Source organism: Limnobacter sp. SAORIC-690 (genome assembly GCF_002954425.1).
Lineage (GTDB): Bacteria > Pseudomonadota > Gammaproteobacteria > Burkholderiales > Burkholderiaceae_B > Limnobacter > Limnobacter profundi.
Map to the genome: position 1 here is coordinate 46,041 of NZ_MQVZ01000001.1, position 201,312 is coordinate 247,352.

Annotated in this window: 184 protein-coding genes, 1 tRNA gene and 7 pseudogenes; 101 read left to right on the forward strand and 91 right to left on the reverse strand. The window is 52.4% G+C overall.

All coding sequences use genetic code 11. From position 1 onward, the window contains the following. The 21 genes and pseudogenes from BSZ31_RS16785 to miaB form a co-directional block, all read right to left on the reverse strand. The coding region (locus BSZ31_RS16785; protein ID WP_168426787.1) for a hypothetical protein at window positions 1-799 on the reverse strand (799 nt) is incomplete at its 3' end. Then, the gene (locus BSZ31_RS00210) at window positions 783-2,966 is read right to left on the reverse strand and encodes a hypothetical protein (protein ID WP_146106535.1); all 2,184 of its coding nucleotides are present in this window, start codon (window positions 2,964-2,966) and stop codon (window positions 783-785) included. The genes BSZ31_RS16785 and BSZ31_RS00210, both read right to left, overlap by 17 nt. 171 nt (window positions 2,967-3,137) lie before the next feature. Continuing rightward, window positions 3,138-6,235, reverse strand: a pseudogene (locus BSZ31_RS00215) (type I restriction endonuclease subunit R). Between the two features lie 88 nt (window positions 6,236-6,323). After that, window positions 6,324-7,646, reverse strand: coding sequence for a restriction endonuclease subunit S (locus BSZ31_RS00220; protein WP_105027018.1), 1,323 nt, complete (start codon window positions 7,644-7,646; stop codon window positions 6,324-6,326). After that, window positions 7,636-9,222 carry a class I SAM-dependent DNA methyltransferase gene (locus BSZ31_RS00225; protein WP_105027019.1) on the reverse strand — a complete coding sequence of 529 codons (1,587 nt, stop codon included), beginning with the start codon at window positions 9,220-9,222 and terminating at the stop codon, window positions 7,636-7,638. Before BSZ31_RS00225 ends, BSZ31_RS00220 begins: the two co-directional genes overlap by 11 nt. 99 nt (window positions 9,223-9,321) lie before the next feature. After that, window positions 9,322-9,582 (reverse strand): helix-turn-helix domain-containing protein, encoded by a 261-nt coding sequence (locus BSZ31_RS00230; RefSeq protein WP_105027020.1) that lies wholly within the window; start codon window positions 9,580-9,582, stop codon window positions 9,322-9,324. A 117-nt stretch (window positions 9,583-9,699) separates the two neighbouring features. Beyond that, window positions 9,700-10,938, reverse strand: coding sequence for a site-specific integrase (locus BSZ31_RS00235; protein ID WP_105027021.1), 1,239 nt, complete (start codon window positions 10,936-10,938; stop codon window positions 9,700-9,702). Continuing rightward, window positions 10,935-11,456 (reverse strand): hypothetical protein, encoded by a 522-nt coding sequence (locus tag BSZ31_RS00240; RefSeq protein WP_105027022.1) that lies wholly within the window; start codon window positions 11,454-11,456, stop codon window positions 10,935-10,937. The genes BSZ31_RS00235 and BSZ31_RS00240 overlap by 4 nt, the downstream gene beginning before the upstream one ends. Before the next feature lie 16 nt (window positions 11,457-11,472). Further along, a complete protein-coding gene (locus BSZ31_RS00245) occupies window positions 11,473-13,689 on the reverse strand; it encodes a tyrosine-type recombinase/integrase (protein ID WP_105027023.1) in 2,217 nt (738 codons plus the stop codon). Next, window positions 13,686-15,791, reverse strand: a complete 2,106-nt coding sequence (locus BSZ31_RS00250; RefSeq protein WP_105027024.1) for a hypothetical protein — start codon at window positions 15,789-15,791, stop codon at window positions 13,686-13,688. The genes BSZ31_RS00245 and BSZ31_RS00250 overlap by 4 nt, the downstream gene beginning before the upstream one ends. 21 nt (window positions 15,792-15,812) lie before the next feature. Beyond that, window positions 15,813-16,832 (reverse strand): recombinase RecA, encoded by a 1,020-nt coding sequence (gene recA / locus BSZ31_RS00255; RefSeq protein ID WP_105029683.1) that lies wholly within the window; start codon window positions 16,830-16,832, stop codon window positions 15,813-15,815. A gap of 107 nt (window positions 16,833-16,939) precedes the next feature. Beyond that, complete coding sequence (locus BSZ31_RS00260) at window positions 16,940-17,161, reverse strand: hypothetical protein (RefSeq protein ID WP_369907249.1); 222 nt, start codon at window positions 17,159-17,161, stop codon at window positions 16,940-16,942. A 62-nt stretch (window positions 17,162-17,223) separates the two neighbouring features. Then, window positions 17,224-17,721: a CinA family protein gene (locus BSZ31_RS00265; RefSeq protein ID WP_105027025.1), complete on the reverse strand. Its 498-nt coding sequence runs from the start codon at window positions 17,719-17,721 to the stop codon at window positions 17,224-17,226. A 31-nt stretch (window positions 17,722-17,752) separates the two neighbouring features. Then, entirely contained in the window at window positions 17,753-18,259 is a 507-nt protein-coding gene (locus tag BSZ31_RS00270; RefSeq protein WP_240605599.1) for a phosphatidylglycerophosphatase A, read from the reverse strand. Further along, window positions 18,256-19,332, reverse strand: coding sequence for a thiamine-phosphate kinase (thiL, locus tag BSZ31_RS00275; RefSeq protein WP_105027027.1), 1,077 nt, complete (start codon window positions 19,330-19,332; stop codon window positions 18,256-18,258). Before thiL ends, BSZ31_RS00270 begins: the two co-directional genes overlap by 4 nt. 15 nt (window positions 19,333-19,347) lie before the next feature. Next, window positions 19,348-19,836, reverse strand: coding sequence for a transcription antitermination factor NusB (gene nusB, locus BSZ31_RS00280; protein ID WP_105027028.1), 489 nt, complete (start codon window positions 19,834-19,836; stop codon window positions 19,348-19,350). After that, window positions 19,829-20,335, reverse strand: coding sequence for a 6,7-dimethyl-8-ribityllumazine synthase (ribH, locus tag BSZ31_RS00285; protein WP_105027029.1), 507 nt, complete (start codon window positions 20,333-20,335; stop codon window positions 19,829-19,831). The genes nusB and ribH overlap by 8 nt, the downstream gene beginning before the upstream one ends. Further along, entirely contained in the window at window positions 20,332-21,456 is a 1,125-nt protein-coding gene (gene ribBA / locus BSZ31_RS00290) for a bifunctional 3,4-dihydroxy-2-butanone-4-phosphate synthase/GTP cyclohydrolase II (protein WP_105027030.1), read from the reverse strand. The genes ribH and ribBA overlap by 4 nt, the downstream gene beginning before the upstream one ends. Window positions 21,457-21,469: 13 nt before the next feature. Continuing rightward, window positions 21,470-23,020 carry an apolipoprotein N-acyltransferase gene (lnt, locus tag BSZ31_RS00295; RefSeq protein WP_105027031.1) on the reverse strand — a complete coding sequence of 517 codons (1,551 nt, stop codon included), beginning with the start codon at window positions 23,018-23,020 and terminating at the stop codon, window positions 21,470-21,472. Then, window positions 23,020-23,934, reverse strand: coding sequence for an HlyC/CorC family transporter (locus BSZ31_RS00300; protein WP_105027032.1), 915 nt, complete (start codon window positions 23,932-23,934; stop codon window positions 23,020-23,022). The genes lnt and BSZ31_RS00300 overlap by 1 nt, the downstream gene beginning before the upstream one ends. 62 nt (window positions 23,935-23,996) lie before the next feature. After that, window positions 23,997-25,340, reverse strand: coding sequence for a tRNA (N6-isopentenyl adenosine(37)-C2)-methylthiotransferase MiaB (gene miaB, locus BSZ31_RS00305; RefSeq protein ID WP_240605600.1), 1,344 nt, complete (start codon window positions 25,338-25,340; stop codon window positions 23,997-23,999). Between the two features lie 161 nt (window positions 25,341-25,501). On the opposite strand from miaB, the gene coq7 reads away from it, so the two are divergent. Further along, complete coding sequence (gene coq7, locus BSZ31_RS00310; protein ID WP_105027034.1) at window positions 25,502-26,179, forward strand: 2-polyprenyl-3-methyl-6-methoxy-1,4-benzoquinone monooxygenase; 678 nt, start codon at window positions 25,502-25,504, stop codon at window positions 26,177-26,179. Here coq7 and BSZ31_RS00315 read toward each other — a convergent pair. Further along, the gene (locus BSZ31_RS00315; RefSeq protein WP_105027035.1) at window positions 26,176-26,598 is read right to left on the reverse strand and encodes an OsmC family protein; all 423 of its coding nucleotides are present in this window, start codon (window positions 26,596-26,598) and stop codon (window positions 26,176-26,178) included. The genes coq7 and BSZ31_RS00315 overlap by 4 nt on opposite strands. Window positions 26,599-26,677: 79 nt before the next feature. Beyond that, entirely contained in the window at window positions 26,678-26,842 is a 165-nt protein-coding gene (locus BSZ31_RS16790; protein WP_168426788.1) for a hypothetical protein, read from the reverse strand. Window positions 26,843-27,130: 288 nt separating this feature from the next. On the opposite strand from BSZ31_RS16790, the gene rplM reads away from it, so the two are divergent. The 7 genes from rplM (at window position 27,131) to BSZ31_RS00350 (ending at window position 31,618) form a co-directional block, all read left to right on the forward strand. After that, window positions 27,131-27,559, forward strand: coding sequence for a 50S ribosomal protein L13 (rplM, locus tag BSZ31_RS00320; protein WP_008251461.1), 429 nt, complete (start codon window positions 27,131-27,133; stop codon window positions 27,557-27,559). Window positions 27,560-27,567: 8 nt separating this feature from the next. After that, window positions 27,568-27,960 (forward strand): 30S ribosomal protein S9, encoded by a 393-nt coding sequence (gene rpsI, locus BSZ31_RS00325; RefSeq protein WP_105027036.1) that lies wholly within the window; start codon window positions 27,568-27,570, stop codon window positions 27,958-27,960. Window positions 27,961-28,070: 110 nt separating this feature from the next. After that, the gene (gene argC / locus BSZ31_RS00330; RefSeq protein ID WP_105027037.1) at window positions 28,071-29,114 is read left to right on the forward strand and encodes an N-acetyl-gamma-glutamyl-phosphate reductase; all 1,044 of its coding nucleotides are present in this window, start codon (window positions 28,071-28,073) and stop codon (window positions 29,112-29,114) included. 18 nt (window positions 29,115-29,132) lie between these two features. Continuing rightward, window positions 29,133-29,849 (forward strand): DUF6776 family protein, encoded by a 717-nt coding sequence (locus tag BSZ31_RS00335; protein ID WP_146106536.1) that lies wholly within the window; start codon window positions 29,133-29,135, stop codon window positions 29,847-29,849. A gap of 15 nt (window positions 29,850-29,864) precedes the next feature. Then, complete coding sequence (locus BSZ31_RS00340; RefSeq protein ID WP_105027039.1) at window positions 29,865-30,266, forward strand: polymer-forming cytoskeletal protein; 402 nt, start codon at window positions 29,865-29,867, stop codon at window positions 30,264-30,266. A 23-nt stretch (window positions 30,267-30,289) separates the two neighbouring features. After that, window positions 30,290-30,640 (forward strand): iron-sulfur cluster insertion protein ErpA, encoded by a 351-nt coding sequence (gene erpA, locus BSZ31_RS00345; protein WP_008251471.1) that lies wholly within the window; start codon window positions 30,290-30,292, stop codon window positions 30,638-30,640. Window positions 30,641-30,718: 78 nt separating this feature from the next. Further along, window positions 30,719-31,618 (forward strand): AEC family transporter, encoded by a 900-nt coding sequence (locus BSZ31_RS00350; protein WP_146106537.1) that lies wholly within the window; start codon window positions 30,719-30,721, stop codon window positions 31,616-31,618. A gap of 624 nt (window positions 31,619-32,242) precedes the next feature. On the opposite strand, the gene miaA is transcribed toward BSZ31_RS00350, so the two are convergent. The 4 genes from miaA to tsaE are packed head-to-tail and all read right to left on the reverse strand — an operon-like array spanning window position 32,243 to window position 36,943. Beyond that, window positions 32,243-33,199: a tRNA (adenosine(37)-N6)-dimethylallyltransferase MiaA gene (miaA, locus tag BSZ31_RS00355; RefSeq protein WP_105027041.1), complete on the reverse strand. Its 957-nt coding sequence runs from the start codon at window positions 33,197-33,199 to the stop codon at window positions 32,243-32,245. 12 nt (window positions 33,200-33,211) lie between these two features. Next, complete coding sequence (gene mutL / locus BSZ31_RS00360) at window positions 33,212-35,077, reverse strand: DNA mismatch repair endonuclease MutL (RefSeq protein WP_105027042.1); 1,866 nt, start codon at window positions 35,075-35,077, stop codon at window positions 33,212-33,214. A gap of 30 nt (window positions 35,078-35,107) precedes the next feature. Then, window positions 35,108-36,412, reverse strand: coding sequence for an N-acetylmuramoyl-L-alanine amidase (locus BSZ31_RS00365; protein WP_291712608.1), 1,305 nt, complete (start codon window positions 36,410-36,412; stop codon window positions 35,108-35,110). A 45-nt stretch (window positions 36,413-36,457) separates the two neighbouring features. Further along, on the reverse strand, window positions 36,458-36,943 hold the full coding sequence (gene tsaE, locus BSZ31_RS00370; RefSeq protein WP_105027044.1) for a tRNA (adenosine(37)-N6)-threonylcarbamoyltransferase complex ATPase subunit type 1 TsaE: 486 nt from the start codon (window positions 36,941-36,943) through the stop codon (window positions 36,458-36,460). Here tsaE and queG point away from each other — a divergent pair. Continuing rightward, complete coding sequence (gene queG / locus BSZ31_RS00375) at window positions 36,942-38,027, forward strand: tRNA epoxyqueuosine(34) reductase QueG (protein WP_105027045.1); 1,086 nt, start codon at window positions 36,942-36,944, stop codon at window positions 38,025-38,027. The two genes, tsaE and queG, sit on opposite strands and share 2 nt — an antisense overlap. An 11-nt stretch (window positions 38,028-38,038) precedes the next feature. On the opposite strand, the gene purM is transcribed toward queG, so the two are convergent. After that, the gene (purM, locus tag BSZ31_RS00380; RefSeq protein WP_105027046.1) at window positions 38,039-39,079 is read right to left on the reverse strand and encodes a phosphoribosylformylglycinamidine cyclo-ligase; all 1,041 of its coding nucleotides are present in this window, start codon (window positions 39,077-39,079) and stop codon (window positions 38,039-38,041) included. A gap of 156 nt (window positions 39,080-39,235) precedes the next feature. On the opposite strand from purM, the gene BSZ31_RS00385 reads away from it, so the two are divergent. From BSZ31_RS00385 to panD, 8 genes and pseudogenes are all read left to right on the forward strand, one after another. Next, the gene (locus tag BSZ31_RS00385) at window positions 39,236-39,931 is read left to right on the forward strand and encodes a DnaA ATPase domain-containing protein (protein WP_168426789.1); all 696 of its coding nucleotides are present in this window, start codon (window positions 39,236-39,238) and stop codon (window positions 39,929-39,931) included. Continuing rightward, a complete protein-coding gene (locus BSZ31_RS00390) occupies window positions 39,912-40,577 on the forward strand; it encodes an HAD family phosphatase (protein WP_105027048.1) in 666 nt (221 codons plus the stop codon). The genes BSZ31_RS00385 and BSZ31_RS00390 overlap by 20 nt, the downstream gene beginning before the upstream one ends. Further along, window positions 40,574-42,024, forward strand: a pseudogene (pcnB, locus tag BSZ31_RS00395) (polynucleotide adenylyltransferase PcnB). Before BSZ31_RS00390 ends, pcnB begins: the two are co-directional and overlap by 4 nt. Next, the gene (folK, locus tag BSZ31_RS00400) at window positions 42,021-42,512 is read left to right on the forward strand and encodes a 2-amino-4-hydroxy-6-hydroxymethyldihydropteridine diphosphokinase (protein WP_105027049.1); all 492 of its coding nucleotides are present in this window, start codon (window positions 42,021-42,023) and stop codon (window positions 42,510-42,512) included. Before pcnB ends, folK begins: the two are co-directional and overlap by 4 nt. A 75-nt stretch (window positions 42,513-42,587) precedes the next feature. Next, entirely contained in the window at window positions 42,588-43,229 is a 642-nt protein-coding gene (locus BSZ31_RS00405; protein WP_105027050.1) for a deoxynucleoside kinase, read from the forward strand. 25 nt (window positions 43,230-43,254) lie between these two features. Further along, window positions 43,255-44,085, forward strand: a complete 831-nt coding sequence (gene panB, locus BSZ31_RS00410; RefSeq protein ID WP_105027051.1) for a 3-methyl-2-oxobutanoate hydroxymethyltransferase — start codon at window positions 43,255-43,257, stop codon at window positions 44,083-44,085. A gap of 7 nt (window positions 44,086-44,092) precedes the next feature. Next, the gene (gene panC / locus BSZ31_RS00415) at window positions 44,093-44,944 is read left to right on the forward strand and encodes a pantoate--beta-alanine ligase (RefSeq protein WP_105027052.1); all 852 of its coding nucleotides are present in this window, start codon (window positions 44,093-44,095) and stop codon (window positions 44,942-44,944) included. After that, window positions 44,944-45,324: an aspartate 1-decarboxylase gene (panD, locus tag BSZ31_RS00420; protein ID WP_008251515.1), complete on the forward strand. Its 381-nt coding sequence runs from the start codon at window positions 44,944-44,946 to the stop codon at window positions 45,322-45,324. The genes panC and panD overlap by 1 nt, the downstream gene beginning before the upstream one ends. Window positions 45,325-45,359: 35 nt before the next feature. Here panD and BSZ31_RS00425 read toward each other — a convergent pair whose 3' ends face one another. The 7 genes from BSZ31_RS00425 to BSZ31_RS00455 all read right to left on the reverse strand — a co-directional run bounded on the left by BSZ31_RS00425 (window position 45,360) and on the right by BSZ31_RS00455 (window position 52,842). Continuing rightward, entirely contained in the window at window positions 45,360-46,391 is a 1,032-nt protein-coding gene (locus BSZ31_RS00425; protein WP_240605601.1) for an L-threonylcarbamoyladenylate synthase, read from the reverse strand. After that, entirely contained in the window at window positions 46,378-47,553 is a 1,176-nt protein-coding gene (locus BSZ31_RS00430) for a 5-(carboxyamino)imidazole ribonucleotide synthase (protein WP_105027054.1), read from the reverse strand. The genes BSZ31_RS00425 and BSZ31_RS00430 overlap by 14 nt, the downstream gene beginning before the upstream one ends. A 16-nt stretch (window positions 47,554-47,569) precedes the next feature. Beyond that, the gene (gene purE / locus BSZ31_RS00435) at window positions 47,570-48,091 is read right to left on the reverse strand and encodes a 5-(carboxyamino)imidazole ribonucleotide mutase (protein ID WP_240605602.1); all 522 of its coding nucleotides are present in this window, start codon (window positions 48,089-48,091) and stop codon (window positions 47,570-47,572) included. Between the two features lie 4 nt (window positions 48,092-48,095). Continuing rightward, window positions 48,096-48,992 carry a phosphoribosylaminoimidazolesuccinocarboxamide synthase gene (locus BSZ31_RS00440; protein WP_105027055.1) on the reverse strand — a complete coding sequence of 299 codons (897 nt, stop codon included), beginning with the start codon at window positions 48,990-48,992 and terminating at the stop codon, window positions 48,096-48,098. Between the two features lie 86 nt (window positions 48,993-49,078). After that, window positions 49,079-50,143: a class II fructose-bisphosphate aldolase gene (gene fba / locus BSZ31_RS00445; protein WP_105027056.1), complete on the reverse strand. Its 1,065-nt coding sequence runs from the start codon at window positions 50,141-50,143 to the stop codon at window positions 49,079-49,081. 39 nt (window positions 50,144-50,182) lie between these two features. Further along, entirely contained in the window at window positions 50,183-51,661 is a 1,479-nt protein-coding gene (gene pyk, locus BSZ31_RS00450) for a pyruvate kinase (RefSeq protein ID WP_105027057.1), read from the reverse strand. Next, window positions 51,661-52,842, reverse strand: coding sequence for a phosphoglycerate kinase (locus tag BSZ31_RS00455; RefSeq protein WP_105027058.1), 1,182 nt, complete (start codon window positions 52,840-52,842; stop codon window positions 51,661-51,663). Before BSZ31_RS00455 ends, pyk begins: the two co-directional genes overlap by 1 nt. Window positions 52,843-52,931: 89 nt before the next feature. On the opposite strand from BSZ31_RS00455, the gene BSZ31_RS00460 reads away from it, so the two are divergent. After that, window positions 52,932-53,486 (forward strand): rhomboid family intramembrane serine protease, encoded by a 555-nt coding sequence (locus BSZ31_RS00460; RefSeq protein ID WP_168426790.1) that lies wholly within the window; start codon window positions 52,932-52,934, stop codon window positions 53,484-53,486. Here BSZ31_RS00460 and BSZ31_RS00465 read toward each other — a convergent pair. The 3 genes and pseudogenes from BSZ31_RS00465 to tkt all read right to left on the reverse strand — a co-directional run bounded on the left by BSZ31_RS00465 (window position 53,440) and on the right by tkt (window position 58,779). After that, window positions 53,440-55,437, reverse strand: coding sequence for a S8 family peptidase (locus tag BSZ31_RS00465; RefSeq protein WP_105027060.1), 1,998 nt, complete (start codon window positions 55,435-55,437; stop codon window positions 53,440-53,442). The genes BSZ31_RS00460 and BSZ31_RS00465 overlap by 47 nt on opposite strands. 260 nt (window positions 55,438-55,697) lie before the next feature. Beyond that, a complete protein-coding gene (gene gap / locus BSZ31_RS00470) occupies window positions 55,698-56,708 on the reverse strand; it encodes a type I glyceraldehyde-3-phosphate dehydrogenase (RefSeq protein WP_105027061.1) in 1,011 nt (336 codons plus the stop codon). A gap of 53 nt (window positions 56,709-56,761) precedes the next feature. After that, window positions 56,762-58,779 (reverse strand): annotated as a pseudogene (gene tkt, locus BSZ31_RS00475) (transketolase). Window positions 58,780-58,895: 116 nt separating this feature from the next. Between tkt and BSZ31_RS00480 the strand changes: the two are divergent. From BSZ31_RS00480 to ruvB, 13 genes are all read left to right on the forward strand, one after another. Continuing rightward, the gene (locus tag BSZ31_RS00480; RefSeq protein ID WP_105027062.1) at window positions 58,896-59,672 is read left to right on the forward strand and encodes a 16S rRNA (uracil(1498)-N(3))-methyltransferase; all 777 of its coding nucleotides are present in this window, start codon (window positions 58,896-58,898) and stop codon (window positions 59,670-59,672) included. 18 nt (window positions 59,673-59,690) lie between these two features. Continuing rightward, on the forward strand, window positions 59,691-61,181 hold the full coding sequence (locus BSZ31_RS00485; RefSeq protein WP_105027063.1) for an NAD-dependent succinate-semialdehyde dehydrogenase: 1,491 nt from the start codon (window positions 59,691-59,693) through the stop codon (window positions 61,179-61,181). Window positions 61,182-61,259: 78 nt separating this feature from the next. Then, complete coding sequence (gene glyQ / locus BSZ31_RS00490) at window positions 61,260-62,186, forward strand: glycine--tRNA ligase subunit alpha (RefSeq protein ID WP_105027064.1); 927 nt, start codon at window positions 61,260-61,262, stop codon at window positions 62,184-62,186. Window positions 62,187-62,191: 5 nt separating this feature from the next. Beyond that, a complete protein-coding gene (gene glyS, locus BSZ31_RS00495) occupies window positions 62,192-64,276 on the forward strand; it encodes a glycine--tRNA ligase subunit beta (RefSeq protein WP_105029685.1) in 2,085 nt (694 codons plus the stop codon). A gap of 27 nt (window positions 64,277-64,303) precedes the next feature. Then, window positions 64,304-64,867, forward strand: coding sequence for a D-glycero-beta-D-manno-heptose 1,7-bisphosphate 7-phosphatase (gene gmhB, locus BSZ31_RS00500; RefSeq protein ID WP_105027065.1), 564 nt, complete (start codon window positions 64,304-64,306; stop codon window positions 64,865-64,867). Between the two features lie 27 nt (window positions 64,868-64,894). Beyond that, window positions 64,895-65,662: a 1-acyl-sn-glycerol-3-phosphate acyltransferase gene (locus tag BSZ31_RS00505; protein WP_240605603.1), complete on the forward strand. Its 768-nt coding sequence runs from the start codon at window positions 64,895-64,897 to the stop codon at window positions 65,660-65,662. A gap of 3 nt (window positions 65,663-65,665) precedes the next feature. Then, complete coding sequence (locus BSZ31_RS00510) at window positions 65,666-66,421, forward strand: M48 family metallopeptidase (RefSeq protein ID WP_105027066.1); 756 nt, start codon at window positions 65,666-65,668, stop codon at window positions 66,419-66,421. A 172-nt stretch (window positions 66,422-66,593) separates the two neighbouring features. After that, window positions 66,594-67,643: a tRNA dihydrouridine synthase DusB gene (gene dusB, locus BSZ31_RS00515; RefSeq protein WP_255411410.1), complete on the forward strand. Its 1,050-nt coding sequence runs from the start codon at window positions 66,594-66,596 to the stop codon at window positions 67,641-67,643. Then, a complete protein-coding gene (locus tag BSZ31_RS00520; protein ID WP_105027068.1) occupies window positions 67,640-67,894 on the forward strand; it encodes a Fis family transcriptional regulator in 255 nt (84 codons plus the stop codon). Before dusB ends, BSZ31_RS00520 begins: the two co-directional genes overlap by 4 nt. Window positions 67,895-67,938: 44 nt before the next feature. Further along, a complete protein-coding gene (gene purH, locus BSZ31_RS00525; RefSeq protein ID WP_105027069.1) occupies window positions 67,939-69,531 on the forward strand; it encodes a bifunctional phosphoribosylaminoimidazolecarboxamide formyltransferase/IMP cyclohydrolase in 1,593 nt (530 codons plus the stop codon). A gap of 27 nt (window positions 69,532-69,558) precedes the next feature. Then, window positions 69,559-70,107 carry a crossover junction endodeoxyribonuclease RuvC gene (gene ruvC / locus BSZ31_RS00530; protein WP_105027070.1) on the forward strand — a complete coding sequence of 183 codons (549 nt, stop codon included), beginning with the start codon at window positions 69,559-69,561 and terminating at the stop codon, window positions 70,105-70,107. Between the two features lie 62 nt (window positions 70,108-70,169). Beyond that, window positions 70,170-70,760 carry a Holliday junction branch migration protein RuvA gene (ruvA, locus tag BSZ31_RS00535; RefSeq protein WP_105027071.1) on the forward strand — a complete coding sequence of 197 codons (591 nt, stop codon included), beginning with the start codon at window positions 70,170-70,172 and terminating at the stop codon, window positions 70,758-70,760. 15 nt (window positions 70,761-70,775) lie between these two features. Next, window positions 70,776-71,831, forward strand: coding sequence for a Holliday junction branch migration DNA helicase RuvB (ruvB, locus tag BSZ31_RS00540; protein WP_105027072.1), 1,056 nt, complete (start codon window positions 70,776-70,778; stop codon window positions 71,829-71,831). Window positions 71,832-71,878: 47 nt separating this feature from the next. Here ruvB and BSZ31_RS00545 read toward each other — a convergent pair whose 3' ends face one another. Beyond that, window positions 71,879-73,420, reverse strand: coding sequence for a wax ester/triacylglycerol synthase family O-acyltransferase (locus BSZ31_RS00545; protein WP_105027073.1), 1,542 nt, complete (start codon window positions 73,418-73,420; stop codon window positions 71,879-71,881). Between the two features lie 136 nt (window positions 73,421-73,556). On the opposite strand from BSZ31_RS00545, the gene ybgC reads away from it, so the two are divergent. The 12 genes from ybgC (at window position 73,557) to BSZ31_RS00605 (ending at window position 83,668) form a co-directional block, all read left to right on the forward strand. Continuing rightward, window positions 73,557-73,961 (forward strand): tol-pal system-associated acyl-CoA thioesterase, encoded by a 405-nt coding sequence (gene ybgC / locus BSZ31_RS00550; protein WP_105027074.1) that lies wholly within the window; start codon window positions 73,557-73,559, stop codon window positions 73,959-73,961. A 43-nt stretch (window positions 73,962-74,004) separates the two neighbouring features. After that, window positions 74,005-74,682, forward strand: a complete 678-nt coding sequence (gene tolQ / locus BSZ31_RS00555; protein ID WP_040513351.1) for a protein TolQ — start codon at window positions 74,005-74,007, stop codon at window positions 74,680-74,682. A 55-nt stretch (window positions 74,683-74,737) separates the two neighbouring features. After that, entirely contained in the window at window positions 74,738-75,166 is a 429-nt protein-coding gene (tolR, locus tag BSZ31_RS00560) for a protein TolR (RefSeq protein WP_105027075.1), read from the forward strand. After that, window positions 75,163-76,068 carry an energy transducer TonB gene (locus BSZ31_RS00565; protein WP_206018519.1) on the forward strand — a complete coding sequence of 302 codons (906 nt, stop codon included), beginning with the start codon at window positions 75,163-75,165 and terminating at the stop codon, window positions 76,066-76,068. The genes tolR and BSZ31_RS00565 overlap by 4 nt, the downstream gene beginning before the upstream one ends. Window positions 76,069-76,082: 14 nt before the next feature. Beyond that, on the forward strand, window positions 76,083-77,420 hold the full coding sequence (tolB, locus tag BSZ31_RS00570; RefSeq protein WP_171100264.1) for a Tol-Pal system beta propeller repeat protein TolB: 1,338 nt from the start codon (window positions 76,083-76,085) through the stop codon (window positions 77,418-77,420). Window positions 77,421-77,478: 58 nt separating this feature from the next. Then, the gene (pal, locus tag BSZ31_RS00575) at window positions 77,479-78,006 is read left to right on the forward strand and encodes a peptidoglycan-associated lipoprotein Pal (protein ID WP_105027076.1); all 528 of its coding nucleotides are present in this window, start codon (window positions 77,479-77,481) and stop codon (window positions 78,004-78,006) included. Between the two features lie 18 nt (window positions 78,007-78,024). Continuing rightward, window positions 78,025-78,771 (forward strand): tol-pal system protein YbgF, encoded by a 747-nt coding sequence (gene ybgF, locus BSZ31_RS00580; protein ID WP_105027077.1) that lies wholly within the window; start codon window positions 78,025-78,027, stop codon window positions 78,769-78,771. Window positions 78,772-78,857: 86 nt separating this feature from the next. Beyond that, on the forward strand, window positions 78,858-79,973 hold the full coding sequence (locus tag BSZ31_RS00585) for a YeeE/YedE family protein (RefSeq protein ID WP_105027078.1): 1,116 nt from the start codon (window positions 78,858-78,860) through the stop codon (window positions 79,971-79,973). A 67-nt stretch (window positions 79,974-80,040) separates the two neighbouring features. Then, a tRNA-Met gene (locus BSZ31_RS00590) sits at window positions 80,041-80,117 on the forward strand. Window positions 80,118-80,423: 306 nt separating this feature from the next. After that, entirely contained in the window at window positions 80,424-82,712 is a 2,289-nt protein-coding gene (locus tag BSZ31_RS00595; protein ID WP_105027079.1) for a galactose oxidase-like domain-containing protein, read from the forward strand. Further along, window positions 82,699-83,313: a hypothetical protein gene (locus tag BSZ31_RS00600; protein ID WP_105027080.1), complete on the forward strand. Its 615-nt coding sequence runs from the start codon at window positions 82,699-82,701 to the stop codon at window positions 83,311-83,313. The genes BSZ31_RS00595 and BSZ31_RS00600 overlap by 14 nt, the downstream gene beginning before the upstream one ends. Window positions 83,314-83,428: 115 nt before the next feature. Beyond that, window positions 83,429-83,668, forward strand: a complete 240-nt coding sequence (locus BSZ31_RS00605) for a hypothetical protein (RefSeq protein WP_105027081.1) — start codon at window positions 83,429-83,431, stop codon at window positions 83,666-83,668. Here BSZ31_RS00605 and BSZ31_RS00610 read toward each other — a convergent pair. Genes BSZ31_RS00610 through fabR form a run of 3 tightly spaced genes read right to left on the reverse strand, consistent with a single transcriptional unit; the run spans window position 83,665 to window position 87,357 of the window. Next, window positions 83,665-85,233 carry a glycosyltransferase family 39 protein gene (locus BSZ31_RS00610; protein ID WP_168426791.1) on the reverse strand — a complete coding sequence of 523 codons (1,569 nt, stop codon included), beginning with the start codon at window positions 85,231-85,233 and terminating at the stop codon, window positions 83,665-83,667. The genes BSZ31_RS00605 and BSZ31_RS00610 overlap by 4 nt on opposite strands. A gap of 13 nt (window positions 85,234-85,246) precedes the next feature. Beyond that, complete coding sequence (locus tag BSZ31_RS00615) at window positions 85,247-86,659, reverse strand: UbiA family prenyltransferase (RefSeq protein WP_105027083.1); 1,413 nt, start codon at window positions 86,657-86,659, stop codon at window positions 85,247-85,249. Further along, on the reverse strand, window positions 86,656-87,357 hold the full coding sequence (fabR, locus tag BSZ31_RS00620) for an HTH-type transcriptional repressor FabR (RefSeq protein ID WP_105027084.1): 702 nt from the start codon (window positions 87,355-87,357) through the stop codon (window positions 86,656-86,658). Before fabR ends, BSZ31_RS00615 begins: the two co-directional genes overlap by 4 nt. 317 nt (window positions 87,358-87,674) lie before the next feature. On the opposite strand from fabR, the gene BSZ31_RS00625 reads away from it, so the two are divergent. From BSZ31_RS00625 to BSZ31_RS00655, 7 genes are all read left to right on the forward strand, one after another. Then, window positions 87,675-88,289: a response regulator transcription factor gene (locus BSZ31_RS00625; protein WP_168426792.1), complete on the forward strand. Its 615-nt coding sequence runs from the start codon at window positions 87,675-87,677 to the stop codon at window positions 88,287-88,289. Window positions 88,290-88,374: 85 nt separating this feature from the next. After that, the gene (locus tag BSZ31_RS00630) at window positions 88,375-89,826 is read left to right on the forward strand and encodes a site-specific integrase (RefSeq protein ID WP_146106539.1); all 1,452 of its coding nucleotides are present in this window, start codon (window positions 88,375-88,377) and stop codon (window positions 89,824-89,826) included. A gap of 15 nt (window positions 89,827-89,841) precedes the next feature. Further along, window positions 89,842-91,689: a site-specific integrase gene (locus tag BSZ31_RS00635; RefSeq protein WP_105027087.1), complete on the forward strand. Its 1,848-nt coding sequence runs from the start codon at window positions 89,842-89,844 to the stop codon at window positions 91,687-91,689. Beyond that, window positions 91,686-92,210, forward strand: a complete 525-nt coding sequence (locus BSZ31_RS00640) for a hypothetical protein (RefSeq protein ID WP_105027088.1) — start codon at window positions 91,686-91,688, stop codon at window positions 92,208-92,210. The genes BSZ31_RS00635 and BSZ31_RS00640 overlap by 4 nt, the downstream gene beginning before the upstream one ends. Window positions 92,211-92,226: 16 nt before the next feature. Then, complete coding sequence (locus BSZ31_RS00645) at window positions 92,227-93,702, forward strand: hypothetical protein (RefSeq protein WP_105027089.1); 1,476 nt, start codon at window positions 92,227-92,229, stop codon at window positions 93,700-93,702. Next, window positions 93,699-94,184 (forward strand): hypothetical protein, encoded by a 486-nt coding sequence (locus BSZ31_RS00650; RefSeq protein ID WP_105027090.1) that lies wholly within the window; start codon window positions 93,699-93,701, stop codon window positions 94,182-94,184. Before BSZ31_RS00645 ends, BSZ31_RS00650 begins: the two co-directional genes overlap by 4 nt. 449 nt (window positions 94,185-94,633) lie before the next feature. Then, entirely contained in the window at window positions 94,634-96,442 is a 1,809-nt protein-coding gene (locus BSZ31_RS00655) for a sensor histidine kinase KdpD (protein ID WP_105027091.1), read from the forward strand. Window positions 96,443-96,461: 19 nt separating this feature from the next. On the opposite strand, the gene BSZ31_RS00660 is transcribed toward BSZ31_RS00655, so the two are convergent. Then, a complete protein-coding gene (locus tag BSZ31_RS00660) occupies window positions 96,462-97,580 on the reverse strand; it encodes an anhydro-N-acetylmuramic acid kinase (RefSeq protein ID WP_105027092.1) in 1,119 nt (372 codons plus the stop codon). 3 nt (window positions 97,581-97,583) lie between these two features. Next, the gene (locus BSZ31_RS00665; RefSeq protein ID WP_168426793.1) at window positions 97,584-98,783 is read right to left on the reverse strand and encodes a peptidoglycan DD-metalloendopeptidase family protein; all 1,200 of its coding nucleotides are present in this window, start codon (window positions 98,781-98,783) and stop codon (window positions 97,584-97,586) included. A 317-nt stretch (window positions 98,784-99,100) separates the two neighbouring features. Between BSZ31_RS00665 and tyrS the strand changes: the two genes are divergently transcribed. The 6 genes from tyrS to BSZ31_RS00695 are packed head-to-tail and all read left to right on the forward strand — an operon-like array spanning window position 99,101 to window position 104,720. Further along, the gene (gene tyrS, locus BSZ31_RS00670; protein WP_105029689.1) at window positions 99,101-100,372 is read left to right on the forward strand and encodes a tyrosine--tRNA ligase; all 1,272 of its coding nucleotides are present in this window, start codon (window positions 99,101-99,103) and stop codon (window positions 100,370-100,372) included. Further along, window positions 100,369-101,094 carry a histidine phosphatase family protein gene (locus BSZ31_RS00675; protein WP_105027094.1) on the forward strand — a complete coding sequence of 242 codons (726 nt, stop codon included), beginning with the start codon at window positions 100,369-100,371 and terminating at the stop codon, window positions 101,092-101,094. Before tyrS ends, BSZ31_RS00675 begins: the two co-directional genes overlap by 4 nt. Before the next feature lie 53 nt (window positions 101,095-101,147). Continuing rightward, window positions 101,148-102,392: a serine hydroxymethyltransferase gene (gene glyA / locus BSZ31_RS00680; protein ID WP_105027095.1), complete on the forward strand. Its 1,245-nt coding sequence runs from the start codon at window positions 101,148-101,150 to the stop codon at window positions 102,390-102,392. An 18-nt stretch (window positions 102,393-102,410) separates the two neighbouring features. Continuing rightward, window positions 102,411-102,923: a transcriptional regulator NrdR gene (gene nrdR, locus BSZ31_RS00685; protein WP_105027096.1), complete on the forward strand. Its 513-nt coding sequence runs from the start codon at window positions 102,411-102,413 to the stop codon at window positions 102,921-102,923. 25 nt (window positions 102,924-102,948) lie between these two features. Beyond that, window positions 102,949-104,082 carry a bifunctional diaminohydroxyphosphoribosylaminopyrimidine deaminase/5-amino-6-(5-phosphoribosylamino)uracil reductase RibD gene (gene ribD / locus BSZ31_RS00690; RefSeq protein WP_105027097.1) on the forward strand — a complete coding sequence of 378 codons (1,134 nt, stop codon included), beginning with the start codon at window positions 102,949-102,951 and terminating at the stop codon, window positions 104,080-104,082. 8 nt (window positions 104,083-104,090) lie between these two features. Beyond that, entirely contained in the window at window positions 104,091-104,720 is a 630-nt protein-coding gene (locus BSZ31_RS00695) for a riboflavin synthase (RefSeq protein ID WP_105027098.1), read from the forward strand. 44 nt (window positions 104,721-104,764) lie between these two features. Here the strand turns inward: BSZ31_RS00695 and BSZ31_RS00700 are convergent, their stop codons facing one another. From BSZ31_RS00700 to BSZ31_RS00735, 8 genes are all read right to left on the reverse strand, one after another. After that, window positions 104,765-105,283, reverse strand: a complete 519-nt coding sequence (locus tag BSZ31_RS00700) for a porin family protein (protein WP_105027099.1) — start codon at window positions 105,281-105,283, stop codon at window positions 104,765-104,767. Window positions 105,284-105,402: 119 nt separating this feature from the next. Continuing rightward, the gene (locus BSZ31_RS00705; RefSeq protein WP_105027100.1) at window positions 105,403-106,152 is read right to left on the reverse strand and encodes a DUF3047 domain-containing protein; all 750 of its coding nucleotides are present in this window, start codon (window positions 106,150-106,152) and stop codon (window positions 105,403-105,405) included. A 21-nt stretch (window positions 106,153-106,173) separates the two neighbouring features. Then, window positions 106,174-107,526 (reverse strand): TIGR04283 family arsenosugar biosynthesis glycosyltransferase, encoded by a 1,353-nt coding sequence (locus tag BSZ31_RS00710; protein WP_105027101.1) that lies wholly within the window; start codon window positions 107,524-107,526, stop codon window positions 106,174-106,176. A 14-nt stretch (window positions 107,527-107,540) separates the two neighbouring features. Further along, window positions 107,541-109,037 carry a magnesium transporter gene (mgtE, locus tag BSZ31_RS00715; RefSeq protein ID WP_240605604.1) on the reverse strand — a complete coding sequence of 499 codons (1,497 nt, stop codon included), beginning with the start codon at window positions 109,035-109,037 and terminating at the stop codon, window positions 107,541-107,543. Between the two features lie 21 nt (window positions 109,038-109,058). Beyond that, entirely contained in the window at window positions 109,059-110,318 is a 1,260-nt protein-coding gene (locus BSZ31_RS00720; protein ID WP_105027102.1) for a putative Na+/H+ antiporter, read from the reverse strand. A 30-nt stretch (window positions 110,319-110,348) separates the two neighbouring features. Then, the gene (locus BSZ31_RS00725) at window positions 110,349-112,142 is read right to left on the reverse strand and encodes a chorismate-binding protein (protein WP_105027103.1); all 1,794 of its coding nucleotides are present in this window, start codon (window positions 112,140-112,142) and stop codon (window positions 110,349-110,351) included. 57 nt (window positions 112,143-112,199) lie between these two features. After that, a complete protein-coding gene (locus tag BSZ31_RS00730; protein WP_168426794.1) occupies window positions 112,200-113,402 on the reverse strand; it encodes a patatin-like phospholipase family protein in 1,203 nt (400 codons plus the stop codon). An 85-nt stretch (window positions 113,403-113,487) separates the two neighbouring features. Continuing rightward, window positions 113,488-115,803 carry an NADP-dependent malic enzyme gene (locus BSZ31_RS00735; RefSeq protein ID WP_105027105.1) on the reverse strand — a complete coding sequence of 772 codons (2,316 nt, stop codon included), beginning with the start codon at window positions 115,801-115,803 and terminating at the stop codon, window positions 113,488-113,490. 123 nt (window positions 115,804-115,926) lie between these two features. Between BSZ31_RS00735 and BSZ31_RS00740 the strand changes: the two genes are divergently transcribed. Further along, window positions 115,927-117,102, forward strand: coding sequence for an aminotransferase class I/II-fold pyridoxal phosphate-dependent enzyme (locus tag BSZ31_RS00740; RefSeq protein ID WP_206018520.1), 1,176 nt, complete (start codon window positions 115,927-115,929; stop codon window positions 117,100-117,102). Window positions 117,103-117,105: 3 nt separating this feature from the next. Here BSZ31_RS00740 and BSZ31_RS00745 read toward each other — a convergent pair whose 3' ends face one another. Next, on the reverse strand, window positions 117,106-117,966 hold the full coding sequence (locus BSZ31_RS00745; RefSeq protein WP_105027107.1) for a lytic transglycosylase domain-containing protein: 861 nt from the start codon (window positions 117,964-117,966) through the stop codon (window positions 117,106-117,108). Window positions 117,967-118,383: 417 nt separating this feature from the next. On the opposite strand from BSZ31_RS00745, the gene BSZ31_RS00750 reads away from it, so the two are divergent. Then, entirely contained in the window at window positions 118,384-119,967 is a 1,584-nt protein-coding gene (locus BSZ31_RS00750) for a UbiD family decarboxylase (protein WP_105027108.1), read from the forward strand. Here BSZ31_RS00750 and BSZ31_RS00755 read toward each other — a convergent pair. The 5 genes from BSZ31_RS00755 to BSZ31_RS00775 all read right to left on the reverse strand — a co-directional run bounded on the left by BSZ31_RS00755 (window position 119,945) and on the right by BSZ31_RS00775 (window position 123,279). After that, complete coding sequence (locus BSZ31_RS00755; protein WP_105027109.1) at window positions 119,945-120,355, reverse strand: hypothetical protein; 411 nt, start codon at window positions 120,353-120,355, stop codon at window positions 119,945-119,947. The genes BSZ31_RS00750 and BSZ31_RS00755 overlap by 23 nt on opposite strands. Then, window positions 120,352-120,750 carry a phage holin family protein gene (locus BSZ31_RS00760; RefSeq protein ID WP_255411411.1) on the reverse strand — a complete coding sequence of 133 codons (399 nt, stop codon included), beginning with the start codon at window positions 120,748-120,750 and terminating at the stop codon, window positions 120,352-120,354. The genes BSZ31_RS00755 and BSZ31_RS00760 overlap by 4 nt, the downstream gene beginning before the upstream one ends. A 9-nt stretch (window positions 120,751-120,759) precedes the next feature. Then, the gene (locus BSZ31_RS00765) at window positions 120,760-121,059 is read right to left on the reverse strand and encodes a YqjD family protein (protein ID WP_105027111.1); all 300 of its coding nucleotides are present in this window, start codon (window positions 121,057-121,059) and stop codon (window positions 120,760-120,762) included. Window positions 121,060-121,161: 102 nt separating this feature from the next. Then, window positions 121,162-122,613, reverse strand: a complete 1,452-nt coding sequence (gene dacB, locus BSZ31_RS00770) for a D-alanyl-D-alanine carboxypeptidase/D-alanyl-D-alanine-endopeptidase (protein ID WP_168426795.1) — start codon at window positions 122,611-122,613, stop codon at window positions 121,162-121,164. A 75-nt stretch (window positions 122,614-122,688) separates the two neighbouring features. Further along, window positions 122,689-123,279, reverse strand: coding sequence for a hypothetical protein (locus BSZ31_RS00775; RefSeq protein WP_146106542.1), 591 nt, complete (start codon window positions 123,277-123,279; stop codon window positions 122,689-122,691). 361 nt (window positions 123,280-123,640) lie between these two features. Between BSZ31_RS00775 and BSZ31_RS00780 the strand changes: the two genes are divergently transcribed. From BSZ31_RS00780 to BSZ31_RS00790, 3 genes are all read left to right on the forward strand, one after another. Beyond that, the gene (locus tag BSZ31_RS00780; protein WP_105027114.1) at window positions 123,641-125,542 is read left to right on the forward strand and encodes a DEAD/DEAH box helicase; all 1,902 of its coding nucleotides are present in this window, start codon (window positions 123,641-123,643) and stop codon (window positions 125,540-125,542) included. A gap of 125 nt (window positions 125,543-125,667) precedes the next feature. After that, window positions 125,668-127,056 (forward strand): chloride channel protein, encoded by a 1,389-nt coding sequence (locus BSZ31_RS00785; protein WP_105027115.1) that lies wholly within the window; start codon window positions 125,668-125,670, stop codon window positions 127,054-127,056. Continuing rightward, window positions 127,053-127,619 (forward strand): hypothetical protein, encoded by a 567-nt coding sequence (locus BSZ31_RS00790; protein WP_105027116.1) that lies wholly within the window; start codon window positions 127,053-127,055, stop codon window positions 127,617-127,619. The genes BSZ31_RS00785 and BSZ31_RS00790 overlap by 4 nt, the downstream gene beginning before the upstream one ends. Here BSZ31_RS00790 and BSZ31_RS17125 read toward each other — a convergent pair. The 3 genes from BSZ31_RS17125 to BSZ31_RS00800 form a co-directional block, all read right to left on the reverse strand. Then, window positions 127,598-127,894, reverse strand: a complete 297-nt coding sequence (locus BSZ31_RS17125; protein WP_240605605.1) for a response regulator transcription factor — start codon at window positions 127,892-127,894, stop codon at window positions 127,598-127,600. The two genes, BSZ31_RS00790 and BSZ31_RS17125, sit on opposite strands and share 22 nt — an antisense overlap. 8 nt (window positions 127,895-127,902) lie before the next feature. Next, on the reverse strand, window positions 127,903-128,265 hold the full coding sequence (locus BSZ31_RS17130) for a response regulator transcription factor (protein ID WP_240605606.1): 363 nt from the start codon (window positions 128,263-128,265) through the stop codon (window positions 127,903-127,905). An 87-nt stretch (window positions 128,266-128,352) separates the two neighbouring features. Beyond that, window positions 128,353-130,242: a nitrogen regulation protein NR(II) gene (locus BSZ31_RS00800; protein WP_105027117.1), complete on the reverse strand. Its 1,890-nt coding sequence runs from the start codon at window positions 130,240-130,242 to the stop codon at window positions 128,353-128,355. A gap of 113 nt (window positions 130,243-130,355) precedes the next feature. Between BSZ31_RS00800 and BSZ31_RS00805 the strand changes: the two genes are divergently transcribed. Continuing rightward, on the forward strand, window positions 130,356-131,369 hold the full coding sequence (locus BSZ31_RS00805) for a TRAP transporter substrate-binding protein (protein WP_105027118.1): 1,014 nt from the start codon (window positions 130,356-130,358) through the stop codon (window positions 131,367-131,369). Here the strand turns inward: BSZ31_RS00805 and BSZ31_RS00810 are convergent, their stop codons facing one another. Next, the gene (locus BSZ31_RS00810) at window positions 131,370-132,227 is read right to left on the reverse strand and encodes a peroxiredoxin (protein WP_105027119.1); all 858 of its coding nucleotides are present in this window, start codon (window positions 132,225-132,227) and stop codon (window positions 131,370-131,372) included. Between the two features lie 205 nt (window positions 132,228-132,432). Here BSZ31_RS00810 and BSZ31_RS00815 point away from each other — a divergent pair, with 205 nt between their 5' ends. Beyond that, window positions 132,433-132,723 (forward strand): co-chaperone GroES, encoded by a 291-nt coding sequence (locus BSZ31_RS00815; RefSeq protein ID WP_105027120.1) that lies wholly within the window; start codon window positions 132,433-132,435, stop codon window positions 132,721-132,723. Between the two features lie 42 nt (window positions 132,724-132,765). After that, window positions 132,766-134,412: a chaperonin GroEL gene (gene groL, locus BSZ31_RS00820; protein WP_105027121.1), complete on the forward strand. Its 1,647-nt coding sequence runs from the start codon at window positions 132,766-132,768 to the stop codon at window positions 134,410-134,412. Window positions 134,413-134,496: 84 nt separating this feature from the next. Here groL and BSZ31_RS00825 read toward each other — a convergent pair whose 3' ends face one another. Beyond that, on the reverse strand, window positions 134,497-136,164 hold the full coding sequence (locus BSZ31_RS00825) for a methyl-accepting chemotaxis protein (RefSeq protein WP_105027122.1): 1,668 nt from the start codon (window positions 136,162-136,164) through the stop codon (window positions 134,497-134,499). A 258-nt stretch (window positions 136,165-136,422) separates the two neighbouring features. Here BSZ31_RS00825 and BSZ31_RS00830 point away from each other — a divergent pair, with 258 nt between their 5' ends. The 3 genes from BSZ31_RS00830 to BSZ31_RS00840 all read left to right on the forward strand — a co-directional run bounded on the left by BSZ31_RS00830 (window position 136,423) and on the right by BSZ31_RS00840 (window position 140,002). Further along, complete coding sequence (locus tag BSZ31_RS00830; protein WP_105027123.1) at window positions 136,423-136,674, forward strand: type B 50S ribosomal protein L31; 252 nt, start codon at window positions 136,423-136,425, stop codon at window positions 136,672-136,674. Between the two features lie 76 nt (window positions 136,675-136,750). Beyond that, window positions 136,751-138,553, forward strand: a complete 1,803-nt coding sequence (locus BSZ31_RS00835; protein WP_105027124.1) for a glycosyltransferase family 39 protein — start codon at window positions 136,751-136,753, stop codon at window positions 138,551-138,553. A 9-nt stretch (window positions 138,554-138,562) separates the two neighbouring features. Further along, on the forward strand, window positions 138,563-140,002 hold the full coding sequence (locus BSZ31_RS00840) for an MATE family efflux transporter (RefSeq protein WP_105027125.1): 1,440 nt from the start codon (window positions 138,563-138,565) through the stop codon (window positions 140,000-140,002). Here BSZ31_RS00840 and orn read toward each other — a convergent pair. Continuing rightward, window positions 139,935-140,576, reverse strand: coding sequence for an oligoribonuclease (gene orn, locus BSZ31_RS00845; protein ID WP_105027126.1), 642 nt, complete (start codon window positions 140,574-140,576; stop codon window positions 139,935-139,937). The two genes, BSZ31_RS00840 and orn, sit on opposite strands and share 68 nt — an antisense overlap. A 90-nt stretch (window positions 140,577-140,666) precedes the next feature. On the opposite strand from orn, the gene BSZ31_RS00850 reads away from it, so the two are divergent. Genes BSZ31_RS00850 through rsgA form a run of 3 tightly spaced genes read left to right on the forward strand, consistent with a single transcriptional unit; the run spans window position 140,667 to window position 143,294 of the window. Then, window positions 140,667-141,923 (forward strand): M48 family metallopeptidase, encoded by a 1,257-nt coding sequence (locus BSZ31_RS00850; protein ID WP_105027127.1) that lies wholly within the window; start codon window positions 140,667-140,669, stop codon window positions 141,921-141,923. Continuing rightward, window positions 141,920-142,309, forward strand: a complete 390-nt coding sequence (locus tag BSZ31_RS00855; protein ID WP_105027128.1) for a 4a-hydroxytetrahydrobiopterin dehydratase — start codon at window positions 141,920-141,922, stop codon at window positions 142,307-142,309. The genes BSZ31_RS00850 and BSZ31_RS00855 overlap by 4 nt, the downstream gene beginning before the upstream one ends. Continuing rightward, window positions 142,302-143,294: a ribosome small subunit-dependent GTPase A gene (gene rsgA / locus BSZ31_RS00860; protein WP_240605607.1), complete on the forward strand. Its 993-nt coding sequence runs from the start codon at window positions 142,302-142,304 to the stop codon at window positions 143,292-143,294. The genes BSZ31_RS00855 and rsgA overlap by 8 nt, the downstream gene beginning before the upstream one ends. Window positions 143,295-143,298: 4 nt before the next feature. Here rsgA and BSZ31_RS00865 read toward each other — a convergent pair whose 3' ends face one another. The 6 genes from BSZ31_RS00865 to BSZ31_RS00890 are packed head-to-tail and all read right to left on the reverse strand — an operon-like array spanning window position 143,299 to window position 149,246. Continuing rightward, window positions 143,299-144,294 carry a hypothetical protein gene (locus tag BSZ31_RS00865; RefSeq protein WP_105027129.1) on the reverse strand — a complete coding sequence of 332 codons (996 nt, stop codon included), beginning with the start codon at window positions 144,292-144,294 and terminating at the stop codon, window positions 143,299-143,301. 4 nt (window positions 144,295-144,298) lie between these two features. Further along, window positions 144,299-144,910: a CoA pyrophosphatase gene (locus BSZ31_RS00870; protein WP_105027130.1), complete on the reverse strand. Its 612-nt coding sequence runs from the start codon at window positions 144,908-144,910 to the stop codon at window positions 144,299-144,301. A gap of 17 nt (window positions 144,911-144,927) precedes the next feature. Next, on the reverse strand, window positions 144,928-146,118 hold the full coding sequence (locus tag BSZ31_RS00875) for an FAD-dependent monooxygenase (RefSeq protein WP_105027131.1): 1,191 nt from the start codon (window positions 146,116-146,118) through the stop codon (window positions 144,928-144,930). A gap of 7 nt (window positions 146,119-146,125) precedes the next feature. Then, the gene (locus tag BSZ31_RS00880; RefSeq protein WP_105027132.1) at window positions 146,126-147,514 is read right to left on the reverse strand and encodes an aminopeptidase P N-terminal domain-containing protein; all 1,389 of its coding nucleotides are present in this window, start codon (window positions 147,512-147,514) and stop codon (window positions 146,126-146,128) included. A 1-nt stretch (window position 147,515) separates the two neighbouring features. Next, complete coding sequence (murU, locus tag BSZ31_RS00885) at window positions 147,516-148,211, reverse strand: N-acetylmuramate alpha-1-phosphate uridylyltransferase MurU (RefSeq protein WP_105029692.1); 696 nt, start codon at window positions 148,209-148,211, stop codon at window positions 147,516-147,518. A 3-nt stretch (window positions 148,212-148,214) separates the two neighbouring features. Continuing rightward, window positions 148,215-149,246 (reverse strand): aminoglycoside phosphotransferase family protein, encoded by a 1,032-nt coding sequence (locus BSZ31_RS00890; RefSeq protein ID WP_105027133.1) that lies wholly within the window; start codon window positions 149,244-149,246, stop codon window positions 148,215-148,217. A gap of 98 nt (window positions 149,247-149,344) precedes the next feature. Between BSZ31_RS00890 and BSZ31_RS00895 the strand changes: the two genes are divergently transcribed. From BSZ31_RS00895 to rsmA, 4 genes are read left to right on the forward strand one after another with little or no spacing between them, the layout of a single operon-like run. After that, entirely contained in the window at window positions 149,345-151,642 is a 2,298-nt protein-coding gene (locus BSZ31_RS00895) for an LPS-assembly protein LptD (RefSeq protein ID WP_105027134.1), read from the forward strand. Window positions 151,643-151,685: 43 nt separating this feature from the next. Then, on the forward strand, window positions 151,686-153,056 hold the full coding sequence (locus tag BSZ31_RS00900; RefSeq protein ID WP_168426796.1) for a peptidylprolyl isomerase: 1,371 nt from the start codon (window positions 151,686-151,688) through the stop codon (window positions 153,054-153,056). Window positions 153,057-153,066: 10 nt separating this feature from the next. Then, window positions 153,067-154,089 (forward strand): 4-hydroxythreonine-4-phosphate dehydrogenase PdxA, encoded by a 1,023-nt coding sequence (gene pdxA, locus BSZ31_RS00905; RefSeq protein WP_105027136.1) that lies wholly within the window; start codon window positions 153,067-153,069, stop codon window positions 154,087-154,089. Further along, window positions 154,086-154,853 (forward strand): 16S rRNA (adenine(1518)-N(6)/adenine(1519)-N(6))-dimethyltransferase RsmA, encoded by a 768-nt coding sequence (rsmA, locus tag BSZ31_RS00910; protein WP_105027137.1) that lies wholly within the window; start codon window positions 154,086-154,088, stop codon window positions 154,851-154,853. The genes pdxA and rsmA overlap by 4 nt, the downstream gene beginning before the upstream one ends. Here rsmA and murI read toward each other — a convergent pair. Next, a complete protein-coding gene (gene murI / locus BSZ31_RS00915) occupies window positions 154,850-155,686 on the reverse strand; it encodes a glutamate racemase (protein WP_105027138.1) in 837 nt (278 codons plus the stop codon). The two genes, rsmA and murI, sit on opposite strands and share 4 nt — an antisense overlap. 105 nt (window positions 155,687-155,791) lie before the next feature. Between murI and BSZ31_RS00920 the strand changes: the two genes are divergently transcribed. Both BSZ31_RS00920 and BSZ31_RS00925 read left to right on the forward strand, forming a co-directional pair. Next, a complete protein-coding gene (locus BSZ31_RS00920) occupies window positions 155,792-156,649 on the forward strand; it encodes a phosphate/phosphite/phosphonate ABC transporter substrate-binding protein (protein ID WP_105027139.1) in 858 nt (285 codons plus the stop codon). After that, on the forward strand, window positions 156,646-158,910 hold the full coding sequence (locus BSZ31_RS00925) for a response regulator (protein ID WP_105027140.1): 2,265 nt from the start codon (window positions 156,646-156,648) through the stop codon (window positions 158,908-158,910). The genes BSZ31_RS00920 and BSZ31_RS00925 overlap by 4 nt, the downstream gene beginning before the upstream one ends. On the opposite strand, the gene BSZ31_RS00930 is transcribed toward BSZ31_RS00925, so the two are convergent. After that, window positions 158,899-159,264, reverse strand: a complete 366-nt coding sequence (locus tag BSZ31_RS00930; protein ID WP_240605608.1) for a RidA family protein — start codon at window positions 159,262-159,264, stop codon at window positions 158,899-158,901. The genes BSZ31_RS00925 and BSZ31_RS00930 overlap by 12 nt on opposite strands. Before the next feature lie 12 nt (window positions 159,265-159,276). Between BSZ31_RS00930 and BSZ31_RS00935 the strand changes: the two genes are divergently transcribed. Continuing rightward, window positions 159,277-159,795, forward strand: coding sequence for an SRPBCC family protein (locus tag BSZ31_RS00935; protein WP_105027142.1), 519 nt, complete (start codon window positions 159,277-159,279; stop codon window positions 159,793-159,795). Window positions 159,796-159,808: 13 nt separating this feature from the next. Here BSZ31_RS00935 and BSZ31_RS00940 read toward each other — a convergent pair whose 3' ends face one another. The 3 genes and pseudogenes from BSZ31_RS00940 to BSZ31_RS00950 all read right to left on the reverse strand — a co-directional run bounded on the left by BSZ31_RS00940 (window position 159,809) and on the right by BSZ31_RS00950 (window position 162,596). Further along, entirely contained in the window at window positions 159,809-160,147 is a 339-nt protein-coding gene (locus BSZ31_RS00940; RefSeq protein WP_008252062.1) for a TIGR01244 family sulfur transferase, read from the reverse strand. Window positions 160,148-160,194: 47 nt separating this feature from the next. Continuing rightward, a pseudogene (locus BSZ31_RS17710) lies at window positions 160,195-161,192 on the reverse strand (cytochrome d ubiquinol oxidase subunit II). 15 nt (window positions 161,193-161,207) lie between these two features. Continuing rightward, complete coding sequence (locus BSZ31_RS00950; RefSeq protein WP_105027143.1) at window positions 161,208-162,596, reverse strand: cytochrome ubiquinol oxidase subunit I; 1,389 nt, start codon at window positions 162,594-162,596, stop codon at window positions 161,208-161,210. Between the two features lie 177 nt (window positions 162,597-162,773). On the opposite strand from BSZ31_RS00950, the gene BSZ31_RS00955 reads away from it, so the two are divergent. From BSZ31_RS00955 to BSZ31_RS00970, 4 genes are all read left to right on the forward strand, one after another. After that, complete coding sequence (locus tag BSZ31_RS00955; RefSeq protein WP_105027144.1) at window positions 162,774-163,916, forward strand: multidrug effflux MFS transporter; 1,143 nt, start codon at window positions 162,774-162,776, stop codon at window positions 163,914-163,916. Window positions 163,917-164,065: 149 nt separating this feature from the next. Then, window positions 164,066-164,935, forward strand: a complete 870-nt coding sequence (locus tag BSZ31_RS00960) for an alpha/beta hydrolase (protein WP_008252055.1) — start codon at window positions 164,066-164,068, stop codon at window positions 164,933-164,935. A 102-nt stretch (window positions 164,936-165,037) separates the two neighbouring features. Next, window positions 165,038-165,334, forward strand: a complete 297-nt coding sequence (locus BSZ31_RS00965; RefSeq protein ID WP_105027145.1) for a hypothetical protein — start codon at window positions 165,038-165,040, stop codon at window positions 165,332-165,334. A 20-nt stretch (window positions 165,335-165,354) separates the two neighbouring features. Next, on the forward strand, window positions 165,355-166,254 hold the full coding sequence (locus BSZ31_RS00970) for an NAD(P)-dependent oxidoreductase (RefSeq protein ID WP_105027146.1): 900 nt from the start codon (window positions 165,355-165,357) through the stop codon (window positions 166,252-166,254). A 599-nt stretch (window positions 166,255-166,853) separates the two neighbouring features. Here the strand turns inward: BSZ31_RS00970 and BSZ31_RS00975 are convergent. Beyond that, complete coding sequence (locus BSZ31_RS00975; protein WP_105027147.1) at window positions 166,854-167,807, reverse strand: CysB family HTH-type transcriptional regulator; 954 nt, start codon at window positions 167,805-167,807, stop codon at window positions 166,854-166,856. Between the two features lie 112 nt (window positions 167,808-167,919). Between BSZ31_RS00975 and BSZ31_RS00980 the strand changes: the two genes are divergently transcribed. The 7 genes and pseudogenes from BSZ31_RS00980 to cobA all read left to right on the forward strand — a co-directional run bounded on the left by BSZ31_RS00980 (window position 167,920) and on the right by cobA (window position 174,952). Next, window positions 167,920-168,717 carry a sulfite exporter TauE/SafE family protein gene (locus tag BSZ31_RS00980; RefSeq protein ID WP_105027148.1) on the forward strand — a complete coding sequence of 266 codons (798 nt, stop codon included), beginning with the start codon at window positions 167,920-167,922 and terminating at the stop codon, window positions 168,715-168,717. Beyond that, window positions 168,718-170,396 (forward strand): annotated as a pseudogene (locus BSZ31_RS00985) (nitrite/sulfite reductase). Further along, window positions 170,397-170,936, forward strand: coding sequence for a DUF934 domain-containing protein (locus BSZ31_RS00990; protein WP_105027149.1), 540 nt, complete (start codon window positions 170,397-170,399; stop codon window positions 170,934-170,936). A 2-nt stretch (window positions 170,937-170,938) separates the two neighbouring features. Further along, a complete protein-coding gene (locus BSZ31_RS00995; RefSeq protein WP_206018521.1) occupies window positions 170,939-171,736 on the forward strand; it encodes a phosphoadenylyl-sulfate reductase in 798 nt (265 codons plus the stop codon). Between the two features lie 40 nt (window positions 171,737-171,776). Then, window positions 171,777-172,700 (forward strand): sulfate adenylyltransferase subunit CysD, encoded by a 924-nt coding sequence (gene cysD / locus BSZ31_RS01000; protein WP_105027150.1) that lies wholly within the window; start codon window positions 171,777-171,779, stop codon window positions 172,698-172,700. Between the two features lie 52 nt (window positions 172,701-172,752). Beyond that, on the forward strand, window positions 172,753-174,102 hold the full coding sequence (locus tag BSZ31_RS01005) for a sulfate adenylyltransferase subunit 1 (RefSeq protein WP_105027151.1): 1,350 nt from the start codon (window positions 172,753-172,755) through the stop codon (window positions 174,100-174,102). Window positions 174,103-174,157: 55 nt separating this feature from the next. Continuing rightward, the gene (gene cobA, locus BSZ31_RS01010) at window positions 174,158-174,952 is read left to right on the forward strand and encodes a uroporphyrinogen-III C-methyltransferase (protein WP_105027152.1); all 795 of its coding nucleotides are present in this window, start codon (window positions 174,158-174,160) and stop codon (window positions 174,950-174,952) included. A gap of 19 nt (window positions 174,953-174,971) precedes the next feature. Here the strand turns inward: cobA and BSZ31_RS01015 are convergent, their stop codons facing one another. The 4 genes and pseudogenes from BSZ31_RS01015 to lptF all read right to left on the reverse strand — a co-directional run. Then, window positions 174,972-175,232 (reverse strand): hypothetical protein, encoded by a 261-nt coding sequence (locus BSZ31_RS01015; RefSeq protein ID WP_008252035.1) that lies wholly within the window; start codon window positions 175,230-175,232, stop codon window positions 174,972-174,974. Between the two features lie 22 nt (window positions 175,233-175,254). Next, the gene (locus tag BSZ31_RS01020) at window positions 175,255-175,632 is read right to left on the reverse strand and encodes a sirohydrochlorin chelatase (protein ID WP_105027153.1); all 378 of its coding nucleotides are present in this window, start codon (window positions 175,630-175,632) and stop codon (window positions 175,255-175,257) included. Further along, entirely contained in the window at window positions 175,629-176,867 is a 1,239-nt protein-coding gene (gene lptG / locus BSZ31_RS17145) for an LPS export ABC transporter permease LptG (RefSeq protein ID WP_105027154.1), read from the reverse strand. Before lptG ends, BSZ31_RS01020 begins: the two co-directional genes overlap by 4 nt. Before the next feature lie 112 nt (window positions 176,868-176,979). Further along, window positions 176,980-178,002, reverse strand: a pseudogene (gene lptF, locus BSZ31_RS01030) (LPS export ABC transporter permease LptF); the annotation flags it as partial. Window positions 178,003-178,112: 110 nt separating this feature from the next. On the opposite strand from lptF, the gene BSZ31_RS17150 reads away from it, so the two are divergent. The 4 genes from BSZ31_RS17150 to BSZ31_RS01045 are packed head-to-tail and all read left to right on the forward strand — an operon-like array spanning window position 178,113 to window position 180,398. Beyond that, window positions 178,113-178,478 (forward strand): hypothetical protein, encoded by a 366-nt coding sequence (locus BSZ31_RS17150; RefSeq protein WP_240605610.1) that lies wholly within the window; start codon window positions 178,113-178,115, stop codon window positions 178,476-178,478. After that, a complete protein-coding gene (locus tag BSZ31_RS01035; protein WP_240605611.1) occupies window positions 178,406-179,713 on the forward strand; it encodes a leucyl aminopeptidase in 1,308 nt (435 codons plus the stop codon). The genes BSZ31_RS17150 and BSZ31_RS01035 overlap by 73 nt, the downstream gene beginning before the upstream one ends. A gap of 10 nt (window positions 179,714-179,723) precedes the next feature. Next, window positions 179,724-180,146 carry a DNA polymerase III subunit chi gene (locus BSZ31_RS01040; RefSeq protein ID WP_105029694.1) on the forward strand — a complete coding sequence of 141 codons (423 nt, stop codon included), beginning with the start codon at window positions 179,724-179,726 and terminating at the stop codon, window positions 180,144-180,146. A gap of 21 nt (window positions 180,147-180,167) precedes the next feature. After that, on the forward strand, window positions 180,168-180,398 hold the full coding sequence (locus tag BSZ31_RS01045; RefSeq protein WP_105027157.1) for a hypothetical protein: 231 nt from the start codon (window positions 180,168-180,170) through the stop codon (window positions 180,396-180,398). On the opposite strand, the gene BSZ31_RS01050 is transcribed toward BSZ31_RS01045, so the two are convergent. Further along, entirely contained in the window at window positions 180,399-182,024 is a 1,626-nt protein-coding gene (locus tag BSZ31_RS01050; protein WP_105027158.1) for a methyl-accepting chemotaxis protein, read from the reverse strand. Window positions 182,025-182,285: 261 nt separating this feature from the next. Here BSZ31_RS01050 and BSZ31_RS01055 point away from each other — a divergent pair, with 261 nt between their 5' ends. Beyond that, window positions 182,286-185,135, forward strand: a complete 2,850-nt coding sequence (locus BSZ31_RS01055; RefSeq protein ID WP_105027159.1) for a valine--tRNA ligase — start codon at window positions 182,286-182,288, stop codon at window positions 185,133-185,135. Window positions 185,136-185,197: 62 nt separating this feature from the next. On the opposite strand, the gene BSZ31_RS01060 is transcribed toward BSZ31_RS01055, so the two are convergent. From BSZ31_RS01060 to BSZ31_RS01090, 7 genes are all read right to left on the reverse strand, one after another. Next, window positions 185,198-186,175 carry an MBL fold metallo-hydrolase gene (locus BSZ31_RS01060; RefSeq protein WP_105027160.1) on the reverse strand — a complete coding sequence of 326 codons (978 nt, stop codon included), beginning with the start codon at window positions 186,173-186,175 and terminating at the stop codon, window positions 185,198-185,200. 17 nt (window positions 186,176-186,192) lie between these two features. After that, a complete protein-coding gene (locus BSZ31_RS01065) occupies window positions 186,193-186,672 on the reverse strand; it encodes a BLUF domain-containing protein (RefSeq protein ID WP_105027161.1) in 480 nt (159 codons plus the stop codon). A gap of 72 nt (window positions 186,673-186,744) precedes the next feature. Further along, the gene (locus BSZ31_RS01070) at window positions 186,745-187,398 is read right to left on the reverse strand and encodes a PIN domain-containing protein (RefSeq protein WP_105027162.1); all 654 of its coding nucleotides are present in this window, start codon (window positions 187,396-187,398) and stop codon (window positions 186,745-186,747) included. A gap of 15 nt (window positions 187,399-187,413) precedes the next feature. Continuing rightward, window positions 187,414-187,641: a sulfurtransferase TusA family protein gene (locus BSZ31_RS01075; RefSeq protein ID WP_008252019.1), complete on the reverse strand. Its 228-nt coding sequence runs from the start codon at window positions 187,639-187,641 to the stop codon at window positions 187,414-187,416. A 70-nt stretch (window positions 187,642-187,711) separates the two neighbouring features. Further along, window positions 187,712-188,224 carry an NUDIX domain-containing protein gene (locus BSZ31_RS01080; protein ID WP_240605612.1) on the reverse strand — a complete coding sequence of 171 codons (513 nt, stop codon included), beginning with the start codon at window positions 188,222-188,224 and terminating at the stop codon, window positions 187,712-187,714. Window positions 188,225-188,245: 21 nt separating this feature from the next. After that, a complete protein-coding gene (alaS, locus tag BSZ31_RS01085; protein WP_105027163.1) occupies window positions 188,246-190,882 on the reverse strand; it encodes an alanine--tRNA ligase in 2,637 nt (878 codons plus the stop codon). Between the two features lie 54 nt (window positions 190,883-190,936). Further along, complete coding sequence (locus BSZ31_RS01090) at window positions 190,937-191,650, reverse strand: glycerophosphodiester phosphodiesterase family protein (protein WP_105027164.1); 714 nt, start codon at window positions 191,648-191,650, stop codon at window positions 190,937-190,939. A gap of 157 nt (window positions 191,651-191,807) precedes the next feature. Here BSZ31_RS01090 and doeB2 point away from each other — a divergent pair, with 157 nt between their 5' ends. From doeB2 to BSZ31_RS01115, 5 genes are read left to right on the forward strand one after another with little or no spacing between them, the layout of a single operon-like run. Beyond that, on the forward strand, window positions 191,808-192,992 hold the full coding sequence (doeB2, locus tag BSZ31_RS01095) for a N(2)-acetyl-L-2,4-diaminobutanoate deacetylase DoeB2 (RefSeq protein WP_105027165.1): 1,185 nt from the start codon (window positions 191,808-191,810) through the stop codon (window positions 192,990-192,992). A 5-nt stretch (window positions 192,993-192,997) separates the two neighbouring features. Then, on the forward strand, window positions 192,998-194,275 hold the full coding sequence (locus BSZ31_RS01100; RefSeq protein ID WP_240605613.1) for an aspartate aminotransferase family protein: 1,278 nt from the start codon (window positions 192,998-193,000) through the stop codon (window positions 194,273-194,275). Next, window positions 194,272-195,540 carry an ectoine hydrolase gene (gene doeA / locus BSZ31_RS01105; RefSeq protein ID WP_105027167.1) on the forward strand — a complete coding sequence of 423 codons (1,269 nt, stop codon included), beginning with the start codon at window positions 194,272-194,274 and terminating at the stop codon, window positions 195,538-195,540. The genes BSZ31_RS01100 and doeA overlap by 4 nt, the downstream gene beginning before the upstream one ends. Continuing rightward, window positions 195,537-196,910: an NAD-dependent succinate-semialdehyde dehydrogenase gene (locus tag BSZ31_RS01110; protein ID WP_105027168.1), complete on the forward strand. Its 1,374-nt coding sequence runs from the start codon at window positions 195,537-195,539 to the stop codon at window positions 196,908-196,910. The genes doeA and BSZ31_RS01110 overlap by 4 nt, the downstream gene beginning before the upstream one ends. 23 nt (window positions 196,911-196,933) lie before the next feature. After that, window positions 196,934-197,251: an EthD family reductase gene (locus BSZ31_RS01115; RefSeq protein ID WP_105027169.1), complete on the forward strand. Its 318-nt coding sequence runs from the start codon at window positions 196,934-196,936 to the stop codon at window positions 197,249-197,251. Here BSZ31_RS01115 and BSZ31_RS01120 read toward each other — a convergent pair. Genes BSZ31_RS01120 through BSZ31_RS01130 form a run of 3 tightly spaced genes read right to left on the reverse strand, consistent with a single transcriptional unit; the run spans window position 197,248 to window position 198,211 of the window. Beyond that, window positions 197,248-197,703 carry a YaiI/YqxD family protein gene (locus BSZ31_RS01120; RefSeq protein ID WP_008252002.1) on the reverse strand — a complete coding sequence of 152 codons (456 nt, stop codon included), beginning with the start codon at window positions 197,701-197,703 and terminating at the stop codon, window positions 197,248-197,250. The genes BSZ31_RS01115 and BSZ31_RS01120 overlap by 4 nt on opposite strands. After that, complete coding sequence (locus BSZ31_RS01125; RefSeq protein ID WP_105027170.1) at window positions 197,700-197,927, reverse strand: BrnA antitoxin family protein; 228 nt, start codon at window positions 197,925-197,927, stop codon at window positions 197,700-197,702. Before BSZ31_RS01125 ends, BSZ31_RS01120 begins: the two co-directional genes overlap by 4 nt. A gap of 2 nt (window positions 197,928-197,929) precedes the next feature. Next, entirely contained in the window at window positions 197,930-198,211 is a 282-nt protein-coding gene (locus tag BSZ31_RS01130) for a BrnT family toxin (protein WP_105027171.1), read from the reverse strand. A 175-nt stretch (window positions 198,212-198,386) separates the two neighbouring features. Between BSZ31_RS01130 and BSZ31_RS01135 the strand changes: the two are divergent. From BSZ31_RS01135 to BSZ31_RS01145, 3 genes and pseudogenes are all read left to right on the forward strand, one after another. Continuing rightward, window positions 198,387-199,265 (forward strand): annotated as a pseudogene (locus BSZ31_RS01135) (NAD(P)-dependent oxidoreductase); the annotation flags it as partial. 127 nt (window positions 199,266-199,392) lie between these two features. Continuing rightward, complete coding sequence (locus tag BSZ31_RS01140) at window positions 199,393-200,220, forward strand: DMT family transporter (protein ID WP_105027173.1); 828 nt, start codon at window positions 199,393-199,395, stop codon at window positions 200,218-200,220. Beyond that, window positions 200,217-201,203, forward strand: coding sequence for a quinone oxidoreductase (locus BSZ31_RS01145; protein WP_105027174.1), 987 nt, complete (start codon window positions 200,217-200,219; stop codon window positions 201,201-201,203). The genes BSZ31_RS01140 and BSZ31_RS01145 overlap by 4 nt, the downstream gene beginning before the upstream one ends. Window positions 201,204-201,312: the final 109 nt, after the last annotated feature.

Genomic DNA, 201,312 nt, shown 5'->3' on the forward strand with positions numbered 1-201,312 from the left:
TTTGACAATCCATCGCTAAGACGAGCTCCAAAGCTGACGAAATAACATTGTCAGAAAGCCCGGTATTTAGGACTATGAAATTGATTACCTCAACTGCAAAAGAGCCCTTGAGTTCCTCAGGAGCGCCACGCAAGTTTTCAACGAGCTTTTTACATCTGTACTTTCCAAAGCTAGTCCTATCAGCCTGAGAAAACACCGACTTCAATTCAGGCAAGCAAATCTCAGGTCTTTGCTGAACCAGTGGCCAAAACCAAACCGGGTAACCATTTAATTCAAAATGCGCATAATCAAGCGCTTTCACGATGTCCGCATCTTGGAGACGACTAGAAGAAGATTGCGCAGTTCCGAGTTCTAAACTTAGACCTATCAATCCTGCTACCGTTTTGTAGTAAATGACAGAAGGTTTTTGCTCATCATGCAGAGGTGGAGATTTTCGCCAAAGTAGTTTTAGTCCATCACAGACTTTTACTACAATGTCGTTAGGAGCATTTCTTTCAAAAATTGAAAAATCCCTTTGACCGAACTGCATCGTGTTTGACTTTGAGCCGACCCATTTCACAACCCAAATTAGGGCGCGTTCAACGTCTTCTGGGCTTTCCGATTCAAGTAGCTTTTTAAGCTCAGCAATGACACTCAACGCCAATACATCTTTCGTTGGCTTAACTGGTCGCTCATTTGAAATTTTTATGCTTTGAACCCTTCTCCGGTCAATCTCACTGACTAGACTCTGCGCCCCTATCGCAGCAGCATCTGACTCTAATAAATCAACTATCTGATTTTTGTTATATATCGAATTCAACAGAGAATCCTCTGGCACTGACGCTGAGAGTTCTATGATTATTTTTTTTTAAAACTTCCTGCCGTACATCAATTTTTTCCTCCAAAACCAACTTTGTTCTCTTAAATGAATACACATATGGAAAATTATCGAATATAAAATTATTTAAACGGTAGAGAACATCAGACCGCTCATCAACAGACATTTGAGAGCAATCGACAATGAAAGCTGCAAGGTCATCAAAAAATTCGAGAAATTGCCGACTATCAAAACTAAAGTCAAATGTTGCTTTATTTATAGCTGCATATTGTCTTATAAGCTCAAGTGTCAATTGAGCAATTTCAGCTGAATTTTTTTCAACCAAAAGGTATTTACTTATCGTCCAGTTAAATTCAAATAAATCAGCATCCCGGACAAGGAAATCAACATATATGCCTGCAATCTTCGACACAGAAAAGTAATCAAAACCGAGCTCTCCGATAAGGTTCGAGGCGATATCAATATTCGTTTTACCAGAACTATCAAATGCGGATAGCAACTCCTTAATATCCCCCTCATCTCTTAAATCTAATATATAGTCCAGAGCCAAGGAGCTTTCAAGTAAAGAAGTATAGTCTCCTGATATTTCATCTAAAATGACCCCCCTGAGCACATCGACCTTAGAAACCTTAGCTATTTGTATTAAAAGATTTCGAATCTGATTATTTTTTGAGTATTTCTTAAAGAAAACTGGCAAATTCGAGATAATTGCTACGCTTGTTGCTTGCCAATAATTTTCTGAGGTCAGATAGAATAAACCTCTTCCAATTGTGTCACCGCTACGTTCAAGACGTTCAAGGCAAAGCTCAAAACATTTGAGCGCCTCGTTTGAAGAAATCTCATTGCTCCGCAAATCACCAAATAGCGCACACGCCTGAGGGTCTACTTTAATAATTTCTGCGCGACATAGCGGACTTAGGGTGGCTAGCCAACCGGCCAACGGCAAAAAACGAGAGTAAACACCGGACTCCCCGCTAGGAGAATTCCAACTAAGGAATCTGACAAGTCTCGCCGCATCTTCAGGGCAGGTAACAAGAAAAGAAAGCCGCTTTGCAGCAAAAAAATACAAAAGCCTGTCTGGATAGACCTTTACCTGATGAGGGCCTGAATCAATAAAGAAATTTGTTGTTAAGAAATAACGAAGAGCAGATTCATTTAACGAGGAAAAGACAATCTTCCTCGCTGACATCACTCCATCAGATGGCGACAATGTTTCGGTAGGAATCTCAATATTGGGTAAACTGCACAGTAATGACGCACTCGAAAGTTGGGAAACTGCACTCTGAAATTGTGAGGAGTTTAGACCGAAAGAGGCGTTTCTCTCTATCTCGGAACTCTGAACCTCACTTTGAGAAGCTATGATGTTTTCGTATACATCAGTAAGACAAGCGGGTGGGTTATTTATCAGGTCAATTGACCTCAGAACATCAAGACCACCAGGGCTTACAGAAAGCTCGTCCAATCCCAGATTTAGTGCTGCGTCATAAATTTGCTTCGCCCCTGATGAACTTCCTAATTTTAGCGTAAGTAAGCGCTCTGCCTGAATTCGGCTCAGAGGCTCCATCCGATATACCTCAATACCTTCAGCAGTTTCTTGAGTTTCTCTACCAGTGTCATCATCAGTCAAGTCGAAGGATTGCACTTCAGTAGAAATATTCTCGGCACCTGCTCCTATATCCTGGCGACCCAGAGGTCTGCGACTTGAATTCAACGTCAGAAGACTTTGCATCCTACTAATAACTTCGGAATTTATTACTGCTGGCCTAGCAGAAAATATCCATCTTACCGACCGTTCGTTATTACCGACTTTTTGGGAGATTACTTTTAGAGCTTGATACATATCTTCAAGACTTTTTAGAATTACTTCATCCAAAGAGTCTACAAAAACTGTCAAAATCTCAAGAGAAGAACAATTCGCCCACCGCTTAAACGCTTCTTCATCCTCTATATCTAGATTATCTAAAAAATCATCTCGTTTATAAATCTTATTCAAACGAATAAATAGTGCATGACCTCCTTTATCTTGAAGTCGTCGAGCTTGATTGAGTAATTCCGCAGTTTTACCGTGATTTGCACCAGCAACAATGACAGAACAACTTCGTTCCAAAAGCTCGGCCCATCCGATTCTACCTCGGGAAAGGCTTTGCACAAGGACCGAGCTTTCCTCCGAAAAGGAATCAGGGTACTTACTAAATCGCCTATCTAAGTCTATGTATTTCCGCATCGATTCTCTCTGGAAATCATTAATATAAATTTGGCATTCAGATTTAGAATTATTGTGCAAAATTTAGACTGCTTTTGAGCGACCTAACTAGTGCAATCAAGCGGCCCAAACCTCAGCTAGCGACTCCGCTTGTTTCATCACCAGGTCCACAGCCTCATCCTGTTTATCAGGTGGGTACTTGTGCAGACGAAGAATTCGCTTGATTTGAATACGTATGCTGGCCCTGACGCTTTCACGCTTGGACCAATCGACAGTCACGCTTTCGCGTAACTTTTTGGTGAGTTCTTGGGCAATAGCTTTCAAGATATCGTCCCCTAGTTCACGTACAGCGGATTCGTTCGCTTCAAGGGCATCGTAGAAGGCCATTTCATCATCTGTCAGCCCGAGGGCCATGCCCTTCTCCGCAGCCCGGTTGAACTCCTTGGCCATCTCAATGAGCTCTTCAATGATTTGGGCTGTTTCAATGGCTCGGGCACGGTATCGATTCAGCGACGCTTCCAAGAGGTCAGAGAACTTGTCCTGTTTGACCACGTTGGTTCGGAACTTGGCCTTGATTTGGTTTTTCAGCAAGCGTTCAAGCAGCTCGACCGCAAGGTTGCGGTGTTCCATATGCCTGACGTCGTCTAGGAACTCATCGGACAAGATGCTGATGTCGGGCCGTTTGAGACCAGCCACATCGAAAATATCGACTACCTCGTCAGACACCAGGGCTCCGGAGATGATTTGACGGATTGCGTGTTCCTTGGCCTCGTCCGTCAACTTCTTCTTGGGGTCTGCTTTGGTCAAAACTGCTTTGATTGCCTGGAAGAAAGCTAATTCTTCGCGGTATGGCATGGCTTCATCAAGAGTACAGCACAGCGCAAACGCCTTGCTGGCAGCCAACAGATGGTCTGCAAAACGTCGTCTCCCGTCCTTGGCCTTGTCTTTGTGGGTTTGGCCGAGGATGTGGTTGACTGCCTTGGGCAGCACTTTCAGGGCCTTGGTTTGGAATTCTGAGTAATCGCAGCCGTGTAGAAGACCTCGTAGGATGCCCATCTCATCCAAGAATACAGTGAGCGCCTCAGAGGCATCCACTGTGGGTCTACCCTTTCCTTTGGAGTTTGTGTATTCCTTCAGTGCCTCTTTGAGCTCGTTGGCAATACCAATGTAGTCGACTACCAAGCCGCCAGGCTTGTCTTTGAATACTCGGTTGGCCCTCGCAATCGCTTGCATCAAGTTGTGGCCTTTCATAGGCTTGTCGACATACAGCGTGTTGACCACAGGGGCGTCATACCCCGTTAGCCACATGTCTCGCACAATCACAATCTTGAGCTTGTCATCGGGGTCCTTAAACCGCTTTTCCAGCAGCTTCCGGGTTTCTTTGGAGTGAGCGTGGGCGCGTAAGTGAGGTTTGTCGCTGGATGAGCCCGTCATCACAATTTTGATACAACCCTCATTCGCATCGTCCGAATGCCAATCGGGTCGAATCTTAACGATTTCGTTGTACAAAGCTACACAGGCTTCCCGGCTCATGGCGACGAACATGGCTTTGCCTTGCAACACAGCTTGGCGTTGCTCAAAGTGGGTAATCAGGTCGGCAGCGACCTTCTGCAAACGAGGTTGGGCAGCGACAATCTTTTCTAATGCTGCCCATTTACGGGCTGTGTTTGCAGTCGTGCTTTCTTCTTCATCCTCACTGATTTCTTCGAAGGATTCGTCGATGTGAGGTCGTTCCTCTTCTTTGAGGTCAAGCTTCACTAAGCGGCTTTCGTAATAGACAGGTACGGTGGCCTTGTCCGTTACCGCTTGCTCGATGTCATAGATGTGGACGTAGCCACCAAACACTGCTTGGGTGTCCCTGTCGGTCGAGGACACTGGAGTTCCTGTGTACGCCAGGAAGGTGGAATTTGGCAGCGCATCCCGCAGGTGCTTGGCATAGCCGTATTTGATAGTCCCGTCCTGCCTGAATTGGGCAGTAAACCCGTACTGGGTCCGGTGAGCTTCGTCGCATAACGTCACGATGTTGCGCCGGTCAGTCAATGCAGGGAACTGGGTTTCACCTGGTTCAAGTGCAAATTTCTGGATGGTGGTGAAGATAATTCCACCCGATGGACGATTCATCAGTAATTCACGTAGCTGCTCTCTGGATTCCGCTTGAACAGGTGTTTCACGTAGCAAGTCGGAGTTCTTGCAGAATGTTTCAAACAGTTGCCCATCGAGGTCATTGCGGTCTGTGACCACAACCACAGTTGGGTTTTGCATCTCCGGCAAGGTCAGTACCATGGCTGCAGTGCAGACCATCTCGATACTTTTGCCCGCGCCTTGGGTATGCCAAACAACGCCACCCTTACGGTCCCCATCAGGCATCGATGCTCGAATGACGCTCTTCGCCACTGCAAGCACTGCATGGAACTGGTGGTAGCCAGCGATTTTTTTGACCAGTCTGCCCTCATCTTCAAACAAAATGAAGGTCTTTAGGTACTCGACAAAGAAGTATTTGTCGAAGACACCGCGAATCAAAGTTTCCAGTTCTTGCTGCGGGCCTAATGGGTCGGTCTCCACACCGTCGATTGTCCTCCAGGCTGATAGCGTTCCCGCTTCGCGGTCAAAGAACCCATCATCGCGTTAGAGTAGTCCGAGATGATGCACATGGCGTTGTGATGGAACAAGACCGGAATGTCGTTCTTGTAGTTCTGGATTTGGTCGTAAGCCATCCACACGTCAGCGTTTTCATCCGCTGGGTTTTTCAGTTCAATTACAACCAGCGGTAGCCCGTTGATGAAAACGAGGATGTCGGGTCGGCAAGTGTGTTCTGGGCCCTGAACGGTGAACTGGTTTACCACGAGGAAATCATTGCTTTTGAAATTCTCGAAATCAACGATGCGCAGGATGCTGGCAACCTGCTCGCCATTGCGTTCGAACTCAACTTTGACCCCGTCACGCAGGAGACGGTACATGCGGTGGTTTACGGAGACCAGGTCGACGTCAGTCTCACAGAGCGTGGCAACGGCTTTTGAAACCGCAACTGACGGCACACCTGGATTTAGCTTTTTCAACGCGGATTCCAGACGGTCTCGAAGCACTGCTTCCTTGATGTTGGTCCGTTCGCCACCTTTGTCCGCATCAAGTAAGTCTGGACCGTAGGCGTATTCGTACCCGAGCTCAGTTAGCCACTCGATTGCTGCCTCTTCCACCGCGTTTTCAGTAATTTTCATGTTGTTCTGCGTATAAAAATATCTTCACTGTCTAGCGACAGTTGTCCTGTATCAATAACAAAAATGGGGGCTAAGCCCCCATTTGCAGTCATGCAACCTGTTTTTCCGTTGATGGTATTACATCCGCCAATGCTTCCTCTGCTTCTTCGATTCGAATCTTTCCAGAAATCAAACGAGGGAGAAGTTCGTCTCTAATTTTCGCTAATCGTTTAGTCGCTAGCTTATTGGCCACTATTAGGTCGTATAACGGCTGGGCAATAAAATCAAACGTCCTCTGAATTTGCTCCGATGGGCGAATAGCGGTAAAAGTGTCGAGGTCTTTTTTCCCAATATGAATCACGGTAGTTGCCACTGCATCCTTTTCTGCCGCCAATAGTTGAGGGGTGATAGTGTTTCTCAAGAACGGGCTGGAGACTGACTTAGGGTGAAATACACAAACCCGTTGGTTCATCCATGCCTCATCATTACCCCATATATAACTTTGAAACTCCCCGTCCATTCCGACAACAATGTCCCCACCTTGAAGAAGATAACCTCTGGGATTCCTTTCAGGAGTAAATACGCCTGGTTCTTCCGTCTTCAAATCCCGTATTCTGACTAGCGGTCTCCCGTTCCCTAATGTATTAAACTCTTTAGACTTAAAAGGAGCCCCATATTGGATATCCGCAATTTCATAGATACTTGAAAACTTCCAACCTTTTGGGATTAGGCCTAACCCAGACTCTTCGAGCTCGCTCGGGAACAATGCTGCAATTTCAGCGGACAAGCCCTCTGACTCGCGACCTGCAGCCTTTGCATATACGGGGTCGAAGTTGACGAACCAGGACTTGAATAGAGTTTGGGCAATCAGTTCGAGTACAGTGTTTTGAGCTTGAAGTGAATCAATCAAATCATCAATAGGTTGAAGCACACCAAGTACCCTGTCCCGAAAGTCTGAATTTTTTGGGACAGGGATAGGTAGTGCTCTCAAATCAGTCAGAGACACGTATTGCTGAGTAGAACCTTTCTTTCTGAGTTCTACCTCGTTTTTACCTTGTGGTGACTGAAGAAAATATTTGAGCCAGTCAGATTTTGACTTGTCTGAAAGCTTAAACAATCCAACGTTTTTAATGGCGAACTCGGGATATTCAGGTTTAACTTGCGCAATTTCCCCTATCGTTCCAATCATTGAAAAAATAATGTCGAATGGGTCAACCTTACTTCTTTTGTTCACAGCATCAAAATCGTTCTGACTAATATGGTAGGCATTTTCGACAAGAATTTTTCCGTTTTTTAGATGCTTGGATGTAACGAGCGGCCTTCCATCAGGTACTTCTTTTGGACTGTCATGTGTCCCGTCCGCCACCTTATCGCAGTAATCGCTGGCTGAAACAACATTGAAAAGGGCGCGGTCGAAGTCTTCACAGCTCATATCCAAGCTCCTTCAAGCCATTTTTCACTTGCTGTTGAAGATTATTGCTCTTGGCAAACAATTCCTTGAGCTGCGCAACCAACTCACCCATACGCGTTTCAAATACCTCATCGCTATCTTCAACATCCTCGGACCCGCAATAACGACCAGGCGAAAGCACAAATCCCCTTTCTTTGATTTCTTCTAGGTTGGCGGACTTGCAGAATCCTGGAATGTCTAAGTAGCTCTGCTGCTCCTGTCCTTCGGTGATTGGAGTGCGGTCCTCATCTTCTCTCCAAAGGTGGACTGTCTGCGCGATTTTCTGGATGTCTTCATCTGTGAAAGCACGGTTTACACGGTCTTTCAAATACCCCATCTTGCGAGCGTCGATAAATAGGGTTTCGCCACAGCGGTCACGCCCATTCTTGGTTTTATCTTTGGCCAAGAACCACAGACAACATGGAATTTGCGTGTTCAGGAAAAGCTGGCCTGGTAGCGAGATAATGCACTCCACCACATCGTCCTCAATCATGCGTTGACGGATGGTGTCCTCACCACCTTGAGTGGTCGTCAGCGTGCCGTTGGGCATCACGATACCCGCCTGCCCCTTGCTGCTCATGTGGTACAAGGCATGCTGAAGCCAGGCGAAGTGCGCAGGTTTGGCGGGTGGAATTCCATAGACCCAGCGGGGGTCGTTTGTCAGTGACTCCTTGGACCATTCCGTACCTGCCCCAAATGGGGGGTTCATCAGAATGTAATCCGCTTTCAAATCGGGATGTTGGTCTTCAGTAAAGGTGTCGCCGGGTTTCTGGCCAAGATTGAAATCAAGACCCCGAATTGCCAGGTTCATTGCCGCAATTTTCCACGTATTCGGATTGCGTTCTTGGCCATAAATGGACAGGTCTGCGACTCGACCACCATGGGCAGTGCTGAATTTCTTGGTGGATACAAACATGCCACCAGCACCGCAGGCGGGGTCGAACAACTTACCCTTCTTTGGTGCCAGAACTTCGACGATGATGTTAACGATAGAGCTCGTCGTGTAGAACTCCCCAGCGTTTTTTCCTTCCGCGCCAGCGAAGTTGCCCAGGAAATATTCGTACACGTCGCCGAGTACATCACCTTTATGCTCCCCTTGGCCAAAGTCAATGGAAGCTACCAAGTCAATCAACGTACCGAGCGTGTTTTGCTCAAGCGTGGTGCGGACATAGACCTTTGGAAGCAGGTTCGCCAGCTTCGGGTTGTCTTCCTCAACAAGACGCATAGCATCATCCAGCAGCACGGCAATATTTGGCTGTTTTGCGTTGGCTTGGATAAATGACCACCGTGCCTTTTCAGGCACCCAAAACGTGTTGCTTGCTCGGTAGTAGTCACGTTCCTCAAGTTCGCCTGCCCGCATTGCCTCGTCATCCAAGTAGAACTCGTTTTTAGGGTCAGCGAATGCGGTAGTGAGTTCGGCCTGCCGTGCAGCAAACGACTCAGATACATACTTGAGAAAAATCAGACCAAGTACGGGGTACTTGTACTCAGCCGGGTCAACAGCACCGCGTAGTTTATTGGCTGTCGCCCACAGAGCATTCTTAAAATCCTGGTTCATAGCTTCCGGTCAAAGGTATTAGTGGTTTATATAGTTATCGAAATTATCTGGTCTAGAAAGAGCAGGAATATGGCCAAGCTGGCAAAAGAGCGCGGCTTCTCACCTTCCTTTATAATCTTCAAAATCGTCATCGTACATCCCAAGCACTTCACAAGCTCTGGCGATTTCTTTCAACGATGCCAGTCTTTTTGCACGGACTTCTTGCTTAACACGTTCGAATTCTTCGCGCGAAAAGTACATAGGCTTTTTGCCAGGATTAAGTGGCTTGAGCTGCCCCTCACGAACCATCTGCTGGACGTTCCTCTTTAGGAGACCCAACTTATCGCAGATAACCTGAACCGTGTATTTTTCAGTGTCCATACCGCCACCGTTTCCGTCAAAATATGCGTTTTAGTCCACCACAATAGGGTCTTCTTTCAATAAGAACATCCTGAGGTTGCGTCCGAGAAACCAGCAGAAAGAATCAGGTTGACTTGCTCAGCCAGCGTGCTCACCAAGGAGCTTGTTTACTTCATTTAACTTCCTCTCCAGCTCTTCTTTAACTCGTACCAAGTCATTTGGATTCGTTTGGTTGTCTGCACGCCTAAAACCCATATCGATGTAGAACTTAATTGTTGTGTCAGCACTTTCGTGACCAGCCTGTACCGCAAGCCTATGCATTAAATTCTGATGCAAGATAAGTTGTTTTGTTGGGCTGTAAGTGGCGGAGTTCATTTCAACCTTCCAAAGGTGGGTGGCAAATTCAGTTAAGGCATATCGTCTAAGTGCGTGGGGTGAAAACTTATTCTTCTTGGAGCATCCCTCCGGATTAAGCTTTAGTACCCACTGATAAATTGCCTGCTCACTCATTTGAGGTCTTACAGAGTTATTACTACCATTAACAAAAAGGACCCTAATCCCGCTCGGAGACCCAAACTTAGACCTCTTATATTTCAATATTTCATCGCGCTGAAGGTCGATGAAATTCAGTGTCTCCTCGTAAAGGCTTCTAGGGATTTCAACATTCCTTGATTTACCTTTTTTAGTACCCCTCGATATAGTCACTCTTGGCACAGCATCACTGCAGTGTTCGGAAATGTCATCGACCCAGAGGTTTACCAACTCAGCTCTTCGCAATCCGACTTCGGAAAGCCATCTAAACATTAAGCTATCCCGAGCCCGAAGAGATTCGGCAAGGTCAGGCTCACCCGGATAGTCCCAGTAATCGATTTGAGCACGCATCGCATCTATTTGCCCCTTATTGGGCACTGGATTTTGGCTTTGATTCGGTACTCTTAACCTGTAAGGAATGACGTAAGGACTTTTACTTGACTCAGGGGCCTTATCGACCTCGATTAAATACTTTTGGTTGGGATTTGACCTGTCAAGCCAACCTATCATGTTTTGAACCATACCTCTGGTTTGGCAATACCAGTACGCTTCGCATATAGTCTTTACGTAAAGATTGATGGTTTGAGGAGTCAAGTCCTCAGAATCGAGCAAGTAATCTCTGAAATTCTCAAGGTCTAGTGATGTGGCTTGAAAGTAAGTCCGCCCTCTGATTTGCAAGAAATTTAACCAAACCGCCAGGTGATGGGTATCTGCTACTACAGTTGAACCCTTCAATAACTCAGTGAATCTTCGATGGAGAAGGTACTCCAGCGTTTCTTCATGGGTTGCCCCATGTTCATCTATCACCACGGGGCAGTTACTTTGAACGTAAGATACAAATGTCATTCAACTGGGCTCCCACCCTCTTTGGGTCTAGGTCTTACCAAACTTTTGACGACACTATTTTTTTGCCTCAACTGCGCAGCTTGCACCTCACGCATGGTTCGCTCGTCTTTAAGTTGACGCCTAAGTTCGTGGTTCTCGTTTGTTCGAGTCATGAGCCACATCTCAGTTTGAGCCAGTTTATCTTTGAGCTCACGTACCTGCTCTTTTAGTCTTTTTACAACTTCAATATCTGATTTCTTCTGAGCCTTAGACTTTTTTCTATAAGACTCTGCCGTAGACAAATCCTCTTCAATTTGTAAGCGAAGGGGGTGTCCGACCCGCATCGACTTTCCACTGCGCGAAAACTCCTCTAAACCATTCTCACTCAGCTCTGCGAACCAAGTAAGAGTAAAACAAGGGGGTACTGTAAAAGTTGGTTCAGCACCACTGCAATAGCTCCTGATGGCTATTAGTTTTGCCTCGACCTTTTGAATCAATAAATTTTCGTTATGGTTCGGGATTTTTTTTAGCTTAGGCATCTTCTATCCCAAATGATTAAGGCTGAAAACCTTGGAGCATAGGTGAGGCTGACGCAGATAACGTTAGCACCGTCATTTCCGACATTGGCGTTTCCACAGGAATCAGGTTCGGACAACTGCTGCAAGCACCGCACCCCATCTCTTTGATTGCAGAGATTTGAGCAACTCCGTTTTTAGCACATTTGCTACGTTCCTGAATGGATGGGCTAAATCCAAAGCATGCGCCGTCCCTCACAAAGTTCACCACGTACTGGTTAAGTAGCTTTCCTTTCTTTTCAAGCAACTTGACATTTGCAAGCGTTGAAACTTTTATTAATTCCAGACCTCTTTTTATCTCAGCCGCAACAACTGAGACCTCAGTCTTAGAACTGGTCAATTCCTCAACAAATTCATTCTTGACTTGCAAAAACTCTTCCCACTGGCCTTCTCTGTCTGTGATGTATGTCATTGTCGTTTCTGCCGATAGATGTCCAAGCCACCATGAAAGCGTCGGCATGTCAGCGTCAGGATACCGATACCAGTAGAGCATCGCCAAGAATCGTCTGAATTGATGGTCAGAGAACTCAAAGCGTTCCCCATTTTCGCTCTTAGCGTGTATACCTGTGAAATCGCAAAAAGCGTTAAAGTCTGGCCACGCTTCCTGCTCTTTCCCTGTGCATAGATTGTCCAACCGAAACAGACGAACGTTTCCATTTGCATCCAACTTCTTGGCTGATAGCTTTTCGAGTATTTCTACAGCCATCTGCACAAGTCTTGTTGTTGGTAAGGGTCTTTCACCTTGCTTGTATTTCTGTTGGTCGAACACTAAATAAAGATTCCCACCATCATTGATTACGCTGCCGACTTTCAGCCCCATCACCTCATCTTGTCGACGACCTGTGAATGCGTATATCACCAAAATGCAGGCTGTGACCAAATGGGTGTATACGGCTTGATGGACCGAAATACCTTTTATGGGTGGTTGATATTTCAAATATTTGGTTATCGTGGAGATTCCTTTGACACCAAGTTCATTCGCAATTTTTTCGTGTGTTAACCCTCTTTCTTTCAGAAGCTTGGCTTTAACCACTTTTTCTTGGTCAACAGCCCCCTCCTTTTCATAATTTGGCGTTCTTTCTATCCCATTGAGTACGTATGGAAATTCTGTGGGCTGATTTTCCCTAAACCACGGAACCATTAGCTTTTGTGCATACTGCCAATTACTCTCAAGCGTACCACTCGATTTATTATGCAGTTCTTGATATATTCTCTCGCGCTCTTCAAGCACATTGTCTCTATACTCAAGCAGCGAATCAGCGTAATCAACAACCCAACGAACGGCTTGGTCCATCAGTTTGAAAAAAACAGGACGAGGAATGTTACGAGTTTTAGTCAGTACAGTTTTACCGTTCTTTTTTGCTAAATTAGCGACCTTGACATCCCTAAACCAGTCCTTACTTGTATGCTGGCTTTCAGGAAATAATTCTTTTGCAATATGCAGCATACGGAAGAATGATTTCACAGCCCCCAAAGGTTTTCTAATAGAAGTCTCTCCACGCTCTTCCTTTTCGATAGAACCTTTGTAAGCTTTTACAACGAATCCATGCTCTTCGAGCAGGTTTATTCGTAATTTTTGAAATTTCTCAATTGATTGGAATGCTCTAATAGAACAGCCCATTTCTGACGTGAATCGTTCGTAGTCAAAGTCTGGTTTTCCCGATTTACTAGAACGCCGTCTCTTGTAAGTTTCGAGCCTCACAGGGTCTTGGAACAACTCAGTTAAAGCTTTGATGCCACGAGTTTCAAGGTCAAGACGCTCTGCCGCCGTTTGAGTGCAATAAGCGCGTAAAACCAGGTCGGCAACGGCCTGATTGACGTACTTCATATCCACTATTTGATTAAGTTTTAAAAAGCGTAAGAGTTGAAGTATGAAACCGTGGTAGTCACTTATTCCTTCAGCGGTTGAAACCTTTTGGTCTGTGAGGCTTCTGTTCCCTGAATAAATAAAAATACAACATAACTTCAAGGTTCTAAGTAAGTCTGGATTATCACCAAGCTTGTACCCCATACCTAAAGGGGCACTATTAAACTCAAGCGTGTAAACCCGCCCTACGTTTTTGTTCTCCTGCAAATTCCAACTTGGAGAGTCGAAATCACAATCTTTGAAAAAGGGAAGCTTAAGTCCCGATGCAAAATCAATAAGGTCTGGGTTGAAATAAGTGGTGAATGAATCTAACTTCAATAACGCACTCATACCATCACCTTGATTGGAATGACTTTTTTGTAAGGATTCTGCTGACTCAGGGCCAATTCAATAGCTCTGTCAAAGAGCGTTTTGTGGGTTGGGTTGTCTTTGATGCTTTGCAACAAAGTTCTTGTAAATACTGACCATATTCTCCACTCTTTAAGCTCTAAAGCGTGAGCATCATTTAGCACAGCATCCCACTGGAGAATGTTTACCAAGTTATCTAGCGTGAGAACAAATATTCCCCTCCTATTTTTACATGTCGGGCAGTTTTGAACTTTATTGCAAATCTCTCCAGCCCTTGTTCCTGGCTGAACTCCCTCATACGGATTTATGCAGTGGAGCCCTCCAAACTGTTGATTGTATTTGACTGACAACTTATGAGCTCTTTCATTCTCGTCACTTGACTGTTTTACCCTTTCATCCTTAGCAACCGAAAGTTTTTTTGCGTAAGCATCTTCTTCGATACCGATTTTTTGTGCAAAACCCTCAATATCAACGGTCACAAGGGCTTCCATCCACTCCAGAAAGTCCCGAATATTCTTTTCTCTTCTCAAATATTCAGGAACGTAATGAATGTATTTCCACGACGATACAAGTGACTGATGTTGCCCCTCTGTTTGTACGTCCAGCAGGTCCCTTGACAGCAGCCCCCGAAGCAAAAGTTTTGTACCCCTAAGCGACTTGGGGGTTGCCTCCCAAGCTCCGTCAGATGCCTCCTCACAAAGACTCTTGAAATGCCGATTAAATGATGAAACCGTAGGCGTCGCGGGGCGATGTTCCATCTCCCGTAACTCTGTGTAGCTATTGTTTTTGTACCAAGAGATAAAGAGCTTTTTTTTATCTTCTTCCCGAATCAAACCCTCAAACGGTTTTCGACATTCGAGTTGATGACTAAAAATATCTTCGACAGTCAGGGTGTCAGGGCTAAACGGCGAAGAGCTAGGCCGCCTCGCAAAAGACCTACTCATAGCAGACCAAGCACCTGCTCTAGGTTTCTGCCACCTCAGGACATACTGACAATCAAAAGCACCATCCTCTAAATCGTCTACCTTAAGATTTCTTATTGATTCTGAGTTTGCGTATGCTTCAAGAATAATGAAGGTATAAGCACAAGTCATCGCGAAAATATCAAACCCCAATCTCCGTTTAATATCATCAGACGTAATGCCTTGTCGCTTTTTGAGTGATGTGAATTTGCTGTACCAACTATCCGTCTCTTTAGGGTAGCGACCTCCATTGTGCTTTTGGAGCATTACAACAAATACCGCTAGCGGATAAAGCTGAAGAGCGTTTTGATATTCCCGCCCTTTTTTATTCGTCGCCGTCGAACTGTTTACAAGTTGCCATAACTGGTCTGCGTGCCCGCTGATACGAACATCATTCAACCAGTCATTGGCTTCTTTTGTGTCCTGCATGAACTGGAAATAATGCTTGACTGCGGTTGCTAATATCGCATTGATTCGACTATCGATAACTTTGATAGCAAGGGCAACTCGGTCAATATCAGAGGCATTGCCCTGCGCTTGTTCAAATGCCTCAGCAAGCAATTCAGCTATGTCTGAATCCATCAGAGCATCGTCGTCCTCACGTTGTGCAACCTGCACACAAAACTTTTGAAACTGCTCGGACGACATTCCAAGTGAACTGAGCGTTTTGGGGGAAAGTAACGTAGTGCCACGTCCAATGCCTAGCTCAAAGCTGAACCCCTCTAACTGCAAACCGTGCGGGACAAGCCCCCTATTTGCAAGATAATCGCAAAAAAACGCCCTCACCCCAGTGGTTTTATTGTTCGCCGTTCTCGGGGTAGCGCACTCTTTGAGATATGTTCTATAAAGGGTTAGTGCATTTTGCCAAAGTGCGGTTTCTTGCCCAATCGGCAACTTTTTTTGACTTTTCAAGGCATCACGCAGAGTTGCGAATGTATCTTGTTCACAGAGAAATCTGAGGAACTGAGACACATGATACCAATATGTTTTTTCTGTAGCAGAAACTTTGCTTACACCAAACTTCCGCCATTGTTCTCCAAGGGATTGAGCAAAGCTCTCCCCTACAAACTCAACGTAGGGGGAGAAATCCCGCTCTTTCTTGTGAAGAATATGCCTGTACAAATTTAATTACCAATTAACCTCTTACTCTGCAATCGCTGCATCTGGTTTCTTCTTCTGGGGCAAGAGCCTTTCACGAATCAGACCCTCAATTTCTTGAGCGATTCCTGGATTTTCCTGCAAGAACTTACAGGCGTTCTGTTTGCCTTGGCCAATCTTCTCACCGTTGTATGAGTACCAAGCCCCAGACTTGTCGATGAGCTCACACTTCACCCCTAAATCCACAATCTCTCCGACCCTGGAAATACCTGCGCCGTAGTGAATCTCGAACTCAGCATCCTTAAACGGTGGCGCTACTTTATTCTTTATGACCTTCACCCGGGTTTCATTACCAATAACCTCATCACCCTGCTTAATCGAGCCAATGCGGCGTATATCCATTCGTACTGAGGCATAAAACTTCAAAGCATTACCGCCCGTAGTTGTCTCGGGGCTTCCAAACATGACCCCGATTTTCATACGAATCTGGTTGATGAAAATAATCATGACATTGTTCTGCTTGGTCACTGCGGTTAACTTACGCAACGCTTGACTCATCAAACGAGCTTGAAGACCAGGCAAAGAATCACCCATATCCCCCTCCAGCTCCGCCTTGGGGACAAGGGCAGCAACAGAATCCACTACGATTAGGCTAACCGCACCCGAGCGCACTAACATGTCCGTAATTTCCAAAGCCTGCTCACCAGAATCGGGTTGCGAAAGCAACAGGTCGCTGAGCTTTACTCCGAGCTTTTCCGCATAAGAAGGGTCAAGTGCATGCTCCGAATCTATGTACGCACACTGCAAACCTTTCTTCTGTGCCTCGGCTACCACTTGCAAAGAAAGTGTCGACTTACCTGCCGATTCTGGTCCGAATAACTCAATTATGCGACCTAACGGAAGTCCGCCCAACCCGAGAGCTATATCCAAACCTAATGAGCCAGTAGAGACACTTGGGATGGCCTCTAGGGGCTCTTGCCCCAATTTCATAATCGAGCCCTTACCGAACTGCTTTTCAATCTGGGCTAGAGCGCTTGCTAGCGCCTTTTGTTTGTCATCTAACATAATCTTTTGCCTTCTCAGCTCGTGTGAACTCGTACACACAAGGTTATTTTGCTCAACACCAATATAGCACTCACTCATACAGTGTGAACTACATTACCCACTTATTATTAAAAAATTTCGACGACACGACCACGCGGAAGGCCACCAATGCCCAAAGCAATGTCGAGCCCCAAAGAACCGGTTGAGACCGACTGAATGTCGTCGATGATCTCGTTTTCCCCAAAACGCATGATACTGCCCTTGCCAAACTGCTTTTCGATTTGGCTGAGCGCGGCGGCCAGAGCTTTGACTTTGTCTGAGGATTGGTTTTTGGTTCTGAGATCTTCCATGGTCTGCCTTCAACTGAATTGGGTTGCGATTTCCGAATTATTGCACAGTTTTTACTGTAAATCTATACAGCCTTTTTGAGTGATACTTTTGACAGGATGGTTAACCCGGCTTGTACCGCCTGTTGGCGAACCGCCTCACGATCACCATCAAAAACATGGTGAAAAGCCTCAATCGACTTGTGCCGAACGGCCAAACCAAACCACACCGTGCCAACTGGCTTACCGGCCGAACCACCTCCCGGGCCAGCGATGCCTGACACCGAGAGGCAACAGTCCACACCCAAGGCGATCATTCCACCATTGGCCATTTCCTTGACGCATTCTTCACTGACTGCGCCGTGTTGCTCCAAAGTGGACTCGCGCACATACACCGACTTCATCTTGACCTTGTTTGAATAGGTGATCAGCCCACCTTCAAACCAGTCGCTAGAGCCGGGTAGACTAGTCAATGCCGAGCCAAGCCCGCCCCCCGTACAAGACTCGACCACACCGAGTTTGCCAGCCGATGCATTGAATATGTCCGCAATTTGCAGCAAAAGTGCTTGGTCTGGATTGCTCAAGAGGCTCCCCGTTGAGTGTTTAAAATTGAATTCACTTCAAAAAATACAAATAGACCGCTAAAGCCAACAAGGTCATGAAAGCTGCAACGATGTCATCAAACATTACACCAAAACCATTTTTCCAGTGCCGGTCGAACCAGCGGATCGGGGGCGGTTTTACCATGTCAAAGAACCTGAAAAGAAGCACACACGTCAATTGTTCAATGGGGCTGGAAAAATGATTCGAGGCCACAAACAACACCAGCCAGATCGCAACGATTTCATCCCAGACAATCCCGCCGTGATCGATAACCCCCAGAGCCTTCCCGGTGATCTGGCAAGCCCAGGCACCCGCAATGAAAGCGCCAACAATCACCCAAATCCACTGATTTGCAGCCAGATAGGGATCCAGCCAAACGTACAAGAGCCAGCCCATCAATGTACCGAAAGTACCTGGCAAAACCCACGCCAAACCACTGCCAAATCCCAAGGCCAACAAATGCGCGGGATGGGCCAGCATAAAGCGCCAGTTGGGCCGGAAACGGGGTATCGAGCTCAATTCTGGATCTCGGCAAAATGATTAAAGGAACAACTTGACACGCGCTCTCGGCTTGCCCCCTGGGATTGAAGCCAGATACCGCTTCCGGGCTCGATGACGCCTACACAATGCAGGCCCGCCTTCAAGGATTGTATTGCATCATGACGGTTCGGGTGGGCTGTCCAGCACAATTCGAAATCGTCACCGCCCCCCAAGGTTTGCTCGAGCAAGATTTTCAACAAACCGGCCGCATTGGCCTGTTGATCTATTTCAGGCCAAAGTTTTCGCCACATTGATTCCAGAGACGACTGGAAGAGTATGGCGGACACTTCGCTTGCACTGGAAATGTGGGCCAGATCCCCACTCAAACCGTCGGACAGATCGAGGCAGGCGCTTGCAAGCCCACGCAACTGCAATCCAAGTTCAATGCGCGGAACTGGCATGCCAAGCTGACTTACAGCAATTTGCCGCAGCTGAGCCGGCATGGCCGCCAGCAAAGCCTGAACCTGCGGTAGCTCGTGACCCTTACACAGCTGCTCCAAGCGACCTCGCCTTTGGTATTCAAGCAAAAGCCCCAGGCGAGCAAGCCCGGGGGTACCACTTAACCAAACTTCTTCACCAATTTTCGCGTGCGCCCGATTAAACCCGAGGTGAGAAGCAGGCGCCTGGCCAAACACGGTGATTGACAGGGTTTTCAATGGATTGGAGCCGGCTGAAGTGGTATCACCCCCCACCAACGGGCAATTAAAACGGGTGGCGATGTCGAGCAAACCTGCTGAGAAGCCAGCCAGCCAGTTTTCATCAATTTCGGGCAAACTTAAATTGAGCGTGAAGCCGAGTGGACTCGCCCCACTGGCAGCGAGATCGGACAAGTTACTGGCCAAGGCCTTCCAGCCTGTGACACCAGGTGGATCATCTGAAAAAAAATGAACGCCCTCAACCAAGGTGTCGGTAGAGGTGAACAGATGAAAATCGGGTGCAAGTCGAAGCGTCGCGCAGTCGTCTCCGATGCCAAAAAGTACCGTGTCGGGATTGGCCTGTGCAAGCCCACCAAAAGGAGTTTTGAAATAGCGATGAATAAGGTCGAATTCCAAAACGCCTCTTGAGTTTTAGCTTGACTGACTGTTTGCCTGAGCCTTGATTTCGGAATCACGCGCCTGGGCGGCCACTTTATCTAGCACACCATTGACGAATTTGAACGCGTCTGTGCCTCCGAAGGTTTTGGTCAACTCAACCGCCTCGTTGATCACCACCCGGTAGGGAATTTCTACATGCGTATTCATTTCATGACTGGCCAACACCAACACAGCTTTCTCGACCGGACTGAGCTCGCCCCAAGGACGATCAATGAACGGCTGAATCTGATGCATCAACGCGTCAAGGTGATGCACCGAACCATGCAAAAGAGACTCGTAGTGCTCACGATCGGCTTTGTCGAAACCGGGCGCATCCCGAATGTGCGCATCCACTTCACCCACTTCAGTGGGATTCAAAAACCACTGGTACAAGCCCTGCAAAGCCAATTCACGAGATCGACGGCGAGCGTTGCGAGTGTGTCCTTGCCTCTTGCCCGAATCGGGCTTGCTGGCTTCACTCATCGTCTTCTTCCTCGTCATCTGCGCCAGGTAAGTTGTCATCCAGCGTCATCATTAAATTGCCCATTTCCACGGCACATCGAGCGGCATCAACGCCTTTGTCCTCGATACGCTCAATGGCCTGGTCTTCGGTGTAGGTAGTCAACACCATGTTGACTACAGGCACATCGTGAGCCAAGGCCACACTTGAAACGCCGCGGGCGCTTTCGCCACACACAATCTCAAAATGGTAAGTGTCGCCCTTGATCACGGCACCCAAAGCAATGAGTGCATCAAACTCGCCTGAGAATGCCAGGCGCTGCAATGCGATTGGAATTTCCATCGCACCAGGTACCGTGATGTGAAGAATATCTTCATTCAACACGCCCAAGCGCAGCAATTCACTGCAACAGGCGGCCCAAAGGCCATTGGTAATTTCTTCGTTGAAGCGGGCCTGAACCACACCCACACGAATGCCATCGCCATTCAAATTAGCAGGCACACTTCCTGGACTGTTGCTCATTTCGTTTCTCCGTTGACATAACCTGATACTTCCAAATCAAACCCGGTCATGCTTGGCATTTTCCGTGGTCGGGACAGCAATTTCATTTTGTTGACACCCAGGTCGCGCAAAATTTGCGCCCCGATACCATAGGTGCGCAAATCCGGGTTTGATCCTGCACCCTTGCGTGCAGTAGTACCGCGCTGCTCGATGTCGTCTAGCGAGGCAAACTGCCCCAACAAGCGGTCAGAGGACACATCACAGTTCAGAAGCACAATAACGCCTGCCCCCTCATCCACCACTTTCTTCATGGCTGCAGGAATTGAGAAAGAGTGTTCCGACAAATTCACTTCGAGAAAATCGATCAGCGAGGTGGGTTCATGGACGCGTACCAAAGCCTCGGTGTCGGGGTTCAATTGGCCGTACACCAAGGCAAAGTGTGCGCTACCAGTGGGCTTGTCGCGGAAAGAAATGCACTTGAATTGACCCTGCACGGTATCAATGACACGTTCGTGCATGCGTTCGATCAGTGACTCTTTGGTGCTTCGGTACTGAATAAGATCGGCGATGGTGCCAATTTTCAAATTGTGTTCTTTGGCAAACTCCACCAGATCAGGCAAGCGGGCCATGGTGCCATCGTCTTTCATGATCTCGCAAATGACCGAGGCTGGGCTGAGGCCTGCCATGGCAGCCAGGTCACAACCCGCTTCCGTGTGACCTGCCCGCATGAGTACCCCACCATTCACTGCGGTCAGGGGAAAAATATGGCCCGGTTGCACCAGGTCTTCTGGTTTGGAATTTTTGTTCACTGCCACACGAATGGTGTGGGACCGATCGGCCGCAGAAATACCTGTTGACACACCTTCCGCTGCTTCGATGGAGACGGTGAAATTGGTACCGTGAGAGGAGCCATTGGCTGCCACCATGGGGCGCAAGCCCAACTCGCGACAGCGGGCCTCGGTCAATGTCAGACAAATGAGGCCACGGCCGTATTTGGCCATGAAATTGATGGCCTCTGGCGTAACAAAGTCGGCGGCCAAGACGAGATCACCTTCATTTTCACGGTCTTCCTCATCAACGAGAATAACCATGCGGCCTGCGCGCATTTCTTCAACGATTTCGTTGACTGGACTAATTGACATGGCTTTTTAAATTTTACGGATTGATTGAATGGGCTCTATTGTAAGCCCTCAAGCGCCATTCACGCACGCACAGCAGTAGAAGGACTGCTCCCCAAATTGAAAACCACAGGCGATCACCCCACTTTGCGAAGAAGGTTTGCCCCAATCGACCTTCGATTTGCCCCGACCAAACCAGGGCTTGCCCAGGCTCAACGCGCTGGGTCCACTGACCGTTCGCGTTCACTATGCCTGAAACACCGGTATTGGTCACACGCAAGCCTGGCTTGCGGTGTTCTGCTGACCGGGTACGGCCCATTTGAGCATGCTGATCAAGCGCCCAAGACTGGCCAAACCACGCAAGATTACTCAAATTCACAAACATGGAGGGCTCTTGGGTGGAATTGGCGACCAACCCAGCAAACTCACCGCTAAAAATATCTTCGTAACACACGGTGGAGGCCAACGCGTTACCATTGACCAAAAAGGGCTTCAGCGGCCCCGAACCGGAGGTGAACTCCCCCATTGGCATGTTCAACATGGCCACAAACCACTTGAAGCCCAGCGGAATAAATTCACCAAATGGGACCAAATGCCGTTTGTCGTGGCGTGTTTCAGGCACCTCAAGCGCTTCCAGTGCTTCATCACCTTGAAACATGACGATGGAATTGAAGTACCGTGACCCCTCTTGTATGGCCGACCCCATGATGACAGCTGTTTCGCCAGGGGTTGCAAAGTCGCGAAAGGTGGTCCGCCATTCAACCGGGGTATCGGTCCACACCAAAGGATTCACGGTTTCCGGAAACACGAGCAAACCGCCCCCCTGATTCGCCAACTGTTCCTTGGCCATGTCGCCCAAAGCGAATGCTTTTTGCATGTTCGACACAATCAGATCAGGATCAAACTTGATGCTTTGATCAACATTGGTTTGCACCCCCACCACGGTCAAGTCGCCAGCGCTTTGGGTGTTCACAGGAAGTTGAACCAGCACCAGCAAACCGCCCAGCACAGCAGTTGCTCCCAGTAAATTGCCGGGCAGGCGATTGACTACAAAAGACAGGAAAAGGTGAGCAAACAACATCAAGGCAAACAAGCTGCCGTAACTACCCAACCAAGGCAACAGGTTGGCAAACGGGGAATCTACCAGCGCGTCACCCAGCCCCAGCCAGGCAAAACCGGTCATGAATGTGCCCCGAGCCCACTCGAAAAAAGTCCATAAGGCAGCCCACAGCAGCGCATTGAACACCGTGGCCGGCCAGGACTGTGCGCGTACCGCCGCAAAACGACTGTAAAACCACAAAGCCAAGGCAGGAAAAAGTGCCAAATAAAGCGTAAAGGCGGCAATGGCCGCCCAAGCCAGCACAGAGGGTAAACCGCCGTAAGTGTGCAAGCTGATGTGCAACCAGGAAACGCCCAAGCCATATGCTGACCACCCAAATGCCAGGCCGGTCAGCCAAGGTCGGCTGGTTTTCAGGGCAACAAAAGGCAACACGGCAAGCAAAAGTAGCCCAAGCCACCACAGGGAAATCGGGGCGAACGACAACACCCAAGGTGCCCCCAAGAGCGCGCCGGCCAGAATGGAATACATCAAGTGGGCCTGTCGGAGTCTGAGTTCTCGGTGGATGAATTGGCATCCGTGTCTTCGGGCGCAGGTTCAATTTTCTGAACACGAAGCAAGTGCACCTGCCGGGCATCTGCACGCAACACTTCAAAACGGAAAGGCGGTAACTCAACCACATCACCACGCGCGGGCAAGCGCGCCAGGTGGTCTGTCAACAAGCCACCCAATGTATCGGCATGTTCATTTGAAAACCCGGTTCCAAATGTTTCATTGAACTGTTCAATGGTGGTCAACGCTTTGACGCGGTATAAGCCCGCCTGGTCGCCACCCAGGCTCACTATGTTGTCCGCCTCCTCATCGAAGTCATATTCGTCTTCAATATCGCCCACGATTTGCTCAAGCACATCTTCAATGGTCAGCAGGCCGGCGACTCCGCCATATTCATCGACCACCAAGGCAATGTGATTTCGGTTCAATCGAAAATCATGAAGCAACACATTCAAGCGTTTGCTTTCTGGAATGAAGACTGCCGGGCGCAGCATGTCGCGCAAATTGACATCCGAATCGGCGTGTATGCGAAGCAGGTCTTTGGCCAGCAAGACTCCGATTACATTGTCACGCTCGCCCTCATACACCGGGAAACGGGAATGCGCCTTTTCAACGGCAAAAGCCACGATTTGGTCGATCGAGTCTTCCGCGTTGATCGCATCCATTTGGGCGCGGGGCACCATGATGTCGCCTGCTGAAAGGTCACTGACCTGCATGACACCCTCGATCATCGAAAGCGCATCGGCATCCAGCAAATTTCTTTCATGGGCCTGTTGCAGCACTTCCAACAGCTGCTCTCTGTCCTCGGGCTCGCGAAGTAGCAACGAAGACAGGCGTTCTAGCAGGCCCCGTTCTTTTTTATTGGGGACCTGCAACGGACTCGGTTCTGACATACGGGAGGATAAACCTCTGCTAACAATAACGGCTCAAGGATAACCGAAAAAAATGACGGATATCAGGCAGCCGTGATTGGCACTTGCCCCCTCAGGGAATTGGGATAAGCCTCGACAATGTCCAACTCAACGATCTGTCCCACCATTCGGGCATTTCCGGCAAAGTTGACCACCCGATTGTTCTCGGTACGTCCCGCCAACTCGGCAGGGTCTTTTCTGGATGGCCCTTCGACCAATACCTTCTGACGAGTGCCAACCATCGACTTGCTAATGCTGGTGGCATGGTCTTGGATTGTTTTTTGGAGGCGGGCCAAACGCTTGAGCTTGGTAACTTGGTCGACACCGTCTTCCAGATCCGCTGCAGGCGTTCCGGGGCGCGGGCTGTACACAAAAGAAAAAGAGGTGTCGAAACCCACGGCATTGATCAAGTCCATGGTTTTTTCAAAATCGGCCTCGGTTTCACCAGGAAAACCAACGATGAAATCAGACGACATGGATATATTGGGGCGAATTTCACGCAGCTTGCGAATGATCGACTTGTATTCAAGCGCGGTGTACCCACGTTTCATGGCGGCGAGAATGCGGTCTGAACCCGCTTGAACCGGCAAATGAAGATGGTCAACCAGCTTGGGCAGCCTCGCATAGGCTTCGATCAGGCGTGGGCCAAACTCTTTGGGGTGCGAGGTGGTAAAACGGATTCGTTCGACGCCGGGCACTTCCGAGACATACTCAAGCAGCAGTGCAAAATCGGCTATCTCGCTTGTATCGCCCATTTTCCCGCGGTAGGCATTCACGTTTTGCCCAAGCAAATTGATTTCTCGCACGCCTTGGTCTGCAAGATCGGCAATTTCAGTCAGTACATCGTCAAATGGGCGGGAAATTTCTTCACCGCGCGTGTAGGGAACCACACAGAAACTACAGTACTTGCTGCAGCCTTCCATGATGGACACAAATGCAGTGGCACCGGTGTTTTTGGCCAAGGGCAAATTGTCGAACTTCTCGATTTCAGGAAAAGAAATGTCCACCTGTGGCCTGTGCGTATCCCGGCGCTGCTTGATCAATTGCGGCAATCGGTGCAAGGTTTGAGGACCAAACACCACGTCGACATACGGCGCACGCTCAACAATGGCCTTGCCTTCCTGGCTGGCCACACAGCCGCCCACACCAATAATCAGGTTGGGGTTGGATTTTTTCAGGTGCTTGACACGCCCCAAATCGCTGAACACCTTTTCCTGCGCTTTTTCACGCACCGAACAGGTATTGAACAAAATGATATCTGCATCATCTGGGGTGTTCGTTCGCTCCAGCCCGTCTGAACTACCCAGCACGTCGGCCATTTTGTCGGAGTCATACTCATTCATCTGGCAGCCAAAGGTTTTGATGAAGAGCTTTTTCTTGGAAGTCATGGTTTGCCTAAAATGTGCCACCATGAAGCAGACCGGTTTCAGAACTGAAACAGGAGCCAACACGGGGACGTTGTAATTCGTTGCGCGTTGACGCGGATTTTACTTGCATCCCTTGCTAAAATGAAGACTTCATTGAAAAAACACAGCATTGGTGCGTAGTAATGCCAAATCGAGCCCCCCGTTTTCCGAAGTTTCCCGCCTTGCCCACGCTTCCCTCCATCGATGCCATATTGGGCGAGGTCGACAAAGCATTGAAGACCCTGGCTGCCACACCTGTGGCCCAGCGCCCCAACCCGGCAGGGAAAAACCTGCCTACCGATCAGCTAAACGATGCAGAAAAACAGCAGGTGATTGGCCTGATGCGCGTAAACCACGTGGGGGAAATTTGCGCACAGGCGCTTTACCAGGCTCAGGCACTGGCTAGCAAAGACCCCGAAAAAAAGGCGTTGTTTGATCACGCCGCCAAAGAAGAGGCCGACCACCTGGCCTGGACCCAAGAGCGGCTGGACCAGTTGGGTGCTCGCCCTAGTCTATTAAACCCATTCTGGTATGGCGGCGCATTCGCCTTGGGCTTTGTTGCGGGCACACTGGGGGACAAGGTTAGCCTTGGATTTATGGCGGAGACGGAGAAACAGGTTGAAAAGCACCTGAACGATCACTTGGGCAGACTGCCCGCGGGCGATCAGCAGTCCAGAGCGATTCTTGAACAGATGCGTCAGGATGAGATTGAGCACGGGCAAACCGCGATTGATCAAGGCGCAAACAATTTGCCCATGCCTGTGAAACTGGCCATGACCGCGATGTCGAAGGTCATGACCACGCTGGCACAGAAAATTTAATCTTCAATAATTTCGTGTGTAAACACCAACTCAGCCGTTTTGCCCAACATGGCAGACGCTGAGCAATACTTTTCATGGGACAGCTTAATGGCCCGATCGACCAGATTAGGCTTCAACCCCCGGCCAATCACCTGAAAGTGAAAATTGATTCTGGTGAAAACCTTGGGGGCTTCTTCAGCACGCTCGGCACTCATTTTCACCTTGCAATCGCGAATGTCTTGACCGCTTTTGCGCAGAATCAACACCACATCATAGGCCGTACAGGCGCCAGTACCCGCCAACACCACTTCCATAGGACGCGGGGCCAGGTTATTGCCGCCGCCATCCGGGGCACCATCCATACACAACATATGCCCACTGCCTGTTGTGGCCACAAATGACATGCCGGGTAACCCCGACCAGCTAACTTCGGCTTCCATAAAACTCCTTATTTATGATTAATTGCTCATTATGCATTGCACAATATTTACTGAAAAGAAGTTGAAAAAACGCTCTATTTTATTGAGCCTGATTAACAAATAACCAGTCAGTCACTAGTAATATTTTTAAGCTTTTGTTTTTAATGGTTTTTTTTAATCCACTTTTAAAATGTGGAATAAGTTGCTTTTTTCGGACAACAGAAACAGACTCTTGCGCCGCAACAGAAAAATCTCTAGAATTCAAATTGTAGTCACTTGAATGAACCACGAATCACTGATCGCAGAGTTTCTTTCAGGTGCAAATTTGTCTCCTCCACCCTCCTCCTTTGGTGGATTAAACCCAAGCACCTCACAGTGCTTGGGTTTTTTGTCTGATACGTTAAAAATTTTAACCGAAAGCAAAAAAATTTGCTAAAATCGCGGGTTACCTGTTGGGAGAGCCCTTCGGCTGCCGACCTGCATATTAATGTGGGCTGCATGTACAAGTAGGGAGACAGGTAAAAAAGCACTTTTTTATCTTTAAGGAAAAATCATGAAAACCTACTCAGCGAAACCCGGTGAGGTTAAACAAGAGTGGTTTGTGATCGACGGCACCGACAAGGTGTTGGGACGTGTAGCCAGTGAAGTTGCACGCCGCCTCCGTGGTAAGCACAAACCTGAATTCACACCGCACATCGACACAGGCGACTTCATTGTTGTTGTAAATGCCGGTAAATTGCGCGTTACAGGCACGAAAGGCCTGAACAAAAAGTATTTCCGCCACTCTGGTTACCCAGGCGGTATTTACGAAACGAACTTTGACAAGATGCAGGAACGCTTCCCAGGCCGCGCGCTGGAGAAAGCCGTGAAAGGCATGTTGCCAAAAGGTCCTCTGGGCTACGCGATGATCAAGAAATTGAAGATCTACGCCGAAGCAGAGCACCCGCATTCCGCACAACAACCCAAGCCACTTGAAATCTGAGGTGAACCATGATTGGTGAATACAATTACGGAACCGGTCGCCGCAAAAGCTCAGTGGCCCGTGTTTTTATCAAAAAAGGTACTGGCCAGTTCATCGTGAACGGCAAGCCTTTGACTGAATACTTCGCTCGCGAAACAGGCCAAATGGTTGCTCGTCAACCCTTGGTACTGACCGAGAACGTTGAAACTTTTGATATCAAGGTAAACGTGCGCGGCGGCGGCGAAACTGGCCAGGCTGGCGCAGTTCGCCACGGCTTGACACGTGCCCTGATCGACTTCGACGCAGAACTGAAGCCAACCCTGTCCAAAGCAGGCTTGGTTACTCGTGACGCCCGTGAAGTTGAACGTAAAAAAGTGGGTCTGCGTGGCGCGCGTCGTCGCAAGCAGTTCTCCAAGCGATAAACCAGCACCAAGCTGTCATATCGTTTACACCCAGCAGCCCTCCCAGCTGGGTTACAATCGAAAGCCGCACAAATGTGCGGCTTTTTTTCTTTTCAGTGCAAGGAATAATCATGATCAAGGTAGGCATTGTTGGCGGAACCGGTTACACAGGGTCTGAACTTCTTCGCCTTTTGGCCCTGCACCCGCAGGCTGAACTGAAAGCAATCACATCGCGCGGCGAAGTTGGCCAGCCAGTAGCAGACATGTTTCCGGCACTGCGCAAACGCGTCAATATCGCTTTCACAGAGCCGACCTTTGAATCGCTGAAAGATTGTGATGTGGTGTTTTTTGCAACTCCCCATGGAGTGGCCATGGCCCAATCGGCTGAACTGGTGAATGCGGGTATACGGGTGATTGATCTAGGCGCGGACTTTCGCCTGAAAGATACAGTGCAATTTGAGAAGTGGTACGGTATGCCCCATTCAGAGCCAGAACTGCTCAGCAACGCATGCTACGGCTTGGTTGAATCAGCACGTACCGAGCTGAAAAAAGCGAAATTGGTAGGCTTGGCAGGCTGTTACCCCACCGCAGTGCAATTGGCGCTCAAACCTTTGATCAGCGGGGCAAGTCCGTTGATCGACGAAAGCAACATTGTTGCGGATTGCAAATCGGGAGTGTCCGGTGCGGGCCGCAAAGCAGCAGTGGGCTCTTTGTTCTCTGAGGCGGCTGAAAGTTTTAAAGCGTACGGTGTGAGTGGACACCGCCACTTGCCGGAAATTGAACAAGGCCTTGAATTGATTTCAGGCCGCAAAACCCAAATTACCTTCACGCCACATTTGGTGCCCATGGTGCGCGGCATTTTGGCAACAACGTATGTAAAACTGAATGAACAAGGCAAAAACACCGACATTCAAGCGCTTTATGAGCAGCACTACGCCAATGAATATTTTGTGGATGTGATGCCCAAAGGCTCACTGCCTGAGACCAAATCCGTACGCGGCTCCAACTTCGTAAGAATCGCGCTGCATCGTCCACAGGGTCGAGACACGCTGGTGATCGTCTCGGTGATCGACAACCTGGTGAAAGGTGCGGCAGGGCAAGCCGTTCAAGCCATGAATGTGATGTTCGACTTGCCCGAGCATATGGGGCTGGAGCAATTGCCTTTGGCACCTTAATTACAAGGATTTTGCGGTTTGAACCCCAAGAAAACACACCATTCACGTCGAACCCTGTTACCGGGAGTGCAACGCTCCTCCCGGTTTGCTTTCGCTTATGGCCTGCTGCTTGGCCTGTCCGTTCTGGGGGTCTGCGCTGCCTATGCAATGTGGGGCCCAGCGGACAACGCCATTCAAAAACTTTTTTCGACCCAGGAAATTGAGGTGCTCAATGAGCAACTGGCTGAACTTCAAACGAAAACGACAGAACTTCAAGACGAGATATCCCGTACCAATGAATTGGTAAAACTGGACAAAGAGGCCCGCAGCAAACTGACCCTGCTGATTACCAACCTGGAATCAGAAAATGCGAAATTGAAAGAGGATTTGGCGTTTTTTGAAGGATTCATACCCGGAAGCCTACAAGGTGCCATTTCACTCAAGCGGCTTCAAGTGAACAAAGACACGGTTCCGGATCAATACCGCTATAAAGCACTCGTAATTCAAGGTAGCCAGCGCCCCGAGGTGACACTGAATGTGCAAGTGTTGATTAAAGTGTTGAACAAAGGGGAATCCAGTGTCATAGTTTTACCGAACGCTGAAACGTCCGAAGACCCCCAGTTCAAAATCAAACTGACCCGTTTTTCTAGGGTGTCGGGCATGTTTTCCCTGCCCGAGGGCAGCAGGTTACAAAGCGTTGAAATGAGAATTCTGGAAGCAGGCGCTATTCGCGCGCAGTCCACCATCAAACTTTGAAGGGGTTTTAAACGCATGTTCTCGAAAAAAAATACAAAGCGGCTGCTGCCAATCCAAAGCCTGGTGGGCGCGGACATGATTCTTAGAGGCGATTTGCGCTTCAAAGGAGGCCTGCGCATTGATGGCGAAGTGGACGGCAATGTGATTGCAGACGAAAGCGCTCAGTCACTGCTGGTGATTTCTGAAACCGGCAAGGTACGAGGCAGCGTGCGCGTTGGGCATGTTGTGGTCAGTGGTCTGATTGAAGGTCCGATTGAAGCCAATCAGCTTCTGGAGCTGCACCCTTCCGCAAATGTCTCGGGTGACGTAAGATATAGGGCATTGGAGATGCATCCAGGTGCGGTCGTAGACGGTACCTTGCACCATGAGAGCGAAGAAGTGATGCCAGGCAAGCTGGCCTTGGCTTCAAGCAAGTAATTCCAGCAAAAAGGCAGGACAAGATGGACGTAACTACAGAACAACCCAGCGTATTGGTTTTCACTGACTCAGCCGCAGCCAAAGTGCGAGATCTGATCAATGAAGAAGGCAACCCCAACCTGAAACTGCGCGTATTCGTGCAAGGTGGCGGCTGCTCCGGTTTCCAGTACGGTTTTACTTTCGATGAAGACGTGAATGAAGACGACACGGCCTTGGACAAAGGCGGCGTGACTTTGTTGATCGACTCCATGAGCTACCAGTACTTGACTGGTGCCGAAATTGATTACAAAGAAGACATCAACGGCGCGCAGTTCGTGATCAAGAACCCAAATGCGACCACTACATGCGGCTGCGGCTCTTCGTTCTCTGTTTAAAACAGGTACGGCATGAACAAAACCCACCTTCGGGTGGGTTTTTTATTGGCTCAATGACCAAACACCACACGCAAACAATTGTCCCCACTACTTCTTTTCCCTGATTTCGCAATTATCGCCCTAGGCTACCTGCTGCGCCGCTTCTGGATGGCGCCTGCCGCCTGGGTCACCATAGAAAAACTGGTTTACTTTGTGTTGTTTCCATGCCTGCTTTTTTTCTCGGTGGTGTCGAGCAATTTTGACCTGAACACAGTTGGAGCCTTCGCCCTGGGTGGACCTGCCGTCATATTCACGGCGTTTGTGTTGGGTTGGTTAGGATTGCTCGTCAGCAATATGGGGCGCGTGGACTTTGCATCAGGCTTGCAAACGGCGTACCGGTTTAACTCCTACATTGGTCTGGCTTTGGCCAGCCGCTTGGGTGGCCAATCGGCAGTGGCCAATATCGCCATTTTGCTGGCGCTGGGTGTGCCGCTGTGCAATGTATTGGCCGTGGGCACCATGAGCAAAGGCGGTCGTTTGAGCGCGTTTGTAGACATTCTGAAAAATCCGCTAATTATTGGGACCTGCCTTGGGATTGCAGCGAAATTGATGGGCGTGCAGGTGCCTGAACCAGTCATGCTGACTCTAGAGCGATTGGCACAAGCAGCGGTGTCGCTGGGCCTGCTTGCAGTGGGGGCAGGCTTGGTATTCTCCGGCTTGAAAGGCAATTGGCCGGTGTCGGTTTGGTGGCTGTTTGTGAAACTGTTGGTGTCACCTTTGGTGGCGGTTCTTTACGCTCACTTCACCGGGCTTGGGCAAGAACAGACCATGGTGCTGCTGGTATTCTCTGCCATTCCCTCTGCATCGAGTGCCTATATTCTGGCAGCGCGCATGGGCGGGAATGCACCACTGGTGGCTTGTCTCATTTCGATGTCAACGGTGGGGGCTGCTATAACCTTGCCTTTGGTGTTTGCGCTGGCGCAGCGTTTTCCTTTGTAATCAAGCTGGATTGTTTATCGTCGAATTGGCCGGCGTTCTGCTCTCTCGGTGCTGGTTCATCGCCCAATCGGCTTGGGTTCCGGTCTCTCGCGGTGCGTTAACTGCCCGATCGGCTTGGGTTCCGATCTCTCGCCAGAAAACCTGTTGATCCCTTGCTGAGCCTTGCGATGCCTGAGAACGACCCTCCTAAACCACGGGTCGGGTCCGTTCTCTGTCGCCCATATTGGGCGACACCGGCCCTGCTCGGCACGCAAGCAGGTTTTCTTGAAGGCGAGGCGATCGAAACACCGCCGCCGATTGGGCATTGAACACAGCCGTGCGTCGCTCGGAGGTGGAGAAGTGCTGCACGGGAGTGCGGGGAGCTGAACTTGCAATGGGTCGCACGATGACCAGTCAGAAAACTTGCCGGCTTGGCGCGCCGAGACTAACGATCGCGCCATGGCGCGAAAGCCAAGACCCGACCGTTACTTTTGGAGGGCTTGGCTTAGTGCAGGATCAAGCCGACAAGCCGAAATGCCAAGTTTTCGGGCAGCGGTGACCCTGCAAGCTCAGTTCCCAATAAACCAGTCCGGTCCGACACAACTAACCCATGCCGGGTTGGCAAGAAACTGCTTCGATGAGTCATCAAGGCAACAAAGCCTCGATCTGATTTTTTATCCAGGGTTTCACGGATTGAAGCCAATTGGACTGCAACGGGTCAACTACTTCTTTGTTGGAGGTTGAACGCAGCCACGTTATTTGCCGCTTGGCCAATTGGCGTGTAGCAGCGACACCTCGGTCTATCATTTCCTGCCGTGTGCAATGGCCGTGCAAATGCTCCCAGACTTGCCTGTACCCCACACAACGCATCGAGGGCATGCTGTCATCCAACACGTAATTGTGACGAAGCTCGATGACCTCTTCTACGAGGCCCTGCTCCAGCATGTTCAGAAAACGAGACTCAATGCGCTTGTGCAAGACAGACCGGTCAGACAGTTCGATAGCCAGGGTGGGAATTTGCAAATCGGCCTGCTGATCCCGCTGATGAAAGCTTGAAAGTGGCTGGCCGGTAATTTGAAAAACCTCCAGCGCGCGCTGCAAACGCTGGGAGTCATTGGGCTTTAAGCGCTGGGCTGTAAGGGGGTCTACCTCGGCGAGGCGAGCGTGAATGGCGGGCCAGCCCTGCTCCAAGGCATGTTGTTCAATGGCCTGGCGAATTTCAGGATTGGCGGCAGGAAGGTCGTCCATGCCACTGATCAGCGTTTTGTAATACATCATGGTGCCGCCCAAAATAACAGGCACTTTGCCTCGCGCACGGATATCCGCAATCAGTGCATGGCATTGAACGACAAACTCAGCGGCGCTGAAAGTGTCGCTTGGTGTGATGATATCGATTAAGTGGTGCGGCACCAAAGCCAGTTCTTGAGGGGTGGGCTTGGCGGTTCCGATGTTCATGTCCCGAAACACCAGTGCCGAGTCGAGACTGATAATTTCTATCGGGAACCCCTGATCGGCCATCCACAAGCCCAAGGCAGACTTGCCGGATGCCGTGGGCCCAAGTACAGCCAGGGCTGGAATAGTGCCGATGCTCACGTGATTCACGCCCCCTTTGCTCTATTGGCCGCGCAAAAACCACTTGTCCATTTCAGACAAACTGAAATGACGCCATGTAGGCCTGCCATGGTTGCATTGATCCGACCGCTCGGTGCGCTCCATGGAACGCAACAGCGCATTCATTTCAGGTACGGTGAGCTTTCTGTTTGCACGGACTGCGGTGTGGCAGGCCAAGCCAGCCAGCCATTCATTGCGCTGGCGTTCAAGCACATGCGCCACGCCGTACTGGTGCAAGTCTTCAAGCCACTGTTGCAGCAATGCAGACAAATCCTGACCCGCCAACATGGTGGGCACGGCGCGCACCGCGATTTCCTGAGTTGAAATGAGACTCAAGCGAAATCCCAGTTTTTCCCAAAGGTGCTGACCATTGTCGACTTCACTGGCCAGGCGAGGATCAATTTGTACCAACAGAGGCACAAGTAACTCTTGGGAAGAGATGGTTTGCTGATTGTCCAGCGCATTCTTGAACTGCTCATAGAGAACACGCTCGTGGGCTGCATGCATATCGACCACCACCATGCCATCGGGACGCAAAGCGAGAATGTAAATACCGTGTACCTGCGCAATCGCCTGTCCCAAATACTCAGACAATTCTGCATGATCGGCTGCCTGGCTTTGCTGGCTTTCTTGCACCAAGGGTCGCGGCGTAATTACGGCAGGACGCGGCGCGGATTCAATCGGGCGATAGGCTTGAATATAATCGGCAAGCTCCTCCCGCAGGAAAGGAAGCGCTGCACTTTTTGCTTGAACCTGAATCACTGGCGGGGAAGCGCTGGACGCTCTCCACACATTGCCGTTGCCCGACACGGAGGGTGTGACGACAGAAGGTGCCCCGACCTCCACACTTGCGGACGAATCACTGAGAGGAGCGACAGCCCTGGAAGGAGCAAGACAGGCCTGAATCGATTGACGCACCCATTGATGCACTGCCCGCGCGTTTCGGAATCGCACCTCTGTTTTCGCGGGGTGCACATTCACATCCACCTCATTGGCGGGTAAATTCAAAAAAAGCACAAAGGCGGGAAATTTGTCGCCATGAAGTACATCTTCATAGGCTGACCGGACCGCATGCCCAATCAGTTTGTCTTTCACAAAGCGGCCATTGACGTAGAAAAACTGCATATCGCCTTTTCCACGGGCTGCGTCAGGCAGGCCAACCGCACCATGCAATTGCATATCGGCAGTTTGGACGTCAATTGGCTTGGAGGCACCATTGGCCATGGTTTCGAGAATGCTGAAGACCCGAGCACTCCAGCTGCTTTCCTGAAAACGGCTTTGTAATTTGCCATCCCGATACACCAGCCAGGTGACCGAGGGGTTGGCCAAAGCCATGCGTTTAACGACGTCCAGACACTGAAAAAATTCAGTTTGCTCTGTTTTCAGGAACTTGCGGCGTGCGGGTGTACTGAAGTAAAGCGATTGCACATCGACCGTGGTACCAGGGCTTGCCGATGAGGGCTCGACAAGCCAGCGCCCACTTTGGTTACTGATGCTGTATGCGCATTCCTGACCTTTCGGATAACTGCTCAGCGTAAACTGACTTACGGAAGCAATTGAGGCCAAAGCCTCTCCTCGAAAGCCGAGGCTCATCACACTTTCAAGCTCACTTAGCGATTGAATTTTTGAAGTGGCATGACGTGTGACCGCCAACTCGAGCTCGTCTTTGGGTATGCCTTTGCCGTTGTCCTGAATGCAAATTCGTTGAATACCGCCACCATCAATGCGAATGGTGATCTCCGACGCACCCGCATCCAAAGCATTCTCAAGCAGTTCTTTAACAACTGATGCTGGACGATCAACCACTTCGCCTGCGGCAATTTGGCTGATCAATACATCGGGCAACAGGGATATCGGGCGGTGGTTCATCCACTCATTATAAGTGGCAGCGCGCCCGGTTTAGGTCAGGGGAGTGCGGGCGACAGGAGGGTTCTTGGCGAAGTAATTTGCAATACCCTTGGCGATCGCTTCAGCCAATTCCTGTTGATGGGCCGGGTTGGCCAGTTTTTTCTCTTCATCCGGATTGCTGATGAAGGCCGTTTCAATCAGGATAGATGGAATATCAGGCGCCTTCAGTACGGCAAACCCCGCCTGTTCCACACGCGGCTTGTGCAATCGATTCACCTTGCCCAAATTGCCGAGAACGGCATCGCCCAACTTCAAGCTGTCATTGATTTGAGCGGTGGTCGACAAATCGAGCAGAACGCGAGCCAATTGCGAATCAGTGCCTTTGATATTGACCCCACCGATCAAATCCGAGGCATTCTCCTTGTTGGCGATCCACTTCGCAGCAGTGCTTGTAGCGCCTCGTTCGGATAGAACATACACCGACGATCCGCCCGCAGTGGGACGAATAAAGGCATCTGCATGCACAGAAACAAACAAGTCAGCATTGACGCTGCGGGCCTTTTGCACACGTGTATTCAAAGGTACAAAAAAGTCACCGTTGCGAGTCAACATGGCCCGCATGCCCGGCATTTTGTCAATTTCTGCCTTCAGTTTTTTGCTGATGGCCAACACCACATTTTTTTCGTAAGTGCCCCCTTTGCCAACTGCGCCAGGGTCTTCACCGCCATGCCCTGGATCGATCGCAACCGTGATCATTCGTCTCAGTTCTGGAGACGGCTTCTTCTCAACAGGTGCATTGGGCTGTGCCTTGGCAACTTCGGTTTTACTCCCGCCTTTTTCAGGAGTGACACCTTCCAGCTTTAAAGTGCCACTGGTCTCCGATTCCGCCAAGCGCAGCGCACGAGAAATTTCATCCTCTCGCATCGCCGGGTCATCCGACTTTTTCAGCAAAGCCAGCAATGGATCTGCCGGATTCTTGGGGTAAAAATCCACGACAAACCGATTTTGATACTCGGCGATTGGATCAATCGTGAAAATTTCTGGTTTGACTTCCGCCTTCAGATCGAACACCAGTCGCACCGTGTTCGCATCGTATTGTCCGACCCGAATTTGTTGCACATAAGGGTCTTCGGGATGCAGGCGACTGGTGAGGTCTTTCAGGGTGTTGTCGAGTCGCATGTCCAGCAAATCGATCACCATGCGCCAGGGATTCTCAATCAGGAAGTGTTTGTACTTGATTGCGCCCGCGTGCTCTAACGTTACCCGGGTGTATTCATCAGCGGGCCACAGGCGTACATCGACAAACTTCACCTGGTCAGCAGCAAAAGCGCCCACAGGCATCAGTTTCAGAAGCATTCCTGCTCCAACGGTTTTCAACAAATCGCGACGCGAATTCATAGGCTATTGTTGTTCGTTCAGTTGTTCAACCAAGTGCTGCCCATATACCGACAGGGCTTTCACCTCAATGCTTCGCCCAGTGGTTTCCTGGCCTGGCTGCTGGTGATAACTGAGCTGAATTTCGAGATCCGCTCGAGGAAGCAGGCCACCAGCCTTCTCAGGCCATTCGACCAAACAAATGGCATTTTCCTCGAAGTAATCACGAAATCCGGACTCCTCCCATTCATTTTGATCGAAGAATCGATAAAAATCAAAGTGATACACAGAATAATTCGAGAAATTGTAAGGTTCTACCAACGCATAGCTGGGACTTTTAACTGCACCCTGCACTCCCAAGGCCCGCAAAAACGCCCGCACCAATGCTGTTTTGCCTGCACCCAAGGGGCCTGACAGGTAGATGCGAAGCGGCGCTTGCGCAAGTTTGGCTAGCTTTTCCCCTACACTGTGGGTTGCGGCGTCGTCGGGTAAATAGCGGGTATAAGTTTTCATGCAGGCTCATCAAGAACAAGAGAACTGGGCATTGTTGCAACGTGTGGCCAAAGCACAGGGTTTGGGCTGCATGGGTGTCAGCGACACCCATTTGCAGGCCTGTGAGCCACATTTGCAAGCCTGGCTAAACCAGGGCATGCATGGCGAAATGGCCTACATGGAGCGCCACGGACTAAATCGCCTGAATGCAGACACCCTGTTTCCCGGTGCGATTCGAATCGTATCACTGCGTGTGCCTTACGTGCCTGAAACAACGCTGAACCAGCCTGATGCGACGACATTCACCGAGAAAACCCTGATGGAAATCGAAGTCCGCAACAAACCCTATGTGAGTTTGTATGCGCGTGGACGTGATTACCACAAAGTAATACGGCAGCGTCTGAAACGGTTCGCCGCTGCTGTGAATTCCGAGGTAGGTGGATTCGGGTTTCGTGTCGCTGTGGACAGCGCTCCCACCGCTGAAGTCGAAATTGCACGCAAGGCTGGTTTGGGCTGGCGAGGCAAACACACTTTACTTATTCACCCCGAGGAAGGCTCCCTGTTTTTTTTAGGTGAAGTGTTCACGAACATGCCTTTGCCTTTGAGTGGTGAATTTGGCAAAAACCACTGTGGTACGTGTACCAGCTGCATCACAGCCTGCCCTACCCGCGCAATTGTAAAACCCTACCAGGTGGATGCCCGGTTGTGCATTTCTTACCTGACCATTGAACACGACAGCGAAATACCCCTTGAACTTCGCCCGCTCGTGGGTACACGAATTTATGGTTGCGACGACTGCCAACTGGCATGCCCGTGGAACAAATTCGCCAAACCCGCGCAGTACGCCGACTTCAATCCGCGCGCCGAGTTTGATAAACCCGACTGGTTTGCCATGATGCGCTGGACCGAGGAGGAGTTTTTAAAAATAACCGAGGGCAGCGCCATTCGCCGTATTGGCTACAGGCGGTTTAGACGAAATTTGGCCGTGGCTGCCGGCAATAGTGTAGGTGTTATAGGAATGCGTGAGGCACTGCTCGAAATGCGCTCAAGCGCCGATGCATTCCTGATGGAACACATCGACTGGGCTTTATCCCGGCTTGATTAATCAGTGAACACTTATTTTGCTGGGCGAACAATGGTGTGTGCTTCGCCCTCAACACGCGGGCGAACCGCGCCCACTTGATACACCTTTTCACCCGCTGCGCTTAACAAATCGATTGCAGCCTTGGCTTGTTCTGCCGGCAGCACCACAACCATGCCGATGCCGCAGTTGAAGACGCGGTTCATTTCATCAAACGGCACTTGACCGTTTTGCTGCAACCACTTGAACAGCTCTGTTTCTGGCCAAGTACCACGGTCGAGCTCGGCCACCAAATTGTCGGGCAACACACGTGGAATGTTTTCGACCAAACCACCACCAGTGATGTGAGCCAGCGCATGAACCGGCACCTTCTTGATCAACTCAAGCACAGGCTTCACATACATGCGGGTTGGTGCCATGATGGCCTCGCGCAAAGGCATGCCATCACAAAGCTGGTTTAAATCGGGTTGGGCACGTTCCAGAATTTTTCGAACCAGCGAAAAACCATTGGAGTGAATGCCATTGGACGCGAGGCCCAAGATCACATCGCCGGCCTTCACCTTGCTGGCATCCAGAATTTCGGATTTTTCAACAATGCCTACCGCAAAACCAGCCAAGTCATATTCACCGTCGGGATACATGCCTGGCATTTCGGCGGTTTCACCACCAATGAGCGCACAACCCGCCTGTTCACAACCATAAGCAATACCGCCCACTACGCTTGCGGCTGTTTTAACGTCAAGTTTGCCGCACGCAAAGTAATCAAGAAAATAAAGGGGCTCTGCGCCTTGCACCAAAATATCATTGGCACTCATGGCCACCAAATCAATACCCACGGTATTGTGAATGTTCCACTCAAAGGCCAAACGCAACTTGGTACCCACACCATCCGTACCGGAGACAAGCACGGGTTCTTTGTACCCCTTGGGTACTTCGAACATGGCGCCAAAACCGCCAATACCAGCCAGCACTCCTGGGCGCATGGTGCGCTTTGCCATAGGTTTGATTGCATCAACCAGATCATCACCGGCTTGCATATCAACGCCGGCGTCTTTGTAGGTCAAGGGAGAATTCATTGAAATTCGGTCCGAAAAATTGTGGTGCTGGGTTGCTTGCTTCAGGTTTATGGCCACAAGCGCGAGTGGTTGTATTTTAACCGAGACAGGGCGTAAAAAGTGTCATTCAAGGGTATTATTGGGGGCTGCTCGATTCCCCCCGCTTTGGCAATGCCCATGCAACAGTTGCTTCTCGATGTGTTCACGCCGCCTAGGCCAACACTGTCCAACTTTCTGGTTGGGCAGAACGGGCAACTTGTGCATGAACTGCGAGAACTGATCCAAATGAAGGGAACCAGTCCGTTTGTATACATGTACGGACCTTCAGGTTGCGGAAAAAGTCATTTACTGCGGGGCGTGGCCAGTCAACTGGGAGTGAATGTGCTTGCCGGCGGCAATCGCTTTGTGTTCAAGCCCGGCGAACAGGTCTTGGTGATCGACGACATTGACCGCCTGACCCCATACTCCCAGGTGCAATTGTTCAATGCGTTCAATTCAAGCATGGCCGAGAGCAAACCCAGTAAAATCGTATTGGCGGCTGAGCACCCCACCACCGAACTGAAACTGCGTGATGACTTGCGCACACGCATTGAAGCTGGCTTGTGCTTGCGGGTGCACCCCCTGAGCGATCAGGAAAAACATGCCGCACTGCAAGCCATGGCGAAATCGCGGGGCCTGCAGTTAAGTGAAGAGGTCATTGAGTACGCACTTCGCTATTTCCAGCGTGACATGGGCTCGCTAATGGCGGTGATGGACGGGCTGGATCGCTTTTCCCTTGAACAACATAAACCAGTGAGCGTGAATTTGCTGCGCCACTGGATGAAACGACGAGAAAGTCTGGTAATTCGAGAATATGAAACTCGCACTGTTTGACCTGGACAACACCCTGTTGCCCATTGACTCTGACCATGGATGGTCGCAATTCCTTATCAACAAAGGTGTACTGGACCGGGCCGAATTTGAGGCGCGCAACAATCAGTTTTTTGCAGACTACAAGGCAGGTACACTGAACATCGACGAGTTTTTGGACTTTCAATTGCGCCCGCTGCGCGACAACAAACGTGCACAACTGGCGGCTTGGCACCATGAGTTCATGGCTGAAGTCATTCGACCCAACTTGAAACCAAGCGCAATTGAGCTGGTAAAACAGCACCAGGCGGACAATGCCGTGTGCGTGATCATTACGGCCACCAACAGCTTTATTACCCAACCAATTGCACAGGCATTTGGAATTGAAGCCCTGATCGCTACCGAACCTGAATTGGTCGATGGTGAATACACAGGCAAGGTCACTGGTGTGCCCAGTTTCAGGGAGGGCAAAGTGACCAGACTGAACGAGTGGTTGGCCGCGAAGAACTGGACTTTGAGCAGCTTTGAGAGCAGTTACTTTTACAGTGACTCCATCAACGACCTGCCCCTTCTGGAATGCGTGAGCCACCCGGTTGCGGCAAACCCCGACAACAAACTGGCTGAAATTGCACAAACACGCGGCTGGCCTGTCCTTGAGTTGTTCAAATGATCAAGAAACTGTTCAAACGAATGTTTTCCAAGCCAGCCACGCTGGGGCGTGAAACCCCGGGGCCTCCTGCTGCTCACTTGAACCTGGGGACGCCCAAGAAAGTGAAAGCAAGCTACGGCGTGCACAAACCCAAGGTGTGGGGTGTGGCCGAGCACAAAATTGATCGCCGCCTGGTTAGCCACAATGCGATCCGCGTGTGCGAAACCTTGCAAAGCAAGGGTTACAAAGCCTTTGTTGTGGGCGGTGCCGTGCGCGATTTGCTCTTGGGCATGCGTCCCAAAGACTTCGACGTGGCCACTGACGCAAGCCCTGAACAAACCCAAAGACTGTTTCGCCGCGCACGGGTCATTGGCAGGCGCTTTCAAATTGTGCACGTGATGTTTGGCCCTGAAACCATTGAAACATCAACCTTCAGAGCCCTGGCCAGTGCAAGCAACGAGAAAGATGAGCACGGCAGGGTGCTGCGCGACAATGAATTCGGGCGGCAAGACGAAGACGCCTCAAGGCGCGACTTCACCGTAAACGCATGTACTACGACCCCAGCACGGAAACCGTGTGGGACTACCACCATGGCATGGAAGACCTGCGTGCGCGCGTGCTGCGCATGATTGGAGAGCCAAGCCTGCGCTACCGCGAAGACCCGGTTCGAATGCTGCGTGTGGTGCGTTTTGCAGCCAAACTGAATTTCGAGATTGAACCAGCCACCTACGCGCCCATCGCCGAGTTGTCTGACTTGCTGCGCAATGTGCCTGCCTCGCGGCTGTTTGATGAAATGCTGAAGCTGCTGATGAGCGGCTCGGCCATGGCCTGCTTGAAAGGTTTGCGAGAGGCTGGATTGCATCATGGTGTATTTCCCTTGCTCGATACAATTCTGGAGCACCAACGCGGTGAACCCTTCCTGACCGAGGCTTTGGCCCGCACCGACAAACGCGTAAAAGAAGGCAAGCCACTCAGCCCTGGCTTCCTGTTTGCCTGCTTGTTGTGGCATTTGGTGCTTGAAAACTGGGAGAAGAAACTTGAACAGGGGGAACTGAAATTCCCGGCACTGTTTGCCGCGATGGACGATGTACTGGCCGAACAGGCCGAACGCACGGCCATTCCACGTCGCCTAACCGGCGACATGCGTGAAATTTGGGCATTTCAACCACGTTTCGAAAAACGTGCCGGCAAGGCGCCATTCCGCATGCTGGAGCAACAGAAATTCCGGGCATCGCTCGATTTCTATGAATTGCGTGCCATGGTGGGCGATGTAGACGCCGATGTTGAATTGGCCGAATGGTGGCGCGAATTCAGCGATGGCGATGTGAACAACCGCCAAAACATGCTGGACGCCCTGCGCGGAACACCCGCAGGTACCGATGGAGCAGCCAAGAAGAAACGTCGGCGCAGAAAACCCAAACCAGGCGCAGGTACGATTGGTGCTGGCCAGGGACAGCAGGGCGAGTGAACCACAAGGTGAGCCATACACTGTGCTATTTGGGCTTGGGTGGCAACTTGGGGCATCCCATGGCCCTTTTCGACGAAGTAGTCGCGCATTTTCGAACCCATTTCTGTGCGCAAGCGGTGCGGGAATCGCTGCGGTTTAAGAGTGCCCCTGTGGATGCCACAGGTCCGAACTATGTGAACTCCGTGCTGGAATTGATGTGGCAAGGAGATGCAGAGCAACTGTTACACGAATGCATGGCCATTGAGTCACAATTGGGACGGATTCGTACCACGCGCAATGCCCCACGTCCCATCGACGTTGATGTGCTCCTGTTTGGTCAGGAAACCGTTAATACTTCACAACTGACAGTGCCCCACCCACGCATGCACCTGCGGCGCTTTGTACTGGAGCCGCTGTTGCAGTTAAACCCAGAAATTGAGATCCCGGGCCTGGGCCCGGCGAAAAACCATTTGCCAGGCACGCTGGACCAGATCGTCAAAGCAATTTGAACTTTTTTTCCAATACCAGCCTCACCCCTGCGCTACACTGAGGCCGCGCGCAAGCCACCCACCGGAGAGTAAAACTTGTTGTCACAAAAGTATCGCCACATCGTGATTGAAGGCCCAATTGGCGTGGGAAAAACCTCGCTGGCCCGACTGATCGCCCAGCGATTTCAGGCAGAGCTGTTGCTCGAGAAGCCTGAAGACAATCCCTTTCTTGAGAAGTTTTACCAAGAACCCGCCCGTTACGCCCTGCCCACCCAGTTGTTTTTTTTGTTTCAGCGCATTGGGCAGCTGCGGGATTTGACCCAGCGGGATTTTTTCGAAAACATGGTGGTCAGCGACTTCCTGCTGGAAAAAGACCGCATGTTTGCCAGCCTGACGCTGGATGAAGAAGAGCTGAAGCTTTACCAGCAAATTTATCAACACCAAAGCCCACAAACCAGCGTGCCTGATTTGGTGATTTACCTGCAAGCTTCGCCGCAAGCACTCATTGAACGGGTGCAAAAACGCGCAACGCCCTATGAGGTGAACATCACCGAGGCGTATTTGTCCCAGTTAAGCGATGCATACAGCCGGTTTTTTTACCACTACGACGACGCACCCTTGTTGATTGTGAACACCGAGCATTTAAACCCGGTTGATCATTCCGAAGATTTTGATTTGTTGTTAAACCAGATTGACGGGATGAAAGGTCGACGCGAGTTTTTCAACTGGTCTGAGTAACACCTACCCCTCACGAGAGCACACCATGAGCGCACAACCCCAAGCCGCTGCCAACAGCACCCGCAAGGCTGTTACCTTGCCCGCGTTGCTTGAGATGAAAAAAAATCAGGAAAAAATCGCCATGCTGACCTGCTACGACGCGTGCTTTGCCAGCGTGCTCGATGCAAGCGGCGTGGATGTTTTGTTGATTGGCGACTCTTTGGGCATGGTACTGGCTGGCATGCCCAGCACCCTGCCTGTGACCATGGACATGATGGAGTACCACACACGTTGTGTAGCCGCTGGCAATAAAAATGCATTTGTGGTGGCCGACATGCCGTTTGGCAGCTACCAGGAAAGCGTGGAGCAGGCCTACCGCAATGCCGCCAGGCTGATGGCAGCAGGCGCGAACATGGTGAAACTCGAAGGCACTGCATGGCTGGCCCCGACCGTTGAATACCTGACCACACGCGACATTCCTGTGTGTGCCCATTTGGGCCTGACGCCGCAATCGGTCAGTGCGCTGGGTGGTTATCGCGTGCAGGGCCGCGATGCCAAAGCCGCGAAAATACTGAAAACCAATGCCAAGGCCATGCAGGAGGCTGGCGCCCAAATGGTGCTGTTTGAACTGATCCCGGGCAAACTTGCAGCGGACATTTCCAAAAGCCTGATGGTACCCACCATCGGCATTGGCGCCGGGGTTGATTGTGACGGACAAGTTTTGGTGCTACACGACATGTTGAATGTTTTTCCGGGCAAAAAACCGAAGTTTGTGCGCAATTTCATGGATAATCAGCCCTCGATTCAAGCTGCCGTGCAGGCCTATGTGTCCGCGGTGAAAGACAAAACCTTTCCCACAGCAGAACACACATTCTGAGTATTTGATGAGACAGATTTCTTCAATTTCCGAGCTGCGCGATCAACTGCGTGGCCAAAACCGGGTGGCTTTTGTGCCCACCATGGGCAATTTGCACGAGGGTCACATGTCCCTGATGCGAATTGCTGCCAAACACGGTGACCCCGTGGTGGCGAGCGTGTTTGTGAACCGATTACAGTTTGGCCCCAATGAGGATTTCGACAAGTACCCGCGCACCATGCAGGAAGATGCGGAAAAACTGGAAAAAGAACAGGTGTATGTGATGTTTGCGCCCACCGAGCGCGACCTGTACCCCGAGCCACAGGATTACCGTGTAAAGCCGCCCGATGACCTGGGTGGCACATTGGAAGGTGAATTTCGCCCCGGTTTTTTTGAAGGCGTGAGTACGGTTGTCACCAAGCTGTTTAATTGCGTGCAGCCCAAAGTGGCAGTTTTTGGCAAAAAAGACTACCAGCAGCTGATGATTATTCGGCGCTTGGTGGCCCAACTGGCCATGCCCATTGAAATTATCGCAGCGCCCACCGTGCGGGCAAAGGATGGCTTGGCCCTCTCTTCGCGCAACCGCTACCTGAATGAGCAAGACCGTGCCGAAGCGCCGTTTTTGTATCAACTTTTGAATGATCTCTCGAATCGGGTAAAATCGGGTCGCCCGAATTTGGACCAGTTGGTACAATTGGAGCGCATTTGCGCTGACACACTGGCGAACCGTGGCTGGAAGCCCGATTATTTTGAGGTACGCAGGCAAGCAGACCTGCAACGCCCCACCGATGAAAACCTGTCCGATCAAACGCCGCTGGTTATACTGGCCGCGGCCAAGCTGGGTCAAACCCGCCTGATCGACAATCTGGAGATTGACTAATGCATCGTGAGATGTTGCTCGGAAAAATTCACCGAGCCAAAGTAACCCACTGCGAACTGCACTATGAAGGTTCTTGCGCGATTGATGAAAACCTTCTCGAAGCGTCGGGCATTATTGAATTTCAGCGCATCGACATTTACGTGATCGACAATGGCGAGCGTTTTTCAACTTATGCCATCAAGGGCGAGCGCGGAAGCGGCATGATTTCCCTGAATGGTGCGGCTGCACGCCGTGCTCAAAAGGGTGACTTGGTAATTATTGCGGCCTATGGCACGCTGGATGATCAGGAGTGCAAAACATTCCAGCCCAAGCTGGTGTTTGTTGATGACAACAATGTGATTGCCGAGCAGCGCGGGCACATTCCAACCCAGCAAATGTAATTAAGCCAAGCCAGCGTTTAACCCAGGCAGGCAACTCAGGCGGAAGCGCGTTTCAAGCGATCATTGACCGCTTCCCAATCCGGGGTTTGCCCAGGTTTTTCAAATAATACTTGCCTGCAAGCCAATTCGTCAGCCTGACGCAATGTGGCATACAGCGCCTTGGCGACTTCGCCAGGTTTGTCACTCAAGGCTTCAACCAGCACTTCCCCGCACTTTTCTCGCAGCGCGTCAGCCTGCGCCAGGAATTCATCGGTCCAGCCCACACACAAGGTTTTATTCTGCAACTGCAAGGCAGCCAATTCGCTGGCCTGCAGCACCCACACCTTGGCATCAGGGCTGTAGTGTTTTTCAAGCGCACCGGAAACCCGCGGATTGGCGTTTGGAGTTTTGGATACCTCACCGTGACTTTTCACAGCCACGCCCAGCACCGCTTCTATTTGCGCAGCCGTAATGGCACCAGGCCGCAGTATGGCGGGCTGGTCATCCAGCAATGAAACAATGGTCGATTCAATACCTACCTCAGGCACATCGCCATCCAGAATAAACGGAATTCGGTCGCCAAGCTCGGCCAGCACGTGGCTTGCACGTGTGGGGCTGACTTTGCCAAAGCGGTTGGCCGAAGGTGCTGCCACCGGCACCCCAGTGGCTTTTAGCAGTTCAATCGCAACCGGGTGGGAAGGGCAGCGAATCCCCACAGAATTTTGCCTGCCAGTCACTTCAAAAGGCATGCGCTCGCCTTTGGGGACCACCAAAGTGAGCGGGCCAGGCCAGAACGCATTCATCAACTTTTGCATGGTGGGGGTAAGTTCAGCCACCCAGCCTGTTAATTCTGCACCGGGGGCCACGTGGGCAATCAGGGGGTGTTCTGAGGGTCGCCCCTTGGCCTTGAAGATGCCTTCAATGGCGCCCAGCTGAGAAACAGCCGCACCCAGGCCAAACACGGTTTCGGTTGGAAAAGCGACCAACTCGCCGCTCTGAAGCGCCTGAGCGCAGCGCTTTATATTGCTCGCAGTTGGAGCAAGCAATTCAGCGTGCACATGGGGCATGCCGGAATCAGTCGTCGTCATCGCCAATGCCCAAAATGTCGCGCACTTCCTGCGCAACAGCCATGGCACGGTCCAGACTTTCGGCAATCACAGTGATGTGACCCATCTTGCGCCCCACACGTGCCTGCTCTTTGCCATACAGGTGCAGTTTCACTTCAGGAATGGCCAAGACCTTTTCCCAGGCAGGCTCACGTTCAGTACCGTCAGCGGCGTACCACAGGTCGCCCAGCAAATTGACCATCACTGCGGGGCTGTGCTGGCGGGTGTCCCCAAGCGGCAGGCCCGCCAGAATTCGGGCCTGTTGTTCAAATTGGCAGGTAACACAGGCATCAATTGAATAGTGCCCGCTGTTGTGGGGACGCGGTGCAATTTCATTGACCACGAGGCCCAATTCATCCACTACGAAAAACTCGACGCACAGCACCCCCACGTAATCAAGTGCCCCGGCAATTGAAATAGCATTGGCCCGTGCTTGAGCGGCCATGGCTTCATCGATGCGGGCTGGCACAATGGTTGTAGCGAGGATACCTTTGCGATGGTGATTTTCCGCCACAGGAAACGTCGCACATTCACCCTTGTGATCGCGGGCGACAATCACTGACATTTCTTTTTGAAGGTTAAGGCGTTTTTCAAGGACGCAGTCCACCTCATTCAAATCGGCAAAAGCCTTTCGTACCTCGTCCAGCGTTTTCACACGAACTTGACCCTTGCCGTCGTAACCCAAACGGGCCGTTTTCACGATACCCGGCAGCAGGTGCTCAAGATCATCGGTAATGTCGGCCATGCTGCGAATGGCCGCATGCGGTGCAACAGGCACGCCACAACCTGTGATGTAGGCTTTTTCTTCAATGCGGTTTTGCGCCACACCGACCGAGAAAGCAGATGGGCTGACAGGAATGCTTTTGGAAAGCGTATCCAGTGCCAAGGCGGGCACATTTTCAAATTCAGTGGTTACCCCCACGCAGCGCTGGGCCAACTTGGCCAAACCCTGATCGTCCATGTAATCGGCAAGCACTTGGTCGTCAGCGACAGAACCGGCAGGGCCGTTGGCGACGGGGTCTAGCACCAGCACGCGATACCCCATGCTTTGTGCTGCCATGCAGAACATACGGCCCAACTGACCACCACCCAACAGGCCCAGCCACTGGCCAGGTTTGGCTGTTTTGAATTCAATCTTGCTCATGTGTTTGGCTTAAAAATCAACGCAAAGGGGGCAGTTCCATTTCGCGGGCCACATTGGACTGGCTCACACGAAAATCCTGCAATTTCTGATTCAATTCCGTGTCGGTCAAGGCCAAAATGGCGACCGCACCCAAAGCAGCATTGGCCGCACCCGCCTCCCCAATGGCGAAGGTGTGCACCGGAATGCCTTTGGGCATTTGCACAATCGACAACAGGGAATCTTCGCCGCGCAGGTACTTGGAGGGCACTGGCACCCCCATGACCGGCACAATGGTTTTGGCTGCCAACATGCCGGGCAGGTGTGCTGCACCGCCGGCACCGGCAATAATCACCTGGATGCCGCGGGTGGCTGCTGTTTCAGCGTAGGCGAACATTTCATCGGGCATGCGGTGGGCCGAAACCACACGGGCTTCATAGTCCACGCCGAAGTCGCGCAGCACCTGCACGGCATTTTTCATCACTTCCCAGTCGGAAGACGAACCCATGACCACGCCAACTTTGGGATGGTCTGATGTGTGCATGTGTGTGGCGTCTGTCATGTGCTTATCCAATCCAAAGGCGGCCAGTCAAAATTTCATAGGCCTGGCGATATTTACCCGCCGTTTTGTCGATGATGTCTTGTGGCAGTGTAGGCGCTGGTGCTTTTTTGTTCCAGCCTGGAACGCTTTCCAGGTAATCGCGTACGAATTGTTTGTCATACGAAGGTGGGGAAATGCCCACCTGGTACTGGTCTGCCGGCCAAAATCGGGAGGAATCTGCGGTCAATACCTCGTCCATCAAGGTGAGGGCACCGTTTTCGTCGAGACCAAATTCAAATTTGGTGTCCGCAATAATAATGCCCTGGCGGGCTGCGTAATCGCTGGCCTTGGTGTACAAAGCAATCGATACATCGCGAATTTGTTGGGCTAGGTCACGGCCAACAACATCGCTCATGGTGTCGAAATCAATATTTTCGTCGTGTTCACCCATGGCTGCCTTGGTGGCTGGCGTAAAAATAGGCTCGTCCAGCTTGGCAGCCATTTGCATGCCTGGGGGTAATTTGATGCCGCACACCGCACCTGTGGCCTGGTAGTCTTTCCAGCCAGAACCGATCAGGTAACCACGCACCACGGCCTCGATTGGCAAAGCTTTCAGCTTTTTAACCACCATGGAGCGGCCCTTGATCTGGGGTGCTTCTTCAGCCGAAACCACTGTTTCGGGAGCAATGCCGGTGAGGTGATTGGGCACTACGTCAGCCAGAATGTCGAACCAGAACTGAGCCATCTGGGTAAGCACCATGCCTTTTTCGGGAATGGGTTGATCCAGAATGACATCGAATGCAGACAGGCGGTCGCTGGCCACAATCAACATTTTGTCGTCGCCAACAGAGAAATTTTCCCGAACTTTGCCGCGGTGCAGCAAAGGCAGGGAAGTCAGCTTGGTTTCAAACACAGTACTCATTCAAATGGCCTCGTGGGATTCAGGCTTTAAAAATAAAACACGCGGGGCACAGCCCGCGTGAGCTTCAACAGGCTTTTGCTGACCGTTTATTGAACGATTTGCGCGAGTTCGCCTTTGGCGTATTTCTGTGCAATTTCGCTCATGGGGATCGGCTTGATTTTCGCGCCCTGCCCTTCACAACCAAATTCCATGTAACGCTGTTTGCAAATTTGCTTGGCCGCTTCACGCGCGGGTTTCAGCCACTCACGCGCGTCGAATTTGTCGGGGTTCTCGAACAAGAACTTACGCACCGCACCAGTCATGGCCAGACGAATATCGGTATCAATGTTGATTTTGCGCACACCATACTTGATGGCTTCCTGAATTTCCTCCACAGGCACACCGTAGGTTTCTTTCATCTTGCCGCCGTACTGGTTGATGATGGCCAGCAATTCTGCGGGTACCGACGATGAACCGTGCATCACCAAGTGGGTATTTGGAATACGGGCATGAATTTCCTTCACGCGTGAAATGGCAAGAATATCGCCAGTGGGCTTGCGGCTGAACTTGTAGGCACCATGACTAGTACCAATGGCGATGGCCAAAGCGTCCAGTTGTGTGCCCTTGACAAACACGGCGGCCTCTTCGGGATCGGTCAGCATTTGGCTGTGATCCAGTTTACCCTCGGCGCCAATGCCATCTTCCTCGCCCGCTTCACCTGTTTCCAGGTTACCCAGGCAACCCAGTTCACCTTCCACTGTCACACCCACCTTGTGCGCCATGTCCACCACTTTGCGGGTCACTTCAAGGTTGTAGTCGAATGAAGCCGGTGTTTTGCCGTCTTCCATCAAAGAGCCGTCCATCATGACCGAGCCAAAGCCCAGGTCGATGGCGCCCTGGCAAACCTTGGGGCTTGTGCCATGGTCTTGATGCATAACCAAAGGAATGTGCGGAAATGCTTCCACAGCCGCCTGAATCAGGTGCTTGATGAATGGCTCGCCGGCGTACTTGCGGGCACCCGCACTGGCTTGAAGAATAACAGGCGCACCCACCTCGTCGGCAGCGGCCATAACAGCCTGAACCTGTTCCAGGTTGTTCACATTGAAGGCGGGGATGCCATAGCCGTTTTCGGCGGCATGGTCCAGCAGTTGGCGCATGGATACGAGAGGCATTTCAAAGTCTCCGAAAAATAAAATTAGTCAAATAACTGGTTAATTCAGCAAGCCAATGTGTTCGCCTACGCGAACAATTTTCATGGTGTTGGTTCCGCCCGATTTACCAATTGGCTCACCAATGGTGATTACAATCAGATCACCCAACTCAACCACTTTGGCATCCAGCAAAGCCTGCTCTGATTTCGCCAGCAACACCTCACGGTCCTCAGTTTCGTACTGCATCATGACAGTGCGCACATCGCGGTACATCGACAGGCGACGGCGGGTTTTCTCCTCGGGCGTCAGCGCGAAAATCGGCACGCCACTGTTTAAACGCGACATCCACAATGCTGTTGAACCGGACTGAGTCAGTGCAGCAATCGCCTTCACTTCAAGGTGGTGTGCAGTGAACAAAGCCGCCATTGCAATGGACTGGTCCACTCGCTTGAACTTGCGATTCAGGAAATCGGTGTCCAAGCTGATGGTGGCTGACTTTTCTGCTTCAACACACACGCGGGCCATGGCCACAATTGTTTCTACTGGGAACTTGCCCGCAGCGGTTTCGGCTGACAACATCACGGCGTCTGTGCCATCGAGCACTGCATTGGCTACATCGGACACTTCAGCGCGGGTGGGCACGGGGCTTTCAATCATGCTTTCCATCATCTGGGTAGCAGTAATGGTCAGCTTGTTGGCTTCCCGGGCGGCGCGAATAAGGCGCTTTTGGGCTGCAGGTACAGCGGCATCACCAATTTCAACTGCCAAATCACCGCGTGCCACCATCAAACCGTCGCAAGAACGGATTAAATCATCCAGATTCTCAAGTGCCTCGCAACGTTCAATCTTGGCAATCATCATGGCGTGGCCACCTGCCGCGCGAGTCAGTTCGCGCGCCATGTACATATCCGCACCGCTTTTGGGAAAGCTGACCGCAATATAGTCAGCCTCGAAAGCCACTGCAGTGCGGATGTCTTCCATGTCTTTCGACGTGAGGGCAGGCGCGGACAAACCACCGCCCAATTTGTTAATGCCCTTGCGATTCTTGAGCACACCACCCACTTCAGTTTCACAGTGAATTTGACTGGGGGTTACTTTTTTGACTTTCAGTACAATCTTGCCGTCATCCAGCAACAGGGTATCGCCTGTTTTGACATCATTCACCAGCTCGGGATAGTCCAACCCAACCCGCTCGTCGTCGCCTGAGTCGCACTTGGCTTCCAGCACAAAGGGCTGACCGTTAACGAGGTTGGTGGAGCCATTGGCAAACACACCAATTCGAATTTTGGGCCCTTGTAAATCGGCCATCACAGCAATGTCGCGCTTCAAACGGGCCGCAATTTCACGCACGGTTTTGACCCGATCAATATGCTCCTGGGCAGTGCCGTGCGAGAAGTTGACCCGCACCACATTCATGCCCGCTGCGATCATTCGCTCAAGAACTGCGGGATCGGTAGATGCCGGCCCCAAAGTGGCCACTATTTTGGTTTGACGGGGTACATACACGTTGGGCACCAATTTGCTCCCTGAGTTAGACATTAAGCCGCTCTCTGTTGAAGAATTTCTACGGCCGGCAGGGTTTTACCCTCCAGAAACTCAAGAAATGCGCCGCCACCGGTTGAAATATAACTGACCTGATCACCAATGTTGTACTTTGAAATAGCCGCCAAGGTGTCGCCACCGCCCGCAATCGAAAAAGCCTTGGAATTTGCAATTGCCATGGCCAGGCGCTCGGTGCCTTTGCCAAACTGATCGAACTCAAACACTCCCACGGGGCCGTTCCACACAATGGTGCCGGCTTTGTCCAGAATGGCAGCCAATTCGTCGGCTGTGTTGGGGCCGATGTCGAAAATCATGTCATCAGCGGCCACATCGGCCACTTTCTTGCTGGTGGCATACGCTGTCGGGGAAAATTCTTTGCCCACCACCACATCGCTCGGAATTGGCACAGCAGCGCCTCGGGCTTTCATGTTGTCGATGATGGTTTTGGCCTCGCCCACCAAGTCGTGCTCGGCAAGCGACTTGCCGATTGGCAAGCCCAGCGCAGCCATGAATGTATTGGCGATACCGCCACCCACAATCAACTGGTCCACTTTGTCGGCCAGACTATTCAAAATTGTCAGTTTGGTCGACACCTTAGAACCCGCCACAATCGCCACCATTGGGCGCTTGGGAGCGGAAAGCGCTGCACCCAAGGCATCAAGTTCAGCAGCCAGCAAAGGGCCTGCACACGCCACTGGCGCATATTGTGCCGCGCCGTGAGTAGTGGCCTCTGCACGATGGGCCGTGCCGAAGGCGTCATTGACATAAACATCGCAAAGCGCGGCAATTTTTTGTGCCAGTTCGGGGTTGTTCTTTTTTTCGCCTTTGTTGAACCGGCAGTTTTCCAGCAGCAACACTTCACCAGCCTTCACGTCTACACCATTCACCCAGTCTTTCACCAAGCGAACAGGGCGGCCCAACAATTCACCCAGACGCGCGGCCACTGGGGCCAAACTCAACCTCTCATCGTACTCACCCTCGGTGGGTCGGCCAAAGTGGCTGGTCAGCAGCAAGGCTGCGTTGTTGTTCAAGCAGTATTCAATGCCGGGCAAAGAGGCGCGAATGCGGGTGTCTTCCGTGATGTTGCCATTTGCATCCACTGGCACGTTAAAATCGACGCGGATCAACACGCGTTTGTTGGATACGTTTTGGTCGGTCAGGCGCAGGAAACGCAACATTGCTTTTCAACTCTCAAGGAAGGTTATTGGAAACAATCCGGAATTATAACGCCCCCAGCCCGCTTTTCCTCGGGGTTGCCTACTCCTTTGTGATTGGAATATTGGCAATTGCAGGGCAAGTTTTTGCGCCCGACTTCGCCCGGCAAGGGCTTGATTTAATTGACTCATTCTTCATTTACATCCTGATAGCGCAGTTTACCCACCTAGGCTGGGTTCACCTGGGCCTGAACCTGGGCGGCTTGGCGATTGTGGCCTGGGGATTTTCAAACCAGCGAAGCCAACGCGAATGGCTGTGGGTACAGTTGCTTTCACTGGTGTGGCTTGCGTTTTACTTGAGCTGGATTGAGCCTGTTCAATGGTATTGCGGATTGAGCGGCGCCCTGCATTTTCAGTTCACTGCCTGTCTGCTGCTCGCGCTGCACCGAACCCCAAGCAAACCTGCTCTGGGCTGGCCTTTGTGGGTTCTTGCCGCGGGGCTGATTGCAAAGCTGATACTTGAATGGAATTCTGGCCACACCACCGATGCTTTGGTGGGCGGCCCGATTGCATTTGAGGCACACAGGGGGGGTGCCTTGGGTGGTCTTTTATTCGGACTGGCTATAATTTCCCGGTCATGGTGGCTGAAGCAAAACCCGACTTTCTGAATAACCCAATCAGCAGGGTGAGCATCAGCAAACCAGGCAATGTGATGGCACCGCCGCCGCCACCGCCACCGCCGCCACCTGCGGAAACTGCGGAGCTGGAGCCCGAACCGTTGTCAGTTGTGGGTGTGGTAGTGCCACCTGAACTGGCACTGGCCACCGATGAGGGTGAACTGCCATCATCCCCGCTGGCCACCACACGCAAGGCTGTGAAGCTGCTGTGTGCTTCGCCAACCGAGTCGGTCACGGTGAGTTGAAACACCAAGTCGGAGCTTGAAGTCGGGGCTGGCAAGTCAACATCAGCAGTGGTTTGTGTGCCGGTCATCAGCTGCTCACCCGACACCTGCGTCCAGGCATAAGAAGCGATGCTACGCCCTGCCGCAACGCTGCTGGCAGACCCACGCAAGCGAACAGGATGCAAGCCGGTGGCACTCTCCTGATATCCGCTCGTGCCCAAGCCATTGGCTGATGCAGATGCATTGGCCACTGGGCGTGTTCCTTTCGCCGCAGACACTGCCGCAAAAGCATCGAGCATGCCCGCGCCACACACAGCAGTGGTGCAATTGCAACTGCCTGAACCCTGGTTGGCCGTGCAGGTGCTGCTTCTGGGACTTAGAAAACCCGACGTGTTGCTCAAGATTTGGCTACGCAATTGGGCTGGCGTCAGTGCTGGATTTATGGCGCGCATCAACCCAGCCGTGGCTGCCACCAAAGGTGCAGCGAAAGAGGTACCGGTTTTGCTGACCAAACTGGCCGATGCAGGCGTGGTAGTACCCGAATTGCCCAAGCCCACCAAACCATTGCTGAAACCGCCAGGTGCCATCAAGCTGACTGCACTGCCGATTGCGCTGTAACTGGCGCGGCTGCCATCGCGGTCTAAAGCCCCCACTGAAAGAACATTGTTGCAATTGGCCGGCGAATCGACCGAGCCACCGCTGTTTCCAGCTGCGGCCACCACCAAAGTACCCGCTGCATTCACTCGATCCACCACTGTTTGCTCAAATGAGCTGCATGTAGTGGGACTTCCCAAACTCAGATTGATCACATCGGCCGGGTTAGGGTTGCGAGGAATGCCCGGAACATCAAGGCCAGCTGACCACAGCATCGCATCGAGTACATCCGACAGCAGGCCGCCGCATTTGCCAAGCACGCGGACCGGCAACACCTTCACATTCCAGTCGGCGCCAGCCACATCTGAATCGCTGTGGGTATTGGCCGCGATTTGACCGGCAACAAAAGTGCCATGCCAGCTTGAATTCTTGACACTACAGCCAGAGAAAGCCTGAGTTTGCGCGTCAGCACTGCTGATCCAGTTACCAGGGTCTGCTGCATTGGCATCGCGGCCGTTGCCATCATTGGCTGTGGGTACGTCCGAGACAAAGTCAAAACCGCTGAGCAATCGACCCATCAAATCGGGAGTTTCAAAAACCACACCTGTGTCCAACACAGCCACGACCACATCGGCGCTCCCGCGAACCACATCCCAAGCCTGATCAAACTTTGCGCCTGCGGTGTTGAATGTAGAACGCAAGGCCCACTGATTGGCAAAGGTTGGGTCGTTGGGTGTTGCAAATGCACGCACAGGCCGGTCTTCAATTGCAAACTCCACCTCGGGGTCACTGGCCAGGCGGTTCAGCATGGATTGCTGATCACCGGTACGCACGCTGCTACCCCAACGCATCACATGTGTACCCACCGAACCTGCGCGCAACCAGGTGGCATCCACATTGTTTCTCGCCATCACATCGGCAAGAAATTCACCTTCTTTTTCCAGGCGGCGCAGGGACGGCGCACTGCTTAGCTCAACCGAGTTCTTCAATTTGACAATGAATTGAGCACCACCGCTTTGCGCATGAGCAGGCGCAACCAAGAGAATCCACAGCATCAGCAAAACGCTGGTGATCAGCACACGCAGGGGTGTCAGTTTTTGCTTTTTGGGACGGAAGGTCAACATGGCAGTACTCGCTTATCACAATGGGTTCAGGTTACCCAGCGAGGTGCGCAATCAATTTGTTGAATAGAAAGCAGAACGGAGCCTACTTCTCAGCCACCTCGCCAAAGCCCGACGAATACCGCTTTAACGGCATGAAACAAGGCTTTGCGCATGACCAATAGGGGTAGGGAGACCCACAAAAGGGGGAGGTTTTTTGAGGAATACGATGACGTAAAAAACCGGGCACAAGGCCCGGTTTTTGATGGCACGGACTTGGGAAATTACTTCGCGTTCATCAGTGCAACTGTGGTATCCAACATGCGATTGGAGAAACCCCACTCGTTGTCGTACCAGCTGGACACCTTCACCAGCTTACCGCTTACTTTGGTCAAAGTGGCATCAAACGCGCTTGAAGCCGGGTTGTGATTGAAGTCGATCGACACCAAAGGCGCCTCGTTGTATTCCAACACACCCTTTAATGGGCCTTCGGCGGCAGCTTTCAGGATACTGTTTACCTCGTCCACGGTGGTGTCGCGCTTGGCAATGAACGACAAATCAACCATGGACACGTTGATGGTGGGCACGCGCACAGCGTAACCATCCAGTTTGCCGTTCAGTTCTGGCAACACCAATCCAACCGCAGCAGCCGCACCTGTTTTGGTGGGGATCATGCTCATGGTGGCAGAACGGGCACGGCGCAGGTCTTCGTGGTACACATCGGTCAACACCTGGTCATTGGTGTAGGCGTGAATGGTGGTCATCAGGCCGGTTTCCAGACCAATCGCATCATTCAAGGGCTTGACCAGCGGGGCCAGGCAGTTGGTGGTACAAGACGCGTTAGAGATCACTGTGTCAGTGCTTTTCAGTACGCTGTGGTTCACACCAAATACAACTGTGGCATCCACGTCTTTACCGCCGGGGGCGGAGATAATCACTTTCTTGGCACCGCCTTTCAGGTGGGCAGATGCCTTTTCCTTGGAGGTGAAAAAGCCTGTACATTCCATCACCACATCCACACCCAACTCGCCCCATGGCAGTTCAGCCGGGTTGCGGTTGGCCAGAACCTTGATTTTGTCGCCATTGACAACCATGTAATCGCCATCGACAGTCACTGTGCCGGGGAAACGGCCGTGCGCAGTGTCGTACTGAGTCAGGTGAGCGTTGGTTTTGGGATCGCCCAAATCATTGATCGCCACGATTTGAATGTCGTGTTTTTTGCCACCTTCATAGTGGGCACGCAATACGTTTCGGCCGATGCGGCCATAGCCGTTGATCGCTACGCGAATGGTCATGACAAATCTCCTTGAAAGTAAATCAAATATTCGGTTTCTTAAGCCAATGCCTGTTATTGAGCCAAAGCCAAAGCGGCCTCCGTAAACTTCTCGGTGGTTAGCCCAAAGTGCTTGAACAGAGCGCCAGCAGGTGCAGATTCACCAAAGGTGCTCATACCCAGCACGGTGCCTTTCACACCAGCCTGTGCAATGTACTTGTACCAGCCATCGGTCATGCCAGCTTCAATCACGGCAATCGGCGCCGTGCCCAATACCTCAGCCCTGTACGCTGCGGTTTGGCGATCGAACACGCTGGTTGAGGGCATGGACACCACACGCGCTGCCACACCTTTTTCGGCCAAAGCCTTCTGCGTGTTCATGGCAATTTCAATCTCGGAGCCCGTGGCAATCAAGGTGACCTTGGCATTGGCGACATCGGACAACACGTAGCCACCTTTGGCAATTGAGTTCAAAACGGGTTCAGCGCGTGCCAGGAAAGGCAGGTTTTGACGGCTGAACAACAAGCTGCTCGGACCGTCTTTACGCATCACCGCGCTGTTCCAGGCAGCCATCGATTCCACTGAATCAGCAGGGCGCCAAACGTCCATATTGGGTAGCAAGCGCAGGGTGGCGGCATGCTCAACAGGCTGGTGGGTGGGGCCGTCTTCACCCAGGCCGATTGAGTCGTGGGTGAACACAAAAATATTGCGCTTTTTCATCAACGCAGCCATGCGCAATGCATTGCGGCTGTAGTCAGAGAAAGTCAGGAAGGTGGCACCGAAAGGAATATAGCCACCGTGCAGAGCCACACCATTCAAAGCGGCGCTCATGCCGAACTCGCGCACGCCCCAGTTAATGTGATTACCTGCAGTAAAGCCGTCTTTGTTGCGGCGCACTGCCACACACTTGGGCCAGTTGGTCAAATTCGAACCCGTCAGGTCAGCAGAGCCGCCCAGCAATTCAGGCAATTCAGCTGCCAATAGGGTAATCGCGTTTTGGCTCGCTTTGCGGGTAGCAATGGTTTCGCCTTTGGCAGCCACTTCGGCCAGCAAACGGGCGGCAGTCTGTTCAAACTGGGCAGGCAAATCGCCCGCCATGCGACGCTTGAACTCCGCAGCCTTGGCCGGGAATTTGGCAGTGTAGGCGTCAAACAGCTTGTCCCAAGCCGACTGGCGAGCAGCGCCCTCAACCTGCGCATCCCAGGCATTGTAAACCTCAGCAGGAATCTCGAAGGGCGCATGTTCCCAGCCAATCGCGGCGCGGGTTGCGGCAATTTCAGCATCGCCCAGCGGTGCGCCGTGTACTTTGTCGGTACCAGCCAGGTTGGGCGAGCCTTCGCCAATATTGGTTTTGCAGCAAATCAGGGTTGGGCCCTTGTCCAGCGCAGCATTTTGCTTGGCCTGCGCAATGGCTGCATCCACAGCGTCTACATCATGGCCGTTCACACTCGGAATCACATTCCAGCCGTAGGCCTCAAAACGCTTGGGCGTGTTGTCGGCAAACCAGTGCTCCACTTCACCGTCGATTGAAATGCCATTGTCGTCGTACATCACGATGAGCTTGGACAAGCCCAAAGTACCCGCCAGGGAACAGGCCTCGTGGGAAATGCCTTCCATCAGGCAACCGTCACCCAAAAAAACATACGTGTTGTGATCAACAATCGGGAAACCCGCTTCATTGAACTCGGCTGCCAACAGCTTTTCTGCCAAAGCCAAGCCCACTGCATTCGCAATGCCCTGCCCCAAAGGACCGGTGGTGGTCTCAACTCCGGGGGTGATGTCCACCTCGGGATGGCCTGGTGTTTTAGAATGCAGCTGACGGAAATTTTTCAGTTCCTCAATCGGCAAGTCGTAGCCGGTCAGGTGCAGCAGCGCGTAAATCAGCATGGAACCGTGACCGTTGGACAACACGAAGCGATCACGATCAACCCACAAGGGGTTTTGCGGATTGTGCTTCAGGTGGCGGGCCCACAAGGCCACTGCGATTTCGGCCATGCCCATTGGCATGCGGGGTGCCCGGATTTGGCGGCTTGAACTGCATCCATGGCGAGCGCGCGAATCGCGTTGGCCATGTTCTTTGACGAAGAGGACATAGGTATGGGGATTGAGGGTTATGCCTGTGGCAAAGTTGGAAAAAAATGAATTTTATCAAAGCTATCCCAATAAAGCGCCCCCCCGCGGACAAACCATTGAATAAAGACAGGGAAACATGAAACACGACAAAGGCAAGCGCTTACCACGCTTCCTGCTAGAACACTGCAACAGCGCGGGCCAAGTGCTTGATCTGTCGGACGACTTGATGCATTACGCCTCAAGGGTTTTGCGCCTGCGTGAAGGCGAGGCAGTGCGCGTCTGGAATGGCAAAGGCTGTGAGTACCACGCCACAATCCACTATGCATCGAAAAAACTGGCGCAAATTCACGTCAGCGACCAACTGGCCATGCGAAACACCGAGCTGAATAGACCCTTGCATGTGCTACAGGCATTGCCAGAAGGCGACAAAATGGATTGGGTGCTTGAAAAATGCACAGAATTGGGCGTAGCCGGCTTTCACCCGGTTCAGGCCCAGCGCAGCGTGGTTAAACTGGAAGGTGAACGGGCTGCCAAGCGGCAAGCCCATTGGGAACGCGTGGTGTTGGCGGCGAGCTTGCAAAGCGAACGGGAACAACTGGCCATGGTTGAACCAGTCAGGTCTGTTTTTGATGCACTTGAATATGTGGCACAAACCTGGCCCAGCGCGCATGTACTTTGGTTTACACCTCAAGCCGAACGGGGATTGCGAAATTGGACTCCCCAGGCAAACGCGGAGGAACCTTTGGTCATTTGCGTGGGTCCGGAAGGTGGTTGGTCACCCGAAGAAACTGACACCGCCACGCAACTGGGTGCCCTGCCCCTGAATTTTTCGCGACGTGTTTTGCGAACCGAAACATTCGCAGTGGCTTGCACAGCGCAGCTGACAGCCCTGCTAAACCTTGAAGCACATTGAACAACAAGAGAGACAGACATGAGCAGTACCCAAAGCCAAACAATGAACAACAAATTTGAATTCAAAAACCCCAGCCTTTTGCAAACAAACCCATTTGTATACGGCAGTTTTCATGAATGTGAAGTTGATTTTCCAGTAGACAACCCCTCCACAGGCGAGACCATTGCGCAAGTTGGTAACACCTCAATCGCATTGGCCCATGACGCCATTCTGTGTGCTGAAAAAGCACTGGCCAGCTGGCGCAATACCACCGCCAAGAGCCGGGCGCAAATGCTGCGCAAGTGGTTTGACCTCATCATCGACAACGCCGACGACCTCGCATTTCTGATGACCCTGGAACAGGGCAAACCCCTGGCCGAAGCCAAAGGCGAAGTCATTTATGGCGCAAGCTTTGTGGAATGGTTTGCCGAGCAGGCCAAGCGGATTGAAGGCAGCGTGCTGGAATCACCCCAACTGGGTCGCGAACTGCTGGTGTTGAAACAGGGTATCGGCGTGTGCGCAGCCATTACGCCATGGAATTTTCCGATCGCCATGATTACCCGCAAGGTGGCGCCTGCATTGGCTGCTGGCTGTACAGTGGTCATCAAACCTGCCGAACAAACCCCGCTTAGTGCATTGGCATTGGCTGAATTGTCACGCCAGGCAGGCATTCCGGCTGGCGTGCTGAACGTGATCACCGGCGACGCTAACCGCTCCATCGAGATTGGCAAAGTGTTGTGCGAAAGCGAGATCGTACGCAAACTCACCTTCACAGGCAGCACGGAAGTAGGCCGCATACTGATGCAGCAATGTGCCCCTACCATCAAGAAACTGAGCCTTGAACTGGGCGGCCATGCGCCTTTCATCGTGTTTGAAGACGCCGACCTGGACAAAGCCGCCGATGGTTTGATTGCGTCGAAATTCAGAAATGCCGGCCAAACCTGCGTGTGCACCAACCGAATTTACGTACATCGCAGCGTACAACAGGCTTTTGCTGAAAAATTGCAAGCCAGGATCGCCAAACTTGAAGTAGGCGACGGCCTGAAAACAAAAGCCAGCATTGGCCCCATGATTGATGACAACGCTGTTGCCAAAGTTCAAAAACATGTGGACGACGCACTGGCGAAGGGCGCGAAACTGCTGTATGGCGGCAAACCCCACACCCTGGGTGGCCGTTTTTTCCAACCCACCCTGATCGACAACGCCGACCACCGAATGCTGGTGGCACAAGAGGAAACCTTTGGCCCGCTGGCTGCCATTTTCCCGTTTGATACCGAGGAACAAGCCATCAACTACGCCAACAACACCCCATTTGGCCTGGCCGCGTACTTTTACACAGAGAACTCGGCTCGCACGTTCCGGGTGGGTCGTGCACTGGAATACGGCATGGTTGGCATCAATGTGGGCGTATTTTCCAATGAGGTAGGCCCATTCGGCGGCGTGAAGCAGTCTGGTCTGGGGCGGGAAGGCTCGGCATGGGGCATCGAAGAGTTCCTGGAAATGAAGTACCTGTGCATTGGCACGCTCTAAGTTCGAAAGCCCCGGCCAACCATTACAATACGGGGCAATTGGAATACAAACACAGCATTACGAAGGACACTGGCGCACATGCAAAAGAAACCGCTGACGTTTCAACAGGCCATTTTGACCCTGCAAAATTACTGGGACCAACAAGGTTGCGCCTTGCTGCAACCCTTTGACATGGAAGTGGGCGCAGGTACAAGCCACACCGCCACGTTTTTGCGCGCCTTGGGACCAGAGCCCTGGAACGCGGCTTACGTGCAGCCATCGCGCCGCCCAAAGGACGGCCGCTACGGCGAGAACCCCAACCGCATGCAACATTACTACCAGTTTCAGGTGGTGCTAAAGCCTTCTCCGGAAAACATCATTGACCTTTACTTGGGCAGTCTGGAGGCTTTGGGCATCGACACCAAGCAAAACGACATTCGCTTCGTCGAAGACAACTGGGAAAACCCAACATTGGGTGCCTGGGGCTTGGGCTGGGAAGTATGGCTCAATGGTATGGAAGTGACCCAGTTCACTTATTTCCAACAAGTGGGGGGGCTGGACTGTTCACCAATTCTGGGCGAGATCACCTACGGCATAGAACGTCTGACCATGTACTTGCAAGGCAAGGAAAACGTGTACGACCTGGTGTGGACCGAGCGCGAAGAAAAAGGCGTGAAGAAAGTGCTGACCTATGGCGATGTGTTTCATCAAAACGAAGTGGAGCAGTCCACGTACAACTTCGAGCACAGCAATGCCGATATGTTGTTCCGTCATTTCGGCGAGTATGAAGCCGAAGCCAAACACCTGATCGAAGTGGGCTTGGCGCTTCCGGCCTATGAAATGATTTTGAAAGCTGCACACACCTTCAACCTGCTGGATGCGCGTGGCGCCATTTCCGTGACTGAGCGCGCAGCCTACATTGGCCGCATCCGCAATTTGTCTCGTGCCGTGGCGCAAGCCTACTTTGACTCCCGCGAAAAGCTGGGCTTCCCCATGTGCAACACCCCCAATACACAAGCGGCCTGATATCCATGAATTCAACATTACTGGTTGAGCTATTTACTGAAGAGCTCCCACCCAAAGCATTGCAAACACTGGGCACAGCATTTGCAGAACTTCTAAGCAAAACGCTGCGCGATGAAGGCCATTTGACCGACAACAGCGCCGTGGAAGGCTTTGCAAGCCCCCGCCGTTTGGCATGCCGCATCACCAACGTGGCTGCTGTAAGCCCTGAGAAGAAAATTCAGGAACGCCTGCTGCCCGTGAAAATTGGTTTGGATGCCAATGGTCAACCCACCCCACCCTTACAGAAAAAACTGGATTCACTGGGACTGGGCACGATCGGCCTGGATCAACTGGAAACCATTAGCGATGGCAAACAGGATGTGTTGCACATTTCGCGCATCCAGGCTGGCAAAGCGCTTGAAGAGTCGCTGAACAAGGCGCTTGAAGTGGCCACCACCAAACTGCCCATTCCGAAAGTAATGAGCTACCAACGCCCCGATGGCAGCACCGTGCATTTCGTACGCCCGGCACACCGCCTTGTTTGCCTGCATGGCGACAAAGTGGTGCCTGCGCAAGTATTGGGACTCGAAAGTGACCGAATTACCTTGGGGCACCGCTTCTTGAGCCAGGGCGTGCTGAACATTGCCAGTGCAGACAGCTACGAAGCCCAACTTGAAACCGAAGGCAAAGTGATTGCCAGTTTCGGGAAACGCAAAGCAGCCATTGTAAAAGCCTTGGCAGAGCAAGCTGCTGGCGACAAAGTGGTGCAACCCGACGAGTTGATTGACGAAGTGTGCGCACTGGTTGAATGGCCTGTTGTGTACGAGGCCGGTTTCGAGAAAGAATTTCTGGAAGTGCCACAGGAATGCCTGATTTTAACCATGCAGGCCAACCAGAAATACTTTGCGATCACAGACCAAAATGGCAAGATGAAAAACCGCTTCTTGCTGGTTTCAAACCTGTTGACACCCACACCCGAACTGATCACAACCGGCAATGAACGCGTGCTGCGTGCGCGCCTTGCTGATGCCAAATTCTTCTTCGATCAAGACCGCAAAAAAACATTGGAAAGCCGCCTGCCTGGCCTGGCCAATGTGGTGTACCACAATAAACTGGGCACCCAGAAAGACCGCAATGGTCGTTTGGTTGAACTGGCTGCGGCCCTGGCGCCCGTGTGTGGTGCCGATGTTGAACAGGCCAAACGTGCAGCCCTGCTTTGCAAGGCCGACTTGCTCACTGACATGGTGGGTGAATTTCCCGAACTGCAAGGCAATATGGGTGAGCACTACGCCCGCCACGATGGCGAACACCCCGATGTGGCGCAAGCCATTGCCGACCACTACAGCCCCCGTTTTGCGGGCGACCAGTTGCCACGCAATCCCGTGGGTGTTGCAACCGCGCTGGCTGACAAGCTTGAAACCATGGTGGGTATTTACAGCATTGGTTTGATTCCCACTGGCGACAAGGATCCCTTCGCTTTGCGCCGCCACGCCTTGGGCGTGATTCGCATGGTGATCGAAAAAAACCTGAAACTGGATTTGATCGATGCCTTGAACAAAGCCAGCAAATTGTTTGTCGCCTATCCAGATTTCAAGCACAGCGTGGAAGGAATCGGTGGTTTTATTCAAGACCGCCTGCGTGGTTACCTGAAAGACCAAGGCTATTCCACCGCTGAAGTTGAATCGGTTCTCAGCCAAAACCCAAGCCAGTTCGCCGACCTGCCCAAGCGCCTTGAAGCAGTGCGCGCATTCTCGCAGTTGCCTGAATCGCAAGCCCTTGCTGCGGCCAACAAACGCATTACCAATATTCTGAAGAAAACCGAAGTGGGCTCTGCTGAGGTGGATACAAGCCTGTTGCAGGTAGACGCTGAAAAAGCACTGGCTACGCAGGTGAAAGAGGTGGAGCCACACGCCACGCGGGCATTCGAACAGGGTGATTACCAGCAAGCCTTGCTGGTTTTGGCTCCATTGAAAGCCAATGTAGACGCCTTCTTTGAAAACGTGATGGTCATGGACAACAACGAAGCGCTGAAAAACAATCGCCTTGCTTTGTTGAAACACATGCATGGTTTGATGAACCGTGTGGCCGACATTTCGCAACTGGCCGCTTAAAGCCAGAACACAACGCAAGGACAGTCCATGAAACTTATCGTGCTGGATCGGGATGGCGTCATCAATGAAGACTCAGACGAGTACATCAAGTCCGTGGATGAATGGATCCCTATTCCTGGCAGCATGGAGGCCATTGCACGCTTGAACCGCGGGGGTTTTCGGATTGTTGTGGCCACCAATCAAAGTGGCATCTCGCGCGGCTTGTTCGATCTTGAAACGCTTTCCGCCATGCACAAAAAAATGCATGAACTGGCTGGCGTCGCAGGCGGGCACATTGAAGGCATCTTCTTCTGCCCCCATGGGCCCGATGACAAATGCAATTGCCGCAAGCCCAAACCAGGCCTGTTTCAGGAAATTCAGGCGCGCACCGGCTTCAATCTTGAAGGTGTGCCTTGCGTCGGCGATTCACTTCGCGATTTGCAAGCCGGTGCCAGCATGGGCTGCAGCACATTTCTGGTCAAAACCGGCAAAGGCAAAAAAACACTTGAAAAAAGCAAAGACGAATTGCCCAAAGGCACCTTGGTGTTCGACAATCTGACTGCAGTTGCCGAACATTTGGTGCCTGACGACCCTTTCGCCAACAATCGATAACAACTAAAACTAGTTCGGAGGCCCGTGGTGAGATCCTTCATTGGTTCTATCCTGTTTTTTGTTTACGTGGTGGTGTATACACCCATTCACGCAACGTTATTACTCTTGGTCTCCCCCTTCATTTCCATTCGCAACAGGTATGTGTTTGCCTGTTGGTGGAATGCACTGAATATTAAAATGCTTCGCCTGCTGTGCAACATTCAGTACAAGGTTGAAGGCATGGAGCACCTGCCCAACACAGGCGCCATCATCCTGGCCAAGCATCAGTCTGCCTGGGAAACATTTGCCATCCCGGCAAACCTGTTACCGCGCCAACTGTGCCTGGTGTACAAAAAAGAATTGCAGTTTGTACCGTTCTTCGGCTGGGCTTTGTGGGTGTTGCGCATGGTGCCGATTGATCGCAAAAATGGTGTTGAAGCTTTTGAACAAGTAAAAACCATGGCTGGCAAACGCATGAAAGAAGGCGCATGGATGATGTTTTTCCCCGAGGGAACCCGTGTACCCGTGGGCTACAAGCGCCGCTACAAAACCGGCGGCACTCGCTTGGCTGTGGCCACAGGTACCCCTGTAGTGCCCGTGGCGCACGATGCTGGCGAGTACTGGAAACGCAAAGGATTCTTCAAAAAAGCAGGTACCGTCACTTTGCGTTTTGGTCCACCTATTTCACCGGAAGGCCATGACGCCGACAGCCTGATGAAAGTGGTTGAAGACTGGATTGAAAGTGAGATGCACAACATTAGCCCCCATCGCTACACCAGCGCTGAAACCCCTTTGGTGGGAAAAGGCGACAACTAGACCATGCAACTAACAGCGGCACCCAACCCCACCGAAGTTCGCAGTATTGAACTGCCGTGGGGCGTGTGCCGCTATATTCTGAAGCGCAGCAAACGCAGGTCGGTGGGGTTTTTAATTGGTGACCAAGGCCTGCAAATTTCTGCGCCATTGCGCCTTCCAATCACCGAGCTCAATGACATTATTGCGACGAAATCGTCGTGGATCGAACAGCGCCTGAAACAATGGGAGGTGCGCTGCAAACAAACCATTTCGCTTTCAAGCCTGCTAGACGAAGGCAAACCAATTCCTGTTCGGGGCGAGCCTTATCACCTTGAAACACTGGCACCTCGCTGCAAAGCAATGCTGAACCCATGGACAAAAAGCATTGCCTTACCGGCCTGCGAAAGTACCTTACAGCGCGACAAGGCAATTGAGAAAGTGTTGAAAACCCATGCCAAAGAAGTGTTCACACACATGGCCACCAAGCTGCTTGAACGACAACCGGCAGCACAACGCCTACCCAGCTTTTCCATCCACTTGAGCAGTCCCGGCTCGCGTTGGGGCAGTTGCAACAGCAAGCGAGAGGTTCGTTTGAACTGGCGTTTGGTGCACTACCCACCACAACTGATTGAATACGTGATTGCACACGAATTGGCACACCTGGTTGAAATGAATCACAGTGCGCGCTTTTGGGCCGTGGTTGAAAGCCTGATTCCCGATTACCAGACACCGCACAAAGCCCTGTCAAAAATGAATCCTGCCGAAGTACCTGTACTGTGAGAATTCTTCATACAATGGCCTTCTTCCCCCTAGGGCAGGCAAGGCCTTGCGGCCCACTTTGACAAACAGAAGTCAAGTAAAAAATTTCCGTTTTTTTCCAGTTTTAGGGTCGAATAAAATCGCCCTGCCCGTTACAATGGGCTGCTCGAAATTTGCTTAAATTTTGTGCAACGTGCGCATTGCTCATTTAACACTTCCAAATAATCTGTTCTTGGCCCCAATGGCCGGCGTGACAGATCGCCCCTTCCGCCAGTTGTGCAAAAAACTGGGCGCGGGACATGCTGTGTCGGAAATGGCGGCAAGCAACCCCGCTTTGTGGAAAACTGACAAAAGCACGCGCAGATTGAACCACTACGGCGAAACCAAACCCATCGCAGTACAAATTGCGGGAGCCGACCCGGAAATAATGGCGCACGCCGCTGCCTACAACATTGAACGCGGCGCACAAATCATCGACATCAACATGGGCTGCCCCGCAAAAAAAGTGTGTGCGGTTGCGGCAGGTTCTGCATTGTTGCAAAACGAAAGTCTGGTCGAGCAGATTTTAAAAGCTGTGCATGCTGAATGTGAACAACGCGGCGTGCCACTTACTTTGAAGTACCGCACGGGCTGGTCACCAGAACACAAAAATGCAATTCACATTGCGCAAATGGCCGAGTCTGTTGGCGTTTCACTTCTCACGCTTCATGGCCGCACGCGTGCCTGTGGATACGCGGGTGACGCCGAGTACGACACCATCAAGGCCGTGAAACAGGCAGTCAATATTCCGGTCATAGCCAATGGCGACATCATCAGCCCTGAGAAGGCAAAATACGTGCTGGATTACACCGGCGCAGACGGTCTGATGATAGGCCGGGCTGCCCAAGGCAACCCCTGGATTTTTAGAGAAGTACTGCATTACCTGAAAACGGGTGAACACATTGATCCACCCACCCTCGAAGAAGCCCATGATGTCATGATGCATCACTTGCGTGATCACCATGAATTTTATGGAGAGAAAACGGGCATGCTCACCGCCCGAAAGCATTTGCAATGGTATCTTTGCGGCCCAGCCGGAAAAAACAACACTGTGGTCGACCAACTCATGTTGGCGCAAACCACCTGCGAACAATTGCGCATTGTTGATGAATTTTTTCTGAACTGGTTATCAAGCGGCCAGCAGTACTTCGCCGCTGCAAACGATTCACTCCAACCAACACCAAAAAGAAGATTGGCAGCATGAAACCCAATGACAGTGATCTAAGTCCTATCACCATTTCAGAGTGCATACGCAATAACCTGGACAAGTTCTTTGACGATCTTGAAGGTGAATGCGCCAAGTCGGTTTACGACATGGTGCTGTCTGCCGTGGAGCGACCCATGCTCGAAGTGGTCATGGAAAAAGCCAACATGAACCAAACCATTGCAAGCCAAATGCTGGGCATCAACCGCAACACACTGCGCAAAAAATTGCAGCAACACGGCCTCATCTGATTATTAATTTTTTACCGGCCGCCTCAAAACCGGCCTCTGAAACCATGACATCAAATCCAACCATCAAACGCGCGCTGCTGAGCGTGTCCGACAAAACCGGCATTCTTGAGTTGGCCAAAGCGTTGGCCGATCGCGGTGTGGAAATATTGTCCACAGGCGGAACTGCCAAACTGCTGGCTGAAAAAGGCCTGGTCGTGAAAGAAGTAAGCAGCCACACCGGCTTTCCTGAAATTATGGATGGTCGCGTAAAAACTCTGCACCCCAAAATTCACGGTGGCATTCTTGCGCGCCGCGATTTGCAAAGCCACCTGGATGCCATGGAAGAACATGGTATTGGCGCAATCGATTTGGTGGCAGTGAATCTGTATCCCTTCGACAAGGCGACTGCCGGCGACAATGTGAAGCTGGAAGATGCAATTGAGAATATCGACATTGGCGGCCCAGCCATGGTGCGCGCTTCTGCAAAAAACTACACAGGCGTCACTATCATTGTTGACCCCGCCGATTACGGCAAAGTCATCGATGAAATCAAAAACAATGACGGTTCAACCACACTGAAAACACGCAGTGGTTTGGCAGCGAAAGCTTACGCCCACACTGCGCGCTATGACGGCGCAATTGCTGCCTTTCTGACCAGCCTCACAGGCACTGAAGGCGCACTGGAAGACACACCCGCTCGCATTGAATACCCGGAAGTGCTTTCCATGCAATTCCACAAAGTGCAAGACATGCGCTACGGCGAAAACCCACATCAAAGTGCTGCTTTCTACCGCGAGGCGAAGGCGCCCGTGGGTCTACTGGCCAACTACCGCCAATTGCAAGGCAAAGAATTAAGCTTCAATAACATTGCCGATTCCGATGCAGCCTGGGAATGCGTAAAAACATTTGATGCACCAGCCTGTGTCGTCATCAAACACGCCAACCCATGTGGCGTGGCTGTGGCTGAAAGCACCTTGAATGCCTATCACAAGGCTTTCAAAACAGACCCCACTTCCGCATTTGGCGGCATCATTGCCTTTAACCGCCCAGTCGATGAAGCCACCGCACAAGCCGTGGCAAAACAGTTTGTCGAAGTGGTCATTGCACCTTCGTTTGATGAAGCCGCACGCACGGTATTTTTCGCCAAACAAAACGTTCGCCTGCTGGAAATTCCAGTAGAGACAGGCATGCACAAGTTTGATTACAAACGCGTGGGTGGTGGCTTGCTGGTGCAAAGCCCCGATGAACGCAATGTGCAGCAAAGTGAAATCAAAGTGGTCAGCAAACGCCAGCCTACCGAGCAGCAATGGGCTGATTTGATGTTCGCCTGGCGCTGTGCGAAATTTGTGAAAAGCAATGCGATTGTGTTCTGCAAGGACGGCATGACCATGGGTGTGGGTGCAGGCCAAATGAGCCGTGTGGATTCTGCACGCATTGCATCCATCAAGGCACAAAACGCAGGCCTTACTTTGGCCGATAGCGCTGTTGCATCCGATGCATTCTTCCCCTTCCGCGATGGTCTGGATGTGGTGGTCGATGCAGGCGCAAGCTGCGTAATTCAGCCCGGTGGTTCCATGCGCGACGAGGAAGTGATTGCAGCGGCCGATGAACGTAACATTGTGATGGTGCTGACCGGTGTGCGCCACTTCCGCCATTAATTTCAACACCACACACCCTCAGCTGTGATGCGCATACTTGGCATAGACCCGGGCCTGCGCATCACCGGTTACGGCGTGGTCGATATCATTGAAAGCCAACAGATTTACGTGGCCAGTGGTGTGATCCGCTCCAATTCCGACGCTTCCCTGCCCGACCGTTTACACACCCTGTTCACTGGGCTTTGCGAACTGGCCGATCTATACAAACCCCAAGTGGCCGTGGTTGAAAAAGTGTTTGTGAACGTGAACCCGCAATCAACGCTGCTGCTTGGTCAAGCACGTGGTGCGGTGCTCACCGCACTCACCCACAGTGGGCTCGCAGTAACTGAATACACCGCGTTGCAAATCAAGCAAGCAATTGTTGGGCATGGCAAAGCCAACAAAGAACAGGTGCAGGAAATGGTGAAACGTTTGCTCAAGCTGCCAGCCCACCCTTCAGCCGATGCGGCCGATGCCTTGGCCGCGGCCTTAACCCACGCACAAAGCAGCAAACTGTTGGGTGCACTGGCTGCCAAAGACCTGCCTGCCAGTATTTTCAAAACACGCACCCGAAAGGGCCGCACCAGCTGGAAATGAATTCGCTTGGCGTATAATCAAATTCAGTTTACTGTGATTATGAACAGTGTGGAGAAACTGCAATGATTGGTCGCCTGAAAGGCACTTTGCTCGAAAAAAATGCACCCTGGGTTCTGGTCGATGTTCAAGGTGTTGGCTATGAACTGCAGGTGCCCATGAGCACGTTGTTCAACTTGCCGGAAATTAATGGCATTTGCACCTTGCTTACTCATCTGGTTGTTCGCGAAGACGCGCACACCCTGTACGGCTTTCAAAACATTGCGGAAAAAAACCTGTTCAAAACCTTGATCAAGGTGTCAGGCATTGGTCCGCGAACTGCCTTGGCCATTTTGTCGTCTATTTCCACCCACGACTTTCTGCTGGCCGTACAAAGCCAGGAAACAGCGCGCCTGGTGAAAATTCCCGGCATTGGCAAGAAAACAGCTGAACGTTTGTTATTGGAACTGAAAGGACAAATTGTGGCACTGGGCGGCACCGCCAATATTGCAGAAGGCATGCCACTGCCAATTGGAAATCAAAGCGAAATTGTTCAAGCCCTGTGCGCACTGGGTTATTCTGACAAAGAAGCCGCGCTGGCCTGCAAGGGTCTGCCCGAGGGCACCAGTGTTACTGATGGCTTGAAGCTGGCACTACGCAATTTGTCAAAAGGCTAACCGAGATAATCCACGATGATTGAACCCGATCGCCTCATCAGCCCAAGCAAAACCACTCCCGCCGAAGAAGCCTTTGAGCGCGCATTGCGCCCCAAGCATTTGGACGAATATGTGGGGCAACAAAAAATTCGCGATCAACTCGATATCTTTATCGCAGCAGCGCGCGCGCGCAAAGAAGCACTTGACCACGTGCTGCTATTTGGCCCGCCTGGCTTGGGCAAAACCACACTGGCCCATATTCTGGCCCGTGAGATGGGTGTAAACCTACGCCAAACTTCAGGCCCGGTGCTTGAACGCCCAGGCGACTTGGCGGCATTGCTGACCAACCTTGAAGCCAACGATGTGTTGTTCATCGATGAAATTCACAGATTGTCGCCTGTGGTGGAAGAAATTTTGTATCCCGCGCTTGAAGACTATCAAATCGACATCATGATCGGCGAAGGGCCAGCGGCTCGAAGCGTGAAACTCGATTTGCAGCCATTCACGCTGGTGGGTGCCACTACCCGTGCCGGCATGTTGACCAACCCGCTGCGCGACCGGTTTGGCATTGTGTCCCGGCTTGAGTTTTACACCCCCGAAGAGCTTTCGCGCATTGTGGCTCGTTCAGCCAATTTGCTGGACACCCCGGCAGAGGCCTCCGGCTGCCTGGAAATTGCACGCCGCTCACGCGGCACTCCACGCATCGCCAACCGCCTGTTGCGCCGAGTTCGCGATTATGCGCAGGTGAAAGCCGATGGCGTAATTACTGCTGCTGTGGCCGATGCTGCCCTAAGCATGCTAGACGTGGACAAAGTGGGCCTGGATCCGATGGATCGCCGATTACTGGAAACCATCATCCACAAATTTGGTGGCGGGCCAGTGGGGCTCGAAAGTGTGGCCGCTGCAATTGGTGAGGAAAAAGACACGATCGAGGACGTGATTGAACCCTATCTGATTCAGCAAGGCTACATTCAACGCACGCCTCGTGGCCGCATTGCAACCTTGAATACTTACGCACACTTTGGTTTGACTGCACCAGCCAGTTTGGCGGGCACGCATGCAGCAAATTCGCAGCAAGGCGATTTGCTGTAGGCCCTGGGCTGCAGATTTCCTTCGCCAACTCAGCAGCGAAGTCCCAATCAATCCTCAGCCGCTTTCACCGGCTTACTTGCACCCACTTTCGCCGTGGCTGGCTTTCGCACCGCCGGCTTCTTCGCCGCTACAGGTCGCTTTTCAGTGGTTGCCTTGCTAGAAACAATCGGCTCAACCCTCTTGCTTTCCCACGTCACGCCCAACGCGGCTTCAAGCTCTTCCAGTGCCTCGCCGGTGTACACCGACAAACGCTGCATGGAAGGCAAGGCATCGTGATCGCCAGTAAACGCCACATTGAACTGGCCCGAATAACTTACCACCGTGATGTTTAAAGCCTGCCCGTGAGGAATCAAGGAGATTGGATAAAACTGTTCCAGACGACAACCCGAAAAATACAGGTCGCGTGAGGGGCCCGGTACATTTGAAATTACCGTGTTGAAAATTGGCCGTGTCAAGCCACCCAAGCCTGACACCAATTGCAACATCATCGGCGCCATCAACATAATGGTGTAGTTGTTGATCGCTTCTTTGGGCATGGCTTGCAAATTGGCCTTGGCCAATTGCGTAGAACGTCGAATTTCCTTCAAACGAGTCAAGGGATCACTTTCCGTGGTGTACAGGTTTGCGATGATAAAACTGATCGCATTACCGCCATCCAGGTCGTCGGCCGGGCGAACTGACACTGGCAAACCGGCTGTCAACGACTCGGACGGCAAGGCATCACGTTCCAGCAAATAACGACGAATGGAACTCGAGCAAATCGCCAGAAAAATATCGTTCACACTCACCTTGGCAGCCTCGGCCACGGCACGAATACGCTCTAGCGGATATGTTTGAGTGGCCAGTCGGCGGGCTCCACCCACGCGCTTGTTCACAATTGATTTCGGGCCTGAAAATGGTGTGGCCAAAGCCGGATCTGTGGGTTTGACCGCTTCTCGCATCAAATCCATGAGTGCACGACCCGCGGCGGGCAAGGATTGCCCACTGAGCTTTGCAGCCTCCCAGGCTTCCCGAGCCTGGTCCGCGAAGTGCTGGGGTTCGGTGTTCTTTTTCTTTCGGCTAATGGTGCCGACAGACCAAGGGGCAGGCAGCGACATACTTTCTTTTGCAGACTTGCCAAAAATGCGCTCCATCAAACGCATACCACCCACACCGTCCATCAGCGAATGGTGCATTTTGGTGTACAAGGCGAAACGATTGCCGTAAAGGCCTTCAATCAGGTGCATTTCCCACAGTGGTTTTCGAAAATCCAGCGGGTGAGAATGCAGACGGGAAATCAGTGTACCCAATTCGCGTTCACCGCCGGGTGCCGGCAAAGCGCTGTGACGGAAGTGATAATCCAGATCAATTTTGTCAGCCTCAATCCATTTGGGCATCAAGGTCAACAAGCGGGGGCTGGACAAACGGTAATTGAAAGGCGGTGCAAACTCCACGGAGTTTCGCAGCAACTGAACGATCCGACCAACGGCTTGTTGGGGGGTTTCGCCCTCTGGCACAGTGAAAATTGCCATGCTGCCTACGTGCATGGGCGCTTCTTTTGATTCGACGTACAGCCAGGATGCATCCAGCAACGGGATATTTCTCGCCATGTCAGTGGTCTCCGCTTCTCATTGTTATTTGAATGTGAATATTTAATTAATTTAATAGTGGCAGGATCCCACATCCCCGAAGGAGAGCCCTACTCCTGCTTACAATATTGTAAGCATACTAGAGACGGGCCATTTCATGACATTCAAGTACTCTCTGCGCGTTTATTTTGAAGACACCGATGCCGGGGGCATTGTTTATTACGGCAATTACCTCAAATTCATGGAGCGGGCACGAAGTGAATGGTTCCTGCAGCAAAGTATCGGCATGAAATCGCTGATGAACGACCATCATTTGGTGTTCGTTGTCAGCCGAACAGAATTGAACTACCTTCGCTCTGCTAAACTTGAGGATGTACTTGAAATATCAGTGGAACTCACTGAACTTAAGCGAGTTTCCGCAGTCTTCAAGCAAATCGTAACGCGCAACGGCGAGGTGCTGTGCGAGGGTAAAACCAAGGTGGGCTGTGTCAACACGGAAACCCTGAAACCCAGCGCAATACCCCCCGCTGTGTATCAACAACTCAACCAATTGATGCCGTAGTGCGTTACAAGAAACAAATCATTTTCCTTACCGCGGATTGTTAATGGATATCTCTACCGACATGTCGTTCATTTCCCTGATCGCAGAGGCCAGCCTGGTTGTCCAGTTGGTCATGCTGATTCTGGTCATGATTTCACTCATTTCATGGGCCACCATTTTCAAAAAATGGGCCGTATTGAAGCGCACCAAGCAACAGGCCGACAAATTTGAAGAAGAATTCTGGTCGGGCGGAGACCTGAATACCCTGTTTCAACGCGCCGGCATGCGCCGCAACGATGCAGGCCCGCTGGAGCGTATTTTTGAAGCGGGCATGAGCGAGTTTCTTCGCGCCCGCGACAAAAAGGGTTTAACAGATTATTCCCTGATCATCGACGGTGCCCGCCGCGCCATGAAAGCCGCATTCCAGCGCGAGAATGAAATTCTGGAACGCAACTTGCCCTTCCTGGCGTCGGCCGGTTCCGTAAGCCCCTACATTGGCCTGTTCGGCACTGTGTGGGGCATCATGCATGCCTTCGTGGGCTTGGCCAATGTGCAACAAGCCACCCTGGCCTCAGTAGCACCGGGCATTGCCGAAGCGCTGATTGCTACCGCAATTGGTCTGTTCGCCGCCATTCCAGCCGTGGTGGCTTACAACCGCTACGCCAATGACATTGATCGCTTGTCTACCCAGTTTGAATCTTTCGTTGAAGAATTTTTGAATATTCTGCAACGCCAACACTAATGGCAGCACGAATGGCAGCAACGACACCAGCAATGAGCAACAGGAAATTTAATCGATGAAAGCCGAACTTGGACGAAAATCCAGACGCGCCATGAACGAGATCAATGTAGTGCCCTACATTGACGTGATGTTGGTGTTGCTGATCATTTTCATGGTCACGGCCCCAATGATTACTCCGTCTGTGATTGATTTGCCATCCATGGCCAACACCAATCCCCCCAAGCAAATGCGCCCCATCGAAGTGACTGTACGCCAGGTGGGCAATTTGCTGGTCAAGGACATGAAAACCAATAAAACCACCGAAGTGACTTTGGAAAACCTGGCTGCTGAAGTGAAAAAATTGCAGGCCGACGAGCCCGATCGACCTGTGGTCATTTCAGCCGAGAAAGCCATTCAGTATCAGGCCGTGGTTGATGCAATGGATGCTTTGCATAACGCACAAATCCAGAAAGTCGGCCTGCTGGTGAAACCGAAAAGCAAATGAGCGCAGACTTAACCCGACCACGCAATGGCTGGGAATTCACACCAGCCCACCAAGCATTGCTTTCCAAAATGAGCAAGGAAAGCGGGCTTGAGGCACGCCTTGACCCCCCGGTGGACCACACCGGCGAGAAGGCTGGGCTGACTGTTTCGGTGATTGCGCATTTAACTTTGGTGGCGTTTTTTGTGGTGGGCTTGAACTGGAACACCGAGGAACCGGCTGCATTTGAAGCAGTGTTGTGGTCTGAAATGCCGGCCAATGAGCCAATTGCCGTGCAGCAGCCCAAACCTGAACCAGTGCCAGAACCCGAGCCACCGAAGCCTGTGGTGGAAACACCGCCGCCACCCAGGCCAGTGGAGCCACCCAAAGCCGATATCGAATTGCCCAAACCCGAGCCCAAGAAGAAGCCCGAGCCTAAGCCTGAGCCGCAAAAACCCGAGCCCAAGCCGGAACCAAAAAAGCCGGAGCCAAAGCCAGAACCGAAAAAACCCGAACCCAAGCCTGAGCCGAAGAAGCCAGAACCCAAAATTGATCCTGAAGTGGCCAAGAAACTGCGCCAGGAAGAGCTTGCGCGCATTATGGGTGGAGCGCCCAATACTGGCAGCACCTCTGCCGGCACCAGTCGAAACAAAGCGCTGTACAGTGACCGAATTCGGCAATATGTACGCAGTAAACTGGTGTTTCCCGGAGCCGACACAGTCGACGGAAACCCGGAAGCAGTGTTCGAGGTCAAGCAACTTCCCAACGGGGAGATTGTCTCTATTACACAGAAAAAAAGCAGTGGGTTGCCAGCGTGGGACAGCGCTGTGGAGCGTGCCTTGCAGCGCTCCAGCCCGCTACCCAGGGCCGAAGACGGTTCAGTTGAACCAGTGCTTGTCCTCTCATTCCGTCCAAAAGACGTTTAATTCATAGTGAAACAATGAACTACGCCAACCAAGCCATGTATTTACCATCAACAACTACGCTGTGGCTTCGCCTGCAGCGAGCCGCGCGCGCCCTGCTGGCTGTCGCTGCGTTTGCTGCAGTGTCAACATCTGCGCAGGCACAACTGAAAATTGACATCACCGGGGTGGGCACCAATCAAATTGCATTCTCGGCAGCACCTTTCCAGGGCAACCAGGGTTTGCCTGAAGACATCAAAAAGGTGATTGAAGACGACTTGGTGCGAAGTGGTTTTTTTCGGGCAATCAACACCACCAGCAATGTTGAATTGAATGAATCCACGCTGATCGACCCCTCTGCCTGGAAATCAATTGGCGTGGACGCCCTGATCGTGGGTTCAGTGAAAAAGCTGCCTGACGGGCGCTTGGACTTGCGCTTTAACCTGCACGACACAGCCCAGCAAAAGTCACTCGGCAAATTCAGCTATGTGATTGCACCCTCAGCCTTGCGCCTGCATGCCCACAAAATTGCCGATTTTGTGTACGAAAAAATGCTGGGCGAGAAAGGTGTGTTTTCCACGCGCCTGGCCTATGTTGAAAAAGCCCCTGGTCGCTACCGCCTGATTATTGCGGATGCCGATGGTGCCAACCCACAAGTAGCGCTGGCATCCAAAGAACCCATTATTTCGCCAGCCTGGTCGCCAGACGGCACACAACTTGCATATGTTTCATTCGAAACGCGCAAACCTGTTGTGTTTGTTCACACACTTGCAACAGGTCGCCGCAAGGCAATGGCGAATTTCAAAGGCAGCAACAGTGCGCCAGCCTGGTCAGCCAATGGCCAGCAACTTGCAGTGGTGCTGACCAAAGATGGTGGATCACAAATTTTCTCGATGAATGCCGATGGATCAGGCCTGAACCGATTGACCAGCACCGGTGGAATCAACACCGAACCCGCTTACAGTCACGATGGTCGAAGCATCTATTTCACTTCTGACCGAGGAGGTGGCCCACAAATTTACCGAATGAGCACAAATGGTGGTGATGCGGCACGCGTAACATTCGAAGGTGGATACAATATCTCGCCTCGAATTAGTCCCGATGACAAAACATTGACATATGTGACTCGTCGAGACGGGCAATTTCGAATCGCCGCACTGGATTTGGCAGGTGGCACAGAAATGCTGCTGACAAATACTGGGCGCGACGAAAGCCCAAGCTTCGCACCGAATGGCCGTTACATTTTGTATGCGACCAAGTCGGGCGGCAAAGGGACCCTGGCCGTGGTGTCAAAAGACGGACGAATCAAGTACACCTTGAGCAGTTCGGGCGCTGACATTTCGGAACCCACCTGGGGCCCGTTCATAAATGATTGATTTTGAATTTGTTTTAACTGGTTTTACACTAAACATTCTTTAGGTCTGGAGAAAAAAAATGAAACACTCAATGGTCAAGTACTTGGCGATTTCCGCAATGGTGGCCGTATTGGCCGCTTGTAGCTCTGCCGTTCCTTTGAACGACAAGCCTACAGTTGAATCAAAAACCGGCACAGCGCCTGGTTCTGGTGACGGCCGCGCCGTACCCACAGTAACCCCAGGTGATGCCGATCCCCTGAACGATCCTCAAGGCGTGCTGGCCAAGCGCAGCGTTTATTTCGACTACGACAGCTACACTGTCAAGTCAGAGTACCGTGAGCTGGTTCAAAACCACGCCAAATACCTGGTTGCCAACCCCAACCGCAAAGTTGTTATTCAAGGCAACACCGACGAACGCGGTGGCGCTGAATACAACCTGGCCTTGGGCCAGCGCCGTGCCGACGCAGTGAAAACGCTGATGTTGGCTTTGGGCGTAAAAGAAGGTCAGATTGAAACAGTCAGCTTCGGCAAAGAAAAGCCAAAAGCAACTGGTAGCAACGAAGCCGCTTACGCTGAAAACCGTCGCTCTGACATCGCTTATCAGTAATCAAGGAAACCATTCGAGATGACTTTGAACTTCAAGCAAAAAGCCTGGGTAGCTGCCCTGTTCTGCGCCTTTGCATCCAATTCCGCATTTGCGATATTTGATGACACGGAAGCACGCAAGGCAATTCTGGACTTGCGCCAGCAGGTTAAGGTGCTTGAAGACCGGGTTGCTCGAATGGAAGCCGCGAATCAGGGGCAGCTGTCATTGGCCCAGTCCCTGAGTGACAAAGACCGAGAGATCGCCCGCTTGCGTGGCGATCTCGAAGTCGCCAACAACAACATTCGCAAGCTACAGGAAGACAATCGCATCCTGTATACAAACCTTGACGACCGCATCAAGAAACTTGAGCCCAAAGCCGTTCAACTTGATGGTGAGGAACTCACGGTTCCGCCCGAACAATTCAATGATTACCAAGCCGGTCTTGATCATTTCAAGGCGGGTAACTACAAAGACGCAGCCCTGCAATTTCAGGATTTCCTGAACAAATACAAACAAAGCAAGCTTGAACCACAGGTTCGCTACTTTTTGGGCAGCACCCAGTTTGCACAAGGCGAGTACAAAACTGCGCTGGTAACGCAACGCGACCTGGCGAAAGATTTTCCGGACAGCCCACGTGCACCAGACGCGTTGCTCAGCATGGCCAGTTCACAACTGGAGTTAAAAAGCATTCCTGGCGCCAAGAAAACCCTGGGTGAGCTGATCGCCAAATACCCCAGCAGCCCCGCGGCCGCCAGCGCGAAAGCCCGACTCGAAGCGCTGAAATAATCCCCGGGAAGTTATCGCAGCAACTATGCGCGCTTTTGCGCATACACAGTTAAAATACCGGCACTTCAACACAAAGGTGCCGGTTCATGGAAGAAATCAACCTTAGCAGCATTCAAAGCATCGTGCTTTGGGCCACTTTTGCCGTGGGCCTTGCCTTCGGTGCGATTTCCCATCGCACCCACTTTTGCACCATGGGTGCAATTGCCGACGTTGTAAACTTTGGTGACTGGAATCGCATGCGGATGTGGCTACTGGCGATCGCCGTTGCAACACTTGGCCTTCAGGGATTAAGCATCACGGGTCACGCTAATCTCAACGACACGATTTTTTTGAACAGCCAATGGTCTTGGCTGTCAGGTATTGTCGGTGGCCTGCTGTTTGGCGCGGGCATGGTATTGGCGTCGGGTTGCGGCAGCAAAACATTGATCCGCCTGGGTGCCGGAAATTTAAAAGCCTTGATGGTTTTCGTGATCATGGGAATCACTGCGTACATGACCCTCAAAGGCGTCTTCGGCGTGTTTCGCGCCAACTACCTTGATCCGGTTCGCTTTGAGTTTAGCAGCAGCCCCTATTTGCCCGAGCTATTGGCCAATCTGTTCAGCCAAGAGCCAGCTGGTTTGATACCCATTCTGGCTATCGCTCTGCCTGTGATCCTGCTGATCATGGCATTGGGTAGCAAATCAGCCTGGAACAAAGAAGTAATTGTTGGCGGTGCTGGCGTGGGTCTCACTATCGTGGCTGCCTGGTGGGTCGTATTTCAGGTGGCTTACATTCCAGAACACCCAGACACGCTGGAAGCAGCCTATTTGGGCACATATGCCAACCGGGCTGAAGGCTTCAGCTTCGTGGCACCTTATGCCTACACACTTGAATGGTTGATGTTTTTTTCGGACGTTACACGGGTGCTCACAGTGGGCGTTGTGGCCTGCTTTGGCGTCATTCTGGGAGCCACTGCCAACGCCTTGATGGAGAAATCATTTCGCTGGGAAACATTCCAGGGTGTCGAAGACACTGCCAACCACACTGTGGGTGCCGTGATGATGGGTGTGGGCGGTGTACTCGCCTTGGGCTGCACCGTGGGCCAAGGACTAAGCGGCGTAAGCACCCTGTCATTGGCCTCATTCGTGGCCTTGGGCAGCATTGTAGTTGGCGCCCTGGGAGCCTTGAAATATCAAATGTGGCGCGTGGAGCGCATGGTTTAACTTTCATGACAAAGAAGTGAAGAAGCTCTTCTTTTTTTAAGAAAGCTCAGTTATACTCTCGGTCTTCGGCGAATTAGCTCAGCCGGTTAGAGCGACGGAATCATAATCCGCAGGTCCGGGGTTCGAATCCCTGATTCGCCACCAAACAAAAAACCCCTCAGTGAAAGCTGAGGGGTTTTTCTTTTCTGCCCAACTGTTGACTTTGCTCACAAATCCTTCTCAAACAGCATCCAAACATCGCCTTCTTATACGTTGCATTACTAACTTTAATTAGTATAACAACGATTGTTCAAAACCATAATCACGGTTATTATTTTTAGAAAGATGCATCTAAAAATGCACTTCAACAGTAACAACTGTTAACAAAGGCAAGAGAGAACAGTCGCAGTACCTAAACAGCTGCAACCGTCCTTTCTTCTACAAAAACAGCTTGCTAGGAGGAGATGACACGTGTTCAAGCTGAATAAACTATCTGCAGTAATCGCCATTGGATTGGGAACTGCATTACCCGTACAAGCCGGTCTGCTCGACGATCTGATCGGTGCCAAATTCAACCCGGTCAGCACCAACAAAGGCGTAGCACCTGAGGGTCAGAAAGGCTCCTTCAGCAAGCCATTTGCGGAGCCTTTTGTCTACGAACGCTCCGTAGCTGACGATAACAATCCGGATTTACAAGGCATTCGAACAGACAACAAATGCGAAGGCATTGGCGCGAATGGCAAGCTACGCTGCAAACCTGCAGCGGGTACCATCTCCATGCTACCCAATGGCGACTTCCTGTATTTCAACGCGCTTGAAGGCACAGAGGATTTTGAGTTCAGCATTTTGGTGGACTTCGGTCAAAAAGCGATTAACGACCAAACCCGCATGATGCGAATCCCAGAAGGGGCAAATGCGGCCAGCTTGTGGACACGCCCGACAGACGTGGATTCCGGTGCCAATCCGGATGGCTATGAAATCACCGAATTGATCCCGGGTCTCACCAACAAAGAAACCAATAGCGCTGACGGAGCGCTGTTCTGTGCCGACGTGGCCATGCTGGCTGATGGCCGCATTATGGCTGTCGGCGGAACGGCCTATTACAGCGAACCCGGCAGCAACTTGATTGGTTATGGTTTGACCGAACTGGAAGGCCTGAAAAACAGCCGCGCCTACAACGCCAACACCAACACCTGGAGCCAACTGGCAGACATGAACTTCGGCCGCTGGTACCCAGCGCTGATCACCCTGCCCGACAGCAAAATGTTTGTTGCCAGTGGCGTAACGAAGCTGTTGAAGCCCATCTACCCACAGGCCCCAGAACAAAGCGGTCGCAATGTCCCACAAACCGAAACTTATGATCCGGTGACCAACAAGTGGACGGTCAATGCGCAAACAGCGCAGCGCTCCTTGCCACTTTATCCTCGCCTACACCTGCTGCCCAACGGCCATGTGTATTACAACGCTGGTGGCCAGGCCTTCAACCCGTTTGGTCAGTCTTACGACCAGCCATTGTGGAATATTGCAGCCACTTACAACCCAGCCAACCAAACCTGGTCTGATCTGGCCTACGCTGGCTTCCCGCTGAAGTTCAGCGATGCTGGTCTGGAGTCACTCACCCAAATCCTGAATCCATTGACTGCCCCCAACGCAGCCATGAGCGCACTCACCAAAACCTTGATGAGCGCGCCCATGAAGAGCCCTCAAGCGCTACAAAAACTCTTGAGCACAGTGACCACGGGAAACCCTGAGCAAACCTTGCAGAAAGTGGTTGGTGCAGGCATGCGCGGTTCAACATTCTCAATCATGATGCCGTTGCGCCCCAACGCTCAAGGCCAGTACAAAGAGGCCAGCTTCCTGACTGCTGGCGGTGTACTCCCACTGGTCGGCTTGACCTCGCCAGGTGGATATGTAGCGGTAGCCTCCTCACGTATTGACACCGTGAAAACAGAAGGTGACAACATTGTTGATTACCAAAGTGAAGTTACTGGTTCTCTGAACGAGACTCGCTGGTATGGTTCCGGTGTGTTGATGCCCGATGATTCTGTGATGGTGTTCAGTGGTGGTGACCGCGATGGCGTTGCTGCACCCGGCGTGGAGTTCCCACGTAAAACCGCAGAACGCTTTGATCCGGTTACCAAGAAGTGGACTCAAATGGCAGTGGCCAACAACCCCCGCACTTATCACAACACTGCATTGCTGATGCAAGACGGTCGCGTGCTGATCGGTGGCCACGCGCCCATTTCCACCCTGTACCTGAAGAACATCAATTTGGCTGCATTTGGTTTTTCACCCAACGATGGTCGTGATCCCTCATTCGAGATTTACTCACCACCTTATGTGAACAATCCAAACCGCCCCAACTTGATCGGTTTTGCAGGTGGCAACGCCACACCAGCTGGCGACGGTAAAACAATGATGCGTGAATTCCGCAAAGGTCAACAAGTCACACTGCAAATGGCACCCGGTACGGACATGAGCAAGATCGACTCAGTCACCTTGGTACGCCACACAGTGACAACTCACTTGACCGATGCAGATCAGCGCACTGTTGTTATTCCTAAAACCCAGCTGTCTGTAACAGGTCAAAGTGTGCGCTTTACCATTCCAGATCAGGCCGCTGTGGTTCCACAAGGTGCTTACATGACCTTTGTGCGCACCAAGCAGGCGGATGGTTCACTGTTGCCGTCCAAAGCTGTCAGCTTCATGTTGAAGCATGGCAATGGACAAGGAGTGATGACTGCCAATGCCCGTCGTTAAATCGAATTGGGTGAAGAAAACGCTGGGCGCATGCCTGGCGTTTTCTTTTTCTACCCTGCTAATTTCAAGCCCCTTTGTCAGCACCACAGTTTTAGCACACGCCGAACACGGTTCGGAGGGTGGAATTCCCACTGTAAGTGCGAAAGCCAAATTGCCCAAAGGCCTTTCGTTGCAAGTGGTTAAAACAAATGCCTATCAATTTGCATTGGCCACCGATGGTCAACAGCGTGTTGAAATACTGGGCGAGGACAAACGCGCTTTTTTGCGATTTGACCGTGACAAACTGTATGCCGATTTAAACGCAACTGGTTGGCACCGTTCCCGACAACCCGGTGGTGGCCCAATCCCCGAACGCCTTAAAGACAACCCAAAGTTAAAACCGAATTGGGTTCTGCTCGACAAGCAGCCTGGCTATGGTTGGTACGATCCCCGCTTGATCAAGGAAGACCTTGCCCACTTTAATCTGGCCATGGTCGCCAACGGCAAACCCATCAGCGTTCGAATTGAACGCATTGAGGCCGAGCCTATGACAGGTTACTGGCGCCCGTTGTTGGTCAATGAACCCGAATTCACTGGCCTGAATGCATGGTGCCTGGGCTGAGTGGCAACAATTTAATGCTCAGCCGCATGGGCACAGCGAAAAGTGAATTTCAGGTGCTGGATGATCAGGTGCACCATTCCTCGAGCTTCGAGAAGACGGAGTCTGGCTAAACAGCATGCATGACTGGGCCAGTTCAGTGGAACTGTTTCATAGTCCTGGCACTGAACAAGCGCCCTGGGTGAAAGTGTCAGAAACCGGAACTGTGACTTACGCAGACCCGCGACTGAACAAAAAACCTGTGAAAACATCAGAAACCGGCAGTTGGGTAATTCCGGTGAAGCAGAAGGAAGGCGAGCAACAAAATTTGCTGAAAGGCGAACTGAAGTGGCAAACCATTGTTGAACAAGTCAACTAGTTTTTTGCCGCCTGGGGCTCCAGGCGGCATTCTTCCTCAAATCCATACTTGCGTGCAAACGGGCAATCAAGCACAGGCAATGTCGATGGAATTTGGTAGTACTTTTCCACAGCTTCGCGCAATACCACATCCCTGAACCGTTGGTAATTGAAGTTGCTACCATCCACAATCGTGAAAGGCACACCCTCGATCGTTTGCGTTGTTACTGAAACGTTGCTTAGGTAATCCTGGTAAAGCGCTGGGTCAATTGGCTTGGCTTTGGCCACAATCCGAATGGGTTTGCCATCCATTTCCCGCCAGTCCACAAAGGTGTCATCATTGCGCGCGTGGTATTTGCCAGGGCCAAAAACAGGCACCACTTTGCCGTAGTGATAAGTCATCAGGGCCGCAGGCGAATAGGCAATGGTGGTCAATACACCATTGGCTGGCATACCATTGCCAAGTTCAGCAAGAATGGCTGGCATATTCCGGTGAAACAACACGTCTTCCTGAAAGTCTTTTTTCGGCCAAACCGACACATCGGCGTGCATCAACAAGCCAAACAACACCAGGTGAGGAATCGACAACACAGCATTAAAACCAATGTAACGCCTCATCCAAACACCTTGTGTACACAGTGCCAAAAGCACAAAAGCAATGGGCAGAAAACCCAACACCCAATGCAAGCCCACTGTTTTTTCAAGGGAGATGAGCAGAAATAGAGCCAGTGGCACCAGCAAGGCAAAGGCCAGCGCACTTTGGCGCAACCAAACCCGGCTACCCTTGAGTAAACTCCAAAGTGCCCAAGGTGTTATCAGATAAATCATCATGCCCAGGTAGGTCAACACCGTACCCGACCCCAACTGTGCATCCTCGTGCCGATTCACCAGATTAAACATGATGTTATTCCAGCAATTGTGCAGGTTGTAGCCAATGTTCACACTGGCAAATGGCAACACGCCCGCCAACAACAAGAACAGGTATTTGAAACGCTGCGGCTGAAACAACAAATGAAATCCAAAGGCAAAACCCAATAGAACAGCGAAGTATTTGGACAAAAAGGCAAGGCCAAGAAAGCACCCGGCGAGAAACATTGCCGAACCCGATTCAGCACGAATCGCCTTCACATAGGTGAATATGGCCAGGCCCATGAAAAAGATCAAAGGCGTATCGGTGGTTACAAATACGGCAAACCAGGACACTGGCATAGACAAATAAACGGCACCAGCCAACCAGGCTCGGGGCTCCTGCTCGCGCGGCAACAACTCACGGGCCAACAGCACCACACCCCAGGCGATTACAGTGGTCAACAACAAGGTCAGGCTGCGAATCACAACAGGTTCATTGCCCACATGGCTTAGCGCCCACAACCACCAACCCACCATGGGCGGGTGATCGTAGTAGCCCCAATTCAGGTCAGTCGACCACAAATGGAAAAAAGCCTCGTCGCCAGTCATGGGGAAAAACCACGCCAGCCAAAGTTTGATTACGGCGGTCAGCAATACTGTCCAGCCAAACACGCTTTTGGCAGTTTTTAGCGTCAACTCGGGCCCTTGGGGCCGGGACAAAGAGAAATGACTCGACATGGTGTTGGATATCTCAGGAAGCCAGGTACACAAGCAAACCCACTGAGGCCAAAAAGCCCCAACTGATGCGATCGTGAATGGCGAAATGCACCGGATCATCGATCATTTCCTTGCGAGAAGTCATGATCCAGATTCTCATCAACCAGTACAAAAACAGGGGACAAATACCCCACAAAAATTCGGGTGTTGCATACAGCGTCGAACCATTTTGACTGTCCACATACAAAGCCAATACCAATACAGCCACAAAACCGCTTGAGATACCCATAGACACCAGGTAACTCAAATCGCTCATTCGGTAACCGCGTCCCTGCGGCTGAGTGCCCTCAAGTTGCAAGAACTCCAGTTCGGCACAACGTTTGACCAAAGCCAAACTTAGAAACACAAAGAGTGAAATGGCCAATAGCCAGCTGGAAAGCTCAATGCCGGTGCCCACGCCGCCTGCAATCACGCGAACCGTGTAAAGCATGGCCAACAGCAACACATCAACGAAGGCCGTGCGCTTGAATACAAAGGTGTACAGCAGTGTAACCACGGTATACACCAACAGCACCAGCGTAAATTGCCAGCCCACTGCAAGCCAGGCCACTGCAAAGCCGGCTATGCCCAAACACTTCATGAACAAGAAAGCCTTGCCAATGCTGAGCGCACCGCTGGCCATGGGGCGATGGCGCTTGCGCGGATGTTGCCTATCCGCATTCAGGTCCATTAGGTCGTTCCAGATGTAAGTAGAGGACGCCAAAAAGCCAAACGCCAAGAAACCCCACATCATCTTGCCCCAAAGGGCGAAATCGGTTTCATGCGCGGCAATCAAAGGTAGAAACAGCAAACCGTTTTTGGCCCACTGCTGCGGGCGCATGGCTTTAAGCCACACCTTGATGCCGGTGCTGCGCGTATCAAGCCGGCTCAGTTCAATACCAGCCGCCATCGCCTTGCGGCGGGTACCTGAAGAAGTATTCACGCCAAATGCCAGTGCAGCCTTTTTCCAGATTGGAATATCGACTGGGGCATCACCAAAATACACAAAGGGTTGCCCATGGCTGTCTGCCTCAATGGCTGCCAGTTTTTGCTGGCCCTTCAAATTACTGTGCTCGCTGGCGATTACACGAGCAAATAGGCCCAAGCGTGCGGCTATCTTGAGCACATCACGACGCGTCGAAGCACTGGCCAACACCAATTCATGGCCAGCCGCCTTCAATTGATTCAGTCGCTCGAGTACCAAAGGATCAATTGGCAGCTGATCCAATACAGGATCTATTCGCCTGGCTACCTCGGTTTTAAAAACCCAGGCACCCCGAATGGCCCACAACAACATGGGAAAGACGTAGAAAATGTTTTGCTTTAGCAGCAACAGGCAACTTTCGAGCAGCACATCCGATGGGCTCAACGTGCCGTCCAAATCAACGTAAACAATCGGCTTGGTCATTTTGGTTTGGACAAACCACTAAGCAGTGACTGCGTGGGCTCTTCTTCCCAATGCGCCGCACCAAGAAACACCATCACAATTTGCTTCACAAAATTGTCGAGCATTTCTTTTTCAATTTGCGGTTGATCTGGCCTGACGTCCAGAAAATCAGTGGCCGAATTCATCATCAACGTAACCACCAGACTGCAAATCAAAGTCAGCGTGTGTGTGGACAAGCCGGGGAAAATATTCAACAGGCGCAGGTCGCTGGCCATTTCGTTGGTGAAGTGTGCAATTTCATTGCGTATGGCATTGCGCAGGGACTGCGAGCCGCCAGACCTTTCCGAGCTGATAAAACGCCACTCCAGGTGATGTTGCTTCAGGTAAGTCACAAACACACTCACCGAGTGCCGAATCATGTCCTCACCGGGCAGGCTGGCCTGGCGAGCCTCTCGCAACAATCGCCGCAAAGTGATTCCACCATCCTCGACAAGCGCCAGCCCAAGTTCATCGGTGGTTTTGAAGTGCCGATAAAACGCAGTTGGCACCACGCCGGCTTCTCGGGTAATTTCCCGAATACCCAAAGCGGTGAAACTGCTCCCATTACCCACCAGGTTAAGCGCAGCCTGCATCAAATTCTGGCGTGTCTGTTCTTTGCGTCGCACCCTGGCCTGTGTTTCGTCTACCGGCTTGGTCGCAGCGCTTAATCTTGTTCTCATGGTTTTTGCTCGAGCCTAGTCTGGATTAGTCAACTTCCTGACCTACCCCGTTATTGTAATGAAAAGCAGCCTGTTCACAGCTTAACAGTCTGCAAGCCAGTGAAATAGGACCCGAACACGATGAAAAGAACTGACAGAACCAAGTAACTTGCAAAATTATTACTGTAATTACGGGTTTTGCGTATTGACTGCACGGACCCGAGACGATTAACTCCCCCTAAAGAGGGTTGGAAAAAGGTGTTAATCCAATAAAGATGTTCATATGCTCACATCTGGTGACACCTTTTAAACTAGCTTTTCCTCGGGAGGAGACATTCATGCCATCAAACCAAATCCTGGTTATTGAGGATCACCCACTTTTCGCAACAGGCATCAAAGACCTGGTTGAATTCGTGGCGACCAACGCAGACATACTCTGCGCGGCCAGCATTGCACACGCCAAAGAGTTATTCAGTAAAAACTCACCTGCGCTGGTCATCACTGATCTGCGTTTGCCAGATTGCCAGGGTCAAGATGTGATCGACACGCTGGCCTTAATGAGTGCCAACCTGCCCACCTTGATCATGAGTGGCGATGACACGCTTCTTCATTCTGTAGTGCCCAACCAGTATGCCCCTTCCTGGACTTTGTCAAAGTCCGAAGGGTTTGAGCAAACTTCGGCAGTATTACTGGAAGCGCTCACCCGCGCAGGTGTTCAGGTTCAGTGGCGTCCCAATGCGCTATCAAACCGCCAAACCAACGGCGAGCACATCACTGGGCGACTGGGCCAAAATAACGGCATTCAGTTAACCCACAAGCAACAACAAGTGATGCACTTCTTGGCCTCGGGCCTTTCCAATAAGGAAATCGCCCGTAAGCTTGATTTGTCACCTGAAACGATAAAAACACATTTGCGCGAAATTTTCACACGTACCGATGAATTATTTTTTTGAAGCGATACGCTGAAATAATTAATTTGACAAATTAATTCAGTTTTACTGTATACTTATACAGCAGTAACTTTACTGAATTTACTTTGTGAAAAACCTTCCTTTTCTTCGCACTATTCCCCAGTTTGTCCCACAGCGCTTTTGCATCGACGCCGTGGGTCAATTGCAGTCCAAACCTCTTTCAATCAAAGGGTTCTACCCAGACTTCCCCTTTCTCTATCTTTCCTCGGGTAAGCCCTGGAGCCTTGGTAACTCATACTTGGTGAAGTATGCAGAAGACAAAGTGGGAGTGTCTGCTTACAACTCAGAGACCATCTATTCCAACGCTCGAAGCTTGTTGGACTACGCAGCTTTCCTAGAAGAAGAGTCGCTTGACCCGCTGGAGATGCCTGTGGATAAGTTCGACAGGCCAACCTACCTTTATCGTGCAGACCTGATTCGACGTTGCAAAAATGGAGAAATTAAGGCTTCAACAGCACAGAAGCGAATGAGTTGCGTCATCAACTTTTACAGAGGGTTGAGCAACTGGGATTTGATAGACGATGTGATGTTTGAACGGACACACACGGCAAGAACTGCATTCATACAAATCACCAACAATGAAGGTTTTGCAAAGCAACTTGCATTAACAACCACGGATTTGGCTGTGCCTATCGCACCTAAAGTGGCTAGACCAGGGCAGGTAAATGATGGTGGATTGCTTACTCCTTTAACACCGAAGGAGCAGGAAATTTTATGGCAAGAAGTAGTCAAACTTGACCGTTGCTACCAACTGATGTTTAGGGTTGCAACCGAAACGGGAGCACGTTTACAAACAGTCTGCACACTGAGATGGTCGTCGTTGTTGGATGCACAAAGTGTTCACGGCACGTATTACATTGAAATCGGAAAGAATAGTTTGGTGGACTCAAAGTTTGAGAAGTCCTATGAATTGCAGATGTCTTCAGAGCTAAGGCAAGACCTTCTGACCTACATTGAATCGCCGTTGGCCAAAGAAAGAAGGCAGAGGTCGTTTTACGGTGACACCGAGAACAACTATGTGTTTCTAAGTTCCCACGGAGCACCGTTTCTGACCAGTCGCCAAGAGAAATTAGACCGTATGGGTGAAAACGATTACCCCATCACACTTGACGACAAGTTCAAGTCTTCGAATTTGGACGACAAACCTGCCAAAACCAAGAAGGGAAACACTTTGCAGGTGGTAGTTCTTAATTTGAAAAAGGCTATTCGGAAGGAGCATCCGAACTTTCCTGATTTCAGTTTCCATGACCTGAGAGCCACTTTTGCGGTCAATCTGCTCAACCTTGAGCTTGACTTCATGGTGCAAGAAAACGCAAGACTGAAGGCTGGCGGCGCTCAGGAAGCCATCACCATCACTGATTGCTTGCAGGTTGTTTGCAAGGCACTAGGGCACTCCAGTTTGGCTACCACGGAGCAATATTTGCAGTTCCGCAGAAGCCCAGTGACGGCTGCCTTCAAAGACCAACTTTTACACAAGTACAGCCTTAGCATGTTGGCTCCAAAGGGTGTAGGCATTTAATCCTAGGAGTAAAAAATGAACGCACCCGAAAAACACATCACCGAAGTGCCTTGGCCAAACCCCATTGAAGTCACTATCGAGTTCGAACGAAAGCACGTCCTCCACCCCGAACGAGCGCTCATTGATTGTGGAATTGATGGAGCTGGCAAGCACTTTAAAACCCCACTGGGCGTGGTGTGCTTCGGGCAACGAAGAAAGGGAGCTGTGGGTAACAGACACACATGGTCGGTAAATCCTGAGACCTTGATTCCAAAGCGACGTGCGGTGGTATCCAGGCTCATTGACTTTCTCTGCGAGAAATATTTCGAAGCATCAGCAAAGACTAAGTTGAATTCGGTCAACTACTTCAGATGTGTCTTTGACTGGATAGACAAGGTTTATCTCTCCAGTGGCAAGCATCTCCTTGATTTCGAGAACACCGAAAGTCTCAAAGCAATGTACTGCGCGTACACCTTGCACCTCAAACATACAGTGATGCAGAGCCAAACTGGCAAACCCAACCCATCCTCAAAGGGCATGAGTAACAATGGGGCAAGAGCCTACCAATACTCTGCCCGACAGCTCATCATGGCTTGCACGGGCCTAGATGAGGAGACTGTTAAAAGTTGGGCAGAACATATCGGCGAAAAGAATAGTGCCTACGCTGTCAAAAAGGCTCAAGACAACGAAGCCATTGAGCGGTTTCACGACCACTTGGTTGAAGTGATTGATGCTCATCATCAAATTTACGTTCAGAAAAATAAGGCAGTCATTGATAGCGAACAATGGGGCTGGCTGATAGGTACACGGACAGATTTCAACAAGAGTGGTTACAAAAGTGTAACGGTGGAAAGTCAATACAGAGCCTTTGCTCTGATTGGGTTTTACCTCATGGTGTTGTCAACGGGCCAAAATGAATCTGTGCTGCTGGGCTTGAAAGCCAATGAACTCGAAATCAACCGCTTGAACAAAACCACCTATCGGGTGGGCAAAAAGGGTCGGGCCAAAGGCAAGGAAATCATTGTGGAAATGGGCTCTGAGCACAAACCCATCTTTGAAAAGTACCTTGCAGTTCGAAAGATAATTGCCCCGCCAAACAACCCCTTCCTCTTTCCTGATTGCCAACCCGAGTCGAATAAAGCTGTTAATTCCACGAAGCCTCTGTCAAAGCTGTGGATTCAAGCTCTGGGCGGCAAAGTCTTTAAGGCCCGAGCCTTGCGTCGCTTCTACGCTCGAAAGATGGGCAAGGTCGCCCAGCAAATGGGAGTCCACGCGGGCGATGTCAACGGAATCATTTCAATGATGCTGCAAAATGAGCCACAAACCGCCACGCAGTATTCGGTTGAAACCTTGGAACAAATGGCTGAGCCCTTGTCGAACTTTTTGGGTCAACTGCACGATGCTTGTATTGAGAAAAGCAGGACTGAACATACGATTAAAGTTCACATGAAGGAACATCGAGAAGCAGACCGTACCACTGCCTCTGGTGCATGCGAAAGCGAGAGCGGATTGTCTGCTGAGTTGGCCGAAGGATTCACCGAACTTGTCACCCAACCTGTGTGTGGACAATGGGAGTCGTGTCTTTTTTGCAAGCACTACGGTGCCCATGCCGATGAAATCGATTTAAAGAAGCTCTTAAGCCTGAAGGCTGTCATTGAAACCTTGCACATTGGCATGGACGAGGGGGACTTCGCTCATCGCTTTGCAGCCCTTTTACACCGCATCGAAGAGGTCATCAAAGCCATGCTTCATAAGAACCCGTCATTGACCAGCAGGGTCGAAGCCATCAAAGCAGCATGTGCGGTTGGAGACCTTGATGAATTCTGGGCAGTCTACATGCGAACCTTAAAACTCAATGGATACCAAGCAGGAGGTGCGCTGTGAGTGCTTTTAACGAACTGATAGGGACCCCTGCCTTTGACTTGGGTGAAGCGGCAATACCGCCTGCATACTCAGAACCAAAGCAAGAGCCTGAAGACATCATTGTGGGCTACAAACCTAAAATTGATGGGGCACTCGAACCTGTTTACTTCTCAGAGAATTTCTGGGATTTAAATTTGTACAAACCTTTAACTGCAAGACAAAACTATTACTTCAACTTCGAGTCGTTTGAAAACCCACAGCGACAAGAAATAAAAGAGTTGTGTCATCTCTGGCTGAACCGACACGCAACCTCGGCGAGTTCTATTTCAAAGTGCCAGCCATCGAATTTTAAGCCTTTCTACGATTTCGCTCGAAACCACGGCATTTCCATCAAAGAAGCGTTAAGTGATGAAAAGTGGATTGCCGATTTAGTCCACAGTGCAGTCACCTTAACCCCAGCGACCCTTCAAAATTTAAAATGGAAAATCAAACTCATTCGACGCTTTCGACTTCAAGGCATCATCGATTGGGGCCCCTTCTGAAAAGCTAATCAATGCGTTGAATAGCACCAACATTGCTTATGAGGTTGGCAACCAAACCTCGGTCATTCCTTCACGGATTTACTGCAACCTGATAACTGGGCTTTCAGACTTACTCAATGAGTTTGTGGAGCAAGACATCGCCAATAAACTTATTGCGCTTTATGAAAAGATTGATGCTCTGCCCTATGCGGGAGGTCGTAAAGAGAAGTTGGTTATTCTGAGCACAACCAAGGGCGGATATCGCAAATTAAAAAATACTCATACAGTTGAATCGCTACTTGAAGACGTTGGGCTTACCGAATGGCTAAGGAAGTACAGCCATAAACCAAACCTCAAAGAACTCGATAAATTGGTGATGGTGGTTCAATTAGCCACAAGGCTTTGGATTCATTGCTTCACGGGTATGCGCGACATGGAAGTGCGTTCACTTCCTTATGTGTGCCTTGGGAAAATTGAATCCAAAGGCAAGCAAATCACCGTAATCAGAGGGCTTACCAGTAAGCTAACTCGGATGGGTGCAATTAATACAATGTGGGTGACCAATGACATAGTTCAGGTGGCAGTGGATGTCGCGCAAACCATCGGTCGCTACTTTGCGGCATACCACGGGGTACAAATTGAAGAAGGGCTGATGTCCTTATTTCCACAAAAGGGTTCACCAGGCAAAATTCTCTCGACCGTTGACTTCAAGGTCAACACAAGCCCTTTTGATAAGGTGCTTGTACGCCTTCTGAATATCATTCCTAACATCACGATTGAAGAGTCTGACCTTAAAGAGCTTGAGCGATTCCAGTCATTTACCCCGGAATTCAGAAAGAAGTTCAAAGTGGGTTCAACCTGGCCATTACATACCCACCAACTCAGGCGTTCTCTTGCCGTTTACACAGCGCGGTCTAACAAGGTAGCAATTGGCGCAATGACTGCTCAGTTCAAGCACCTTGGCCTTGTGATGCAGGAGTATTACCGACGAGGCTCTGTCTGGGCTGTAGACCTACTGGCAAGCCCAGTTCAAAACGAATACATCTCAGGTATTCGAGGACTGGTGGAACTCGTAGAGATAAACGAAAGACTCAAGCAATTTGATGACTTTGAAGAGAGAGTCCTTAATCAGACTGGACCCCTTGCAGGTGGCGCAGGCAGTGTATTCAAACGTATTAAGCGAGAGGGCGGGTCAATTATTTTGGAGGAAGACCGTGAATACACCAAACAGGCATTTGTGGATGGTCGCACTGCCTTCAAAGAATCTCCGATTGGTTGGTGTACCAAGCGAGAGGCTTGCGACAAAATCAAAATCACCAATGACACCCAGTGCATCGGGTGCGAAAACTCAGTGTTTACGCCCAAAGACGAGAGGAAACTACTGAACCACATTGAGTACCTAAAGACTGCCAAATCAGGCTACAGCACGGGCTCAATGTTTGAGAAACACTATGCCCTGCAAATAGACAAAACTGAGAAGACCTTAGCAAAAATTCGAGGAGTGAATCAATGAGCGAGCAAGCAGAAATCAAAGGTCAATTCTTCGTTGAAGCAGCCCAACGGCTGGAAAAGCAAGGCAAGAAGCTCACCATTAACTCCGTGTGTGTTGAAGCAGGAAAGACGGCAGGCTCATTTCGGGAAGACCGCTTCCCTGAAGCCTTTGCACAAGTCACTTATCTCATTGAGAAGCAGGGTAAACACAAAGTTGCTCTATCAAACCTGAAGGAAGAAAAGGAGAAGGTTGTTAGCGCAAAGCAGGAGCTTGAAACCCTGCTGACCAACGTGCAGAGCGAGAATCTGTCTCTGCAAGCTCACATCCTTACTCTGCTGTCTAATGAAAGGTACTCAAAGTCCAAGCTTCAAGAGGTTGAGGAATCCCGAGACCGATACAAGAGCGAAGCTGAAAAGCTACGCCAAGAAGTTGTGCGCTTGAAATCACAACTGGACAGATGGGTGCCTCAAGGCGCAGTCGTCAAACTCTTTGATGACGCTTGAATTCATCACCTCCATGATTACTTTAAAAGTGCCCGTGGCTTATCCACGTTGCAGCGCATAGCCCCGAGCCGAAGGCGAGGTATAAGGCGGCCATGCGCGTCTCGAACAAGCCTGCTGTCGCTTGCCCCGAACCTGAGAGGGGCGAGGCGGTTAATCCCGCCGAGCGACAGGCTTGTGACGCTGTATCGCCTCAATTTCTCTGACAAGAAAATGTCTATCATTGTCAATCTTTGCCCGATTCTTTGACATTCTTGCAGTTCCCCGTAAGCCTTGTATTCATGCGGGTTTAGCTAAATGTCAAAGTTTGTTGGTCAAGGGTATGATCACATGAATGTGAAAAATAGAACCCAGGCCGTCAGTCTTTATCGCAAAATTCCGCGACTCAATGCCTCAGCCTTGGTGTAGAAACCAAAAAGCCGACAAAAGCCGGCCATTGCTATAACTATAAAATGACAGACAGTTCACTATCAGGGCTCGCCGTATTGCTGGGTATTGCCTTATACCCGTTCTTTGCAAACCACCTTCCCAATCAGCGGCAAAATGCTGCCGCTGTCATTGGCGTGGTACTGCTTGGGTTCGTGATACTGGGGCACGACACAAACCAAGTACTTCAACACGGCACGCCAGTTCATGCTGCTCTGCAGGCGGGATCATTTCTGTTTTTTGGAAGCGCTTTTCTGGGGCGAAAAAGAGGTGCTGTGGCCGCTGAACGTTCTGCGCTGGTCCCGTTTTCGATTGGCTGCATTACAGCAATCGCCGACATGTTTACAACGTCTGGTTTGGTGTATCCCGCGTTTATCGGCGTTCAGGCCATTTGCCTGTTGGCAATCACCAAAACCTACAGCAACTTGCCCAAGGTTACCTTGATCAAAGCTGTGTATTTCAGTTTGCTGTACTGTATCATTAACGGCCTGTTTCATGCCTCCACATCAACTGAACTCGCATTGCTAATCGATTTCAGCATGGTCAAGATTCTGTTCTATGTCTTGCTCGGTACCTGCGTTTTTCACATGGTGTTTCAGGACTTTTCACGAACCCGCACGAAAAAAGGCTTGGACAGGCAAACAAAAATTGACCAAGACATCATGAAGTTCGCTTTTCGGGGGCGTCGGGTATTAAAAGACTTTCGACATGATTTGCGCCAACCTTTGAGCACCTTGGGCATACTGGCCAGCGTGGGCAAAGCCATTTCAAAAGACCCGGAAGTCACAGCCAGATACCAACACATTCAAACGGCTCAAAAAGCATTAAAAAACATGCTGGAAGACTTCTTTGATCAATTGGGCAATGCAATCAAATACCCGCAGGACGACAACGCCGCCCCAATGACGCCGATTGCAATTCACGACATACTTGGCCCATTGATTGAAGAATACAGAATGCTGGCCGACGTGAAGGAACTTCAGATTCGTTATGTGCCCAGCGAAATTAATGTAATGAGCAACAAGGACGCCCTGGCCAAGATCATTCGCAACGGACTGGACAATGCCATCAAGTACACCAACAAAGGGGGCGTAGTGGTGGGTCTACGCAGGCGAAAAGGGCGGGTGTGTATCCAAATCGTAGATACTGGCTCGGGTGTTGAGAACAATAAAGTTGCTGCGCACAACAAAGGTTGGGGTCACGGTTCCAACATAGTCCGGGATTTGAGCGAACAAATACTCGCCAAAACCGAATGCCGAAATCGATACTACAACGGCAAATTGGCAGGCTCTGTCTTCGAAGTCATATTGCCGGAAGAAGCCGAAATTAGTCACCGCAACAAGCGACCAGCATATAACCCTCAAACTGCATTCGAAGCGCAAGTGATGGCCATGAACCACGACCATCTGCTGGAAATTCAGCGCCGACTTCCAATTCAGGGATTTGACAAAGTCGAGTTCAGCCTGAACGGCGCATATCGCGCTTACCTCACCGCTTTACGCAAAGGCATGTCACCTGTTTACATTCTTTATACTGGCGACCCAGCCCAAAAAACGCACGCAATTGAGCAATTGAAACTGTTGGGTTCTCTGCTTGATTTCGAACCCTGCTGCATTTTGATCTACAACGCAAGCCTGGAAAACAACCCGCAAGTCGAATTTGGTCGTGAAATGATTCGAATTCCCTTGATTCCTGGCCAAGCCGAGATCGGCCTCGGTGTGATTTCTGAATTATTTCCAGCCCGGGAAAAGGCCTCGGCCCTGTTCAATGTGCCGACCGAAAGTTCTCAAAACGAAGGCAAAACCTTGGGCAGCAAATCGTTACTGACCCACTAAACTGAGAAAACGAGTGGGGCTACCGAGCGCAGTGCAAGGCCCCCAGAATGGCAGACCGACTTGCACCAGTCACCGATGGGCAATTACCAGGCGCAGCCTGCACATACTGCGCACCAAGCCAGGCAAAAGCAGCAGCCTCGACTGCCTGCGCAGGCAAACCCAGGTTTTCAATTGGCAAGAAATCCGCTGGTGCGCATTCGCAGCGCAACTGGTGAATGAAGGTGCTGTTTTTTGCACCGCCGCCGCACACGTACACCTGCTCAACCAACACGGGCAAACACGACTTCACTGCCCTTACTGCCAAGGCCAGCAGGGTTGCCATGATGTCTTCAGAAGAAAGATCGGTGGCGTCTGCAAGGCAAGTCTCAAACCATTGCGCGCTGAAATCATCACGGCCTGTGCTCTTGGGCCAAGGTTGGTGAAAGAAAGGATGCGTCCAAAAACGCTCCAGCAAGGCATAGTCCGGGCTGCCCATGGCAGCAATTTCACCGTCACTGTCCATCGGCAAGCTGAAAGCGCGCTGAGCCCAAAGGTCCATTAAACAGTTGGCTGGTCCGCAGTCCCCACCGGTCAACGCTTGCCCTTGGCCATTCAATACAGTCAGGTTTGAAAAACCACCCAGATTCACCACGGCGGTTTGGTCATAAATGCCCTTGCCGTTTAACCACGCAAGGTGAAAAGCCGGAACGAGCGGGGCTCCCTGGCCACCTAGTGCAACATCTTTGGAACGCAAGTCATTCACCACATCAATCCCGGTTCTACAGGCCAGCAAGGCCCCGTCCAGCATTTGATAGGTGTACCCAAGATCGGGCCTGTGCCGGAGGGTTTGACCATGTGCACCCAACACGCGCACGTCACCAGGCTCTAGTCCCAGAAAGGACAACAGCTCATTGACTGTGCCCGCATACAGCTCGGTGAGATCTTTACGGGCTTGCAAGAAAATCGCGATTGGATCGGAACTGAAAGGAAAACGAGGCGGGATTTCTTGCAGCAGCAGGAGTGTTTCCCTCAAAGCCGGCGGAAACTCGGCGCTAAGCACGCCGAGGAACCGCATGTCCTGAGTTTTGGAATCAATTTGAACCGCAGCTACATCGACACCATCCGTGCTGGTGCCAGACATGGCGCCCAAGGCGATCATGGCTTACTGGGCACGCGCCAAACGTTGGGCAGTGGCCAGCTCCATGCGGCGGTCAAGCGCCAGCTGCACCCGCTTGAATTCACTGAATGCATTGCGATCCAGTGGTTCAGCCTGAGCCACAGTGATGCTCAGGGGGTTTTTGGGAACCCGGTTGACCCGGAATTCATAATGCAGGTGTGGTCCGGTTGCCCAGCCAGTAGCACCCACATACCCGATCACATCGCCCTGCTCTACTTTTTGGCCAACCTTAACGCCTTTGCCAAAACGTGAAAGGTGAGCGTAAGCCGTGCTATAACCGCTGTGATGCTGGATTTCTACAAAATTGCCATACCCGTTTTGCCAGCCCGAAAACTTCACGGTGCCACTGGCTGTAGCCATGATTGGAGTACCGGTGGGCGCCGCGTAATCGACTCCGTTGTGAGCTTTCCAGCGTTGCTGAATGGGGTGAAAACGACGCGGAGTAAAACCGGAGGAAATGCGGGAGAATGCGAGCGGCGAACGCAAGAAAGACTTTTTCAGACTGCGACCTTCCTCGTTGTAATAACCAGCATTGCGATTACCACTGGGTGCGAACCAATACGCTTTGTACGGCTTGTTGTTATTCACAAACTCTACTGCCAACACCCGGCCAGAGCGCGCAGAACGCCCCTCAAGTGTCAGGTCTTCATAAACCACCTTGAACTCGTCACCTTTTTGCAGTTCACGGTGAAAATCAATGTCTGAACCAAAAATTTCAGTCAGTTGAATGGCCACTGAATCAGGCATTCCGGCCTTGTCAGCAGCTGCAAACAGAGACGACTCAATCCGCCCTGAGCGAAACACAATCTGCTTTTCAAAGTTGACAGATTCCAGCTTCGCGACAAATTGACCATTGCGTTTTTGAATCAGGATCGACTCTTGACTGTCCTCATCAATGCCGCTTTTGTAACGGAGCCACTGTAAATCGCCATCCGCAGTTTGTTGAACTGTCAATACACGGCCGGCTCTCAGATTCACCAAATTACGTGCTGTTTTGTCCTGTCCCAGAAATGTAGCCAAACCTGCGGTGTTGACACCCATTCTCTCCAACAGGCCCACCAAGGTGTCACCCCGTCGAATCCGTTCCTCTGCAACCAGAGGGTCAAAGGTGTACACACCCTGATCAGCCAGATTGAGTTCAACCGCCTCAACCACCACATCAGAATTGATCAGAGCGGAATCCACAGGGGAATTTTGAACAGAGCCGGCGATTGCAACCACTGCACCAAGAACAGGGAATGAAAAAAACCCTACAATGACCCACTTTCTATGATTGTGAGATTGTGGAAGCGCGGAGTCGGCATATTGCCACCCCGACTGAATAAAGCGCTTGGTAAGAGAAAAGCCCTGTCCCCACGCGGCGATTGCTCGCTCTAATAAATTCTGAAGCATCATGTTTTAGTTTTAAAGGTGTGAAATTTCACGTGCCGATCGCCCACAATCAGCTTTATTTTCAAAAATACAACACTGAAGTTTGCCAGAGTGTAACAAAGGATTGCCAAATGAACCAGTCACCTGATAGAAGGCCCCCCAAAATTACGGAAATTACTGAGAATTTATCTGATTCCGTCCGGCACGCCCTAGAAGTGACCAAGCGTGGCTGCGAAGAACTGTTGATTGAGACCGAATGGATTCAAAAATTAGTTCACAGCGAGAAAACAGGCAAACCCCTGCGCATCAAATTGGGTTTGGACCCCACGGCACCCGACATTCATTTGGGTCACACAGTGGTGCTCAACAAGCTTCGTCAGTTGCAAGATCTGGGCCATCAAGTCATTTTTTTGATTGGTGACTTCACGTCGATGATCGGCGATCCTTCGGGTCGCAACAGCACCCGTCCACCATTGACCAAGGAGCAGGTGCAGGAAAACGCAAAAACCTATCATGAGCAGGCCGTTAAAATTCTGGATCCACAACGCACTGCAATTGAGTTCAACAGCAAATGGCTGATGCCACTGGGTGCAGACGGCATGATCCGCCTGGCCAGCAGCTACACCGTGGCGCGCATGCTTGAAAGGGACGATTTCACCAAACGATATCAATCAGGCACACCCATCGCTGTTCATGAGTTTTTATACCCACTGTTGCAGGGCTACGATTCGGTGGCATTGGAAAGCGATTTGGAGTTGGGTGGTACTGACCAGAAATTCAACCTGCTGATGGGCCGGGAGTTGCAAAAGCAAAACGGCCAGAGTGCGCAGTGCATCTTGACCATGCCACTGTTGGTGGGCACCGATGGTGTCGACAAAATGTCGAAGTCCAAGAACAACTACATCGGCGTGACCGAAACACCTTCCAATATGTTCGGCAAGGTGATGTCCATTTCGGATGAACTGATGTGGAACTGGTATACCCTGCTCAGCTTCAAATCCCTTGCTGAGATTGAAAACCTGAAACAGGCCTGCGCCAAAGGAGAGAACCCGCGCAACGCCAAGGTTGCACTGGCCCAAGAGTTGGTTGCGCGCTTCCACAGCGCTCAGGCCGCAATCGATGCACTGGCTGAATTCGAAGCACGTTTCAAGCAAGGCGCGTTGCCCGAGGACATGCCCGAAGTGAGCCTGAATTTGCCTGAAGGCGATTCAGACGCCGGTTTGGCCTGGATTCTGAAAGCTGCAAACCTCTGCGAAAGCAGCAGCGACGCCAACCGCAACATTCAGCAAGGCGGGGTGAAAATTGACGGGGAGAAGATGTCGGACAAGGCCACACGCCTTGGCAAGGGCAGTTATGTCATTCAAGTAGGCAAACGCCGCTTTGCCAAGGTGCACCTGAATTGAACAGCCAAGCTCTTGATTTTGGTGCAATTGTCAGCAAAAAACCGGCAGGGTCGCGCTTCATCTTGGTGCGCCATGGTGAAACCGACTGGAACAAGGAGAAGCGGTTTCAGGGTCACACCGACATCGCCCTGAATGCGCACGGACTCTTGCAGGCTCAATTGCTTCGCAAATACTTCGTCTCCCTGGAAACGCAGGGAGTGCCGCTTTACGATGAGTGCATCAGCAGCGACCTAATTCGGGCGCGCGCCACGGCAAATACCATTCACGGCGCCAGAACACCCGCCATGCAGTTGAATGCGGGTCTTCGGGAGCGTGATTACGGCCATCTGTCAGGCCTGACAGGCGATGAAATGCAAGCCAAGAGCCCAGAAGAATTCGCGGGCCTTAGAAACCGGGTGCCTGATGCCCCCTTGCAAGGCGGGGAAAGCCTGTTTCAGTTTTACAGCCGCGTGGTGGGAACGTTCGAGCACATTGGCAGCGCCCACGCGGGCAAAACAATCTTGCTGGTGGCCCATGGTGGTGTACTCGATTGTATCTACAGGCACTGCACTGGCGAGCTACTGCAAAAGCAGCGCGAGTGGCAACTGCACAATTGCGCGCTCAATGTGATCGACATTGACCCGCAGGGAAACAAACATGTTGTTTTGTGGGCCTGGCTAGGGCACCTGAACAACGACAAACCCGGCCAAAACATGGACGAAGTCGATGGTCGAATCGCTTGAAATCATTTAGAATGTTGGGCTTGTCTTGAACCCAATCCTTTCCGGAAATCGTTATGTTTGAACGCCAAAAGGGCATCGCCCAAACCGACCCAGAATTGTGGACTGCCATGCAGCAGGAAACCACTCGCCAGGAAGACCACATTGAGTTGATCGCGTCCGAAAACTACGCCAGCCCAGCCGTGATGGAAGCCCAGGGTTCACAACTGACCAACAAATACGCGGAAGGCTATCCAGGCAAGCGCTACTACGGTGGCTGCGAACATGTAGACGTGGTTGAAGACCTGGCCATCGAACGCCTGAAAAAACTGTTTGGCGCTGAAGCCGCCAACGTACAACCCAATTCCGGTTCACAGGCCAACCAAGCCGTGTTCTTTGCCTTGCTGCAACCTGGCGATACCATCATGGGTTTGTCGCTGGCTGAAGGCGGCCACCTTACCCATGGCATGCCACTAAATATGTCGGGCAAGTGGTTCAACGTGGTTTCTTACGGCCTGAACAAGGAAGAAGCCATTGATTACGACCAGGTCGAAGCCCTGGCCCGTGAACATAAGCCAAAAATCATCATCGCCGGTGCATCGGCTTACGCCCTGCGCATCGACTTTGAGCGCTTTGCGAAAATTGCCAAGGAAGTGGGTGCCTACTTCATGGTGGACATGGCCCACTACGCGGGTCTGATTGCTGCTGGCGTGTACCCCAACCCTGTGCCGCACGCTGATGTATGTACATCGACCACACACAAAAGCTTGCGCGGCCCACGTGGCGGCATCATTTTGATGAAAGAAGAGTTGGCCAAGAAAATCAACAGCGCAATTTTCCCTGGCATTCAGGGTGGCCCTCTAATGCACGTCATTGCAGGCAAAGCCGTGGCTTTCCACGAAGCCCTGCAACCCGCATTCAAGGAATACCAGCAACAAGTGGTGTTGAATGCCAAGGCTTTGGCTGAAACCCTGGTTGAGCGTGGCCTGCGTATTGTGTCTGGCCGCACAGAAAGCCACGTGATGCTGGTTGACCTGCGTGCCAAGGGCATTACAGGCAAGGCCGCTGAAGCTGCTTTGGGCAATGCGCACATCACCGTGAACAAGAATGCCATTCCAAACGACCCTGAAAAGCCGTTTGTCACCAGCGGCATTCGCTTGGGCAGCCCAGCCATGACCACGCGTGGTTTCAAGGAAGAGCAGGCCCGCGCGGTAGGTCACCTGATCGCCGACGTACTTGAAAACCCGGAAGACGAGGCCACATTGGCCACCGTTCGCGCCAAGGTCAAGGAATTGACCAGCCAGTTCCCTGTTTACAAGTAAGCAAGGGGCCACGGCGTTATGAAATGCCCCTTTTGTGGCAACGCCGACACCCAGGTAGTCGATTCGCGCACGTCTGAAGAAGGCGACGCGATTCGGCGCCGCCGACAATGTAGCAGTTGCGGCAAACGCTTCACCACCTATGAACGGGCAGAACTGTTTCTGCCTGCCATTGTCAAGAAAGACGGATCACGCGTCGAATTTTCCAGGGATAAACTGCGCGGCAGCTTGATGCTCGCCTTGCGCAAACGCCCTGTCCGGGCGGAAGCCATTGACGAAGCCATTTCAAGTATTGAAGAAAAACTGTTGGTGAGTGCTGCCCGAGAGGTGGACACCAAGTTCTTGGGCGAGTTGGTGATGCAACAACTCAAGCAGCTCGATACTGTGGCCTACATTCGCTTTGCCTCAGTGTACAAAAGCTTTGAGGACCTGCAAAGCTTCTCAGAAGAAATTGCGCATCTGACTGCACCGGCAGAAAACATCACGGGCAGCATCAAGCCAAAATCACGCACAACCGCCAAAAAAGGCGCTTAAAAGTAACTGAGAAGTAACTGAGGCCATGGCCACCCTTTCACCCACCGACGAACACTGGATGCAGCATGCGCTGAACCTGGCCTGGAAGGGCCAGTACAGCACCACGCCCAATCCGCGCGTAGGTTGTGTATTTGTGCGCGATGGGGTTGCAATTGCGGAGGGCTTTCACGCCAAAGCAGGCGAAGGCCATGCTGAAGTGCAGGCGATTGCGCAAGCCAAGGCGCGTGGCGTTTGTTTAAAAGGCAGCACAGCCTATGTCACACTGGAACCCTGCGCCCATCACGGCCGCACAGGCCCCTGTGCACAAGCGCTAGTGGCCACAGGTGTTCAACGGGTGGTGGCTGCGGTTCTTGACCCCAACCCGCTGGTGGCAGGCAAAGGCATGGCCATTTTACAATTGGCCGGCATTGAAACTTCACACGGTGTGCTGGTTGAACAAGCGCGCTGGATTAACCGTGGGTTTTTCAGCCGTATGGAACGCAAACGCCCTTGGGTGCGCTTGAAAGTAGCCAGCAGTGCGGACGGCGTTAGCGCCTTGAATAATGGCGTTAGCCAGTGGATTACTGGCGAAGAAGCACGGCTGCACGGGCACCACTTGCGCGCGCAGGCCTGCGCTGTGCTCAGCGGCATTGGCACGGTGAAAGCCGATAACCCACAACTGAATGTGCGTGGTATTGACACCGAACGCCAACCGCTGAAAGTGATCGTGGACAGCAAGCTGGAAATTTCACCGGAAGCCCGCTTGTTACAAACCGGGCGCGTGCTGATTGCGCACACTGAACCACAAACGCCAGCTTGGCTTCTTACCCACCCAAACGCCGCAAATATTGAGGCGTTGAACGTGGCCCCAGTGGCGGCAGGTTTGCATGCAGGCAAAGTAAAAACGGATTTGCTGCGCCTGTTACAAGAACTGGCACAGCGCGGTATCAATGAATTGCACCTTGAGGCTGGTTTTGGGCTCAATGGTTCGTTTCTGCAAGCCGGTGTGGTGGATGAAATTGTGCAGTACATTGCCCCACGTTTTTTGGGACCAGGCCAGGGCCTGTTCCGCCTGCCCGAACTAGAAATCCTGCCCGCCTATGCAAGCTGGGCTATTCATTCATTTGAGCAAATTGGACAAGACCTGCGAATTACGTGGGTTCAAAATAACCAGGAGTAGTTGCACCCATGTTCACCGGAATCATTGAGTCGATCGGTCAAATCAAATCTGTAGACCCCCTTCAGAATTCTGCCTATGCTGGCGTACGCCTCGCGGTGCATGCCCCAACGCTGGATTTTTCAGATATAAAACTTGGCGACAGCATCGCCATCCAAGGTGCCTGCATGACAGTTGTGGCCATGGCTGACCACACATTTCATGTGGATGTGTCGCAGGAAAGTCTGTCAAAAACCGTGGGGCTAAGCCAGCCCGGTGAAGTAAACCTTGAAAAGGCCATGCGCTTGTCGGATCGAGTTGGCGGCCACTTGGTGAGCGGCCACGTGGACGGCTTGGGCAGCGTTACGGAATTCGAACCAGTGGGTGAAAGCTGGCACCTGCAAATTCGGGCACCGAAAACCCTGTCGCCTTTCTTTGCCTACAAGGGCTCGGTTACTGTGAATGGAGTCAGCCTGACAGTCAATAAGGTAGATGATCATGATTCAGGCGAATGCGACATTCACATCAACCTCATTCCACACACGGTGCAGATGACCACATTGAAACATTTGAAAGCAGGCAACCCGGTCAATCTGGAGATTGACCAGATCGCCAGGTACTGCGAGCGAATCGTGAAGACCATGAATCTGAATCAGGGCTAAATAGCCCGAGTGTTAATAAGAAGGGGACCGAGGTCCCCTTCTTATTAAAAAGTGTAGTTCACGGTGATGGTGTAGCCGTCCGCTTTAACATTGTCCTTGTCATAGAAATTCTCGTAACCGATTCGATACTCAAGCGGGCCAACAACGTATGAAATGCCGAGTCCGTAAGCCGCCGAATCACCTGATTCCGAAACGCGTATTCCAGCTCCCTGTGCAGTGATCTCGAGGTCGTTGTATTCCAAACTGCCGTAAAGTCTTAAATTTTCGTCTCCCAACGGGTAGGTGCCTACAATATTAGCGCTGACATAGCGGTCAACCTCAAATACTGCTCCCGCAAAGTTACCTTTGCTTTGACCACGCCCCAAACGACCTTCCAAGGCAACGAAACGATTAACCCTATAACCACCAACAACCGAGACTGTCGATAAATCAAATGTCACGCCTTGCTGTTGATAATCAATGTTGGAATAAGAACCCCCCATATAGAGTCGACTTTTGTCCAGGGTCATGGACATGGTCGAAAGAGGCAGCAAAAGTGCGGTGGCGAGAATTAATTTTTTCATGCAGACATTACTCCTTGAGACAAGTCTGCACTATAAATTAATTTACTTTTGTAAGTAATTTACTCATTTTGGGGGGTTGCGCAATCGCCATAAATAGGTAGTTTTATCATTCACCTCAATTACAGAGCTTGCACACTGCCAAACAAAGCCTTGGCTTTCGATTGGGTATTGTCTGAATCAGCCCCCAGCGCAATGCCTGTGAACATCACAGGGCCTTCCGGCAGTTCTTTGCCGAAGGCTTTGCGGGCATCGGCCTGCAAATCCCTTCGTTCCGAAATCAACTCCGCGGCGCTGGCCGCATCACGCACAACAATATTTCTCACACGGTCGGTGTAGGGGTTGTCAAACACCTGGCCCACTTTTTCACCTGGCGAGCCCCACACATAACAAAGGGTGGCCGCGGGCAAACGCTCGCCTGAGACAGTGCGCGCCGCAGCCAATGCAAGGCGGGTGCCCAAACCCAGTTTTCCTTCATCAATTTGAATAAAGGCACACACCTTCGCACCCGCGTCGTCGCCAGCCTTGGTTTGCAAATTCGCCTTGGTGGGTTGAGTCAATATTTGCCACTGCCAAGTCAAAGTGTTCAAAACTGTGGGTTTGGCAAAGGCATACACCAGCGAGCCGTAGGCCATGTCAGCCTCGGCCTGCAACACAGTTTGATTGCCCTGCTTCAACAACTTGAATTGGGTTTGCGCCGCAATGTCAGGGTGGTACTGCGCTTTCCATGGCGCAGGAATTCCGGCAGCAGGGTCTGCAGGCCAGGGCTTTAGCACGCCCGCGCCCTGGGCCAGAGCACCGCTTGATATGCCTGCAACACCGAATAACAAAGCTGCTTTAAAAACACCCGTCATCAACACAAAACTGCGCATACGAAACCCTTCAACACCTTTTTAATCGATACTTGAGTAACGTACAGGCCAATCAACAGGTACACAACCCGATTCAATCGCCCGCCCCAAGTCAGCAGGCTCATCAATGTCCAGTTGCGATGACAACCACACAGCCCGCAAACCTTTACTCCTCAATGCGGCGCGGGTTTGCTCCGCCACACGGGCAGTGCCCCACTCTATCAATTCAGAAAAAATTTCAGGCACAACGCGGTTGCAAGCCAAGGCCACATATCCACCATCGTGTGCAGGCACGAAAGCCAGTCCCTGTTGCCGGGCAGTATCGATCAGTTCACGCAAATGGCTTGCTGTAAATTCGACTGCATCGGGCCCAAGAAGCACCACAAGCTCACTGCCGTTCAGATGCGTTTCAACCGCAGCTCGCATTCGCACGCCCAGGTGCCCTTCTGGTTGAACGTAACATTGAATGGCCCTGCCCTTCAGCAAGGTGGCCCACTCTTCGGGAGTACCGCCATCGGTCCACAGCGCCACATTCACGCCCTGTAACTTGTCCAAGGTACTCAACAACAAATATCGGGCAAACATCGCGCATTGCTCGGCACCCAGCATGGGGATCAACCTTGTTTTCACCCGGCCGGCCTGCGGATACTTGGCAAACACGGCCACAGTGACAGGCAACTTTTGCCGGGTGTCCGCATAAAGCCTTGCCAAGGTATCTGCGGGCACTCCGCGCCAATATAAAAACCGGAAGCGCCACATCAACACAATCGTTGCCCAAGCGCCGTTCACGTCCCATCGACGCCCCGACGTAAATACCGGGGAAGCAACTGCCACAAATTTTTGTGGTGCCACTCGCTTTAAGCGCTTGCACAGCTCAACGTCTTCCATCAGGGGCTGTTTTGGAAAACCTCCAACCTGATCGAACAACTTGCGACCAACAAACAAAGCCTGATCGCCTGTACCAATTTTAGTCAGCCTCGACCGATGATTCATGAACCAGGCCACCACAGGCAACCATGCACTTTTGCCATCAATACACACATTGAAGCGGCCCCAAGCGCTTGCATCCAACTTGAACAACAATGCCTGCCAAGCCGCCTTGGTCAACACTGTGTCTGCATGCAAAAAGAGCAGTACATCCCCACGGGCTTTTTCAGCACCCGCGTTCATTTGTTGCGCCCGCCCCTTGCTGCCTTGAATGGCAAGCACTTGCGTGTGTTCGGCCAAAGTTTGTAGAACTGGCCAACTCTGGTCAGTAGAGCCGCCGTCTACCAGCAACAACTCGTCACCTTGCCGAAGCAATTGAAGCAGCGCTTGAATTCGAGACAAAAAGGAATCATCGCCAGGCACCGGAACCTCGTTGTACACCGGCATGACAATAGAAATGGAGGGCATGAATAGACGCCGCTCTAAAAGAACAGGGAGGCCAGCCCCAGGAAAATGAAAAAGCCCATGCTGTCGGTGGTGAATGTGAGTAGCACTGAAGACCCCATGGCAGGATCCCGACCGATCTTCTCAAGTCCGAGAGGTACGAGCACGCCAATGAGCGCGGCTACAAGCAAATTCAGCATCACTGCAAGTGTCATCAGCAAGCCCAACATCACGGCATTCGGAGATCCAAAATACAAACCCCATGCGGCAAGCCCCGCCACACTGCCCCACACCAAACCGTTCAACCCGGCAATGGCCAGCTCTTTTTTCAACAACAGTTTGAAGTTGGCCGCAGTTACTTGGCCCAAGGCCAGGGAACGGATCATCAAGGTCATTGTCTGATTGCCGGAATTACCGGCAATGCCCGCCACAATCGGCATGAGTGTGGCCAAGGCGACCACTTTGGCGATTGTGCCCTCGAAAGTGTCGATGACACGGCTTGCAAAGAAAGCGGTACACAGGTTTAAACCCAACCACAGCCAACGGTTTTTAGCAGACTCCCACACCGAGGCGAACAAGTCTTCTTCTTCACGCAAACCCGCACTGGACAGCAAATCTGCTTCGCTTTCTTCGCGAATCACATCCACCACTTCGTTCACGGTGAGGCGACCGATCAACTTGCCAGATGGGTCGAGCACGGGGGCAGAAACCAGGTCATAACGCTCAAAGGCCTGCGCAGCCTCATAGGCATCATCCAGTGCCGACAACATCAGCACCTCGCGGCTCATTACCTCACTCACAAGGGTTTCCGGTTCATTGACCAACAACCGGTCCAAAGGCAAACTGCCCTTGAAATGATCCACACGATCCACCACAAACACTTGGTCAGTTTGATCTGGCAGCTCGTCGAACCGGCGCAGGTAACGCAACACCACTTCCAGTGTCACATCGTCGCGAATGGTCACCATGTCGAAGTCCATACGCGCACCCACGGTGTCTTCGGGGTAGCTCATGGCGGCGCGCAGTTGCTCGCGCTCCTCAAGGCTCAAACTACTGGCCAGTTTTTCAACCACATCCCGTGGCAGGTCAGGCGCCAGCTCCGCAATTTCATCGGCATCAAGCGATTCCGTGGCAGCGAACAATTCTTCGCTGTCCATGGACTTGATCAAACTCTCCCGAACCGCATCGCTCAGCTCGAGAAGAATGTCACCGTCGCGATCGGAGCGCACCAAACCCCAAACCAGCATCCGCTCCTCTTGGGGCAGACTTTCAAGTACATAGGCCACGTCGGCCGGGTGAAGCAAATAAAGCTTGTTACCCAGCTCGGTCAGATGCTGGCGGTGCACCAGCTCCTCAACCAAACTTTGCCGCTCGGGATTAACCGTGGTTTGCTGGTTGTGAACAACACTCTCGATTACTTTTTGTTTACGCAACAAGGCCTGCACTTCGGCCAAGGCCCTTTGCGCATCATCGAGATCGTGAGGCAGCTCAATGGCTGGCTCTTGATCGTGGTAATCGATGTTTTGTTCGCTCAAAACAAAATCCCTGAAAACTGTTTACAACAATTGAAAAGCAGCGACTGCCACCAGCGTAGGCCCGAGTGCAGCCAAAAACAGTTTGCCCGCATTGATTGAGCCGTCGTTGAAATACTTTTGCAAGATGGCAAAACCAGCCGGGTTGGGTGCATTCGCAATCACCGTTAAACCACCCCCGGTTACAGCACCCGCCACCAACGCATACTTGAATTGGTCATCCACACCCTCTACCAGCGAGCCAAGGTAAGTCAAGGCTGCGTTGTCTGTAATTGCCGTCAACGCAGTGGCTCCGTAATACAGCGCTGTGGGGCTCATGCCCTTCAAAGTGTCTTGTAACCACCAGGCCTGCATGCCACCCAATACCACCAAACCAGCCAGAAAGAATGCAACCATCAACCCTTCTTTCAAAATCAGCTTGTCTTGATAGCGGCTGTAAGCAGTTGTATATCCGAGGAAGAACAGGAACAGGCCCATGAACATCGCTGCATGGTGGGCAAATACCACTACACCCACCAGAAACAACAGGTGAGTAGCAATAACCCACACGGGCATGTCTTCTTTGGGACCGTTTTCGGCAGGCTTTTTCATGGCGGTCAGTTCTTTGGCGAACAAGAAGGTGAGTACCGTCGCGTTCACAAACACAGCAATCGCGGCTTTCCAGCCGAACATGGTCAACATGTATTGCATGTCAAAGCCCCATTTGGCCGCCACCATCAACACAGGCGGTGCAGCAAATGGCGTTAAGGTGCCACCAATTGAAATATTGACAAACAACACACCAAGAGTGCCGTACATCAATTTGTTGCTGATACCTTGCGTGTAAAACCGGTCGCGCAGTAAAAAGGCCGCCAGTGTCATGGCTGCGGGCTCAGTGATGAACGAGCCCAACAACGGTACGATGGACAAAGTGGTGAAAAAATACGCCACTTGCCTGTCGATTGGGATCACAGAAGCTACCACGCGCACAATGCGACCAGCCAGCACCAGGATTGGCTTGCTGGCAGCAATCACCATAATCGCGAATACGAACAAAGGTTCGGTGTAATTGCGCGTGTCTACGTATTCAATTGCGCTGGTTTGACCAATGATGAAAAACATGAACACAACCAGCACCATGGCCCAAAAGCCGAACACGGCCTCCACTTCACCCAGCAAATGCCACAAGCCCGAGTGATTTGGCTGCGAGTGCGCCAGGCGCTCAAAGTATTTGGTTGAAAAGGTGTGAATGACAGCAATTGCAAAAAGAATCGCGCCAATCAGTTCAATGGTGGTCGGGTTCATCTCACTTCCCTTTTTGTTTATTGTTTGTTTTTAGTTGGCAGAAAAAAACACCTTGTCGTGTACATCAACCACTTTCGCAACAGGCACCCAGCCTCGCAAACTATTGATCAGCCACACTTCTTCAGCGCGTTGCAAGTCTTGCACATTCAGCGTGGTTTGCCGAATCGTATTTTCCCTTAAAAGGCGGGCACGCAACACCCCGGGCAACAAATAAGTACCGGCGCTTTCGCAAATTTGTGGTGTTAACCACTCGCCATCAATTTTAAACACCACATTGCAGCGGCAGGTTTCAGTCAACAAACCTTGCGAGTTGAAAAGTAGAACATCAAAAGCACCATTCGCCTGATTCTGAAAATACTCATACTCAGGTCGGTACGTGGTTTTGTGAAGCACAAACTCGGGCTTGCCTTGCATGGCTGAATTGGCCAAACGAAGCAGCACGGGAGTCAAATCCTGTTCCAGTTCATGCAGTTCAATTCGCGTGTCCCCGCAAGCATCCAGCAAACAACGTGCACGGAAAACGCCATGAGTATGTTTGTGAGCCACTGCATCTAGGTTCAATCGAACCCGTTGTTCATCGAATAAAAACGAAAACTGCTTGGCTGCGCCTTCCATTCTCTCCAGATGATCGTCCAGATGAATCCACTTCCCATTCTCCAGGCGCAAAGTTTCAAGCACCTGAAAGTCGCAAGTGGCCTCACGTAGAAAGGTAGTTTTTTGCCACCACTCTTTTTTCTCATCGCTTGCGGTGGAATACCAGGTGATACCGCTGCCCACACCGTACTCCAGTTCATCTGCCTGTTCTATGACAGTACGAATCGGTACGTTGAATTGAACCCCACCACCCGGGCTCAGCACACCAAGCGCCCCGCAATACAATTTTCGGGGCGCTTGTTCCCATTGCGCAATGCGCAACATGGCCTGCGATTTGGGCGCACCCGTCACACTGCCACAAGGAAAAAGAGCCTCAAACAAATCCACCAAAGTAGTACCTGGCAAAGTTCGCCCAGAAATACTGGAGGTCATTTGATCGACAGTGGGCAGATGCATGACATCGAACAGGGAACGTACTTGAACTGACTTTGGCTGGCAGACCTTGGCCATGTCGTTTCGCAACAAGTCAACAATCATCACATTCTCGGCACGGTCTTTTTCACTGTCACTCAGTACATCCAGACCACCCAACACAGGCCTTCGGGTCCCCTTCATGGGTGCGGTTTGCAGTTCATTGCCGTCCCACCGAAAAAACAGCTCGGGCGACAAACTGATTGCGTTGAACACGCTGCCGCGCAGAAAAAAACTTTGGGGTGCAGACTGGCTTGCATAGAGATGCTGGAAAACAGCCCATGCATCCAGTCGCGGATTGGCTGCCTTAAGCCGTGTGGTCAGATTGATTTGATAGAACTCGCCCGCCTCAATGGCCTGCCTCACCTGCTTGTAGGTTTCTTGATAACGCTGAGCCGTTTGTTGATCCAGCCAAGGCATGAATTTGGACGCCGAGGGCAATTGCTGCAACTGCGATTTGCCCAGCACGCTCACCTGGTTCGGTTCAAAAGCATGAAACTCGAGCAATGGGAAATTGTGTGGCATGCAAACCGGCAAAGCTGCATCGAAAACCGGAGCAGCTTCATAGCTTAGGCCACCCACCACATACAAACCCTGTTTGGACCACTCGTGGGCCTGCTCAATCATGCCGCGTACTTCGTTTGCATCGAAGGTACTGAGCACCCGAACCGGTTTGCCGTGCGCGACACAAAGACCGTCATCACCCTCGGCCTGGGTCATCCTGGCATGCCAAGCAGCAGAAACCAAAGGTGAATGCATGGGGAAAACGCCTGAACTGCCTCGAAGCGCTAATTGTAACGCGGCTTGGCGCGGAACTCAGCGGCCTGACTGACCCAGATGGAAGAACTCGTACACTGCATCTTTCTTGGCAATCGTGTCGGCGATACCCATTCGAATCAACTCGCGGGTGTAATTGGCCTCAAACAGCAAATAACTGGCCAAAGACGAACCACTGGCCTCCGTGGCTCCCAATGCGGACAACAGGGTGCGCACGGGTCGGGGCAGATCTTGCGTGTGACGTGCCGCAATTTCGTCAATCCGTTCTGAGGGTGAAATCACCAACAGCTCAATCGGTTTCAATGTGGTTTTCGTGGCCATCTCGGGAGGCAACAAGCCCAGGGTTTTGTTCACCCGGCTTAAACGCTCAATGTCGATCGACAAACTGTCCAGAAAAATGGAAGCCATGGCATGGCCCGCAATTTGAGCCAAACTGGGATATGCATTTTGAATTTCAACACGCTGGGTGTGGTCTTTGTCCGATTGACTGGAACCAATCACCATCACTCGGTTTGCACCCAAATGAATTGCTGGGCTAATTGGGGCCAGTTGGCGAATAGAACCATCGCCAAAGTGCTCCATTTGCCCTTCAATGTTCAGCTTCACCGCGGGAAAGACAAAAGGAATTGCTGCGGAGGCCAACAAGTGCTCGACTGTAATACGGTCAGGCAATGCCACCCTTTGCGTTCTGGCCCAGCTCTCGATCACTTTCTGGGTTTGAAAGAAGGTCACGCTACGGCCTGAACTGTAGCTGGAAGCAGTCACCGCCAAAGCGTGAATTGTGCCGTTCTCAAGCGCCTCGTCCAGTCTTCGGAAATGCAACAACTGATGAAGCAGGTGTGACAGCGGAGAATTATCGAGTAAGCACTTGGGGCGCTTGCGCAGCATCCAACCAATTGAAAGCGCCGACAACCAACGCGCACCGGTGCGAATAATACCCAAGGAATCAGAGCGGAATACTTGATCGGAACTGAAGTTCTCCCAAACCTTGAGCATTCGATCGGTGGACTGATAAAAATTGCGCCCCGCGCAGGCCAGGGCCGCTGCATTGATTGCACCGGCTGAAGTGCCGCACAAAATTTTGAACGGAAAATCGAATTCGCGCTTGTTTTCTTGCTCAAACCACTTGGCTAGCTGATGCAGTACCCCCACCTGATAGGCAGCCCGTGCGCCACCGCCTGACAACACCAGTCCGGTGATGTCATCGTGCTCTTCAGTGTGAAATGTGTCTTGATCGCTCATGAAACCATTGTGCGACACATTTCGAATAAGTTAAAACAAAAACAGGCGTGTCTTGCACGCCCATTTGTTGTTTTAAAGCGCTACTTTAAAGCGAACTAACCCGCTCTGAATTTGCATCAAGAACAGCCAGTGCAGTCATGTTGACAATACGACGCACTGTGGCGGAAGCAGTCAAGATGTGAACCGGTTTGTCGGAGCCCAACAAAATTGGCCCCACGGCAATGCCGTTGCCAGCCGCCGACTTTAGCAGGTTGTATGAAATATTGGCTGCGTCAATGTTTGGACACACGAGCAAATTGGCTTCACCAGTCAAGGTGGAACCCGAGAAAATGGTATTACGCACCTGCTCATCAATGGCGCAATCACCGTGCATTTCGCCATCAACTTCCAGCCAGGGTGCAATGTTGCGAAGAATTTGAAGCGCCTCACGCATCTTCACGGCGGAAGGCTGGTTGCTGGAACCGAAGTTGGAGTGCGACAACAATGCAGCTTTGGGCTGCACACCCAAGCGCAGCATTTCCTCGGCAGCCATCAAGGTGATTTCAGCAATTTGCTCGGCTGTGGGATCGTAATTCACATGGGTGTCTACCAAAAACACCTGGCGGTTGGTCAACATCAGGCCGTTCATGGCACCGTATGTGTTGCAGCCTGCGCGGCGACCCAGTACCTGGTCCACATAGTGCAAATGCAAGGAGTGAGTACCAAAGGTTCCGCAGATCATGCCGTCCGCATTGCCTTTGTGAATCATCATGGAGCCAATCAGAGTGTGGCGGCGACGCATTTCAATTTTCGCGTAGGCCTCTGTGACACCCTTGCGCTTGGTCAAGTCGTGGTACATACGCCAGTAGTCCTTGTATCGCTCATCGTACTCAGGGTTAATTAACTCAAAATCAACACCGGGCTTAATGCGCAGGCCAAACCGCTCCAGGCGGCGTTCAATTACAGCAGGGCGACCAATCATGATTGGCTTGGCTATTGCTTCATCGACCACCACTTGCACCGCACGCATCACACGCTCATCTTCGCCCTCTGCAAATACAATGCGGGAGGTTTGCGGTGTTTCGGCCACACAACGTTTGGCCACCGCAAAAATTGGCTTCATGAACGTGCCAGAGTGATACACAAACTGCTGTAACTGATCCTTGTAAGCTTCCAAATCGGCGATTGGGCGCGTGGCCACACCGCTTTCCATGGCTGCTTTGGCCACAGCGGGTGCAATGTGCACAATCAAGCGGGGATCGAAAGGCTTCGGAATCAGGTATTCGGGACCAAAACTCAGGTTTTGGGTGCGATAAGCGGAGGCGACTACATCCGATTGTTCTTTGCGAGCCAGCTCGGCGACAGCTCGAACTGCCGCGATTTCCATTTCTTTGGTAATGGTGGTTGCGCCCACATCGAGCGCTCCCCTGAAAATAAAGGGGAAGCACAGCACGTTGTTCACCTGGTTCGGGTAGTCGGTGCGACCCGTACACATAATGGCATCGTCGCGGACTTCCTTCACCTGCTCGGGCAAAATTTCCGGTGTGGGGTTGGCCAAGGCCAAAATCAGGGGTTTGGCCGCCATGGCACGCACCATGTCTTGCTTCAAGACGCCGCCCGCTGACAAGCCCAAAAACACATCTGCATCTTTGATTACGTCAGCCAACACACGCGCATCCGTTTGCTGTGCAAACAAATCTTTGTCAGGGTCCATGTTGGTGGTGCGGCCTTTGTAAACCACACCATCAATGTCGGTGACCCACACATTCTTGCGCGGAAGGCCCAACTCGACGAGCAACTCGAGGCAGGCCAGGGCCGCAGCACCTGCGCCAGACACCACAAACTTCACTTCATCCAGTTTTTTACCGATTACTTCAAGACCATTCAAAATGGCCGCGCCCACTACAATCGCAGTGCCGTGCTGGTCATCGTGAAATACAGGAATATTCATGCGCCCGCGCAAGGCACGCTCAACCTTGAAACAGTCTGGTGCCTTGATGTCTTCAAGGTTGATGCCGCCGAATGTGGGCTCCAGCGATGCAATGATCTCGATCAGCTTGTCGGGGTCGTTCTCGTTGATTTCAATGTCGAACACATCAATACCGGCAAACTTCTTGAACAGTACAGCCTTGCCTTCCATCACGGGTTTGGCAGCCAAGGGGCCGATGTTGCCCAAACCGAGCACTGCTGTACCGTTGGTAACCACACCCACCAGGTTTGCCTTGGCGGTGTAACGCACCGCATTGAGGGGGTCTGCCTCGATTTCTTCGCAGGCTGCTGCAACACCGGGAGAATAGGCCAATGCCAGGTCACGCTGGTTGACAAGGCTTTTTGTCGCCGAAATCTGCAATTTCCCAGGCTTTGGAAATTCATGATATTCAAGGGCGGCCTGCCTGAAGCGCTGATCCATTGGTTGAGCCATATAATCTTCTCTTTGAGGTGAACAACAGAACCGAAAATTATAGGCTCAGCCAGTGAAGCTGTCCCTAGGGGTTTCCACAAATCGCGCAACTTGTTGGCGCCACTCACTAACAATGGTGAAGAATTGAAGCAGTCCAGCCTTGGCAATCTCGTTCAACCCTTCCATGTCATGGAACTGGTGAAAGCAGCAGACACCCTGCACAATCAGGGAAAACCGGTGATTCATCTTTCAATCGGCGAACCCGACTTTCCCATGCCCGAGCCAGTGGAACAGGCACTGGCCCAGGCCATTTCGGAACACAAAACCCGATACACAGCAGCGCTGGGCTTGCCAGAGTTGCGTGAAGCCATCAGCCTGTTTTACCAAACGAATTTTCAGGTTCAGGTGCCAGCCCACCAAATCGTGATCACCTCAGGTGCATCTGCCGCACTGATGTATGCCTGCCTGGCCCTGATCAACCCCACCGACAAGGTGCTGCTAACCGACCCTGGCTACCCCTGCAACAAAACTTTCGTGCAAATGGCGGGTGGTATTCCTGATTTTGTACAAACTCAAGAGGCACACAACTTTCAGCCCAGTTGGGCTGATTTGTACAAACAATGGACGCCACAGACAGCAGGTGTACTTTTGGCCTCGCCCAACAACCCCACCGGCACCCAACTTGGTGCTCGAGCCATGCAGGAAATTGTTCAAGGCGTAAGCACTCAGGGTGGTTTTGTGATTGTTGACGAAATTTACCAGTCGCTGTGCTACGACCGCCCCGCCCAAAGTGTGCTTCAAGTAACTGGAGCACCCAGCGAACAAATACCCGTGGTGGTCATCAACAGCTTCTCAAAATACTTTGGCATGACAGGCTTACGCCTTGGGTGGATGGTGGTACCTGACACCCTGCTACCAGCCATTGAACGGTTTGCCCAGAACTTGAGCATATGCCCCAACACACCCGCGCAATGGGCGGCGTTGGCCTGCTTTACGCCGGAAACGCTGGCCATTTGCGAAGAGAGGCGACAGGTATTCAAGGTTAGAAGAGACTTTGTGGTGACCGCACTTCCCAAAGCAGGCATCGAGTTACACTCGACACCTGACTCCGCATTTTATGTGTACGCCAAATCGCCTTATGACAGTGAGCGCTACTGCAGGGAATTGCTGGAACAGGCTTTTGTGTGTGCTGTCCCCGGCAAGGACTTTTCCGAATTCCGGGGAAGCGAAATGATGCGGTTCTCGTATGCCAATTCGATGGACAATCTGGAAACTGCCATCGAACGGATACGACTTTTCAACAAAGGCCAGTTGCCCTAACGTTTAGCCTTCCGAACCAGCCACAGACACGGCAGATACTTTTTGGTTGTTTTCTCGAGAGGCAACCAAGCTGCCTTGTTGATACGCCGAATCAATTCGGGATTTCAGGGCCAACACTTTGCCGGGATAGCCACCATCATTACCGTGAATGGCTGCGCCAACATACCAGCGAAGACCCGCATGAACAGAACCAGTACGGCGGGTGTATTCGCGAATGATTTTCGCACCAACACGCATGTTCATTTCAGGATTCAGGGGTGACCAGTCGCCCGGCGACAAAGCCTCAAACTTGTCTTTGTGAATTTTGGGCATCACCTGCATCAAACCGCGCGCACCCACCGGGCTTGCCGCAAATGGATTGTAAGAGGACTCGATACCCACAATCGCGAGGATCAGGGTGGGTTCTACTTTCTCTTCCTTACCAACCTTGTAGGCCAAACGAACAATAGACTCCACTGCCTCGGGCGATACGCTGTAGCGCTTTGCCAAATACGAAGTAATTTGACGTTGGCCTGCTGTCAGCGGTTTGCTCGAATCAATCGAATTGAACTTCACAGGCATCAGGTTTTTGGAACCCGACGGGGTCGCCGAAGCCTTGCTTGTGTTGTTAACCACCTCAGCACCACCGGCTGCAAGGCCAGTGCTGAGCAAGTCGATTTCAGTGGCGAAAATTGCCTGCACGGGGGCAGAGAAAAACACCTGACTGCGAAGTTCAGCGTTGGACAGCAGAATTGCCACTGCACCAGCTACCAGAACTGACGTTGCCACACCGAGACCGGTGACAGCATGTTTCAAAGATTGAAGTAAATTCTGAGACTGGACCTGCTGGCCATTCACGCTCAGAACGGTTTCGTACTGCTTCATGCAACCTCCTCTGCTACGCAAACGCAGGCTTAACCCTGCATTGTTTGACTCAGCGGTGCATCTGCCTCCATTTTGTCCGTGAGGCAGAACGTTCTGCTTTAACCAACTACAACAAGTACTGCATGGTTAAAACACTCTTAAGATGAAGTTAGGCAGACTTGAGTTCCCTCAAGTTTTACCCTCCAACTGCGTTTGTGTGACTTAGGTGATACCTGTCACAAAGCTGACCGGATTCTAGGGTCAACCCGGGCAGTGGTCAATCCAAAATCTGGTAGAGTCTTTCTACTCAAAACAAGAACTTACCCCCATCGCTAGGCGTTATGCGCTTTTGGGGGGCTTGAAAAAGCCCTCTAGGTGTGGGTTGTAATTTCTTGTTAACTGTTCCTTTCGGACCACAAACAGGCAGTTTTTTTCACAATGCGATACAAGAACCTTCGAGACTTCATCGATTTACTCTATAAAGAAGGTGAGCTTCAGCGAGTACCCGAATCGGTCAGTCCAATTCTGGAAATGACCCACCTTTGCGACAAAGTGCTGCGCGCCGAAGGCCCGGCTTTGTTGTTTGACGCGCCCGAAGGCTACAAACACCGTGTATTGGGCAACCTGTTTGGCACACCAAAACGTGTGGCTATGGGCATGGGTGCCAGCAACACCGAGGCGCTGCGGGACATTGGCCGCACTCTGGCCTACCTGAAAGAACCTGAACCACCCAAGGGAATGCGAGACGCACTGGACAAGTTGCCTTTGGTGAAACAGGTGCTGTCAATGGCCCCAAAAGTGGTCAGTAAAGCACCATGCCATGAAAACGTAGTAGAGGGCCCCGACGTTGACCTGAACCAGATACCCATTTGGACTTGCTGGCCCGATGATGCAGCCCCTTTACTCACTTGGGGTTTGGTGGTCACCAAAGGCCCAAATCGCAAACGCCAAAACCTGGGTATTTACCGTCAACAACAAATTGGCAAAAACCGGCTGATCATGCGCTGGCTCGCCCACCGGGGCGGTGCGCTCGATTTTCGCGACCATGCACTGAAGTATCCCGGTCAACCTTTTCCAATTTCAGTGGCCCTGGGCGCAGACCCAGCCACTATTCTGGGTGCGGTGACGCCTGTACCCGACACCCTTTCGGAATACCAGTTTGCTGGTTTGCTGCGCGGCAGCCGCACCGAGCTTGTAGCCTGCAAAGGCAATGAACTACAGGTGCCGGCTGAAGCGGAAATGGTGCTGGAAGGTCACATTTACCCCTATGAGCACCCAATTGCCGTGGCCGCCCGCAAAGGCAGAACCGACGGCGAAGTGCCCAAGATACGCGACGGTGTCACCGTGCTTCGAGAACCCCCGCCCGTGCCAGAATACCTGAAGGGTTGGGACTGCGCGCTGGAAGGCCCGTACGGCGACCACACCGGTTATTACAACGAGCAAGACTGGTTCCCCGTATTCACTGTGGACCGCATCACGCTGCGCAACGATGCCATTTACCACAGCACCTACACTGGCAAACCACCCGATGAGCCTGCCGTATTGGGTGTGGCTTTGAACGAGGTGTTTGTGCCGATACTGCAAAAGCAGTTCCCGGAAATTGTGGACTTTTACCTGCCTCCAGAAGGCTGCAGCTACCGCATGGCGGTAATTTCCATGAAAAAAGCGTATGCCGGGCACGCCAAGCGAGTCATGATGGGCGCCTGGAGCTTTTTGCGCCAATTCATGTACACCAAGTTTATTGTGGTCGTGGACGATGACGTGAACGCGCGCGACTGGAAGGAAGTTATTTGGGCGATCACCACCCGAATGGACCCCGTGCGGGACACCGTGTTGATACAAAACACCCCGATTGACTATCTGGACTTTGCAAGCCCGGTGAGTGGGCTGGGTGGCAAGATGGGACTGGACGCCACCAACAAGTGGCCCGGAGAAACCACGCGTGAATGGGGCCGAAGCATTCAACCTGACCCCAAGCTGGATGAACGTGTACGAGAACTTATGAGTCGCTTGGGTCTGTAGAAGGCTCAGTCGCCGAACGAGAAGCCCAAGGGCTTTTCGTTTGAAACCAGAACATGCCTGCTGCAAGGGCTACAGCGCCCAAGCCGGCGCGCAAAGCCACTTTGGAAATGGGCTGTCGAAAACGCAGCAGTGCCGTTGAGGCCAGCATGCCGAGCAGGGGATACTTTTTCAAGCCATCTTGCCAAAATTGGCCACCCAGACTGACCACAGGGCCCAAGGCGCGCATGTTGCGCTGACCCAACCACCCGCCAAATTGCCTGAACACATTGACCCAGGCAAATTCCTTTTTCAAGGTATCCACCTGCCCGCCAAACTCCATGCGTTCCAGCTGGGCTTTCATCATCAACAATTCTTTGCGTGCTTCCAGGGCATCAAATTTTTTGCTCATGACTGCTCCCGGGGCTCACCGCCCAAACTGTCAAGTACCGCTTGCTTGTCGCGCCCCAGCTCCGCCAATGTTGCCTCAAACAAGGGGGGCTGCGAGGCCAGAGTGTCTTTTAACTGGACATAAAAATACACACCCAGAACCACATAGAAGGCTGCGCACCCGGCGATTGCGAGAAAGCGGTGTGTGTCCCACGCCAAGGCAATGACCAGGATGCAAACAAACAAAGACGCAAATGCAGCTGCCAATGCTGTAAGCAATGACCAAACCACCGTACGCACGGTAGTTTGACGAACCTGAGCCAACTCGACACCCGCCAACTCGAGGCGTGTTTGGGTCATGCCCAGTAAACTGGCCACAACCCGTTTCAGTGCTGCCCTTGCATTTGGATTTAGCACAGCCAACCTTTAACGACGGTTAACAATCAAACCCAATACAAACCCCACCGCTGCCGCAATACCCACTGCTTTCCACGGGTGATCATGCACATAGTCATCCGTGGCGCGGGCTGCGGCCTTGCCTTTCTCAAGTACAGCCGATTGGGCGTCTTGCATCACCTCTTTTGCGCGACGCAAACTGACCAGCGCCTTTTCACGCAATTCGACTGCGCGCTCGCCTGAAGATGACGCTGCGGCTTTCAACAGATCTTCGGCATCGCTCAACACAATTTTCATGTCACTAAAGAGTTTGTCTTTGCTGTTGTCCATATATCGGCCTCGTGCTGGTGAATGAAAGTAATGAATCAGTCTAACAAAGGAAAACCCAGATTGGGAAAGGCTTGCAGGCAAGCGCATCATTTTTGGCTTGAATCATTCGGCTCTGTATAAAAACTCAAGCAAGCTTTCCATGGGCCCCCAACTGTCATAGGCCCGCGGGCTTTTCACCAAAACACCTACTGCCCACAACTGCCCTTCCCGGTCTCGCAGGTAACCCCCCAAAGAACGTACACCGTTAAGGCTTCCAGTTTTCAGGTAGGCGAATCCATCCACATTGTTCACGCGTCGATGCAGTGTGCCGTCTGCACCGGCGCGCGGAAAACTGGCCAGAAAATCAGGAAAATCGGATCGAGCCGCCATATTTCGCAAAAACTCGGCCAAGCCTTTGGCATCAATCCGTGTGTTTCGGGACAAACCCGAGCCATTCTCAAAAAACCAGTCATTTGATGAAATGCCCTGCAACTTCAACCAATCCTTGAGCTGGGCATTGAAAGCCTCGGGCGTGCCTGCCACCGCCAATTCAAGGTGGCGAGCCATCACATTGCTGGACCATTTGTTGATCTGCTTAATCAGGTCGCTCAGTGGTTTCCCATAATGCGTGTACAAAGCAATGGTGTTGGCTGGTGTTACCCCTTTGATCACTTGACCACCATGTGGACCGGCAAACTTGCCACCCAACTGCAACCAGATTTCCTTCACCCAGGATTCCCACAACCAATCCTGCGCGGGCACCCGAATGGGCAAGCGCGACTGACCGCAACGACGCGGGTAATTGCCCTTCACTGTCACCACCACATTGCGCCCGGCCTTTGAAAAATCCACTGACATGCCGTTCTTCCAGGCACCACAACCGCCACTGGTCAAATTGATTTCCGAGACAAATGCCCAATCTTTGGGAGCTTCCTCAGGCACAACCACGACCGTGTTTTCATTGATTTTCAGGTCGATCGACATGGCACCAAAATTCAGCAACAAGGCATCGGGTTGCGCATGGTAGGCCCGGTGAGGCGCGTCATCAAATGCATCTTCCTCTGCAAGGCCAAGGCTGGGCATTTGCTCGGTAAATGCTGAGTCATCCAAAACAACCGGGCCGTTGATTACATCCACACCTTTGGTTCGAAGTTGTCGAAGCGAAGCCCACAGGTCAGCACTCAAAAATGCAGGATCTCCACTGCCCTTGATGTACAAGGGACCGTTCAACACACCATCCACCGGCTCGGCGTCAGCATGAAAACCGGTTTTGAAACGATAAGTGGATTCCAGCTTTTGCAAAGCCAGCGCAGTGGTAAACACCTTGGCCACTGAAGCCGGGTTGACCAGTTGACTGGAACCATGCGCGTAAGCTTGCGGCTTTCGGTGGACGAAAGGTGAAATGGGCAATGCGTATGCTGTGAAATCGTTTGATGCAATGCCTTTTTTGACAAAGGCCTGAGTCACGCTGGAAGGAAAAGCCCGAACCTGAGGATCAACTGCGTTAGACCATGCGGCTTGTGGCCAAGCCAAGCTGAAAAGGACGAGTACACCACCTAGTTTACGAACTGACACGCGTGAAATCCTGAAGTGCAATTGTGAACTTTCAGGATATCACTCGTGCCACCTTGTGGCAGGCAGCCACTGTCCTCAGGTGTGTTTCTTCGGGTCCTTTTTACGCTCCCATGGCCTCGACGGCGAATCTGCAGCAGGCGCCTCTTGAGTGGGAGCCTCTTCCGCACTTACCGCAGGAGCAGCCACGGTGGCATCGGCCTTGCCCACAGGGGCGGAAGGAGCCACAGCAGAGTCTGTTGCAGCCGGATCTTCAACACCCTTGGGCAACCAGCGTTGCCGTCCCTGCGCCAGCGGAACTGCCTCTTCAGGCCTACCCACCGGCGCAGAACCAGGATCAGCCGGTGTGGCCTGCAGATCAGGCGAACCAAGTGAAGTCCTTTCCTGCTTGAAAGCCGAATTCCGAATCTCGGGTTTCACTACCTCGATTTCGTTGGCCAACATGTAATCGTTCATATCGCGCCACCCCTCAAACACACCGGACTGGTGTGTATTTGGGTTCAAGGTAAAACAATCTTCCAGTGCGCGGCCAGAATGCCTGCACGCCGCACCCACCGCCTTGCTGTCTTCCATCGACAATTTGCCTGTCAGGCCCGGGATCTGCGACAGATCGCATGAACTCAGCATGGTTGCAGCACCTGCCACCATCAATATCTTCAGTTTTCTCATAATCCAGTCCTGATTGACTACCTCTACAGGTGATAACGTCCGGATCCCGGAAAAATTGATAGGCAAGTGCGGGGATGTTGGTGTTTTTCTTCTAATTGTGGTTTTACCCACAATCTTTTCTTGTGCATTGCACCCAAAACCAGTAGACTTCGCTCCAGATTGCAAATCAACGGGTCGTTTTACGATTCTCACCATTGGACCGCGTTGGGTTGCCTTTGTTGGCACAAGCTCTTGAAGCTGTGCTTTGCCCATCGCCGCCAGTTCTCTTGCGACCATCCGGAACAATCTAGTTCCTAGCCGCGTCGTCTTATTTCTGTTCGTCGATGAATTTTTAAGTCCACATCGAATTGGAACTTTTATTATGTCTATGTCATTTGATGACATGGGTCTTGCCGCGCCTTTGCTGCAAGCCCTGAATGCTTTAAACATTACTGCCCCTACACTCGTACAACAAGAAGTCGTGCCCCTGGGCAAAGACGGCGGCGACCTGATGGTTTCCAGCCAAACCGGTAGCGGAAAAACCTTCGGCTTCCTGCTGCCCGTCATGCATCGCATGATGACCGGCGAACAAAGCCCCATGGAAATGCTAGCCGGCCCAGAATGCTTGGTGTTGTGCCCCACCCGTGAATTGGCCCAACAGGTTAGCCAAGACGCGATCAACCTGGTGAAATTCACCAAGGGTGTTCGTGTAGCAACCGTGGTTGGTGGCATGCCTTACGGCAAGCAAATGGCCAGCCTGCGGGGTGCGCGCATTGTTGTGGGTACACCCGGCCGCTTGCTCGATTTGGCCCAACAGGGCAAATTGAACCTGAGCACGGTCACCACCCTGATTGTTGACGAAGCAGACCGTATGCTTGACTTGGGCTTCTCTGAAGACCTGGAAGCGATCGACCAGCTGTGCGGCAACCGCATTCAAACCCTGATGTTCTCCGCCACCTTTGCCAAGCGCATTATTGGTTTGGCCGAAAATATCATGAACAACCCCAAGCGCATTGAAATGGCGGCTCAGAACGAAGCCAACACCGACATCGCTCAAAAACTGATGTGGGCCGACAACCGTGGCCACAAGCGCAAGCTGCTGAACCACTGGCTGGAGCACCCTGACATGGTTCAGGCTGTTGTATTTACCAGCACACAAATTGATGCTGAAAACCTGGCCCGCGATTTGGCCGACGAAGGCGTACGCGCCTGCGCCCTGCACGGTGGTATGCCACAAGTGGTGCGTAACCGCCGTTTGGCCAGCGTTCGCAAAGGCGACATCAAGGTATTGGTTGCAACGGATGTTGCTGCCCGTGGCCTGGATGTGCCTGCAATTTCTCACGTAATCAACTACGGCATGCCCATGAAGTCGGAAGACTATGTGCACCGCATCGGCCGTACCGGCCGTGCTGGCCGCAGTGGTGTTGCGGTTACATTGGCTGAAGCCTGCGACATCATCAGCGTTCGCGGCATCGAGCGTTTCATCAATTCACGCATTCCCGAAGAGCAAGTGGAAGGCTTGGAGCCACGCGGCAACTTCACACAAGCGCCCCGTGGTGGCGGCAAGCCTGGCGGTGGCCGTGGTCGCTCCGGTGGCGGCGGTTACGCTGGCAACGGCGGTGGTCGTTCCGAAGGCCGCAGCTTTGGCGGTGGCGAACGCAAAACATACGGCGACAAGCCTTCTTTCGGTGATCGCAAGCCCTTCGAAGCGCGCGAAGAGCGCAGCTTCGGCGAACGTAAGTCGTATGGCGACAAGCCTGCTTTCGGCGAGCGCAAATCGTATGGCGACAGGCCAGCATTCGGCGAGCGTAAATCGTTCGGCGACAAGCCCGCATTTGGTGAGCGCAAGTCGTTCGGTGATCGCAAACCTTACGAAGCCCGCGAAGAGCGCAGCTTTGGCGACCGCAAGCCGTTTGTTCAAGGTGAAGAGCGCAGCTTCGGCGATCGCAAGCCTTTTGGTGAACGCAAATCGTTTGGTGACAAGCCTTCATTCGGCGATCGCAAACCCTTTGGTGAGCGCAAGTCGTTTGGCGACAAGCCCTCCTTTGGTGACCGCAAGCCTTCCGGCTTTTCAGGCAACTCCGATGCGCCTAAAAAGTGGAACCGTGACGCAGAGCGCCCAAGCTTCCCACGCTCTGAAGAGCGTGCTCGCCCAGCCTTCCGCGCCGAAGGTACAACTGCTCCCTCAGGCCCCAAGCGCGAACATGCTTCTGGTGCCCGCAAGGAAAACGCGGCACGCAATATGGGTGACCGTGGTGGTTTCAGCCGCCGCCGCGCTGGCTAAAAAAGCAGAGTAAAAGCAGCACGGGGGAAACCCCGAGAAAAACCCTCAGCCGAAAGCCTGAGGGTTTTTTGTTTTTATGCGACAATTTAAAGCTTGTTGACCAACCAAGCAGGAAACCTCCCACCGTGCGGCCAAATTCCAAAAGCAAGTGGCTGGCGCAAAGCGCTCGACTTTCACGTTTCATGGCAGACCGAGGCATGATTGTCTCCGTCATCTACGCCTTTTCCCTGCTGGTGGGCTTTCTTGCGGTGGGTTTCGCATGGATGTCTGACTTTGCAGGCGAGTGGAACAAAGAACTGTTTGCCGAGCACATGTGGGTCGCGCTGCTCTTGCCTCCCATTGTGTTTCCAATTGCTCTGTGGCTGGTCAACACCATTTTCTGGGGCGCTGGCGGCAGTGGCATTCCGCAGGCCATCAAGGTCACCAAACACCCCAAACCACGTTTGATGGAGAGGCTTCTGGGCCCACGTGCTTTTCTGGGCAAACTGTTGATTACCCCATTCGTGATTGCAGCGGGCGCAGCCGCCGGGCGCGAGGGCCCTACGGTTCAAATTGGCGCAGCACTGATGGCCTATGCAGGTCGTTTTCCCAACATCGCCAAGTTATTTGATACGCGCTCCTTGATCATCGCAGGCGGTGCGGCCGGGGTTGCTGCAGCCTTCAACACCCCCTTGGGCGGCTTGATGTTTGCTTTTGAGGAATTGGGGCGCCGCAAAACAATGCGGCATACATCTGCCCTGCTGATGGCGATTGTGCTGGCCGGCTTGGTCGCACTGATTCTTCAAGGTAACTACTCATATTTTGGCTATTCCAACGCCACCATTGATTGGGGGCAAGAATGGCTGATTATCTTTACTCTGGCAATTCTCACCGGAATAGTAGGCGGTCTTTACGGGCGGAGCATGTTGATTCTGGTGTCCAGCACCAGCTTTCTGGGTGGTTTGCGCAGCCGTTTTCCTTACCGGTTTGCAGCCGGATGTGGGGTCATGCTGTCCTTGATGGCTCTGGTGTTTGGTGCCGAGGTATTCGGCGCGGGGTATGAAGAAACAAAAGCTGCACTTCAGGACAGTGAAGAACTTTCACCCATGTTCTGGCTTACGAAAATGGTGGCAACGGTGGTGTCGTTTGCCAGCGGCATACCGGGCGGTGTATTTTCACCCACCTTGTCCATTGGCGCGGGTTTCGGTCACTTTTTTGCGGGGCTAACCAACAGCGAGACCGCCCCACTGATGCTGCTGGCCATGGTCGGTGTTTTGTCCGCAGTCACGCACTGCCCGATTACCGCTTTTGTGATTGTGCTGGAAATGGTCGACAACCATGATTTGGTCATGCCGCTGATTTTCGTATCGGCCATCTCCACGCAGGTTAGCAAACGCATTTTGCCTGCGTCCATTTATCACCTGCTTGCCAATCAAATCAAAGTGAGCTTTGCTCAGACAGAACCAGCGCCAATACCGGAATCAGCATCGGAAGCAAAGCCTGCTGAAACCTCTGGCCTTGACGACAAGAAATGAGCAAACGCTCAACCACCAAGTGCGGCGCGGGAAAAATTGTCGGATTGTTGGCGCTTGCTGCGCTTTATTTGGTCAAACCTGCGCAGGCTATCGAAAGCGTGATTCAACGGTTAAGTAATCCGGAAATGCACTGTGGCTACCAACCCACGCTTGACCTGTTCAACGGCGTAGTCAACGCACTTTCAGAGTCTCAAAGTACCGCAGCTGCGCTGACTCTTCGCAGAGAAGACCGGCGACTTGAATTGCTGATCCATTTCAAGCCGGGACAAACTGAAATTCCGCCGAACTGTCTGCCCAAGCTCGAGGCCCTGAATAACGCCACCAAGGCAGGAAGATCTGGCCCGATCCTGATTCGATCCAGTACACAAACCGGGGGTAGTGCGGAACTTGATCTTGCTGTGGCTAGCCAAAGGCTGGATGCTGTTCAACACTACTTCAGGGACAACCGCCTGGCCCGCAAAGCCTTGGTACTGGAACTACACCCTGACACGTCGAGCCCACTGTTTGGCGATGCAGTTCGCCTACCCAATATGGTGGAAATTTATTCCAGCCCCGCCAATTGATCAAAGCCAAGGCGGTCGCTGAGGCGGCTCAGCAGAGTGGCCAACTCCGCAGCTGAGCGCACCTTGAGTTTGTCAAACACATTGGCGCGGTGCACTTCAACTGTGCGCATGGAAATGTCCAATTCAGAGGCGATTACCTTGTTCAGCTTGCCCTTGGCCACCAGAAACATCACCTCTCTTTCGCGAGGCGACAGGCGGTCAATTCGCTCGGACCATTGTTTAAGTACTTCCAGATTAACCAGATACTCACCTGATTTTTGAAGTGCCTGTTTCACCCGTTCAATCAAACGCTGATCAGTGGTGGGCTTCTCATAAAAATCGAATGCACCATTTTTACAGCCTCAACAGCAGTGGAAATATCGCCATGCCCGGTGAGAAAAATGACGGGCAAACGATCAAGGCTGTAGCCGCTGCGCTTCAACCACTCAAACACCTCAAGACCCGACATATCGGGCATGCGCAAGTCGAGCAACAGGCAAAGTTCAGCATCACTGCCGACATATTCATCTAGCCTGGACTTGAAGCTTTCGAAATTTGCAAACCCCTGCATGGGAAGATCCACGGTCTCGAACATCCACTTCATGCCCTCGCGCAAATCGTCATCATCATCGAGCAGCAACACCTGTACTTTTTTAGTTGGCTCCAACTGACTGCTCTCCTTCCACGAATTCTTTAACTGCCATCGGCAAGTCCATTGTAAAACACGTGCCACCAGTAGGCACAGCCTCGGCTTTCAAGCGACCACCATGAGATTCAGCCACAGAGCGCACAGGCTTAACCCCAGCCCCAACCCGTCTGGTTTGGTCGACACAAGGGCCTCAAACATTTTCTCAGTGTTGTTCAAGCTCAAGCCGGGACCATCGTCGCGCACTGAAAACTCAAAGGAATTCTCCAACTGGCGCGCGCGTATCCACACATTGCGAATTCGTTGCGAGGCAGTGAACGCCTCAGATGCATTTTTAACCAGATTCACCAAAGCCTGCTCCACCATGATTCGGTCGATATACAACACGAAATCGGGTGCACCGATGTCAAAATGCAAACGGACCTGGTGAAGCATGGCAGTGGAATTGACCATGAACTGAATGGAATCGATCAAATCGGCCACACGAACATTTTCGCGCGTGGGCTTACGTTTACGCACCAGGTTTTGAACAGACCCCACCACACGGCCAGCACGCTGCGCCTGATCGCGCAACTTTTCAAATAACTGGCCATACATTTCAAGGCTGGCACCACGCTGGCTTAAATTCATGCCGGCCTGCGCATAAGAGACCATCGTGGCGAGTGGCTGATTCAATTCATGCGCAATATTGGAGGCCACTTCACCCACCAAGGCAAATCGAGAGGCCGCTTGCAATTTTTCGCGTTGCTCGGCAATCAAGGATTCCGAACGTTTGCGATCGGTGATGTCGATGACCGAGCTCATCCACCCGGTGTGCACGCCCCGGCCGTCTTTCAGCGGCGCTTCCACAATCAGTACGTCAATCAACTTGCCATTCTTGTGCTGATAAATGGTTTCAAACCCTTCCGGTGGGGCATTGCCTGAAATGACATCAGCCACCAATCTTTTGTATTCCTCTGTGCTTTTGCTGGGCCAATAAGGCAAGGGTTGTGGAATACCGATGAGTTCTTCGGGTTTGTAACCCACCATATTGCAAAATGCCGGGTTCACATAGCGAATAAAACCCTGCAAGTCCCATACACGCAAACCCACGGCCATGGAATCTTGCATGGATTGGCGAAACAACTTTTCCTCTTCCAGGCGAGCTTCAATTTCCAGACGGCGGCGGGAGTCTCGCCACAACATGATGAAACTCAGCAACAGCAACATGAGCAAAAATGCCAATGCGCCGGTAATGCCATAGTTAAACAATCGGGGGCCTTCTTGAATACTGTTGACCCTGAGTTGAAATTGAAGCCCGCCGAGTTCCAGTGAGGTGGTGTGCATGTACACGCCAGCGCCCGGGCTGGCTTTGACCAGGCGCGACAAAATGGCACCACTTGCATCCAGTAGTTCCACCTGATTGTCTTGTGCAAACCACCAGGGCAACTCTTTTTCAAGCATCAGGTCAAGATCGATCAGACCCGCAGTCACAGCATCTCCACGCTGGGCCACACTGACGTTGGCCACGTAGTGCCGCCCTTGAAACAAAAAAGGCCCAACCAGGCCGTCGAGGCGAGATTCGTATCGTTGATTGACTGGCGCTGAAATCAAATTGCGAACCGCCTCTAAATCGTATTCGTCAAAATTATTTTCCAGGTTAACAATCGGAACCAGCTCTGGTCCACGAAACACCGCGACCAATTCGCCAGAGCTACGGCTCAACTGATTCAGGCTTGCAGCCAGGCGTGCCGACGGATAGATGAGCGAATCGTTTGTTAGCGCTTGCAACGAATTGATCAAGCCACCCACTTGAAACTGAATGTTCTGACGAGCCCACAGCGCATCTGCAATCAGTTTTGCCTGGTTTTGGTCACGTTCATCTTGCTGGGCGTAGTAAACTGCCGCCACCAGCAAGGCCATTAAAAGTGAAAATACAAGCACAGGCATGCCAAACCTCATGGCTTGGCGGCGCTTGATCTTCTTTAAATTGGGCTCATAAGGGGCGAACACTTGCATGGCTGGATAGTGCCACGAAATGACGAAAAGATTTCAGAGCATGTGGAAACCCACAATGGTGAGGACGGTCCTACTCTGGAATTTTCAATGAATACTTACCAACTAGCCGCAATATGAAATATCTGTCAGCACTAGGAATTTTGCTTGGGCTTCACGGCGTTGCATTGGCACCTGCCAGTGCGGCACCGCCCATCCTGATCAAGTTCAGCCATGTTGTTGATGAAAACACCCCAAAGGGGATTGCTGCGCTTGAATTCAAAAAGCTGGTGGAAGAACGCACCCGCGGGCGGGTGAAAGTAGAGGTTTATCCGAACTCATCGCTGTACAAAGACCGGGAAGAACTTGAAGCCCTGCAATTGGGAGCTGTTCAAATGCTGGCTCCCTCGCTGGCCAAGTTCGGCCAACTGGGCATGCGGGATTTCGAGGTGTTCGACCTTCCCTACATTTTCCCGAATCGCCAGGTGCTAAAAACCGTCACTCAAGGTGAAATCGGCAAGCAGCTGCTGGCCCAACTTGAAGACCGCGGAATATTGGGCCTGGCCTACTGGGACAATGGCTTCAAGGTGATGAGCGCCAACACACCGCTTCGACTACCCGAAGACCTGAAAGGCAAACGCATGCGAATTCAGCCTTCACGGGTGCTCGAGGCCCAAATGGAAGCACTGGGAGCCACGCCAATTCCGCTGGCTTTCTCCGATGTACACACCGCACTGGAGACCGGTTTGGTCGATGGCACTGAAAATCCACCCTCCAATCTGTACTCCAAAAAAATGCACGAAGTTCAGAAGTATGTGGCGGTAACCAATCACGGTTATCTGGGCTATGCGGTAATCGTTAACCGCAAGTTCTGGAACAGCTTGCCAGCAGACATTCGCGTAACGCTTGAAAAAAGCATTGTCGACGCAACCCGCAAAAACGACGACGAAGCCGAGAAACTGAACGCGCAAGCCTTAAACAAGGTCAAGGAATCGAAAAACACCAAAGTAACCACATTAAGCAACGCCGAAATTGACCTGTGGCGCAAAGCACTTGAACCGGTACACCGGCGCATGGAAAGCCGCATCAGCAAGGAACTGATCAGCAGCATACGCAAAGCCGCGGCTGATCAGGCTGCCGCGGCCAAATAATCAGGACTCGGCCCCGCCCAGCTTTTGGCGTGCCACTTCCAGAAACTGCTCAGGTTCCGGTCGAACACGGTAATTTGAAGTTTGGTCGGAATACACAATTCGCCCATGTTTGTTGATGATCAAAACCGTGGGTAACACAGTGTCTTCTCCATGCCCCATCCACTTCAGGCCAAATGGCACGCCGTCTTCATGCACCAGCTTTAACTTCTTGCTGGCCTTGAAATCAGTGTCTACAAAAAACCTCATCGGCACCTTGAATCGCTCGGCGAGTTCTTTGGTTTTGGTCTCCGGCTGCGGGCTGATTAGCGCCACTTTCACACCCAGGCGGTCAAGGTCAATGTAACGTGCCGCCACTTCGCCAATTTGTGTCATGCACAACGGGCACCAATTGCCCCTGTAAAACATCAGCAACCATGCAGCCCCTTTGAACTGCTCGCTCGAAAAAGATTCACCATCCAGGGTATTGAGTTCGAATACGGGAAGTTTTTCACCCTCATTGAGCATCGCGTTGTTGCGTTCACCCAGATTGGAATACCAGAAGATGTAAGCAATACTTCCAAAAAAGATCAGATTGCCAAGAATTAAAGGCCAAGGGTTTGCCTCCATGCCCGGATCGGTCAACACCAGGGCAATGCCGGTAAGGTTGGCAGCCATCAGCAAGTGAAGGTTGCGCGATGTTCGGGCGCGCCTGCGCATGAACATCCACACAAACAGGTAAAAATTGGGCAAAGCCAACACAAACACCCCTATCCAGCCAGGGCCAAGCGGGCTGTGCCAACTCAGGGTAGCCACGTGCAACAGACTCAGGTTGATCAAGACTAAAAACAGGACAATGAAAACCGACTTTGCTTTGTTCATTCTGTGGGGCGTTGTATTAAATCGACCCCTAGTGTAAACAAAAGTGACTGACACCCTGCTTGCAGGCAACTTTTTTTCATCCCGCCCCTTGAAATACCTCCCCCCCACCCCTATTATTAGCACTCGATGACGGCGAGTGCTAACAAGGCATCCGTCAGTTTCTCTAAGCAATTCTTTTTAAAAGACAAATTTAGGAGTGGTATCCATGAACATTCGTCCGTTGCATGATCGCGTGATCGTGAAGCGTCTCGACAGCGAGCGCACAACAGCCTCTGGCATCGTGATCCCAGAAGCCGCCGCCGAGAAGCCCGATCAAGGTGAAGTGATTGCAGTTGGCCCAGGCAAGCGCGATGACGGCGGCAAGCTGATCGCCATGGATGTGAAGGTTGGCCAGCGCGTGTTGTTCGGCAAGTACGCCGGCCAGGCCATCAAGGTGGATGGCAAGGAAGTGCTGGTAATGCGCGAAGAAGACATCATGGGCGTTATTGAAGCTTAAGTACGAAGCTTAATCACACAGAATTCAAAAGGAAGATTAATCATGGCAGCTAAAGAAGTATTTTTCGGCGACGACGCACGCAGCCGTATGGTGCGTGGCGTGAACATTCTGGCCAATGCAGTGAAAGTAACCTTGGGCCCACGTGGTCGCAATGTGGTACTTGAGCGCTCATTCGGCTCCCCCACCATCACCAAAGACGGCGTTTCCGTGGCCAAAGAAATCGAACTGAAAGACAAGTTCGAAAACATGGGCGCACAAATGGTGAAAGAAGTGGCCTCACGCACTTCCGACAACGCTGGTGACGGTACAACAACCGCGACTGTTCTGGCTCAGGCTATCGTGAAGGAAGGCATGAAGTTTGTGACCGCCGGCATGAACCCGATGGACTTGAAGCGCGGCATCGACAAGGCCGTAAGCGCTGCGATCGTTGAACTGCGTGCATTGAGCAAGCCATGCGCCACCACCAAGGCGATTGCACAAGTCGGTTCGATTTCCGCGAACAGCGATGAATCCATCGGCAACATCATTGCTGAAGCCATGGAAAAAGTGGGCAAGGAAGGCGTGATCACTGTTGAAGACGGCAAGAGCCTGGACAACGAGCTGGATGTTGTAGAAGGCATGCAGTTTGACCGTGGTTACCTGAGCCCCTACTTCATCAACAACCAGGAAAAGCAGGTTGTTGCACTGGACAACCCCTTCGTGCTGCTGCACGACAAGAAAATCAGCAACATTCGTGACCTGCTGCCCACACTGGAACAAGTGGCCAAGGCTGGTCGCCCACTGTTGATTATTGCTGAAGACATCGAAGGCGAAGCCTTGGCAACTTTGGTTGTGAACAACATTCGTGGCATTTTGAAAACTTGTGCAGTGAAAGCGCCTGGTTTCGGCGATCGCCGCAAAGCCATGCTGGAAGACATCGCCATTTTGACTGGCGGCGTTGTAATCGCTGAAGAAACTGGCATGAGCCTGGAAACTGTGACCCTGGAACACCTGGGCCAAGCCAAGCGCATTGAAGTGGGCAAAGAAAACACCACGATCATCGACGGTGCTGGCGACGGTGCAAACATTGAAGCCCGTGTGAAGCAGATTCGCGGCCAGATCGAAGAATCTTCTTCTGACTACGACCGTGAGAAACTGCAGGAACGCGTGGCCAAACTGGCCGGCGGTGTTGCCGTGATCAAGGTTGGTGCAGCCACAGAAGTGGAAATGAAAGAGAAGAAAGCACGTGTTGAAGACGCACTGCACGCCACGCGCGCAGCTGTGGAAGAAGGCATTGTGCCAGGCGGCGGCGTTGCCTTGTTGCGCGCACGTGCCAAGATTGCTGGCTTGAAGGGATTGAACCCAGACCAGGACGCAGGCATCAAGATTGTTCTGCGTGCCATGGAAGAGCCACTGCGCATGATCGTGACCAACGCAGGTGAGGAATCATCTGTTGTGGCCAACAACGTAATGGGCGGCGAAGGCAACTACGGCTACAACGCCGCGACTGGCGAGTATGGTGACATGGTTGACATGGGCGTTTTGGATCCAACCAAAGTGACCCGCACTGCATTGCAAAACGCAGCGTCAATCGCATCACTGATGTTGACCACCGATTGCATGGTTGCTGATGCGGCTGATGACAAGCCCTCAGCACCTGACATGGGTGGTATGGGCGGCATGGGTGGCATGGGCGGCATGGGCATGTAATTGCCTTTGTTACCTGTTACCAGGCATGGCTTGCCTGAAAACAGAACCGCTGGCTGGGTGTGAACCGGGCCAGCGGTTTTTTTATCAGCTTATCTTGAACTTCCCGCACTGCGCATTCAGCTGAGAAAACGCCTCTGTCAATTCCACCAAAGACTTTCTAATTTCACCCACGCAATTCGCGTTTTCCTCCGACATCGCCGCATACTTCTCAATCTGGGTCGACAACAAAGTCGCAGCCGAACGTTGCTCAGACAAGGAACTGGTCACTTCGGAAGCCATCACTTTCACATCACCTGCGCGACTCCTTATCGTGCCCATCAAATCCCTGGTCTGATTCATGCGGCCCAAACTTGAGGACACCTTGCAAGCCCAACCAGTCATCTCGGTCACTACGTTTTGAGTACCTTTTTGAATGGCCCCCACCATTTGCTCAATTTCAGAAGTTGATTGAGTAGTTCGCTCGGCCAACCGCCTTACTTCATCTGCAACCACCGCAAATCCCCGCCCCTGCTCACCTGCACGTGCAGCCTCAATGGCGGCATTCAAGGCCAGTAAATTGGTTTGACCTGCAATTTCCTCGATCACTGAAATGATTTGACTGATTTGGTCAGACTGGCTGCCCAATTCATGAACAGTTTGACTTAGCTGAGTAGCACCCTGGGCAGTTTTCTCAACATCTTCGGAAGTGCTCTCCACCAAACTCAAACCAGACTCTGATTCAGCACTTGAATCTTCCGCCGCCAATTTGGTTTGCTCAGCCACATCAAACAATTGCGAAATATTCGCAGACATTTCCTCAATACCTGCAGCCATTTCCGAACTGGAATTGGATTGGGAGACAGCGGACTCATCGACCACGCCCAACTGTTGACGAATACTGTCCAGGCTTCGCTCAGCAGCGCGGGTCCTCTCCCGAATATCGCGTACCAAATCAAGCAACGCCAATCGCATGGTCTCGAACACGGCCGTCACGCTGCCAGGCTTTGACTGAAGGTTCGACATCTCGGCACACTGCAAATCGCCTGAAGCAATTTTGCTGGCTTGCGTGGCTAAAAAGCCAGGCTCAGCGCCCAAACTCTGCCGAACTGAACGTGCATACACCATGAGACTTGTGCATAAAAAAGTCAGGGTCAAGGCCATGCTTGCGTACAAAGTCCAAAGCAGGCGCCCTGTTTCGGCATGAATTTCCTGTGTCAGTTTGTTGATGGCAGCGGTTTGAGTTTGCAAGCCCAACTCTTCAATCGACGAACCTGCCTTGACCACCGGGCGGTCCATGCCATTCACCGATTTATCCAACTCACGGTATTGAAACGGAAACGCCGGATCGTATTTGGCCAAAGCCGTTGCATAGGCAGCGGATGCTGCTTTGAAATCGTTCTGCCACGCCTGAATTGCTCTGATACGGGCGGAATCGGAGGCAACCGCCTGGTTTTTTAACAGATCGGCCGTGGTTTGCTCAAATTGTTGAACATACTTGGAGAATTCCTTTTTGTACTTGTCTGCCGCACCTTCACCCTCGCCCCGCAACAGCACATTTTTAAACGAAGAGGCCATTTTCGTAGTGTGGTGATTGGCCTGGGCAATCAAGCGGCTCACCTCGTTCTCCTGAACAATTTTTGCGGTGCCCACTGTTTCCAGTTCGGTCAGGCGATTCATTTGAATAGTGACCCAAAACAGCGATGCGGCAACAATCAAGGCGATAACCGCACAAATGCCCAAGGCTTTTTGAGTCAGGGTAAATTGATGTTTCATGGTGTTGTTGATGTGGTTTTGACAGCCACCAGCATGTGCCTATCGGCAAGTACAATCGCCCCCTGAATTGGCGACGAACCCCAACAGGTGGTTAGCCCGTTTTATTCAACCCTGAGTCAAATTCTTACTTGACCTTACAAGTCCACAACCCTATAATTTGCGGTTACCTAATTAACCAGCAAGTGATTTGGCTTTGTCGGTTGGCACTCACACCAATGAGACCAATTAACCGCCAGGTTGGCTGCAACGGAGAAACTCATGAAAGAAGGCATTCACCCCAACTATCGCGAAGTGTTGTTCATGGACATGTCCAACGGCTTCAAATTCATTTGCCGCTCTACCGCGCCTAGCCGCGAGACCGGAGAACACGAAGGTAAGGAATACCCTTTGATCAAGCTGGACGTGAGCTCTGAATCTCACCCCTTCTACACCGGCGCACAAAACACAATCGTGGACACCGCTGGTCGCGTTGAGAAGTTCCGTCGTCGTTTCGATCGCTTCAAGAAGTAATTTTTCGCGCAAGTGATCATAAAAAGGCAGCTCAGGCAAACTGGCTGCCTTTTGTTTTTACGGACACAATAAGAACATGGTCATTACCGCAGCCAACAACACTCGTTTGTCGCGCAGGCTATTGTGGGGCTTGATACTGCTCTACATTTTGCCGGGCCTTTTTGCGCGCACGCCCTGGAAACCTGACGACGCCGCGGGCTTTGGCCAAAGCTTTACCTTTTCCCAACTGCCTTTTTCAGAATGGGCGATGTCGCTGATTGGCGACCGCATGTATGTCGAAGGCGGTCTGCTGTCGGCCTGGCTTGCAGGCTTGTTCGGAAAACTGGCACTTGCTGTCGACCTGCCCCACAACTGGCTCGATGACGCCATGCGCTTGGGCAATGTATTTTGGATGATTTTGGCCGGCTGGGCCATTTGGAACACCACCTACCGATTGGCCAAGCGGGTTGAGCTTCAACCCGAAGACCCACTTGGCACTGCACCTACCCGGGTCGATTACGCCCGTGCTGTGGCAGATGCCTCGGTACTTTGCTTTTTGGGTACTTTGGGCCTTCTTGTTCGCTCCCACATGCAGGTGCCTGAAATTGCCGAACTGGCTGGCATTTCAATCATGTTGCTGGGTGCGGTGCGCTCGCTTGACCGGCCAATTGGCGCGGGCTGGATGCTGGGCGCGGGTATTGCCATCGCCTTTTTTGCACGTGGCTGGGCACATTGCTTGCCCTTTTTGCTCTTGTTGCTGGTCAGCTCGATGACACACAGCTCATTGCGCTTTGGTCTGCTTCGTCGCATGACCCGGGCTGCTGCCGTGTTCGCCATTCCTTTTGCCATCTGGTTTTTCTGGCTTATGAGCCAAAAAAACGGGGAATTGTGGTGGAACGCCTGGAATGAATGGAATGTACGCCGCTTTCTGATACTTGACCCAACCCAGTCTTTTGACCTGGTCAAACTGGTAATCACCCTGAAAACCCTGACCTGGTTTTTGTGGCCAATTTTACCCATGGCGTGCTGGACCATTTGGCGTTACCGCAAGGCTTTGACTGAACCCTCCATCCGCATTCCTTTGGCAGGCGGCGCCGCCGGTGTGGTTGTACTGCTGATTACAAACCCGGCCGATGAGGCCAACTATTTCCCATTGCTGGCACCACTTTCAGTGCTTGCTGCAATCGGGCTTTCCACCATGAAGCGCGGCCTGATCAGCCTGATTGACTGGTTCGCAGTGCTTTGGTTTACATTCGCGGCCGTGTTGGTGTGGCTGGGCTGGACTGCAGCCACATTTGGTTTCCCCGCAAAAATAGCAGCCAACTTCGAGAAATTGTCTCCTGGCTATGTGCCCGATGTCATCGGCCTTGAACTTGCCTTGGCGTTTCTGGCCAGCATCGCCTGGATCCGCCTGATCGTATGGCGAACAGCCTCAGGAAGCCGTGCTCTCTGGCGTCCCATGGTGCTGACCACCGGTGGCGTTATTTTGCTGTGGCTGCTGATGATGACCCTGTGGATCCCAAGAATTGATTATGCAAAAAGCTTCAAGGCCTTGGGCGATGCAATTACCCAATCGGTGCTGAATCATCAGGCAGCTGCCAACAGGGAATGCGTTGCAGACTACAACCTGGGCTACGCGCAGCGGGCTACCCTTCAATACCACGCCAAGGTTGACTTCATTCGCAAAGGGCAATTCAAGGAAGCCTCGGAATGTGAGTACCTATTGCTACAAGACGACACCCGGCAAAGCCTTAAGATCAAGGTTGATTTTGAGTCCAAGGCATCTGAGCGGTGGGAATTGATCTGGACCGGCAACCGAAACTCGGACCGACATGAATTCTTCTTCCTGTACGCACGTACGCAGCAGGCGGAACAGCGGACAGAAAACAGCAGTCGTTAAAGGTGTGGCATGGCCAGCAGTATTGTTTTATTTGCCCAAGACCGGCCGCGCAGGGCTCTGCTGAATCAGGCTTTGCCAATTCTGCTAGGACAGTTGGCCGTGATGGGCAACGGTCTGGTTGATACATTGATGGCCGGGCAGGCCGGTCCCGATGTGCTGGCAGCCATGGCTGTTGGGTCATCCATTTATATCAGCCTTTACGTCGGCTTGATGGGGGTCATTATTGGTCTTACCCCCATTTGCTCTGCCCACTTCGGTGCGGGTGATTACCGCAAGGTTGGAGAAGATGCAGTTCAAGGTGTGTGGCTTGCACTAACCATGAGCGCTATCGGCATGCTAATACTGCTCAACCCGCAACCCATTTTCCAACTAACCAACACCCCTGCCGACATCGCTGTAGACACTCGAGGCTACTTGCTGGGTATTGCTTGGGGGCTTCCTGCCGCCTTGGTGTTTCGCGTCTTTTATGCGTTGAACCAATCGATCTCACGGCCACAAATTGTGGTGGCCCTGCAGGTACTGATGCTGCTGCTGAAAATTCCCTTGAACATTTGGTTCATGAACGGTGGGTGGGGGCTGCCCGCGCTGGGTGCAGCCGGTTTTGGTTGGGCCACAGCAGCAACGATGTGGCTGGTGCTCGGTATTTCGGCCCTCATTTGGCTGTTCGACAAACATTACAGCGAATTCAAATCGATTCGCAGCTTGAAACCTGATTGGCATCGTCTTGGGCAAATCCTGCGACTCGGCCTGCCTATTGGCGGCTCATACCTCATTGAAGTCAGCTCGTTTACGGTCATTGCGCTGCTGGTGTCGCGTTTCGATGTGTACCAGCTGGGTGGACATCAAATTGTGTCCAACATGGCAGCGATGGCGTACATGGTGTGTTTGTCTTTGGGCAATGCCACCACGGTGTTAGCCTCCCAGCAAATTGGTGCCGGGTTCAACAAACACGCCAGCACCATCATCAAGCGTGGAATTGAAACTGCCATGCTGGTCGCGGCCTGCGTGTGTCTGGGTTTGTATGCGTTCGATCGGGAATTGATCTCGTTCTACACCAAAGACACAAAAACGATTGAGGTGGCCCTAGGCCTGATGCCTTGGGTGATTGCCTACCACTTTATTGATGCCGTTCAAACTTTGTGCTCGTTTTCACTTCGGGCCTACCGAGTGTCAGCGCGCCCCATGTTGATTTATTTGGTGAGCCTGTGGTTTGTGGGCATTGGCGGAGGCATGTGGCTTGGGGTTTGGCAAGCAAACCCGCTGAAATCACAAGGTTTCTGGATGGCCAGTGCAGGTGGGCTGCTGTTGGCTGGAATTTGCCTGGCCTTGCTGCTGGCCCATGTGATGCGCCAGCGCAATGCTTTAGAGCTTACTTTGCCAACTAGGCCGCAGGCGCCGCCGGGGACAGGGGGCTCTCCTGGCTCGCCTTCGCCTCTGGCGCCACAATAAAATGCTCACGGTAAAAACGAAGCTCGTCGATTGACTCGTGAATATCGGCCAAGGCGGTGTGCTTGGTTTTTTTCACAAATTTTCGCGCCGTGGTGGGGTTCCAACGCTTGCACAATTCTTTCAGTGTGCTGACATCCAGATTGCGGTAGTGAAAATAAGCTTCCAGCTTCGGCATGTATTTGGCCATGAAGCGGCGGTCCTGGCAAATGCTGTTGCCACACATCGGGCTTTTTCCTGGGCCTATGTATTTGGCCAAAAATTCGATCAACAAATCCTCGGCCTGGGCTTCATCAATCGTGGATTCTTTCACACGGGCCGTCAGGCCGCTTTTGCCATGGGTGCTGGTATTCCAGGCATCCATGCCGGCCAGAATTTCATCACTTTGGTGAATGGCCAACACAGGCCCTTCCTCCAGGACGTTGAGCTCACTGTCGGTGACAACCACTGCCACTTCAATGATTTTGTCGTTGAACGGATCCAGACCTGTCATTTCCATGTCAACCCACACCAAGCGATTGTCGTCGCGGGGAATCTTGGTTTCAACAGGGGTGGAACTTGGCGTGGCTTGTGACATAATTTGAATGAGCTTTGAGGTTGAATCTATAGAGAGTTGTATTGTCTCACAGGCATTGAAGCGCAAATTAATCAAGGGTGGTAGCGAGAAATGGTTTTTACTGAAGTCTTTGTTCTGGCAGTAGTTTTGAGTGTGGCGCTTCGCCTTTATCTGGCCAGTCGCCAGGTGCGGCATATCGCCTTGAACCGCGCACAGGTGCCTGCCGAGTTCAGGGAGCAGATCAGTCTGCAAGACCATCAAAAGGCTGCAGACTATTCCATCGCAAAAACCCGCTTGGGCATGATCAATGTACTGATCGAAGCCAGCATCTTGATGGGTTTTACCTTGTTGGGAGGTCTGCAGTGGATTCAAAGCGTCACAAGCACCACTGCCGAAGGTATTTTGGCGGGCCTCCTGCTGATTGCCGTGGTGGGCTTGATTGGCAGCGTGCTTGATTTGCCATTGTCTTACTACAAACAATTCGTGCTTGAAGAGCGCTTCGGTTTCAATCGCATGAAGAAAAGCCTGTTCATTGGCGACTGGATCAAAGGTCTGCTGGTCGGTGCTTTGATCGGTGGTCCATTGGTGTTTGCGGTTCTTTATCTCATGCGTGAAGCCGGACAGCAGTGGTGGGTTTACGCATGGGCCTTGTGGTTTGGTTTCAGCCTGTTGTTGATGTGGTTGTTCCCCACGGTGATTGCCCCGATTTTCAACAAGTTCACCCCATTGGAAGACGGCGCCACCCGCCAGCGTATTCTGAATTTGCTACAACGCTGTGGCTTTGATTCCAGTGGCTTGTTTGTAATGGATGGCAGCAAACGCTCAAGCCACGGCAATGCCTACTTCAGCGGCATGGGCAAGGCCAAGCGAATCGTGTTTTTCGACACCCTGCTTTCGCGCTTGAATGACGACCAAATTGAAGCGGTGTTGGCCCATGAACTGGGGCACTTCAAGAAAAAGCACATCGTGAAGCACCTGGCTTTTTCAGGCATCGGCAGTCTTGTCATGTTTTATGTGCTTGGCCTTCTGGCCAACACACCGTGGTTCTATAGCGAGCTGGGAGTAAACCCTGACCTGGCCAATGGTGCACAAGCCATGGCTTTGGTGTTGTTCATGATGGTACTACCCTATTTCACATTCCCGATTCGCCCGGTGATGTCTTGGCTCAGCCGCAAACATGAATTTGAGGCAGATGCATATGCTGCACAGCAAAGCGCCCCCCAGCACCTCGTGAGCGCTTTGGTGAAGTTGTATCAGGACAACGCATCCACGCTCACGCCTGACCCCTTGCATTCCGCCTTTTACGACAGCCACCCGCCAGCGTCCATTCGAATCAGTCGTTTGAACAACTTGCAAGGCACCCAATGAGCACCATGAACACGCCGCACCCTGCTCGCCCACTGGCAGACTGGCTGCATGTACGCTGCCAACACTTGGGTGAGGGCCATGCATGGAGTGCCGACGAGATCGAAGCGCAGTTGGACGAGTTTGAATACTGGTCTGTTGAGTTTGATGCCAAGGGAGAACATGCTTTGACACTTTGGCGGCAATATGCATTTGCCAACTTCGAAGGCGTGAAGCTTGCGGTGCATGCCATTACTCATTTGGCCGACGATGAGGACCACCACCCGGAAGTCACGTTTAGCTACAACCGGGTCAAAGTGCGCTGGAACACTCACAGCGCAAACGGAATTACCAACAACGACTGGGCTTGTGCGGCCAAACTTGATGATGCGCTGAAACACATTGGCTAATTCGTCTCTTAACAGGGTGCGCCCCACTTACAAGGGCAAACAAACCGGCAACCACGGAAAAAACTCAGGCAATCCTGATTTGCTGAATGCATTGGTGGTGGCCAGCTACGGGCGCCATTTTTTGGCACGCGACGACCGCGGAACCATTTGGCAGGTTTATGGCAAAGGCAAACGCCGGGACGTGGCTGTGGGCGATGAAATCGTCATTTTGCCCAGCGGCGACATGCAAGCCTGGGTGGAAGACATTCAGCCACGCAAGAACCTAGTGTACCGATCAGACGCACTGAAAAGCAAGATGTTCGCGGCGAACCTGGATGGTGTGCTGCTGATGCTGGCCATCAGCCCACCTTACTCGCCAGAGCTTTTGGGACGCACACTGACTGCCTGCAAACATGCGGAAGTACCACTCACCATTCTGTTCAACAAGGTAGACATTCTGGAAGGCGATTCCGAGACGCTGGAAGCGGTTGAACAGGAGTTGCTTGAAATCACCTTGGGTGAAGTGCCAACACACTACATCAGCGTGACCGAACGGCCTGCCGAAACCGAGACGCTGTTGCGCCCCTTGCTGGAAAAAAAACGCACCTTGATTCTGGGGCAATCGGGCATGGGTAAATCAACCTTGATCAACCTGTTAATACCTGGTGCATTGGCGGCAACCAATGAAATATCAATGGCCTTGAATGCTGGCAAACACACCACCACCCACACCCAAATGCATTTTGGAGAAGAAGGTTTGGAGTTGATTGATTCGCCCGGATTTCAGGCATTTGGTTTGCACCACCTGAGTGAATCGGATTTGCTGAATGCCTTCACTGATATTCGCGATGAAGGCAACAAATGCCGGTTTGCCAACTGCCAACACAAACGTGAACCCGATTGTGCTGTGAAAAACGGACTGGAAGACGGTACCTTGAGCCCAGCTCGGTATGCGCTATACCAAATGTTGAAAGCCGAATTGCAAGAGGCCAGCCAAAGCTACTGACGCATTAGAGCATGCTGCTGGGCAACCAACCCAGAATGGCAAACACCAGCGTTGCCATTAACCACACTACAGCGCACTTGAACACAAGCTGACGAAACTGCTGCAATGCCTGCACCTGGTTTTCTTCACTCAACAATTGCCCTTCGGATGCGGCTTTGGATGAAGGGTCAAATGCCGCGCCACCTACCAGTCCTACTGCCGTAAAAAACACGGCTGTGAGCGGCGCCCTGTTGGAGAAACGGCTGTGATTTTTTGCGGTTCGCCAAGCCAGGGCGGCATCGTCTAGCTGGGCGACCAAACCCACAGTCAATGCCAACAGACGGGCTGGCAACCATTCCATGGCAAACAGGATAAAGCGCGGGCTGATCGCCGCCTTCAGTTTGTTGCTTTCCCAAGCCTCTTGCATGGTGGGGCGCTCATGCGCAAAAGCCTGAGCCTGCCACACATCGCGCTCCCGGATCACACTCCAGTGCGCCATCATGTACACCACCAAACCCATGGGCCCAGGCAATGCCAGAAACCAGAAAAACAAGCTGAAGTACTGGCGCAAAGCACGCTCAGTGCCGTGGTAGATGGCATGGAAAACCAATTCGCCCGGACGATGAACAACGGGCTCGCTGCCATCGTATTCTTTCATCCAGGTGAGCAGCAATTCACGGGCGCGGAAAAAGTCGCCTTGGTTCAAAAACAACTGAGCATTGGTAAACACCACGGCAAAGTGCCGAAAACGCAAACCATACAACAGCAAAAACACACTGAGAAAACCGGCGGCAAGCGGAGAAACAGTCCAAAGCACCTGGTACAAAAAGTACACACCCAATACCCAGATCAGCAGTGGCACCAGCCATTGCAAATGCGCGTAGCGCGGTGCCCCCAAGGCTTCCAGATTAATTTCAAGTTCCTGGTTAAAACGATCCACCCAGTCGCGCGCGCGCGTGAACAAACCATCGGGCAAGAAGGTTTCACACACCACGGCGATGAGCAGGGCCAGGTAGGACAAGGTATCAAGCCTTCGCGTTCAGAAAATGGTAAAGGTTGCGAAGCATGGCCGCTGTGGCACCCCAGATGAAGTAGTTTTTTCCGCTCTCGGGTGAGTTATAGGGCATGGCGTAGAAAGTACGCTCGCCCATGGGTGTGTGCAAGCTGCGTTGTTGGTGGTTTTCAACATTCATGAGAAATGAAAGCGGTACTTCGAACACCTCTTCCACCTCGAATGCGTCGGGCGCCAGCGTAAAACCAGGTTGGACCAGCGCCACCACGGGCGTCACCAAAAAATTGGTGGCTGTTTGGTACACCGGCATGGTGCCCAGCACCTCAATGAATGCTCGGGCCAATCCGGTTTCTTCCACGGTTTCACGCAAGGCAGTTTCAATCGGGCTGCCATCTTCGGGTTCACAACGGCCACCCGGAAAGCTGATTTGCCCAGCATGGTCATTCAGGTGGGCGGTGCGCAGAGTGAGCAACACATAAAGGTCATCTTGCCGCTGAACCAAGGGCACCAGCACGGCGGCATCGGCGGGGTCGCGGTCTTTGAAAAAACGTTCTTCAAGCGGCTCGGGCTGCCACGGCAAATCGGCCATGGCAAAGCGGGCGCGCAACAATTCGGCAGACCACATGGGTAAAACGCTCCAGATTAAACAGCCAGGCCGAACAGCATTAATTCAGCAAACTGCTTGCGAAGGGGTGGCGTGAATTCCATCACGTTCAAGGCCATTTGTCGGCCCGCACCCAGCAAAGGATTGTGATTGGAAAAACCTTTCACCATCCAGTCTGTCATTTTAACAACCACCTGCCGATCAGCCACTCTCGACTTCTCAAATTCGTTCAGTGCCAGGGTCAAGCGATGTTCTTGTGCAACAGTTGCCGGGTCAACACCGCGGCAAAGCTGCACGGCATCCCGCAAACCCAGGTTTAGGCCTTGCCCAGCCACAGGGTGCAAAATTTGGGCAGCGTTACCAATGGCCACACGGCGCCCCTGCACCAGTTTGTCGCGCCAATTCATGCCCAAGGGGAAACTTTTTCTGGGGCCAATGTGTTTGATGGACACACGGCGCCCGAACTGTTGTCGAAGTTCGGCCGAAAACTCGGCATCACTGCAAGCCAATCGCTTTTGAACCTGAGCAAGCGGGGCGCACCACACCAATGAGTATTGCTGCTGGTCGGTTGAAATGGGCAACAGTGCCAAAGGCCCTTCCGAGGTGAAACGCTCAAAAGCCAATGTATTGCCGCCTTCCAGTAAACCAGGTTCCACTTGCAAGGTGACTTCGCTGACCAAGGCCCATTGGTCGTAATCCACCACTTGGTCACGCTCGCCGGCCTCGCCATACAATCCCCCCTCGGCATCCACCCGCAGGTTCACGGTGTATTCGGTACCGTCCTCGAGCTCAAGAACTTCGAGAGAGTCAACTGCGCTACGGTGCGCATACTTCACATTGGCGGGGCGGAAAATTTTTACCCCTCTGCGTTCCAGCGAAGTCGACAAGCAGTTCACCAGGTCGCCATAACGAACCGTCCAACCCAAGGCCCGCAAACCCAGTTCATCGGCCTTCATTCGTACCTGGCCAAAACGGGATTGCTCTGACACATGAATATGGTGAATCGGTGTGGCATCGGCTGGGAACCCCAGGCAGGCCAGGCGCAAACGCGTGGCATCGGACAACGCCAGAATACGCGGATCTCGGGCGGAGGCTTCCAAAGGCTTGGCATCAAAAATGGCAATGCGATTGGCACGGTCACCCCATGTGTTGGCGAGCCAGCCTGCAAAAGCAAGGCCCACAGGGCCAGCCCCAACAATGGCCACATCAAAATCAGTGTGCGAGGTCATGGATTGGTCAGGCTGCCTTGCTGCTTGTTTTTTTGTGGGCTTTCATCGTTGCATGAATTTCAGCCACGGTTTTGGGCGCATCGACAGTGTAAATATCGCAACCTTTCTGGGTCACCAAAGCATCGTCTTCTATGCGAATACCGATGTTTTCAAACTGCTTGGGCACCCCTTTGCCCGGGCGAATGTAAAGGCCAGGCTCAATGGTGAGCACCATGCCGGCTTCCAGCTTGCGGCTGGTGTGGGGTGCCACACCGTCTTCAGGTTTGGCAGCCGGGTCGCGGTAGCTGCCACAATCGTGCACATCCATGCCCAACCAGTGACTGGTGCGGTGCATGTAAAAGCGTTTGTACGCGCCACTTTCAAGCGCCTCGCTCAGGCTCATTTTTAACAGCTTCAAATCGATCAAACCCTGCGCCAATACCTTCACCGCGGCATCGTGCGGGTCATTGAAACGCGCACCGGGCTTGGTGGCCTCAATCGCTGCGTACTGTGCATTCAACACCACTTCATACACAGCCTGTTGGGCCTTGCTGAACTGTCCGTTCACCGGAAAGGTACGGGTGATATCGGATGCGTAGCAATCCAGCTCGCAACCTGCATCAATCAACAACAAGTCACCGTCGCGCATTTTGGCGTCGTTGGCCCGGTAATGCAGCACACAGGCATTTGCACCCGAGGCCACAATTGAACCGTAAGCTGGTGCTTCTGAACCGTTCTTGCGGAACTGATACAACAACTCTGCTTCCACTTCAAACTCAAACTTTCCCGGCTGGCATACCTGCATGGCCGCAATGTGCGCGTGTGCCGAAATATTGGCCGCGCGGCGCATGATGTCAATCTCGGTTTTGTCTTTGATCAAGCGCATTTCATCGAGCGAGTGGCTTAAATCAAGCACAGCATGTGGGGCTGAAATTCCCATGCGGGCTTTGCCACGCAAGGTTTTCAGCACATCGGCTACAGCCGCCTCCAGGCTTTCGTCTTCACCCAATCGCAAAAACACCGCCGGCTGATTGGCCAGTGTGTCAATCAAATGCTCTTCAAGGTCTTCAATACTGTAGGCCTCGTGCATGCCGAAGGCCGATTGCGCTGCTTTGGGGCCAAAACGAAAACCCTCCCAAATTTCGCGCTCTTCGTTTTTATCCCTGCAAAACAGCACAGCACGGGAATCGCCGTTGGGCGGCACGACCAAAGCCAGACAGGCCTCGGGTTCTGGAAAGCCTGTCAGGTAATAAAAATAGCTGTCAGATCGAAATGCATAGTCGGCATCGCGATTTCGCATCACTTCCATGCCGGATTGCACCAGCGCAACACCACCGCCCATCTTCTTCAAACGGCGTGCCAGTTGCTCTCGGCGCTTGGCGTAAATGAGGGGATTGTGGGTAGGATACCTGCTCATGCTAATGCTTCCTTGCTGAATTCAATCGTTGGTTGAGTTCTTCAAGCCGTTCTGGTGTTCCAATGTCCATCCAGAAACCGTCGAACAACTCACCTTGTACTTTGCCTGCAGCCATGGCTTGGCGCAACAGGGGCGCGAGTTTTGCAACCTCGTCAACTCTGAGCTTACTGAATAAACTCGGGTGATACACTCCGATCCCGGAAAATGTGAATGTGATCTCGCCCGGTTCAGCCTGTTTGACCAGACTGCCCTGTATCGCAAAATCACCGGTCGGATGGTGTAATGGATTGGGGACCATCACCAGGTAAGCCAACTGGTCTTGCTGCCATTGATTGGCAACCTGCAAGGCCCTATCGACCGGCCATTCGCAAGACACATCGCCGTTAATCACCAGAAATGGTTCATTTCCAAGATGGTGTAAGGCTTTGCGAATACCGCCGGCGGTTTCAAGCGCGCTGGCCTCGGCTGAGTAACTTATCTGCACCCCAAAGGCTGAACCATCGCCAAAGTGGCTTTCAATTTGGCGTCCCAAATGCGCGTGATTGATCACAATGCTGGTAATACCCCCCGCCGCCAGGGCCTCTATATGCCACTGCAACAAAGGTTTACCACCCGCGGGCAACAAGGGTTTGGGACAATGGTCAGTCAATGGGCGCATGCGTTCGCCACGCCCTGCCGCCAGTATCATGGCCTTCATCATTTAAAACGTGTACCCCACTTTCACAGCCTTGTTTTCAAGCCGGTCCAGCAACAACAACAGGGGTTTGAAAGCAATGTACCGGCCGGCCACCAGGCGCACATAACGCAACACCATCGGCAGGTCATTCAGGTATTGGGCCTTACCGTCGCGGTAGTTCAGGCGTGCAAAAATACCCAGAATTTTCAAATGGCGCTGCAAACCCATGAAATCGAACTGGCGATAAAACTCGCCAGGGTCTTCGCAAATCGGCAAACCAGCCTTGCGGGCGGCCTCCCAGTAACGCACAGTCCAGTCCAGGGTTTGTTCTTCGGGCCATTCAATGTAGGCGTCGCGTAAAATGCTCACCAAATCGTAACTCAGAGGGCCTTTCACAGCGTCCTGAAAATCCAGAATACCGAATTGGGGCGCTGCCCCCGCTTGGTTAGTCAGCATCAAATTGCGGCTGTGGTAGTCGCGGTGGACAAACACTTGGGGTTCAGACAAAGCACTTTGAATCAGCATGCCTTTGATGCTCTCAAGCCAGTTGCGTTCCTGATCGGTCAGCTCAGCGCCATAATGCTTGCCCACATACCATTCATCGAACAAATTCATTTCCTGCAACAATTTGTCGGCACTGTAAGCAGGTATGCCTTCGGTGCGGGTATTGGCTTGCAACTGCACGAGGTCATGCAGTGCCTGCATGTAAAAGGCGTCTTTCTGTTCAGCTTGAGCGTTCAGGCCCTGCAACATGGTCGTATTGCCGAAATCCTCCAGCAGCAAAAAACCTTCTTCCGGATTTTGCGCCAATACCTGGGGTGCTCTGGCCCCCCCCTCTCGCAGCAAACCCGCCACATGCACAAATGGGCGAACATCTTCTTTGTCAGGTGGGGCGTCCATCACAATCAGGGTTCGCACGTTATTGGCCTCGCCAACCCGAAAATACCGGCGAAAGCTGGCATCGCTGGAAGCAGCCTGCAAGGTTTGCAGGTCAAACTCGAACTCATTCAGGCCTGTCAGCCATTTTTTCAACATTTCTTGACGCAAGGCGCTCATCAAACCGTCCAATCTCTTTAATTTGTAGTTAGTTGCCTATAATAGTAGGATCCTATGGCGCTTGATCGATCCGTCACCTATTTGAGTACATACCCAGCTTGAAGAAAAGCAAAAATTCACCGCAAGTGCACTCAGTGCCCACACGCCCCACAGCCATCGCATTTGCTTTGTTCTGTCTGGGCGCACCCGCGCTTGCCCAAACCACAGGCGCCACACCACCCAAGGCCGAGTCCCCCACCCGCCTAAAGATTGACGGTGGACTGCTGGGTGTGCGCAACCCGATACCTGAGGACGAGGCCACTTACATTTCTGCCGACCGCCTTTACGGCAACAGCGCCGAGGAAACCTTTCTGGAAGGCAATGTTGAAGTTCGGCGCAACAAGCTGAAATTATTTAGCGACTCAATCAATTATTCGCCCATTACTGACCGTGCTACGGCCAAGGGCAACCTGGTGATTGAGCAGGAAGGCATGATACTGAAAGCCCCCGAGGGCTCTGTAAAGCTGGGCACCGGCGAAAGCGAAATGACCAAACCCACCTTCGAGCTGAAGGAAATTAACGGCAAGGGTCGGGCCGACAAAATGCAGTACGACGGTATTTCAACGCTGACGCTTGAAAACCCGAACTACACGGTATGCGATGTGCCAAACCCTGGTGCCGCGGATCAAGGTGATTGGTATATCACTGCCGATTCGCTGGAAATTGACCAGGCTGCTGAAGTGGGTCGTGCCCGTGGCGCGAAGGTGGTATTTCAGGACGTGCCCATATTGAGCGCACCTTACTTTTCGTTCCCCACCACCGACAGACGCAAAAGCGGATTTCTGCCACCCTCGTTTGGCACTGTGTCCAACAGCGGACTTGAAGTGACAGTCCCGTACTACCTGAATATTGCTCCAGACAAAGATATGACCCTGTACCCGAAAATCATCTCGGGCAGGGGTTTCCAATTGGGTACACAAACCCGTTACCTGACGCCAAGCAACGAAGGCGAACTTAAATACGATTACCTGCCGGATGACGAGAAAACAGGCACAGACCGCACTGCTTTGTCCTTGCTGCACAAATACGAAAAAGGTCCTTTGTATGCAGGCATAAATTTCAACCAGGTGTCGGATGACAATTACTTTGTTGACTTCTCCCGGACTCAGGCAGTGGCCTCTCAACGTGTTTTGGTTCAAGAAGGCTTCGTCTCGTACCGTCAGAAAAACTGGAGCGCCAACGTGCGCACCGTGGCTCATCAAACATTGCAGTTATTCAACGATGTGATCGCTGAGCCATATGACCGTTTGCCAGAGGCCACACTTGAATTAAGCCCAACCCGAATTGGCCAGGCCAATGCCTTTGTGTCAGTGAGCGGGCAGTACACCGACTTTGCAAGGCCCTCCTCCGCACCCGCACGGGTTGAAGGCTCACGCGGTGTAACGCGCGCCAGGGTTTTCATGCCCATACAACGGTCCGAATTCTCATTCACGCCCGCGGTCTCGGTGCAAGCCACCAACTACGATTTGCAGGGCCAAACACCCGGGTCACCCGCAGCACCAGGCAGCGTGATTCCAACGGTTTCGCTGGACAGCACGGTTTACTTCGACCGCAAAACAAGCTTTTTCGGTCGCAATGTGAATCAAACCCTGGAACCACGAATTTTTTATCTGTACACGCCATTCAAGGACCAATCCGATCAGCCTATTTTCGACACCTCGGTGACGGATCAAAGTCTGACGCGGATTTTCGCCGAGAACAGGTATTCGGGGCTTGACCGGGTGGGCGATGCGAACCAGCTGACACTGGCTGTGACCAGTCGCTTCTACGACGAGGCCACCAGTGAAGAGTTGTTCAGCGTCACTGGCGGGCAACGTCTGAACCTGAGCACGCCACGTGTTATTTTGCAGGGCTTTGAAGCGCCAACCACCAGTGACTCTGACTTTTTTGCAAATGCACGGGGCCGAATCAGCCAGTCGGTATTCCTGGACGCGACCACGCAGCTGAATGCAGAAAGCGGACGCCATGAACGCGGCAATGTCACCGTCAGCTATGCGCCTTCACTGGGTAAACAACTGAATTTTGGGTATCGCTATACCCGCGCGCAAATTGATCAGTTCGACATTTCAGGCCAATGGCCCATCTCTGACCGCTGGAGCGGCGTGGGTCGTTTAAACTACTCCATGCTGGACAATCGTTTGATTGAAGGCGTGGCTGGTCTGGAATATGGCGAAGGTTGCTGGGCAGTGCGAGTGATTGCGCAACGATTTGCGACTGCACCGTTGCTGGAGACCACCTCTCTCTTTGTTCAGCTCGAACTCAATGGATTGGGTCGTTTGGGGTCTAACCCGGCCGACCTGTTGTCCAGAAAGGTGCCTGGGTACACGCCTTTCTCATCCTCGCAAGCCACCCAATGAGCACCCGTTAAGTACCCAACCAAGCACCCAATAAGTTATGAACATGAAGCACATTCAACACTGGTTATTCGCAATCTCCGCCTTGGCGGCCGTTGGCCATGCGCAGGCACAGGGTATCAAGGCACCAACGTCCAATCTGCCGGCCGGCAAGCTGAGTTCAGAACTCGGGGCCAGCAATGGTTCAGGCGCAGCAACAATCGACGGCATTGTTGCCGTGGTGAACACCGACATCATTACCCGCAGCGAATTGAACCGACAAGTGGCCCTGATTGAACGCCAGATGAGTCGCCGCGGCGCGCCCCTTCCCGATCGGATCGAATTGCGCAAACAGGTGCTTGATCGCATGGTGATGGACCGCGCTCAACTTCAGAAAGCTGAAGAGGTGGGTATTCGGATTGAGGAAGCCCAAATTGAAGCCGCCATGGCCCGTGTGGCCGACCAGAACGGTTTGTCTCTCGAAGACTTTCTGGCACGCCTTCAAGAGGAAGGGGTGTCGCCCGCCCGCTTCCGCGAAGAAGTCCGCAGCGAAATCACCTTGGGTCGCCTTCGCGAGCGTGAAGTGGAAGCCCGCATTCAAGTGTCGGATGCAGAAATTCAGAATTACCTGGCTGCCCGCACCAAAGGGGGCGCTGCAGCCAATCAACCCGAGGTGAATTGGGTACAGTTGCTGGTCAAAGCCCCCAGTGACGCCAGTGGTGCAACGCTGAACCAGGCGAGAACCAAAGTTGAGACCATTGAAAAAGCCCTGAAAGACGGAAAAACCGTGGAAGCCATTGTTCAAGCCAATCCCGAGCTGGCCATTGACGGGACTGGGCAAATGGGTTGGTCCGGTTTTGATGCTGTGCCTACCTTGTTCACTGAATTTCTGTCCAAGGCGCAATTGAATACCGTGCAAACCATTCGCAGCCCCAATGGCTTTCACGTATTGAAAGTGCTTGAGCGTCGCGAAAGCGGTGCAGCGCTGGACAATACACCTGTGACGCAAACCCGGGCCCGACACATCCTGATTCGCCCAGGCCCCGACATTACCGAAGCAGAGGCAAAACGCCGACTGAATTTTGCACTGGAACAGCTGCAAGGTGGCGCTGCTACGTTCGATGCTTTGGCAAAGCGTTATTCGCAAGATGGCTCTGCCGCGAAAGGCGGCGATTTGGGCTGGCTGTACCCAGGCGACACCGTACCGGAATTTGAACGCGAGATGAACCAGCTTGGGATTGGGGGGGTAAGCCCGGTATTCCAAAGCCGTTTTGGTTTCCACATTATTCAGGTGGTAGAACGTCGCCAGCAGGCGGCCTCTGAAGAACGCCAGCGCCAGGCCGCACGCCAGGCAATCCGTGCCAGTAAATCAGAGGAAAGCTATCAGGAATGGTTGCGCCAACTGCGCGACGCCACCTTCATCGAAATTCGCCTTTAATTACCAGGGAATGAGCAAGGCCAACAACCTACCTATCCTTGTCACCAGCGGTGAACCTGCCGGGATAGGGCCAGAACTGTGCGCCTTGCTGGCCGAAACTAGCCAGGCCAAACGTTTAAACCGTTCGCTGGTCATTCTTGGCGATGCCGATCTGCTTGAGACACGCGCAAAAAACGCGGGCATTGAACCCAAATGGCAACGCATCAATTCGCTGCGGGAAATTACAGCCAGCGATGATGAAGCGCCTGGTTATTTTCTGCTTGATCACCCCCTTTCAGCGCCCTGCATCACCGGCAAACCCAACCCGGCCAATGCACCCTATGTGCTGGGCCTGTTGAACCTGGCTTGCGATGCTTGCCAGAATGGCACCGCTGCGGCCATGGTGACCGCTCCCATTCAGAAATCCGCAATCAGCCCGCACTGGCCGGGTTTTATGGGGCACACCGAGTACCTGGCGCAGCGATGTGGGCAAAGCGATGTCGTCATGATGCTGATGGGCGGTCAAATGAAGGTAGCACTGGCCACCACCCACATTCCACTGACCCAGGTACCGTCAGCAATTACCCGGGACAGCCTCACCCGCACGCTTGAAATCATGCTTCACGATCTACGCCTGTACTGGAGTTTGCCAAAACCCCGAATTCTGGTGACCGGGCTGAATCCGCATGCTGGCGAATCAGGCGACCTGGGGAATGAGGAAATTGACACCATCACACCGACCATCCAAGCCTTGCAAGCGAAGGGGCACGATGTGCAAGGACCCTTTCCCGCCGACACCCTGTTTCAACCCAAATACCTGCAAAACAGCGATGCGGTGCTTGCCATGTTTCACGACCAGGGCTTGCCCGTACTAAAGCATGCAAGTTTTGGTCAAGGTGTGAACATTTCGCTGGGTTTGCCTATTGTTCGAACCTCGGTTGACCACGGCACCGCGCTTGACCTGGCCGGTACCCGGAACATGGATGCGGGCAGCCTGAACGAAGCGATAGAATGCGCGCACCACATGGACCTTTGCCGCAGGAACGCGCAATGAAACATCAAGCAAAAAAACGATTTGGCCAACACTTTTTGACCGATCAAAGTGTGTTGTCAAACCTGATCGGTGAGATGCGACCGCGTGCAGACGACACGCTGGTTGAAATTGGCCCCGGTTTGGGTGCGCTGACATTCTGGCTACTCAAGGCAGTGAATCACCTGCAGGTGATTGAAATTGATCGGGACCTGGCAGAGAAACTTCGAACCGGTGGCTGGAAAGACAAGCTCACGGTTCACGAAGTGGATGTGTTGAAATTTGACTTCGGGCAACTCCCCGCGCCTTTTCGCGTGGTGGGCAACTTGCCCTACAATATTTCCTCGCCCATCTTGTTTGCTTTGCTTGAAGTAGCCGACCGGGTGATTGACCAGCACTTCATGTTGCAAAAAGAAGTAATAGATCGCATGGTCGCTGCCCCAAAAACCAGCGACTACGGCAGATTGTCGGTGATGTTGCAGGCCTACTACGACATGGACCATTTGTTTGATGTGCCGCCCGAGTGCTTCGACCCACCACCCCGTGTCATGTCAGCAATCGTTCGAATGGTGCCAAAACCCGCGCATGAACGTGCGGCAATTCCTGGTGAAATTTTTAGTCGAGTGGTCAGCACTGCTTTTTCACAACGCCGCAAAATGTTACGCAACACCTGGGCCAATGTGGTGCCTGAACACATGGCAAACGCCGCGGGCATCGCACTTACCGCGCGCGCCGAGGAAATTGCACCCCAACAGTTTGTACAAGTGGCACAAATGATGGCCAGTTAAACATCCAACTGCTGCACATGGGCATTGCGCCAATCACTGCCCAACAAATTCACCAGCTTTGTCTTGAAAGACTCGGGTTGACCTGTTGTAAAAAAACTCACGCGCTCAAGCAAAGGCACATGTTCGTTGCCCATATTCAGCAAGCGCTCGCTTTCCAGACGTGTTCTTAACTGCTTGGCCACTGGCAAACCAGTCTCGATTACGGCCACGCCGGGGCCAGCCAGTTTTGAAATGAGATGTGCAACAAAAGGGTAGTGCGTGCAACCCAGCACAATGACGTCGGCCTGTTTTTGAAGCAACTCGGCTACCATGGGCTTTAACAAAGCCTCAATAGCAGGCTCGGGCATGGGTGATTGTTCGATCAGTTCAACCAGCCCCGGGCACGGGTGTGCAATTACCTTGGCCATGGGGTCAAACCTTTCAACCAAAGCCTTAAACCGTTCGCTGGCCACCGTGTTGGTGGTTGCCAAAATACCCACCACGCCCGTTTTGGTCAGCATGCTGGCAGGTTTGACTGCAGGCTCAATGCCCACAATGGGCCAATTCGCATGGGCAGCGCGGGCCTGGTTTGCACCTGCGGCAGTGGCGGTGTTGCAAGCCATGACCATGGCTTTACAACCCTGGTTTCTCAGCCAATTGGACAGGGTTAATACACGGTCAGTAATTTCATGTTGCGGTTTGTCGCCATAGGGCAAATGCCGTTCGTCGGCCACGAACTGAAAGCGCTCGGCCGGCAAGTGATTCAACATCGCTTTCAGCACGGACAGGCCGCCAACACCTGAATCGAACACACCCACCGCATGTGCGGATTCAAGCAATACGGGCTTTGCCATTCAACACCTTTGAAATACCGGGTAAATCAATGCTTGTTTTCATGATTCGATGAAACCAATAAATCTTAAAATATTAATTACCAATTAATTTAACATTTATACATCATGCCCACTTTCTCGGCTTTCATCGCCCGCACAATATTGCCTTGTATTGTCACACTGTTTGGATTGACTGCAGGGCAATTTGCGCACAGCGCAGAAAAGAATTCAACTCTTCGTCTCTTGGTGGTTCCGCAATTCCCAGCCACTGAAATTCATGCTACCTGGAGCAAATTACTGGATGGGTTGAAGAAAGACGGTCTCCCAGAAATCGAACTGGTTTTCGCAAAAGACATTACAGAGTTTGAGAGCCAGTTCAAGGCTGGACAAGCCGAGTTGATTTACTGCAACCCTTATCACATGGTGATGGCCAAAAAGGCACAAGGCTACACACCGCTCATTCGGGACAGCAAACCATTGACCGGCATTCTGGTTGCAACAACTGGCAGTGCCCACGATGGCATCAAAGAACTCAGCGAGTTGAACGGCAAAACCCTGCTTTTTCCATCACCCAATGCATTCGGTGCTTCGCTGTATATGCGTGCCTTGCTAAAACGGGAGAAGGGACTGGAATTCACCACCAAATATGTAAAGACACACTCCAATGTCATTCGTGGCGTGGTACGTGGTGAAGGGCAAGCTGGTGGCATGGTCAACGCCACGCTACTGGCAGAAACGCCTGAGCTTCAACAGAAGGTCAAGGTGATTTACGAAACCCCACCCGCACCACCTCACCCGATTGCAGCGCACCCTCGCGTAGATGCCTCCACCCGGGAAGCAATTGCGGCCGCTATTTTGGGACACATCAAAACACACAAACAGGTGGGTGAAGACATTCAAATGCCCAACCCTGTGCGGGCCGATTATTTCAAAGATTACAAACCACTTGAAAACCTCGGACTTGAAGCATTTCTTTCCAATTGAAACCGTCTTTTCACACCATCACTCATCCCAGCCTGGGCACCAAACTGTTGGTGTTGGGCATTGGTTTGGTGTTGACGCTTGCGCTGGCATTTACCTGGTTTAACACCAAAACCCAGCGCAATGAATTGCAAGGCGTATTCAATCAACAAGCCACAGCCCTCGCGTTCAACATTGCAGTTTCAAGCAACAGCCATTTGCTTGAAAAAGACTTTGCCATTATTGAAACCTTGTTACTGAAGGCCAATGGATTCAAAGACCTGTATTCAGCCACTGTGGTTTCCGCCGATGGTCAAGTATTGGCCCAGGTTTTGCGCGATTCGAACACTCAACGCCTGTCCCCCCGCTACGATGTTGCTCGCTTGCATGTGGACAAACGCGATCTACACACGCAGTTGCTCAGCAGCGAACGCCACCTGACCGTGATTGAACCGATTGAATCGGGGCGACTGATCGGTCATGTGGTGCTGGAGTTTGATTTGACTCCCCTACAGACCCGCCAGTCTGAACTCATAGAGCGCAATATTCTGCTGGCTGTAATTCTAATTTTTCCAGCCGCCCTGGCCTTGTGGCTTTTCATCCGCAAAACCATTCTTGAATTGAATGCGCTCACCGATTTTGCACAGCGTATGGTGAAAGACCAGGGTATTGAGCAAGCTACCTCCCCCACTTCCCGAGAGCTGGCCATGCTGCACCACACGTTGAATTGGGCATCGGTCACACTGAGAAAAAAGAACCGGGCACTGGAAGCTGCCAAACTGAAAGCCGACAAATCCAATGACTTGAAGTCGCAGTTTGTGGCCAACATGAGCCATGAAATCCGAACACCTTTGAACGGCATACTGGGACTGACTGAGGTTACCTTGAGCAACAGCGCACTGGCCGAAAAACCGCGCCGCAATCTGGAACTGATTCAACTCAGCGCCGAGCACCTGTTAAGGGTGGTCAACGACATTCTGGATTTTTCAAAGATCGACGCCAATCGCCTGGACATGGACCCTCAACCCTTCGAGTTGCGCCCCAATGTGCAAGCCATGGTGAAAATGGTGTCCAGTGCCTACGCCAAACCCAGTGTTGCAACCGTGCTCGACATTGATCCCGGCATTCCGCACTGGCTGTTTGGCGATTGTCCGCGAATTATGCAGGTGCTGAACAACCTGCTGAGCAATGCGCTGAAGTTTACCCAGCATGGCCAAGTCAGCCTGACAGTTACTGCAAAACAGGGATCCGATAAACACTCAAAAATCAAAAGCAAAATTCATTTCGCAGTGCGCGATACTGGCATGGGAATTTCTGAGTCAGCCCGCACCGAGATTTTCAAGGCGTTTTCTCAGGCAGAGCCTGGCACGGCGCGCAAGTATGGCGGCACGGGCCTGGGCTTGACGATTACCCAGCGCTTGCTTGAATTGATGAATAGTCGGATACATCTCTGGTCTGAAGAAGGCATTGGCAGTGAATTCAGCTTTACACTGGAGCTGCCGATCGTCGAAGAACCAAAAACCACTGAAAATGAAACACTGGCTGTCGATATGACCTCGAACAACAACCCTGCCGCCCCTGAGTTTGGCCACGCCTCCACCGGCCTGCGTGTATTGGTGGCAGAGGACAATATGGTGAACCAAACCTTCATTTCGCATGTGCTGACCCAGCTCGGTATCTCCTATCGCTTTGCAGATGATGGTTTGGCAGCCGTGCAAGCTGTGGAACAGGAGAGGTTTGATATGGTGTTCATGGACATGCACATGCCCAATATGGGCGGGCTTGAAGCATGCCGTACAATTCTTGCCAAACCACAGCACAAAAACCTGCCGATTGTTGGGTTGACAGCCGATGCGATTGCCGACACCCGCGAGGCCTGCATGTCTGCAGGCATGCGCGAATACATTTCAAAACCATTTAAGCGCAGCGACATTGAGGCTGTACTTGCTCGCCTGAAATTCAACGTGTCGCCAATTCCCATGCAAAACTTTGACCACGACAAAGAATTGCTGAAAACAACCATCGACATGATTGCAGCGGAAATTCCGCAACTTGCCGACGAGACCGAAAAACAGCTTTTGGCCATGAATTTATCAGAGGCCAAACGCGCCTTGCACACATTGAAAGGGCATTGCAAACTGGTGGGGGAACTTGCGTTTGCCGACTTTATTCAACAACTGGAAAACCAGTTGGCGCAAAACCAGCTGCCCGCGGCCGATTCAATCGAGCACCTGAAAACCAACCTGCGGGTACTTCAACAACGCCTGCGTCTGTTAAGCCAATAAAGCCTTGTCCATAGCTGCAGTCACCACCAGCTCGACTTTCCAGCCTGGCTTGGCCAGCCCCTTGACTTCCACGCACGCGCGCGAAGGCGCGGTGCCTTCGGGCAACCAAGCGTCCCACACGGCATTAAACCCCTCGTAATCGCGAACCATATTGGTTAAATAAACCTGAACCAATAGCAAATGGCTTTTGTCAGTGCCGGCACCCGCCATCGTGCGCTCCAGGCTATTCAACAGGTCTCGGGTTTGGGCCTGAATGTCCCCTTCCTCGGTGGAAGGCACTTCAACCAAATAAACCACCCCGTTGAAGCTGGTGGAATCGGAGTAACGTTTTGTAGTACCTTGTCTGTGTATCACAGGACCCCCTTCATGAAATTTGAACATTTGGTGCAGATCAACGACCCAAGCTTGCCTGGTATTGACTGGTTAACAAGGCAACAACTCTGGTTTGGTTTGGTAGCACGGGCCTGGAAACCCACCCGCTTCATACTTGGCCTCGAAGACGCGCAAGTGATGCAAACCAGTCAACAAGGCAATGTCACCACGCTTGCACGCGTGCTCAATTACGGCCCCTTTCAAATTGAAGACACCATCGAGCTGATCGAAGAAGACCGTACCAAGACCCGCATTGTAGCGAATCAGTTTTGCGGCGACAGCACACTGACCATTTCGATTGAAGAACCTGAATCGGGTGAACTGTGGCTGCGGTTTCAGTACCAGGTCAGCGATGCGCCAGTCAGCCAGGGTGGCCCCGAGGTGTCGTCACACGACGTGGACGAGATTCGAAAGCAGGCTTATCGCGCAGCAGACATTGACACCGTGCGAATGATTCGCGAGCTGGCCATGGCCATGCCAGCGAATCAAGCTGACAACCGGAAAGACCACTAGGTGAAAAGCATGCTCATTTCAGGGCACAGGCACCCATGTAAATTTGGCCGGAACGATTGCCGCTGCGGCAGTAAGCCAAAACCGGTTTTTCCGCTGCATCCAGAATGCGTTTGAAGTCCTCAAGCAGCACTTCCGAGGGAGGTTGACCCACTTCCATGGGCAAATAGTGAATGGCTAGGCCCAGGCTTTTCGCCTTGGCTTCAATGACTGAGTGGGCCAGTTGAGCGCCCACCTCGTGGTCGGGCCGGTTATTCACAATCGTTTTAAAGCCCAGTTCAGCGATTGCTTCCAAATCTTCCGGACTGATTTGGCCGCACACTGCGACCTCATTGCTCAGTTGCCTGATGCTCATTTCAACAAATTCCTTCGGTGCGTTGTCACAGCATGAAAGCTGCGCTGTTACTGATAAGACAGTTCTTTGGCCTTGCCCCAGAACACTTTGTAAGAAAACGCAGTGTACCCGAGGATGGTTGGCAAAGTGATCACCACACCCACCAGAATAATCTTCAATGCTTCGGGGGAAGAGGCAGCCTCCCACACGGTTAGCTGATTCAGCACCACGTACGGGTACTGACTGTAGGCCAGACCCATGAAGGCCAAGGTCATGACGCCCGCCGTCAGTGCGAAAACCATCCAACCATAGCCGGCATCCATCAGACGCTGGCTGCCAAGCACATGGTGAATACCCCACAGGCACAACACCGATGCAATTGGAATGGGCGCAAGCGCTACGATATTGGGAAAACTGAACCATTTCTCGAAAATCTCAGGCACGACCAAGGGTGTCATGGCTGAAATAAAGGCAATTGAGCCAGCATGGGCCAAAAACTGATTCTCCCCCAGCGGCGAGACTTCTCGATCAAATCGCCTTCGGTTTTCATGATCAACCAACCACTGGCCAGCAGCGTGTAGGCAAAAGGCAGAGTGATGGCCACACCCAAATTGAACACCAGTTGTGACCAATGGTTCGAGAAACCAGTGATGTAACTGCCCAGCATCCAGCCTTGTGAAACCGAAGTCACCAGCGAACCAATGAAAAAAATCCGGTTCCACAGCGGCTTGTAAGCCACATCCACCTTCACCCGAAAATCAAACGCCACACCGCGCAGCACCAAGCCCAACAGCATGAACGTGACAGGCAGGTACAAAGCAGTCAACACCACGCCGTGTGCTTTTGGAAACGCCACCAGCAATACACCCACACCCAGCACAAGCCAGGTTTCATTTGCATCCCAGAACGGACCAATAGAATTGATCATGGTGTCTTTTTCATCGTCTGTGGCATGGGGTAACAAAAGCCCCACACCCAGATCGTACCCATCCAGCACCACGTAAATCAGCAGGGACAGTCCCATGACACCCATGAACAACAGCGGCAAAAACTCTTCGAAAGTCATCACGCAGGTCCCCTTTTATTGTTCGCGGCGCAGCTTGTCTGCAGGTGTAGTTGCCGTGGGTGCTCCACCCCAATTGACCTTCTTGGATGAACCGATTCCGCCCAACAGCATATACCGCAGCACCCACACATAAGAGATGATCAAACCAATGTACATGGCCATGTACAACAACACGGTGAATGCCAGCAACTGGGGCGGGTGCTGGGCCACCACATCGGCAGTGCCCAGCACGCCGTACACCACATAGGGTTGACGACCAATTTCGGTGACCCACCAGCCAGCCACCGTGGCCACCCAGCCCGAAAACATCATGAACATCAAAGCGGTCAATATGAGTCGATGGGTTTTGTTTTCAAGCACTGGGCCTGTTTTGCGGAAGGCCCACACCGAGGCCCAAGACACCAGCAACATCAACACTCCCATCCCCACCATGACCCGGAAGGAATAAAACACAGGACCCACTGGTGGGTGAGTATTGAGAAAATCATTGAGCCCTTTGATTTCGCCGTCAAAGTCGTGCGTCAAAATGAAACTGGCCATTTTCGGTATGCCAATTTCAAAATGATTGGTACGCGCTTCGCTGTCGGGAATGGCAAACAACAGCAGCGGTGCACCCTTCTCGGTCTCCCAAACGCCCTCCATGGCCGCCACTTTGGCAGGCTGGTGTTTCAAGGTGTTCAATCCGTGCAAATCACCCACAAAAATCTGGATTGGAATCAGTACGGCAGCGCCATAAACACCCAGCTTTAACATGTGGCGAGTGAAAGGCTTCTCACGTTTGCGCAGAATTTGAAGTGCGCTACCGCCCGCAATCACAAAGAACACAGTCAAGCCGCTGGCCAGCAACATGTGCGTGAAGCGATACGGGAAAGACGGGTTCCAGATAATTTCCAGCCAATTGGTGGCGTGCATCTGGCCATCAATAATTTCGAAACCCTGCGGGGTTTGCATCCAGCTGTTCAGCACCAGAATCCAGAAAGCCGATAAGGTGGTGCCAAATGCCACCAAAAAGGTGGCCAACAAATGAACCTTGGGCGACACCCGCTGTTTGCCAAACAACATCACCCCCAAAAACGTTGCCTCCAAAAAGAACGCGGTCAGCACTTCGTAGCCCAGAAGGGGGCCAGAAATGTTTCCGGTTTTCTCCATGAATCCCGGCCAGTTGGTGCCGAACTGAAAACTCATGGTGATGCCCGAGACCACGCCCATTGCGAAGGTCAGCGCGAAAATTTTTGTCCAGAAGTAATGGGCCTGCTCCCATTCCGTTTTGCCAGTGCGCACATGCTGCAAGCGCAGGTAAAACATCACCCAGCCCAGGCCGATGGTGATGGTTGGAAACAGGATGTGGAAAGTAATATTGGCCGCGAACTGGATTCGGGCGAGATCAAGCGACGTGAATTCCATGCAGCACCCCACGAAAGCAACTGAATACAAACAGCCATGGCATGAATATGACCATAATTAGCTACATGCAGTCTGTCAAATTGGTTTGCTCAATGAAGCACTGCACAACGCGTACAATGCCCAATCCCCTCGCACTGGAAGCCAGTTTTGTGATCAACCGTCCCATGTTTTTACTGCTTGCAGCACTCGCCGCATTTGCCCCGCTGGCAATCGACCTGTATTTACCAAGCTTTGCTGCAATCAGCGAGGAACTGCAGGCACCCGCAGCGCGTACAACAAACTGTGACCGTGTTTCTGGCCGGGTTTGCCATGGGCATGCTGTTTTATGGGCCACTCTCCGACCGGTTTGGGCGCAGGCGAATGATCTTTGCCGGGACCACCTTGTTTGTGTTGGCCAGTGTGGCCTGCATGCTGGCGCAATCCATCGAGCAATTGCTGGCGTTTCGACTGATCCAGGCCTTTGGAGGTGGGGCCGCTGCGGTCATTTCGCGTGCTGTCATTCGGGACCTGTTTGGCGAGACAGACTCCGCCCGAGTCATGGCCATGATCGCCATGGTTACCTCGCTGGCACCCATGATTGCGCCACTTCTTGGCGCGTATGTTTTAGAGCTGGGTTCATGGCGTTACGAATTTCTCGCCTTGGCGCTATTTGGTGCCGCATGCACCATCGCCGCCTACCTGTTACTGCCCGAAACCTTGAGCCAAACCCGCAGCCAAACTTCGATATCGCTGGCCTTTCGGGGTTACTGGACTGTTTTCCAACACAGAGATGCACGCCTGCTGATCATTTCAGGTGGAGCGCATTTCGCCGCCATGTTCGCCTACATTACGGGTACACCCTTTGTGTACATCGAATTTTTTGATTTGAGTGAAAAAACCTATGCCGTGCTGTTCGGCTCCAACATATTGACCTTGATTGGATTTGGTTATGCATCGACAAGGCTGGTGAAACACACAGGCACTACCCCGCTAATTAAAACCGGCTCAATGCTGGGTTTGCTGGGCGCACTCCTGGTATTGAGCAGCGCGTGGAATGCTGGCACAGACCACTGGAACCTGGGTCTGATGGTGATCGGCTTCCTGATGTGCGTAGGATCATTGGGGTTTGTTGCCCCCAACACCACCGCACAATTGTTGGGCAAGCACCCTAAAAACGCGGGTGCGGCCTCGGCCCTGTATGGCTGCGCACAGTTTGGTTTGGGAGGATTGGCCAGTTGGGCTGTTTCGGTAGTGCACGACGACACCGCTTTACCCATGGCAGCCGCCGTGGTGGCCTTTGTTGCACTTGCATGCTGGGCCAGCTTGCGACTGAAACGCTGAACTTTTCATTGTAAGCACAAAATTATTGCCATTGTGTTTAATCAACCGCGAAATTGGCATGAAAATTGGACTTTTTGGTCCCTTTACGGTATGTTGTGTCACGAATTTATTCTGCCCAATAACCCAAACACACATTTTTGCACTGCCATATGGCCGACACAAAAGCCCAAAGTGGCGAGAACCAGCCCGACGTGGCTTGGCTCGAGAGCCAGTACAACGTCCGCTCTTACCTGCCCGATCACCCAAAAACTTTTGCTCGCTGGGCCGAACAGTCCCGCTACGCCCGTTTTGATCTGGATGGGTTCTGGAACCAGTACTTCGGTGAATCGGAAGCAGAAACCGTGGATGTCATTCCAGGCAAGCCCGGCAAGCCACTGTTGATTTTTATCCACGGCGGATACTGGCGCTCACTGGACAAATACGACTTCACCTTTCTGGCCAAGCCTTATGTGGCCCGGGGCTATTCGGTGGCACTGCTGAATTACGGCCTGATTCCACGCGTGACGATTGAAGACAGTGTTCGCCAAACCTTACGCGGCATTGAGTGGCTGTATCGCCAGGCGGATCGTTTTGGTTTTGATGCCAACCAGATCGTGGTGTGCGGACATTCGGCTGGTGGGCATTTGGGTGTGATGAGCGCGTTGGCGTTTTGGCCCCTTTGGGCCTCCGACCTGCCACAAGACGTGGTGAAGTCCGTGATTGCCATTTCGGGCATTTACGACCTGAGCCCCTTGGTGCACACACCTTTCATCCAGAAAGACCTGAAGCTGAATCAGAAGCGCACCCGCATGGTCAGCCCGGCCTTGATGCCCAAGCCCACCATTCCAGTGCACCTGGCCTTTGGCACCAAGGAAACCGATGCCTTTAAGGAACAAAGCGCTTACTTGGCATCTCACTGGGGCCTGAACCCACCTTTGCAGGTCAATGCCGATCATTTCAGCATTTGCGACAGCATCGCTGATCCAAACAGCGAACTGTTCATGCTGATTCAAAACCAGTTGCTGTTGCCATCTCACTAAGACAGCGCTAGAAACTGAACGGGTTATTCCCCCATGTTCGGTAAACTGCTTTTCAGGCTGGTGTCGTATAACTAAACTGTACACACCAGCCTGGAGGCAACAATGCCCCTCACAATCGCCTATTCCAACGCCGCCGGTTCATTGGGTCGGCGTTACCCCGATGGTCAAACACTGATGCGCAAACGTACACTTCGCCAAACCGTGAAGTTGTTCAAAGTCGGCGCCGAAGTGCTGCTGAACACCGCGCCAGCCACTGTGATTGCCTATAACATCGCCGAGTTTGGACGCTGGATATCAACAAGTCACCCGGTGCTGGTTCAACTGCACAGCGGCGAGCTTCAATATTGCCGTTTAAACGACCTGCACATTGCTGAAAACCCGAGCATGCAGACCCACTGAAGCTGACTATAATCCGGGGGATGAACTCAACATTCCCCACACCCAAAACCATTGGCTTTATTGGCCTTGGCAACATGGGGTCCGCCATGGCGGCCCACCTTTGCAATGCGGGCTACACTGTGCTGGCCTGGGCGCGCAGCGCATCCACCTTCCAAGCACTGGCTGACATCCCTCTTGTTGCGCAACCGAGTATTGAAGCCCTTTGCGCAGGTACACGCCTGCTTGCTTTGAATGTCACGAACACCGCGGATGTTCAATCGCTGCTGTTTCGCGATGGCGGCCTTGCGCAACATGCACAGCCTGGTTCGATCATTGTGGATTTCAGTACCATAGATGCGGCTGCTGTGGCCGACATCGCACGCCAATTAGAGTCCCGCGACATTGATTACATTGATTGCCCTGTCTCTGGCGGCGCTGCGGGCGCGCGCGCTGCAACCTTGAGCATGATGGCAGGCGGGGATTTGGCAGCCTTCAATCGGATTGAGCCCATGCTCAAGCATTTGGGCAAGACCATCCGGCATGTGGGGCCTTCGGGTGCAGGTCAAGCCATTAAAGCGGCCAATCAAATGGCACTGTGCATTCAATTGGTGGGCATTGCCGAAGCCATGAATTACGCACTGGAGCAAGGTGCTGAATTGAGCGTGGTACTTGAGCTGCTGCAAGCCGGATTGCCCGCGAGCCGTGTATTGGATTGGGCTGGCCCCCATATGGTGAAAGGTTTCACCGACCCGGTTTCCATTGAGGCGCACCTGCACGCAAAAGATGTGCGCATGGTGGCGGATGCAGCGAAGAAGCAGGGTTTGCACTTGCCGCTGTTGTTTAAAACCGCAGAATTGCTGGATGAACTGGTGGTCAATGGACCTAAAAGTCAGGACACGTCGAGAGTTTTTGAGGTGGTTCGCAAGCACATGCGAGCCTAGCGGCAAGCCGAACCGCTGAACAGCCGTACCGCTCGAGCTTGGCGCGTCGACAAGCGGCATAGCTGCAATGTTTGGGCTTGGCGCATCAACAAGCAATAGCCGCACTGTTCGGGGCTAGCACAGTAACAAGCCGCACCGCTGCACTATTCGGACCTTGGCACAGCCCGAGTTCTCCCAACTAACCCTCTGGCTTGGGTCATGCAAAGCGCAAAAGCGCCTTTGCATCGATTCCTCGCGGAATCGCCCCGCGCTGCGAGGCCGTTGGGCGGGCTGGCCTGAACTCGCCCCGAACAGCGCTGCATGTGCAACTTGTAAAACGCTGCGGCAAGTTGCGTGATGTACGCGATGTGCAAAATGTGTGCTTAGCTTTGCGGTGTGCAGATTTGATCGGGTGCGCGTGTGCTTGTTGCGACAGTCGGGAAAATCTGCAGCGTGCCAAGCCGGGCTGGTGCCCTTCAGGGCAGAAGCCGCCCCGACCGCTTTTTTCGAGGGGCGGTTTCAGGCAAGGCGAGGTTCAGCTTGGGGCCAACAGATTTTCCGTCGCGACAGGTACTGCGCTCCGAACAAATCAACCACGCACACACCCAAACCAAGCAGCATCAAATGTCGTACGCCTGCCCCCCACCCAACACGCGGTCTATCAGCTTAGGGGTCAACATCGGTGCAAACACCGCAATGAATTCATACATCAGCGTGCGCATGAACACACCTTGCCGCAGGGCAATCCGCGTGGTGTTGCGGCCAAACAAGTGGTCCACTGGCACAGCCATCAACCCTTTGTCTTTCAACGCATCAAAAGCCACTTCAGCAATAATACCCACGCCCAAACCCAAACCCACATAGGTTTTAATCACGTCCGCATCAATGGCCTCAAGCACCAGCTCAATATTCACCCCGGCTTTTTGAAACGCGGCATCAATCTTTTTGCGCCCTGCAAAATGGGTTTCGTAAGTGATGATGGGCATCTGATCGAAATCAGCCAGCGCAATTTGCCGCCCGCCCGATGCAAAAGGTTTTAACAGGGGCGAATCGGTGGGCGCCACCGCAATGTGTCCCCAGTCGTAACAGGGAAATGTCACCAGGTCGGGTTCATCAGCCAAAGCCTCGGTAGCCACGGCCAAGTCGGCCTGGTCTTTGCGCACCCACTGCGCCAGTTGCTCAGGGGTTCCCTGCAGCAAGATCAGCTTCACCTTCGGGAATTTTTTGCGAAAAGCAGCCACCGCCTGTGGCAACACATAGCGTGCCTGTGTGTGGGTTACGGCCACTGTTAACTGCCCGCTTTCGCGCGCTGCAAATTCTTCACCCACTCTTTTGATATTTTCAAGTTCCGCCAAAACGCGCTCGCAGGCTTGATACACCAATTCTCCAGGCGGCGTTAAACCCTTGATGCGTTTGCCGTGTCGCTTGAAAATTTGAAAGCCCAGCTCTTCTTCAAATTCGATGATTGCCTTGGACACACCTGGCTGAGAGGTGAACAGCGCCTTGGCCGCATCGGTCAAGCTGAAGTCATGGCGAACCGCTTCCCGAACGAATCGAAGCTGATGCAAGTTCATAAAAACCCTTTATTCCACAGGGGAATATATAAATGGAAATACTATCGTTTGAATTATAAGGGCTAGCGCTTACACTTCAAGTCCCAAAAAACCATTTTCATCGAGCTTTCACGTGCCTTTTGACATCGATTTAGTCTACGTAGCTTCCGGCCTTGCGGTCGGCCTTCTGGTCGGCCTGACCGGTGTGGGTGGTGGCTCGTTGATGACGCCATTGCTGACCGTGTTGTTCGGTGTACCTGCCACAACTGCCGTGGGTACAGACCTGGCTTTTGCGGCAATCACCAAAGGCGCAGGCACTGTAGTACACCGCCTTCGCAGCACGGTGAAATGGAAAATTGTGGCCCTGGCCTGCTTGGGAAGCGTGCCAGCGTCACTGATCACAATTGCAATTTTGCACGGCCTGGACATTCAAAATGCCGGCAAAGGCAGCCCGATTGATGTGTTTATCCGCTGGTCTATTTCCATTTGCGTGATGCTGACAGTGGGCGTGCTAATTTTCAAAACAAAGATTGTTGATTGGCTGCAACACCATCCACAGGCCCAATTGCACGACAAAACGCGTACCATCGCGACCGTGGTTGCATTTGCAATCATCGGTATGTTGGTGACTGTTTCTTCAATTGGTGCTGGTGCAATTGGCGCCATGGTGCTGATCATGCTGTATCCACACTTGAAAGCCTCTGAAATAGCGGGTACCGACATTGCCTATGCGGTACCACTTACGACTGTGGCGGCCTTTGGCCACTTTAGCCTGGGCACCGTTGATTTTGGTTTGTTGGGCGCACTGTTGTTGGGGTCAATCCCCGGCATCACGGTGGGCAGTTATTTAAGTCGCGCAGTGCCTGAGAAGTTCTTGCGCGGGGTATTGGCCACGACCCTCACCGCCGTGGCCGCAAAACTGGTGATGTAAATGTACAAATACGACGACTACGACCACGCCCTGGTACGCGAACGCGTGGCTCAGTTTCGCAACCAAACCGAGCGCTTTCTGAAGGGTGAACTGACAGACGAAGAGTTCCGCCCCTTGCGCCTGCAAAACGGCCTGTACATTCAGCGCCATGCGCCCATGCTGCGCGTGGCCATTCCTTATGGCCTGCTGGGCGCAAAACAGTTGCACAAGCTTGCCGATATTGCGGCCAAATACGACCGCAATTATGCACACTTCACGACACGCCAGAACATTCAATACAACTGGCCCGCACTGGAAAATGTACCCGCGATTCTTGCTGAACTGGCTGAAGTTGAAATGCATGCCATTCAAACCAGCGGCAACTGCATTCGCAACACCACCAGCGATCCGTTTGCAGGCATTGCGAAAGACGAATTTGTAGATCCACGCCCATTCTGCGAACTGATTCGCCAGTGGAGCACCTTCCACCCCGAGTTCGCTCACCTGCCCCGCAAATTCAAGATTGCCGTGAATGGCGCAGCTGAAGATCGCGCTGCGGTGCAAGTGCACGACATTGGTGTGAACTTGACCCGCAATGCGGCTGGCGAAGTGGTAGCCAAGTGCTGGCTGGTGGCGGTTTGGGTCGCACTCCCGTGATCGGTTCTGTGATCAAAAACGACCTGCCCTGGCAGGAGCTGCTCACCTACATCGAAGCGGTGATGCGCGTGTACAACCGCTATGGTCGCCGTGACAACCTGTACAAAGCCCGCATCAAAATTCTGGTGCGTGCCATTGGCCCTGAAGAATTCTCCAGGCAGGTTGAAGAAGAATGGCAACACATCAAAGGTGGTGTGTCGGTGATTCCCCAGAAGGAATTTGACCGTGTTTCATCTTTCTTCACAGCCCCCGCCTACGAACAGTTCAGCGCTGAACAGGTGGCCACCATTGCAGAACAAAACCGTGGCCTGCGCGCCAAGCATGTAGGCTTTGATCGCTGGCTAACCCGCAATGCACGTGAACACCGCCAGCCCGGTTATGTGGCCATCAGTATTTCCCTGAAGCGCCCTGGTATCGCCCCTGGCGACGCCACGACTGATGAAATGCACTTGATTGCTGACCTGGCCGAGCAATATTCATTCGGTGAGCTGCGTGTAACTCACGAACAAAACTTCGTGCTGTCCGATGTGGCTGAGCAAGATTTGTTCGAGTTGTGGAGCACCCTGAAAGAACACAATTTGGCCATGCCCAATATTGGCTTGGTCAGCGACATGATCGCCTGCCCGGGCGGTGATTTCTGTTCACTGGCCAACGCCAAATCCATTCCGATTGCCTTGGGAATTCAGGAAGCCGTGGACAACCTCGATTACCAGTTTGATTTGGGCGATCTTAGCTTGAACATCTCGGGATGTATCAACTCCTGTGGTCACCACCACATCGGTAACATCGGTATTTTGGGTGTCGATAAAAACGGTGAGGAGTGGTACCAGGTTACGCTGGGCGGCCGCCAAGGAAACAATGCATCCATCGGCAAGGTGATCGGCAAATCGTTTTACGCCGAAGATGTACCCGGTGTGGTGGTAAAGCTGCTTGAAGTGTATGTGCGCGAGCGTCATGAAGATGAACTGTTCATCGACACCCTAGACCGCATTGGCGCTGAGCCTTTCAAAGACCACGTGTACGCCAACAAGGAGGCCGCGTAAATGAGCCAAATTATTGTTAAGCCGTTAAACGGTGAAGCCGCGATTGTTGCCGATGAATTTGTGGTTGTTGAAGTGGGTACGGCTGAAACACCTGTGGCAGTTCCCTCCGAGGGCAAAGTGCTGGTGCACCTGTCCGTGTGGGAAGCAAACAAAGCAGATTTGACTGCGCGCGCCGAAGTGGGCGATTTGGGTGTGTACCTGAACCCTGAAGACAACCCGGAACAATTGCAGGGCGACGTGAATGTGCTGAAGCTGATTGCATTTCACTTCCCGGTGTTCAAGTTTGGCCAAGGCTACTCAGGCGCTTACCTGCTGCGTGCGCGCTATGGTTTCAAAGGCGACATTCGCGCATTTGGCGATATTTGGCGGGACCAGTTTTTCTATCTGGCGCGTTGCGGCTTCACGCAATTCGATATCAAGGAAGGCAAATCGCTTGAAGACGCACTGAATGCGTTTTCCGATTTCACCATTCCTTATCAAACCAGCGCCGATGGCTCACTGCCTGTGTTCAATCGCAGGGCGGCCGCGGCGGGAGCATAAGCATGAATGCAGTGAACACTTCGCGCTTTCACAGCGTCGAAGCAACCCCCGACAACAGCGTTGCACTGGAACAACCGATTGCGGTGTTTCGTGGCCCGCACCAGCCCGCCACCGACATTTCAAGCAAAATACAGGCGTTGGAAACCCTGTTGGCTCAAGCCGCACAAGAGTTCGACAACATCGCACTGGCCAGCAGTCTTGCTGCTGAAGACAATGTGTTGTTTGATGCGATTGCGCGCCTGAAGCTGAACATTCGTGTATTCAGCCTGAATACAGGTCGTCTGCATCAGCAGACACTGGATGTCGCCCATGCCCTGCAAGCCAGATATGGTCAAACAGTGCAGTGGTTTGAACCACAGGTGCAAGCCGTTGAAACCTACGTAAACACCAAAGGCCGCGATGCCTTTTATGAGAGCACTGCGCTGCGCAAAGAATGCTGCGGTATTCGGAAGGTAGAGCCATTGGCTCGCGCACTGAAGGGTGCTAAAGCGTGGATTACTGGTCAACGCCAGGCGCAGGCAGCCACCCGTGCCACCTTGCCGGTGCGCGAATTCGATACTGACCGCGGCATTGAAAAATTCAACCCGCTGGCTGATTGGAGCGAGGCGGATGTGTGGACCTATGTTCGCCAGTTTGATGTGCCTGTCAACAAGCTGCACTTCGAGGGTTTTCCGTCGATTGGCTGTGAACCCTGCACCCGCGCCATCACCATTGGTGAAGACATTCGGGCGGGCCGCTGGTGGTGGGAAGACCCAAGCAGCAAGGAATGCGGTTTGCACAACGCCAACCTGAAGAAATGAACTGAATTCAACCATTGAAGAACACAAGTCGAGAACAATCATGAGCACGCAAGTGAGCACGCAAAAACACACCATGTCCCACCTGGACTGGCTTGAAGCAGAAGCAATTTACATCATGCGCGAAGTGGCCGCTGAATGCGCTCGTCCCGCCATGTTGTTCTCAGGCGGCAAAGATTCCATCGTGATGCTGCGCCTTGCGGAAAAAGCATTTCGCCCTGGCAAGTTTCCATTTCCCCTGGTGCACATTGACACCGAACACAACTTCCCGGAAGTGATTGAATTTCGCGACTGGAAAGCCAAGCAATTGGGCGAAGAACTGATTGTTCGTTCACTGGAAGGCTCCATCAAAAAGGGCACCATTCGCCTGCCGCACCCCGACGCTTCACGCAATGCGTTTCAAAGCGTCACACTGCTTGAGACCCAGGAAGAATTTGGCTTTGACGCACTGATGGGCGGCGCACGCCGTGATGAAGAGAAAGCACGTGCGAAGGAACGTATTTTTTCTTTCCGGGATGGCTTTGGTCAATGGGACCCAAAAAACCAGCGTCCTGAACTTTGGGACCTGTACAACACCCGCGTTCACCCCGGCGAACACATGCGCGTGTTCCCGATTTCCAACTGGACTGAACTGGACGTGTGGCAATACATTGAACGCGAAAAGCTGGAACTGCCCAACATTTACTACGCCCATGAACGCGAGATTATCGAGCGCAATGGTTTGTTGGTGCCTGTTACCGAGATGACCCAACCCAAGGCCGGTGAAACTGTCACAACGCGCACAGTGCGCTTCCGCACTGTAGGCGACATTACCTGCACCTGCCCAGTGGCAAGCACTGCAGCCACGCCAGCTGAAATCATTACTGAAACAGCGGTGACCGACATTACCGAGCGCGGCGCAACCCGCATGGACGATCAAACTTCCGAGGCCTCTATGGAGCGCCGCAAGAAAGAAGGTTATTTCTGATCCCCGGGCCTACGAGAAACACACGCGCGAAATAAACAACGAGATGAATACCATGAATGCAATTAACGAAGCCTTGAAACTGAGCACCCAAGACCACGGCGTGCTGCGCTTCATCACAGCCGGTTCTGTCGACGACGGAAAGTCTACCCTGATCGGTCGCTTGCTCTTTGACAGCAAAGGTATTTTTGCCGACCAGCTGGCTGCCATTTCCAAGGCAAAAAACAAGCGCACTGCCGGCGATACCATCGACTTTTCATTGCTAACCGATGGCTTGGAAGCCGAGCGTGAGCAAGGCATTACCATCGACGTGGCTTACCGCTACTTCGCCACGCCTGCGCGCAAATTTATTGTGGCCGACACACCGGGCCACGAGCAGTACACCCGCAACATGGTGACTGGTGCGTCCACAGCCGACGTAGCGATTGTGCTGGTCGACATTACCCGCGTTACTTTTGAAGAAAGCACAGAAGGCCTGAAAGCCACGCTGCTGGCCCAAACCAAACGCCACAGTGCAATTGCCGGCAAGCTGGGCATTCCGGCCATTTTGTTTGCCGTAAACAAAATGGACCTGGTTGATTTTGATCAGGCCAAATTCATTGCGACTGAAAAAGCCGTGCGAGAACTGGCTGTTACCGTTGGCGTGCAAGAGGCGCTGGTGCTGCCCATTTCCGCCCTCACGGGTGACAACGTGGTTACTGCCAGCCCCAAAACACCTTGGTACACCGGCCAGCCCCTGCTGCCCATTCTGGAAAACATCCCCAGCCGTGCTGACCGCGCAGAGGCTGCTCACAAAGTGGGTTTCCGTTTCCCGGTGCAATTGGTGGCACGCCACGATGGTCACAAAGCCGAAGATTTCCGCGGCTACATGGGCCGAGTCGAAGGCGGCAGTGTGAAAGTTGGCGACACGGTGGTGGTGCATCCTTCAGGCCAAAGCGCCGTGGTATCTCGCATCGTGTTTTTGAATGACGACTTGCCAGAAGCCCACCTGGGTCAGTGCGTAACACTGGTGCTGGACCGCGATGTGGACGTGTCCCGTGGGGATCAAATTGTCAGCAGTGGCGACACTGTAAACCACGCCCCGGTGAAGGCATTGACGGCCGACATTTGCTGGCTGGACAATGAACCATTGAACCCTGCACGCAAGTACTGGATCAAGCAGACCACTCGCCAAACCCAAGCCAAAATTAAATCGGTGAACCTGGTGCTCGACATTCACACCCTGCTGCACGGTGAAAGCACCAAAACGGTGCAAATGAATGACATCGCACAGATTGAATTGGTGCTGGCCCAGCCCATCGTGGCGGATTTGTACACCGAATGCCGTGCAACAGGCAGTTTTATCCTGATTGACGGTGCCACCAACCAAACTGTGGCCGCTGGCATGATCGTTGCAAAGAACTGAGCAACGACCCTTCACCCGGTTGTTGGTTGCTTGTTCTTAAATAGGGACTTTTGAGATGGGACGCGTTGTGTTGATTGGTGCAGGACCAGGAGCGGAGGATTTAATCACCGTTCGCGGCCTGAAGCTGTTGATGCAGGCAGACTGTGTGTTTTACGACGCGCTGGTCAGTCCCTCTCTTCTTTCTGAAGCCCACCCCAATGCAAAACTTATCGCCGTTGGAAAACGATGCGGCAAGAAATCGACTGCCCAGCACTTCATCAACAAACAGCTTGTTGAAGCGGCTGAGAAATACCGCTTGGTTGTGCGCCTGAAAGGCGGCGACCCCATGGTGTTTGGCCGTGCCGATGAAGAAATTACCGCACTGAAAACCGCAGGCCACACCGTTGAAGTGGTGCCTGGTGTTACTGCTGCACTGGCGGCGGCCAGCAGCCTGCAAGCCTCGCTCACCTTGCGTGGTGTGGCCCGCAGCCTTACTTTAACCACCCCTTCAGTGGGTGCTGATGAAGTACCCAGCACCGAATTGTTCACCGGCACTGAAAACGACACCGTGGCTGTGTACATGGGTTTGCGTCAGGCCGGGCCTTGGGCTTCCGCCTTGCTTGAAAAAGGCCGCAATCCCAACACTCCCGTCATTCTGTGCGAAAGCGTGTCATTGCCCGCCGAGAAATTTACACCACTGAACCTAGGCAAGCTGCCCTTGTTTTCTTCGGAACAACTTACCGATGGACCTTGCCTTATCCTGATTGGGCAAGCGCTGGCCAAAGCGCAGGCTGAATTGCTCACCGGCAATAAAAACCCGGCCAGTGTTGAATTGACCGGGTCGTTATTCGGATCGAACAAAGCTGCTTGATCGTCGGTAAAGCGGGCATTTAACCCGCCGCGGCTTCGCACTTCTTCATGAATGAATTTTTGGCCGCACCAGCCAGCTTCTTTCCGTCTTTACCCACCGCGCGTTCTTCGCAGCTGGCCTTGTTTTCAGCCAGGCATTTTTTCATGAACGAATTTTTTGCAGCACCCGCCAAGGGCTTGCCCTCTTTGCTCACAGCCTTGGCCTGACAAGCGGCCTCGGTCGATTGTGCGTGGGCGGGAATGGAAAAACACAGCGCAGCCAACAGCAACCATTTCTTCATGTTGTATCTCCAGTTGTTTTGATTAAACCTGCTGAACAATTTCAGTGGCAATTGCTTGCCACACTGCATCCCACTGACCCACAGCCGTTGTGGCTTCAATGTTCAAACCCGGGTTCCTGGCTTTCATTTCAGCCATGATCACCGGGAAATCATTTTTCAAGTGTCCGCCCCGACCAAAGAAAATAGGCACCACTTGAATGTGCTTCACCCCACCTTGCGCCATGCAATCCACGGTATCAGGCAAGCTGGGGGCCATCAGTTCCAGAAAGGCCAGCTCGACCTGCACACCGGGCAACTGCGCCACCAACAGGCTCTGCAAATGTTTCATGGGCTCGGCCCACTGCGGATCGCGTGCACCGTGGCCAAACAACACGATCGCTTTTTTTCCGGTACTGCTCATCGGTTCCTCAATACATTCAAAGTACGCCAAGGCGCTGGTTGCGACACCCACCACAATGCCCCCATGCCCACCACAAATCCCAGCAGGCTGGGCAAAGCAGCGCTCACAAAGGGCGGGAAACTGGCCACCATGCTGAGGTGGGAAAACAGGTTGTTGACCAAATGGAAACCCACGCCAATCATGATGCCCGCAAACACCTTTACGCTGACACTGCCCGAGCGGAAATGCAGGTAGGCAAATGGCAGCGAGATCATCATCATGATGAGAATGGCAAACGGGTACATTATTTTTTTGGCGAAGGCCAAATCAATGTTGTCAGTGGCCTGCAAATTACTGCTCAGGAATTTCGAGTAGTTGTACAACTGCCAGGCGCTCATGCGGTCAGGGCGAACGAATAAACCCGTGAGCAACTCTGGGGACAAATTCGAGGTCCAGCGCATGGTGTCGAGTGATTCAAATTCACTGGCCTGAATGGTTAAACCCGCACGGGCCGCATCGGGGTTGTTCACTGCCTCATCGAAATAACGCTGCAGCAAAACATTGCGCAATTCCCAATCGCCACTGTCCGGATCAAACTTTGCACTTTCAGCGCGAACCCAAGCACGAATTCTGGATTCAGGATCGAGCTCATAGTATTCAAGTTTGAGCAATTCGCCGTCTTTGTTGAATGAATCAAAATTCACGAAACGCACCCTCGACTCTGCATCCGGGGCACTGTAGGTGTCTCGCATCCAGTATCCGCTGCGAAAATCACGGTCTACCTCATAGCCCAGGGCCTTGGCGCGCATGGGCACTGCTGCCCTTTCGGCCAAGGGTGCCACGCCCTCGCCAAACAACACCGTAATGACCACCACGCCCGCCGCAATTCGAACCAGCATTTTCAGCATGCTGGTGGTGCTTAGACCTGCGGCGCGCATGGCAGTCAATTCACTGCTGGCGGCCAATTGAACCAGCGCGTATATGGAACCAATCAGCGCGGCGATGGGCGCTATTTCATAAACCCGTGCGGGCAGGCCCAGCAACACGGCGATGAAATAATAAAACCAGCTGGTGCCGGGCAAACTCAAACGGTCTACCTCGGCGATCAAATCAAAAAATGCGAACAAACCGACAAACGCAACCATCACAAAACTGATGGCTTTGTAGAGTTCGCTGCGAAAATACACCAGCAGCGAATGGGGTACCTGAAATGGCTTGCTGACCTGTTTGCGAACATCGCGGGAGGACATTTTCATCGCTTGATCTCCTGGCCCGCCACCACGTCTTGCAAATCAAGGGCGCGACCCGGTCTGCGCCAGCGAAGCAGAGGCGCACCCGCAGGCGGTTACGCTTCACCATCAACAGATAAAACATCAACAGAACACTGGCATGGGGCAGTACCAAAGCCACCCAGAAGTCGAGTGTTTCCTTCGTCACCATGCTTTGGGTGACCGACACGATGTTGCTGTATGTCAGATAAATCAACAAGGCAAAAAGCTGGTTCAGTGAATTGCCGCCGCGCGGATTGACAAAGGCCAATGGAATGGCCAGCAAACCCAGTGCCAGGGCAGACAAGGGCAAGCTGATTCGCCACAACAGTTCGCCTTGAGCGGCGGGTGAAAAATCGGCGATCAGCAAATCGACACGGCGATGTTGCAACTGAAAACTGGGGGCTGCACCCAATGTGTTGTCAATGGCCAAGCCATAAGTTTCAAACTCGGTGCTGGTAAATCGCTCACCGGTGCCGTCCAGAGTAGCGCGGCGCCCGCCACTCAACACCAGGTAGGGCTGGCCGCCGGCATCCACTTCCACGCTGCCACGTGCAGCCGAAACTACTGTTCGGGTATCGCCTTTGGAGTCGACCACAAATACATTTTCGACCTGCTTGGTCACTTCAGATTGACGCTCTACGAAAAACACGCGGTTGCCTTCGCCTGATTCCCTGAACTGCCCTGCGCTGACCTTGCTCACATCACTGCGTTTCGCAAAGCGGTCTTTGGCAGCATCCAGTTCGGCTTTGGCCCAAGGGGTAAGCCATACAGAGCACACCATGGCCAACACGGTGAGCGGCACGGCAAAGCGCAGCACGGGCCGCACCAGCGAGAACAGCGACACACCCGAGGCAAACCAGGCAGTCATCTCCTGCTCTTTGAAGGCACGCGATACCACACCCATGACGGCGATGAACACAGTGATGACCAAGGCAGCCGGCAGGTATTGAAGACCGCCCAATAAAATGAGTGTAAATACTTCAGCGTTGTCAACCTTGCCGCCCGCAGCCTGACCCAGGGTGCGAACCAGCACAGTGGTCACAATGATGGTGAACAGGGCCACGAAGGTGGCGCCTGCTGTTTGTGCGAAGTCTTTTCGAAAAGTGGATCGAAACAGCATGCAATGCGGGTGGGCTGTGCTTTGACTCGCCAACCCAGCTTGTTAATAATGGTAGATTGTCGCATGCATTCGTTTTGAATGGTCGAGCATTAATCGCAACAAGGAACACCATGACAACAACACCCGCCACACCCAAAGCCAAAAAACCCAGCTCCCCACGTGTTGCCAAAAAAGCGGCGCTCACGCCGCCACCCATGTTCAGCTTCAAGGCGGGTACGGGCGCTGTTGCCAAAGTGACTGCTGGCGGGCCGGTGCCAACCAAGGGATGCGATGTGGCAGTGGTTGCGGTGTACAAGGAGGGCGAACTGACCGCCGCCGCGAAACGGGCCGATGTTGACACAGAAGCTTGGTGGCCAATGCCTGTAAAACCGATAAAAACCTGGGAAATGCTGGCAGTTGCCGCGTGGTTTTCAACACCGCGAAAGCCGGCGCGCCGGTGTACGTGCTGGTGGGTCTGGATGAGGCAGACAAACTGAACACCAAAACCCTGCGAAAAGCCACCAGTGCCGCCTGCGAAGCACTCAAAGGCCTGAAGCCTGCGAAGGTATTTTTCGCCGTGAACCAGGAAGTGCCCAAGAAAAGCAGCGACAAGGAAATTGCGGCTCTGTGCGCACGCACCATTGCCGAGAGTTTTTACAGCTTCTCAGCCTGCAAAAAGCAGGAAGACGAAGCAACGCTACCACCTGCCTTCGAGCTGGCCTGCACCAAATCCACCCAAGAGGCTGTTGAAAAAGGCGCCGCCATTGGCCAAGCGATTGGCAATGGCATGCAGCTGACCAAAGACCTTGGCAACTTGCCCGGCAATATTTGCACTCCAAAATACCTGGCTGAAACAGCCAAAGCCCTGGCCAAGCAATACAAGCTGGGCGTTGACGTGCTGGACCACAAAAAAATGGAAGCGCTGGGCATGTTCAGCCTGTTGTCGGTGGGCAAGGCTTCCAGTGAACCCCCAAAGCTGATTGTGCTGAAGTACAACGGCGCAAAAGACCCCAAGGAAGCCCCAGTGGTGCTAGTGGGCAAAGGCATTACCTTTGACACCGGCGGCATTTCCCTGAAGCCTGGCGCTGGCATGGACGAAATGAAATACGACATGTGTGGCGCAGCCAGCGTGTTGGGCACCATGAAAGCCGCCGCTGAAATGAAATTGGCCCTGAACCTGATTGTGGTGGTACCCACGGCCGAAAACATGCCGGCCGGCAACGCCAGCAAGCCCGGTGATGTGGTGGTGTCCATGAGTGGTCAAACCATTGAAATCCTGAATACCGATGCAGAGGGCCGCCTTATTCTGTGTGACGCACTCACCTACGTTGAACGGTTTAACCCCGCCGCAGTGGTTGATGTCGCCACACTGACCGGTGCCTGTATTGTGGCGCTTGGCCACGTCAACAGTGGCTTGTTCAGCCCCGATGACGAGCTGGCCAATGAATTGTTCAAAGCAGGCCAAAACGCATTGGACACCGCTTGGCGCATGCCCTTGGACGAGGAATACCATGAACAGCTGAAAAGCAATTTTGCCGACATGGCCAATATTGGTGGCCCACCCGCAGGCAGCGTGACCGCAGCCTGCTTCCTGCAGAAGTACACCAAGGCATACAGTTGGGCACACCTGGACATCGCGGGCACAGCCTGGCATTCGGGCAAAGCCAAGGGTGCCAGTGGCCGCCCGGTGCCCTTGCTGGCCGAGTTTGTCATGAAGCGTGCAAAATCCTGAGGGTTGTGAATTGACCCGAATTGACTTTCACCTCAATGTGTCGGACCACCTGCTGTACACCTGTCGATTGATTCGAAAGGCGTACGGCAGCGGTTTAAAAATTGTGTGCTACAGCACCCGCTCCGAGGTACTTGAAAACCTGGACAAGCTGCTGTGGACGTTCTCGGAAGAGGACTTTTTACCCCATGTGGTCAGTGGCCACCCCGGCGTGGCCGACACGCCCATTGTGTTGACCGACAAGGCCGATGACATTGCCCACTACGATTTGTTGATTAACCTGGATGAGCAATGGCCACCGTTTTTTGCGCGGTTTGAACGGCTCGTTGAAATTGTGGGCACCGACGAAGACAACAAGGCATTGGCGCGGCAACGCTACAAGTTTTACAAGGAACGGGGTTACCCGCTGAATACCTTTGACCGCGCCAACGGTTAATCGGGGCTTAAGGACAACAACATGAGTGAACATTTTGATGGTGGCCCGCCCCTGTTGACCGAGGTAATTGAATCGGGTTTGCGGGAAATTGAACAATCCACGGGTAACCGCCTGAGTGGCAACTTGAGCGACCCGCAAATTGAAATTTTGCGGGCGCAATTGCCTGAACTGTTCGAACGCGCCCTACTACGGATCAAACCCCAGCTGATGCAAGAGTTTGAAAAAGTAGTGCTGGACGCGCTGAAAAAATAATCAGGTTTTGAACACCTGCACAGACTGCGTCAAGCTGCCTGCCAAGTCTGAAATTTGCTGAGCCACATACTTGTTTTGCGCAATGGCCGCTGTGTTTTCTTCGGTCATTTGCGCAACACGCTCCACGTTGCGGCTAATTTCAACACTCACATTGCTTTGCTCTTTCATCGACACGGTAATGGCCTGAATGGCCTCATTCACGCGGTCCGCATTGGCCTTGATCTGGTCAATGGTTCCCGATACCGAGTCTGCCTGTTCAATGCCCTGCTTCACCATACCCACCGAATCTTCCATGGACTTGGAGGCCTGCTGGGTAATGCTCTGAATCTGGAACACCATGGTTGAAATGCGCTCAGACGAGCCCTTCGTTTGCTCAGCCAGTTTGCGTACTTCATCGGCAACCACTGCAAAACCACGACCGCTTTCACCTGCACGTGCCGCCTCAATAGCCGCATTCAAGGCCAACAAGTTGGTGCGGTCGGCAATGTCGGTGATGGTTGAAATAATCTCGGAAATTTCATTGGACTGCTGCTCAAGCGAGCGCACTGTGCTGGCACTGCCTTGCACCGAGCTGGCAATTTTCCGAATGCCGTCCACCACCTGGCCCAAAGTGACGCTGCCTTGATCGGCAGACTGCTTGGCCTGCATGGCTGTGTGTGACGCATCGTTGGAGTTCTCAGTGATCTGGCTGATCGACACAGTCAATTGCTCGACTGCCGCAGCCATGGACGACGTGGCATCCGCCTGCTCAGAAGCCGCCTTGTTCATTTCATCGGACGAAGTACGCACGGCACTTGCACTCTCAGTCAACGAGGCAGTGGAACCACGAATGCCCTCAATCAAACCACGCAAATTGGTTTGTGCCTTGCCCAGTGCAAGCAACAGCCCGTCCACTTCGTCTTTGCCCTCAACCTTGATGTTGCTGTTCAGCCTTCCCTCTGCCAAAGCGTTGATGTGGGTCGTGGCTGTTCCCAACTTGCGTTTGAACATTCGGGAAATCAAAAAATTCAATACCAAACCGGTGAACAGGGCAAACAATGTAATGGCCACGGTAATCCAGATGGATTGTTGGTAAACACCCTGGCTGGCCTCTTGGCGCTGCTTCAATAAACGGTATTCTTCAGCTTCCACTTTGGTCAAAGCCTGACGCATTTTGTCCATCAGCGGCTTGCCCGGGGTGGCGTCCACCAAAGCATTGAAATCTTCCGGGGCCATATTGCCCTCAATCACCAATCGCTTGGCGTCGATCAGCGGATCCACCACGGAATTCAACCAAGTGCGATAGTGGGCATTGAATAAACGCAATTCCTCCGTCACCACCGCGTTATGCGCCGTGAGTTCGGCCGCCTTGTCCAGGTGTTTGCGAACCTGCTCTTTGCCCTCGTTGTAGGGGGCCAGATAAGAATCATCACCACGCAGCAAAAATCCGCGTTCGCCAGTTTCAATATTCACCAGATTTTCACGAACCCCAAGCACATTCTCGATCACCTCATGGGTGAATTCGTTTTTGGCATTGGCATCCATAATCCGCTTGCTGTTAAATACACCCAAGCCACCGACCACCACGCCCAGCAGAATCACCGTGACCAGGCTGGCACTGAATTTGGCACTAATTGAACTCAACATGAGACACCCCTCTTTGAACTGTCATTGGTTCACAACATAACGTTGTATTTCTAAAAAAGCCTCACTCGAACAGGGCTAATAGAAGACAGCCACCCAGTCGGACGTATGAACATTGTGCAGTACAAGGGGGGGACCGAAATTGGGGAATAAAGGGGCTTTCATGGTCCAGACCAAACAACTCAAAGCCGGGAACACCCCCGCAAACGCTATAATGTCGGGCTAAGCCATTGTTGACGTTGTTCATTTTCAAGTACCACTGCCATGACCCTTGCCAAAAGTTTCGACCCGAATGCCATTGAATCCCACTGGGGCCCTGAATGGGAGCGCCAAGGCCATGCCAAGGCCACCACGGTGGAAGGCAAGCCCGACTTTTGCATTCAACTGCCCCCACCCAATGTAACCGGCACCCTGCACATGGGCCATGCGTTTAATCAAACCATCATGGACGGGCTAACGCGTTATTACCGCATGCGTGGCCACAACACCCTGTGGCAACCGGGCACAGACCACGCAGGCATTGCCACTCAAATTGTGGTGGAGCGCCAGTTGGCCGCCAAGAACATTACCCGCCACGATTTGGGTCGCGAAAAATTCGTGGAAAAAATTTGGGAATGGAAAAACGAAAGCGGCAGCAAAATTACCGAGCAAATGCGCCGCATGGGTGCGAGTGTGGATTGGCAGCGCGAGTACTTCACCATGGACCCCGCCTTGTCCAAATCGGTTACTGAAGTGTTTGTTCGGCTGTTTGAACAAGGCTTGATTTACCGTGGCAAGCGATTGGTGAACTGGGACCCGGTGCTGAAAACAGCGGTGTCTGATCTGGAAGTGGAAAGTGTGGAAACCGAAGGCCATTTGTGGGAACTAAAGTACCCACTGGTGGAGGCAGACCCGGTCAAAGGGCTTACCCACCTTACAGTGGCCACCACGCGCCCGGAAACCATGCTGGGCGATTCGGCAGTGATGGTTCACCCCGATGATGAACGCTACCAGCACCTGATCGGCAAGAAAGTACAGCTGCCTTTGTGCAACCGTGAGTTGACCATTATTGCCGATGAATACGTAGACAGCAGCTTCGGCACGGGCGTGGTGAAAGTGACACCGGCACATGACTTCAACGACTATGCCGTGGGCCAGCGCCACAAGCTTGAGCTGATCAACATTCTTACCCTGGATGCCACCATTGCAAACAATGCGCCTGCGAAGTATGTGGGCATGGACCGCTTTGTAGCCCGCAAACAGATTGTGGCCGACCTGGAAGAACTGGGCCTGCTGGGTGAAATAAAACCCCACAAACTGATGGTACCCAAGGGCGACCGCACCGGCGTGGTGATTGAACCCATGCTGACCGACCAGTGGTTTGTGGCCATGACCAAAGCCGCTGAAGGCGATGCCACTGGCAAAAGCATCACCCAAAAAGCGATTGACGCAGTAGAACAAGGCCAGGTGAAGTTTGTGCCCGAACAGTGGGTGAACACATACAACCAGTGGCTGAACAACATTCAAGACTGGTGTATTTCCCGCCAATTGTGGTGGGGCCACCAAATCCCGGCCTGGTACGGCGAGAACGGCGTGGTGTTTGTGGCGCGTACTGAAGAAGATGCCCGCGCCAAGGCCGCCGCCGCTGGCTACACAGGTGCACTGAAGCGCGACGACGATGTGCTGGACACCTGGTTCAGCTCTGCCCTTGTGCCCTTCAGCACGCTGGGTTGGCCCGAGGAAACCCCCGAACTGACGCACTTCCTGCCCTCCTCCGTGTTGGTGACTGGTTTTGACATCATTTTCTTCTGGGTGGCCCGAATGATCATGATGACCACCCACTTCACGGGCCAGGTGCCTTTCCACACCGTGTATGTGCATGGCTTGGTACGGGATGCTGAAGGCAAAAAAATGAGCAAGTCGGTGGGCAACACCCTGGACCCGGTCGATTTGATTGATGGTTGCAGCCTGGACACCCTGCTGGTGAAACGCACCACGGGCTTGAGCAAGCCGCAAGACGCGCCGAAAATCGAAAAGAAAACCCGCAAGGAATTTCCGGAAGGCATACCCGCCTACGGCGCCGATGCGCTGCGCTTTACCTTCGCAAGCCTGGCCACTTTGGGCCGAAACATCAACTTTGACCAGAAGCGTTGTGACGGTTACCGCAACTTCTGCAACAAGCTGTGGAACGCCACCCGCTTTGTGTTGATGAACACCGAAGGGCAAGACTGCGGCCTGAGCGATCATGACGCAGACGCATGCACACCCGGCGGCTACCTTGATTTTTCTCAAGCCGACCGCTGGATAACGAGTACTTTGCAACGCGTGGAAGCCGATGTAGCTCAGGGTTTCGAAACCTACCGTTTCGACCTGATCGCGCAAAGCATCTACCAGTTCGTATGGGACGAATATTGCGACTGGTATCTCGAAATTGCCAAGGTGCAAATTGCCAATGGCACACCCGCACAACAGCGGGCCACCCGCCGCACCCTGGTACGCGTGCTGGAAACCATATTGCGCTTGGCCCACCCGATTATTCCGTTCATTACAGAAGAACTTTGGCAAACAGTCAGCGTGGTGGCGGGCCGCCGAGAAGAAGGTGTGCAAGCCAGCCTGATGACCCAGGCTTACCCGGTCAGCGTGCCCAGCCGCATTGACGAAAAAGCTGAAAACTTTGTGGCCCAGCTGAAAGCCACGGTAGACGCCATTCGCGCACTGCGCGGCGAAATGGGTTTAAGCCCGGCAGAAAAAGCACCGCTGATTGCCAGCTGTGAAGGCAATGCCGAGCAACGCGTATTTCTGGAAAAAACCGGCCCGGTATTGGCTGCGCTGGCCAAGCTGAGCAAAGTCGATGTGGTTGATTCACTGCCCGCAGACTCCATGGCGCCCGTGCAAATTGTTGGCGAACTGAAATTGATGCTGCACATTGAAATTGATGTGGAAGCCGAGCGTGCCCGCATTGGCAAAGAAGCAGAAAAAATTCGTATTGAGATTGCCAAGTGCAATGGCAAACTGGGCAACGCCAGCTTTGTAGACCGTGCACCCGCAGCAGTGGTGGATCAGGAAAAAGCCAGGCTGGCCGAATTCAGCGCTTTGCTTGAAAAGCTGGAGAGCCAGCTAAACAAATTGAAATAGGCACAAAAAAAAGAGCACCGAAATGAACCATTCGGTGCTCTTTTTTCACAATCGCTGGGTAATCAACAACCCGCAGTGCACCTGCCCTTGCCATCAAAACTCATGGTTTTGTCACTCAACGGCACGTACACAGGCACCTTGCTGGCCTTCATGAATTGCTCGGTTTTTGTACCCGCAATTACCTTGCCATTCTGGGTGGCCACTTCATTGGCATGGCTCGCAATAACAGCTTTGGGCTCTACCAACTCATTCACTACATAAGCCGCTTCCCGCGGACCAGTGGTGAAGGTGTCACCGATGTTCATCACAGCCAATTGCGGTTTGTAGTATTCACCCACCACTTCTTTTTGTTCGCCAGTGATACCCGTGTCGCCACTCAAGTACACCGTTAGACCATTGCTGAACTTGACCACGTAGCCAGTAGCCGGACCAGCGTAGGCCGTGATCCCTGTTTCTTTCAGCATATCGCCCAATCGTTGCCCCACAAAATCACCCGCAATGCCGTTGCTGTGCGCAGCAGGCACGGTTGTAATGCCCACACCGTTGATGGTTTGCATGGCACCGAAACGCACCAACACCGAATTTTTCTCGTCACCGCCCGCTTGCTTTAGTTTGGCCGCAAAGAAGGAAGGCATTTCACTGCCAGTCACAATTTTTGCGCCGGTTTTTACAGCAATGTTCACACTGTTGGAGTTGGGCAAAGCGCTGGCGGAAATATCGGGTTTGTCACAGCTGCCTGCATTAGGAGCCGGGTTGTGCCGGTCGCCCAGGTGGTCACCGTGCATGTGGCTCACCAACACCACATCAATTTTTCCCAAGCGGGGGTCTTCAGCACCGGCCACTGTGCGGCCCGCATCGTACAAAATCCGGGTGCCATTGGGATCTTCAAAAATCATGGCTCGGTCAAAGCGACAAAACTCGCCCTGCTGGCCACCCAAAGGGGTCACTTTGACCAAGCCTTGGGCGGGAGCCTGCGCCTGCACGGCGAGGGGAAACAGACATACCAGTGGGATTGCGCGAAGGAAGGAAGAAATTGTCATACTGCGACCTGCTTACATCAAGGTTGATACACTTCAAAGACTTTACTCAACAGACTCATTTCACCTGCTTTCTCTAGCTCGGCTTTGACCTTGGCATATTCATAAATTAAATCAGCTGCGCCGAGCCCAAGGGACTTCCAGGGGCGATACACGCGATGATCTAGAAGTGTATACGCAATAGACTCGCCACTCAACGCCGATTGTGGCCGGGTACCCAAGCCCACCATAGACCACTTTTCAAACATAGGCTCTTCGGTGGTCTCAGACACCAGCAGACGAATGTCAGAATGCCGGGGGTCTTTCACTATCTTTTTATAGACTGAGCTCACCGCCTCCCGGGGGCCTTCGAGGCACTGCATAAACTCCATGCCATTGCACAACAGCAGGCCCTCGATACCCAGATTTCGGTTGTTCTGAGACGCCTGCTCACACAATTGCTCAAAGGCCAGGCGATCAAAGCCCGGCACTTGAACCGATGTGTAAATTAGTCTCAGCATACAATTCCCGGAATTTGTGTATGACAATCATATGACGCCCGTGGCTTAATCTAACTAACCAGAACGGGGTAGTCAATTTGGACGAGCATAAACCTTTGCGGTCTTGTGCATGCGGTTTCTTCCCAAAAACTGGATCCAGTCCTCGCTGTTTCGTGGCAAAGGACTGGCCTTGCTTTGATAAGCCGTGGGATTCTGGCTGGGCTGTGTGGCCAAGCTGGCCTGCATCAGCTGTACACTTTGTTCCAGACAAGCCTGCAAGCCTGTTTTGGTTTTCACAAGCTCGACACAAAGCTCATCGGGACACATCCGCACCACACCAAGCTTCAACAGCGGCTTTCTCGGAAAGTCTTTCAGATTCCAGGTGAGCAAACCGACGGGTTTTTGCAATTGGTGCCGCAGAGCCAAGGCCGATGCAGCAACATGGCGGTCCTTTTCATCTACCTGCCGAACATCAGCCAGATAAGGTTCGTGGTTTTGCGGCAACAGCACAGCTTGTAACCGGCCAGGCAAGGCGCAGCGCTCGTGGTTCGCATCGTCGGCATGCAAGCGCCCCAACCGAACCAAATTTCGGTAACACTCATTTTCGATGTGGGGAGTCCAATACAAGGTGGCCTGTCTGCGCTCAGCCAGCGCAACCATCAGCCAACGGGTCCATTCAGAGAACAGCACATTGGCGTCAAGCAACCAATGTTGTGGCACCTCGGGCTTGCCGAGAACAACGCTCACCAGGTGCCGGCCGGTTTAACGGCGCTTCATGTAGAAAACGAATGAGCCAGACTGGTCAGCCTGCTCTACCAATTCGTTGCCGGTCTGTTTGGCAAACATGGCGAAATCGCGCACCGAGCCTGGGTCGGTGGAAGTCACTTTGAGCACCTGGCCGCTCTGCATTTCTGCCAAAGCCTTCTTGGTTCTCAAAATGGGCAGCGGGCAGTTCAATCCGCTGGCGTCGACTTCACGGTCAAAATTCATGTCTCTTACTCCTGTTTGTTTCTCGCTCACTGCTGTTGAGTTCGCTTGTGAGCTTACTTGTGATTTTTCACTATTTTAATTCAATCCAGTTGACAGGCAGCTGACGGGCGCTTAGCCAGTCGGCCATGGCCAAACCAGTGCCCATGCGCCAGGGGCGCAATTCAGCGGGTTCTACCAGTTTGTAGTCGGCCAGTTCTTCCGACAAGTTAATGTTGCCCACCGCCTTGATGTGATAACAAATAATCACTTCATTTTTCATCGGAAAGGGGTACACCCCAATCAAGCTGCTTTCAACTGCATCCAGATTGGTTTCTTCTTTCAGTTCGCGAATGGCACCTTGCTCAGGTGTTTCATTGCGTTCCAGAAAACCGGTAATGAGCGCATAAAAATGTGCGGGCCACGCCACATTGCGGGCCAGCAGCACCTTGCCCTCGTACTCCACCAATGCAGCCACCACGGGCACTGGGTTGCCCCACTGCACGAAGCCACAAGCACTGCACGCCATGCGGGGCTGACCAGAATGCTGCAACTCGTGCAGCTTTGTGGCACACATGGGACAGTACTGATAAATGGCCTTGCTCATGGTGCGTCCCGGTCTGATTGATTATTTATTTTTAACCCAATCCACAACACTGGCCAATGCCGCATCCAGATTCTCCGGCTGTGTGCCGCCGGCTTGCGCCATGTCGGGTCGGCCACCGCCTTTACCACCCACTTGTTGGGCAACAAAGTTGACCAGGTCACCTGCTTTAACCTTGGCGGTTGCCTCTTTGCTGACCGAGGCAATCAAACTGACCTTGCCTTCCAGCACCGTGGCCAATACCAAAGCGGCATTGCCCAATTTGTCGCGCAGTTTGTCAGCGGCTTCACGCAACTGCTTAACGTCTGCACCTTCCAGTTTGGCAGCCAGCACTTTCACACCGTCCACATCCAAGGCCTGCCCAGCCAAGTCATCGCCTTGACTGGCCGCCAGTTTGCTTTTCAAGCGGTCCAGCTCTTTTTCCAGGCTTTTCACCTGGTCCATGATCTGGCCAATTTTGGCAGTGGCCTCGGCAGCGGGCACACGCAGGCTTTGCGCAATTGCATCCACTTGGGCTTGCGCCTTCTGGGCAAATTCCATCGCCCCCAAACCAGTGGTGGCTTCCACACGGCGAATGCCGGCTGCCACACCGCTTTCGCTGGTAATTTTGAACAAGCCGATGTCGCCGGTGCGCTGCACGTGGGTGCCACCACACAATTCCCGAGAAGAACCAATGTCGAGCACACGCACGGTGTCGCCATACTTTTCGCCAAACAACATCATGGCGCCGGCGCTCTTGGCGCTTTCAATGTCCATGATGCGGGCTTGCGTTTCCGCGTTGGCCAGAATTTCTTCGTTCACAATTCGCTCAACCTGGGCAATTTGCTCGGGCGTCATGGCGCTGTGGTGTGCAAAGTCGAAGCGGGTTTTTTCAGCGTCTACCAGCGAACCCTTCTGGCTCACATGGTCGCCCAACACTTCGCGCAGCGCTTTGTGCATCAAGTGGGTGGCGCTGTGGTTGCGAATGGTGCGGTTGCGCTGGTAGTGGTCAACCTGTGCGCCTACTGCATCGCCCACTTTCAATTCACCAGTCACCAATTCGCCATGGTGGCCAAACACATTGGCTTGAATTTTTTGTGTGTCCAATACGCGGAACAAATTCAGGCAAGCTGCGCCACTTGAAATTTCGCCCTGATCGCCCACCTGGCCACCACTTTCGGCATAGAAAGGGGTTTGGTCCAACACAACAACGCCCTGCTGCCCGGCAGTGATGCTGTTCACCGAGGTGCCGTTCACATAAATGGCGGTGATGGTGGCGTTGGCCACTTCAAGCGCATCGTAGCCCTTGAATTCAGTAGCCACGCCGCTGTAGGCCAGGTCAGCGTCCATCTTGAACTTGCCTGCTGCGCGGGCCTGCTGCTTTTGCTTGTTCATGGCCGCGTCAAACGCAGCTTCATCCACACTCATTTCGCGCTCGCGGCATACGTCAGCGGTCAAGTCCAGCGGGAAGCCGTAGGTGTCATGCAATTTGAATGCGGTTTCGCCGTCCAGCATGCCACCCTTCGGCAAGGCGCCCAAGGCTGAGTCCAAAATGGCCATGCCGTTTTCAATGGTCTCGAAGAAGCGCTCTTCTTCGGCCTTCAGAATGCTTTGTACCTGGGCTGCCGCCTTGGCCAGTTCGGGATAGGCTTCGCCCATTTCTGCCACCAAATCACCCACCAAGGCATTGAAGAATGGCTTGCGGCAACCCAGCTTGTAGCCATGGCGAATGGCGCGGCGAATGATTCGGCGCAGCACATAGCCGCGACCCTCGTTACCGGGAATAACGCCATCCACCACCAAAAATGAACAGGCGCGAATGTGATCTGCAATCACACGCAGTGAATTGTTGGTCAAATCAACCGCGTTGCCCTGCGCAGTCACTTCTCGCGCGGCCGCTTTAATCAAAGTTTGGAACAGGTCAATTTCGTAGTTGCTGTGCACATGCTGCAGCACTGCAGCAATACGTTCCAGGCCCATGCCGGTGTCTACGCAGGGCTTGGGCAGCGGGTGCAACACCCCATCGGCGCTGCGGTCAAACTGCATGAACACCAGGTTCCACACTTCAATGTATCGGTCGCCATCTTCTTCAGGGCTTCCGGGTGGACCACCCCACACTTCGGGGCCATGGTCGTAGAAGATTTCGGTGCAAGGGCCGCAAGGGCCGGTGTCGGCCATTTGCCAAAAATTGTCGGAAGCGTAACGTGCGCCCTTGTTGTCGCCGATGCGAATAATACGCTCGGCGGGCACACCCACCTGCTTGTTCCAGATGTTGTAGGCCTCGTCATCTTCCTGATACACCGTGACGTACAGCCGTTCTGGTGGCAGCTTGTAAACCGTGGTCAACAATTCCCAGGCGTACTGAATGGCGTTTTCCTTGAAGTAATCGCCAAAGCTGAAGTTGCCCAGCATTTCAAAGAATGTGTGATGGCGGGCCGTGTAACCGACGTTTTCCAGGTCGTTGTGCTTGCCGCCCGCGCGAACTGAACGCTGGCTGGAAGTAGCCCGTGTGTATGGGCGTTTGTCTTTGCCGGTGAATACGTCTTTGAACTGAACCATGCCACTGTTGGTGAACAACAGGGTGGGGTCGTTGCCCGGCACCAGGCTGCTGGAAGGCACTTTGGTGTGGCCTTTGCTGGCAAAGAAATCAAGAAACTTTTCGCGAATGTCAGCGACTTTCATGTTGGGGCTACCTTCCTGAGTAAAGCGGCATGCGGTTTTTGGTTTAACCCTCGATTATAAGGTCATTCGATCCGTAAAAAGCCCTTTTACACCCAAGGCTTGCAGCGTTTTCGCCTGTTCCGCGTCGTTCACGGTATAAACCCGAACCACTCGCCCGGTTGTGTGTATGCGGCGCAATGCCGTGGGCTCCGCCCCGCTCCAGTGCAAATGAATGGCACTGGCCTGCAGCGCGTCGGCATGCAGCGCCCAGTGGTCGGGCAGCTGCTCGTACAACAAGGCAAGGTCATAACCTTTCAGTGGCAACAGGCTTGCGTGGTAGAAACTGGAGAACACCCAATGTTCGCGCACATGTTCCTGTTGCTCGATCGGCAATGTGTGCATCTCTTGTAGCACAGCCTTGCCCAAGGCTATTGCGTTGCTCGGGTTCGTGGCTTTCAGTTCCACATTGGCGCGCATGCCGTGCTCTAAACAGAACTGAATGGTTTGGGCGAGGCTGGGTATGGGCTCGCCCTGCACCGAGTAATGCCGAAGGTCGCGAGCACGAAGACTGTCAAAACGGGTTAGCGGATCGGTGGACGCCATGGCGGGGTCAACAGACCGGGCGCAACGCCCCATCACCCAGTCGTGGTGAATCATGGGCACGCCATCGGCCGTCAACATCACATCAAACTCCACGGCTTTAAATCCGGAATTTAATGCAATCTCAAAACCTTTCAGCGTGTTTTCAAGCTCGCCTTTTCCGCTGCCGCGATGCGCCCAAAGTAGCATTTTCTGTCATCCACGTATTGTTAATCCTTGACCTAGACCTAGCTTGGTCAAAGTAAATTTATTTACTTTTTAAAGGGTTATCCCGGAACTTCAACGGTTTTAATGCAGTCCCTTCTGGTGTTAAGGTAAAAGGATAGTCCATTTAACAGGGAGGGCAATGTCTGCGTTCTGGCAAAACACCATTAGCCAAGCGATACGTTTGCGACGAGAGTTACACAGCGAGCCTGAACTAAGCTGGCATGAAACACGCACCGCTCAAAAAATAAGAACAACGCTCAGCGAACTGAATATTAACTGGTCCCCATGCGCGGGCACCGGCACCTTGGCGCGCCTGAATACTTCGGCCACTGCATTCAGTGCGCCCCACATTGCCTTGCGAGGCGACATTGATGCCTTGCCCATTGAGGAACAAACCGGCAAAACCTGGGCGTCCCGTCAAATGGGTTGCATGCACGCCTGCGGGCATGATGGCCACACTGCCGCCCTACTGGCCACAGCCAGATACCTGAAAAGTATTGAACACACCTTGCCAGGGCCTATCACCCTGATATTCCAGCCCGCCGAAGAAGGTGGGCACGGTGCGCTGCGCATGATTGAGGACGGCGCACTGGAAGGCATTGATGAAATTTACGGTTGGCACAATTGGCCAGCCATACCGGAAGGCCAACTGGTTTGCCCCGACGGGATTGTGATGTGCGGTAACGGCACATTCGAGATTACCGTGCACGGCCAGGGCGGCCACGCCAGCCAGCCTGAATTGTGCCGTGACCCAGTTTTGGCGGGCAGTGCCATGGTGCAGGCCTTGCAACAAGTCATCGCGCGCAGAGTCGCGCCCCAAAGCTCAGCAGTGCTGAGCGTTACATCATTCAATGCACCCAGTGGCCCCACCATCATTCCACAACAGGCCGTGCTGGGTGGCAGCATTCGAGTGCCAGACAACACCACGCGAGCACAGATTAATGCCTTGATTGGTGAAGTGGTGGAGCACACTGCCCACGCCTATGGTGTAAGCGCCAAAGTCACCATCGAACCGCGCTACAACGCCACCATCAACCATGCCGCGCAGGCAGGCAAGTTAAGGGCCGCTTGGCGTGCAGTGATGGGCGACGCGGCCTTTGACGTTGCCACACCCGTGCCAATTATGGCCTCGGAAGATTTCAGCTATTACCTGCAGGAAATTCCAGGGGCTTTTGCCCTGGTGGGCGCAGGCAAAAAGGGGGAAGAACCCGTTCCCTGCCACAGCCCTTTCTACGACTTCAACGACGCCTTGATTGAACCGGTTGCCCGCCTTTACGCGCACCTGGCTGGCGCGCCCGACCCAACACACAACAACAAGGAGTGATGTGAATGAACATGCAAACTTTTGAGCGACGAGAAAGCGATGTGCGCGGCTATAGCCGCACCTATCCAGTGGTGTTTGACAAGGCATTGAACGCCCGACAAACCGATGAAAACGGCAAAGAGTACATTGATTTTTTTGCAGGTGCCGGTGTGCTGAACTTTGGGCACAACAACGAGCGCATGCAAAAAGCAGTGGTGGATTACATTCAATCCAACGGTGTTACCCACAGCCTGGACATGGCCACAGTAGCCAAGCGCGCCTTTATTGAAAAATTTGAAGACATTGTGCTGAAGCCGCGCAACATGCCGCACAAAATGCAGTTCATGGGGCCCACAGGCACCAACTCCGTTGAGGCGGCTTTAAAAATTGCACGACGCGTCACGGGCCGACAACAAATTGTGTCCTTTTCGCATGGCTTTCACGGAATGACCCTGGGTTCGCTGGCTTGCACCGCCAATGCGTATTTCCGTGGCGCTGCGGGTGTACCTTTGCAACATGTGACCCACCAAGCCTTTGGCTGCGAAACGCCCTGCAAAGGTTGCACTTTGGGCTGCGGTGAAGAAAGCATTGAACGCATGCGCGCCTTGTATGCCGACACATCCAGCGGCGTGGCACCACCCGCCGCATTCTTGATTGAAACCATTCAGGCTGAGGGTGGTGTGAAGGTGGCCAGCGCCAAGTGGCTTCAAGCACTCCAACAACTTGCGCATGAATTGGGTGCCCTGTTGATTGTGGACGACATTCAAGTGGGCTGCGGCCGAACCGGCACTTACTTCAGTTTTGATGAACTGGGTATTGACCCCGACATTGTGTGCCTGGCCAAAGGCATCGGCGGCTGGGGCACACCCATGGCGCTGAATTTGGTGAAGCCTGAAATTGACAAGCACTGGGCGCCGGGTGAACACACCGGCACCTTCCGCGGACAAAACCTGTCGTTTGTGGCCGGTCGTGAAGCGCTCACCTACTTCGAAAACGATGAACTCATGACCGAGGTGAAGCACAAGGCAAAGGTGATGCACGCGGCCATGCAAAGTGTGGTGCACCGCCACCCACAACTGGAGCTGACCGGCAAGGGCATGATTCTGGGTCTGAATGTGGGCAGCACCGAGACTTCGAAAGCCATTGTGAACCAGTGTTTCGAGAACGGCCTGATGATTGCAAGCTGCGGCACTGGCGGGCGAGTCATCAAACTGATTCCACCGTTGACCATTCCTGACAGCGACTTGGAAGAAGGCCTGAACACCCTGATCAAGGCGGTGAACCGCGTGATGGAGGCCGCATGAAAAAACGTGATGACATGACCTTTCCTTTCGAGGAATACGAGCGGCGCATCGCGGAATTGCGCATGCGTATTGCCCAGCGCAGGCTGGATGCGGTGGTGATCACCGATCCTGAAAACATCATGTACCTGACCGACTATCAAACAACGGGGTACTCATTTTTTCAGGCACTGGTGGTACCGCTTGAAGACGAGCCGTTCATGATTACCCGTGCACTGGAAGAATCGAATGTGTTTGCGCGCACTTGGGTAGAACAATCGCGCCCCTACCCCGACACTGGCGATGCCATTCAAATGTTGCTGGATGCACTGCGTGAATTCAGGCTGGATGACAAACGAATTGGCTACGAGAGAAACAGTTATTTTTTCCCGGCCTATCAGCAAGACTTTGTCCACACCCGCTTGAGCAAAGGCAAACTGCTGGACTGCTTCGGCATTGTTGAACAAGGCCGCTTGCGCAAATCGCCGGTTGAAATTGAGCTCATGAGAAAAGCCGCAACTGCAACGGAAGCGGGCATGAAAGCGGGCCTGGAGGCCTGTGTTCCCGGCGCCACCGAAAATGACATTGGTGCTGCCATTTCATCGGCCATGTTCAAGGCTGGTGGAGAGCCACCCGCCGTGATGCCTTACGTCACCAGCGGACCACGCACCATGATAGGCCACGCCACCTGGGAAGGCCGCGTGGTGAAACCCGGGGAACATGTGTTTCTGGAAGTGGGCGGATGCTACAGACGCTACCACACCGCCATGATGCGCACCGCAGTGCTGGGTGAACTCAGCGACTCCATGTACAAAGCGCAAGAGACCATGAAGCATGCGCTGGATGCCGTTCATGAGTATTTTCAACCGGGCATGACCGTGTCGGATGCCGACAACCTGGTGCGCAATATCATTACCCACAACGATGTGGGCGCTCGGCTGATTACCCGCTCCGGGTATTCAATCGGCATTGCATTCCCACCCAGCTGGGATGAAGGCTACATCATGAGTTTGAAGCAGGGCGAATCGTCCATCCTTGAAGAGGGCATGACCTTTCACATCATTCCGTGGATGTGGGGTGTGGATGGTGACAAAACCTGCGGCATCTCCGACACCATCATCATTACAAAAAACGGTTGCGAATCATTTTTTTCGCTCGACCGCGATTTCACCGTGAAACCTGAAAAAAACGTTCACACGCTCAGTGCAGTGAACACCACACCCGGCAAGAAAAAAGCGGCCACTGACACCGTCACTGACACAAATACGCAGGAGGACCAAGCTGTATGACCACTGCCATGCTCACATCAACCAACCCATTCACCGGCGAAAAAATCAGCGAGCATCTCGCCCTGCAAGGTGAACAAATCAGCGCACAAATTGGTATTGCTGCCGCTGCCTTTCCGCTATGGTCCTCGAAATCATTTGCTGAACGCGGCAAAGTGCTTCATGCCGTGGCTGCTCAATTGCGCAAACACAAAGGCAGGCTGGCCGAATTGATGGCACTCGAAATGGGCAAACCCGTGAAAGAAGGTGGCCCTGAAGTAGAAAAGGCTGCCACCTGTTGTGAATACTATGCTGAGCATGCCAGCAAACATTTGGCCGACGAATGGATTGCATCCGATGCATCGGAAAGCTATGTGAAGTACCAGCCATTGGGCACCCTGTTGGGCATATTGCCCTGGAATGCACCAGCCTGGCTGGCTTTTCGCTACCTGGCCCCGGCACTGATGGCGGGCAACACCTGCGTGATGAAGCACGACCCGAACGTACCCGCCACAGCGCAGGCATTGGCCGACCTGTTCAAAGAGGCTGGCGCCCCTGCTGGCGTGGTGGTGAATTTGCCGCTGCGCACCGAGCATGTGGAACAAGCCATTCGCGACCCGCGCATCATGGCGGTCAGCTTTACAGGCTCAAGCGCGGCAGGTCGAAAGGTTGCAGCCACCGCCGCATCGGAACTCAAACCTGCGGTACTTGAACTTGGGGGCGCCGACCCCTGTATTGTGCTGGCCGATGCCGACCTGGAACGCGCAGCCGATGTGGTGGTGTTGTCACGCATCATCAATGCTGGCCAAAGCTGTATTGCAGCCAAACGCATATTGATTGAAGCGAAGATTTATGAAGAATTCACCACCTTGCTGAAGGTGCGGCTTGCCAAACTGAGAATGGGCAACCCGCTGGATTCTACAACCGACATTGGGCCTATTGCCCGCGAAGACTTGCGCGACAACCTTCATCGCCAGGTGCAGCAAACCATTGAACAAGGTGCAAAGTGCCTGCTGGGCGGTCAGCTTCCCGATGCGCCTGGCTACCACTATGCCCCTACTTTGCTGGCCGATGTGCAGCCCGGCATGTGTGCATTTGAAGAAGAAACTTTCGGCCCAGTCATGGCGGTGATGCCGATAGAAAATATTGATGATGCCTTGGCAGTGGCCAACAACACAAACTACGGTTTGGGCTCTAGTATATGGACAGCCAGCACCAGCAAAGCCATGCGTGCAATCAATGAATTGCAGGCTGGACAGGTGGCTGTCAATGGCATTGTAAAAACCGACCCCCGACTGCCCAGTGGTGGCATCAAGCAATCGGGTTACGGCCGCGAGCTTGGGCCACACGGCATTCGCGAGTTTGTTAACGCCAAGCAGGTCTGGATCAAATAGAGGCAGTCGAGGAGACCACAAAAATGATCAAAGTCAGTGTGATGTACCCCAATGCGCAAGGCGTCAGCTTTGACCACAATTACTACAAAACCACGCACATGCCGCTGGTAAAAAGCAAAATGGGCAAAGCCTTGCACCACTACACAGTCGACAAAGGGCTGGCTGGCGGCGCAGGCGATGCGCCAGCGTTTGTGGCCATGGGGCATTTGCTGGTGGATTCCGTTGAAGCTTTTCAGGCCGCATTTGGCCCGCATGCGCAGGAAATCATGGCAGACATTCCCAACTACACCAATGCCAGCCCGGTGATTTTGATCAGTGAAGTCACGGTAGAAAAAGGCTAAACAGCCTTTGGAAACTTCGCGATGATTCGGTCAAATTGACTGGCGAAAGTTTTTCGGTCCGCTTGGCTGTAGGCGGGCGGACCGCCTGTATCGATGCCGCTTGCCCGCATGGTGTCCATGAAGTCGCGCATGGTGTGCAGGGCTTTGATATTTTCTGCGGTGAACATTTCACCACGTGGGCTTAACACCTGCGCACCTTTGTCCACCAACTGGGCCGCCAGGGGGATGTCGCTGGTAATCACCAAATTGCCAGCCTCTACGCGGCGCACAATCTCGTCATCGGCCTCATCAAAACCACGCGGCACCTGCAACAGCTTGATGAATTTAGAGGGCGGCGTACGAATGTATTGGTTGGCCACCAAAGTGGTTTCAATGCCAGTTCGGTCAGCCGCACGAAAAATGATTTCCTTCACTGCCACCGGGCAAGCGTCGGCATCGACCCAGATTTTCATTGTGTTGACGAATCCCATGAAATTTCAATTTTTCGGTGCTGAAGAACACAATCACGTAGATATAGATTGATCAAGCTTTGATAGGGAACACCCGCGTCCTCAGCCATCGACTTGAAGTACTCGATAACGTCTTCGCTTAGCCGCATGGTTACCGGCTTTTTAAGCTTTCCAGCGTAAGGATTTTTTCTCACCTTCATCTTTGAGAGATCAAATTCTTTCTTCATCGTCAAATTCCCGAATAAAACCTGGCTTCATTTTTAGTTGCTTTACGCGCGGAAATGATCCGCACCGAATTACCTTGCTGTCTTTCGCAATGACAAACCATCAGCAGTCTGCGCTGATCGCTTAAGCCCAATAAAATAAAACGCTCCTCGTCCTCTGAATGCTCATCATCAAAAAACTGGAGCGCAAATTCGTCATAGAACACAGATTGAGCCTCATCGAAAGACACTCCGTGCTTTCTCCTGTTTGAAATTGCCTTTAAAGGATCCCATTCAAATTTAATCATAAATACAATGTATGTACAAATATTAATTAAAATTCACTTTATTCGATAATTGTTGGAGGGTAGAAAGCCTGGATATCGAGGTATCACCCATGCGACCCTTTTCTCATAAACCTAGGGATGATCCGAAGCGCAATACCGGTTCTATTCCGATACAGTTCAATCAAGAACTAAAACTTTTCAGGTGGTAAATATGGGTTTCAAAGTCGCGTTTTTGGGTTTGGGTGTAATGGGATACCCCATGGCAGGTCATTTGGCCAAAGCAGGCCACGAGGTGACGGTGTACAACCGCAGTTCGGCCAAGGCCGAGAAATGGGTCGCGCAGCACGGCGGCAAAATGGCCACAACACCTGAAAAAGCCGCGACAGGCCAGGACTTTGTTTTCGCCTGTGTGGGCAACGACGACGACTTGCGCCAAATTTGCACGGGCATCAATGGCGCTTTCCACGGCATGAAGCCCGGTGCGGTGTTCATCGACCACACCACGGCCAGCGCAAAAATTGCACGCGAACTGTTTGAACATGCGAAAGACGCCGGTTTCGGTTTCATTGATGCGCCAGTGTCTGGTGGCCAGGCTGGAGCAGAAAATGGCCAGTTGACTGTAATGTGCGGAGGAACTCACGCCGACTTCGAACAGTCCAAGAATGTAATTGCCGCATTCGCCAAAGCCGTGACTTTGATGGGTGAATCCGGCAGTGGTCAGCTGACAAAAATGGTGAACCAGGTGTGTATCGCCGGTTTGTTGCAAGGCTTGGCCGAAGCGCTGAAGTTCGGCATGAACGCCGGGCTGGATGTGAACAAGGCGCTGGAAGTGATAGGCAAGGGCGCCGCCCAAAGCTGGCAAATGGACAACCGTGGCAAAACCATGGTGGAGGGCAAATTCGATTTTGGTTTCGCAGTGGACTGGATGCGCAAAGACCTGAGCCTGGTGCTTGAAGAAGCACGCCGCAATGGTTCGCAGCTGCCAGTGACCGCATTGGTTGATCAGTTTTATGCCGAGGTACAGGGCATGGGCGGCCAGCGCTGGGACACCTCGAGCCTCATCAAACGTTTGTAAAAGCGCGCGCCAGCCTTGAGCCGAACGCGCGCTTTATTGGAACGATCACCCACGGCTTGGGGCGTGGGTTTGGCGCTCTTGGGCGCCATCTTTTTTTCTGGCAAAGCCATTGTGGTGAAGCTGGCGTATGCCTACCCGGTTGACGCATCCACTGCTGGCCATGCGCATGCTGTTGTCGCTACCGCTGTTTCTGGGCGCGCTCATCTTCACCGTGTTGCGAGAAAAAAATGCCGCGAAAATGACAGCCAAAGACTATGGCTTGATCGCGCTGGCAGGTTTGTTAGGCTACTACCTGGCCAGCCTGTTCGATTTCATGGGATTGCAATACATCACCGCCGGGCTTGAACGACTGATACTGTTCACCTATCCGTCCATCGTGCTGTTGATCGCCTGTTTGATCAAACACCAGTGGCCTCAGCCATGGCAAGTCATGTGTATGGTGCTCAGCTACGTAGGGTTGGCTGTCGTGTATGGCCATGAAACCGTGCTGGTAGGCGATAACACGGCGCTTGGTGTGCTGTTGGTGTTTATGTCCGCAGTTTGCTATGCCAGTTATTTGATTGTCGGTGAAAGGTTGCTAAAGCGCTTGGGTACCATACGGGTTACAGCCATGGCTACGCTGGTCTCGGCCGCCGCCATACTGCTACAAATCAATATTCAGCAGCCATTGAGCATCATTGTTGAACAACCTTTGCCCGTGTGGGGCTGGTCGCTCGTGAATGCGGTGTTTTGCACCTTTGTACCAGTATTCGCCGTAATGACTGCCATCAGCTTGATCGGCGCACCACGTGTGTCGCAACTGGGCATGATTGGCCCCATCGCCACGATTGCGTTGGGCACCTGGATTTTAGAAGAACCATTTACCGTTTGGCATGCTGTGGGGACCGCACTTGTAATTGCAGGTGTAGCCTTACTCAGCATGAAAAAAGAAGCAAAAGAAGGAGCGATGACATGAGTACTACACCTGCAAAAATTGTTCGTTTTTACAACCCCGGTGCACCTGATGTGTTGAAAATGGAAGACATCGAAGTGGGTCCACCCAAAGCCGGTGAAGTGCAGATTGAACACAAAGCAATTGGCCTGAATTACATCGAAGTGTATTGGCGCACTGGCGTTTACCCACAACCCCTGCCCTGCTGCCCCGGCACCGAAGGTGCAGGCATTGTGCGTGCAGTTGGAGAAGGCGTAACTGACCTGAAAGTGGGCGACCGCGTGGCCTATGGCTCCGGCCCGGTGGGTTCGTATACCACCGTGCGAAACATGCCGGCACACCCACTGATGAAAATTCCGGACAGCATTGATTTTGAAACTGCTGCCGCCATGATGCTGAAAGGCTTCACAGCGCAGTACCTGCTGCGCCGCGTGTACAAAGTACAGGCAGGTGAAACCATCTTGTTCCATGCCGCAGCGGGTGGCGTGGGCACCATTGCTACCCAGTGGGCAAAGTCGCTGGGCGTGCGAGTCATCGGCACTGTTTCCACCCGAGAGAAAGCGGAGTTGGCCAAAGCCAATGGTTGCGCAGAAGTGATTATTACCAGCGAAGAAAATATCGTCGATCGCGTGAAAGAACTGACCGACGGCAAGGGAGTGCCGGTGGTGTACGACAGCGTGGGAAAAGCAACCTTTGTTGATTCCTTGAATTGCCTGAAACCGCGCGGTATGATGGTAAGCTTTGGCAATGCCAGTGGCAAAGTAGACCCAGTGCCATTGCAATGGCTGGCCGAGCGCGGTTCATTGGTGCTGACCCGCCCCACGGTTGCATCGTTTACCGTAGACAAGGCCGAAATGCTTGAAAGCGCAGCCGAAATGTTTGGCGTTGTGGCCAGCGGGGCTGTGAAAATTCAAATCAATCAGCGATACGCGCTGGCCGATGTGGTGAAAGCACACACAGAACTTGAGGGACGACGCACGACAGGTTGTACGGTGCTGATTCCTTAACGCGCTGAGTGTTACATGCCCGATCGGCTTGGGTTCCGCTCTCTCGCCTGCCGGTTAACTGCCCGATCGGCTTGGTTTCCGATCTCTTGACTGCCTGTTAACTGCCCGA

Coding starts and splice junctions, on each gene's coding strand:
- BSZ31_RS00220 (WP_105027018.1), bottom strand. CDS start 7,646: ATGAGCTGTGAAGACTTCGACCGCGCCCTTTTCAATGTTGTTTCAGCC.
- BSZ31_RS00225 (WP_105027019.1), bottom strand. CDS start 9,222: ATGAACCAGGATTTTAAGAATGCTCTGTGGGCGACAGCCAATAAACTA.
- BSZ31_RS00230 (WP_105027020.1), bottom strand. CDS start 9,582: ATGGACACTGAAAAATACACGGTTCAGGTTATCTGCGATAAGTTGGGT.
- BSZ31_RS00235 (WP_105027021.1), bottom strand. CDS start 10,938: ATGACATTTGTATCTTACGTTCAAAGTAACTGCCCCGTGGTGATAGAT.
- BSZ31_RS00240 (WP_105027022.1), bottom strand. CDS start 11,456: ATGCCTAAGCTAAAAAAAATCCCGAACCATAACGAAAATTTATTGATT.
- BSZ31_RS00245 (WP_105027023.1), bottom strand. CDS start 13,689: ATGAGTGCGTTATTGAAGTTAGATTCATTCACCACTTATTTCAACCCA.
- recA (WP_105029683.1), bottom strand. CDS start 16,832: ATGTTAGATGACAAACAAAAGGCGCTAGCAAGCGCTCTAGCCCAGATT.
- BSZ31_RS00260 (WP_369907249.1), bottom strand. CDS start 17,161: ATGGAAGATCTCAGAACCAAAAACCAATCCTCAGACAAAGTCAAAGCT.
- nusB (WP_105027028.1), bottom strand. CDS start 19,836: ATGAGTGAAGCCAGCAAGCCCGATTCGGGCAAGAGGCAAGGACACACT.
- ribH (WP_105027029.1), bottom strand. CDS start 20,335: ATGAGCAACAGTCCAGGAAGTGTGCCTGCTAATTTGAATGGCGATGGC.
- ribBA (WP_105027030.1), bottom strand. CDS start 21,456: ATGTCAATTAGTCCAGTCAACGAAATCGTTGAAGAAATGCGCGCAGGC.
- lnt (WP_105027031.1), bottom strand. CDS start 23,020: ATGTATTCCATTCTGGCCGGCGCGCTCTTGGGGGCACCTTGGGTGTTG.
- BSZ31_RS00300 (WP_105027032.1), bottom strand. CDS start 23,934: ATGTCAGAACCGAGTCCGTTGCAGGTCCCCAATAAAAAAGAACGGGGC.
- miaB (WP_240605600.1), bottom strand. CDS start 25,340: ATGACTTCCAAGAAAAAGCTCTTCATCAAAACCTTTGGCTGCCAGATG.
- coq7 (WP_105027034.1), top strand. CDS start 25,502: ATGCCAAATCGAGCCCCCCGTTTTCCGAAGTTTCCCGCCTTGCCCACG.
- BSZ31_RS00315 (WP_105027035.1), bottom strand. CDS start 26,598: ATGGAAGCCGAAGTTAGCTGGTCGGGGTTACCCGGCATGTCATTTGTG.
- rplM (WP_008251461.1), top strand. CDS start 27,131: ATGAAAACCTACTCAGCGAAACCCGGTGAGGTTAAACAAGAGTGGTTT.
- rpsI (WP_105027036.1), top strand. CDS start 27,568: ATGATTGGTGAATACAATTACGGAACCGGTCGCCGCAAAAGCTCAGTG.
- argC (WP_105027037.1), top strand. CDS start 28,071: ATGATCAAGGTAGGCATTGTTGGCGGAACCGGTTACACAGGGTCTGAA.
- BSZ31_RS00340 (WP_105027039.1), top strand. CDS start 29,865: ATGTTCTCGAAAAAAAATACAAAGCGGCTGCTGCCAATCCAAAGCCTG.
- erpA (WP_008251471.1), top strand. CDS start 30,290: ATGGACGTAACTACAGAACAACCCAGCGTATTGGTTTTCACTGACTCA.
- mutL (WP_105027042.1), bottom strand. CDS start 35,077: ATGAACCACCGCCCGATATCCCTGTTGCCCGATGTATTGATCAGCCAA.
- BSZ31_RS00365 (WP_291712608.1), bottom strand. CDS start 36,412: ATGCTTCTGAAACTGATGCCTGTGGGCGCTTTTGCTGCTGACCAGGTG.
- queG (WP_105027045.1), top strand. CDS start 36,942: ATGCAGGCTCATCAAGAACAAGAGAACTGGGCATTGTTGCAACGTGTG.
- tsaE (WP_105027044.1), bottom strand. CDS start 36,943: ATGAAAACTTATACCCGCTATTTACCCGACGACGCCGCAACCCACAGT.
- purM (WP_105027046.1), bottom strand. CDS start 39,079: ATGAATTCTCCCTTGACCTACAAAGACGCCGGCGTTGATATGCAAGCC.
- BSZ31_RS00385 (WP_168426789.1), top strand. CDS start 39,236: ATGCAACAGTTGCTTCTCGATGTGTTCACGCCGCCTAGGCCAACACTG.
- BSZ31_RS00390 (WP_105027048.1), top strand. CDS start 39,912: ATGAAACTCGCACTGTTTGACCTGGACAACACCCTGTTGCCCATTGAC.
- panB (WP_105027051.1), top strand. CDS start 43,255: ATGAGCGCACAACCCCAAGCCGCTGCCAACAGCACCCGCAAGGCTGTT.
- panC (WP_105027052.1), top strand. CDS start 44,093: ATGAGACAGATTTCTTCAATTTCCGAGCTGCGCGATCAACTGCGTGGC.
- panD (WP_008251515.1), top strand. CDS start 44,944: ATGCATCGTGAGATGTTGCTCGGAAAAATTCACCGAGCCAAAGTAACC.
- BSZ31_RS00425 (WP_240605601.1), bottom strand. CDS start 46,391: ATGACGACGACTGATTCCGGCATGCCCCATGTGCACGCTGAATTGCTT.
- BSZ31_RS00430 (WP_105027054.1), bottom strand. CDS start 47,553: ATGAGCAAGATTGAATTCAAAACAGCCAAACCTGGCCAGTGGCTGGGC.
- purE (WP_240605602.1), bottom strand. CDS start 48,091: ATGACAGACGCCACACACATGCACACATCAGACCATCCCAAAGTTGGC.
- BSZ31_RS00440 (WP_105027055.1), bottom strand. CDS start 48,992: ATGAGTACTGTGTTTGAAACCAAGCTGACTTCCCTGCCTTTGCTGCAC.
- fba (WP_105027056.1), bottom strand. CDS start 50,143: ATGCCTCTCGTATCCATGCGCCAACTGCTGGACCATGCCGCCGAAAAC.
- pyk (WP_105027057.1), bottom strand. CDS start 51,661: ATGTCTAACTCAGGGAGCAAATTGGTGCCCAACGTGTATGTACCCCGT.
- BSZ31_RS00455 (WP_105027058.1), bottom strand. CDS start 52,842: ATGTTGCGTTTCCTGCGCCTGACCGACCAAAACGTATCCAACAAACGC.
- BSZ31_RS00465 (WP_105027060.1), bottom strand. CDS start 55,437: ATGTTGACCTTCCGTCCCAAAAAGCAAAAACTGACACCCCTGCGTGTG.
- gap (WP_105027061.1), bottom strand. CDS start 56,708: ATGACCATTCGCGTAGCGATCAACGGCTATGGCCGCATCGGCCGAAAC.
- BSZ31_RS00480 (WP_105027062.1), top strand. CDS start 58,896: ATGAAACACGACAAAGGCAAGCGCTTACCACGCTTCCTGCTAGAACAC.
- BSZ31_RS00485 (WP_105027063.1), top strand. CDS start 59,691: ATGAGCAGTACCCAAAGCCAAACAATGAACAACAAATTTGAATTCAAA.
- glyQ (WP_105027064.1), top strand. CDS start 61,260: ATGCAAAAGAAACCGCTGACGTTTCAACAGGCCATTTTGACCCTGCAA.
- glyS (WP_105029685.1), top strand. CDS start 62,192: ATGAATTCAACATTACTGGTTGAGCTATTTACTGAAGAGCTCCCACCC.
- gmhB (WP_105027065.1), top strand. CDS start 64,304: ATGAAACTTATCGTGCTGGATCGGGATGGCGTCATCAATGAAGACTCA.
- BSZ31_RS00510 (WP_105027066.1), top strand. CDS start 65,666: ATGCAACTAACAGCGGCACCCAACCCCACCGAAGTTCGCAGTATTGAA.
- BSZ31_RS00520 (WP_105027068.1), top strand. CDS start 67,640: ATGAAACCCAATGACAGTGATCTAAGTCCTATCACCATTTCAGAGTGC.
- purH (WP_105027069.1), top strand. CDS start 67,939: ATGACATCAAATCCAACCATCAAACGCGCGCTGCTGAGCGTGTCCGAC.
- ruvC (WP_105027070.1), top strand. CDS start 69,559: ATGCGCATACTTGGCATAGACCCGGGCCTGCGCATCACCGGTTACGGC.
- ruvA (WP_105027071.1), top strand. CDS start 70,170: ATGATTGGTCGCCTGAAAGGCACTTTGCTCGAAAAAAATGCACCCTGG.
- ruvB (WP_105027072.1), top strand. CDS start 70,776: ATGATTGAACCCGATCGCCTCATCAGCCCAAGCAAAACCACTCCCGCC.
- BSZ31_RS00545 (WP_105027073.1), bottom strand. CDS start 73,420: ATGGCGAGAAATATCCCGTTGCTGGATGCATCCTGGCTGTACGTCGAA.
- ybgC (WP_105027074.1), top strand. CDS start 73,557: ATGACATTCAAGTACTCTCTGCGCGTTTATTTTGAAGACACCGATGCC.
- tolQ (WP_040513351.1), top strand. CDS start 74,005: ATGGATATCTCTACCGACATGTCGTTCATTTCCCTGATCGCAGAGGCC.
- tolR (WP_105027075.1), top strand. CDS start 74,738: ATGAAAGCCGAACTTGGACGAAAATCCAGACGCGCCATGAACGAGATC.
- BSZ31_RS00565 (WP_206018519.1), top strand. CDS start 75,163: ATGAGCGCAGACTTAACCCGACCACGCAATGGCTGGGAATTCACACCA.
- tolB (WP_171100264.1), top strand. CDS start 76,083: ATGAACTACGCCAACCAAGCCATGTATTTACCATCAACAACTACGCTG.
- pal (WP_105027076.1), top strand. CDS start 77,479: ATGAAACACTCAATGGTCAAGTACTTGGCGATTTCCGCAATGGTGGCC.
- ybgF (WP_105027077.1), top strand. CDS start 78,025: ATGACTTTGAACTTCAAGCAAAAAGCCTGGGTAGCTGCCCTGTTCTGC.
- BSZ31_RS00585 (WP_105027078.1), top strand. CDS start 78,858: ATGGAAGAAATCAACCTTAGCAGCATTCAAAGCATCGTGCTTTGGGCC.
- BSZ31_RS00600 (WP_105027080.1), top strand. CDS start 82,699: ATGCCCGTCGTTAAATCGAATTGGGTGAAGAAAACGCTGGGCGCATGC.
- BSZ31_RS00605 (WP_105027081.1), top strand. CDS start 83,429: ATGCATGACTGGGCCAGTTCAGTGGAACTGTTTCATAGTCCTGGCACT.
- BSZ31_RS00610 (WP_168426791.1), bottom strand. CDS start 85,233: ATGTCGAGTCATTTCTCTTTGTCCCGGCCCCAAGGGCCCGAGTTGACG.
- BSZ31_RS00615 (WP_105027083.1), bottom strand. CDS start 86,659: ATGACCAAGCCGATTGTTTACGTTGATTTGGACGGCACGTTGAGCCCA.
- fabR (WP_105027084.1), bottom strand. CDS start 87,357: ATGAGAACAAGATTAAGCGCTGCGACCAAGCCGGTAGACGAAACACAG.
- BSZ31_RS00625 (WP_168426792.1), top strand. CDS start 87,675: ATGCCATCAAACCAAATCCTGGTTATTGAGGATCACCCACTTTTCGCA.
- BSZ31_RS00635 (WP_105027087.1), top strand. CDS start 89,842: ATGAACGCACCCGAAAAACACATCACCGAAGTGCCTTGGCCAAACCCC.
- BSZ31_RS00650 (WP_105027090.1), top strand. CDS start 93,699: ATGAGCGAGCAAGCAGAAATCAAAGGTCAATTCTTCGTTGAAGCAGCC.
- BSZ31_RS00655 (WP_105027091.1), top strand. CDS start 94,634: ATGACAGACAGTTCACTATCAGGGCTCGCCGTATTGCTGGGTATTGCC.
- BSZ31_RS00660 (WP_105027092.1), bottom strand. CDS start 97,580: ATGATCGCCTTGGGCGCCATGTCTGGCACCAGCACGGATGGTGTCGAT.
- tyrS (WP_105029689.1), top strand. CDS start 99,101: ATGAACCAGTCACCTGATAGAAGGCCCCCCAAAATTACGGAAATTACT.
- glyA (WP_105027095.1), top strand. CDS start 101,148: ATGTTTGAACGCCAAAAGGGCATCGCCCAAACCGACCCAGAATTGTGG.
- nrdR (WP_105027096.1), top strand. CDS start 102,411: ATGAAATGCCCCTTTTGTGGCAACGCCGACACCCAGGTAGTCGATTCG.
- ribD (WP_105027097.1), top strand. CDS start 102,949: ATGGCCACCCTTTCACCCACCGACGAACACTGGATGCAGCATGCGCTG.
- BSZ31_RS00695 (WP_105027098.1), top strand. CDS start 104,091: ATGTTCACCGGAATCATTGAGTCGATCGGTCAAATCAAATCTGTAGAC.
- BSZ31_RS00700 (WP_105027099.1), bottom strand. CDS start 105,283: ATGAAAAAATTAATTCTCGCCACCGCACTTTTGCTGCCTCTTTCGACC.
- BSZ31_RS00705 (WP_105027100.1), bottom strand. CDS start 106,152: ATGCGCAGTTTTGTGTTGATGACGGGTGTTTTTAAAGCAGCTTTGTTA.
- BSZ31_RS00710 (WP_105027101.1), bottom strand. CDS start 107,526: ATGCCCTCCATTTCTATTGTCATGCCGGTGTACAACGAGGTTCCGGTG.
- BSZ31_RS00720 (WP_105027102.1), bottom strand. CDS start 110,318: ATGAACCCGACCACCATTGAACTGATTGGCGCGATTCTTTTTGCAATT.
- BSZ31_RS00725 (WP_105027103.1), bottom strand. CDS start 112,142: ATGCATTCACCTTTGGTTTCTGCTGCTTGGCATGCCAGGATGACCCAG.
- BSZ31_RS00730 (WP_168426794.1), bottom strand. CDS start 113,402: ATGAGCGATCAAGACACATTTCACACTGAAGAGCACGATGACATCACC.
- BSZ31_RS00735 (WP_105027105.1), bottom strand. CDS start 115,803: ATGGCTCAACCAATGGATCAGCGCTTCAGGCAGGCCGCCCTTGAATAT.
- BSZ31_RS00745 (WP_105027107.1), bottom strand. CDS start 117,966: ATGAAGCAGTACGAAACCGTTCTGAGCGTGAATGGCCAGCAGGTCCAG.
- BSZ31_RS00750 (WP_105027108.1), top strand. CDS start 118,384: ATGCGATACAAGAACCTTCGAGACTTCATCGATTTACTCTATAAAGAA.
- BSZ31_RS00755 (WP_105027109.1), bottom strand. CDS start 120,355: ATGAGCAAAAAATTTGATGCCCTGGAAGCACGCAAAGAATTGTTGATG.
- BSZ31_RS00765 (WP_105027111.1), bottom strand. CDS start 121,059: ATGGACAACAGCAAAGACAAACTCTTTAGTGACATGAAAATTGTGTTG.
- BSZ31_RS00775 (WP_146106542.1), bottom strand. CDS start 123,279: ATGAGAAAACTGAAGATATTGATGGTGGCAGGTGCTGCAACCATGCTG.
- BSZ31_RS00780 (WP_105027114.1), top strand. CDS start 123,641: ATGTCTATGTCATTTGATGACATGGGTCTTGCCGCGCCTTTGCTGCAA.
- BSZ31_RS00790 (WP_105027116.1), top strand. CDS start 127,053: ATGAGCAAACGCTCAACCACCAAGTGCGGCGCGGGAAAAATTGTCGGA.
- BSZ31_RS00800 (WP_105027117.1), bottom strand. CDS start 130,242: ATGCAAGTGTTCGCCCCTTATGAGCCCAATTTAAAGAAGATCAAGCGC.
- BSZ31_RS00805 (WP_105027118.1), top strand. CDS start 130,356: ATGAAATATCTGTCAGCACTAGGAATTTTGCTTGGGCTTCACGGCGTT.
- BSZ31_RS00810 (WP_105027119.1), bottom strand. CDS start 132,227: ATGAACAAAGCAAAGTCGGTTTTCATTGTCCTGTTTTTAGTCTTGATC.
- BSZ31_RS00815 (WP_105027120.1), top strand. CDS start 132,433: ATGAACATTCGTCCGTTGCATGATCGCGTGATCGTGAAGCGTCTCGAC.
- groL (WP_105027121.1), top strand. CDS start 132,766: ATGGCAGCTAAAGAAGTATTTTTCGGCGACGACGCACGCAGCCGTATG.
- BSZ31_RS00825 (WP_105027122.1), bottom strand. CDS start 136,164: ATGAAACATCAATTTACCCTGACTCAAAAAGCCTTGGGCATTTGTGCG.
- BSZ31_RS00830 (WP_105027123.1), top strand. CDS start 136,423: ATGAAAGAAGGCATTCACCCCAACTATCGCGAAGTGTTGTTCATGGAC.
- BSZ31_RS00835 (WP_105027124.1), top strand. CDS start 136,751: ATGGTCATTACCGCAGCCAACAACACTCGTTTGTCGCGCAGGCTATTG.
- BSZ31_RS00840 (WP_105027125.1), top strand. CDS start 138,563: ATGGCCAGCAGTATTGTTTTATTTGCCCAAGACCGGCCGCGCAGGGCT.
- orn (WP_105027126.1), bottom strand. CDS start 140,576: ATGTCACAAGCCACGCCAAGTTCCACCCCTGTTGAAACCAAGATTCCC.
- BSZ31_RS00850 (WP_105027127.1), top strand. CDS start 140,667: ATGGTTTTTACTGAAGTCTTTGTTCTGGCAGTAGTTTTGAGTGTGGCG.
- BSZ31_RS00855 (WP_105027128.1), top strand. CDS start 141,920: ATGAGCACCATGAACACGCCGCACCCTGCTCGCCCACTGGCAGACTGG.
- BSZ31_RS00870 (WP_105027130.1), bottom strand. CDS start 144,910: ATGTGGTCTGCCGAATTGTTGCGCGCCCGCTTTGCCATGGCCGATTTG.
- BSZ31_RS00875 (WP_105027131.1), bottom strand. CDS start 146,118: ATGACCTCGCACACTGATTTTGATGTGGCCATTGTTGGGGCTGGCCCT.
- BSZ31_RS00880 (WP_105027132.1), bottom strand. CDS start 147,514: ATGAGCAGGTATCCTACCCACAATCCCCTCATTTACGCCAAGCGCCGA.
- murU (WP_105029692.1), bottom strand. CDS start 148,211: ATGAAGGCCATGATACTGGCGGCAGGGCGTGGCGAACGCATGCGCCCA.
- BSZ31_RS00890 (WP_105027133.1), bottom strand. CDS start 149,246: ATGAGCGCCTTGCGTCAAGAAATGTTGAAAAAATGGCTGACAGGCCTG.
- BSZ31_RS00900 (WP_168426796.1), top strand. CDS start 151,686: ATGAAGCACATTCAACACTGGTTATTCGCAATCTCCGCCTTGGCGGCC.
- pdxA (WP_105027136.1), top strand. CDS start 153,067: ATGAGCAAGGCCAACAACCTACCTATCCTTGTCACCAGCGGTGAACCT.
- rsmA (WP_105027137.1), top strand. CDS start 154,086: ATGAAACATCAAGCAAAAAAACGATTTGGCCAACACTTTTTGACCGAT.
- murI (WP_105027138.1), bottom strand. CDS start 155,686: ATGGCAAAGCCCGTATTGCTTGAATCCGCACATGCGGTGGGTGTGTTC.
- BSZ31_RS00920 (WP_105027139.1), top strand. CDS start 155,792: ATGCCCACTTTCTCGGCTTTCATCGCCCGCACAATATTGCCTTGTATT.
- BSZ31_RS00935 (WP_105027142.1), top strand. CDS start 159,277: ATGAAATTTGAACATTTGGTGCAGATCAACGACCCAAGCTTGCCTGGT.
- BSZ31_RS00940 (WP_008252062.1), bottom strand. CDS start 160,147: ATGAGCATCAGGCAACTGAGCAATGAGGTCGCAGTGTGCGGCCAAATC.
- BSZ31_RS00950 (WP_105027143.1), bottom strand. CDS start 162,596: ATGGAATTCACGTCGCTTGATCTCGCCCGAATCCAGTTCGCGGCCAAT.
- BSZ31_RS00960 (WP_008252055.1), top strand. CDS start 164,066: ATGGCCGACACAAAAGCCCAAAGTGGCGAGAACCAGCCCGACGTGGCT.
- BSZ31_RS00965 (WP_105027145.1), top strand. CDS start 165,038: ATGCCCCTCACAATCGCCTATTCCAACGCCGCCGGTTCATTGGGTCGG.
- BSZ31_RS00970 (WP_105027146.1), top strand. CDS start 165,355: ATGAACTCAACATTCCCCACACCCAAAACCATTGGCTTTATTGGCCTT.
- BSZ31_RS00975 (WP_105027147.1), bottom strand. CDS start 167,807: ATGAACTTGCATCAGCTTCGATTCGTTCGGGAAGCGGTTCGCCATGAC.
- BSZ31_RS00990 (WP_105027149.1), top strand. CDS start 170,397: ATGAGCCAAATTATTGTTAAGCCGTTAAACGGTGAAGCCGCGATTGTT.
- BSZ31_RS00995 (WP_206018521.1), top strand. CDS start 170,939: ATGAATGCAGTGAACACTTCGCGCTTTCACAGCGTCGAAGCAACCCCC.
- cysD (WP_105027150.1), top strand. CDS start 171,777: ATGAGCACGCAAGTGAGCACGCAAAAACACACCATGTCCCACCTGGAC.
- BSZ31_RS01005 (WP_105027151.1), top strand. CDS start 172,753: ATGAATGCAATTAACGAAGCCTTGAAACTGAGCACCCAAGACCACGGC.
- cobA (WP_105027152.1), top strand. CDS start 174,158: ATGGGACGCGTTGTGTTGATTGGTGCAGGACCAGGAGCGGAGGATTTA.
- BSZ31_RS01015 (WP_008252035.1), bottom strand. CDS start 175,232: ATGAAGAAATGGTTGCTGTTGGCTGCGCTGTGTTTTTCCATTCCCGCC.
- BSZ31_RS01020 (WP_105027153.1), bottom strand. CDS start 175,632: ATGAGCAGTACCGGAAAAAAAGCGATCGTGTTGTTTGGCCACGGTGCA.
- lptG (WP_105027154.1), bottom strand. CDS start 176,867: ATGAAAATGTCCTCCCGCGATGTTCGCAAACAGGTCAGCAAGCCATTT.
- BSZ31_RS17150 (WP_240605610.1), top strand. CDS start 178,113: ATGACAACAACACCCGCCACACCCAAAGCCAAAAAACCCAGCTCCCCA.
- BSZ31_RS01045 (WP_105027157.1), top strand. CDS start 180,168: ATGAGTGAACATTTTGATGGTGGCCCGCCCCTGTTGACCGAGGTAATT.
- BSZ31_RS01050 (WP_105027158.1), bottom strand. CDS start 182,024: ATGTTGAGTTCAATTAGTGCCAAATTCAGTGCCAGCCTGGTCACGGTG.
- BSZ31_RS01055 (WP_105027159.1), top strand. CDS start 182,286: ATGACCCTTGCCAAAAGTTTCGACCCGAATGCCATTGAATCCCACTGG.
- BSZ31_RS01060 (WP_105027160.1), bottom strand. CDS start 186,175: ATGACAATTTCTTCCTTCCTTCGCGCAATCCCACTGGTATGTCTGTTT.
- BSZ31_RS01065 (WP_105027161.1), bottom strand. CDS start 186,672: ATGCTGAGACTAATTTACACATCGGTTCAAGTGCCGGGCTTTGATCGC.
- BSZ31_RS01075 (WP_008252019.1), bottom strand. CDS start 187,641: ATGAATTTTGACCGTGAAGTCGACGCCAGCGGATTGAACTGCCCGCTG.
- BSZ31_RS01080 (WP_240605612.1), bottom strand. CDS start 188,224: ATGAGCAAGGCCATTTATCAGTACTGTCCCATGTGTGCCACAAAGCTG.
- alaS (WP_105027163.1), bottom strand. CDS start 190,882: ATGAAAGTCGCTGACATTCGCGAAAAGTTTCTTGATTTCTTTGCCAGC.
- BSZ31_RS01090 (WP_105027164.1), bottom strand. CDS start 191,650: ATGCTACTTTGGGCGCATCGCGGCAGCGGAAAAGGCGAGCTTGAAAAC.
- doeB2 (WP_105027165.1), top strand. CDS start 191,808: ATGTCTGCGTTCTGGCAAAACACCATTAGCCAAGCGATACGTTTGCGA.
- BSZ31_RS01100 (WP_240605613.1), top strand. CDS start 192,998: ATGAACATGCAAACTTTTGAGCGACGAGAAAGCGATGTGCGCGGCTAT.
- doeA (WP_105027167.1), top strand. CDS start 194,272: ATGAAAAAACGTGATGACATGACCTTTCCTTTCGAGGAATACGAGCGG.
- BSZ31_RS01110 (WP_105027168.1), top strand. CDS start 195,537: ATGACCACTGCCATGCTCACATCAACCAACCCATTCACCGGCGAAAAA.
- BSZ31_RS01115 (WP_105027169.1), top strand. CDS start 196,934: ATGATCAAAGTCAGTGTGATGTACCCCAATGCGCAAGGCGTCAGCTTT.
- BSZ31_RS01120 (WP_008252002.1), bottom strand. CDS start 197,703: ATGAAAATCTGGGTCGATGCCGACGCTTGCCCGGTGGCAGTGAAGGAA.
- BSZ31_RS01125 (WP_105027170.1), bottom strand. CDS start 197,927: ATGAAGAAAGAATTTGATCTCTCAAAGATGAAGGTGAGAAAAAATCCT.
- BSZ31_RS01130 (WP_105027171.1), bottom strand. CDS start 198,211: ATGATTAAATTTGAATGGGATCCTTTAAAGGCAATTTCAAACAGGAGA.
- BSZ31_RS01140 (WP_105027173.1), top strand. CDS start 199,393: ATGCCTACCCGGTTGACGCATCCACTGCTGGCCATGCGCATGCTGTTG.
- BSZ31_RS01145 (WP_105027174.1), top strand. CDS start 200,217: ATGAGTACTACACCTGCAAAAATTGTTCGTTTTTACAACCCCGGTGCA.